The organism is Pseudomonas sp. JAI111 (assembly GCF_024809425.1).
In the GTDB taxonomy this organism is placed as follows: Bacteria; Pseudomonadota; Gammaproteobacteria; order Pseudomonadales; family Pseudomonadaceae; genus Aquipseudomonas.
In genome coordinates this window covers 344,661-568,965 of the sequence record NZ_JANUCB010000001.1, presented here as the reverse complement: position 1 = coordinate 568,965, position 224,305 = coordinate 344,661, and the positions used below count along the sequence as shown (strand labels likewise).

The window sequence follows — 224,305 nt, the reverse complement described above, 5'->3', positions numbered from 1 at the left end:
ACTCGGCCACCAATCCGCGGGACACGTCCGGCACCAGGTCCAGCGCGGCTTTCAACACTTCGCGCGAACTTGAGGTGATGGTCACTTTATCCAGCAAGCCGAAACGCTGAGCCATCTCGCGAATCGCCAGAACGGTCGTCGCGGCGCGGGTGCGTGAAGCGCTTTTGACTTCCAGCTGCCAATGCTCGAAATCGCATTTCTCGAACAGTTCTTCCAGTGTCGGAATCGGGCAGGGCTTGATCCAGCCCGGGCCGCCCTTGCGCGCGTCATAGGTCACCAGCTCGGCCGCCGTGTGCTCGACGACCTTGCCGCGCCGCTCCGTGGTGCGTTTGAGCGTCGGGTCGTGGATGACCATCAACTCGTTGTCCTTGGACAGGTGCAGGTCCAGTTCGCAACGGCGTACGCCGTGCTTGAGACATTCCTGAAAACTGGTCAGGGTGTTTTCCGGTGCTTCGCCCTTGGCGCCGCGATGGCCGTAGATGAGGGTCACGGTTCTTCCTTAATTAAATGCCTGATTCGTTTTCGCGGGCCAGACGTCGTTCCTGGGCCTGCTTCTGCAAAATGTAACGGGCCAGCAACTGGCGCTGGGCATCGGTCGGATACTCGAACTCGGTGCCGACTTCATAGCTTTCGCCCTTTCTATCGCAATGGGTGACGCGCGCGCGCAGCAACAGGCCGAGGGCTTGCGGCATCAGCACCAGTTTGACCGACAGGCGCGCGTCCACGGCGATTGGGGTCGGGTGCTGGAATTCCACGCCGCCTTCGGAAATGATCACCGGCTGCGGTTCGCCAATCTGCCCGAGCACGGTGATGGCGATCACCTGGCTCAGTAAATCGATGCGTTTGTTCTGGGATTTCAGGAACGCCGCGAGATTGCGGTCACGCTCACTGATCTGGCGCAGCAGGTGCTGCGACTCGAATTCGCTCAGGTGCAGCTCGCTGAGCAAGTTGAATAGTGGAGAAGCATCCTGCAACACTTCCTGGCCTGCGGCTTCGGGAGCGGACAGGGGCCGAATTTCCAGTGCGATCATGTCCTCGATACGGTAGTATTCGCGGCGATCTTCTTCATCTAATGTCGACATGGCGAACCCATGGTAGCGGCGGTGGTCTGAGTGTAAAGCTGGTTACCGACCCCCGCCACAAGGACGTTCCTTTTCCCTCCGAACAAGCCCCGACATGTTCAGACCTCTCTTCGTATTTATTGGCACGCGTTATACCCGTGCAAAGCGTCGCAATCATTTTGTGTCGTTCATTTCCCTGACTTCAATGATCGGACTGGCCCTCGGCGTGGTCGTGATGATTGTCGTATTGTCGGTCATGAACGGCTTCGATCATGAGATGCGCACCCGTGTGCTGGGCATGGTGCCCCACGCGACCATCGAGTCCAGTGAGCCGATCAGCGACTGGCAAAGCCTGGCCGCCAAGGTCAAGCAGAACCCGCAGGTGACGGCCGTTGCGCCATTCACCCAGATGCAGGGCCTGCTGACCAACAACGGCAAGGTGTCCAAAGTGCTGCTCAATGCCGTCGACCCTGCGCTGGAAAGGCAGGTCTCGATCATCGACAAGTTCATGCTCCAGGGCAAACTTGACGATCTGGCGCCTGGCAGCTTTGGCATCGTCATTGGCGACAAGGCCGCGGCCAAGCTTGGTGCGGCCATCGGCGACAAGCTGACGTTTGTCGCGCCTGAAGTCACGGTGACCCCAGCCGGCATGTTTCCGCGCATGAAGCGCTTTACCGTCGTCGGCATCTTCCATGTCGGCGCCGGCGAGATCGACGGTTACCTGGGCGTCACCAACCTGCAGGATCTGGCCAGGCTGCATCGCTGGAAACCGGATCAGGTCCAGGGCATCCGCCTGAAGTTCGACGACCTGTTCCAGGCGCCGCGCGTGGCGTGGACAATCGCCCAGCAGCTCGGTGAAGACCGCTTCTATGCCCGCGACTGGACGCGCACCCACGGCAACCTGTATCAGGCGATCCGCATGGAGAAAGCCATGATCGGCCTGCTGTTGCTGCTGATCGTCGCCGTCGCGGCCTTCAACATCATTTCCACGCTGGTGATGGTGGTCAACGACAAGAAGGGCGACATCGCGATCCTGCGCACCCTCGGCTCCACGCCGGGGCAGATCATGGCGATCTTCATGGTGCAGGGCACGGTCATCGGTGTGATCGGTACGCTGATTGGCGCCGTGGTCGGGATCGTCGCCGCGCTGAACGTCAGCGCCGCGATCTCGGTCCTGGAAGGCTTGATCGGGCATAAATTCCTCAACGCCGACGTTTACTTCATCGATTACCTGCCGTCGCAAGTGCAGAGCCAGGATGTATTGATGGTCTGCGCCGCCGCGTTGGTCCTGAGTTTCCTCGCCACCCTGTATCCAGCCTGGCGTGCTGCGCGCACCCAGCCTGCGGAGGCGCTACGTTATGAGTGAGTCGGGCATGAGTGATAAAGCAATCTTGAGCTGCCGCAACCTGGGCAAATCCTACGAGGAAGGCCCGGAGTCGGTAGAAGTTCTGGCAGGGCTGCAACTGGAGCTGCACCCGGGTGAGCGCGTGGCGATTGTCGGCACCTCCGGTTCGGGCAAAAGCACGTTGCTTAACCTGTTGGGCGGTCTCGACACGCCAACCAAGGGCAGCGTCTGGCTCGACGGCGAAGAGCTGTCGGCCCTGAGCGAGAAGAATCGCGGCCTGTTGCGCAACCGGTCGCTGGGTTTCGTTTACCAGTTCCACCACTTGCTGCCGGAATTCACCGCGCTGGAAAACGTCTGCATGCCGCTGCTGATCGGCAAGACGGCGATCCCGGAAGCGCGTCAGCGTGCGACGGCATTGCTGGAGCGGGTAGGGCTGGGTCATCGGCTGGAACACAAACCGTCCGAGTTGTCCGGCGGCGAACGTCAGCGCGTGGCCATCGCCCGTGCCCTGGTGAACAAGCCGGGCCTGGTGATGCTCGACGAGCCGACCGGCAACCTCGACTCCCATACCGCCCAGGGCATTCAGGATTTGATGCTGGAGCTCAGCACCTCGATGCGCACGGCGTTCCTGGTGGTGACTCACGACATGAACCTGGCCCGCCAGATGGATCGCGTCCTGCATTTGCAGGAAGGTTGCCTGACCCCCATCTGACTGGTCGAAACCCGACGTCACTGAACAGTGCGTCGGGTCTTTTATTTTTATACGGTGCCCCAGCGAATGTTCAGACCGTTATCGATCTTTATCGGCATGCGCTATACCCGCGCCAAGCGCCGCAATCGCTTCGTTTCCTTCATCTCGATGACCTCGATGATCGGCCTCGCCCTTGGCGTGCTGGCGATGATCGTGGTGCTGTCGGTGATGAACGGCTTCCAGCGCGAAATGAGCTCACGAATCCTCGGCATGGTGCCGCACGCGACCATCGTCGGCGTCAATCCGATTGACGATTGGCAGCCGGTGGCCGCCGCCGCGATGAAAAACCCGGAAGTCACCGCCGCCGTGCCGTTCACTGAAATGGAAGGCATGCTCTCCTATAAAGGCACGATGCAGCCGATTCAGGTCAGCGGCGTCGATCCTGCGCTGGAAGGCAAGGTGTCGATCGTTGCCAAGCACATCGTGCAGGGCAGTCTCGAGGCTTTGAAGCCGGGTGAATTCGGCGTGGTGATCGGCGAGATCACCGCGCGACGTTTCCGCTTGAATGTCGGCGACAAGATCACCTTGATCGTGCCGGAAGTCAGCACCGCGCCGGGTGGCATCACCCCGCGCATGCAACGGCTGAACGTGGTTGGCGTGTTCAAGGTGGGCGCCGAACTGGACGGTTCGATGGCGTTGATCCACATGGCCGATGCCGCGCAGATGCAGCATTGGCAGCCGAATCAGGTGCAGAGCGTGCGCCTGGCGGTGAAGGATTTGTACGCCGCGCCGAAGGTCTCCAGCGATATTGCCGGCGCACTGGGCACGGCTTACAAGGCTGACGACTGGACCCACACCCAGGGCAGCCTGTTCAGTGCGATGAAGATGGAAAAAACCATGATCGGCCTGCTGTTGCTGATGATCGTTGCCGTGGCCGCATTCAACATCATTGCAACCCTGATCATGGTGGTGAACGACAAGGGCGCGGACATCGCGATCCTGCGCACCATCGGCGCGACACCCCGGGAGATCATGGCGATCTTCATGGTGCAGGGCACGGTGATCGGGATTGTCGGCACCTTGATTGGCGGTGTGCTTGGCGTGATTGCCGCGCTGAACGTCAGTTCACTGGTGGGCTGGATGGAGCGGGTGAGCGGGCAGCACATCTTCAGTTCTGATGTGTATTTCGTCAGCAATCTGCCTTCGGAATTGCAGGGCGGGGATGTCTTGTTGATCTGCTCCGCCGGTTTCATCATGAGCTTTTTGGCGACGGTTTATCCGGCGTGGCGGGCGGCGAAAGTCGAACCGGCAACCGCGTTGCGGTATTCGTAAGCTTTGATAACCGCACCCTGATCGTTCTCACGTCGAACCGTCTGCGTGGGAACGATCAGGTTCGTGGCAACTCAATCACAAACCGCGTCCATCCCTTATCCGACTCACAATGAATCTGCCCGCCATGGGCACGGATGATTGACTGGGTGATCGCCAGCCCCAATCCCGCATGTTCGCTACTGCCTTCCTGGCGCGCCGGATCAGCGCGGTAGAAGCGATCGAACAAGCGCGGCAGCAACGCCTGGTCAATACCATCTCCGCTGTTCTCGATCGTCAGGCTCAAACCATTGAGCTGATCGGCAATCCGCACCCGAATCTCGCCATCGGCGGGGGTAAAGCGCAACGCGTTATCCAGCAGGTTGGAAAGCGCTCGACGCAGCATGCTTCGGTCGCCCTCCATGTGCGCGCTTCCTTCACGGCTCAGCAACACACGGGCGTCTTCGGCCAGCGGCGCAAAGTATTCCAGCAACACATCCACTTCCTCTGCCAGCTCCAATGGCTCTCGATTGGGCGTCAGCAATCCATGGTCAGCCTTGGCCAGGTACAGCATGTCGTTGACCAGTTGTGCCATCCATTGCAGCTCTTCGAGGTTGCTGTGCAGCGCTTCGCGGTAATCCTCCAGGGCGCGCGGGCGGGTGAGGGTGACCTGGGTGTGGGTCAGCAAGTTCGACAGCGGGGTGCGCAGTTCATGGGCAATGTCGGCGGAAAACGCCGAGAGCCGTTGGAAGGAATCGTCCAGGCGTCCGAGCATGGCGTTAAAACTGTGGGCCAATTCCGTGAGTTCTGACGGCATGTTCTCTTCGGGCAGCCGGGCATTCAGCGATTGCGCCGAAACGCCGCTGGCAATCGCACTCATCCTGCGCAACGGCCGCAACCCGCTGCGCGCCGCCCATGCACCAAGCAGTGCCGTGGCCAGCGCTGACAAGCCCACGGTCAGCCAGATCAGGTGCTGCATGCGTTGTAAAAAATGCTGGTGATGGGTGATGTCCAGCAGCAGGGTCAGTTGTGGCGAGTCGGGCTTGTCGGGATACAGCGGAGCATTCAATACGCGATAGTCCGTGCCTTCGTCGCTGACCGTCGACAGGCCCGGCTGATGTGGCAAGTCCTCGGGCAAGCCTGTCGAACTGTCATACCAGCGCTTGCCATCGCTGCCCGTGATCCGTAGCGACAGATCAGCTTGTCGACTCAATTCATCGGCCAGCCTGATTTCGCTTTCGCTCGATTGAATGTCATGAAGTGCCCGGCGCAGGCCAATCAGTTTGCCGTCCAGCAACTGCTGGTCCAGTTCAACGAAGTGCGCCTCGCTGGCGCGACTGAACAACACCCCGGCGAACAGTGAAACCACGGCGGTGCACGCGGCAAACAGCAGCGCGAGGCGACTGCTTAAAGAAAGCCGGCGCATCAGACAGGGCGCTCTTCAAGGACGTAACCCATGCCGCGCACGGTGTGAATCAGCTTGTTGGGGAATTCATCGTCGATCTTCAGGCGCAAACGACGGATCGCAACTTCGATGACATTGGTGTCGCTGTCGAAATTCATGTCCCAGACCTGAGAGGCGATCAGCGATTTGGGCAGTACTTCACCCTGGCGCCGCAGGAGCATTTCCAGCAGGGCGAACTCCTTGGCGGTCAAGTCGATGCGCTGACCGCTGCGCTCGACCCGGCGACGGATCAGGTCCAGGCGCAAGTCGGCCAGTTGCAGGCTGGTTTCCTGGGGCGAAGCGCTGCCACGGCGCAACAGGCTGCGGACGCGGGCCAGCAACTCGGAGAAGGCGAAAGGCTTGACCAGATAGTCGTCGGCCCCCAGTTCGAGGCCGTGGACTCTGTCCTCCACTGCATCTCGCGCGGTCAGAAAAAGTACCGGCGTATCGAGACCGGCACCGCGCACGGCTTGCAGAATCTGCCAGCCATCGCGCCCGGGCAGCATCACGTCGAGAATCAGCAGCGCGTAGTCGCCGCTCAACGCCAGTTGCTGTCCGGTGTTGCCGTCGGCCACCAGTTCCGTGTTGAAGCCGGCCTCGGTCAGGCCTTGGCGCAGGTAGTGGCCGGTTTTCGGTTGGTCTTCGACAATCAGCAGTTTCATGGGCAACTCAAGGCAAGTGGAACGAACGCTTTATACAGTGGGCCGCATTAATACAGGTCAACCTGACAAAGTTGTAATCTGGCTGTCAGCTTGCGGGCAGTGGTAGCAGTTTAGAGTTTTCCACAGGCTGAACCTTATCTAGTTGGAGTACGACTATGTTTTTGCGCAAACCGCTGCTGCTGGCCGCCTGTTTGCTGGCGCTGAGCTCGCCGGTATGGGCCTCGCCTGCGTCGACCTACGATTTCGGTCAACCGGCCCCGGCGTCCAAGGCGACCCGCAGTGTCGAGATGGTGATGGGTGACATGTCTTTCACCCCCAAGGCCATCGATATCAAGGCCGGTGAGACGGTGCGTTTTGTCCTGGTAAACAAAGGCCAGCTGTTGCATGAATTCAACCTCGGCGACGCGGCGATGCATGCCAGGCATCAGCAGGAAATGCTGAAGATGCAGCAGAGCGGCATGCTCACGCCGACCGGCATGAAGGAAATGGACCACGGCTCGATGGCGGGCATGGACCATGGAATGATGAAACACGACGATCCCAATAGCGTCCTCGTCGAACCGGGCAAAACAGCCGAGCTGACCTGGACCTTTACCAAGGCCACCAACCTGGAATTTGCCTGCAATATTCCAGGTCACTATCAGGCCGGTATGGTCGGCAAGTTGACTGTCAGTCAGTAAGCACTCAAAGGCGGGAGCAAAGGCTGGTAGAATCCGCTGATTCTTCAGTCAGGTTTCCGCCATGCATCCCGCAGCCGAACACTCGCCGCTGGGCAAATCCAGCGAATACATCGCCACTTACACGCCGTCTTTGCTGTTCCCGATCCCGCGCACCGCGAAATGGGCGGAGCTGGGCCTGACCGCTGAAACCCTGCCGTATAAGGGCGTGGACTTCTGGAACTGCTTCGAGTTGTCATGGCTGCTGCCGTCCGGCAAGCCCGTGGTGGCAATTGGTGAATTCAGCATTCCGGCGGATTCGCCGAACATCATCGAATCGAAGTCGTTCAAGCTGTACCTGAATTCCTTGAACCAGACGCCGTTCGCCGATACTGCCACCCTTGAAGCTACCCTGGCGAAAGACCTGTCGGCGGCTGCCGGCAAACCGGTCGGCGTGCGTATTCGCAGCCTCAAGGAGGTTGAAGCCGAAGGTGTCGTGACGTTGCCGGGCGAGTGCATCGACGATCTGGAGATCAGCGTCAGCAATTACGAGCACCCGCGCCCTGAGCTGCTGCGCTGCGATCAATCGCGCATTGTGGAAGAGAGTGTGCATAGTCACCTGCTCAAATCCAATTGCCCGGTGACCAGCCAGCCGGACTGGGGCAGCGTGGCGGTGGAGTACCGTGGCGCGGCGCTGGATCACGCGAGTCTGCTGGAATACATCGTGAGCTTCCGCCAGCACTCGGACTTCCATGAGCAGTGCGTGGAGCGGATTTTCCTCGACCTGCAGCGCTTGCTGAAACCCGAAAAATTGACCGTGTATGCGCGGTATGTGCGCCGTGGTGGGTTGGACATCAACCCGTATCGCAGTACCGAAGACGTGCAACTGCCGAACCAGCGCCTGGTCCGTCAATAAGCAGCCGATGTGGGAGCGAGCAGGTTCACTCCCACAGGGGATTGCATTGCAAATCACGGATATGAAAAAGCCCCGCTAGCGATAGCGGGGCTTTTTTGCATCTGGTGGGTTCAAATCCCCATGCTGGCCAAGGCTTGCACAATGTTGCGCAAGGTGCCGGCAAGGGTAGGGTGCTCTATTTCGAAGCGCTCGACGGCCAGGTTCACATTGTCGGCGAGGCTGGAGTCCTGGGTTTTGGTTTCGAGCTCTATCTCCAGTTCGATCTGTTGCATCAGTGCGTGCAGGTCGGCGCGCTCGGCTTCCGTCAGCGGCGGATTCTGTTCCAATTGCTCGCGCAGAGTGTTGAGCTGTTCTTGCAGTTCGCGGGCAGGCATGACGTTCTTCCTTTTATCGATAGGCACTGGCATAGACCGCGGCAGCGCGCCAAAGGTCTATGGCTGACCTTTAGATTAATCCACTCGCGCGCAACCTGCATGATCTCAGTCAGGGCTTTTCGCCCTTTAGCCGACGCAGGCTGATATCTGCCAGGCAGGTGTCGAGTTCGCCCAGGTGATCGATCACCGAGTGCACGCCGAGGCTGAACAGCTGCACCGTCGCCTGGCCACGCAAGTGTTCGCGCTCTTTCGGGCTCAAGGCGAGCCACTCATTGGGTGCCAGTCCGCAGAGCGAGCCACAGGAGGCCAGGCCGATGGTCCACAGCCCGGCATTCAGGCCTGACTGCAACAAGCGAGGTTCGCCACTGACCAGCACGCAACCATCCAGTTGCCCGACGTTCAACGCCATCAGCGCCTGCCAGCAAGCGTTCGGCGCTGGCCAGGGAGCGTTCGTTGCGAGGTGTTGCGAAGATTTGATCCACGAAGGCAGGGCAGCGGCCAGCGAGTGGGTGAGGGTGGGGGGCAATTCGTCGAGCCAGGCACACGGAATCTGCTGACGCTGCAAGCTGCTGAGGCTGTCCAGCGCGCCGGGCGTGGCTTCGGCATGCTCGGGGGCGGGACTGCCGTGACGCGTCCGGGCACCGAAATCCACCAGGCAACCACTGAGGCCGAACAACACGGCGGTCAGGTTGGGGGCAGCGAGGGGCAAGGTGTTGGCGTGCGGCATATCAACGTCCCTGAAATAGCCACAAGGCTAGGTGCGGTCCATGACAGTTGCGTGACAGGCAGGTGAACCGCTCCCGATTCAGAAGAATCATCTGTAGCCTGTTGCGGTGAGGCTGCCTAAATCGGCGTTTCCGTCTTATACTGCCCAGCTTAACGCCTGGGCTCATGTGCCCGTGCCAGTATAATCCAAGGAGTTTTCTATGCGCTGGAGCAATTATCTAGCTCAGTTTTGTGTGTGTGCCAGCGTAACGCTGGTTCCGTTCGTAGCCCAGGCTGCTACGGAAGAAGACCCTTGGGAAAGCGTCAACCGTCCGATCTACCAGTTCAACGACTTCGTCGATACCTATGCACTCAAGCCTATCGCTCAAGGCTATGAGTTCGTGACGCCGCAGTTTCTGGAAGACGGCATCCACAACATGTTCCGCAACGTGGGTGATGTCACCAACCTTGCCAACAACATTTTGCAGGCCAAACCAGCCGCCGCTGGCGTCGATACGGCTCGCCTGATCTTCAACACCACCTTCGGCCTGCTGGGCTTCTTCGATGTGGGCACCAAAATGGGCCTGAATCGCAGCGACGAAGACTTCGGCCAGACCCTCGGGTATTGGGGCGTGGGCAGCGGTCCGTACGTGATGCTGCCGCTGTTGGGCCCAAGCACGTTGCGTGATGCGCCATCCAAGGTCGTCGACAACTACACCGGCCCATACCCGTACATCAACGATGTGCCTGTGCGTAACTCGGTCTTCGGTCTGAACATTGTCGACACCCGCGCCAGTCTGCTGTCGAGCGAGAAGTTGATCACCGGCGACAAATATACCTTCATTCGCAATGCGTATTTGCAGAACCGCGAATTCAAAGTCAAAGACGGCAAGGTCGTCGACGATTTTTGATCTCGACTTGTAAAACGAAGAAGGCGGCCAGTTGGCCGCCTTCTTTGCGTTTGGGGGGTTATTTCATCTTCAAGATTGTAAGCCCGAGTTTCTGACTGCCACCGTCCTGTTCCTTCACCCACACGACCTCAGTGTCGGCCTCAAGCCCTTTGAGTGCCGCGTGATCGGAATCGATACGCACGCTGAGCCGGTCTCCAACCCTGAACGAACGCGGCGCCTCGACCTGCATGCCGCTGCTGGAAAGGTCGATGCAGACAGCTGGCACCTCATCGCCTTCATGAATCAGCGACACATCGGCATCGACCCGCATGCGGATGAAATCGCGCTTTTCGCTGTAGTCCCGATCGGTTTGACGCATGGGCTCCATCCTTCCATTGGGTTACGGTTTTGTCTGTTCTTATAACTCCCGGTGATTTGACAAGTAAAGTCGTCAAGCGACCATCGGCGTGAGCTTGAAACGCCCCGCGGATGGGAGTACCGTCTGCGCCTTAGAAGGGCACCTCTGGTGAACCTGTGAGTAGGGCGGATGCTCGAAAATGGTGCGACAGAGAGGCTAGAAAGCGAATCCAGTAGTGTGAGCCGGGCCACAGCCCCGCCTGCTACGCCAACCTAATTCTGGCGCCGTTTGCCCACATGCCAAAAACCAGTGCCACGCTGCTGATAATCGATGATGACGAAGTAGTGCGCGCGAGCCTCGCGGCCTATTTGGAAGACAGTGGTTTCAGTGTCCTGCAGGCCAGTAACGGTCAGCAGGGTCTTCAGGTATTCGAGCAAGACAAGCCCGACCTGGTCATCTGCGATCTGCGCATGCCGCAGATGGGCGGTCTCGAACTCATTCGTCAGGTCACTGAGCGGTCACCGCAAACGCCGGTGATCGTGGTGTCGGGTGCCGGGGTGATGAACGACGCGGTCGAGGCCTTGCGCCTGGGCGCGGCGGACTACCTGATCAAGCCTCTCGAAGATCTGGCTGTGCTCGAGCACTCTGTGCGCCGGGCCCTGGATCGCGCACGCTTGCTGGTGGAAAACCAGCGTTACCGCGAGAAGCTGGAGAAAGCCAACCGCGAGCTCGCCGCCAGCCTGAACCTGCTCCAGGAAGACCAGAACGCCGGTCGCCAGGTGCAGATGAACATGCTGCCGGTCAGCCCCTGGACCATCGATGAGTTCCAGTTTGCTCACCAGATCATCCCGTCGCTGTACCTGTCGGGTGATTTCGTTGATTACTTTCGGGTCGACGAGCGTCGGGTAGCGTTCTATCTGGCGGACGTTTCCGGTCATGGCGCCTCTTCAGCCTTCGTCACTGTGCTGCTGAAGTTCATGACCACGCGCTTGCTGTTCGAGTCCAAGCGCAGCGGTACATTGCCGGAATTCAAGCCTTCAGAGGTTCTTGGTCATATCAACCGGGGCCTGATCAGTTGTAAGCTGGGTAAACACGTCACAATGGTCGGTGGAGTCATCGACGAGGAGACAGGTTTGTTGACCTATAGCATCGGTGGTCATTTGCCGTTGCCAGTGTTGTACACGCCAGACAGTGTTCGTTATCTGGAAGGACGTGGCCTGCCGGTGGGCCTCTTCAATGAAGCCACCTACGAAGACCACGTACTGGAACTGCCTCCGACGTTCAGCCTGACGCTGATGTCCGATGGCATTTTGGACCTTTTGCCAGAACCGACACTCAAAGAAAAAGAGGCGGCTTTGCCCCAACGGGTCAAGGCAGCGGGCGGCAGCCTGGATGGTCTGCGGCAGGTTTTTGGATTGGCCACGCTAGGGGAGATGCCGGATGATATCGCCCTGTTGGTGTTGAGCAGGAATCTTTAATGAGTACCGGTAGAATCCAGTTCGCCGAGCAGGACGGCACCTTCGTCCTGAAGTTCGTCGGTGAAGTTCGCCTGACCCTGTGTTCGGCGTTGGATGCGACTATTGATCGGATCTTCACGGCGTTGAACTTCAACGCGATCGTGATCGACCTGACCGAAACCCGCAGCATCGACAGCACCACCCTTGGCCTGCTGGCTAAATTGTCGATCCTGTCGCGGCAAAAGGTCGGCCTGCTGCCGACCGTCGTCACCACCCACGAAGACATCACGCGTCTGCTGGAGTCCATGGGCTTCGAGCAAGTGTTCAACATTGTTAACCGCCCGATTCCGTGCCCTGAGTGCCTGACCGACTTACCGGATCAGGACCAGTCCGAAGAAGTGGTGCGAATCAAAGTGCTGGAAGCGCACAAGATCCTCATGGGCCTGAACGACTCCAATCGTGAAGCGTTTCATGATCTGGTGAACGCACTCGAGCGCCACTGACGTCTGGCGAGGTAGCAAGCGCCCCCAACAGGGATGCGCGACAAGCGCCAAAACCAACGCATAAAAAAGGGCGAACCCGTCAAGGTTCGCCCTTTTTGCGTTTGCCTTACTGGATCAGAGCTTGGCTTGCAGCAATGCTTCAAGTTTTTCCTGGTCGCGAGCGAACTGACGAATACCTTCAGCCAGCTTCTCGGTCGCCATCGCATCTTCGTTGGACAACCAGCGGAACTGCGCTTCATTCAAGCTCAAACGCGCTTCACCGGCATGACCCGGCGCTAGTTTGCGCTCCAGCTTGCCGGTGTCGGCCGCCAGTTTCTCCAGCAGATCCGGGCTGATGGTCAGGCGATCACACCCGGCCAACTGCTCGATCTGATTGAGGTTGCGGAAGCTTGCGCCCATGACCACGGTCTTGTAGTCGTTGGCCTTGTAGTAGTTGTAGATGCGCGTCACCGACTGCACGCCCGGATCATCCGCGCCGGTGTAGTCGTTGCCGTTGGCTTTCTTGTACCAGTCGTAGATACGACCGACAAAGGGCGAAATCAGAAACACGCCCGCATCGGCACACGCAGCAGCCTGGGCAAACGAGAACAACAGCGTCAGGTTGGTCTGGATGCCTTCTTTTTCCAGGATCTCCGCAGCGCGGATGCCTTCCCAGGTGGAAGCGATCTTGATCAGCACGCGGTCGCGGCCAATGCCTGCTTTGTCATACAACTCGATCAGACGGTGCGCGCGCTTCAATACGGCGTCAGTGTCGAACGACAAGCGTGCATCCACTTCGGTGGAAATGCGACCCGGTATGACCTTCAGGATTTCCTGGCCGACGGCAACGCCAAAACGGTCGCTGGCCAGGCCTACATCACCTTTGCAGTCGTGAACGCAGGCGTTCAGCAACTCGGCATAACCAGAAATGGCTGCGGCTTTGAGCAGCAGGGAAGGGTTGGTGGTAGCGTCCACGGGTTTAACGCGAGCGATAGCTTCGAAGTCGCCGGTGTCGGCAACTACGGTAGTCATTTGTTTGAGTTGTTCCAGCTTGGAAGTCATGGGCGTGCTCTGTCCTATGGGTCTAATGACATTACCCGAGCGCTGACAGCCACTCAAGGGCGCATGTACGTATCGATGGGTCCCGGCGGCAACAACCGGAAAACGGATGTTTGAAAGGCTGGGCACGGTAGTGATAATACGATGCCAAAACACGACACAGGTTCAAAGCGATTGACCGCTGGCATCGCTCGGTCAACGCCGGTGCGTCCACTCCCATGCCAGGATTTGAGCATTTTGCGCTGTTAAAAAGGGTCGGCTGCAGACGTTATAAGATGTCAAATAGAGGCGTGCGGATGCCGTGTAATGTGCTGCTGATAAATGGACGCAGTGGATCGGAACATGGCTTCACAGGAGCAACAAGCGTGCGTCAGCGTGGAGGTCGTCGATAACCTTATTCTGGGTTATGTCATGAAAAAACTGACCGACGTTTTTGAAGCGTTGATGGAAGTTTCCCGGCAACACCACCCGGACAATATGCAGGGTTTGCTGCAGATGGGGAGTGTCAAAGGCGCAGCCCTCATTCCCTTCTGGCTGAAGCGCGTGGAATCCAGCGCGCCCATCCAGGTCTCTCATGTGTTGATCGAGCAAATGAACGACGCGCAGACATTCAAGCAAGACCCGCGTTTCCAAGCGCAAATCGTTCTGTTTGATGCGCTGGTGGAGGCATCGCTGGCGATGGATATCGAGCGTTATTCGCAGTTGGACAAAGAGGCCCCTCTCCCATAAAGGGGCACTGACTGGCTAGTGTGATTTTAATAGTGACTTGACCGCAGTCCCCGCAGGCTTTGAAGTCCCGTCCGATGACAAGATTCCGAAACTTCTCTCGCGATCATTGCCTCCAGAATCGCTGTTTTTCCATTCATAGATAGACGTCAGCGGTATGTTCAGTTTTCGGGTGTCGTTGATGAATTGGGTGATTCGAGAGGCTTGCCCGCTGGTACCGCCGATGGAGATGAGCGATGGCACGCCCCATTCGCTGATGACGCCCGGCAGATGAAAGTTGTCGAGTATGAAAGCTTGAGCATTGCTGATTTGCGCGCTCGACATGCCGTAGGGGTGATAGGAAATCGCGCTCAGGCACTTGGGGTGGTCATTGATGATTTTGTTCAGTGCGACGGTAGCCTTGGAGTCCTGGGTGGGTGCTTTCGCAAATCCAAAGCCGATTATCGGGGTTGAAGTGTCGCGTTTTTGTAGCCCGTTGCACACGGCGTTCATGAAGGGCACAAACGTTACTTCGAAGTCTTGAGTCGGCCAATACTTCGGCAAGTCCGGTTCATTCCATATTTCGATGGCGACAAGCTGGGTGCGGTATGCATTGTCCAGGCTGATGACCGAGCGGGCGAATGCCTCGCCTGCCGCGACGAGATCGCTGTCACCGCTGTTTGTCGTACTGGTCAAGGGTTTGGTTGAGCGGACGGTCATCAATACCGGCAGATCAGCGGTTTTGGCGGCGGCGAAGGCTGCGCTGATCTGCTGTTGATACGACGGGGTGCCCAAGCTGTTGGTCCATACGCCAAAGCGCACGAATCCAAACCCCGAGGCTTTGATCTGTTGGGCATCTTTAGCGGTGAAGCTTTGGATTTTTACCTGAACGCCTATTGTCTTGTCGTCTTTCGCCAGCACTGCAAAAGGCTGCGCGGCGTAAGCAGGACTGGCGGCGCATAGAAAGAGCATGGAAGTTGTCATCAGTCGAAAGCGCGTCAAGGTCATTGGCAATTTTCCTGGTAATCAAGTGTATCGTCCCGGTGTTAGTCGAATGAAAGTAACATCGACCAGTCGATACAGCCATACCCTTAATCGCTTACTTAAAATACACCGTTGTTATTTTTTGTCAGATAAATAATGGCGGACATGCAGTTGTTATTTTTGGTCCGGTTATTCTGGTTGGGCGTTTTTTAGGGGGCGTGGTATTTAATACACTTGTAATTTCATGATGGATCCAGCGCTGAATGCGGGACGATCTTATGGGTTCACTCAACTCCCGCTGCACATTGGCCGATTCGACACTACAACGGGAAGAGTAGCCTTGTTTAAAAAAATTCTTGTCGTTTGCGTAGGCAATATTTGCCGAAGCCCCACAGCCGAAATGTTGCTGCGCAATGCGCTGGAACCTTCAATTTCAGTGACCTCTGCGGGCCTTGGCGCGCGGGTGGGCGAGTCTATGGAGCCCGATGCACTTTCGGTACTGGAAGAACATGGACGCGCTGCGCCGAACTTCAAAGCACGGCAGATAACAGCGGCCATCGTTAATGAATCAGACCTTATTCTGGTCATGGAAAAAGAGCATGTAAAACGCGTGCTCGATATTGCATCACATGCCAGAGGCAAAGTGTTTCTGCTGGGGAAGTGGCAGCGTGAGCGCGAAATAAAGGATCCGTATCGTCAGGGAAAAGCTGCTTTTGTCCATGCCCATGCATTGATTGAAGAGGCTGTTTGCTCATGGGCGCAGCGCCTCGGACGTTGATGGATGATTTTCAGATTAGCAATATTGGTAAAAGAATAGACCTTATGCAGTTACCGTCAGTAATCAGCACCCGGGATAAAGATAGAGACGAGATTGATCTTCTCGGTTTACTCGGCACATTGATTGACCATAAATGGTTAATAGGTGCTATCACCGGTGCGTTCATGGTGACCGGTGCCGCGTATTCGGTTTTATCGCCGCCCGTGTATCTGGCGAACGCCCTGGTACAGGTCGAGCCGAAAAAGAATGACATGCTGGGCTTCTCGGATATCAGCAGCATGCTTGGCGGGCAATCGCCGGCGGCTACCGAGATTGGCATCATCAAGTCCCGCGCGGTCATTGGTAAAACGGTCGATGATCTGCGCCTGGATATTGTGGTCACGCCCAACACTTTTCCCGTGATTGGCGGCTTTCTGGCGCGTCGTTATAAAAGTGCTGCTGATCAACCGGTGTCACCTGCACGCTTTGGGTTGAGCAGTTTTGCCTGGGGCGGTGAGCGCCTTGAAATCGAACGGCTCAAACTGCCCGATGAGTTGCTGGGCAAGAAGCTGATGCTGATTGCCGGTGAGCAAAACCGATTCCAGCTGTTTGATGACAACGGCGGTTTGTTAGTCAGCGGTACCGCAGGCGTTGCCGCTGCAGAGAACGGCGTCGAGGTGCTCGTAACGGGTATGGCCGCCAACCCGGGGACGAAATTCGAGGTGGTGCGCAATTCACGTATCGTCACCATTCAAAGTTACCAGGACGCGCTGGATGTCTCCGAGCAAGGCAAGGAGTCGGGCATCATCAGCCTCGCCCTGGCCAGCACCGACTACGCCCTGGCGGTGAAGATACTCAACAAGATATCGACCCTGTATGTGCAGCAGAACGTGCAACGCACATCTGCCGAGGCGGCGCAGAGCCTGGACTTCCTGCAGGCACAGCTTCCTCAAGTCAAAGACGATCTGGTCAAAGCCAGCAACGCGCTCAACAGCTATCAGACTCGCGGCAATACCGTGAATATCTCTCTGGAGACCAAGTCTGTCCTGGAGCAGATTGTGGTGCTGGATACGCGCCTCTCGGATTTAAAGCTGCAGCAAGCCGACCTGGATCGTAAATTCACCCGCGAGCACCCGGCTTACCGCGCCTTGATGGCTCAGATGGGCGATTTGAACAGCCAGCGCCGTGGACTGGAGAAGAAGGTTCAGGATCTGCCGGCGACACAGCAAGAGTTGTTGAACCTCACCCGTGATGTCGAAGTGGCGACGCAGATCTACACCCAACTTCTGAACAAATCCCAGGAGCTGGACATCGTGAGGGCCGGTGCAGTCGGCAATGCGCGGCTCATTGATACGGCGGATGTCGACATCACCACCCCGGTCAAACCACGTAAAGTCCTGATCGTGCTTATAGCGACTTTTCTGGGAGCGTTTGTCGGCGTCGCCCTGGTGTTAGTACGCAAATCGCTAAGTCGCGGACTTGAAGGGCCCGAAGCCATCGAGCAACTTGGGCTGCCTGTTTACGCCTCTATTCCGTACAGCGCGTTGCAGCAGGAAGAGGACACCAAGAAACTCCGGCTGGCCGACGGTAGTGCTAATCAAGGCTTTCTATTGGCGCTGCGTAACCCCACCGATTTGTCCATCGAATCGATACGCAGCCTGCGAACCTGTTTGCATTTTGCGGGGCTGGACGCGACCAACAATCGCATCATGATTTCCGGCCCGAGCCCTCAGGTCGGCAAGACATTTGTCTCCTCTAACCTCGCCGCCGTCATGGCTCAAAGCGGGCAGCGGGTCATCCTGATCGATGCCGATATGCGTAAAGGTCATTTGCACAAGACGCTGGCGACCCCGATCAACAATGGCTTGTCGGACCTGTTGGTTAAACGCTGCAGTCTGGACCAGGCGATCAATAAGCTGGAGGTCGAAAACCTGCACTTCATCAGTCGTGGCCAAGTACCGCCGAATCCTTCGGAACTGCTGATGCATGCCAACTTTCGAGAGCTGATGGCGGAACTCAGCGAACGCTACGACGTGGTCATCATCGACACTCCGCCGCTCTTGGCTGTCACTGATGCGGCCATTGTCGGACGTGAAGCCGCCATCAATCTGATCGTGACGCGTTTTGGCGTCAACCCGGCCAAAGAAATCGAATTGACCATACGCCGGTTTGCTCAAAACGGCATCGAGTTGAAGGGCGCCATTTTCAATGGCGTCGAGAAACGGGCGTCCAGTTATTACGGTAATAGCAGTTACGGCTATTACAACTATGAATACGCCTCTGACAAGGCGTGACGCGACTTCTATCTGCCAGGTAATTGACCGAGCGTGGGGTGAAACATACCCACGCTCAGCGCTTTATCGCCTGCGACTACGATCATGGAGATGGGTAGATTGTGAAAAAAATACTGCACGTGGCCGAAACGATTAAGGGCGGAGTGGCAACAGTCATTCGTACGATATCGACGCCGCCCGAGGGTGACGCTCGTCAATACGAGTTGGTGTATCTGATCCCGTTCGATCAGAAAAAAGAACTGCACGGTATTGATGAAAAAGACATCAGGACCTTCTCCAGGAACAAGCGGGATGTGATCTCCCTCCTGCGGTTTGCCTGGCAACTGATCTGGGTGATCTTCAAGGAAAAGCCTGATGTCGTGCACCTGCACAGCACATTCTCCGGGGTCATTGGCCGGTGTGTCTGTCTGGTCATGCGCCCATGGCGTGCACCCAAAATCATCTACTGCCCACATGCATTTTCTTTTTTGATGGAGAGCTCTCCGGTCAAACAGAAAGTGTATTCGCTGGTCGAGCGGCTTTTGCAGAAAGTCACCGACGTCATTATTTGTGTCAGCCAGTACGAAATGGATAAGGCAGCTTCGTTCGGTATCGACCGGCACCGGATGAAGCTGATCTACAACGGTATTCATTACAAAAGCGATGAGAACAAGTCTGGCGAAAGCACGGACATTCAGCTGTTGTTCGTGGGGCGACTCGACTATCAGAAAGGCTTCGATGTGCTGCTCAAGGCGTTTGCTGAAGTCGAGCGAACGGACTTGCGGCTTACGGTCGTGGGCAGTGCTGTCAATGAAGAGTCCGTCGAATGCCCGGCGATCGACGCTGTGGAATACCTGCCTTGGGTAACGCCTGCTGAAGTCAACGAGCTGTATAAAACCGCCGATGCCCTGATTGTTCCCAGTCGTTGGGAAGGCTTTGCCATGGTGCCGCTTGAAGGCATGGCCATGGGCGTGCCGGTGATTGCCAGTGACTGCACTTCGCTGCCTGAGCTGGTGACGGACAACATCACCGGCTACTTGTTTTCGACGGGCGATTACCAGGCGCTGGCCAACATTCTACTGAACATCAAAAAGCAAAAATTGTTCGAGCTCGGGACCGAAAGCCGCAAGAAAGTGCGCGAGCGGTTCAGTGCGACCTTGATGATTCAGCAAACCTACGACGTGTATTCCGCTCAAACCTATTAAGTAGAAATCAAGATGATGAACGTAACTATTTTGCATGGCTACAGTGCGTCCAACTCGGGCGATGGCCTTCTCGTTGATTTGGCAATCGCCTTGGTGCTGCGAAATTTCGGGCCTGACACTTTAATCAACGTAGTTGCGTCGGACCCCAAATCATTCAGTTATCTTCCCTATAAGCGGTATGACGCGCCTGTCATGGCGGCTAAAGGATTTGGCCGGGTCAAGGAAGCGCTGTTTCTCAACCAGTCTTACACCGCGCTGGCTGATCTTTTGAGCACCTGTGATTTGATTGTCGGGGTCGGCGGTGGGTACATGCGCTCCAAAAGCGCCTTTGAACATATCAAGCTGAAACTGGGGCATGCCAAGCAACTCGAGACGGCCATCTTGAGCAAGGTGCCGTCGGTTTACCTGCCGCAGAGTATCGGTCCGTTCCATGGCCAGAGCAGCAAGATCGTAGAGCACTACGCCAGCGCCGATGCAGTGTTTGTCCGCGACAACCGTTCTTCAGCCATTTTCGCGGCCCATGAAAACGTGTATCGCGCGCCGGATCTGGCGGTCCAGGCGTTGGCCAAGAAGATCCTGCTGCAACCCAAGTTCACCCGCTGTGCAGCGTCGCCGGCCGTGGTTTGCGTGGTGTTACGCAAACCGCCGCAATGGAGCAAAGACAAGAAAGTCGGCTACGTGGCCAATCTGAAACTTCTTCTGCAGCGATTGCGGGCCAAGAGCAAAGTGGTGTGCGCCGTACAAAGCGCCGTGCGCGGCAACGATGACGGGGCGTTTTATCGTGAACTCGGTATCACCGAGGATCTGCTGCCGTTGAAGGCGACACTGGCCAAGTATCAGCCCGACCTGGTCATTTCCGTAAGACTGCACGGCGCCATCGAGTCGCTGCTGGCCGGCGTACCGGCGTTCCATATCAGCTATGAGCGCAAAGGCTTTGGAGCCTATGAAGACATGGGCGTGGAAGACTGGGTGATCAACGGCGCAGACATCAACGTCGACACCATCATCGACACTGTCTATGCGCCGAATGCGCTGAGCCGATTCGGCAAAAGACTCACGGACACCTGTAAGGAAATCGAAGCTAAAACGCTGCAGATGGACACTATCATCAAAGGGATTGTTCGATGATATTCCGGCTGTTGCTGCGGGGCGGCGCACTCGGTGCCAAGTTTTTGCTGGTGTTGGCCATTACTCATTATCTGGGCTACGACGCATTGGGTTTTTACGGCGTCGTGGTGGCGGCCTCACTGATAGCCTCGAAGTTTTACAGCGTCGGGTTCAGTTCCGAGATCAACCGGCTGATCAGCGTCGGCGGCAGTTCGCGAGGTGTCGTCGACAAGGTGCTGATCTTGTACCTGGCGGTGGGTCTGTTGTTGTCGGTGGTGACGGTCACGCTTTACTCGCTGATCAGCAATGTCGAAGCGAGTGCCGCGTTGATCGCTTGCGTGACGCTGCTGTTGCTCACCGAGCATCTGTCGTTCGAAATCAATTCGTTTGTCTTTTCCGCACAAAAAGCCAACTGGGGCGCGTTGCTGTTCTTCATAAAAACCGGGCTCTGGGCGCTCATTGCTGTCGGCGGACTCATGACGGGCGTCGTGTCTTCCATCGCCAGCGTGCTGTGGTTGTGGGTAGTCACCAACGTGCTGGTGATCCTGGCCGGCTACTTCATTGTGGTTAACGTTCACCGGGAGCGGGAGGTCAGTACCGTCACCACGGTGTCCGTCTGGAAAGCCGGGCTGCCTTTTTATCTGGGCGGCGGCTTGATCGCGTTGAGCCAATACGCCGAGCGCTTTCTTATTCTGGACATCGAGCCCTACGCCAGCCTCGGCAAGTACGTGTATTCCTGGTCCGCCGCCAATACCCTGCAAGCGCTGTCCTACGCTGTTGTTGCTGTCGTCGGCATTCCCGTACTCGCCAAGCGCTACAAGAATAATCCACAGGCGCTGACGGTTCGGCAGCTGTTCCTGAATCAGTGGGTGCTGCGTTCGTTGGTGGTTTCCGCCGCTGTGGCGGTGGCGATCTACGCCTTTTTCAACATCCTGCTGGATTATGTCGATGTAGCTGTTCCGCGCCCGGACAACAGGATTTTAGCGGTCCTGATTTTTTCGTTTGCGCTTCGTGCCATTGGCGACATCGTTTGGGGAGGCCTTATCGCTTCGAAGAACAGTCGAGTGTCATTGGCCAGTGCGGCGATCTGCCTGGTGATTTCGCTGCCCGTCAGCTACGTGCTGATCAAGCACTATTCAATCTATGGCGCGGCGTGGGGCAATGTCTTTTCGATTACGGTGCAACTGGTCGTTATTGCGTTGTTGACTCGGTTTGCCCGGACGAAGGGGACTGTGTAATGGCGTTATCCCTGCCTTCCATCGAGTTTCGCGGCAGAAAACTGGATTCGTCCATTTCCTTCCTGATTCTGTTTTGCGGTCTTTTCCTGTCCATTGCGATGCCGCTGTTGATGCACCGCGATCCGGGTCCTGATGCGATGACTTTGTGGACGTCCTACGCTCGCTCGGACAACTGCAACTTCTGGAATCCGTTTTCGCCAGACCGTTCTTCCTACGAATGTTCCGCGTACCTGTTGCGACCCACCGGGATCAACCTGGACAACGCGTGGGCCTACGGCATGTTGTGCAACTTGTTCCTGACGTCTATTCCGATCTTCATCTTCAGAAGAATACCGCTGACGATCTTTCTGACCCTGTGCCTGTGGGGCGTGGTCAGGTCGTTCTTTCTGGATAACCTGACCAAGGAAATCATTGTTTCTGTGGCGGTCATCGCCATCCTGTTTTTTTCCTTTTCGAAGCGATACCGGGCGGGCTTTTTTCTTTCTGCGCTGTTCTATGGCGTGCTGATTCGGCCCTACTGGATATTGTTTTCGCTGGTCTGGGTCGGTGTGTGCGTGATGAAGAAGCGTGTATCGCGCTTCAGCTTTTTCGTGATGTTGTTCATGTTCTATCTGGTGATTGCCACTGCGATTCAACTGCTGGTCGGTTATTCGGTGTCGTCGATTCGCGCCAGTAACAACGAACAGCGCACTCTCGGGGAGGAGGGCTCGAAGTCATTGATTGTGTCGTGGCTCAGCGGCGGTGACTTCGTTTCCCAGGCCGTGGACTCGATGAGCATTTTCTTCAGGCTGTCGTTCCCGGTGGAGTTGATCCTGTTGTCTGGCCTGGGCCAGATCATCTTTGTCGTGCTGATGATGATGACCTCGTTGTTGATCTTCAAAATGATGACGGCGAGTCACTTCAAGGGCTCGATCATCGAACCGAAAGTCAAAGAGCTGATTGCGATCCCTCTGTCGTTCTTATTGGTGCAGGGCTTGTTCGAGCCTGACTTTGGCTCGTTCGCACGACATTTCTCCATGGTGGTGCCGGTGCTCTTTCTGGGGCTGGGGCTGCAGTTACGCGCAAGAAACCCCGGGCCGGTTGAATCACGGGTCTTGAACTGAGGTTTGGGCTGTATGCAAAGCAAGAAGAAGTCGCTGGAAATAGAAACCCTCAGAGGCCTGGCGTGTTTGCTGCTGGTGCTCTATCACGTGATCGGGCCGTTGGGCGGTGGATTGAAAATAGACCTGGGGTCGCCGTTTCGAGTGCTGGCTGATTCGATGGTGTACGTCCGGATGCCGCTGTTTACCTTCATATCGGGCTACATCTATTCCATCTACAAAATCAGGGGCAATGACTTTTCCGCTTACTGCATAGGCAAGGTAAGACGGTTGATCGTGCCGTTGTTTTTTGTCGGTGTGCCATTTTCGGTGTTGCAGGCTGTCGCGCCGGGTGTGAACAAGGACGTCGGTTTAATCCAGGCGTTGTTGTCGTTTTATCTGCCGGTCAACCATTTTTGGTTCTTGCAGGCGGTGTTCATCATTTTCATGTTTGTCGGTTTTCTGCAGTGGCGTGGTCTGTTGCAAACGATGACGCGGCTGTACCTGTTGTTTTTGTTTTCAGCGGTGGCGTTCTTGTTGCCGCCTTTCGCGATCGATGCGTTTGGCATTAATGGCGCGTTCTATTTGCTGCCGTTTTTCGTCACGGGGATGATCTGCCACGAGAAGGTCGCGGTGATAAAGCAATCGCTCAAAGTGATCGGGCCGGTGGTGTTTGTGTTGATCTCCATCGCATTGCTCTACATTGCTGCGGTGGACCGCGAACTGATCGTCGATCGCAGAAGCCTTGTCGGATTGCTTGTCGGCTGCGCGTCCTGCGTGGCGCTGCTGTCGAGTGACATGCGTTCAAAAGCGCTGATCTGGCTGGGCGGATACTCTTACGCGATCTTCCTGTTTCACGTGTTGTTTGCAGCCAGTTCACGGTTCGCGTTCGGTCGTCTGGGCATTACCGACGACAGCGTCCTGGTTATCGGTGGTGTGCTCTGCGGACTATTGGGGCCGGTGCTGTTGTCGAACGTGTTCAGTCGTTTCGCCCTGACGTCCGTGCTGTTTCTGGGTGAGCGCGCGAGCGGCAAAAAGACGCCAACACCCGAGCTGAAAGTGTCTCAATCCTGAGCAGCATTCAGCGGGTGATTTGATAGAGGAATGAGCCAATGGCCTATGTCGATGATGTGCGTCCCGTGCCAGCTCCGGTTGTCGAGGTGCGCAGTTCAAGTGAACGGCTTGCCGGGCTGGGCAAGGGCAAAGCGGGGGAGGTGCTGGACATCTCGGTGATTGGCGACAGCTACAGCGCCGGGCAGGACTTTTATCTGAACAACCTGACTCAGCGCCTGGCCAAGAATTTCGGTTTCGCCGGACCCGGTTATGTCGGGTTCAACCATGGCGCTGCGCTCGGCGGTACCAACGTCAAATACACCCGCAGCAGCGAGAAGTACTTCAGTGGTGATTGGGACGTTTCCAGGCTTGGCCAGGCGAGCCCGGACAGCCGTACCGTGACCGGCCAGGTGGGGGCGTGGCTTGAGGTGGATTCCAGTCAAACGGCCGTCATCGATACCTCCATTGCCCAGGCCAGATTGCTCTATCTGGGCGACGGCAAAACCAATGAGTTGCGCTATCGGTGGGCACCTTCAGACCCGTGGCAGGCATTGACGATGGCGGGCTCCGGGGTTCAGGAAGTGCAATTGAGCGTCCCCGCCAGTGCTGATTGGGCGTTAAGGCTCGAAGTGGTGAAGGGGGCGCCGACGTTGTTCGGTTTGTGGCTGGCCAATAACCGTGGAGGCGTCAGGGTCTCCAAACTCGCCGCTTCCGGCGCCGCTTCCGCTGACTTTTATAAAGACGACAGCCAGTGGCAAACCCAGTGGAAGGCAGTCGTTTCAAAGATACCGGCGGACGTTTACTTGATTATGTTGGGGGGTAACGATCAGGGGTTCGGCGTGAAGCCCCAGGACTATCTGGAGAACATCAAAGGGCTGGTGCGGATGATTCGCGAGATCCATCCGGCGGCGAGCATCAACGTGATTCTGCGTCAGGACACCACGCGATCCAGTGCCTATCCGATGTCGGATTATGCCCGGGTGCTGGAACCCTGGGCGCGTTCGCAAACCATCACGTATTTGAGTTTGCAGTGTGCATTCGGTCCGGACTTTAAACGCTATGCCAGCGACGGGCCGACCCCGATGATCGGCCCGGACAAGATACATCCCATCCCCGGTTCGGGCGGCCGGCTGATCGCCGATCATCTTTATCGACTGATCGTCGGTGGGCTCGAGGAGCAGGGCTGCGCTGGCGGTTTGAAATAATCGTCACCGCTCAAAATGCTCCAGATGACCGAGCAGCTCTGCGGTTTTCAGCGGCATCAGATCCGCATCGCAGCGCGTTTCAATCGTGATCACGACAACCGGGTCGCTGTCGTGGGGACGAACCCGGAATCGCCAGTCGTTGAATATCATTTTAAGTCCGTTGTGCTCCTCGATATCCAGCGCCTGGTGAACGTACAGGCTCTTGAGGTGAGCGAGCAGGGGAAGCAGCTCCTTGACCGGGCGAAGGAGATCGCCCGACGAGGGAAACACCCCGATGCGCTCCACCAGCAGGCTGGTGCCCAGCCAGGCCATCACTGCGAAGTTGCTCGCCTTCGGTTTGATGTCTGCCGAGCGTTTTGCGGTGGTCATAGTGGCCTGCCTCGATGAATGGGTTTGATGGCGGATGCGCAGGGTCAACAGTGCTTAAAGGCCGTTGAGATACAACTGCTCATAGCAAAAATTGGTCGCGTCGATATAGCCTTCCGCACCACCGCAATCAAAGCGCAGGCCCTTGAATTTGTAGGCCAGCACGCAGCCATTTTGTGCCTGCTTCATCAGTGCGTCGGTGATCTGGATTTCGCCGCCCTTGCCAGGTTGCGTGTCGGCGATCAGGTCGAAGATGTCCGGGGTCAGGATGTAGCGGCCGATGATTGCCAGGTTGGACGGCGCATCCTCAGGGGCCGGTTTCTCGACCATGCTGTTGACCCGGTAGATCCCTTCGGAAATCAGTTCGCCGGCAATGACGCCGTACTTGTGCGTCTGGTCATGGGGGACTTCTTGAATGGCCACGATCGAGCAGCGGAATTTTTTGTAGAGCTGGATCATCTGCGCCAGGACGCCGTCGCCTTGCAGGTTCAGGCACAAGTCGTCTGCCAGCACCACGGCAAAGGGTTCATCGCCGATCAAGGGGCGACCGCTGAGAATCGCATGCCCCAGGCCTTTCATTTCGACCTGGCGGGTATAGGCGAAGGTGCAGGTTTCAATCAACTCACGGGTGCCGGCCAGAAACTTTTCTTTTTCGGTACCGCGAATCTGGTGTTCCAGCTCGTAGCTGATATCGAAATGGTCTTCCAGTGCCCGTTTGCCCCGGCCAGTCACAATGGCCATGTGTTGCAAACCGGCATCTCGTGCTTCTTCAACCGCGTATTGAATTAAAGGCTTGTTGACGATCGGCAGCATTTCCTTTGGCATTGCTTTGGTAGCAGGCAAGAAGCGCGTGCCATAGCCGGCGGCGGGGAACAAGCATTTACGAATCATAGATATATCCTGGAAAGTCATTGTTCACAGAACGCGAAAGACGGGACTGTGAATATCGATGTATTACAGCGTTTGCACTTTAATACCCCAGCAGTGGTTTCATGGCAATTAGTGGCACACTTGTAACTTTGGAAATGTTATTAGTTGTCGGGTCTGTGCGGTTTTAGTTAGTTTTAGTCGGTGTCTGTTAATAGTGTTAATTAGGCCGAGATGCTAATAAGTAGTGGGCGTCACTGTGTGATATGTGCCGGGAGTTATAGGCCTGGCAGCGGACAGTTGAACACTTAAATACCCCACTATGGACCGCTCTATGAAGATTCTGGTAACGGGTGGAACCGGTTATATCGGTTCTCACACCACACTTGCGCTGCTTGAAGCGGGCTTCGAAGTGGTCGTGCTGGACAACCTGTGCAACAGCTCTGACGCCGCGCTGCATGCGGTAGAAGCCATCTGCGGAAAATCCGCGTTAATGATTCACGGGGACGTGTGCGACAGGCCCTTGCTGGACCGGATTTTTCAGCAACATTCCATTGATGCCGTCCTGCATTTCGCCGGCCTCAAGGCCGTCGGCGAGAGCGTGCGCAAGCCGCTTGAGTATTACGAATCCAACGTCTGCGGGAGCATTACGCTGTGCCAGGCGATGGCCGCGGCCGGCGTATTCCGGCTGGTGTTCAGCTCATCGGCCACGGTGTATGGCGCGCCGGAACAGATGCCGATTCGCGAGGATTTCCCCACGGGCACGCCCACCAATCCTTACGGGCAATCCAAGCTGATCATCGAAAACGTGTTGCGTGACCTGTGCGCAGCAGAGCCGAAATGGAGCATCGCGCTGTTGCGTTACTTCAATCCGATCGGCGCTCACCCCAGTGGGCATATGGGTGAAGATCCCAGCGGGATTCCCAATAACCTGGTGCCTTACATCAGTCAGGTCGCCGTCGGCAGTCTGCAGGAGCTTTCGATATTCGGCGACGATTACCCCACGGTCGATGGCACCGGTGTGCGCGACTACATTCATGTGGTGGACCTGGCGGACGGGCATCTCAAGGCACTGCAATCGATCTCGACGCGCAGCGGAATCAATGTCTGGAACCTCGGCACCGGCGACGGTTACAGCGTGCTGCAGGTGGTTCGGGCATTCGAGCAGGCGTCGGGGCGGCCAGTCCCTTATCGCGTGATGCCGCGCCGCTCGGGCGATATCGCCGAGTGTTGGGCTGATTCCTCAAAGGCGCAGAAGGAACTCGGTTGGAAGGCCACGCGCAGTTTGCAGGAAATGATGACGGACACCTGGCGCTGGCAATCGAAGCATCCCCGGGGATACCTCGATCAAGGCTGATGGGCGTGGGTTTAACGGGGGTGTTTTTCACTCGATTGTTATATCTGGCGGCGATGTTAATTAAGGTCGGGAAAATTGACTGGAAACAGTGCCCGCAAGTCCGTAGATATAAAGAACACGCCGGAAGGAGTTTGATATGAAAAAGATGATGTTATGTGCCTTGTTGTCCATGACGAGCGGCTGGGCACTCGCCGCGGAAGAGGCACTCACACTGGACACCAAAGTTGTGGGTGAGGTGACGGCTGGCCAAGCGGCGGTGGCCAGCACCGCATTGGTGGCCGGTGCAGTGGCCGCGTCCAACAGCGGCGGAAGTTCCAATGGCGGAACTGGCAGCACCGGGACAACGGGCACTACCGGGACGACCGGCACAAGTAACTGATAAATATCGCAGGTGTCATTCAAGATTGCCCGGCTAACACTGGGCGATCTTGTTTTGGGTTTGCCCTTGAATAGCGTAGTGCCATTATGATTCGTAGTGTTCCATTTTTAATGCTGGCAAGTATTGCTTTGCAAGGTTGTATGTTTTCGCCGGGACAACATCTGAGCACCAGCGAGATTACGCGCGAAGGCGCCAGCGAAAGCAGTCGGGTCGAGCTTATTCCGATTACCCCCAAGCTCATTGCCATGGACAGGGCCACGCAGAAACACGAGTCCTTGCCCGCTGAGTTGTTGAGCCCGCCCGACGAATACCGCATCGGTAACAACGATGTCTTGTACATCACGGTGTGGGACCACCCTGAACTGACCGCACCCTCGGGGGCGCAACAGCAAATCGATGCCAACGGCCGTCTGGTTCGTTCCGACGGCACGCTCTATTACCCCTACATCAAGGAAGTCCAGGCCGCCGGCAAGACCGTCCAGCAACTGCGATCCGATATCGCCGAGAAGTTGTCGACCTTCATCTCGGACCCGCAAGTGGATGTCGCGGTGTTGCGCTTTGCCAGTCAGAAAGTGGTGGTCTCGGGCGCCGTATTGAAAGCCGGCCCGCAAGCGATTTCGACCAATGCGCTCAATGTGGTCGAAGCCTTGGGCTCGGCCGGCATCGATCCGGTGAATGCCGACTTGTCGGGGCTGCTATTGACGCGCAACGGGCGGGTGTACCCGCTCAATCTGGATGCGCTCAGCCAACAGAATGCCGAGCTGCAAAAGGTCTACCTCAAGGGCGGCGATCAGTTGTACCTGCCGTACAACGACAGCAAAAAGATCTACGTGATGGGCGAGGTCAATCAGCCGCGCGCGCTGACGTTCAAGACCCGCACGATGAATCTGTCTGACGTCATCGGCTCGGTCGGCGGCCTGAACCAGACCACGTCGAACGGCAATGCCGTGTACGTCATCCGGGGCGTGGAAAACCTCGATACAGAACCCGCAAAAATCTATCAGCTGCAAGCCGAGTCGCCGTCCGCCATGGCGCTCGCCACTCACTTCGATGTTCGCCCGCAAGACATTGTCTACGTGGGCCCTGCCAACGTCACCCGCTGGAACCGCTTCATCAGTCAGTTGGTGCCATCTGCCTCGATTCTCGGTATGGGCGCAGCGGCACAAAACAATTTAAGTGAAGCCAATAGCAGATAAGGCCTGGTCCCACTGTGAGAACGTTGAACGTTAGCGTCTGCTTGATGGCGGCCTTGCTGTTGTGTGGATGTAATCCCCTGATGAAGGCCACGATGGCGAACTTCAAAGCCGTGGCCAGCGGTCCGGATGATCTGGAATTGACCCCGGCCCAGGTGGCCGCGGTTCGATACCCCCAACTCAAACTGACCACCCCGTCCGGCATCGGGGTGTTGGCGATGGTGCGTGCCCGAGGTGACTTGCAGTACTGGGTCGCGTCCGGCAAGCAAGTGCTGATGCTGCGCGATGGACTGGCGGTTCGCACTGTCGGTCTGGGCTTCGGTGGTGATCTGGACGGGACCCGTTTTGACGCGGTTTCGCCGTTCAGGCAAGGCCTTCATCGGCTGCCCGACGGTTACACCAGCCAGCGCTGGATCGATCTCTATCACGGCTACGAAGTGGGGGTTGCGGTAAACAGTCGCTTCACCCGGCAAGCCATGGAAACCATCAGGATTCTGGACAAGGAATACGCTGTGCTGCGTGTCGATGAGCAGATTGATGCGCCGGCGATTGGCCTGCGCGCGACCAATCATTTTTGGGTCGATCCCGATAGCGGTTTCATCCTGCAAAGTGAGCAGCAGCTGACGACGCAACTGCGGGTGAAGATCGTGCAGTTGACCGCTGAACGCGGGGCGGTCCGTTGAAACTTTCAAAGGTGTTGTGCACGTGTCTGTTGTGGGGCGCGGCGGGTGTGAGTCAGGCGGCAGTCATTGTTGATGGCGACGTCGGCCATCCGGGGGCGGTCGAGCTGCAACCCGGTGGCCGCGCGCTGGACGTGATGCGCATCGCGCGGCCCAACCCCGAAAGCTACTGGCTGGCGGCTGCCTGGCTGCGACGTTCGTTGCTCGAAGAGCAGACCCGGCTCAAAGCCGGCGTCTTGTTCGATTTGAAAGTGCTGCAGCGCACGGCATTGCTCTTTGATCGCCCCAGCCGCGCGGCACTGGCGCTGCAGATGTACGAGCACGTCATTCGCTTGCCGGTGACCGGGCGTCAGGTGGCCGTGCTGGATCCGGTCGCGGTCGAAGTCGGGTTCGCGCGCAACTTTCGCCTCGATGATGGCGACAGCCTGATCTACCCGATGCGCTCGGATGTGGTTGACGTGTTAGGCGCGGTCGCTGAACCGTGTCGGCTCGCCTATCGGCCGATGCAAGAGGCTCGTGATTACCTGCAAGCGTGTTCGCCGCTGAGCGACGACGCCGAAGCTGATTACCTGTGGATCATTCAGCCCGATGGCGTCACCCGACGAGTCGGTATCGCGCCGTGGAATCGCGAAAGCGGTCAGGTGCCTGCCGCGGGCAGCAAGATCCTGGTCCCCGTCAAAAATGATGATCTCAATCCGCCTATACCTGAACTGAATCAGCAGTTGGCCGAATTTCTTGCCACGCAACTGGCTGAGGTGGTTCCTTGAATTTACGTTTTGCAGCAGTGTTGTTATTGCCGTGTGGTCTGGCTCACGCAGAGCCGCGATTGACTCAGAGTGATTTCGGCGGCGTGGGCTTGATGCAAACGCCGACCGCCCGAATGGCGCCGGCCGGCGAGTTGAGTGTGAACGCCAGTCGGACCAGCCCCTACAGTCGCTACAGCGTTTCATTGCAGCCGTTTGAATGGCTGGAAGGCTCGTTTCGCTACACCGCCATCACCAATCGCAGGTACGGTCCCGAATCGTTGAGTGGCGACCAGAGTTACAAAGACAAGGCCGTGGATCTCAAGGTACGCCTGTGGCAAGAAACCCACTGGGCACCTGATGTGGCCCTGGGTTTTCGCGACGTGGGCGGCACCGGTCTGTTCTCCAGCGAGTTCCTGGTCGCCAACAAACGCTATGACGACTTCGATTTCAGCGCGGGCATTGCCTGGGGCTACATTGGCAATCGAGGCGATTTCGAAAACCCGCTGGGTTGGGCGGACGATCGCTTCAAGACCCGGCCGCAGGGCGAGGGCACCGGTGACGTCAATACCAGCGCTTATTTCCGTGGACGTCCCTCGTTGTTTGGTGGCGTGACCTACCAGACTCCCTGGGAGCCGCTCAGCCTGAAACTCGAGTACGAAGGCAACGACTATAAAAACGAACCGAAGGACAACGTGATCAAGCAAGACTCGCCCATCAACCTGGGCGCGGTGTTCAAGCTGACCGATTCGGTTGATCTGAGCGCTGGCTGGGAACGCGGCAATACCGCGATGTTCGGCATCACCCTGCACACCAACTTCGTCAGCCGCAAAGCGCCGGCCAAGACTTACGATCCGCCGGCGGAGCGTCTGCCGGCACACGCACCCAACATTGCGCCGGACCAGGTCAATTGGGCCAACGTGTCGCAACGATTGCAGAAAAACGCCGGCTACAAAGTCGAGCGCATTAGCCAGCGCGGCTCAGAGTTGTTTGTGTATGGCGAGCAGTCAAATTATTTCCATTCGGCAAAAGCGGTCGGCCGCGCCAGCCGGATTCTGGACAACAGCGTCAACGACGACATCGACTGGTTCACCCTGGTGAACAAGCGCTACGACATGCCGCTGGAAGAAACCAGCGTGCCGCGTGAGACCTTTCGCGAAGTGGTCAACAACGAGGAACCACTGCAAACCCTGCATCGCAGCACCGAGGTCAATGCGGCGATGCCACACACCGAGACCACGCTCTATACCGCAGCGCGTGATCCGTTCAACTACGGGGTCGGGCTGGGCTACAAACAGAACGTCGGTGGCCCTGATGGTTTGCTCTATCAGTTGAGTGCCGATGCGGACGCCGAGTATCGTTTCACGCGCAACACGTGGTGGAGCGGCATGCTCAGTGCCAATCTGGCGAACAACTACGACCACTTCACCTACGACGCGCCAAGCGGTTTGCCACGGGTGCGCACCGACCTGCGCAAGTACCTGACGACGTCGGACGTCACCATGCCGACGTTTCAACTCAGCCACGCCGAACAGCTTGATAAAGACCTGTTTGGCATGGTCTACGGCGGTTATCTGGAATCGATGTTCGCCGGCGTTGGCGGTGAGGTGCTGTTCCGTCCGACGGGCCAGCGCTGGTCGGTGGGCGCGGACCTGAACTACGTGCGTCAGCGCGAGTTCAACCAGGGCTTTGGCCTGCGTGATTACTCGACCGTGACAGGTCACATCACCGGCTACACCGATTTGCCTTTCGATACCCAGGCAGCCGTCAGCGTTGGACGTTACCTGGCGCGGGATTGGGGCACCACGATCGACCTGTCGCGGGAGTTTTCCAATGGCGTGCGATTCGGTGCCTGGGCCACGTTGACCACTGCCACCACCGCAGAATACGGCGAAGGCAGTTTCGATAAAGGCATCTACCTCTCGATTCCTTTCGACGAACTCATGAGCATGTCGACCATGCGCCGCGCCAATATCGTCTGGTCGCCACTGACCCGGGACGGTGGCGCGCGGCTCAATCGCAGCTACTGGCTACACTCCATGACCGATAGCCGTGACAGCGACATGTTCTACCGCAACTTCGACAAGATCACCGAGTGACAGCGAGCGGGCTACAGGGCAATCAGCGCTGTAGCTCGCGATGCGATCGACCGTAAGGGCCATGCTCTGACGGTCGTACGCTGAAGCCTCTTCTGTGCAGCGTTCGCTGCGTTATCCGACCCACTGAAACCCGTAAGCCAGATCCCCCGGCGATGGTCCTGTCACGCCCGGTCAATGGCCTTGATAGGTCGGCAAAGCCTGATAGACGCCCACGAAAAAGGGGACTTGCGTCCCCTTGTCATTCTGAAGTGCCCGGCCACTAAGCCATCAATAGATGTCTTTGGAGAGCAGGGTGAACGGTGTCTTCACCAGGATCTTCAGGTCCAGCCACAACGACCAGTTGTTGATGTACTTGAGGTCGATTTCCACGCGTTTCTGCATCTTGTCGAGGGTGTCGGTCTCGCCACGGCATCCGTTGATTTGGGCCAGGCCGGTAATCCCCGGTTTGATTCGGTGACGGGCCATGTAGGCGAGAATTTTTCCGGAGTAGTAATCGTTGTGCGCAACCGCGTGCGGACGTGGGCCCACCAGTGCCATATGCCCTTGCAGCACGTTGAACAGTTGCGGCAACTCATCCAGCGACGTGCGGCGGATAAACCGCCCAACCGCGGTGATCCGCGAATCGTTTCGACTGGCCTGTTTGACTTCATGGTCGTCGTGCACGCGCATCGAGCGAAATTTCCAGACCTGGATCACCTTGCCATTCCAGCCGTGACGATCCTGTTTGAAGAACACCGGCCCTGGAGAGTTGAGTTTCACAGCCAGGGCAATCAGCAACAGCAGGGGGCTGAGCAGGACAATGGCCAACAGCGCCACGCTCTTTTCCAGCAGGCTTTTACTCAGTGCGGCGGTGGGCTGGCTGGTCAACGGGCTTTCGTTCAAGTAGATCGCCGGCAAACCGTCCACGACCCGCACCGAGTGATTGAGCAGCGTCAGGCTGTTCAAGTCTGGCACCCAGACCACATCGACATTGGCCCCCAGCAGATCGATGTACATGGCTTCGATCTTTGCCGCTTCGCTCAGGGGCAGCGTGATGTACAAACGGCGGATGTCGTGGGCTTTGATCAACTCCAGCAGTTGCTCCTGAGGACCGACGATACGCGGCGCCCCCAAGCCCAGCGGAACCGTGGTGTCCGTGCTGACCAAACCCACCAGCGGAAAGTGCTCAAGGCTGCGCAGCTTTCTGGCGAGCCCCAATGCCAACTCGCCTGTGCCGACGATCAGGGTTTTATGCTCGCTCTGAAGTGACCGTTGATAGTATTGCGCGAATCCATGCAGCGGCACGTACAGCAGAGCTTGCCCAAGGTAGCCGACGGCCGCCCATACCAGGATGATCTGGCGCGAAAACAGCTCATCAGCCTTGCAGATAAACGCCACGCAGGCCAATGCCGCGAGTGTCATCGACCAGCCCATCAGCAAACGTCCCAAACCCGCCAGGTAGTTGTCCTTCTTGGCATAGACGCCACACCATGTATAAGCGGGCACCGAGGCCAATACCGTCAGAATGGCGCAGACTCGATAATAGAACTCCAGTGTTCCGGTCTGGTTATAAACTAATAAAAACAACAGGGCCGTTACATAGCCCTGACCCAATGCCCACTGTCCCCAGAAGGTCAGTCCTTTGAGGTGGGTATTTCGATTGATACGAAGATTGTTAACCATGCGATATCCCCAAAATACGTCCATTTGCGCGTCGACAGACAACAGCCAAAGTTGATGAGTAAGCGTTATTGTTTTTATAAGATGGCGTCGCATTGACGATCGAAACGCCACTGTGCGGCGCGCTCGTCAGTGAATAGATTAATTGATCGATCTGAAAGCAGTCTGACGACTTTTAACGGGTCGCTAGTTGCTGTTTCGTTAGATTGAATGGGAAGTGTTAGAAATGGTCGACAATAAAGGAGCTGGCGCAGCGCAGCGCGGGAGGAAATAAATCAAGGGTATAAAGGGGAGTAGAGTCGTGAAGTGCTTTCTTGTTTTTGTAATGCACTACCAGGAGGGTCATTAGTGTGGCTCAGGTGTTATTTTTCCCCCGTGTGATTTTCTGTATCAGGCAATAGCCACGGTTTCGAACCGCGCGGAAAAGGCGCTCGCCATTACTGGCATTTTTAAATTTTTCCTGTAGTCGACTAAGACACATCTCGAGACCGCGATAGTGCTCCGGTTCTCTGCCAATGCTGCGGATCAGATCATCTTTGCTGACCACTCGGTCATCATGGTGCAGCATTTTATTGATCAGCGCCGCCTCAAGGCCGGTCAGGACAATCTCGACATCATCTTTGATCAGCGCACCGCTGCCATTGCTCAGTTGCCAGGCGTCTGAGCACGGAAAGTGGGCTTTTACGTTCATTGAGACGGACTCGTCCCGCGTGTCGCCTGTCAGCGAAGTGGTGTTATTAAACGATGTGTCGGATTGCGCGGCTAACCACTCGGACTCAAAGGTCGCAAGTATGCGCTGAGTATCATGTTTGATAACAGGTGGGACATTAATGTCCAGGTGAGGGGAGATGAACTCCATGAGTTTTGGCGTTGAGGAGGGAAGGGCAACACCTTCGATAAACATTTTTGCCTGTGATGTGCCGAATGAGTTATATCGCTCGCTCGACAGTAATGCCTCAAGCTCAAGTTGTAGTGCCGGGCTGTGTGTGACGACGACAAAGTATTTTCTGGGGAGGGGTGTGCTGCTTTCCATGTCTCTCTCCTGAAGGGGGTGCTCGGTTTTAATTTAATAGGATGTCGGCAGGGGAGTAATGGCTCCCTTGAAAGTATTCAAACGGCAGTGCACGAGCCAGTATATGGCTAGCAGCTTGCTCTACTCTGTCCGCAATAAATGCAACCTTTGTGGTGTGCGTCAGCATCGTCATGCGTTCATGAAGTCGATTGAAAAGTTCTGGATTGCCAGTGAGTTTAAGACTCAAGTCTAGGGTTGAAAGCGGGATCTTTATATAGTCGAATAAATTCAGGGTTGTAAACATCTCGATACTTTCATCGTCGATGTTGTAATCGTCGAAGGCGATTTCAATACCGTGATCTTTCAACAGGTAGATGTTGTTTAGGATTTTCTTTTTTTCGACGAAACTGACCGCCGAGAGGGGCAGCTCATTGAGTGCGATCACCAGCGTCTGGCCAAGATTTCCCAGCGAATCGGCGCACTGGATCAGCTCTTCGGTGAGGGCGGAACTGGCCAGATCCGACTGCCTGACGCATACGAATCGACGGCTCAGGTACTTGCTTTCGCTTGAGGTATTGCGGTCTTTAAGCGAGAAGGCAATCTGCCGGGTTTGCGTGAGTACCTCACTGTAAAGGCTACTCATCGGGTTCACCCATGCAGGCGCGGGCTGAGCCTGATGGTCGTCAAACTGTATTCTGATCTCGCTGCCAAAAGGGCAGTCATCGCGAGTGAGGATCAATTGTCGAGACAAATAATGACTCGCAGGATAGACGTAAGACGCGCTCCCCGTTGCGTTCATAATGCAATAACTCCCTTGCCTGTTAACTCATCAAGCGGTCGCGATCAGACCCCTGATTAGACGATATCCATGGCCACGAATACTTTGGATGGCGTTGGTGCCATACGTGCCTTTTATTTTGCCGCGAAGGCGGCTTATTGATTTTTCCAAGGCTCTTGGGTCATAAAAATTTATATTTAGGCCCATGATTCTGGCGATTTCGTCGTGGCTCAATATTTGGTTTCTGGTTTCAGAAAACGCTTCAAGAATCTTCATTTCGGGAAACGAAACGTCGAGCTTTTTATAATCTCCAATCAGGCACATACGCGTCGGATCGAGGAGCAAACTGTGCTTCTTCTGCCACTCTGCACTGTCGAAAAAATCAACAAGTACGTCGCAGTTTTCATTCGGTAATGTCGCGAATTTAATGCAGTGGTCGGCGCCGGCAAGATAATATTTCATCTTGTTGTAAGTGCCTTTTCCTGTGATCGCGACAACTATAATGCTTGCCTGATTCTGTGCGCGAATACTTTCTACCAGCGCAAGGCTTTCAACAAACACCTGGGGACTGTCAATCACAATGAAGATTGCGCGGTACGATTGAGTGTCCCTGTTTTTTCTAAATGAATTGTTGTAGCACATTGTGTCAACGGGTATATCATGCGCAATGTGGCTAGCAACTAAAGTTCTGAAATCCTCTGCTATTGAATGGGTCCGCCCCATGGTGAGAATGCCTGGCACCTCCTTCACGTGGTTGTGGCGGGTCGTCGTTATTTTCCCTGTAAGCATCATGCTTTGACTCGGCTGGGTGCTGACATTTGGATGTTAAAGCACCAATTCTCATTTGTGACTGACAATTGGTAACATTTCACGGAATTTTCCAGCGACCATCACAATTTTTTTAACATTGCAGGTGGCTACGACGTGATTCTTCGCGGTTCCGGCATGCAGCACACAGCTGGCAAAAGAGTATCATTGTGCCATCTTTTTCCGTGATCTCTCGCTTTTCCAGATCAAGATCGTTACAGGCGATTCACACATTCAGTTACATACCGATTTTCCGAAGCGTTAATAATGGCCGCGACAGGTCTAGTTGGCGGAGAGATTTTGGCGTTCCGTCGACTTCCCTATAACTAATATTTGTTGTTATATAACATCTCTCTTGATGGAGGGGGGGCTGGACATTTAATAACATTAAGTTTTAATGCGCGGCCGGATGCGTTTTAATTTCTCGTTGGCGATACATCTAAAGCAGGTCAGTTGATGTGCTTTTGTCAGTGAGAGGAACTAATGGATTTTTGGACGACGGTTGCGGTATTGATTTTAGGCGTGGTCGAAGGGCTGACGGAGTTTTTGCCAATATCAAGTACAGGGCACCAGATTATTGTCGCGGACTTGCTCGACTTCGGCGGTGAACGTGCGATGGCGTTCAATATCATTATTCAGCTGGGTGCCATTCTGGCGGTCGTCTGGGAGTTTCGACGCAAGATCTTCGAGATCATTAAAGGCTTGCCAACACAACGTAACGCCCAACGTTTTACCTTGAACGTATTGATCGGCTTTATGCCGGCTGTCGTCTTGGGTGTATTGTTCGCCGACACGATTCACGAGTATCTGTTTAACCCAATTACCGTGGCGGTGGCTTTGGTTGTAGGCGGAATCGTCATGTTGTGGGCAGAACGGCGGGACCACGTGGTGTATGTCGATCATGTTGACGATATGCGCTGGACCGACGCGCTTAAAGTCGGTTTCGCCCAATGCCTGGCGATGATACCGGGCACCTCGCGTTCTGGTTCGACCATTATCGGTGGGCTGCTGTTCGGCCTGTCACGCAAGGCCGCCACCGAGTTCTCATTCTTCCTGGCCATGCCAACCATGGTCGGTGCGGCGGTCTACTCAGGCTACAAGTACCGGGATTTGTTCCAGGCCGCCGACCTGCCGGTCTTTGCCCTGGGTTTCGTCACCGCGTTCTTTTTCGCCATGATCGCCGTGCGCGGCTTGCTCAAGTTCATCGCCAGCCACAGTTACGCCGCATTCGCCTGGTACCGGATCGTCTTTGGGTTGTTGATCCTGGCGACATGGCTATTCGGTTGGGTCAACTGGACTGAAGCTGCAGCGCTCTGACACTAACCAACAGGCTGTCGATCAACAGCCTGGTGGTAACGCGGATAGTCGTTAACGCCCTTCAAGCAGCGCCGCTGCCTGATCCAGCAACGCCAAAGGCTCTTTCGCCTTATGGATATCCACCGACAACAACTGCCGGAACTTGCGCGCCCCCGGAAATCCGGTGCCCAATCCCAGTACATGTCGGGTGATGTGGTGCATCGAACCACCGGCATCAATGTGCGCGGCGATATAAGGGCGCAACTGGGCCAGCGCTTCGGCCCGACTGATCACCGGGGCCGTACTGCCGAACAGTTGCTGGTCCACTTCAGCCATCACATAAGGATTGTGATAAGCCTCGCGACCCAGCATCACGCCGTCAAACGTCTGCAAATGCGCATGACACGCCTCCAGCGTCTTGATTCCGCCGTTGAGAATGATCTCCAACTCCGGAAAGTCCGCCTTCAGCCGCGCCGCCACGTCATAACGCAACGGCGGAATGTCACGGTTTTCCTTCGGCGACAGCCCCTCCAGAATCGCAATCCGCGCATGCACGGTAAAACTCGTGCACCCGGCATCCCGTACCGTGCCGACGAAATCACACAACTGCTCGTAACTGTCCCGCCCGTTAATCCCGATCCGATGCTTCACCGTCACCGGAATCGACACCGCATCGCGCATCGCCTTCACGCAATCGGCCACCAACTGCGGATGCCCCATCAGGCACGCACCAATCATGTTGTTCTGCACCCGATCACTCGGGCAGCCGACATTCAGATTGACCTCGTCGTAACCGTGTTCCTGAGCCATGCGCGCGCACGCGGCCAGGTCCAGCGGAACACTACCGCCGAGTTGCAGCGCCAGCGGGTGCTCGGCTTCGTTGTGACGCAGGAAACGCTCGTGATCGCCATTGAGCAACGCGCCGGTGGTGACCATCTCGGTGTAGAGGAGCGCGTGTTTTGAGAGCAGGCGCAGGAAGAACCGGCAGTGGCGGTCGGTCCAGTCCATCATCGGCGCAACACTAAACCGCCGAGACAGCGCAGGGCTTGTGTTTTGTGGGTTTGTCACTGTTTGAGCTAGCATTTTTCTCTGCGCATTCTGGGTCGTTTTCAGGCGTGTTTAGTCAGCCTTGAAAACAAAGGGTCACCAGTTTACCAAGAGTGCCGGACATTCGCCCGGAAACAGGCCGCCCCGGCACGGGAACGTACAGCTGACAACGGCCAAATCATCGACAGCGCCCGTTAACTATCGCTCCAGGCACCCTACGTCGACTCAACTGAAATCAGGAGACATGCCTCGGCATGTCTTCCAAAGACTCACCGCGTAGAGCCTTCAGCACCAGTGAAAAGGCGGGTGTTGGCAAGCGACGGCTCGGGTAGTACAGGTGATAGCCCGAGAACAAAGGGCACCAGTCCTCCAGGACGCGTACCAGGCGGCCATCCTCGATATGCGGTGCAAATTCTTCTTCCGGCAAGTAGGCGATACCCAAGCCGCTGATTGCCGCCGCCGGGACATGTGCGCTGGTGTTCACAATGACCTGGCCCGTGACACGCACGTTGATCTTTCGACCACGCTTTTCGAATTCCCAGGCGTAGACTCCGCCAAGGGTTGGAAAGCGTATGTCGATGCATTGGTGATTCACCAGATCCTGCGGTTTCCTGGGCATGCCGTTGCGTGCGAAATACGCAGGCGATGCCACGGCAGCCATCCGTACCTGAGGTCCGATGGGAGCGGCGATCATATCCTTATCGACGGTGTCACCAAATCGGATGCCCGCATCGAAGCGGTCAGCAACGATGTCCCGGAAGCCATAGTTGATATCGAACTCAACCTTGATGTCAGGGTATTCCAGGAGCAGTGGAGTGAGTCGCGGAAGGAGGATGGTCTTCAGGACAAAATCTCCGCAGGTGATGCGCACCGTACCTGCAGGCTTGTCACGAAGCTCAGTCAAAGCATCCAGTTCTAACTCGATTTCGTCGAAACGATGACCGATGGCTTGCATCAGGCGTTCGCCGGCGCTGGTCGGCGAAACGCTACGAGTGGTGCGCGTAAGCAGGCGTATTTTCAGCCGTTTTTCCAGTCCGGAAATGGTCTGGCTCAAGGCGGACTGCGTGACACCCAGGTGGGCGGCCGCTCGGGTAAAGCTGCCTTCTCGGGCAACTGTCACGAAGGCCAGAAGGTCGTTCAGGTTATGCCGTGACATCGAAGCCCGCCTATCCAGATTGATTAGCTGTGCTTATAACTTCAACAAGCTTTCATTAGATTATCAAGCATGACGTATTCCCAGAGAATAGGGCAAGCCTCACCTGTCGTCGCAGGTATTGCTCATACCACTCGCTGATTCGGACCCTGGAAAGCAGGTCGATCGGCACCTATTCACTGATGGGAGCACCTCATGAGAAAACTGTTTTTGTTGCTCGGCCTTCTGATGGCGTCGCTCTCCGCACTCGGAGCAGACATGTCCAACGGAGCCGATAATTTTTACAAAAGCGAGAAGGTCACGATGCAAAAGGTGACCTTCAAAAATCAGTACCGGATGAATACGGTGGGCAATCTGTTTGTCCCTAAAGATCTGAAGCCCGGCAGCAAAAGCGCAGCGATTATCGTTGGCCATCCCATGGGTGCGGTCAAAGAGCAGAGTTCGAACCTGTATGCGCAGAAACTGGCGGAGCAGGGCTTCGTGACACTTGCGATCGATCTGTCGTTCTGGGGCGAAAGTGAGGGTCAACCGCGCAACGCGGTTGCGCCAGAAATCTATGCTGAAGACTTCAGTGCCGCTGTGGATTACCTCGGTACCCAGACATTTGTTGATCGGAGCCGGATAGGCGTCCTGGGCATTTGTGGCAGCGGCAGCTTCGTCATTAGCGCGGCCAAGATCGACCCTCGGATGAAGGCCGTTGCCACAGTCAGCATGTACGACATGGGCGCAGCCAACCGAAACGGTTTGAAGCATTCCGTCACTGTCGATCAGAGGAAGCAAGCTATCGCCGCCGCTGCCGAGCAGCGATACGTTGAGTTCACAGGTGGCGAAACCCAGTACACCAGCGGAAGCGTCCATGAGCTGACTGACACATCCAACCCCATCGAGCGCGAGTTCTACGATTTCTACCGCACACCACGCGGAGAGTTCACGCCCAAAGGTCAGTCACCGTTACTGACCACTCACCCGACGCTCACCAGCAACGCCAAGTTCATGAACTTCTATCCGTTCAACGATATCGAGACGATCTCGCCGCGCCCAATGTTGTTCATTGCCGGGGAAAATGCTCACTCGCGTGAATTCAGTGAAGAGGCCTATCGACTGGCCGGTCAACCGAAAGAGCTTGTCATCATTCCAGGTGCGGGCCACGTGGATCTCTATGATCGGGTCGATCTCATTCCGTTTGCCAAGCTGACCTCGTTCTTCCAGACCCACCTCAAGTGACGCGTTGAGCCGCGGATCTTTCATCACTCTACGTACCCAAAAAACGATTCCGACGCCACGCGCACGTTGCTGGCGTTGGAGCTTTTCGTGTTGGAGAACATCAGATGAGCAGCACCACCTTTCCTATCCAGGCCGCGAATCGACAGGTATGGGGAGCCGTCCTCGCGATGTCGCTGTGTGCGTTTGCCCTGGTGACTTCGGAGTTTCTGCCGGTGAGTTTGCTCACACCGATTGCGACGGATCTCGCGCTGACGGAGGGGCAGGCCGGACAAGCGATTTCCATTTCAGGCCTCTTCGCGGTCGTCACCAGTCTCTTCATCTCTTCAGTCATCCGTCGACTCGACCGAAGACCCGTTTTGCTTTTCCTGACCGGCTTGATGATTGCCTCAGGCACGCTCGTCGCCTTTGCCCCGAACTACTCGACACTGATGGTGGGCCGCGCCATTTTGGGAATTGCTATCGGTGGCAGTTGGTCAATGTCGACTGCCGTCATGATGCGGATTGCACCTGAGCGTTTCGTGCCTAAGGCCATCGCTTTGATCCAGGGCGGCACGGCACTCGCCACTGCTGTCGCGGCTCCCATTGGCAGTTACATGGGTGGGTTGATCGGTTGGCGAGGTGCATTTTTCTGCGTGGTTCCGCTCGCCGCGTTGGCGCTCTGTTGGCAAGCATTCACGTTGCCGAAAATGCCTGGCCAAAATGAGTCTGGCTCTGTAACGGATGTGTTTCGGCTATTGGCTAATGCGAAAGTCTCGCTGGGCATGGCAGCCGTGGCATTTTTGTTTATGGGGCAATTCGCGTTGTTCACCTATCTGCGTCCGTTTCTGGAGTTGGTGACCCGCGTTGATGTATCTGGACTCTCCCTGCTGTTGCTGATCATAGGCGTGGCAGGATTGGTGGGCACTATGGTGATCGGCCCGGTGTTGCACAGAAGTCTTCATCGAGTTCTGATGATCATCCCATTGTTGATGTCGGGGCTTGCTGCGGCTCTGCTCGTATTTGGCAACTCGATGTGGACGACAGCCGTTCTGCTGGGTGTATGGGGCCTGATCGCTACGTGCGCACCTGTCGGCTGGTTCACATGGTTATCGCGCACGCTTCCAGAGGATGCCGAAACCGGAGGTGGTCTGATGGTGGCGGTGATTCAGTTGGCGATCACACTTGGTGCGACCGTGGGCGGGGTGCTCTATGACGGAGTTGGCTACCAGGCAACGTTCATCGCAAGTGGAGTATTTCTTTTACTGGCAGCGGTGCTCGCGCTGTTTGTCTCGCGATCGGATGTGCCCTTATTGCGATGACAATGCCGCAATAGCTGAACAGATCCTGTCGGCCCGTCAGATTTCATCTTGTCTGACGCATTTGCGGCCTACGATGAAGGGCGCACATTCGTATGGCCACGCGTCGAACCCACAGGAAACTGAAAAATGATCCCGAACCTCCTCAAAGTCGTGATGATCGCCGGTGCTTTGCTGTTGAGCGCTTGCTCGGGCGTGAGTACCAGCACGTGTTTCTCACAAGGTTGCCAATCTTTCGACGGCCATGGTGCCAACCAGTTGAAGTTCGGTGGAAGTGCGATCGGCAACAGTTTCAGTGAGTACAGTTCGGGTTTGTTGCACGATGACTGAGGTGTGACGCGACGGCAGGGGAAACCTGTGCCGGCTCACGTCATTGCCTGATGCCCCGTCGACCACCGCGCAGCCGGACGCAGGCTGCGGGGATCGTGCGTTTGCGGCTATTTGGAGGCGGGCGTCGCTATCCATTGACCCAGGATTTTCTGGTAGTTGCCGGTGACCTTGGCCAAGTGCAGCCACTGATCGACGTACAACTTCCAGGTGATGTCATCACGGGGTAGCAAGTAGGCTTTCTCGCCGTACTGCATGAATTGGCTCGGGTTCACCGCGCACAAACCGGGTTTGAGTTTCTGCTGGTACAGCGCTTCCGACGCATCGGTAATCATCACGTCGGCCTTCTTGTCCAGCAGCTCCTGAAAGATCGTCACGTTGTCGTGAAGGCTCAACTGCGCCTTGGGAAGAAAGGCGTGGACAAACGCTTCGTTGGTGCCTCCGGCCGGTTCAACCAGGCGAACCCCAGGCTGGTTGATCTGCTCGACCGTCTGGTACAGCGCCTGATCTTCGCAACGCACCAGCGGGATCTTGCCGTCGACATCCAGCGTGGTGCTGAAGAAGGCTTTTTTCTGACGTTCCAGCGTGACCGAGATGCCGCCGACACCGATGTCGCACTTGCCCGCCAGCATATCGGGCATCAGGGTTTTCCAGGTGGTCTGCACCCACTCGACCTTGACGCCAAGGCTGTCGGCCAGCGTGTGGGCCATGGCGATGTCGATGCCTGAATATTCGCCGTCTTCGGCTTTGTAGGTATAGGGTTTGTAATCGCCCGTGGTGCAAACCCGCAGTTGGCCTTGCTGGATGACGCTGTCCAGATGCGATGGCTCCGCCTGAGCAGCAAGAGATAGCGCGAGCAGGCCGCCGAGGATGAGTGTGCTTTTTATGGTTTTCATTGATATCCGGCTTCCGTGATGGATTTGATCAGGCGTGACGCTTACTGCGCTACGGCACCTGACGGAAAATACACGCTGAATACTGTCCCATCCTCCGGGTTCGAACTCACCGAAACATCCCCGCCGTGGGCCATGGCGATTTCCCGGACGATAAACAACCCGAGCCCGACACTGCGTACATCACTGTCGGTGTCTGTGTCTGTGCCACGAGTCATCGGTTCAAACAGAACTGCAATCAACGATGCTGGAATAACCGGCCCGTGGTTTTGCACCGACACCACGGCCTGATTCTCTTCCAGTCGCGAGGTAATGGTAATCGGCTGCGCCAGGTCACCATAGGCCACGCTATTGGCAACCAGATTGCCAATGATCTGCTGCACCCGATCCGCGTCCAGATTTGCGTTACCGGTGCCGATGGACTGATGCAGCAACGTCGCCTCGGGAAATGCCATGCGCAGCTCGTCGACGCTCTGTCTGACGATCGTGTGCAAGTCCTGCGAAGTCGGAGAAACCCCGATGCCGCGCCCGACTCTGGCCAGCGCGAAGTCCAGGAGGTCGGCGATCATGCGCTGCGCGCGTTCCGCCGATTGGCTGATGTGGCCGAGCAGTTTGGTTTCCCTGGCAGTGCGCTCGCCTTGGGCGAGGATGTCCGAGGCCATTTTGATGGCGGTCAGCGGGTTTTTCAGGTCGTGGCTGACGATGGCGACCATTTGTTCGGCGAACGAGGCGCGTCGCTTGGCCTTTTCGTAGGCCCGGTTCAATTGGGTCTGAGCGTCGAGAAGGGCGGCATCGGCCGCCATTTTCTCCGACAACAGGCCCTCCGCGAGTTTGCGCGCGCTGAGCAGTTCACGTTCGTACTTGTCGCGGTCAATGGTGCCGAACAGCGCCAGTTCATTAAACGTACCGTTGGCGTGCTCGCGTCTGACCCCGTTGAGCAGCATGGTGACCGTGTGTTTGTCGTGGTGAACCAGATCGAGTTTTACCTCGGCCACGGAGCCTTGCATCTGCATCAGTGGCGCCCAGTGCGTCTGATGGAAAATGCGTCCGCCCATGGTCAGCAGGTCTTGAAAGCGCCGGCCAACCAAGGCTTGGGAATCGAAGCCGATCCAGTGGCAGAAGGTCTGATTGGCACGCAGGATCGTGCCGTCTTCTTTCGTCACCACGAGGCCGCAGGGCGCGCATTCGAACAGCGTCTGCGGGTCGGGCAACGGCGGTTCGTCAGTCGACATGTGGGTCTATCCAGGGCGACAGGAAGCTGTCCATGGCCTCGGAGCAGGCGCAGGGCGCGCTCATGTGGGGACAATGGCCGACGTTGGCCACCAGGCAGAGCGTGCTGTTGGGAAGCACGCCATGCAGGTATTCGCCGACGGCAACGGGGGCGATGATGTCGTCGCTGGATTGCAGGATCAGGGTTGGCGTGGTCAGGCCCGCAACGTCTTCGCGGTTGTCGGACATGAACGTGACGCGGGCAAATTGCTTGGCGATCTCGGGTTCCGTACGGCAAAAACTGTTGGTGAGCTCTTCGCCCAGCGCTGGCTGCCCGGGTGCGCCCATGATCACCGGAGCCATCGTGCTCGACCAGCCGAGGTAGTTGCTGTCGAGGGTGTCGAGCAGTGAGTGGATGTCTTCGAGCTTGAAGCCGCCCACGTAGTCGTCGACATCGATATAGCAGGGCGAGGGACCAATCATGACGTGGGCAGCGATGGTGCCGGGGCGCTGACGATCCACCAGGGCACCGATCATGGCGCTGACGGAATGCCCCACCAGAATCACCGGGCTGGTGGCGAACTGGTCGATGAGTTCGCCAAGGTCCTGGGCATACCCGGCCAGAGAGTTGTATTTTTCTTTGTCGTACGCCCCGAGGTCCGACTGCCCCGCGCCGACCTGGTCATACAATACGACCCTGCAACGCCCCGTGAAATGATCGACGAGGTAGCGCCACATGGTTTGATCGCAGCCAAAGCCATGGGAGAAGACCAGCGTCGCCGGACCGTCGCCCATCACTTTTATGTTGTTGCGATGTTGAAGGTCCATGTGAATTTCCCTGGTCGGGCCAAAAGTATTTTTGGCCACCGGGGGGAGTTTAGATAGTCGCAGGCATCAGGTCACGCATTGCCTTGGAAAGAGGCGCTCCTACGGATCGACCCTTTCCGGGCTCAACGTTCCCAACCAGGCGACCAACCCTACAATCAACACCGCCGCCACCAATTCCACGATCACGCTGCGCCGTAACGCATTCGCCGCCACCCGGTGCTGCCCATCCCGCAACGACTGCTGCAAAAGCGGCCCAAGGTGGAAGCGGTTCAGCGCGGCGAGCACCAGCATCCCGGCGAACAGTGCAACTTTGATGAACAGCAACACCCCGTAGGTGCTCAGAAACACCTCATCGAGCGTCGGCCCCACAATGAACAGGTAGTTCACGACGCCTGTGACCGTGATAAAGAGCACAATCAATGCACCGACCGTTTCGAACCGTGTCACCGTGCGAGCCAGCAACCGAATGCGGGCTTCGCTTTGCAGCGCATTGATTTTCGCCATCAACGCAAACGCCACCAAAGCCCCCAGCCACACGCCTGCCGCCAGCATGTGCAGAATATCGACGGTGAAATGCCAGGCACGGCGGTCACCTTCGTCCATCGCCCCATGACCGCTCCAGGCCAGCGAGGCGAGGGCGATCGCGCCCGCCATCGACGCCACCAGCAGGCTGAACCCTAGCGCCCGAGGGTGGAACAACATCGCCAGGCCGGCGACGACCAAGGCGACGAGACGCACGATCCAGGCGAATCCGACGTCGGTTTGCAACATCATCATCTCGATGTGCGGACGCAGCTCAGCAATGTCCGATTCACCGCTCATGGCGCTCGCCATCACCACCAGGCTGGCGACCGACAGCAGGGCGCCCAACGCTGCCGTGCCCGCCAAGATCGGGCGCAACGGCAACACGGTCCCCGAGCGCCGCTCCTGACCTTCAAGGCTGTACAGCGCAAACAGCGCCAACCCGAACAACAGCATCAAATCCACATACAGACCCAACCGCAGTGCAATACCGAGCGCTTCGTTCATCAATCACTTCACTTTGAACGTGACGTTGCCGGTGATCGGATGAGTATCGGAAGACACCGCGCGCCAGTCGACTTTGTAGCTCCCGGCAGACAGTGGTGTGAGCGGAGTGATGACCATGGTTTTCGGGTCACTGCCGCCCGAGACCTTGGCCTTCATCGGCATCGGGGAATGCGCCATGCCGGGCATTTCAGTCATCACCAGTTTCGCCCCGGAAAATTGCGTCATCAGGTTCTCGGAGAAGTGCAGTTCGATGGTGCTCGGCGCCGCACCTTCCGCCGCGTCGGCCGGGTTGGAGGAGAGCAGTTTGGGGTGTGCTTGAGCGAGTGCGCTCATCAGCAGCCCAAGGGCAACAACTGTCGTTTTCATCATGCGCATGCAAGGCCTCTTACCGCTCGGAGCGGTTGTGTTTTGGAGTTGGATTAATGCGTTTAAAACCACAGCCGAACGCCGAGGACCAGGCGCGCTTCGCTGCGATCCTCACCTTCGGCGTTGGCGTAGTCGGCGGTTTTGCCGTAGGTGCGATTCCAGGTCACGCCGAGGTAGGGCGCGAACTCCCGACGGATTTCATAGCGCAGCCGCAGGCCGGCTTCGGTGTTGGATAGTCCGGAACCGATACCCCGTTGCGGGTCGTTTTGGCCATAGGCGTTCAGCTCGGCAGTCGGCTGCAGAATCAGCCGGTTGGTGAGCAGGATGTCGTAGTCGCCTTCCAGTCGCACGGCGGTTTGGCCACCTTCACCGATGAACGCCGTGGCTTCGGTTTCAAAGTTATAGAGCGCCATGCCTTGCAAGCCGAAGGCGGCCCAGGTTTGCGGGGCGCCGGGTTTGAAGTCCTGGCGCACGCCACTCACCACGTCCCACCACGGGGAAATCGCATGGCCCCAAAGGGCTTGTATTTCGGCGTCCTCGGTCTTGCCGTTGAGGCGTTCGCCTTCGGAGCGTAGCCACAGTCGGTCGATGTCGCCGCCGATCCATCCGGAGACATCCCACGCCAGGGCGCTGCCGTTGTCCGCGTCCTGCCATTCGAGTTTGTCGGCGAGGAAGTAATAGTTGAGGGCGGTGTCATGCACGCCGTGGCCGGTCAGGCTGGCGAATACGGCAGCGCGGTCGGCTTCGGTCAGTGCCGGTATCGGCGTGCGGCTTTCAGTCGGCGCGGCGGGCTGCATCTGACCTTCGTCCATGCTTTGCAATTGGCTGTCGTCCATGCCGCTCATCTGGCTATGGTCCATGCCCTGCATGTCGTTGGTGGCGGCTATCGCCGGCGAAGGCGTCAGGCTCGCGGTCACGAGTGCGCAAAAAATCAGCGTCAGTCTGTTCATGGTATACACCTCATTCTTCCACGCGAACTTCACGGAACATGCCCATTTCCATGTGGTACAGGAGGTGGCAGTGATAGGCCCAGCGGCCAAGCGCATCGGCGGTGACCCGGTAGCTGCGTCGGGTGCCGGGCGGCATGTCGATGGTGTGTTTGCGCACCATGAACCGGCCGTTTTCGTCTTCGAGGTCGCTCCACATGCCGTGCAGGTGGATGGGGTGGGTCATCATCGTGTCGTTGACCAGCACCACCCGCACCCGCTCGCCGTACTTGAGGCGCAGCGGCGCGGCGTCGGAGAATTTCACGCCATTGAACGACCAGGCGAATTTCTCCATGTGGCCGGTGAGGTGCAGTTCGATCGTGCGACCGGGCTCGCGACCATCCGGGTCTTCGAAGGTGCTGCGCAGGTCTGAATAGGTCAGGACGCGGCGGCCATTGTTGCGCAGGCCCAGGCCCGGGTCGTCGAGCTTGGGGGTGGGGCTCATGGCTTGCATGTCCACCAGCGGGTTGTTTTTTTCCGTGTCCGGGTGAGCCTGCATGCCGGCCATGGCGCTGTGGTCCATGCCCGCCATATCGCCCATGCTGGCGTGGTCCATGCCGGCCATGTCCATGCCGCCCATGCCCATGTCGTCCATAGTCACCAGCGGTCGAGGGTCGAGTGCCGGAACCGGCGCGGTCGCACCTGCTTTAACCGCTAGCGTGCCTCGTGCAAAACCGCTGCGATCCATTGATTGCGCGAAGAGCGTGTAAGCCGCTTCGGTCGGCTCGACGATCACATCAAACGTCTCGGCCACCGCGATGCGAAACTCATCGACGCTCACCGGTTTGACGTGCTGGCCATCCGCTGCGACCACGGTCATTTTCAGGCCGGGAATGCGCACGTCGAAATAGGTCATGGCGGAGCCGTTGATAAACCGCAGGCGCAGTTTCTCGCCGGGCCGGAATACCCCGGTCCAGTTCATGGCTGGTGCCTGGCCGTTCATCAGGTAGGTGTAAGTTGCGCCGCTGACGTCTGCCAGGTCGGTGGGGTTCATTTTCATCTCGGCCCACATCGTTCGGTCGGCGACCGTGGACCCCCAACCTTTCTCGCTGACGTCGTGGATGAAGTCGCCCACGGTGCGCTTGTGCTCGTTGTAGTAATCGGACTGCTTTTTCAGGGTCTTCATCAGGCCGACGGCGTCTTCGTCGGTCCAGTCGGTCAGCATCACTACGTAATCGCGGTCGTACTGAAACGGTTCCGGCTCCTTGGCATCGATGATCAGCGGGCCGTATACGCCGGACTGTTCCTGAAAGCCCGAATGGCTGTGATACCAGTAAGTGCCGTTTTGCCTGACCTTGAATTGGTAGACGTACACGCCGCCCGGTTCGATGCCGTGAAAGCTCAGGCCAGGCACGCCGTCCATGTTGGCCGGCAGCAGGATGCCGTGCCAGTGAATGGAGGTGTCGACCTTGAGTGCGTTCTTCACGCGCAATGTGACGGTGTCGCCTTCACGCCAGCGCAGCAGAGGACCGGGAAGGCCGCCGTTGATGGTCATGGCGGTGCTTGGATGGCCGGTAATGTTGACCGCGGTTTCGCCGATCGACAGATCGAACTCGGTGCCCGCCAGCACTTGAGGTTCGCCAGGGCTGGTGACCGCCCAGACAGGCGTGCGCCATAAACCGAGGCCCGCGAGCAAACCGCTCGCGGCCAGGCCTTTAACGAAGGTGCGTCTTGTGGTGCTGGAGTGCATGCCGTTTACCCGGTCCGTCAACGTGGGAAGTTGACGGGGAGGCTAACGAGCGCTGCCTTTCAGAAGTCTGAGGCGGGGATTACAGTTTTGACAGGTTCACGCCGGGTTTACTTGCGCACAGTGTTTTTGCCGGCCGAGGCCATCGTGCCGCTGCCACAATTAATGTACGAAGAAGACTTCAGCCAGCGCTGATCCGGATAATAGGAAAACAGAAGCTGCCCATCTTTCATCGAATCGATCAGTCGACGAGCTACCGCCGGTCGGACAGCGGGGCAGCCGAGGCTCCTGCCGATCCGCCCGTTGATGCGGGCAAGTACCGGACTGACGTAAGGTGCGCCATGGATGACGATTGCGCGGTCAAGCGCGTTGTCATTGAAACCGGGCTCCAGGCCTTCCATGCGCAACGAGTAGCCGTTTTGTCCGACATAGCTCTGTTGCGTACGATATAGGCCGAGACTGGTGGCAAAGCTCTCGTTTTGATTGGAGAAGTTGACGGCCATGTTTTCGCCGCTGTTGCGTCCATGGGCGACGAGTTCATGAAACAGCAACTTGCGCTTCTTTAAATCGAACACCCACAGCCGTTGTTCGGTCGAAGGCAGCGAATAATCGATGATCGCCAGTCTTTGCACTGGGCCAGCGCCTTGAGCGATGCTGCATTGTGAAGCGCGAACGGCGAGGTTGATGACGTTGGCGTTAGCATTCGGAGCCGCTTTGATGAGGGCGGCGGAGAGCGAATCGGCGTAGGCTGACGGTACGGACATTGCAATAAATAGCAGGCCCGCGAGTAGATAGCCAAAACGTAGTGGCGCCATATAGATGTCTCATCATGTTAAGTTCGAGTCTAGCAGGGACATTGAAAGCTGGACCTTGAATGCGGGAGATTAAGGATTATTCATGGTGCTTTTAACAAGGTTATTCTTCATAAGCCGCATATTTTTTATGGGCTTTCTGATCAGCGGCGCGGCCTTTGCGGAAACTTCGCCGATTGAGCCTGTAGATGCGCCTATCTCCGTTATCGAGGCGGCAGCGGACGATAACGTCGCTCAATCGATTCAGGCGTCGCTCGAGCCTTTGAAAAGTGCGTTTCCACCGCTGCTCACGGCGCCACGCTATCGGCGGGTGGACGTCAGTCGCCTGGTCATGGATTTTTATACGCACCGTGCTTATCGCGCCGCGTGGACCGATGACCGCGATGTCGCGCAATTGATCGCCAGCCTGAACGCGACCGACGCCGATGGCTTGATCCCCGCGGATTTTCATGTCGATGAATTGGTCCGCTCCCACACCGCGATGCAGACGACCCCGGTAACGCCTGAGCAGCGTGCGGCGTTCGATGTGGCGACCACGCATACGTTTATCACCGCGCTGTTGCAGCTGCGCCGGGGCAAGGTCGATCCTTCGCGGCTCGATATCCACTGGAATTTCGATTCCAATGGCGTCGACCCTCGTGACGACGTCAACACCTTCTTCGCCGCGCTCGACCATCACGACGTGGCGAAGGCGTTTGCTCTAGCGCCGCCGCAAGAAGCGGTCTACGTCGGTTTGCGCCAGGCCCTGGCGCAATTGCGGGGTATTCGGGACCGGGGCGGTTGGCCGAAGGTGGCGGTGGATCATTCGCTCAAACCAGGCATGGACGAACCGGCTGTTGCGCAGTTGCGTGCGAGGATGGTCGCGGCCGGTTTTCTCGACCCACGATTGATCCACGGCACCCAATACGACGGTGCCGTCACCGCGGCAGTGAAAAAGTATCAAAACGAGCAATACCTGGGGGCGGACGGCGTTGCAGGGGGGACAACTCTGGCCGCGCTGAACGTGCCCGTGCAGGCGCGAATCGATCAGGTGCGGGTGAACATGGAGCGGGCGCGCTGGCTGCTCTACAAACTTCAGGGCACCTTCGTCATTGTCGATATCGCCGGCTATAAGGTGGCGATGTACCGCGATGGTCAACCGATCTGGCGCTCCCGGGTGCAGGTCGGTAAAACGGCTCGCAACACGCCGATCTTCCAGGCGCAGATCACCTACATCACGTTCAACCCGACCTGGACCGTGCCGCCGACGATCCTCAAGGAGGACGTGCTGCCCAAGATCCAGAGCAATCCCGGCTACCTGGCCGCCAACCGCATTCGCGTGCTGGACCGGGAAGGCAATGTGCTTGATCCCTCGACTGTCGACTGGAGCAACCCGCGCGGGCTGACTCTGCGCCAGGACGCAGGACCGGACAGCTCGCTGGGTCAGGTGGTGATCCGTTTTCCCAACGAGTATTCGATTTACCTTCACGACACGCCGCATCGCGAGCTGTTTGCCAAAACCGTGCGCGCGACCAGCTCTGGCTGTATTCGGGTAGAAAATCCGCTGCAACTGGTGGAGCTGTTGTTCAACGACCCGGTTAAATGGAACCGCGAAGGCATTCAAAAACAGTTGGCCAACGGCAAGACCGAGAACATCCGGCTTCCGGTCAAAGTGCCGGTGTTGCTGGCCTACTGGACCGTTGATCTGGGAAGTGACGGGCGAGTGGCATTCAAACCTGATGTGTATGGGTACGATGAGCCGGTATTGCGGGCACTGAACCGGCCTTCGCCGCTGCCGGTGCTGGATTTGCACTCGGCAGTGGGTTCAGTGGCGTCGGCGCGGCAGTAGTAGCGGGCGACCTTGAGGTCGCCCGCAGGTCTCAGAGCTCCAGCCCCTCTTGCACCACCGCCAGCAGGTTATGCTCGGTCAACGCCACCGCATCCGGTTGTTGCCCGGACTGCTCAATCGCCTGCAACCACCAATGCGTTTCGCCGTGTTCGCCTACGGTGCGCAGTAGTGCAAGCTCCCTGTTTTTGGCGTGAATCTCGACGCGGCCCGCACCATCTTCGGTGAAACGCGCAACTGGATCGAAAGTGATGCGGTGATCATTGCCCTCGATCAGCAATTGATCGATCGCATAGTCGAACGTCTCACCATCCAAATCGCGCTCAAAGACATGAGTGGGATTGCGCCGCAGGACCAGGCCCACTTCGGTTACGGGCACCAGCCACGCCTCGATCTGGTGATACAGCTCGTAGACCTGGCCCGGCCAACTGTCGATCACCTGCTCAGCATGGGGCTGCCGGGTTTGTCTCAACTTCGCCGCGAGTTCGTCTGCCTTACTCATTTCAATTCCCTGTGGTGGTCTATGAGTAATCGTAGTCGCTTCAACGTAACCCTGGTTTTGTCCTGCGTCATGTCAGCCATACAAGCGTGACAAATCATGTCGTGGCAAATGCTCAGTTCCGCGACTCCGTTAGCTCTGTGCGCAAAAACTCCACCAGAGCGCGCGGGCGCATTTGCACCGCGCGATGCGCCGGCTGTCCAAAGGACAATTGCCCCTAAAACTTGCGTAGACTAAGCTCACAAAAAATAAGGGCTTTGGGCCGTTGCCCATGCCTTGCCCTTACAGGACGAGCTTTTGCCTATCCCCATTCAAGACCCTCATCAAGCCCCGGGCGGTGCGTTGAAACGGTTGCCGCTGCTCAAGGCGGCGGTGCTGTTTATCGTGACGGTGTGCCTCTGTCTCTGTGCGCTTCTGTATCTGCAGCTGGAGCAATCACGCCGCCACGATCTGGAGCTGGCGCGGGTGGCGTCGTCGAACCTGACTCGGGCCATGGCGCAGCAGGCCGATGACGCTTTCATGAAAGCCGATCTGGTGTTGACCAGCCTGGTGGACTGGATCCAGACCGATGGCTACGGCACGGCGCAACGGCCTCGCTTGCAGAAAACCTTGGCCCGGCGGGTACAGGCGCTTGGGCAGTTGCACGGGATTTTCCTGTTCGACAAGCAGGGACAGTGGATTGTCACCTCGTTCGAGGACATGCCCCGAGGCCCGGGCGTCGCCGATCGGGAATACTTCAAATTCCACCAGCAGAACGCGTCCACGATTGCCCATATTGGGCCGGCGATTCGCAGTCGGCAGAATGGCGAGTGGATCATTCCGGTCTCCAGGCGGGTGAACGACAAGAACGGCAACTTCCAGGGCGTGTTGTTGGCCGAGATCAAAATGGCCTACTTCGACCAGTTCTTCAAAAGCTTCAGCATCGATGACAACGGCTCGATGTTTTTGGCGTTGACCGACGGCACGTTACTGGCGCGCCGGCCGTTTGTGGAGTCGCAGATCGGCACTTCGTTGGCCAAGGGGGACATCTTCCAGAAACACTTGCCCAACGCGCCCTCCGGCGACGCGATGATCAACTCGGTGGTGGATGGCACTGTGCGCTTGTATGGCTACCGTCAACTCGATGCTTATCCGCTGGTGGTGTCGGCGGCATCGTCCAGGGATTCGATTCTCAAGGATTGGTATGGCACGGCGTTTCAATCCAGCGTGATCGTGGCCCTGGTTTTGATGGGCATTGGCCTGTTCGGTTGGGTGTTCGTGCGTCAGGTGCGCCTTGGCGAACGGGTCGAGGCGGATTTGCGCAAGGCCAAGGACGCGCTGAAGCTGATCGCCACTCACGATAGCCTGACGGGGCTGGCCAATCGTCGGCTGTTCGAGCAGGCGTTGGACATCGAGTTTGGCCGGGGTGCCCGGCAGTCGAGTTCGTTGAGCCTGATCATGCTCGATATCGATTATTTCAAGCGTTACAACGATGCTTACGGTCACGTGGCGGGGGACCATTGCCTGGCTGAGGTGGCGCGGGCGGTCAAGAGTTGCTGTCATCGAAAAGCCGATCTGGCGGTGCGTTATGGCGGGGAGGAGTTTGCCGTCTTGCTGCCCGACACCAACATTCATGGCGCGCTGGTCATTGCTGAACAGATCCGCCACAGCGTCATGGGAAAGAACATCACCCACAGTGGTTCACCGACGGGCTACCTGACGGTCAGTCTGGGCTGCTACGCGTTTGTGCCGACCGCGCTCGACGCCATCGAAGTGTTCATCGAGCGCGCCGATGCGGCGTTGTATCAGGCCAAGCATTCGGGGCGAAACCGGGTGGCCGTGTTGTCGATGGAAGGCGGGATGGAAGCGCTGATGCGTTCGGATCGTTGATAAATTTCGGGCGGTTGTTTCAGTCCTGCAACAGATTTTGGCCGTTTGTCTCCCTGTCATATCCGTCTGTTTTGATCGTCTAGAGTTGCGGTAGCTCTGCCGAACCCGGCGGATCTCCCCACAGCACGGACGATTGCCAACATGTTGATCACTCAAGCATTGACAGCTGTTGCTCTAAGCCTTGCCGCCTGCGCCGTCTTCCCATTGGCCAGCCAGGCTCAATCGAAAATCACACCCGCAGAAGCTCACGCCATCGGTGTCGATGCCTACCTGTATTTTTACCCGCTGTTGACCATGGACATCACCCGCAAGCAGTTCACCAACATCGAACCTGGCAAGGAGTTCGGTAAAGGCCCGATGAACATGTTTGTGAGTGTGCCGCAGTATCCACCCGCCAATTTCAAAGGCGTGGTGCGGCCGAACTTCGACACGCTGTATTCCATCGCGTGGCTCGACTTGACCAAGGAGCCGCTGGTGATCAGCGCACCGGACACCGCCGGGCGGTTTTACCTGTTGCCGATGCTCGACATGTGGAGCGATGTGTTCGCCTCGCCGGGTTGGCGCACGACGGGCACCGAGGCCAGTCAGTTTCTGGTGACACCACCGGGATGGACCGGAACGGTGCCGCCCGGATTGAATCAATTGCCGGCGCCCACGCCTTTCGTCTGGGTCATTGGTCGCACCAAGACCGACGGGGCGGCGGACTACGACGCGGTGCATAAAATCCAGGCGGGCTACACCGTGACCCCGTTGTCGCAAATGGGCAAAAAAGCTGAACCGGTCAACGTGGTCATCGACCCGACGGTGGACATGAAAACGCCGCCGAAGATTCAGGTCGATACGATGTCGGCAGCCAACTACTTCACCTACGCCGCCGCGTTGCTCAAGGTCCATCCGCCTCACATCACCGACCAACCGATCCTGGCGCAAATGCAGCGCATCGGTATCGAAGCCGGCAAACCGTTCGACATCGAGGCGCTCGATGCCAACGTTAAGGCAGCGCTTCAAACAGTGCCCGAGGAGGCCCAGGCATTGATGAAGTGGAAGGTCGCAACCCTTGCACGGGTGGTCAACGGCTGGTCGATGAACACCGACACGATGGGGGTCTATGGCAACTACTACCTCAAGCGCGCGATCGTTGCGCAAATGGGGCTGGGTGCGAACTTGCCTGAGGATGCGATTTATCCGTTGAACATAGGCGACGACACCGGCAAACCGCTCGAGGGGGCTAACCGGTACGTGCTGCATTTCGATAAAGGTAAAGCGCCGCCGGTCAATGCGTTCTGGTCGATCACCTTGTACGACCCTGAAGGTTTCCAGGTCGGCAATGAGCTCAACCGTTTTGCGGTCAGTAGCTGGATGCCGTTCAAGGCCAACGCGGATGGATCGCTGGATATCTACTTCCAGAATGAAAGCCCGGGAAAGGAACTTGAAGCCAATTGGCTTCCCGCGCCCAAAGGCCCGTTCAACCTGACCATGCGTCTATATGGGCCCAAGCCTGAAGCGCTCAATGGAAAATGGGACCCACCTCCTATCAAGCGCCTGTAAATACCGCGCATAAAAAAGCAGCCCACGATGTTCATCATGGGCTGCTTTTATGCGTCCAGCTGCCAGTGCCACCTCCGGCACCGCCGGTTCCGCCGCCGGCAGCCCCCGTGCCACCGCCCGCGCCGGACCCTGAACCGCTGGCACCGCCAGACGTGCCAGTGCCATTGCCTGCGTTGCTGCCGGATGCCGGTGAGCCTGGAGTGTTATCGGGCGGCGCCGACGAACCGCGAATTGCGCCGGACTGGATTCCGGTCGCGTCAGCGCCGATGCCGTTGTTGGAGACGGCATAAGCGACCCCGTTTGCCGCACACAGAAAACCGACCAGCAGCAGCGAGGTGATTTTGATGTTCATCGGGGCACGCCTCCCAGGATGAGTCGTTACCTGATGATGGTGTGCCGGGGAGGGCGATGGATGTTGGCTGGATGACGAGTGGTTGGCTTAAGGGCTTTTTCAAGCCCGATGTGTGACAAACACACTAATAGGATGTGCTTTCGACGGCCTGTATAAACGAGATCTTCCTGAAAATCCGGTTCTCATAGGCATTTCCCCCGAATGCATAATGAGTAACGCCCACCGCTTCGTATCCCTGCGCGGTGTAAAACCTCAGGGCGCGGTGGTTTTCAACCCAGGCTGTCAACCATAAAAAAGGAAGTCCGGATTCGCGTGTCAGCGTTTCGGCATGGTTGAGCAGAACACGCCCGATCCCTTGCCCTTGAGCATGTCGCTGCACATACAAACGTACCAGCTCCATGCTTTCCGATAATAGATTGGAGGTATCGGCATGACGGGCAATCTCTGCGAAGCCCAGCAGATGACCATTGCATTCGGCGACTACAAATTGAGTGCCTGGATGGCTCAGCCTCGCTTCGAATTGTGCAGGCGCATACACCGTCAATGCTTCTTCGGCGATATCGGCGCGCATGCCTTCCTTGGCATATGTATCGAGGAATACCTGAGTTGCGAGGCCACTGATGCAGAGTGCGTCAGCTAAGCGGCCGGGGCGGAAGTAAATAGACACGGTGACGATTTCCTTTTCGTTCATGTTGTTGGCGACTATTCAACGGGGAAAGCGTTTGGTTTGCCTGCTATGCCGAGTGGCTGCTTCGCGAACAAGCACTGTGAGGCATCAGCGACGGCTGTTTTCAGTCAGCTTCTTTTCAAGATTCTGTCGCACCAGCGGCCATTCCTCATCAATGATGCTGAAGCGCACCGAGTTACGCTTGCGTCCATCCGGCATGATCCGTTCGTGGCGCACGATGCCTTCCTGTTGCGCCCCGAGCCTCAGGATGGCAGCGCGTGATTTCTGATTATTTTCGTCGGTCGTGAATTGCACCCGCACACAATCCAACACCTCGAAGGCGTAGCGCAACATCAGGTATTTGGCTTCAGTGTTGACGAAGGTTTTCTGCCAGCGCGCGGAAATCCAGCTGCTGCCGATTTCGAGCTTGCGGTTGAGGCGGTCGATTTTCCAGAAGCGTGTCGACCCGATGACCTCTCCAGTGTCCTTGAGCACGATAACGAAAGGCAGGACCGTTCCCGCCTCGCGACCGTCGAGGGCTTTTTTAAGGTAGCTGTCGATGGTGGTCGGGGAGGGGACGACGGTGACTGTCAGGTTCCACAGTTCGCCATCCCGAGCGGCATTGACCAGTGCATCGGCATCGCTGATGTGCAGGGCGCGCAGGATGATGCGTTGACCTTCCAGGGTGTCCATGGGCGAGGCGTTCTCAGCATAAAAGGGGGCAGGTGACACGCGCCATTACAAGGTAGCGCTTATCAATTGGCAATAGTCGTGGAGCGATGACCAGGCAGGACTGCTATGGTCAATGGACGCTTGCCTGTCATGCACCGGATCAGGCAATCGATTGACAGGACTTGTGCATGGAAATGACTGCCGTTACCACTGCCGCCCCTGCGCGCCATACGCCGATCACACGCAACCTGGTCTGGGCCGTCGGGCTGTTATTTGTCCTCGGGGTGCTGATTGCCCTGGTTGCACTGTTCAACATTGCCGGCCGGCTCGATGCCCAGGACCTGGCCAAGACCACTTTCTACACCCAGCGCGCGCTGGAAAACCGCATCTCCGCCTCGAAAAACTACGTCGCCAGTTATGCCACCTGGACAACCGCCTACGATCACCTGAACGGTGAGGTTGATGTGCAGTGGGCGTATACCGAGCAGAACATGGGTAAAACCCTGTTCACCACGGACCATTACGACGCGGTCCTGGTGGTCGATCCTCAGCGGACCAAATACGCCGTGGTGCGCGGCGTTCAATCGCACGATGACGCTGCAGCCTTAGTGTCGACATCGATGGCGCAGTTGATCAAGGTTGTGCAGGCGCAGGAGAGCCTGCTCGTTCCGGTCAGCCAGTTCACGTTGTTCGAAGGCCAGCCCGCGTTGTTGACGGCTGCCGCGATCATCCCCAATGACGAGCGGCCAGCGGTCGATCCCCACAGCACCTCGGTGCTGGTGTTTGTGGATCAATTGAGCCCGCAAAAACTCAATGACTTGAGCACCGATTACGGTTTGCATGACTTGAGCCTTGCAGCTGACAACACCCTCGTTCCCGGCCAGCCTGCTGTGGCACTCACGGGCACCGGTTTCAGCCTGGTGTCGCGGCTCGAACAGCCAGGCCATCAACTGCTCTGGTCGCTGCTGCCTCCGTTGGGCGGCGCCTTGCTGATCCTTGCGTTGTTGACGATTTATTTCTTCCGCTATGTGTTGCGCGCGTCCGGCCATGTGGATGCCAGTTACATCAACCTCGACCTGTCGAACCAGGCGCTGGAGGCCAGTGAGGAACGTTTTCGCGCGGTGGCCGAGGCGGCTTCCGACTGGATATGGGAGATCGACGACAGGCATCACATCACGTACCTGTCCGGACGTTTCGGCGCCGTCACCGGGTATTCCGAGCAACAGTGGCTGGGACAGGACATCGAGCAATTGCTGTTTTGTGATACCACGTCCTTGTCACTGTGGCTGAACAGGCTCAATGAAGAACACAGCGTCAGTCATCTGCGTTGTTCCTATCGTGATCAATCCGGGCAGCAGCGCATTTGCCGGGTGTCTGCCCGCCCGATCCATCACAAAGGCACCGTGGTGGGTTACCGCGGAACGGCCAGTGACATTACCGATGAAGTGGCTGCCCACGCGCAAATCCAGCACCTGTCGTTGCACGACGCCCTGACCGGCCTGCCCAATCGCAACAAGTTGGCGCGCTACCTCGAAGAGGCCTTGGTGCTCAGGGAGCATTCGGCGGCGCTGACGTTGCTGATGATCGATCTGGACAACTTCAAGCCGATCAATGATTCCCTCGGCCACCCGGCCGGCGATGCAGTATTGCTGGAGGTTGCTGCGCGCTTGCGTGAGTGCACGCGGGACATCGATCTGGTCGCCCGACTGGGTGGCGACGAGTTTGTGCTGGTGCTCAATGGCATGGATAGCCACACGGAAATCGACCGGATCTGCGAGCGTATTCTCGAAAGCCTGCATCAGCCGATTCACTATGACCATCACACGCTGCACATCGGCGCGAGCATCGGGATCGCCTTGAGCCGGCGGCAGGGGCACATGCCGGAAGAGCTGATCCGGTGTGCCGACATCGCGCTGTATCAGGCCAAGTCCGACGGCAAGAAAACCTGGTGCTACTTTGCGCCGCACATGAACGATCAGATCCAGCATCGACGCAAACTGGAAAACGACTTGCGCCAGGCGATCAAGAACAACGAGTTCGTGATGCACTATCAGCCGCGTTATCACGTTGATGGCAAGCAGATCGTCTCGGTCGAAGCGTTGTTGCGCTGGCAGCATCCGGTGCAGGGCCTGCTGGCGCCCGATACGTTTATTCCATTGGCGGAGCAAACCGACCTGATCGTGCCGTTGGGTCGCTGGGTGCTGCGCGAAGCTTGCGAGACGGCACTGAGCTGGCCGGGCGAGCTGATGGTGTCGGTCAATTTGTCGCCCGTGCAGTTTATTCGCAGTGACGTGGTGGAGGATGTCAGGGAGGCGTTGATCCATAGCCGCTTGCCGGCCAGTCGACTGGAACTGGAGATCACCGAAAACGTGATGCTCAACGATGTCGATGGCGCCCTGGCGACCATGAACGCACTGAAAGAACTGGGTGTGCGGCTGAACATGGACGACTTTGGCACCGGGTATTCGTCGCTGGGTTACTTGCGCACATACCCGTTCGACGGGATCAAGATCGACAAGCGTTTCATCTCCTCCATGGGCGGTGCCGGTAATGACCGCGCGGTGGTGCAGGCGATCATCAACCTGGGCAAGGCGATGGGCCTGACCGTGACCGCAGAGGGCGTCGAGACGCTGGAGCAACTGGACTTCCTGATCTCTGACGAGTGCCACGAGGTGCAGGGTTTCTACCTCAGTCGGCCGATGGAAAAACAGGCGTTGCTGCCGTTGCTCAGGGCTTCGCAAGACGATTATCCGACGCAGGGCCCGCACCTTTAGTCGCCTGCCTGGTGTGTCGTGGCAACTGACACGACGCGCCCCGGTCACAACTGGATACCGTCAATCCGTTACGAGCCCGGGACCATGAAGAACCTGAAAATCGCCACCTTCAACGTCAACGGCATGCGTGCCCGCTTGCCGAATTTGCTGGCCTGGCTTGAGCGAGAAAAACCGGACATTGCCTGTTTGCAGGAACTCAAGTCGGTCGACAGCGCATTCCCCGCCGCCGAACTTGAAGCAGCGGGTTACGGCGCCATCTGGCAAGGCCAGTCGTCGTGGAACGGGGTGGCGATTCTGGCCCGTGATGCCCAGCCTCTGGAGAGCCGGCGCGGTCTGCCGGGGGATGACAGCGATACCCATAGCCGCTACCTGGAGGCTGCGGTGCACGGAGTTTTGGTGGGCTGCCTGTACTTGCCCAACGGCAATCCACAGCCCGGGCCAAAGTTCGATTACAAGCTGGCGTGGTTTGAGCGGCTGATCGCTTATGCCAAGGACCTCCAAAGCAGCGACCACCCGGTGGTGCTGGCCGGGGATTACAACGTCGTGCCCACCGACCTGGATATCTACAACCCGCGCTCATGGCTCAAGGACGCCTTGCTGCAACCGGAAAGTCGAGAGTGTTACCAGCGCTTGCTGGACCAGGGCTGGACCGATTCCCTGCGTCATCTGTATCCAGAGGATCGGCTTTACACCTTCTGGGATTATTTCAGGCAGCACTGGCAAAAAAATTCCGGGCTGCGCATCGATCACCTGCTGCTTAACCCGGCGTTGAGTCCTTATCTGCAAGAGGCCGGAGTCGATGCGTGGGTGCGCAACGAACCGCACGCCAGCGATCACGCACCGACGTGGATTCGACTGGGTTCGCGCAAGCGGCGTTGATTTCAATGCGCCAGGCGATTGGCTAAATCAATTGTCAGTCGGGCCGCTTTATCCCTTATACATGGCGCCCATCGGCGGAGAGATCCGCGGCCCCGTGCATAAGGACCGAGCAATGAGCGAGCCACGCCTGACGAACCGTGCGTTATACCTGCAACGCCTGGGTTTCGACGCGCCCCCGGCGCCGACCCTGGAGACCCTGCGCCTGCTTCAGTTGCGCCACACTGGCGCCTTCCCGTTCGAAAACCTCACCACGCTGTCAGGCGAGCCGGTGCTCATCGATCTGCCATCCATCGAGCAGAAAATTCTGCACACGGGGCGCGGTGGTTATTGCTACGAACTCAACAATGCGTTCCTGGCCTTGCTCCAGGAGCTGGGTTTCGCGGCGCGCGGCATCACCGGTCGCGTGGTCATGGGGCAGCCCGAAGGCGCCTGGACCGCCCGCACACATCGCTTGAGCCTGGTCACGCTGGATGGCGTGCGCTACATCACCGACGTGGGTTTCGGCGGCATGGTGCCGACCGCACCGCTGGTGCTCGACACCAATGCCGAACAGCGCACGCCACACGAACCCTATCGCATCGAGCGCCATGAAGACGGCTACACCTTGCGCGCCAACGTCGGCGGTGAATGGCGAGCGATGTACATTTTCGACCTGCAACGCCAGGAAGACATCGATTACGCCCTCGGCAACTGGTACGTCTCGACCCATCCCGACTCATCGTTTGCCAAACAATTGATGGTCGCGCGGACTGGAGAGGGTTGGAGACGCACGCTGAACAACGGCAGTTTCGCGATTCATCGGGTGGGTGCCGAGAGCGAGCGGCGGCAGGTGACGGATGTTGAGGAGTTGAGTGAGGTGCTGGAGCGTGAGTTCGGCATTCTGCTGCCGGAGCATGCGGGCTTGAAACAGGTGCTTGGGCGATTGATTGCCTCGGCATAGGCGTTCGATTGCACGCAACGAGAAAAGGAGCAGGCGTGATCGATCTGCTCCTTTGTCGGGTCGAATTCAAGGCTTCATTACGCGGTGGATCTCGCTAAGCACCTCTGCCAGTTTTTTCTCCAGGCTTTGCAGCTCGGAAGCTGAAATCCCCTCTTTGAAATGTCCGGCATTGGCAACAGCGACGCCCGGGTCGGAGGTAGCAGTTTTGCCCCCTTGGCCGAGTAACGCCTGGCGCAAGGTGTTATTGATCACGGTCTGGTAGCCATACCCCTCATCCTCAGCCATGGCGCGCGCCGCTTCGATGACGACGTCATCGAGCATGATGGTAATTCGGGTCTTGCCTTTGCTGGAGGCAACCGCTCCACGCTTGGCGTTGCTGAAGTCGTATTCATCTTTCATTGGTCAGTTTTCCCTGTAGCGGCGGCATTCGCTTTTGGTGGCGAGGCGCGCGGAAATGATTCGAACGAAATTCGGATCGCGATAGGTGTACGCAACGACCAACAAGCGAGCCTTGGCGTCCAGTCCCATGGTGATCCATCGTGGCTCATCATGATGATTGTCCTGAAATGTCAGCGCTCGATCGTCATAAAACACGGGTTCCGCTTCGGCGAGGCTGATGCCGTAGTGCTTAAGTTTGTTGGCTGCGTTTTTTGCCTTGTGATACTGAATTTCGAATGACTTCATTATGCATACTTTATATGTATAAGCGAGAGGCGTCCGTGCCGGCGGTCGCTTTGAATTCTGAAGACTAGCGGGCAGGGGAGCAGACAGAGGAAGGATGTATTTCAAAAATTTTTACGTGGGGGTAGGCCGCGCAGACAGAGGGCCGTGTGGACACATGTCCATAATCTGACTGGTGAGTTGTATACAACTCTATAGACATTTGTCCTAAGTCTTGCATACAGTGTGCGCATAACAAAAAACCAGGGAACCCCCCAACCATGAAAACGCCCCATGTTTCACACCAACGGCCCGAGGACGAAAACCTCGGGGTCGGCGCGAATATGGCTTACGGCCTGCAACACGTTCTGACCATGTATGGCGGCATCGTCGCAGTCCCATTGATCATTGGTCAGGCAGCCGGGCTTTCGCCGGCGGACATCGGTTTGTTGATTGCTGCTTCATTGTTTGCGGGGGGCTTGGCGACATTGTTGCAAACCCTCGGTTTACCGTTTTTCGGTTGTCAGTTGCCGCTGGTGCAAGGCGTGTCTTTCTCGGGCGTCGCAACGATGGTGGCGATCGTCAGCAGTGGCGGGGAGGGCGGGTTCCAGTCGATTCTCGGGGCGGTGATTGCCGCGTCGCTGATCGGGTTGCTGATTACTCCGGTGTTCTCGCGAATCACCAAGTTCTTCCCGCCGCTGGTCACGGGCATTGTGATCACCACCATCGGCCTGACGCTGATGCCAGTGGCCGCTCGCTGGGCCATGGGCGGCAACAGCCATGCCCCGGACTTCGGCAGCATGGCCAACATCGGGCTGGCGGCGGTGACGCTGGTGCTGGTTCTGTTGCTGAGCAAGATCGGCAGCTCGACCATCTCCCGTTTGTCGATCCTGCTGGCAATGGTGATCGGCACCGTCATCGCGGTGTTCCTCGGCATGGCGGACTTCTCGTCGGTCACGCAAGGCCCGATGTTCGGCTTCCCGACGCCGTTCCACTTCGGTATACCGACGTTCCACTTCGCCGCAATCCTGTCGATGTGCATCGTGGTTATGGTGACCCTGGTGGAAACCTCGGCGGACATCCTCGCCGTCGGTGAAATCATCGGCACCAAGGTCGACTCCAAGCGGCTGGGCAACGGTCTGCGCGCCGACATGCTGTCGAGCATGATCGCGCCGATCTTCGGCTCCTTCACCCAAAGCGCCTTCGCCCAGAACGTCGGGCTGGTGGCCGTTACCGGTATCAAGAGCCGATTCGTGGTCGCCACCGGCGGCTTGTTCCTGGTGATCCTCGGTCTATTGCCCTTCATGGGCCGCGTCATCGCCGCCGTACCGACGTCTGTCCTCGGCGGCGCTGGCATCGTGCTCTTCGGCACGGTGGCGGCCAGCGGTATTCGTACGCTGTCCAAGGTCGATTACCGCAACAACGTCAACCTGATCATCGTCGCCACCTCCATCGGTTTCGGCATGATCCCGATCGCCGCACCGAACTTCTACGACCACTTCCCAAGCTGGTTCGCGACCATCTTCCATTCGGGCATCAGCTCCTCGGCGATCATGGCCATCGTGCTGAACCTGACCTTCAACCACCTCACCGCCGGTAACTCGGACCAGCAGTCAGTGTTTGCTGCTGGCACTGAACGCGTTCTGCGTTACCAGGACCTGGCCGCGTTGCGTGAAGGGGATTACTTCAGCGAAGGCAAACTGCGTGACTGCGACGGGAATGAAATTCCGGTGGTGGAGGCGGGGCATGAGACGGGTGAGCATCGAGCGGCTCATGCCAAAAGTAGTGAGCATGTCTGACAGCAATCAAGGGCGGTTCGAGTGACAGGTTGACACTCGCTCCGCTCATGGCTGAAAATCTGATTCGAGGTCTGCAATTGCGCATCCTTGGGCTCGGCCTCCAGTATCGGCCCCCCATCTTGTTGGCAGCAGAGAAGCTGGCTCCCTCTGAAGTAGTGACGACTGGCATGCCGGTCGGATTCTGAACCCAAGGTCATTCGTGGCCAGGAGCTAAAGAATCGCTGCGACTACTCCTCGAAATATTCAAAAGGCGTCCTTCAAGGGCGCCTTTTTTATTGTCTTGGTTTTTATTTTCTTGAGTCCGGTTTGGCGATGGTGCCTACCAAAGTGCCTTCTGCGCGCCGCTTGGGATACCAGGTCACGACGTAATAGCCGAAGCCACGACGCTCGTTCCTCGGCTCAAGGATTAGCGAACCTGTAGGATTTTTCAGGACTGCAACCCTGTGGTCACCGCGCATTTCCTTGAACTCGCAGTAGATCGGAGCGCCAGGCACGACCATTTTGGCTATGTGTGTAGCGACGTCGTCGATGGTGTGACAGCCATACTTGGCTAAATCGGTCTTGTGGGCTTCCCAGACATGTCGAACGCCAAACCCTTTGTTTATTCCCTTATGAATTCCGACCCTCAGGAATATTTCACCTCCCCGTAATTCGAACTTGGGCATGTCGGGAAGGGTGCCAAAGCTCAAAGAGCCAGAAGGGTGAGGGACAAGGACGTTCTCCTTGAGTTTGAGTAACTCTGACACGTGAACAATCCATGGATATCGACAGGCGAAAGGCGCTATTCATAACGCAGAAACTCTTCGTCTTACAGACTGCATCTGGCCATCACAGATGTGGATATTGACGCTCTAGCTCAATGTTTTAAGGGGGGAGGAGGGAGCTATGAAATTGGGCTACGGAAAATCAGGAAACGTCCTACTCTTGGCGGGACACATTCAAACGCCCTGTTTTTCATTAGCCACAAAAAAGCCCCTGAATCTTTCGATTCAGGGGCTTTTCGATATTGCTGTCTGGCTCCACGACCTGGACTCGAACCAGGGACCCAGTGATTAACAGTCACTTGCTCTACCAACTGAGCTATCGCGGAATGGCGTGTATGTTACTGATTCAAAAAGAGAAGTCAAGCGCTTGTGTAGAACATGACAGGTTCATGGGGACGGACGGTGGTTTATCGACCGTGGGCGGTTACCAGAATCGCCTCAGAGGTCTACCATGGCCGCCCGGAAGTGGTTACACGCGCTGCCGGCCATTCGCCGAAAAGGTACGCGCCATGAATCACCCAATCCTCACTCCTCAAATCAACGGGGTGTTCCCATGAGCATCGCTCAGATCAGCCTGCCCAAAGGTGTCGGCCCGCACGCCGAGAAACTGTTCGATGCAATCACCCAGGCCAGCACCGCAGACGATCTGAATCGTGCGGGCGGCAAGGCTGAAGGTTTTGTCCTTGGTCTGGAAAGCGCCAAGGCGATCAAGAGTCAGGTTGCCGAATCGCTTTACGTCGCCTATGACGACGCCGCCAGTCAGCGCGCCAGCGAACTGGCTTAACCGCCGAACGTCACTGTGGCGAGCATCAGTTTGGCGTACAGCATCGTAGCGCCCAGCTGCACCAGCCACAGCGCCAGGCCGCCGAGAAATACGCCAGCAGCCACTTGCAGCACCAGGTTGTTACCGCGTTTGGCCGGGGTGCGAGGGACGAAATCGTCCAGCTCGTCACGGTCGGCGCGTAGGTCATCGTTTTTCATGTGGGCTCTCTGAAGAATTCTCGGGTGTACACAATACCTGTGGGAGTGAGCCTGCTCGCGATGAGGGCCCTACATTCAACATCGATGCTGGCAGGTCGACCGCCATCGCGAGCAGGCTCGCTCCCACATTTTGATTGGGGAGCAGTTTAAAGGTCTCGTTCCAGTTACCGAGAATTATCTGCGAACAATAAAAAACGGGAAGCCATCTGGCTTCCCGTTTTTCATATCACGCAACCACTCAGATCACTGCAACGATGGCCTTGGTCACCGCATCAATGTTGCTCTGGTTCAACGCAGCCACGCAAATACGGCCGGTGTCCAAGGCGTAGATACCGAACTCGCTGCGCAAGCGGGTGACTTGCTCAACGGTCAGGCCCGAGTAGGAGAACATGCCGCGCTGACGACCGACGAAGCTGAAATCACGCTGTGGTGCGTTTTTCGCCAGCAGGTCGACCATCTGGGTGCGCATGCCGCGAATCCGCAGGCGCATTTCGGCCAGTTCTTCTTCCCACTGTGCGCGCAGTACCGGGCTGTTGAGCACGGCGGCGACGATGCTTGCACCGTGGGTCGGCGGGTTGGAGTAGTTAGTGCGGATAACGCGTTTGACTTGCGACAACACGCGCGCGCTTTCTTCTTTCGATTCGCTGACGATCGACAGGGCGCCAACGCGCTCGCCGTACAGCGAGAAGGATTTGGAGAACGAGCTGGAGACGAAGAAGGTGAGGCCCGATTCAGCGAACAGGCGCACGGCCGCCGCGTCTTCGTCGATGCCGTCGCCAAAGCCCTGGTAGGCCATGTCGAGGAATGGCACGTGACCTTTGGCTTTCACCACTTCCAGAACGTTGTTCCAGTCCGCCGGGCTCAAGTCCACGCCAGTCGGGTTGTGGCAGCACGCGTGCAGCACAACGATCGAACCGGACGGCAAGGCGTTCAGGTCTTCGAGCAGGCCGGTGCGGTTAACGTCATGGGTCGCGGCGTCGTAGTAGCGATAGTTCTGCACCGGGAAACCGGCGGTTTCGAACAGGGCGCGGTGGTTTTCCCAGCTTGGGTCGCTGATGGCCACGACAGCGTTCGGCAGCAGTTGCTTGAGGAAATCGGCACCGATTTTCAGGGCGCCGGTACCGCCAACGGCCTGGGTGGTGATGACGCGACCAGCAGCGATCAGCGGCGAGTCATTGCCAAACAGCAGTTTTTGAACCGCCTGGTCATAGGCGGCAATGCCGTCGATTGGCAAGTAGCCACGGGAAGCGTGCTGAGCGACGCGAATCGTCTCGGCTTCGACAACGGCGCGCAGGAGTGGAATTCGCCCCTCCTCGTTGCAGTAAACACCGACCCCCAGGTTGACCTTGGTGGTGCGTGTATCGGCGTTGAATGCTTCGTTGAGGCCCAGGATTGGATCGCGTGGTGCCATTTCGACAGCGGAGAACAGGCTCATTTTTGCGGCGGCTCTGAATGGAGAGTGGAGGGACGTGTCGCGCTCCAGCCGAATGCACTAGAGCGGTGCACAAACGGGGAGCTAGTATAGAGGCCATCCACGATTGAAGGCGACAGACGATTGGGCTTTTAAGTTAAGTTTTTCCGATTATTTTTCGACCGTTAGTCGATTGGCATCGTCTAAGTCTTTACGCGATGTAGGACGTTTGCCTTGAAAGCGAAGGCATTCGACTCCACATTGAGCACAATCCAGTTTTTTCCTCGGGCGACGTCAGTCGTTTGCGGCCTTTCTCGTTGCTGCCGGTTTAACCGCGCTAGCGCGATATCAGAGGTATTTCATGTCTGAATTCCAGCTAGTCACCCGCTTCGAGCCCGCCGGCGACCAGCCGGAAGCCATTCGCCTGATGGTCGAGGGCATTGAAGCCGGGCTGGCGCACCAGACCTTGCTCGGTGTGACCGGCTCAGGCAAGACGTTCAGCATCGCCAATGTGATCGCGCAAGTTCAGCGTCCGACCCTGGTGCTGGCGCCGAACAAGACCCTGGCCGCGCAGTTGTACGGCGAGTTCAAGGCGTTCTTCCCGAACAACGCCGTCGAGTATTTCGTTTCCTATTACGACTACTACCAGCCTGAAGCGTACGTGCCGTCGTCGGACACCTTTATCGAGAAAGATGCGTCGATCAACGACCACATCGAGCAGATGCGGTTGTCGGCGACCAAAGCCTTGCTGGAGCGCAAAGACGCGATCATCGTCACCACGGTGTCGTGCATCTACGGCTTGGGCAGCCCGGAAACCTATTTGAAAATGGTTTTGCACGTGGATCGCGGCGACAAGCTCGATCAGCGCGCCTTGCTGCGACGCCTGGCGGACCTGCAATACACCCGCAACGACATGGAATTTGCCCGGGCGACCTTCCGGGTGCGCGGCGATGTAATCGACATTCATCCGGCCGAATCCGATTTTGAAGCGATCCGCATCGAGCTGTTCGATGACGAAGTCGAGAGCTTGTCTGCTTTCGATCCGCTGACCGGCGAGGTCATCCGCAAGCTGCCACGATTCACGTTCTACCCGAAAAGCCACTACGTGACGCCGCGAGAAACCCTGCTCGGTGCTGTCGAAGGGATCAAGGTCGAGCTGCAGGAGCGTCTGGACTATCTGCGTTCCAACAACAAACTGGTGGAAGCCCAACGTCTGGAACAGCGCACCCGTTTTGACCTGGAAATGATCCTCGAGCTGGGTTATTGCAACGGCATCGAAAACTATTCGCGCTACCTGTCGGGCCGTGAGTCCGGTCAGGCGCCACCGACCTTGTTCGACTACCTGCCGGCCGACGCCTTGCTGGTGATCGACGAATCCCACGTCAGCGTGCCGCAGGTCGGCGCCATGTATAAGGGTGACCGCTCGCGTAAAGAAACCCTGGTGGAATACGGTTTCCGCCTGCCATCCGCGCTGGATAACCGGCCAATGCGTTTCGACGAGTTCGAAAGCATCAGCCCGCAGACCATTTTTGTATCGGCAACGCCGGGCAACTACGAGGCGGAACATGCCGGTCGCGTGGTCGAGCAACTGGTCCGTCCGACCGGTCTGGTGGACCCGCAAATCGAAATCCGCCCGGCACTGACCCAGGTCGACGATCTACTTTCCGAGATTGGCAAGCGGGTGGCGCTGGAAGAGCGGGTGCTGGTCACCACGCTGACCAAGCGCATGTCCGAAGACTTGACCGATTACCTGGCCGACCACGGCGTGCGCGTGCGTTACCTGCACTCGGACATCGACACCGTGGAGCGGGTCGAAATCATCCGCGATCTGCGCCTGGGTACCTTCGACGTACTGGTGGGGATCAACCTGTTGCGTGAAGGCCTGGACATGCCGGAAGTGTCGCTGGTGGCCATTCTCGATGCGGACAAGGAAGGCTTCCTGCGTTCCGAGCGTTCGTTGATCCAGACCATTGGCCGTGCGGCGCGCAACCTTAATGGACGGGCGATTCTCTATGCGGATCGCATTACCGGTTCCATGGAGCGGGCGATTGGCGAAACCGAGCGTCGTCGCGACAAACAGATCGCCTTTAACCTGGCCAACGGCATCACCCCCAAAGGCGTGTTCAAGGACGTTGCCGACATCATGGAAGGCGCCACCGTGCCGGGTTCGCGCAGCAAGAAGCGCAAAGGCATGGCCAAGGCCGCCGAGGAAAGCGCCAAGTACGAAGCCGAATTGCGTTCGCCGGGGGAAATCGCCAAGCGCATTAAAGGTTTGGAAGAGAAGATGTACGCCTTGGCTCGGGATCTGGAATTCGAAGCCGCGGCGCAGATGCGTGATGAGATTGGCAAGTTGCGGGAGCGGTTGATCACTGTTTGATATAGGCGGTGCCTGTCAGGCCGTCATCGCGAGCAGGCTCACTCCCACATTCGACCGCGTTTATTTGAGTAACGCGGTCCAATGTGGGAGTGAGCCTGCTCGCGATAGGGGCGACTCGGTCTCAATGTGCCTCGCCAGCTTTCAACCCCGCCGGCAATTTCTTGGTCAACAACACCGCAATCATGCTGATTCCCAGCGCAATCCCGACAAAATGAAACGCATCGTTGTACGCCATGATCGACGCCTGCTGATGGGCGATCTCACTCAATTTACCCAACGCTGCCGTCTCACTGCCAAACCGGTCCGTCATCGACGCCATCCGCTCCGCCACTTGCGGGTTGCTCGGGACGATTGATTCACGCAGATAATCAAAGTAGGTCTTGGTTCGCGCGTCCAGCAAGGTCGCGAGGAGGGCGATGCCGATGGCGCCGCCCAGGTTGCGCAGGATGTTGAACAGGCTCGAGGCCGACCCCGCGTCCTGCGGCAGGATGTACGCCGTGGCGATCAGCGAGATGGTCACCATGATCAGCGGCTGACCCAGCGCGCGAACGAGCTGGATCTGATTGAACTGCGGCCCGGCAAAGTCCGGGTTCAACACCCCCGATGAAAAACTCGCCAGCCCGAATAGTCCGAAGCCCAGGGTGCACAGCCATTTCGGCGATATAACCTTCATCAGCTTCGGCACCAGCGGAATCAGAAACAGCTGGGGCACGCCCATCCACATGATCACTTCGCCGATTTGCAGGGCGTTGTAGTTCTGGATCTGCGCCAGGTACAGCGGCAACAAATAGATCGATCCGTACAACCCGACGCCCATGCCGACACTGGAAATACTCGACAAACCAAAGTTGCGATTGCCCAGGATGCCGAGGTTGATCAGCGGATTGGGTTTGGAAAATTGCACGATCACAAACGTGATCAAGCTGACCAGCGCAATGCTGCCAAGGGTCACGATCAGGTTCGACTCCAGCCAGTCCTTGCGATGGCCTTCCTCCAGAAACACTTGCAAACAGCCGAGGCCGACGCCGAGCGTAAGGATGCCCATGTAGTCGGTGCTTTTGAGCAGTTCCCAATGCGCTTCTTTCTTCTCCAGGCCATACATCAGGCCCGCAATCATGATCAGGCCCGGCGGAATGTTGATGTAGAAGATGTATTCCCAGCCCCAGTTCTCGGTCAGCCAGCCTCCCAGTGTCGGGCCGATAGAGGGTGCGAACGTCGCGGTCATGGCGAACATCGCCATGCCTTTGGCGCGGTGGTGTTCCGGGAGTTTGATCAGTGTGAGGGTGAACGCCAGCGGAATCAGTGCGCCACCGGTGAACCCCTGCAAGGCGCGGAAAATGATCATGCTCTCCAGGCTCCAGGCCATTGAGCAGAGCAGGGACGCGGCAAGAAATCCGAGCGAGACCCAGACCGCCAGGCGTCGTGCCGAGAGCAACTGCACCAGCCACGCGGTCAGCGGGATCATGATGATTTCCGCAACAAGGTACGAAGTGGAAATCCACGAGCCTTCTTCTAGCGTCGCCGACAACGCGCCTTGAATGTCCTTGAGCGATGAGTTGGTGATCTGGATGTCGAGAACGGCCATGAAGGCGCCGAGCATCACGCTCATCACCGCGATCCAGTCCCGCCGGGTCGGTTCGCCGACCGGACGGATCAGTTGATCACCGGCCATCGTCAGGGGCGTCTTTGATGTTCACTTTGGCGGTGACCGACATGCCCGGGCGAATCTTGCCGCGCAGCGGATTGTCCGCGGCGAACGTCAGTTTGACCGGAATCCGTTGTACGACTTTGGTGAAGTTGCCCGTGGCATTGTCGGGCGGCAACAGGCTGAACTGCGCGCCCGAGGCGGCGAACAGGCTGTCGACTCGCGCCTCGATCGGCGTGTCGCTGTAGGCGTCGAAGGTCAGCCTGGCTTTCTGCCCGGGCTGCATGTGGCCAATCTGGGTTTCCTTGAAATTGGCCTGAATCCAGATGTCCTGATCCGGGACGATCGACATCAGATACGCGCCAGCCTGCACGTACTGGCCTTCGCGAGCCGCGCGCTGGCCGATCAGGCCGCTGATGGGCGCGTGGATTTCGCTGCGTGTCAGGTTCAGTTCGGCCTGGGCGAGGTCGGTCCTGGCGTTGGCGATCATGGCGTCGAGGCGCTTGATCTCGGCGCTCAAGGAGTTGACTTGCTGGCGCTGACTTTGTGCATCCGCCTGAGCCTTGGTCACTTGCGAGCGGGCGATGTGATTGTCGGCGGAGAGGGTGGTGACCCGTTCTTCCGACACGTAGCCGGGTTTGCGCAAGGTTTGCGCCCGGGACAAGTCGATCTGCGAACGTCCCAGGCTCGCCTGGCTGGAAGCCACTTGCGCTTCGCTGGCGGCGATCAGGCTGGCTTGCTGGGTCAGTTTGCTCTGCGCTTGCAGGCGTTCGGCCTGACGGGTGGCCAGGGTCGCGTTGGCGCGGTCGACGGCGAGGTGGAAGTCATCGCCTTCGAGCTTGATCAGCAGTTGGCCTTTCTCGACGTGCTGGTTGTCCTGCACCAACACCTGCTCGATGCGCGCACCCAGTTGGCTCGAGACACGGGTGATCTCGCCCTGGACATAGGCGTTGTCGGTGCTTTCGTAAAACCGTCCCTTGAAGAACCACTGGGCGAAAAAGCCCCCGGCAATCAGCAGGACGATCAACAGGAAAATAAACAGGCGACGCTTGAGTTGGGCAGGCATGGGGCAGACTGTAGTCGAGAAATTGTAAGGGAAGTTATCAGCAGGCGAATTTGGCATACAGGCGATAGTGGGTAAATGCCATCGGCTGATAATCGATCATTCATCGCGGCTCAGGCCCGTTGTAGACGCAACGTTGGCTTAAATGCCCTGCTGACTGGAGCCGGGCGGGTATCGCCTGTTACCATTCGCCCTTTGTTTTATCTTCATTTCGAGACTTGCCATGACCACCGTCCGCACTCGCATCGCGCCATCGCCTACCGGGGACCCCCACGTAGGTACCGCTTACATCGCTTTGTTCAACTACTGCTTTGCCAAGCAGCATGGCGGTGAGTTCATCCTGCGGATCGAAGACACCGACCAATTGCGTTCGACCCGCGAGTCCGAACAACAGATTTTCGACGCCCTGCGCTGGTTGGGTATCGACTGGAGCGAAGGCCCGGATGTCGGCGGTCCGCACGGTCCGTATCGTCAGAGCGAGCGCGGCGACATCTATCAGAAGTACTGCCAGCAACTGGTCGACATGGGCCATGCCTTCCCGTGCTTCTGCACCGCCGAAGAGCTGGACCAGATGCGTGCCGAGCAAATGGCGCGTGGCGAAACCCCGCGTTACGACGGTCGTGCGCTGTTGCTGTCCAAGGAAGAAGTCGCGCGCCGCCTGGCCGCTGGCGAGCCGCATGTGATCCGCATGAAAGTGCCGAGCGAAGGCGTGTGCGTAGTGCCGGACATGTTGCGTGGCGACGTCGAGATCCCGTGGGATCGCATGGACATGCAAGTATTGATGAAGACCGACGGCCTGCCGACGTACTTCCTGGCCAACGTGGTCGATGACCACTTGATGGGCATCACCCACGTCCTGCGCGGCGAAGAATGGTTGCCGTCTGCGCCGAAACTGATCCTGCTTTACGAATACTTCGGCTGGGAACAACCACAGCTGTGCTACATGCCGCTGCTGCGTAACCCGGACAAGAGCAAGCTGTCCAAGCGCAAGAACCCGACTTCGGTGACGTTCTACGAGCGCATGGGCTTCATGCCCGAAGCGATGCTCAATTACCTGGGCCGCATGGGCTGGTCGATGCCCGACGAGCGCGAGAAGTTCTCGCTGCAGGAAATGGTCGACCACTTCGACCTGAGCCGCGTGTCCCTCGGCGGGCCGATTTTCGACATCGAGAAACTGTCGTGGCTCAACGGCCAGTGGCTGCGTGACTTGCCGGTGGAAGAGTTCGCTTCACGCCTGAAGACCTGGGCGCTGAACCCCGAATACATGATGAAAATCGCACCGCACGTGCAGGGCCGGGTCGAAACCTTCAGTCAGGTTGCACCGCTGGCCGGTTTCTTCTTCGCCGGTGGCGTGAACCCGGATGCCAAGCTGTTCGAGTCCAAGAAGCTGTCGGGCGATCAAGTGCGTCAGTTGATGCAGTTGATCCTGTGGAAGCTGGAAAGCCTGCGTCAGTGGGAGAAGGACAGCATCACCGCGACGATTCAGGCGGTGGTCGAATCCCTGGAGCTCAAGCTGCGTGACGCCATGCCGCTGATGTTCGCTGCCATCACCGGCCAGGCCAGCTCGGTGTCGGTGCTCGATGCGATGGAAATCCTCGGTCCGGACCTGACCCGTTTCCGTCTGCGCCAGGCGATCGACCTGCTGGGCGGCGTGTCGAAAAAGGAAAACAAGGAGTGGGAAAAACTCTTGGGCAACATCGCCTGAGAGCATTTGATCCCGTGCAGGAGCTGCCGGAGGCCGTGATCTTTTGATCCTGCCTTCGGCGACACCCCCGGTTTTTCGGGGGGAGGGCGGTAAGTGATTGTTATGTCGGCAAAAAACTTTGGAAATTGTTAAAAATAAATTTGACACGTTTCCGATGCGCCATTAAGATTCGCCCCGTCCTCAGCGATGAGGGGCTATAGCTCAGCTGGGAGAGCGCTTGCATGGCATGCAAGAGGTCGACGGTTCGATCCCGTCTAGCTCCACCAATTTACACTTCAAGGTCTGGCCACACCGGCCTTGAAGCGATCAACACTCAGCGTTGATCTGTTGTATAGAAGGGTTTGCGTCCCCTTCGTCTAGTGGCCTAGGACACCGCCCTTTCACGGCGGTAACAGGGGTTCGAGTCCCCTAGGGGACGCCAGTTTTACAGAAGCGATGTTGCAAGATGTCGCTCCGCCGCGAGGCGAAAAATCCGGGGCTATAGCTCAGCTGGGAGAGCGCCTGCATGGCATGCAGGAGGTCAGCGGTTCGATCCCGCTTAGCTCCACCAATTTTACAGTTCAAGGTCTGGCCACACCGGCCTTGAATCGATCAGCTCTCAGCACTGATCAGTTGTATAGAAGGTTTTGCGTCCCCTTCGTCTAGTGGCCTAGGACACCGCCCTTTCACGGCGGTAACAGGGGTTCGAGTCCCCTAGGGGACGCCACGATTACCCGCTCTGCGGGATTTTATAAGGGTCATTCAATTATTGAATGGCCCTTTTGTTTGTCTGGCGTTTGGCCAAATCCCCCCGTTTCTCTCAAACTGTGCTTCAGACCAGCGGTCACATCCACGACTTGCGGAAAATTATTATGAGAATAATATTCTAGTCGTAATATTCGGAGGCAACGATGAACGATAAAAAAGCTCAAACCCGCGAACGCATCCTCAAGGCCGCCAGTGCAGCGCTGATCCAGCGCGGCCCGGCCGAACCGAGCGTGGGCGAAGTGATGGGCGCAGCCGGCCTGACGGTTGGCGGCTTCTATGCGCACTTCGAAAGCAAGGACGCGATGATGCTGGAAGCGTTCAAGCAACTGCTCGGTCATCGCCGTAGCTTGATCGCAGAGATGGACTCGCAACTGACCGGCGAAGAGCGCCGTGCGTTGGTGGCTGCGTTCTATCTGTCGCGTAAGCACCGTGATTCCTCTGAGTCAGCCTGCCCGATCCCGGCATCTGTTGGCGAGCTGGGGCGTCTGCCGGACGAGTTTCGTGTGGCGTTGAATGAACACGTTGAAATGATGGTCGCGCAGTTGGCGGCCAGCCCGGAAGACACCGACAAAGCCTTGGCCGACATGGCCTTGATGGTCGGTGGTCTGGCTCTGGCACGGGCGCTGGGGCCAGGAGAGTTGTCCGATCGATTGCTGCGCGCCGCCAAATCTGCGGTGCTATGACCTGAAGGCAAGGCCTTGGGAGTGAGAGCGATGAACACGTTGAAGTGGGTTCGTGGCGTTAATGGCACCTTGGGCTGGTTTGCTCCGAAATTGGTCGCGAGCAAGATGCGACTGGCGTTCATGACGCCGCGAGAACTGCCACCACGTGATTGGGAGCTGCCGCTGCTGGCAAGATCCGAACGAATCACTCTGCGCTTCGGCCTCTCGGCGCTGCGTTGGGGGCAAGGGCCGGCGGTATTGCTGATGCACGGCTGGGAAGGCCGGCCGACGCAGTTTGCGAGCCTTATCACCGCGCTGGTCGATGCCGGTTACTCCGTGGTTGCGCTGGACGGCCCGGCGCACGGTCGTTCCCCCGGTCGCGAGGCCAATGTGGTGCTGTTCGCCAGGGCCATGCTTGAAGCGGCTGCCGAGCTGCCGCCTCTGCAAGCGGTCATCGGTCACTCCATGGGCGGGGCGAGTGCCATGCTCGCCGTTCAGTTGGGCCTGCGTACCGAAACCCTGGTGACGATTGCCGCGCCAGCGCGGATTCTCGGGGTCCTACGCGGTTTCGCTCGCCATGTGCGACTGCCACCCAAGGCGCGCTCTGCGTTCATTCGTCAGGTCGAGATAGATGTCGGTATGCGCGCTGCAGCGCTGGATGTCGCCCATTATCAGCTCGACATGCCGGGCCTGATCGTCCATGCCGAAGATGACAACTTTGTCCCGGTCAAGGAAGCCCAGTTGATCAGTGAGGCATGGTTCGACAGCCGACTGTTACGCCTGGAGGAGGGCGGCCATCAGCGCGTGCTGGCGGATCCCCGCGTGATTGACGGCGTGCTGTCACTGCTGGCCGGTCGCCGGCTGCAATCGCGCCAATCGGCGTAAGCATCCGTTACACTGCCCCGGTCAACATCATCTGACCGGGAGTGGGGCATGGGCTGGGATCGGGCAACGCCATTTATCATTGATCTGGAAGTCGGCGCCGAAGACATCGACGGGCTGGGGCACGCCAATAACGCGGTGTACGTGACCTGGCTCGAACGCTGTGCTTGGCGCCACTCGCAGCGGCTGGGCCTGGACCTGGTCGAATATCGTCGGCTGGACCGGGCGATGGCGGTGGTGCGGCATGAAATCGATTACCTGGCCGCGGCCTATGAAGGTGATGAGTTGCAATTGGCGACCTGGATCGTCGACTGGGACCAGCGCCTGAAAATGACCCGCCACTTCCAGTTGAAGCGGCCCAGCGACAACACCACGCTGCTGCGGGCGCAAACCACTTTTGTCTGCATCGAATTGTCCACCGGCAAGCCCAAGCGCATGCCGGCCGAGTTCATAGAAGGCTACGGTCCGGCGTTGCAGGTCTTGGACTCAGTGAAAATCTAATGTGGGAGCGGGCTTGCTCGCGAAGGCGGGCTGACAGCCAACATCTTCGTTGAATGTTAAATAGCTATCGCGAGCAAGCCCGCTCCCACAGGGGAATCTGCGATGTTCTGCAGATTTCCCGCGCAATCCAGTAAACTGCCGCACGTTTTTCGTCGAGTGTGTTTTTCATGCAAATTGCTTTGGCGCCCATGGAGGGGTTGGTCGACAACATCCTGCGGGACGTGCTGACCCGTGTGGGCGGTATCGATTGGTGCGTGACCGAGTTCATCCGGATCAACGATCAACTGCTTACGCCTGCCTATTACCATAAATTCGGCCCGGAACTGCTGACCGGTGCGCGCACCGCGTCCGGTGTTCCGTTACGAGTGCAATTGCTCGGCTCCGACCCCGTGTGTCTGGCGGAAAACGCTGCACTGGCGTGTGAGTTGGGATCCGAGGTCATCGATCTGAACTTCGGCTGCCCGGCCAAGACCGTCAACAAGTCGCGTGGCGGCGCCGTGTTGCTCAAAGAGCCTGAACTGCTCAACCAGATCGTCGAACACGTGCGTCGCGCGGTGCCGGCGCACATTCCGGTCACCGCCAAGATGCGCCTGGGCTTCGACAGCCCGGACGGCTCGCTGGTCTGCGCCACGGCCCTGGCCGAAGGCGGCGCGGCGCACATCGTGGTTCATGCGCGAACCAAAACCGATGGCTACAAGCCGCCCGCGCATTGGGAATGGATCCCTCGGGTGCAGGATGTGGTCAAGGTGCCGGTTTTCGCCAACGGCGACATCTGGAGCGTCGAAGACTGGCGCCGTTGCCGCGAAATCAGCGGCGTCGAAGACATCATGCTCGGTCGCGGCCTGGTCTCACGCCCGGACCTGGCCCGGCAAATCGCGGCGGCGCGGGCTGGCGAGGAGGTCATTGAGATGACCTGGAACGAGTTGCTGCCGCTGATCCAGGACTTCTGGCTGCAAGCCAAGGCACAGATGACACCACGCCAATCGCCGGGTCGCTTGAAGCAATGGCTGGCAATGCTGACCCGAAATTATCCTGAAGCGGTCGAGCTGTTTACCGTCCTGCGCCGTGAAACCGAACTGGACCAGGTCTCGCGTTTGTTGGGGTTACAGGTCTCTGAAGCGGCGTAAAAATTTTTAAAAAAACAGAAAAAAATCTCTTGAAAAGCAATCGGCGATCCTTATTTAAGGATTACGCGATGCCGAATTCGGGTCGCGGAGACAAAAAAACTTGCTGATCTGTTTTCAGGAGATTTGAATCATGAGTACTGCATTTTCGATGGCACCTCTGTTCCGTTCCTCGGTGGGCTTCGACCGTTTCAATGACTTGTTCGAAACCGCCCTGCGCAACGAGCCAGGTAGCACCTACCCACCCTACAACGTGGAAAAACACGGCGAAGACCAATACCGTATCGTCGTAGCAGCCGCGGGGTTTCAGGAAGAAGACCTGGACCTGCAAGTGGAAAAAGGTGTGCTGACCATCAGTGGTGGCAAACGTGACGCAAACGAAGACGTCACCTATCTGTACCAGGGCATCGCACAGCGAGCCTTCAAACTGTCCTTCCGTCTGGCGGACCATATCGAAATCAAGGCTGCCGGCCTGAGCAACGGTTTGTTGAGCATCGACCTGTTGCGGGTGATTCCGGAAGAGGCGAAAGCCAAACGAATCCCGATCAACGGGGCAGAAAAACCGGCTCTGCAGCACTGAGTCGGAGCTACGAAAAGGGCGCCATTGGCGCCCTTTTTTGTGTCTTCATTTCAACAACTTCTGAAACTCCTCCACCGGCAACGGCCGGCTGTGCAAATACCCTTGGTAAAAATGGCAGCCCAACCCTTGTAGAAACTCCAGCTGCTCCGCTGTTTCCACGCCTTCGGCGATCACCTTCAATTCCAGGCTGCGCGCCATGGCGACAATGGCGCGGATGATTTCGGCGTCGTTGGGGTCGGTGGTGGCGTCACGGATGAACGACTGATCGATTTTCAGTGTGTCGACCGGCAGCCGCTTGAGGTAGGTCAACGAGGAGTAACCGGTGCCGAAGTCGTCCATCGCAAAGCTCACGCCGAGTTTTTTCAGGCGGCGCATTTTGTTGATGGTGTCTTCCAGGTTCTGGATGACGATGCCTTCGGTGATTTCCAGTTTCAGCAGCGAGCAGGGCAGGCCGTGGCTGCCGAGGCTGTGCTCGATGCGCTCGACAAAATCGTTCTGGCGGAACTGCCTCGGGCTGATGTTGACGCACAGGCTGAAGCTGAGCGGGTTGACCAGGCCTTTGGCAACCAGGTGCTTGAACGCGGCACAGGCCTCTTCAAGGATCCAGGTGCCGACTTCCAGAATCAGTCCGCTGTCTTCCAGCACCTTGATGAACTCGGCGGGCGATTGCGGCCCGAGTTCCGGGTGGTTCCAGCGCACCAGTGCTTCGGCACCGACAATGCGGTTGCCCCGGGCGTCGACCTGGGGTTGGTAATGCACGTCAAACTCGCCGCGGGAAAGGGCCTGGCGCAGGTCGGTTTCCATGCGCAGGCGTTCGCTGGCGGCCTTCTGCATGGTGTTGTGATACATCTGTGTGGTATTGCGGCCCGAGTCCTTGGCGCGGTAAAGCGCGATGTCGGCGCGTTTAAGCAGGTCGGTCGGTGTCGAGCCATGGTCGGGAATCAGCGCGATGCCAATGCTCGGTGTCACCTGCAGGCGTTGGCCGTCGAGGAACATCGGCTCCGACAGCAATTCGCGCAGGGTATCCGCCAAGTCCCGGACCTGTGCGCTGACCTCGTTGCGCGAGCCTTCCAGGCCGCTGAGCAGCACCACGAACTCATCGCCGCCCAGGCGCGCCACGGTGTCTTCCATGCGTACGCTGGCTTCCAGGCGCGCGGTGATGATCTTCAGCACGGTATCGCCCACCGGGTGACCGAGTGAGTCGTTGATGTGCTTGAAGTGATCGAGATCAAGGAAGAGCAGCGCGCCACGCAGGTTATGCCGTTTGAGCAGGGCGATTTGCTGGCTCAAGCGGTCCATCAACAGCGCGCGGTTCGGCAGGTTGGTCAGCGGGTCGTGGTACGCCAGGTGACGGATTTGCGCTTCGGCATTTTTCAGCAGGCTGACGTCCCGGGCGGTCAGCAACAGGCACGCGGTTTCATTGAGGGTGATGGGCTCTACCGAGACTTCGACGGTCAGGAGTTCTCCGCGCTTGTTGCGGCCGATCATTTCCTGGTGGTGCACGCGGCCCTTGATCTGCAACTCGGCCAGCAGCGCCGAGCGTTGCTTCTCTTGTGCCCAGATGCCGACCTGATACACCGTGCGGCCCAGCACCTCATCGGCGCGATACCCGGTCAAGCGACAGAAGCCGTCGTTGACCTCCAGATAGCGCCCGGTGTCACGTTCGGTGATGGTGATGGCGTCGGGGCTTGAATGGAACGCCTTGGCAAACTTCTCCTCGCTGGCCTTCAATGCCGCTTCGGAGCGTTGCTGCTGGGTGATGTCGCGCAGTGTCGTGACGATGCATGGCTGGTCGCCGACGCTGATCTGCCGGCTGGAAATCACGCAGGTCAGGGATTGCCCGTCCTTGTGCTGAGCGACGATGGCTACGTTGTTCAGGCTCTGTTCGCGGATGACCTGTTCGATCCGTTGCAGGCTTTTTGCCGATGCGTCCCACAAGCCGAATTCGTCGGCGCTGCGACCGATCACTTCCGCGGCGCTCCAGCCGAAGGTCTGGGTGAAGCTGGAGTTGATCTCGATGAACTGGCCGGTGTCCTGGCGCGTCACGCAGATCGGGTCCGGGCTGACCTGGAACAGCGTGGCGAATTTCTCTTCGGAGGCCACCAGCCGTTGCTCGCGCTCCACTTGATCGGTGATGTCCAGCAAGGTGCCGGCCATGCGCAGCGGAGCGCCGTTTTCATCACGGTAAAGCCGGGCGCGGCTTTCCAGATAGCGCGAGCTGCCATCGTCCAGTTGCACGCGGTAGGTCAGTTGATAATTGCCCGCCGGCCCTTCACGCAGGCTGCGGTAGGCGTCACGCATGCTGTCGCGTTCTTCGCCGGGCACGCCTTCGAAAAACGCCTCGAAGGATTCATGAAAAGGTATGGGGTCCAGCCCGTGCAGCTGGGCGGCTCGAGCCGAGCCGTAGAGCATGCCGCTGGGAATGTGCCAGTCCCAGGTGCCGAGTTGCGCCGAATCCAGGGCCAGGTCGAGGCGTTCCTGGCTGTCCTTGAGGGCGTGTTCGGCAGCTTTGCGTTCGGTGGTATCGAGAAAGGTGCTCAGCAGATACGGCTGGCCTTCGAGTTCGACCTTTTGTGCGCTGAGGATGCCGTCGTGGATCTGGCCATTGCTGGCGCGAAACTGCACCTCCATGCTGGTCAGCTCGCCCTTGGCCTTGGTCGCCGTGACCAGCGCGGCCCGTTGCTCCGGGTGTACCCACAGGCCCAGTTCGACGGTGGTGCGGCCAATGGCATCTTGCACCGGCCAGCCGAACAGGCTTTCGAAATACTGGTTGGCTTCGGTAATCAGGCCGTCTTCCTGGCGGGTCAGCAACACCATGTTCGGGCACAGGTGGAACAGCGTGGCGAAGCGTTTTTCCGAGCTGCTCAGTGCCTGTTCGCGTTGGCGTTGGTGGGTGATTTCGCGGATCACGCCAATCATTCGCGGTCGACCGTGTTTATCCGGCAGCAAACTGCCATTGATTTCCAGCCAGTGCAGGCTGCCATCGGGCCAGCGGATGCGGTGATGCATCGCCTGCTCCAGCGGGGCACCGGCGATCACCGCATGGAAGGCGCGGATGGTTTTCGCCCGATCCTCCGGCGGCAGCAAATCGAGGTATTCCAGATCGGCCGGCAACGGTTGGCGCGGATCGAAGCCGAACAACGCCTGAGTGCCTCGTGACCAACTGATCTGCCCGCGCTCGATGTCCCAATACCAGGCACCCAGGCGTGCGCCATTGAGGGCGGCCAGCAGTTGCGGCGCGCTTTCCCAGCTCTGCTCGGATCGTTTTGGGTCAAGCGCCTGGATACGCGGCATCGGCGGAATACGGTCAACAGATTTGGGCATTGGCAACAAGCCTTGGGCTGAATTGGGCGTTAGGCACAGGAATTCGCGGCTGTATGGCAGTTACACACGTTAGCCTTGAGTCCCTGGCAGATCGATTTGTGCATCCAGCAGGGCCATGAAAGCCCGTGCCGCATTCGATAGCGTCCGTTCGGTGTGCAGGATATAGCCTAGCTGGCGAGTCAGTTGTATGCCCGGTAAAGGTATTCGCGCAACCTGATCGTCGAGCATGGTGCGCGGCAAAACGCTCCACGCCAAGCCGATCGAGACCATCATTTTGATGGTTTCGAGGTAATTCGTGCTCATGGCGATGTTCGGTGTCAATCCCTGGGCCTCGAACAGGCGCTGGACGATGTGATGGGTAAAGGTGTTCCCACCGGGAAAAACCGCCGGGTGCCGAGCGATATCCGCCAGGCTGACGGCGCCGTTGCTGATCAGCGAATGCTCCGGCGCGACCACGAAATCCAGCGGGTCGTCCCATACCGGCGTGGCTTTGACCAGGGAGTGAGGCTCTGGCGCCAGGGTGATGACTGCCAGTTCCGCGCGCCCATGGAGGATTTCTTCGTAGGCCACTTCCGAATCGAGGAACTGAATGTCCAGCGCCACCTGTGGGTAGCGGCGGGTGAACTCTCTTAATAAGGGCGGCAAACGGTGCAGGCCGATGTGGTGACTGGTGGCCAGTGTCAGGCGGCCGGTGACTTCGCCCGTCAGGTTCGTCAGCGCGCGGCGAGTGTCATCCAGCACATTGAGAATCTGGTAAGCCCGCGGCAGCAGGGCGCGTCCGGCCTCGGTCAGGCTGACTTCACGGCCCAGCCGGTCGAACAGCCGTACCTTCAATTGCTGCTCCAGCCCGGCAATCCGCTTGCTGATCGCCGGTTGCGTCAGGTGCAGGCGTTCGCCGGCGCCTGAGAAGCTCCCGGTCTCGGCAATCGCGATAAAGGCATTGAGGTTGGCGAGGTCCATTGCTGTATTCCAGTTGGTTATCCAAAGCATAAAAAATATGAATTTGAGTTATTTAATGTAACCCCCTAGGATCGACCTCACAAGCCAAGGGGTTATTGAAATGTTCAAGGCCCGGGGCATAGAAACAAGCTGATGAGGAAACCGTCTGATGGCCGGCAAAACGCTCTACGACAAGCTCTGGAATTCGCATTTGGTCAAGCAGCGCGACGATGGCTCTGCGCTGATCTACATCGATCGTCACATCATCCACGAAGTGACGTCGCCGCAAGCCTTTGAAGGCCTGCGTCTGGCCGGGCGCAAGCCTTGGCGCATCGATGCCAACATCGCGACCCCGGACCACAACGTACCGACCACCTCGGAGCGCAAGGGCGGCATCGAAGCCATTGCCGACGAGGTCTCGCGTTTGCAGGTTCAGACCCTCGACGACAACTGCGATGAATACGGCATCGTCGAATTCAAGATGAATGATGTGCGTCAAGGCATCGTCCACGTCATCGGTCCGGAGCAGGGCGCCACCTTGCCGGGCATGACCGTGGTCTGCGGCGACTCCCACACTTCGACTCATGGTGCGTTCGGTGCCTTGGCTCACGGTATCGGCACGTCCGAGGTCGAGCACGTGCTCGCCACTCAGTGCCTGGTCGCCAAAAAAATGAAGAATATGTTGGTGTCGGTCGAAGGAAAACTGCCGTTCGGCGTGACCGCCAAAGACATCGTCCTCGCCGTCATCGGCAAAATTGGCACCGCCGGCGGTAACGGCCATGCCATCGAATTCGCCGGTAGTGCGATTCGCGATCTGTCGGTCGAAGGCCGCATGACCATCTGCAACATGTCCATCGAGGCCGGCGCTCGCGTAGGTCTGGTGGCCGCTGACGAAAAAACCGTGGCCTACGTCAAGGGCCGTCCATTCGCTCCGAAAGGCGCGGAATGGGATTTGGCCGTCGAAGCCTGGAAAGATCTGGTGTCCGACGCAGATGCGGTGTTTGACACCGTTGTCGAGCTCGACGCGACCCAGATCAAGCCGCAAGTCAGCTGGGGCACCTCGCCTGAAATGGTCTTGGCTGTGGACCAGAATGTGCCGGACCCGGCCAAGGAAATGGACCTGGTCAAACGCGGCTCCATCGAACGCGCTTTGAAATACATGGGTTTGACCGCCAATCAGGCGATCACCGACATTCAGTTGGACCGCGTGTTCATCGGTTCCTGCACCAACTCGCGGATCGAAGATTTGCGCGCTGCGGCGGTGATTGCCAAGGGCCGTAAAGTGGCGTCGACCATCAAGCAAGCCATCGTGGTACCGGGCTCGGGCCTGGTGAAGGCTCAGGCCGAATCGGAAGGCCTGGACAAGATTTTCCTCGAAGCCGGTTTCGAATGGCGTGAGCCGGGCTGCTCGATGTGCCTGGCGATGAACCCGGACCGTTTGGAGTCGGGCGAGCATTGCGCATCGACCTCCAACCGCAACTTCGAAGGCCGTCAGGGCGCCGGTGGCCGTACCCACCTCGTGAGCCCGGCCATGGCCGCCGCCGCCGCGGTAAACGGTCGTTTCGTCGACGTCCGTGAATTGATCTAAAGGAGCGCAGCATGAAAGCTTTTACCCAGCACACTGGTCTTGTCGCGCCTTTGGATCGTGCCAACGTCGACACCGACCAGATCATTCCGAAGCAGTTCTTGAAGTCGATCAAGCGCACGGGTTTCGGCCCGAACCTGTTCGATGAGTGGCGCTACCTGGATGTCGGGCAGCCGTATCAGGACAACTCCAAGCGTCCGCTGAACAAGGATTTCGTCCTCAACGCCGAACGTTACCAAGGCGCCAGCGTGTTGCTGGCCCGTGAGAACTTCGGTTGCGGTTCCAGCCGCGAGCACGCGCCGTGGGCCCTGGAAGAATACGGTTTTCGCAGCATCATCGCGCCGAGCTACGCCGACATCTTCTTCAACAACAGCTTCAAGAACGGCTTGCTGCCGATCATCCTGAGCGACGCTGAAGTCGATGAGCTGTTCCAGCAGGTGGAAGCGACCCCGGGTTATCAGTTGCAGGTTGATCTGCAAGCCCAGACCGTGACCCGCCCGGATGGCAAGGTGCTGCGCTTTGAGATTGATGCGTTCCGCAAGCACTGCCTGTTGAATGGTCTGGACGATATTGGCCTGACTTTGCAGGATCACGAGGCGATTGCGACGTTTGAAGCCAAGCATCGTGCGAGCCAGCCGTGGTTGTTTCGCGACGCTTGATTTTGCGTAAGGCGTAAGACCGCCATCGCCAGCAGGCTGGCTCCCCCATTGGATTTGCGGCGTTCACAAAACCCTGTGGGAGCGAGCCTGCTCGCGATGGCGTCAGTAGAAACAACGCAAGACTCATCCTAAAAAAGGAAGTCCAGATGACCAGCACCGCCCAGCACAGCCAGGTAGTCCAAAAGCAATTCGGTGAACAGGCTTCGGCCTATTTGAGCAGCGCCGTTCACGCTCAAGGCACTGAATTCGCGCTGCTACAGGCCGAGCTGGCCGGGCAGGGCGATGCGCGGGTGCTGGACTTGGGGTGCGGCGCCGGTCACGTGAGTTTTCACGTGGCATCGCTGGTCAAGGAAGTCGTGGCCTACGATCTGTCCCGGCAAATGCTCGACGTGGTGACTGCAGCCGCTCAGGACCGTGGTTTGAGCAACGTAACCACGGTCAACGGTGCCGCCGAGCGCCTGCCGTTCGCCGATGGCGAGTTCGATTTCGTGTTCAGCCGTTATTCGGCGCACCATTGGAGCGATCTCGGCCTAGCCCTGCGGGAAGTCCGTCGGGTGCTGAAACCGGGCGGCGTGGCGGTGTTCATCGACGTGTTGTCTCCGGGCAGCCCGTTGTTCGACACTTACCTGCAAAGCGTCGAAGTGCTGCGCGACACTAGCCATGTGCGCGATTATTCCGCCGGTGAGTGGTTGCGCCAGGTCAGCGAAGCGGGGTTGCATACCCGCAGCACCACGCGCCAGCGGCTGCGTTTGGAATACACGTCGTGGGTCGAGCGCATGCGCACGCCAGAGGTGATGCGCGCGGCAATCCGCGAATTGCAGCAGTCGATGGGCAGTGAAGTGCGCGAATATTTTGAGATTGAGGCCGATGGTTCATTCAGTACCGATGTACTGGTGCTGATGGCTGAACGATAAGCGCCTGACAATAGACTTTTTCCACGGCGTACCCGCGGGCGCGCCGACTGATGACATGAGGAAAGCATGAGCAAGCAGATTCTGATTCTCCCGGGTGACGGTATTGGTCCGGAAATCATGGCCGAAGCGGTCAAGGTACTTACACTTGCCAACGACAAGTACAGCCTGGGCTTCGAACTCAGCCATGACGTGATCGGCGGCGCGGCCATAGACAAGCACGGCGTGCCACTGGCCGACGAAACCCTGGACCGTGCCCGCGCGGCCGATGCGGTTCTGCTGGGCGCTGTTGGCGGTCCGAAATGGGACGCCATCGAACGTGACATCCGCCCTGAGCGCGGCCTGCTGAAAATTCGTGCGCAATTGGGCCTGTTCGGCAACCTGCGTCCGGCGATCCTCTACCCGCAACTGGCTGAAGCATCGAGCCTGAAGCCGGAAATCGTTGCCGGCCTGGACATCCTGATCGTCCGTGAGCTGACCGGCGGCATCTACTTTGGCACGCCACGCGGCACCCGCACCCTGGAAAACGGCGAGCGCCAGTCTTACGACACGCTGCCATACAGCGAAAGCGAGATCCGCCGTATTGCCCGCGTTGGTTTCGACATGGCGATGGTGCGTGGCAAGAAGCTCTGCTCGGTGGACAAGGCCAACGTATTGGCGTCCAGCCAGCTGTGGCGTGAAATCGTTGAGGAAGTGGCCAAGGATTACCCTGAGGTCGAACTGAGCCACATGTACGTCGACAACGCCGCCATGCAGCTGGTGCGTGCGCCCAAGCAGTTCGACGTGATCGTCACCGACAACATGTTCGGCGACATCCTGTCCGACCAGGCGTCGATGCTCACCGGTTCCATCGGCATGCTGCCGTCGGCATCCCTGGATACCAACAACAAAGGCATGTATGAGCCGTGCCACGGTTCGGCGCCGGACATCGCAGGCAAAGGCATTGCCAACCCGTTGGCGACCATTTTGTCGGTCTCCATGATGTTGCGTTACAGCTTCAATCTGCAGGATGCGGCGGATGCGATCGAGAAGGCCGTTAGTCTGGTATTGGACCAGGGCCTGCGCACAGGTGACATCTGGTCGGCCGGTTGCACTAAAGTCGGTACGCAGGAAATGGGTGACGCAGTAGTCGCCGCGCTGCGGAATCTGTAATCTCTCGGGCCCGCTGCCACTTTCAACTTCGAAAGCAGCGGCCCACTTTTTAAAGAAGGTGTAGTTGCGATGAAACGTGTAGGTCTGATCGGTTGGCGCGGTATGGTCGGTTCCGTGCTCATGCAGCGGATGCTGGAAGAGCAGGATTTCGATCTCATCGAGCCGGTGTTTTTCACCACTTCGAATGTCGGTGGCCAAGGCCCGTCCGTGGGCAAGGACATTGCTCCGCTCAAGGACGCTTACAGCATTGAAGAGCTGAAAACCCTCGACGTGATTTTGACCTGCCAGGGTGGCGACTACACCAGCGAAGTCTTCCCCAAGCTGCGCGAAGCCGGCTGGCAGGGTTACTGGATCGACGCCGCTTCCAGCCTGCGCATGCAGGATGACGCGGTAATCGTGCTGGACCCGGTGAACCGCAAGGTCATCGACCAGCAGCTCGACGCGGGTACCAAGAACTACATCGGCGGCAACTGCACTGTCAGCCTGATGCTGATGGGCCTGGGCGGTCTGTTCGAAGCCGGTCTGGTCGAGTGGATGAGCGCCATGACCTATCAGGCGGCCTCCGGTGCCGGCGCGCAGAACATGCGTGAACTGATCAAGCAAATGGGCGCGACCCACGCCGCTGTTGCCGATCAACTGGCCGACCCGGCCAGCGCGATCCTCGACATCGACCGTCGTGTGGCCGAAGCCATGCGCAGCGACGCGTACCCGACCGAAAACTTCGGCGTTCCGCTGGCCGGCAGCCTGATCCCGTGGATCGACAAGGAACTGCCGAACGGTCAGAGCCGCGAAGAGTGGAAGGCCCAGGCCGAGACCAACAAGATCCTCGGTCGCTTCAAGAGCCCGATCCCGGTCGACGGTATCTGCGTGCGCATCGGCGCCATGCGTTGCCACAGCCAGGCGCTGACCATCAAGCTGAACAAAGACGTGCCGATCGCCGACATCGAAGGGCTGATCAGCCAGCACAACCCTTGGGTCAAGCTGGTGCCGAACAACCGTGAAGCCAGCATTCAGGAACTGAGCCCGACGAAAGTCACCGGCACCCTGAACGTCCCGGTTGGCCGCCTGCGCAAACTGAACATGGGTTCGCAGTTCGTCGGCGCGTTCACCGTCGGCGACCAACTGCTGTGGGGCGCGGCCGAACCGCTGCGTCGCATGCTGCGGATCCTGCTTGAACGTTAATTGATTGAAGCAATGAAAGAACCCGCGCCTTGAAAGAGGCGCGGGTTTTTTGTTTCCGGCAGCCTGATGTCGATCGTTCCCACGCTCCGCGTGGGAATGCCGCCAAGGACGCTCCGCGTTCTGCTTGCGCAAGTGACGCGGAGCGTCACGGGATGCATTCCCACGCAGAGCGTGGGAACGATCGGGGCAGGGGGTGAATTGCCTGTACGCCAACCACCCGGTAAAGTGCCGCTCCCCCCGTTTCGCCAGAGGTAGAACCATGAGCCAGTCCTTTGATATTGCCGTGATCGGCGCCACCGGAACTGTCGGCGAAACGCTCGTGCAGATTCTCGAAGAGCGCGATTTTCCGGTGGGCAACCTGCACTTGCTGGCCAGCAGCGAATCCGCCGGCCATTCGGTGCCGTTTCGCGGCAAGAACGTGCGGGTGCGCGAAGTCGACGAATTCGATTTCAGCAAAGTCCAGTTGGTGTTTTTCGCTGCAGGTCCGGCGGTGACCCTGAGTTTCGCTTCCCGCGCTGTCGCCGCCGGTTGCTCGGTGATCGACCTGTCCGGCGCCTTGCCGGCCGATCAGGCGCCGCAAGTGGTGCCGGAAGCCAACGCCGACATCCTGGCCAGCCTGAAAAAACCGTTCCAGGTCAGCAGCCCAAGCCCGTCGGCCACCACCCTGGCGGTGGTGCTCGCGCCGCTGCTCGGTCTGCTCGACCTGCAACGCATCCACGTAACCGCGTGCCTGGCAGTCTCCGCGCAAGGCCGCGAAGCCGTGACCGAGCTGGCCCGGCAGACCGCCGAGCTGCTAAACGTGCGTCCGCTGGAGCCGACGTTCTTCGATCGGCAGATGGCGTTCAACCTGTTGGCTCAGGTCGGCAAACCTGACGATCAAGGACACACCCTGCTGGAAAAACGCCTTGTTCGTGAGCTGCGTCAGGTCATGGCGCTGCCTTTATTAAAGATTTCCGTCACTTGCATTCAAGCCCCGGTGTTTTTTGGCGATAGCTTTAGCGTGACCTTGCAGTCTGCAAGCGCTGTGGACCTGGCGAAAGTCAACGCGGCGCTGGAAGATGCACCCGGTATCGAGCTGGTGGAAGCCGGCGATTACCCGACGCCAGTCGGCGACGCGGTAGGGCAGGACGTGGTGTACGTCGGTCGGGTTCGCCATGGTGTCGACGACCTGTCGGAACTAAATCTGTGGCTGACGTCAGATAACGTACGCAAAGGCGCCGCGCTCAATGCTGTGCAGGTGGCTGAATTGTTGATAAAAGACCTGCTGTAAAAGATACTTGGCAACAATTTTTCGAATGAGTCCGGTCGAGCGTTATGCTTGGGTGGATTGCTGATGGCGAGTCACCCTCCGGGACTTTCCGGGCATGTAAAGAAATGATCGCGCGCGACGACACTTCGGCGCTGCGCGCAATGCCTTACGGCAGCGACTATCAATACCTTCTCGCTGGCCGAGGAATGTTCAAACAAAGGATGAGGCTATGGTTCAAGTTCGCAAACTGGTGTTAGCAATAGCGGCCGCCTCGGCGCTGTCCTCCGGTATGGCGCAGGCACTCGGGCTCGGGGAATTGACCCTGAAGTCGACGCTGAACCAACCTTTGGTGGCGGAAATCGAGCTGCTCGACGTCAAGGACCTCACCGCTGCCGAAGTGGTGCCGAGCCTGGCCTCGCCCGAAGATTTCGCCAAGGCTGGCGTCGACCGCCGGGCATTCCTCAACGATCTGACCTTTACCCCGGTGCTCAACCCCAGCGGTAAAAGTGTTCTGCGCGTGACCTCCAGCAAACCGCTGTCCGAACCGATGGTGAAATTCCTGGTTCAGGTCATGTGGCCAAGCGGTCGACTGATGCGTGATTACAGCGTCTTGCTCGATCCTTCCAAATTCTCGCCGCAGACCGCTGAAGCGGCTGCGCAGCCTGCACCGACTCCTGCGGTCACATCGCCAGTCACCGGTGCCACCAAGCCTGCCCAATACACCACCACGCCGCGCGATACCCTGTGGGAGATTGCCGCGAAGGCGCGTAATGGCGGATCGGTCCAGCAAACCATGCTGGCCATCCAGGCGTTGAACCCGGATGCCTTTATCGATGGCAACATCAACCGGTTGAAAACCGGCCAGGTGCTGCGCATGCCGGATCAGACCCAAAGCACAAACCTGCCACAGCCTAAAGCCATCGCCGAAGTCGCTGCGCAGAACACTGCATGGCGTCAGGGGCGGCGTTATGTGGCCAAGCCCGGGACCGGGCAACAGCAGCTCGATGCGACCAAGCGCGGGCAGGCTGATGCAGGCTCTTCGCAAGCGGCCAAGGACAAACTGAGCCTGGTGTCGGCCGAGACCGCTAAAGGTCGTGGCAAAGGAGGTGATGCCAAGGCGTTGAGCAATAAATTGGCGGTCACCCAGGAAAGCCTCGACACGACTCGTCGTGACAACGCTGAACTGAAGAGCCGCATGACCGATCTGCAAAGCCAGCTGGATAAGCTGCAACGGCTGATCGAGCTGAAAAACAATCAATTGGCCAAACTGCAGGCCGAAGGCGCAGCCGGTGCACCCGCTGCTGCTGCGGCTCCCGCTAACACGCCGGCGATTACTGCCGAGCTGGCGCCAAGCCCTGCGGCAACGCCAGCGGGCGTGGTGCCTGCAACGCCCAAGTCTGAAACACCCGTCGCTGAAGTCGCTCCGGCACCTGTCGAGAAGCCTATCGAGCCGACGCCCGCGACCTCTGACGATCAAAAATTCAACGAACTGCTGACCAATCCGATTCTGCTGGGTCTGGTCGGTGGCGGTGCAGTGGTTCTGCTGCTCTTGCTGTTATTGCTGGCACGTCGACGCAAAGCACAGCAAGAGGCCGAGAAGCACCTGCGCATGGCCCGTGCCCTGGAGGACGAGAAGGAGTTCTCCACCGAGCCGGAGTTGCCCGAAAGCAGCTTCGAAGGTCTGGAAGTGCCACCGCCGAACGTGAAACTCGCGACCGCGCCGGCATTTGCACCTGCATTTGCACCTGCACCGGTGCCAACCCCCGCTCCGGCGCCAGTCATTGAGCCGGTTGTAGTCACGCAGCCCATTGCTGCGCCACTGATTTCGCCGGCGGCCGAGCGCGATGACGACGTGCTGAGCAAGGCTCAGTCGCATATCAATGCCGGTCGTCTGAATCAGGCTGCCGCGATGCTTGAAGACGGCATCAAGCAGGAGCCGCAGCGCAGCGACCTGCGCCTCAAGCTGATGGAAGTCTACGGTCAGCAGGGCGATCGTGATGCGTTCGTTGCCCAGGAGCGCCAATTGGTGGCCAACGGTGACAACTTCGCCCAGGTCGAAAAGCTTAAAACCCGCTTCCCGGCAATGGCCATCGCGGTTGCCGGTGGGCTGGCTGCTGCGGCACTCGCCGCCGAACTCGACGCGCAATACGTCAAGGACCTGCTGCTGGACGAGCCGCAAGCACCGGCAGCGGCGGATGATGACTTCGACAGCGCTTTCGACTTGAGCTTGGATGATCTGGAAGCCGCTTCTCCGACGGTGGTTGCGCCAGAGCCGGAACCTGCGGCCGAACTGGACGAATTCCCGCTGGACGACGACCTGAGCTTTGAATCGGTGTTGCAGCAGCAGACCGACATCAAGGAAAACCTCGACGACCTGTCGGACTTCGACCTCGACATGGATTTGGGCGGCGATCCTTCGCCGGCGATCCTCGCCGAAGACGACTTCCTGCTGGATCTGGACGAGGGCGTGAAGGACCTGCCGGTCGAGCCTGTTGCGCCTGCTAAGCCTGAGGTTCCACAGGACGATCTGGAGTTGCCGGCCGATTTCGATCTGTCGTTGTCCGATGAAATGGATGCCACCCCAGCTGAGCCAGATGCCTTCGCTGCCGAACTGAATGACGTCAACGCTGAGCTGGATCGTTTGTCCCAGAGCATCAGCGAGCCGACTTTCACCGCCGAAGACGCGGCGGCGTCGATGGCTGATGAGCCGGACTTCGACTTCCTCTCCGGCACCGATGAAGTGGCCACCAAGCTCGATCTGGCCCAGGCCTACATCGACATGGGCGACAACGACGGCGCCCGGGACATCCTCAATGAAGTGGTGACCGAGGGTGATGCCGGTCAGAAGAGCGAAGCCAAGGAAATGCTTTCGCGTCTGGCTTGAATGATCGGTCGGCAATAAACAAAACGGCAGCCCATTGAGGCTGCCGTTTTTGTTTGTGCGATGCTCTTCGGATCAGGCCAGCAGATCCTCATAAAACGCACCAAACGGCCGGGTAGGGTGGGCGATCTGAATTTCCAGAATCCATAACCCGACATTCGGGCATGCCTCGAAACTCCCCAGGTCACCGGCCCGATAAATCGCATGGGGGAAGTCGCTGACCCGGTGCCCCTTGATCTCCAGGTTCAACCTCCAGCCCATTGCCGTCGCCTGTTCGTCGGCATAGCGGTACAGCTCAGGGCCGGCGACCTGATGGGTTCGCCAGTAATCGTGGACCTGATCAAACAGCGTCTTTGCTGCCGCCGCGCAGGCCGTCATTTCAGGATCATCGCCGACGACAAACGTCGCGCCCGAGTCGCCCTCATGACGATCCCAGACCACGCCGAGGTCGATGAAGAAAATATCGTTGTCAGCCAGTACCGGATCGCCATCGGAGGGTTGCTTGAAGGTTTTCAGGGTGTTCTCGCCGAAGCGGATCTTGGAGGGGTGCCAGATACGGTCCATCCCCAGTTCGTTCAGCACCTCGAGGCTCATCGCCAGGGCTTCGGATTCGCGCATGCCGGGTTTTACGCGGCGGGCCATTTCGTCGATGGCTTCCCAGGTTTTGCGTTTCGCATGGAGCATGCCTTCGAGGCTGTAGGCCAGTCCGACGGCTTCTTTGAGGGTGGCGGTCATCATCAGGTCTCGGTGGTGTCTGTTTTTCGTTGTGTAGTTATCTATATAGCGAAGTCGGCCCGGGCGATGCAATGACACAAAATCCACACGCCTCTGGCGTCCCGGTGCGACGGCCTTATAATGCCCGCCTTTGCGCATATCAGCAGGCTGTTACTCCTTGGCAAATTTAGATAACCCGGCCGCCGAAATGGCAGCCGAGGGCTTTTTCCGGATCGCATTGGGCGTCGAATACAAAGGCTCGCGTTACCGCGGCTGGCAACGTCAGGCCTCCGGCGTGCTCACGGTGCAGGAAACCCTCGAAAAAGCCTTGTCCAAAGTCGCCGATTCGCCGGTGTCGCTGCTCTGCGCCGGGCGTACGGATGCCGGCGTGCATGCCTGTGGCCAAGTGGTGCATTTCGACACCCAGGTCGAGCGCTCAATGAAAGCCTGGGTCATGGGTGCCAACATCAACTTGCCCCACGATGTCAGCGTCAGTTGGGCCAAGGTCATGCCGGCGCATTTTCATGCGCGCTTCAAGGCCATTGCCCGGCGTTATCGCTATGTGATCTACAACGATCAGATCCGCCCCGCGCACCTGAATGAAGAAATCACCTGGAATCACCGTCCGCTGGACGTCGAGCGCATGGCCGAAGCGGCGCAGTATCTAGTCGGCACTCATGATTTCAGCGCCTTCCGCGCCGGCCAGTGCCAGGCCAAGTCGCCGATCAAGGAATTGCATCACCTGCGCGTCACGCGTCACGGCAAGATGATCGTCCTGGATATCCGCGCCAGCGCTTTTTTGCACCACATGGTGCGCAACATTGCTGGCGTGCTGATGACCATCGGTGCCGGCGAGCGCCCGGTTGAGTGGATGAAGGAAGTGCTGGAGAGCCGGATTCGCCGTTCTGGCGGGGTGACGGCGCATCCGTACGGTCTGTATCTGGTGCAAGTCGAGTATCGCGACGAGTTCGAACTGCCCGAGCGTTACATCGGCCCACACTTCCTGACCGGTTTCACGGAACTTGACGGCTGACGCCCTCGAATGCATTTGTTACCATCCGGGACTTTCTCGGATTTGCCCTGAGGTTCTATCGACATGTCAGCCGTTCGCAGCAAGATTTGTGGGATTACCCGCATAGAAGATGCGTTGGCGGCGGTCGAGGCCGGGGCGGATGCCATCGGGTTCGTGTTCTATGCCAAAAGCCCCCGGGCAGTCACGTTCCAGCAGGCTCGCTCGATCATCAGCGCATTGCCGCCGTTCGTGACCACCGTGGGATTGTTCGTCAACGCCAGCAGCTGCGAGTTGGGCGAATTGCTCGACGCCGTGCCGCTGGACTTGCTGCAATTCCATGGCGACGAAACAGCGGCAGAGTGTGAAGGCTGGCACCGTCCTTACATCAAGGCGTTGCGGGTCAAGGCCGGCGACGACATCGCCGCGGCATGCGATGCGTTTCCAAGTGCCAGCGGGATCTTGCTGGACGCTTACGTGGAAGGGATCCCTGGCGGAACCGGTGAGGCGTTCGACTGGTCATTGATACCACCAGGCTTGAGCAAACCGATCATCCTCGCGGGTGGCCTGACCCCGGAAAACGTGGCCGAAGCCATTACTCGGGTGCGGCCTTACGCAGTGGACGTCAGCGGTGGGGTAGAAGCGAGCAAGGGCATCAAGGATCACGCAAAGATTCAGGCATTCATCAAAGCGGTACGCGGTACGTCGATGTGACGGCTGGCACACTGCCGCCGTCCACACGCATGGCTGAGGATTTTTGGGTTGTACGCAGGTCACGCTTCACTGACCCGGCCATCCACTGATCATCGCCACACATATGAATTTAGCTCAAGGGCATACGCGGGGCTGCGAACCAGAGCGTTCGGGCCGCCGGTACTGGAGAAAGAAAGCATGAGCAACTGGTTAGTAGACAAACTGATCCCTTCGATCATGCGTTCCGAGGTCAAGAAGAGCTCGGTGCCTGAAGGTCTGTGGCACAAATGCCCGTCTTGCGAGGCTGTGTTGTATCGTCCAGAGCTGGAAAAGACCCTGGACGTTTGCCCCAAGTGCAACCATCACATGCGTATCGGCGCGCGCGCGCGCATCGACATCTTCCTCGACGCTGAAGGCCGTGCCGAACTGGGCGCGGACCTGGAGCCGGTTGACCGTCTGAAATTCCGCGACGGCAAGAAGTACAAGGATCGCCTGACCGCTGCCCAGAAGCAGACCGGCGAAAAAGACGCACTGATTTCCATGAGCGGTACCCTGTTGGGCATGCCGGTAGTGGTCTCGGCCTTCGAATTCTCCTTCATGGGTGGTTCGATGGGCGCAATCGTCGGCGAGCGATTTGTCCGCGCCGCCAACTACGCCCTGGAAAACCGCTGCCCAATGATCTGCTTCGCCGCATCTGGTGGTGCGCGGATGCAGGAAGCCCTGATCTCCCTGATGCAAATGGCCAAGACCTCTGCGGTGCTGGCGCGTCTGCGTGAAGAAGGCATTCCGTTCATCTCCGTGCTGACTGACCCGGTCTACGGCGGCGTTTCCGCCAGCCTGGCAATGCTTGGCGACGTGATCGTCGGTGAGCCCAAGGCCCTGATCGGCTTCGCCGGTCCGCGCGTGATCGAGCAAACCGTGCGTGAAAAACTGCCGGAAGGTTTCCAGCGCAGTGAGTTCCTGCTGGAACACGGCGCAATCGACATGATCATTCACCGTCAGGAACTGCGTCCGCGCCTGGGCAACCTGCTGGCACAAATGATGGGCCTGCCGACGCCGAAATTCGTCGCCGCGCCAATCGAGCCGATCGTGGTTCCGCCGGTACCTGCGAACATATGACCGAACGTACCCTTGGCGAATGGCTCGCCTACCTTGAGCAGTTGCACCCTTCGGCCATCGACATGGGCCTGGAGCGTTCGCAACAGGTAGCGTCCCGCATGGGGCTGGGCAAGCCGGCGCCTCGGGTGATCACGGTCACCGGCACCAACGGCAAGGGTTCCACCTGCGCATTCGTGGCTTCATTGCTGCGGGCGCAGGGCCTGAAGGTGGGTGTCTACAATTCTCCGCACCTGCTGCGTTACAACGAGCGGGTGCAGGTCAACGGCGTCGAAGCCACTGATGCTGAACTGTGCGAAGCCTTCGCTGCGGTGGAGGCGGGCCGTGGCGATACGTCCCTGACGTATTTCGAAATGGGCACCCTGGCGGCGTTCTGGCTGTTTCAACAGGCAGGGCTTGATGCCGTGGTGCTGGAAGTCGGCCTGGGCGGGCGTCTGGACACGGTCAACGTGGTCGACGCCGATATGGCGCTGGTCACCAGCATCGGCGTCGATCATGCAGACTATCTGGGCAATACCCGTGAGTCCGTGGCCTTTGAGAAGGCCGGCATCTTCCGTCAGGGTGCGCCTGCGCTCTGTGGCGATCTGAATCCTCCGCAACCGCTGCTGGACAAGGCGCGCGAGCTGGCTTGCCCGTTTTTCCTGCGTGGCCGCGACTTTGATCTCGGTGTGACCGATCACAATTGGCAATGGCGCGGTCTGGACGCTCAAGGGCGTGTGGTCGAATTGCACGACCTGCCGTTGCTCGACCTGCCGATGGAAAACGCCGCACTGGCTTTGCAGGCGTACTTGTTGCTCGGATTGCCGTGGGTGGATGCGCAGATTGTCGAGGCGCTGAAAGCGACGCGGGTGGTCGGTCGCCTTGATCGCCGTCAGTTCGACTGGCAGGGCAAGCGCCTGAACCTGTTGCTGGATGTGGGGCATAACCCGCATGCCGCCGAGTATCTGGCTAGCCGTCTGGCTAGCCGTCCGCCGGTCGGCAAGCGTCTGGCGGTGTTCGGATTGTTGGCGGACAAGGATCTGGATGGTGTCATCGGCGAATTGAATGCTAGTGTCCAGCAATGGGCGGTTGCGCCGCTGAATTCACCGCGGGCGCGTCCGGTTGCCGACTTGCAGGCCGCGTTGCAGAACCTTGGCGCCGCGGTAACGTCCTACGGCAGCGTGGCTGCGGCCCTGGAAGGGCAGTGTGCGCTGGCGACAAGCGACGACGAGATTCTGTTGTTCGGATCATTTTATTGTGTCGCCGAGGCCCTTGAATGGCTGGCCCGGCGCTCCACGGAGGAAGCGGCAAATGGCATTGCTGGATAAGGCATACAAACAACGCATGGTTGGCGCCCTGGTTCTGGTGGCGCTGGCGGTGATTTTCCTGCCGATGCTGTTTTCCCGTCAGGACGAACAGCGTCAGGTAACCGTCGAAGCGCCGTCTGCGCCGCGCGCACCATCCGTGCCGCAAGTGCAGGTCGATCCTGTGGTGGTGCCAGAACCACAGGCGTTGCCTGAGGAACCTGTGCCGAGTGATGACGAGGTCGCTCAGCCGGTCGTGCCGGCGAAGCCGATCGCGCCTGCCGCACCCGTCGCGCCTGCCGCCAAGCCGGTCGCACCAGCGCCAGCTCCGGTGCCCGCTTTGGCTGCCAAGCCTTCAGTCGCGCCGTCTCAGCCGATTTCGGCTGCGCCAGGCAAGCCCGACACCACTCAGAGCCGCGTCGACGCCAATGGTCTGTCGGTCAGCTGGTCGGTGCAACTGGCCAGCCTGTCGAGCCGTGAAAGCGCGGAAAGTCTGCAAAAAGACCTGCGCAGTCAGGGCTACAACGCCTACATCCGTACAGCCGACGGCAAGAACCGGGTATTTGTCGGACCGCTGATCGAGCGTGCCGAGGCCGATCGTCTGCGTGACTTGCTGGGCCGCCAGAAGAATCTCAAGGGGTTCGTGGTGCGTTTCCAGCCTGAACGCAATTAAAACTATCGACCCGATTTGAAATGCACTGAAAATCGCAGCTTACCGATAGTCATGCGCTCTGCTAAAATGCGCCGCCTTATCCGTCTGTAGGCTGCACTGTGCCATTTACCTGGGTTGACTGGGCGATCGTTGCAATCGTCGCCATCTCCGCATTGATCAGTCTGAGCCGCGGCTTCGTAAAAGAAGCACTATCGCTGGTGACCTGGATCATCGCAGGAGTCGTCGCCTGGATGTTCGGTGGTTCATTGTCCGAGTACCTCGCCGGATACATCCAAACTCCATCGGCTCGTGTGATCACGGGCTGTGCCATCATGTTTGTCGCCACGTTAATCGTAGGCGCAATGATCAATTATCTTATCGGCGAGTTGGTTCGCGTCACCGGGTTGTCCGGGACCGATCGATTCCTCGGCATGGCCTTCGGCGCTGCGCGTGGCGTGTTGCTGGTGGTCGTGGCGGTCGGGCTGTTGAGCCTGGGGCCGGTACAGCAGGACGGGTGGTGGCAGCAGTCCCAGCTCGTGCCAAAATTTCTATTGGTCGCAGACTGGTCCAAAAACCTGATCCTCGGGTGGAGCAGTCAGTGGCTTGCCAGCGGTATCAGCGTACCCGCTGAGATACCGTTCAAGGAGCACCTCTTGCCGATGGCCAAAACGCCTCTGTGAGTTGTGTTCAGTTCAGATCCATTAAGTAGGGGTTGCGTCGCATGTGTGGCATCGTCGGTATCGTCGGTAAGTCGAACGTCAATCAGGCGCTGTATGACGCGCTAACCGTGCTCCAGCACCGCGGCCAGGACGCTGCCGGTATCGTGACCAGCCATGATGGCCGGTTATTCCTGCGCAAGGACAATGGCCTGGTGCGTGACGTGTTCCATCAGCGTCACATGCAGCGCCTCGTCGGCCACATGGGCATTGGCCATGTGCGTTACCCGACCGCAGGCAGCTCGACCTCGGCCGAAGCTCAACCGTTTTACGTCAACTCGCCTTACGGCATCACGTTGGCGCACAACGGTAACCTGACCAACGTTGAACAGTTGGCCAAGGAGATTTACGAATCTGACCTGCGCCACGTCAACACCAATTCCGATTCTGAAGTGCTGCTGAACGTGTTTGCGCACGAACTGGCCCAGCGCGGCAAGTTGCAGCCAACCGAAGAAGACGTGTTTGCGGCGGTCACTGACGTGCACAACCGTTGCGTCGGCGGTTATGCAGTCGTGGCGATGGTGACCGGTTACGGCATCGTCGGTTTCCGCGACCCGCACGGCATCCGCCCGATCGTGTTCGGTCAGCGTCACACCGACGAAGGCGTCGAATACATGATCGCCTCCGAAAGCGTGTCCCTGGACGTGCTCGGTTTCACCCTGATTCGCGACCTGGCACCGGGCGAAGCGGTCTACATCACTGAAGACGGCAAGCTGCACACCCGTCAGTGCGCGACCAACCCGTCACTGACCCCGTGCATCTTCGAACACGTCTACCTGGCGCGTCCGGATTCGATCATCGACGGCGTGTCGGTCTACAAGGCCCGTCTGCGCATGGGTGAGAAGCTCGCCGAGAAGATCCTGCGCGAGCGTCCGGAGCACGACATCGACGTGGTCATCCCGATTCCGGACACCAGCCGCACCGCGGCCCTGGAACTGGCGAACCACTTGGGCGTCAAGTTCCGCGAAGGCTTCGTGAAGAACCGCTACATCGGCCGGACCTTCATCATGCCGGGCCAGGCAGCGCGGAAAAAATCCGTACGCCAGAAGCTCAACGCCATTGAGCTGGAATTCCGCGGCAAGAACGTGATGCTGGTGGACGACTCGATCGTTCGCGGCACCACGTGCAAGCAGATCATCCAGATGGCCCGTGAAGCCGGCGCGAAAAACGTCTACTTCTGCTCCGCTGCCCCGGCCGTTCGCTACCCGAACGTCTATGGCATCGACATGCCGAGCGCTCATGAACTGATCGCCCACAACCGTTCGACCCAGGACGTGGCCGACCTGATCGGTGCCGACTGGCTGATCTATCAGGACCTGCCTGACTTGATCGAAGCGGTCGGTGGCGGCAAGATCAAGATCGAAAAGTTCGATTGCGCGGTGTTCGACGGCCAGTACGTCACCGGCGACGTCGACGAGGCTTACCTGAACAAGATCGAGCAGGCTCGTAACGATGCCTCCAAGGTCAAGACGCAGGCAGTCAGCGCGATCATTGATCTGTATAACAACTGAGTGACAACCGGCCCTGAGGGGCCGGTTTTGTATCTACTAGATGAGCAAGGCAAGGAGTGACAGCATGAGTCAGGATTGGGATGCCGGTCGGCTGGACAGCGACCTCGAAGGCGTAGCGTTCGATACCCTGGCCGTACGCGCCGGTCAGCACCGTACGCCGGAAGCCGAACACGGTGATCCGATGTTCTTCACTTCCAGCTATGTCTTCCGCACCGCTGCTGACGCGGCGGCTCGCTTTGCCGGGGAAGTGCCGGGCAACGTTTACTCGCGCTACACCAACCCGACCGTGCGTGCGTTCGAAGAGCGCATTGCTGCTCTGGAAAGCGCCGAGCAAGCCGTGGCCACCGCCACCGGCATGGCCGCGATCATGGCCGTGGTCATGAGCCTGTGCAGCGCCGGCGACCATGTGCTGGTGTCGCGCAGCGTATTCGGCTCGACCATCAGCCTGTTCGAGAAATATTTCAAGCGCTTCGGCATCGAAGTCGATTACGTGCCCCTGGCGGACTTGTCCGGCTGGGATGCGGCGATCAAGGCCAACACCAAATTGCTGTTCGTCGAATCGCCGTCCAATCCATTGGCCGAGCTGGTGGACATCGCCGAGTTGTCGAAAATCGCTCACGCCAAAGGCGCGATGCTGGTGGTCGACAACTGCTTCTGCACCCCGGCGCTGCAACAGCCGCTGAAGATGGGTGCGGACATCGTCGTGCATTCGGCGACCAAGTTCATCGATGGCCAGGGCCGTTGCATGGGCGGTGTGGTGGCCGGCCGTAGCGAACAAATGAAAGAAGTCGTCGGCTTCCTGCGGACCGCCGGGCCGACGCTGAGCCCGTTCAACGCCTGGATCTTCCTCAAGGGCCTCGAAACCCTTGGCCTGCGCATGAAGGCGCATTGCGCCAACGCGCAGCAACTGGCCGAGTGGCTGGAGCAGCAGGATGGCATCGAGAAAGTCCATTACGCCGGCCTCAAGAGCCATCCGCAGCACGAACTCGCCTTGCGTCAGCAAAAAGGTTTCGGCGCCGTGGTGAGTTTCGAGGTCAAGGGCGGCAAAGATGGCGCCTGGCGCTTTATCGACGCGACGCGCCTGATTTCGATCACCGCCAACCTTGGTGACACTAAAACCACCATCACGCACCCGAGCACCACCTCCCACGGCCGTCTGGCGCCGCAAGAGCGTGAAGCGGCGGGTATCCGTGACAGCCTGATCCGCATCGCGGTCGGTCTGGAAGACGTGGCTGACCTGCAAGCCGATCTGGCGCGCGGGTTGGCTGCCTTGTGATCGAGATGTCCACACCGGGCACTGGCACCCATGGCCGCGTTGCACTGGTCACGGGGGCCGCGCGCGGCATTGGTCTGGGGATCGCGGCCTGGCTGATCTGCGAAGGCTGGCAGGTGGTGCTGACCGATCTGGATCGAGCGCGGGGTTCGAAGGTGGCGAAGGTGCTGGGCGAAAACGCCTGGTTCATCGCCATGGACGTTTCGAACGAGGGTCAAGTGGCGTTGGGTGTCGCCGAAGTGTTGGGGCAATTCGGGCGTCTGGATGCGCTGGTGTGTAACGCGGCGGTGGCCGATCCGCACAACATCACCCTGGAAAGTCTTGATCTGGCGTACTGGAACCGTGTGTTGGCGGTCAATCTCAGTGGGCCGATGCTGTTGGCCAAGCACTGTGCGCCTTATCTGCGCGCTCACAGCGGTGCGATCGTCAACCTGGCCTCGACCCGCGCCGCACAGTCGGAGCCGGACACAGAGGCCTATGCGGCGAGCAAGGGCGGTCTGTTGGCCCTGACTCACGCATTGGCCATCAGTCTCGGGCCGGAGATTCGGGTAAACGCGGTGAGCCCGGGCTGGATCGATACCCGGGATCCGGCGGTACGACGTGCCGAGCCGTTGACCGATGCCGATCATGCCCAGCATCCTGCGGGCAGGGTAGGGGCGGTCGAAGACGTCGCGGCGATGGTGGCCTGGCTACTGTCGAAGAACGCCGGTTTCGTCACGGGCCAGGAGTTTGTGGTCGATGGCGGCATGACCAAGAAGATGGTCTACGCGTAGAAGCTGCAGGTCTCAAGCTACAAGCGGCAATTAAAGGCGAGCCCGTGCAGGCCCTCAATCCGCAATCCGGCTTTTACTGGCCGCTTGAAGCTTGTGACTTGAAGCTGTTTTGAAAAAAACTTCAATCCTGCTATTGACTTAGGTTCGCTACCTGCGTAAATTTCGCGGCCTCAACGAAGCAAAGGGTGATTAGCTCAGCTGGGAGAGCATCTGCCTTACAAGCAGAGGGTCGGCGGTTCGATCCCGTCATCACCCACCACTTCTTGAGAGTCTTGCGAAAGCAAGATGGAAGCTTTTAAAAGCCTCCACCGACGCGCAGCGGTAGTTCAGTCGGTTAGAATACCGGCCTGTCACGCCGGGGGTCGCGGGTTCGAGTCCCGTCCGCTGCGCCATATTTTCCGAGTCAGGTTCGCCTGGTTCGAGATTGAAAGCCTCGAAGCTTCCAGTCAGACGAGTTACTTGGACGCAAGTCCAAAGCGATACGCAGCGGTAGTTCAGTCGGTTAGAATACCGGCCTGTCACGCCGGGGGTCGCGGGTTCGAGTCCCGTCCGCTGCGCCATATCTGCTTCAAGGCCCACTGAACGCCTTGAAGCTACAAAGAAAGCCGCTGGCTATCTTTGAGTCGATAGCAAAGACCCTGGTCGAAAGACCGGGGTTTTTTGTGTCTGCGATTTGGCTTTTCCCTCCTTTCCCCTGGTCATCAGGGATTCGCATCGGTCACGCCGGTGCAGATCTGCAATGAATTTTGCCCTTTCTTGATAATTCCCCTCAATCACCCGCAGCCATGATTAGCCGGTGCCTGCACGCCGAAATCTCCCATCCGTTACTCATTCATTCAAGTGTTCACTGGGTGCAAAGCGCACAAAGCGCTTTATCTGACGCCTCAACACTAATTAGAATGAGTCGCATTTAAAATATTTCTTCGCGCAGGGTTTCTATAGATGAGTGATGCGGCGATGCCGACGGGGCAAACCTTCCACGACCTGTACCGCGACCACCGGGGCTGGCTGGAAAGCTGGTTGAGACGACGCATGAGCAATGGCAGCGATGCAGCGGACCTCAGCCAGGACACGTTCGTGCGTTTACTCGCCAGCTCCCAACGCATCGCTGACCTGGAAGAACCCCGCGCCTACTTGGCGACCGTCGGTAAGCGCCTGCTCACCAACTTCTACAAGCGTCGCAGTCTGGAGCAGACTTATCTCAATGCATTGGCGCTGTTGCCTGAAGACTGCGTGCCATCCCCCGAGCAGCGCTGGATTCTGCTGGAAGCCCTGCAAGCGCTCGACGAATTGCTTGATGGCTTGCCGAGGCCAGTGCGACGGGCATTTCTCTGGAGCCAGCTCGAAGGCCTGGGTTATCAAGAGATCGCCGAGCGCCTGCAAGTCTCGGAGCGCACTATCAAGCGCTATATGGCGCAAGCCTATGAACATTGTCTGCTGGTGGAACTGTGATCGGTTCAGCACCTTCGGCTGAAGCCCGACAAGTCGTAAGGGCCGCCGCGCAGTGGCTGGCGCTCATGGAGTCCGGTTCCGCCAATGAGCGTGATCGTGCCGAGTTGCAAAGTTGGCGCGACAGTCATTCCAGTCACGAACAGGCCTGGCAAAGGGCGCAACTCTTGCGCCAACGCTTTGCCGACCTTCCGCCCGCGCTGGCGATGGCCAGTCTGGACCGCCCGCAAGCGAGTCGGCGCGCCGTCCTCAAACGCGCTGTCGGCGCGGTGGCGCTGGTGCCGACAGCCTGGCTGATCAGTCGACAATTGCCGCTGGATGTCTGGGGAGCCGACCTGCGCACCGCGACCGGGGAGGGCAAGAAAGTCCGGTTGATCGATGGCAGTACGCTGCAATTGAACACCGCGAGCGCCGTCGATCTCGATATGAATAATCGGCTTCTGAAACTCGTAGAAGGCGAAATAGCGCTGAATGAGCCCGGCACCGCACCGCTGACGATCCAGACGCACTTTGGGCAAGTCATCGTCAGTCAGAGCGACGTGTGCGTTCGTCAGGGGCCGTCGGGGTGCAAGGTATCGGTGCTTAAAGGCACGGTGCAGTTGCAGCCTCTGCGCGGGCCAGTCTTTTCATTGCGCGGCGGCCAGCAAGTCAGCCTTCAAGCGGCGGGCGCCGGCGCTGTGGAACCCTTCGATGTGTTCGCCCCAGGCTGGCGCGACGGTGTGCTGATGGCGCAAAACCAACCCTTGGGGGATTTCCTGCGTGAACTCAGTACCTATCGTCCAGGCGTATTGCGCTGGGAGCCCGAACTGGAATCCCTGCGCGTCACCGGTAGTTTTCGTCTGCAAGACACTGATCGCATCCTTGCGTTGCTGGCGGCCAGCCTGCCGCTGGAAGTGCATTCGCGCACGCGTTATTGGGTAACGCTGCTGCCGCGCAAAAATAGTGTTTGAGGCGTGTCCCCTTTTTTCGTGTTGCTTGTCATTCAAGGCATGTAAAACGAAATCAGAGAGATTCTCAATGCCCGCAGTGATGTCTTGCAGTACGCGTCTGGCTCCATTCAGGCTGCGCCCGTTGTTGCACTTGAGCCTGTTGTTGAGCCTGAGTGCCTGTCCGTTGTTCATCACTGCTGGTTGGGCTGACGATGCTTCGCGACGCAGTTATCAGGTGCCGGCCGGCAGCCTCGGCGCCGCGCTGACCCGTTTCGCCGGACTGGCCGGGGTCAATCTGTCAATGGATCCGTCGCTCGTCAGCGGTCGCAACAGCCCTGGTCTTTCCGGTGAGTTCGCGGTCGAGGAGGGCTTTGCTCGACTGTTGCAGGGTTCCGGTCTGCAATTGCAGCCGGTGGGCGAGCAGGCGTACATCCTGACCCCGGTGCCAGAAGGCGGCAGCCTGCAACTGGCGCCGACTTCGGTTCTCGGTGCCACGGGCGGAACGGACGGCGAGGCGTATGCCGGTGGACAGGTCGCGCGCAAAGGGTCACAAGGCTTGCTGGGCTCGAAAGATTTCATGGAAACGCCGTTCAGCATGACCACCTACACCAGCGAGGTGGTCAAGAACCAGCAGGCGCGTACCTTGGGTGACCTGGTTGCCAATGATCCGTCGGTTCGCGTCACCAACCCGGCGGGCGGACGTTATGAGCAGTTCACGATTCGCGGGCTCAGCCTGTTCAACAGCGATGTTTCCTATAACGGCCTCTACGGCGTCCTGCCGACCTATACGATCGACATGGAGATGGCCGACCGCGTCGACATCCTCAAAGGCCCGAGCGAGCTGATCAACGGCATCTCGCCGCGGGGCAGTGTCGGTGGCGGGATCAACGTGGTGCCCAAGCGCGCCACCGACACGCCGATCACCTCGCTCACCGCCAACTATGCCTCCAACAACCAGATCGGCGGTGCCGTGGATATCGGCCGGCGCTTTGGTGAAGATGACAAATTCGGGATTCGTTTCAACGGTGTGAAGCAGTCCGGTGATACCGAATGGGACCACCAGAGTGTCGACCGCGACATGGCGGTACTGGGCCTGGATTTTCGCGGTGATCGGCTGCGACTCTCGACGGATGTCGGGCACACCGAGCGCGATACTGATGCCCCGCAGGAGCGTGTGACCGTCGGCGCCAACGCGCAGGTTCCCCATGCCAGCGATGTTCGCCGCAACTATGCGCAGCCGTGGAGCAAGGCGCGGACCAAGGACACCTTCGGTATGGTGAACGGCGAATTCGACGTTAGTGATTCCGTCATGCTGTACGGCGGTGTCGGGGCGCGTAAAAGCAATCATGACTTCCTCCGGCATGCCGTTTCGATTACCAACGACGCCGGTGATTTCAGCGTTCTGCCCCGCGACTTCACCCGTGACGAAAATGTCCGCACGGCGAATGTGGGTGTGCGCAACTGGTTCCACACCGGTCCTGTCAGCCATGAAGTCAACCTGGCGGCCAGCTACTTCTACATGGACTTTGAAAATGGCGGCGCCCGTTATGCCGCATCCCCCAGTAACCTCTACGACCCCGTGGAAACACCGACACCAGTCCGGCCCACGCGACAGGATCCCAAGGTCTACACCGAGAACCGCTTTAGCGGCGTGGCGTTGTCCGACACCCTGGGCTTCTTCGATGACCGCGTACTGCTGACGCTCGGTGCCCGCTGGCAGCGCGTGAAGGTCGACGACTGGTCGGACAATATCAAGGGCAACACCGCCTACGACGAGGAAAAAGTTTCGCCATCGGGTGGCATCCTGTTCAAGGCCACCGACAAGCTGTCGCTGTATGCCAACTACATGGAAGGCCTGAGCCAGGGCAAGATTGCGCCATCGACCTCGGTGAACGAAGACGAGATCTTCCCGCCGTTTATCAGCCGCCAGGTCGAGGTCGGTGCCAAATATGACGCGGGTCCGTTCGCCGTAACGGCAGCGGTGTTCCAAATCAAGCAACCGGCCTATGAAACCAACGCCATCACGCGGGTCTTCGGCCCGAACGGCAAGCGCGAAAACACCGGTATGGAAGTGAGCGTGTTCGGTGAACCGCTCAACGGTGTCCGCCTGCTGGGCGGTGTCATGTACATCGACAGCGAGCTGACCAACACCACCAACGGCACCTTCGACGGCAACCGCGCACCGGCCACACCGAAATACAACGTCAATGTGGGTGCTGAATATGACGTGCGGTCCGTGGAAGGCCTGACCCTGACCAGTCGCGCCATCTATTCCAGCTCGCAGTACCTGGACCAGTCCAACGTCAAGGAAATCGACGCCTGGACGCGCATGGACGTCGGCGCTCGCTACGCGTTCAAGCTCGACGAGAAGATCATCACCCTGCGGGCCAATGTCGAGAACGTGGCGGACAAGCGCTATTGGAGTTCCGCCGGAGCCTCGGATGACAGTGAGCCCGGATTGACGCTCTCGACCCCACGAACCTATCTCCTGTCCGCCACCGTCGACTTCTGAAAACGGGGCACATACAGGAAGTATTGCTGCGAGTTATCCGGGGCTGCTATCCCCGGTTACCCCTTGCGTTCATGGTGAGCGTGCGGACCATGCACTGGTTTTTTCAATCAGCTTGAGTAGAAGGAAAATAATTGGATGAACTTCACCGCACTGGCCACAGAAGTTGCTGCTTACGCCGATGATCGAACGGGCGGGCGGCCACGGCAGCATGCCGTTCGGCAAAGGCCAGGTGGTGAACCCTTTCCACCGGTTGCATCGTGAAGACTGAACTTCAACCTCATCCCTCCAGGCGCACGCTGTTGCGCCTGTCGTTGGGCGTGCTTGCAGTCAGGTTTTCCATGCCTGTGTGGGCGCAAACCGACGCCGCGCCGCTGCGGGTGATCACCCTGTTTCAGGGCGCCACCGACAGCGCCGTGGCGTTGGGCGTTACGCCGTGCGGCATCGTCGATTCGTGGAGCGAGAAACCCACCTATCGCTATTTGCGTTCGGCGCTGGAGCCGGTACCCCATGTCGGGCTGGAAACCCAGCCCAGCCTGGAGGACATCGCGCTGTTGAAACCAGACGTAATCATCGCCTCGCGCTTTCGTCATGAACGCATCGCCCCGTTGCTGAAGCAGATCGCCCCGGTGGTGATGCTGGAGGAAGTGTTCGAGTTCAAAAAGACCCTGGCGCTTATGGGCGTTGCCTTGTACCGGCAACAACGGGCCGATGAGGTGTTGGCCCACTGGCAGCAGCGTGTGGCGCAATTGCGTCTGCAATTGCAGCGCAAGTTTGCCGGGCGCTGGCCGCCCACCGTGTCGATTCTGGATGTGCGTGAGGACCACATCCGCAGCTATCTGCCGGCAAGCTTTGCGGGTTCCGTCATCACTGAATTGGGCTTTGACTGGAGTGAAGCCAGTCGGACGGCGAGCGGGGTGTCGATCAAACTCACCAGCAAGGAAAGCCTGGCGGTGGTGAATGCCGATATTTTCTTCATCTTCTTGCGCGCGGAGAAAGCGGCAGTGCAGCGAAATTATGAAAGTCTGGTGCAGCACCCGCTGTGGCAACAAATGCGCGCACCGCAACAGGGCCAGGTGTGGCGGGTCGACGGCGTCGCGTGGAGCCTGTCTGGCGGCATGCTCGGGGCGAACCTGATGCTCGATGACGTTGCCCGCCTGGTCACGGCGGACGCGGCCTCATGAGTAACGCGTTGAAGATGTGGAGTGCGGGCGTTGTGTTGTTGCTGAGCGCTGTGCTGAGCCTGGCGGTCGGGGCCACCTGGATTCCGTTGTCGCAGGTTTTCGCGGCGTTTGTGCATCCCGATCCCTTGAGCGTCAGCCATGTGCTGGTCACCACCACACGTCTGTCGCGGACCTTGATGGCCATGGCGGTGGGCGCGAGCCTCGCGGTGGCCGGCGCCCTGATGCAAGCGCTGACGCGCAATCCGCTGGCGTCTCCCGGACTGTTCGGGATCAATGCCGGGGCGACGTTTTTTATCATCCTGTTTTCGTCGTTGTTCTCCCTGTCGTCCCCGGACGCGTGGCTGTGGTGCGCGTTTATCGGTGCGGCGGTGGCGGGCAGTCTGGTGTGGCTGATCGGCAACATGGGGCAGGGCAGTCTCAGCCCGTTGCGCATTGTGCTGGCGGGTGCGGCGATGGCGGCGTTGTTCTCCGCATTCAGCCAGGCGTTGCTGGTGGTCAATCAGGATGGGCTGGATACGGTGCTGTTCTGGCTCGCGGGTTCATTGACCGAACGCAGCCTGTCGGTCGCCGCGCCGTTGCTGCTGTGTGGCGTGCTCGGATTGTTCGGCGCGATGCTGTTGGCGGGGCAGGTCAACGTGCTGAATGCCGGGGAAGAAATCGCTACTGGCCTCGGCCAGCGAACCGGATTGATCCGGCTGCTGATGAGCGTGCTGGTGGTGTGCCTGGCGGGCAGTGCGGTGGCGTTGGCCGGCAGCATCGGGTTTATCGGTTTGCTGGTGCCGCACATGGTGCGCAAAGGCTTGTCGATTGATCACCGCTGGTTGCTGCCGGGGTGCGCGCTGCTGGGCGCGATTGTTTTGCTGCTGGCGGATACCTTGTCGCGGGTGCTGATCTTGCCGCAAGAGGTGCCGGTGGGGGTGATGACCGCACTGTTCGGCGCGCCGTTTTTCATTCTGTTGGCCCGTCGTGGAGGTCGTTATGGATAAGGTCCTGACCTGGCGTCGTAGCGGGTTCTCCCGGCGGATCAATATCGCGACGTTGTGGCGATTGCTGGCGGCGTTGATGGTGACGGCCCTGATCATGCTGGGCTCGTTGTCCCTGGGCAAAGTCATGCTCTCGCCGCTGAAAGTGCTGCGCATCCTGCTGTCGAACCAGGACGCCAGCCTGACGTTTATCGTCGAGCAATTGCGCTTTCCACGCATCCTGCTGGCGGCGCTGGTGGGCGCGGCGTTGTCGGTGTCCGGGCTGATTCTGCAAAGCATCATCCGCAATCCGTTGGCCTCGCCTGACTTGCTCGGCATCACCAGCGGCGCCAGTACGGCGGCGGTGTTGTATTTATCGTTTTTCTCGGTGGCGCTGGGTCAACAGTATCTGCCGCTGGCGGCAATGCTCGGCGCGGGGCTGGCGGCACTGGCGATTTATCTGCTGGCCTGGAAACAGGGCGCCTCACCGCTGCGGCTGGTGTTGATCGGCGTCGGCATCTCGGCAATGTTGACCGCCGCCACCACATTCATTTTGGTGTTCAGTCCGTTGACCACGACCCTGTCGGCTTATGTCTGGCTGACCGGCAGCGTCTACGGCGCCAGTTGGCCCGAGCCGCTGGCGTTGGGTGCCTGGCTGCTGGGCATTTGTCCGCTGCTGGTTTTCCTGGCGCGGCAGGTGATGGTACAGCAACTGGATGACAGCCTCGCACTGGACATTGGCGTGCGCGTGCAATGGCTACGCGCCGGTTTGTTGCTGGTCAGCGTGGCGTTGGCCGGTGCGGCGATTGCCTGGGGCGGGGCGATCGCGTTTGTCGGGCTGATCGCGCCGCACATTGCCAAGCGTCTGGTGGCGCCGGGGTTTGGCGGCCAGGCGGTGATGGCCGCGCTGGTCGGCGCGAACCTGGTGGTGCTGGCCGACGTTGCCGGGCGCACGCTGTTTTTACCGCTGGACCTGCCCGCCGGGATTTTTGTCGCCGTGCTCGGCACACCCTTTTTTCTCTATCTGTTGATTAAACAACGTCATTAAGGAATTCAACGTATGACGTCGATTGCAAGTCGCGGCCTGACCCTGAGTTATCAGCGCCAGGTGATTATTGACGCGCTGGACATGCAACTGCCCCAAGGCAAGATTTCGGTATTGATCGGCAGCAATGGCTGCGGCAAAAGCACCTTGCTCAAATCCTTCGCGCGGCTGCTGAAACCGCAGCAGGGCTCAGTGATTCTCAACGGCGTGGATATTCAGCAGAAAACCACTGCCGCCGTGGCTTGGGAGTTGGCGATCTTGCCGCAAACACCGAGCGCGCCGGAGGGCATTACCGTGCGGCAACTGGTGGCGCTGGGACGCTATCCGTATCAGAGCTGGATGCAGCAGTGGTCGGCGGAAGATGAAGCCATGGTCAACCGCGCGCTGGCGCAAACCAGTCTGTTGGCCCTGGCGGATCGGCCGGTGGACGCATTGTCCGGCGGGCAGCGCCAACGCGCTTGGATCGCCATGACCCTGGCCCAGGACACCGGCATCGTGTTGCTCGACGAACCGACCACATTCCTCGACCTGGCGCATCAGATTGAAGTGTTGGATCTGTTGCGCGACCTCAACCGGCTCGAAAACAAAACCATCATCATGGTGCTCCACGACCTCAACCTGGCCTGCCGTTACGCCGACCACATGGTGGCGGTGCACAACCAGACCGCATTCGCCCAGGGCCGGCCCGACGAGGTACTGACCGAGGCGTTGGTCAAAACCGTGTTCGACCTCAATTGCCGGATCATCCCCGATCCGTTCTTCGGCACGCCGCTGTGCATTCCGTTTGGCCGGGAACTGCCGCAATGAATCTGGCCGGTCACTTCACGGCTTCAGAGTGGGCGGCATTGTCCGGTGAGTTGCGGCTCAAGGACAGCGCCGACCGCGACTCGCTGCGTTCGCTGCTGGCCCGGGACTTGTTGCAGGAAGAGGTGTGCGTGCAACTGCTGGACGCGTTGGGCCCGGTGATCGGCTCGCCGACTCGGGCGATTACCGCCTCGTTGCTGGGCAAGCGCTTGTCGTTTCTGGCGACCGGTGCCTGTTTGTATGCGATGTCGATGTATGACAAAGGCTTGCTGATGTCCCTGGACAACACGGTGGTCGAATACGGTCACGATGACGGGTTATGGACGTCTTCGATGCCGATTAGCCATTCCCGTCTACTGACGTATGAAGCGGGCAAGCGCGAAGCCTGGCGCGAATCCATCGTTCAAGCGCTGTTTGCCGATCTGCTAAAACCGCTGTGGCAAACCTTCAATCGGGTCACCGGCGTTTCCCGACGCATCCTTTGGGAAAACACGGCCGTTCGCGTCTATTCACTGTATGAAAAACATATGGTGACAATCGACGACCCAGCAGTGCGCGAACGCTGTGAAGCGGATTTCAACTGGCTGATGACCCAAGCCGAACCGGCGCTGTTCGGTCTCGATTACAACCCGCTGAGCCATTTTCGTCGACCGCCGACGCTGGTAGATGAGGGGCAACGCAGCATCCGCTTTCGCCGAACCTGTTGCTTCTACTACTTGGCCACCGAGCCCGTTGAATACTGCTCGAACTGCCCGTTGCTGCGTCCGGGGAAAAAATGCCGATGAGTTCCCTGATTAACCTCCGCCAATAAACCTCGGCCCGAACTTAATCGCTGAGTAGCGAATGAGCCGTCGTTCACCATCGGCCATTTTTCCGACCGCGACTTCGATTTATTGCAGCGCAACGCTGCAATATTTTGATTCTTTGGTCAGTTTTTCGTGTCTGGATATTTGCCGCGAGCGTATAAGCCTATAAACTTAACCTTTCGGTCAGCTTTGCACTGTCTATTCGGCCCTTTGTATCGTCAGGAAGGGCTTCTGCAAGACTCGAGATTCCCCGTACATAACCAGAAGGGCGGACCCATAACCGCCCAGAGGATGATCCATGTCCAACCGTGATATATCCCGGCGCTCGTTCCTGCAGGGCGGGCTGGTGGCGGGTGTGAGCGTCACGCTCACGCCGCTCAGCAGTCAGGCGCTGGCGGCCTTGATGGAAAACAGCGTGACCGTGCCGTCCGAGCAATGGCTCGGCAACAACGGCAAGGCGCGCTCGCGTAACGATGCCTTGTCCAAGGTCTGCGGCAGCAAAGTCTTTGCCCGCGACATCCGCGCCAAGGACATGCCGGGCTGGCCCGAGCAGCAAGGCCACGCCATGCTGCTGAAAACCACCAAGGCCGACCGCATTTATGCCGGGTACGACCTGGCGTGGCTCGGTGCCGAATTGCAGCCCGACCGCATCGTTACCGCCGCGGACCTGGACAAGGACGGCATCGTCTTCCCCGAAGAGCACGCGCCTGATCCGCTGCTGCCGGAAGGCAAGGTGCCGATGTTCATCGGGCATCCCGTGGCGATCCTGATCTGGAACGACTTCGAGCGCTTCCGCCAGGCCAAGGCCAAACTCAAATTCAATGACAAAGCGATTCGTTACGGTGCTCAGGTGCCGTTCTACGAAGGCGATCCCTACGGCAGCTTCCGCTATGTGCGGGTCGGCGGCGCGACCTCGGCAGACGAAGACGAATTCGCCAGCCTCAAGGATTCGATCCTGTTCCCGATGCTGAAAAACCGTCGCCCGGTGTGGAATTCCCACCCGAACTTGCACGGTAACCTGACCGAGCGCGGCTTGTTCTACGCCGACCGTATGAAGCAGCAGATAGACACTCCGCCAGACAACTGGCTGGTGTTCGACGAACGCTACAAAACCCCTTCGATCGAACCCGCTGCGATGGAGCCGGACAACGGCAACGGCTGGTACGACCCGGCGACCAAGACCCTGCATTTCGTGGTGGCGACTCAGTGTCCGCTGGAAGCCGCGACGGAAACCGCGAAGATGATCGCGCCGTCCCGCTTCGGCCTGGCCAACCTGAACATGCACCCCGGCTACACCGTGGGTTACGGGTCCAAAGACCACAACATTTTCGTTTATTACGCGGCATTGGCGGCGTTGTACGGCGCCGGTGTTCCGGTGCGGCTGGCCAACGATCGGTACGAACAATTCCAGAGCGGCATCAAGCGTCACCCGTTCGACATCCGCTACCAATTGGCTGTCGACAAGACCGATCACAGCTTCAAGATTTTCCGCGCCGAGATGAGCGTCGACGGCGGTGGACGCATCAATTACAGCCCATCGGTGGCGGCGGTTGGCGCCACGGCAGCGCAGTCGATCTACTACATGCCGCAGAACGACCTGCAGGTCACGGCTTATCACTCTCGCGCCGTTGAAGCCGGCTCGATGCGCGGTTATGGCACCCTGCAAAGCATGGCGTCCACCGAGATGATGGTCGATGAAATTGCCAATCGCCTCGGCATCGACGCCATTGATCTGCGCAAGAAAAACGCCATGGTTTCGGGCATGAAAAACACCCAGGGCGCGGTGCCGGCGGGTGCCTTGCGCCTGCACGAGATTCTCGACAAGGCCGCCGTTCACGAAGTCTGGAAAAACCGCGACGCGATCAAGAAACAGCGAGAAGCCCAGGACCCGGACAACTGGTACGGCATCGGTTTTGCCATTTGCCAGAAAGACTTCGGCACCGGTTCCGAAGCACCGATGGCCAGCATCGAATTCAGCGCTGAAGGCCGCATCCACCTGCGTCACATCGGCATTGAAATCGGCACCGGCATGTCCACGTCGCAAGCAATGGTGGTGGCGGATTTCCTTGGCAGCCCGGCGCATGAAGTGAAGACCGGTGAGACCGAGTGGAAAGAGTTGCAGCTGATCACCAGCGGCAACCCGTACATCATGAGCCAGGCCGAGCAGGACGGATTCCTGCGTAATCCGCGCTGGGTCGGCAAGTTGGCTTCCGCTTCGTCGGCGACCAACTCCGCGTACTACTTCAGCCACGCCACCCGTGAAGCGGCGCGTGTGCTGTTCAACCACGGTTTGTGGCCGGCAGCGCTGCAGATCTGGGGCCAAGGTCCTTATGGCGGTCAGGCCAACCCGTATGTGGTACGTCGCGAAGACGCGCATTGGGTCGACGGCAAACTCACCGCCAACGGCATGCAGCCGCTGAGCTTTGAGCAGTTGGCCAAGTTCGCTCATGAGAAAGGCCTGGTCACCGGCGCGACGGTGCACGGTTTCAACCGCTGGAGCTGGGCCGAGGCCGAGTTCAGCATCGACGGCGTGCGTGAGCGCCTGCCGCTGGATGGCCTGGCAGTCAAGTACGGCGACGGCGCGCCAAGCGTGAAAAAGGCGCAGATGAGCAGCGCCGGTTTCCATCTGCTGGATCGGCAGAACGTCCATTACCCGGACACCCAGCTGAACAACGCGGCCGTGACTTACTACAGCCCGGTGGCGACGCTGGTGGAATTGAAAGTGAACAAGGGCTCGGCCGAAGTCCAGGTGCTCAACCATCACTCGTGGGTCGAGTGCGGTCGGGTGCTGGTGGAAGAGTTGGTGAAAGGTCAGATCGAAGGCGGCACCGCCATGGGCATCGGCCATGCGTTGCTCGAAGAGATGCCGCTGTACGAAGGCGGGCCGGGGGAGGGTGACTGGAACTTCAACCGTTACCGCCTGCCGATGGCGCGCCACGTCGCAGTCTGGAAGCAGACGGCCGAGATACTGCCGCCGCTGTCGCCCAGCGATCCATCCAAGGGCATTGCCGAAGTGGTGATGATTCCGGTGGTCGGTGCCATCGGTAACGCCGTGGCCCACGCCATCGGCAAACGGGTCCGCGACCTGCCTATCACTTCCGCACGCATCAAGGAGGCCCTCAATGGCTAACCGTCCGCTTCAACTGACCCTCAACGGTCAATCCGTCGGCCCGGTGGACATCCCTGATGACCTGCCGATGATCGATTACCTGCACGAATACAAAAACCTCACCGGCTCGCGTCTGGGCTGCGGCCAGGGCATCTGCCACGCCTGTGTGGTGATCGTCGACAACCCTGACGGCACCAGCGAAGAAGTGCGCACCTGCATTACCGGTGCGCACTATTTCGAAGGCAAAAAAGTGCGGACCATCGAAGGCCATGCAAAGCGCGACGAGCAGGGCAAGGTCACTGAGCTGAATCCGATCCAGCAGCGATTCGTCGATGAGTTTGCCTTCCAGTGCAGTTACTGCGCGCCGGGTTTCGTCAACGCCGCGACCGTGCTGGTGGAAAAACTGCAGCGTCAACCGATCGTCAAAAGCCAGCTGGAGCAAGTCATCGAGGACAGCCTCGGTCACCACATCTGCCGTTGCACCGGCTACGTGCGTTACTACAGCGCGACGCGCAACGTGCTCACCGATCTCGGCCTGGTCAAGGAGGGTTAAGCATGAAGCCTCTACTTTCCCGCCTGGCGTTGGCGGTTGGCCTGGTGGCCCCGGTGTTGCTGGCGCACGCGGATGATCAGGTGAAACGCGGCGAATACCTCGCCCGCGCCGCCGACTGCATGGCTTGCCACACCGCGCCGGGTGGCGCGCCGTTTGCGGGCGGTCTGCCGATCGTTTCGCCGTTCGGGACGATCTACGGCACCAACATCACCCCGAGCAAAGAGCACGGCATCGGCCTCTACAGCGATGACGAATTTTTCGCCGCACTCACCAAAGGCAAGCGTCGTGACGGCGCGAACCTGTACCCGGCGATGCCCTACACCTCGTATCACCTGATGCCGCGTGAAGACTCCGACGCGATCCACGCGTACCTGAAAACCGTCGAACCGATTGAACGCGCAGCGCCGGTCACGAGCCTGAGCTTTCCGTTCAACGTACGTCTGGGCCTGACGGGCTGGAACACGCTCTACGGCAAGGACGTGAAACTGGCGTCCACCGAAGGCAATAGCGAAGCCTTCAAACGTGGCCAATACCTGGTCGACGTGCTCGGTCACTGCGGCGAGTGCCACACGCCGCGTGGCTTGCCGGGTGCGATGCAGCAGGACAAACGCATGACCGGCGGCCTGCTCAACGGTTACCTGGCGCCGAGTCTGCTGGCCAACGACCTGGCCGCTCGCGGCTGGAATCATCAGGACCTGAGTTCGTTCCTCAAGCACGGCATGAGCGCCCAAGGCACGATGTTCAACGAGATGTTTCCGGTGTTCCACAACAGCACCCAAGGCCTCAACGACCCGGACCTGGCGGCGATGGCGACGTTCCTGTTGGGCGATCAGCCGCCGACGGCGAAAGCGCTGACTGACGTGCCGCTGGACAAGCTGAGCGCCAGCGCCCAACGCGGTCGTCAGGAATACTTGAACGTCTGCGCCGGTTGCCACGCATCGGACGGCGAGGGCAAGCCGCACATCGCGGTGGCCATGCGCGGCAACACCACGTTGCGCCTTGAAGATCCGCGCAACCTGGTGCGGGTTATCGACGACGGGATCGGTGAGCAGAAGTTTGCCGGGTTCGAGCGCATGCAACCGATGCCGGGGTTTGCCAACAAACTCAGCCACGAGCAGCTCACTGACCTGCTGAACTACCTGCGTCAGGGGTTGGGTGGCCAGTCGGCTGATCTGGCGGTGAATGACGTGCAGAAGCTGCGGGCCGATGCACCGCCGCTCGAGCACAAGGCGCACTGACATGCAGCATCTCGATCTGCAGGTGGTACGACGGGCGCTGGAATGGTCGATGGCCGGCCAGCGCACCTGGCTGTGCACGGTGCTCGCCACTTACGGTTCGGCGCCGCGCGCGCCCGGCTCGATGCTGGCGGTGAATACGGATGGGCAGTGGATCGGCTCGCTGTCTGGCGGCTGTGTGGAGGAAGACTTCCTCGAGCGCGTCGCCGAGGGAGCGTTTGTTGAAGCTGTCAGCGTGGTCCGTTACGGCGAAGGTGATGACCCGCGCGCTCGCGTGAGTCTGCCCTGCGGCGGCGTCCTCGATGTGCTGGTGGAGAGGCTTGAGCCCGACTGCGAGGTGCAGGCCCATCTGCGGCAACTGGAGTCGGCGCTGTTGGGCCAGCGTCGGCTGATCCGTGAAGTCGATCTCGCCAGCGGGGCGCGCAGTCTGTTGGATGACCGCGAGCAGGGCGTGCGCATCGAGCGCGAGATCGATCGGGTTCGTGTGCGGATTGGCGCGGCGCAACGGTTGCTGTTGGCGGGGTATTCCAGCGTCGCTCAGGCGTGTGCGGAGTTTGCGGTGGGCCTGGGTTTCGAGGTGATTCTCTGTGATCCGCGCGATGAAGTGCTGGAAGGTGTGGTGCTGGAAAACGTCGAGATTCGTCGTCAGTTGCCGTCTGTGTTCATTGCGGACGGCGGCTGCCACAGCGACACTGCGGTGGTGGCGTTGACGCACGATCCACGCATTGACGATTTGGCGATGATGGAAGCGGTGCGTACCGAGGCGTTTTACATCGGCGTGATGGGCTCGATGCAAACCTCGCAAAAGCGCTTCGAGCGGCTGCGCAGGATTGGTGGTTTGGGGGAGGCGGAGTTGTCTCGGATTCATGCGCCTATCGGCTTGAACCTTGGCAGCAAGACTCCGGCCGAAATCGCCTTGGCCGTACTGGCTGATATCCTGCGAATCCGCAGCGGCATCGCGCGGGATCGACTCTAACGCAATCCCCCCTGTGGGAGCGGGCTTGCTCGCGAAGGCGGCGTGTCAGTCGACATCAAATTTGACTGACATACCGCCTTCGCGAGCAAGCCCGCTCCCACAGGGTTTTTGGTGTCTGTCAGTACCCGAATTTGTCCCGCAGCCCGTAATACCACGCGCCCAATGCGGCAAACGGTGTGCGCAGCAATTGCCCGCCCGGAAACGGGTAGTGTGGCAGATCCGCAAACGCATCAAAACGCTCAGCCTGACCGCGCAATGCCTCGGCCAGCACCTTGCCCGCCAGGTGCGTGTACGTCACGCCGTGGCCGCTGCAGCCCTGGGAATAGTAGATGTTGTCACCCAAGCGTCCGACCTGAGGAAGACGCGACAGGGTCAACAGGAAATTTCCCGTCCAGGCGTAATCGATCTTCACGTCCTTGAGCTGCGGAAAAGCCTTGAGCATCTTCGGTCGAATGATTGCTTCGATGTTCGCCGGGTCTCGCGCGCCGTAGACGACACCGCCGCCGAAGACCAGACGTTTGTCGCCGGTCAGGCGGTAGTAATCGAGCAGATAGTTGCAGTCTTCGACGCAGTAATCCTGAGGCAGCAGGCTTTTGGCCAATGCGTCACCCAGCGGCTCGGTGGTGATCACCTGTGTTCCGCACGGCATCGACTTGGCCGCCAGTTCGGGCACCAGATTGCCGAGGTAAGCGTTACCGGCCACGATGATGAACTTGGCCCTGACCTTGCCCTCGGGCGTATGCACCACCGGGTTCGCGCCGCGCTCGATGCGAATCGCCGGCGACTGCTCATAAATAGTGCCGCCCAGCGACTCGACCGCCGCCGCTTCGCCCAGGGCCAGGTTAAGCGGATGAATGTGCCCGCCGCTCATGTCGAGCATGCCGCCGACGTATTGATCGCAGGCCACGACTTCACGAATACGCTTTTGATCCAGCAACTCAAGCTGCGTATGACCAAAACGTTCCCACAGACGTTTCTGCGACTCCAGATGGCCCATCTGCTTGGCCGTAATAGCTGCAAACACACCGCCGTCTTTCAGGTCGCACTGGATATTATATTTGGCGACCCGCTCACGAATGATCCGCCCGCCCTCGAATGCCATCTGCCCCAGCAACTGAGCCTGCTTGGGCCCGACACTGCGTTCGATCACATCAATGTCACGGCTGTAGCTGTTAACGATCTGCCCACCGTTGCGACCCGAAGCGCCAAAACCGACCTTGGCGGCTTCCAGCACGGTCACTTTAAAACCGTTCTCCAGCAGAAACAGGGCAGAGGACAGGCCGGTGTAACCGGCACCGATCACACAGACATCAGTCTCTACATCGCCCTGCAAGGCCGGACGCGGCGGAGCCGCATTGGCCGATGCGGCGTAATAGGACTCTGGGTAGGGGGTGTTCGCCATCCTGGTGCCTCTGTTTAATATATTTTACGAGTGCATCGATCCTACCCGAGTTAAAAATCGACCGCCAGCCACCGGAAAATCTTCTTTACCACCGCGAAATTAAATATTTTGCATATTCATAGGGTTAGCTCGAAAAAAGGTGTTGACACCCCTCCGGAATTCCGTAGAATGCCGCCTCACAGCAGGCACGTAGCTCAGTTGGTTAGAGCACCACCTTGACATGGTGGGGGTCGTTGGTTCGAGTCCAATCGCGCCTACCAAACAAAATCCGCTCTGCTGGGCGGTCTAGAAGGGCTCACCGAAAGGTGGGCCCTTTTTTGTTGTCTGCGATTTGTAAAACTCTCTCCTCAGAGCGCCAACTCGGCGCTCACCTCCAAGTACTCGATCTTCTTTTCGTCGTGCCCCTCCTGATAGTGCTTCGTCATCTTCTCGTCCGCATGGCCCATCAGCGCCTGGATATATTCCGTCGGGAATTTCTGCTGCTCGTAAAGCCATGACCCCAAAGCGCGGATCTCGTGAAAAGTGGGGCGCTTGCCGGCCGGCACATGGTCGTAGGTGTGCGCGGCATCCCTCGCCTTACTGAATTCCTTGGTCAGGTAGTCCGGTGTCACCGACGTCCAATGGTCCTTTGCGTCGATCTGTTCCCGGCGCCTTGCCTTCGGCTTGTAGTGGATCAGGTACGGCGAAACGATCGGCAACCGCATGCACTCGCCGACAACTTCACGCAACGCAGCACCCATGGTTATCTTCAGGTGAACTGGGTTGTCGTAGCCTTGAGTCTTGCCGGGCGATACGGTGAGCGTGTTCTTGTACATGTCCACGGCCGACTTCAACCAGGTGACGATGTCCTCTCGACGCTGAAGGCTGGCCAGCGCCAGGCGGATGGCTCGCTTCAGCCAAGGCGGCGTGGTCGCAGCGTCGATGATTGTCTTCAGCCCTTCGTGAGTGTGTCGCTGGCGCTTCTTCTCCGCTTCTTTTTTCACAAGGGTCAGCTCGGCGTTGTTGCGTTCAGCCAGGCCCTTGGCAACGGCGAAGGCGAAGGCGAAGATCTGAACCCATAACCCGCGATGCTTTGTGTAGGCGTTGTTGCTGAACTGGTCGAGATATTCGGCCATGGCCAGCACATCCATCTGACAAATCAGCCGATCGCCCAGGTCCTGCCGGTACCGCTTGAGCTTCCAAGGTACGAGCGGCGTAGGTTTTGTCTGGCACCATTGGAGCCGAGAACAAGATAGGCCGTTCCTTGATTTCAGGCATGACTGTTCCTTTGCCGCTATGGCGCCTATCAAATACATATCGGGGGGAGGTAGACCATCCGCCGAGACCGGCGAACAAATCGATTGCTGTGGGCATGGAGCATCCTATTCCGGGTCATGCCCGGGCGGTGGCGTAATTTGAGTATGTGGGCTATTGCTTGATAGCTGGCATGGGGTCGGTAGGGGGGCGTAAACATTGAATAGTGCAACTGAAACCAACAACGATTGGTCGGGATTTATCGCGGGCGCAGTAGCAACGTGGGATTGGTTGCAACATCTATTTGCGACGATCTGGAGCGGTCTAGGATGGCCTCACGCTACTTTAATTATGTTTATCGTCAGCGTTTATTGCTTCAGGGGGGAAATCAAAAGCATTCTTCCTCGAATTAAAAAGGTGGGAGCTAGCGGTGTTGAAGTTGATCCGCAACCACCTCTTGTGCAGCCATCACTTAAAAATGAAGAGAAGCTTCAGCATGACCATAGCGGTGATTATCCCAGTACTTTTGCGGTCGCATTAGGTTTAGTGCAGGGGGAGATTCTTAATAAAACCCCAACAGAGCAAGTCCAATATCTTGTCATTACTGATGCTAACTGGCGCGTGCTGTGGCTTTTTGAAAACACCTACTCGTTTATTTTTGGAGGCCAGATCCAATTTTTGCAAATGCTAAATCAGCGCGGAATAACAGGCTTGTCAGCTGCTGAAGCTGCAAAAGAATGGGAGGATTATAAAGAACGCTTTAAACCTCATCTTGATGAGTGGGAAATGAAACCATTTTTAGATTTTCTTGTTGTCAGGGAACTCATAACAAAGACGGATGATGCTTTTTTTATTGCGCCAAGAGGGAATGAGTTTTTAACATGGATGGTGAAAAATGGTCGATCTCCAATTAGGCCGTGGTAGTCTCGCCGGCTGGCATGAAGTGGGGTATTTGTGTTCGGCCCGGCATGGTGCCAGATCAGGCGGCGGCGCTGGTTGCTTCCTTGATCACCATAATGGCGTTGGCCGCATAGCGCAGGTAGTACAGGCGAGCCATCAGGCTTGGGCATGGCTTGCTGTTGGTCGATTCCCAAAGGTCGCTGCCGCCGATGAGTTCTTCGTGCTGCTGGAGGAACTCGTAGGCCAGGATCGTCTCGCTGTCACGGCCATCGGCGAATGTCTCGACATCCTCGATGACCTCCATCAGCTCTGAGAATGGAAGACGGTCATCGTCAGCAGTTGCACGATCCTGCAACCATTCGACCAACTGCTCGGCCTGCTCCAGGGTGGCGCCCTTGTCCTGCATGTCGGATATCCACTCTGGCACCTCTTCACTCGGCAATTCGTCATCAATCCGTCCAGCGATGCACTCGCACACCTTGTCGCGGATTGCGTCGAAGTGGATCACCTCCCGCTTGCAGTCGCCGTCCAGCTTCTCGTACAGATAGCCGTCACTCTGGTGGCGCAGGAAGTTGATTCCGTAGCTGGCGCCGACATGGAACACTAGGGCGCCGATGTCGCCCATAACGCTCATTCCGAACCGAGTCACGCAGATGTCGAAGGCGTAGAAGATATTGCCCGGCTCTTTGCAGCGCCAGACCTCGACGCCGTTCTCGTTCACCAGCTGGATGTACTCGTGATTGGCCAGGTCGCTGGCGACACGGGCGCTCAGGTCATTGCGCTCTTTTTCGTTCATGGGATTCTCCAGTCAGGCGCCGCCCTCCGATATCTCGGTGAGTGGCATGGTTTGAAATCTTGGGTGATCAGCGTGTAATATCGCGGCCATTGCAGAACTCGCCTTAGGGCGACTTCTAACGAGCACGGAGTAAAGGCTGGCGTAAAAGAGAAGTTTTTCCGCGGTTTGGCTATTGCATCGGACCTAATCACAGTAGGCGGGCTTGTGCTTCCATTGGCAGTCCCATTTTTCACCGACATTGATCTAGGAGCGTTACTGATGAGCACGACAGCAGCATTTGAATTAGGTGGGGCGGTTCTGGGAACGTTCGATTTTCAAATTGCGAAGAACTCGACGAGTAACGCTGGTTTCCGGACAGCACCGCAGGGGGTTCAACTCCCCCCGTTCCCACCAATTCTTATCCGGGCGATATGATTTCATCGCCTGGATCCTGCTGAGTCATCAGCATGCTCTGATCGTAAAACGCTCGCGACACCTTTTCGCTTGGCTCATAAGGTGTCGTGACACAGCGAAGCATCTTGGCTTGAGTCTCGAAGTCGGCGGCGATCAGGTTCATCAGCAGCAGCTGGTAAACCTCCTGCTGGTTGTTGATGCCGTGCGCCTTCATGACTTTTTGAAGGCTAGGCTTGAATACCCCGGCCACTTCGATCTGAAACTTCCCAATGGCGAGCGCGACATTCTTCGCGTTTTCCTTCTCGCGCTTCCTGCGTTGCTTTATGGCTTCCGCCGTCGGCTCCTGCTGTTCCTTGGCCATGGCCTGCCTCTTCAATTCCGTGGGCCGGTAGATCCAGCCATGCCCATCTCTTTCGCTGCTTCTATGACGGTCTTGCCGGCGTCGGCCAGCGCCTTCAATCGAGGCCTGCTTATTGCGCCCGATCCGCAGCTTGTTGCTGTGGGAGGTGCCGAACATGGCGGCCTTTTCACCGCTGACGCCGGCGGCGACTTCTTCCACCGCCCGGCCTTGGCCGAAGTACTGATCCAGCTGCTGGTTCAGGTTCGCGATGAGACTGTAAGCTCAGCCGATTAAAAGAACAGGACTTCCACCGATGAATGCACTGATTACAGTGTCGATGTTGGCGATGGGATCTTGGCTGTGGTGGGTGATTGCGGCGTTATTTGTCATCGCCGGGCTGGTGATAGGTTTTACGGCGAGAAAGCTTGTGCGCCGGTTGAGTGGTCGATATGAGTGGCTTACACGTAATCGCGGATGGTTGTTGCTGCCCGTGTGTGCAGTATTTTTCGTTTGGTTGCCATTGACCTACCACTATCCGATGGCGTACGTGCCGTATGGATTTCTGGCAACTGTTGTGGCGAGCATCATCATCTTGTACTAGTCCTGAGAGGGCGAGTTTTCCAGATCCCCATTTTTCGCCAAATTTCGACCACTCTCGTGGGTGTCTTGGATTCATGGCTGGAATTTTGGCGAACTGGCAGCGCCCTTCGAAGTAACCTTCCTCCCACGAAGCTAAGAAAACCACTGGAAAAATTTTCCAATCTGCATTGCAGTCATGAATCCTTCATGACTACAAAAAATGGCTATTAGAACAAACGCAAGTCCGGGCAAGAGAAAAGCAAAGCTCACAGCCCCACCCCCCCAAAAAAAGAAAAATCAAACCAATAACCAGAGCCCCACCTCCTGACAAGAGTACAAGCCAGCGCTCTCGAGCTTGATCAGAGTGCTTCTCAAACATGAATGTTTCTTCCTTGTGTATCCTTGTCACACGATGGGACCGTCATCCTGTACGAGCGAATTGCTACGGGAGTGAACGTCGGTGATTGTAGCAAACTGGAAGATTCCAGAATTTTCTCCCATGTGTTAAATGAGTCGCCTCTGGTTGGCATGTAACTCGCCTAAATATAGAAATATTGATATGCACCCCAGGCATTTGCAGGCTTGAATATCAAACCAAGAAGACTCAGCGTCGCCTAGGCACAAAGACGACGAAGCGCGCTTAAGGCAGGCTCTAGGGCTGTCTGAAACTATGTTGCTTCGCGACTCGTTGCAGCGTAGACAGAGCACAACCTACAGTCGTTGCGGTCTTGCGTGGGCTCATACCAGCAACGAGATATTCCTTGATGCGACTGTGCGGGTTCTCGTCAACTGGGACGGCCTGCATACACGCCTGTCTTCTGTGCTCTCTCAATGCCCTGACCCTGACGGTGGCGGTCTTCGTAGTCCTTACGAGCGATCACAGTGTCCCGTCCAATAAGGTTTACACCTTCTGATCTGCTTTTCTTCGTACTTCTCCAGACAGCACAAACGCATAACGCTGCGTTGGATCTGCTTTTTGTTTCGCGTCCCTCACCACTGAATCATTAGCCAGACTCACGGTCCTATCGCCGACCTTTGCATTTAGGACGTTCAAATGAAGCGTGCAGTAATAATGTTCCTGGCCATCTCTGGCTCTCTTCTATTAAGCGGCTGCGGTCCTCACTGGGATGATGGCGAAAGGTACGGTCGTGATCGGGGCTATGATCATGGTCGTGGATACGACCGTGGGTATGACCGAGACGAGGACGATGATCGAGGGCATGAGCGCAGATATGAGCGTCGCGATAATGATCAGGGGTATGACCGCAACCACCGTCGCGATCGTGACGATAGAGACGACTAGTCAGCGCTGATTTCTCCTTCGGCGTTCCCTTAGGTCAGCTTCCCGCTGCGCCTCGCTACAAAAGTTAAATCGGTGAAATTCCCAGGTCCGCCAGTGGCGACGGCCTGGGTTTTCTGCGGCTCTGATTCCAAGTCAGGCGCGTGGTGTTGGTTGATCGCAATCACCAGCAATGACGATGTCAGGCGTGAGTGATGGCCAGGTCACTGATGATGCAGATCGAGCCGTCTTCCGGGTCGGTGCTTTCGGAGTAATCAATCTGGTTGTACACACCGCCGTGAAAGGCGAGCGTTTTCGTGTCCCAGGTACTGTCCAATCGCATGATTGCGGAAGTTGATTGGACGCCGTTACAGCTCGCCGAGACTGAAACGGCGCCGCTCGAATTGGCGTGAATGCTGATATCGAATAATGCGCCGAGTGGCACGTTCTCCAGCACTGTCGAGTTCACAGGATCGTCTTGCAGGTAGCTCGAGCGGAACCCCATGACGATTTTGCCTTTGTTCCAAAACACCTTTACGGGCGGTCGTTCTGAATCCTTCACGTGAATCTGGGCGATCACAACCTTCTGCAGCGAGTTGACCTTGGTCACTCGCATCTCCTGACGGTTCCAGTGGTCCGTAGCGCTGGAGAACAGCCAGTAACCGGGTTCCTTCCATTCGCAACGGGTGCGCTTCGTGCTCTTGCTGGATGCGCCGAGCGTCGGCGCGGTCATCTGCAGCGAGCCATCGGGCTGCATCGAGACGACGTCCGGGCATTCGATCAGTGCACGCCAGCCGATGATCTCAAGCGCTATCGGGTTGGTGTCGGAGATCGGGAGCGGGGTTGCAATGGTGAAGTTGGTGATGTCTACAGTCATGGTTTATGCCTCATTCCGTTGATGTTGCCTTGCTCAGTTGAGCCTCTCGTTTGATGCAGGCCTACATCCCACTGCTCACTCATCGAATGGGCAGAAGTGATGCTTTCCAGTGAGCTGCTTCTGGCGTGGGCCGGAGTTGCGCTGGCTTGAGGTAAACTTACCATTTTCAGATGTTGCGTCAATGCATAATGGTAAATAAAAAGGTAAATAAAACACGGTTGTTGGTAAATAACTGATGCCATTGGTTTTTCTCAAGACGAAAAAAAGCCCGCGGTTGGCGGGCTTCGTTGGTCAGGTATTAATGGCCACGTGGAGCGGATTTTTCATCTGTAAACGTGGCAGGGCACTTCACTTGTGCGCTCGTTCTACCCGCACGGTCCTCCCGGCCTTAACTTCATCCGCGTGCAGACGAATCTTTTCTTTCTGAGCTTCCAAAAGCGCGCAGATCCTCATTAGTGCCATGGATTCATCGCGCGATTTGTTGCTGTTGGCCATGTTGGTCAGCTCAACCACTGCCCAGCCGATGACGGCGGTAGCATCTTCAAGATCGTAAAACAGCTCTTGCTGAGCTGTCCTGGGGCCGTCGAGCCCTTGTATCAGATCTGTCATTTATTGTCCGTCCGCGAGCATTAGGTCTTTACTGGGTCCGTGGCAGTCTTCAATGAAGAGTCACAACCCTGCGACTCTCCCCGATCCTGATTCGATCCAGCGCCCGGTTAAGCGCATCCAGCGCATCGAGAAGGGCTTTCGCCTCAGCTTCCCGGCCATCTCCCCAAAGGCGTTCCGCCATTTTGTTCAGGGCCTGGATGGAGCGCTCAATTTCAGCAGCAGTCACTGCTTTGCTTTCCTGCTTTGTCTTCGGCATGCAGTAACCCTCTGCAGGGCATTATTCTGGCTTTCAATGGTTAGCGCGAGTACATCGCCCACCAGAACACGTGCCCAAGAATCGCAATTTGCTGCTCCTGGATCTGGGCAAAGGAATAATCCTCGTCCGGATGTTCGTCGCGGTTGAAGCTGCGCAGACGGATGCCAATGGGCAGGCGGTAGACCTGCTTCACGCGAAGCTGGCCATTATGGCTGATCGCATACATGTCGCCGTCAATGATGGCGCCGAGCGAGTTCTTGCCGACGTCGATGCCCACGGTCGCGCCTTCACGCAACACGGGAAGCATGCTGTTTCCCCTGACAACCACGCATTTTGCATTACTGAACTGCACGTTGTTGTGGCGAAGGTCTTTCTTGAAGAAGCGAAGGCGTGAAGTGTTGCTTTCTTCGATCGCGAATCGGCCGGAGCCTGCTGCCAATTCCACTTCCTGAAGGAAGGGTACGTAAACTTCGTCATTATCGAGCGGGGTTTCGTCGTCCCATATCTCGATGTCTGACATAGCGACTCTGGGCGGAATGCGCGGCGTCGCTGCGCTTGAAATTGCGGCCGACTTGAGGTCGTCTTCACTCAATGGCCGATCCAGCGATCCAGGCTCAAGCCCGCACTTGATTTCGAAGTCGCGCGCCATCTTCTCCCCGATATTTCTGAGGTGCTCTGCCTTATCGGTGAACAGCCTTGAGATATAGGACGGCTGCTTCTCCACCTTGGCGGCAAAATCAGCATCCTTCCCGCCGAAATCGCGATCGATGATCTGGCGCACCCGGGCTCTGCGTATGTCTTTGATTTCCATCTCCCAATTAAAACCTTTATTTCCCTTTTGGGAAATTACCTTTGCATGGTAACGATTTAGGCTGGGTTCGAATACAAATGAACCACAAGGTAAATACGTAAAGACGTTCGCATGCGCGGACAGCTGCGTCAGCCTGGTAGAAGAAGGCGTAAGATAGCGGTGCTACCTCATCAAAAGGAGCCGCATATGATCGCCAATCAGATGAACAAGCAGGCCTCTGAAAACCGAATGGTTTGGGATCAATACTTCTGCGCTGCGTTGATTGCGGAAAGCAATCTGACGGCACCGGTTGTCGGGGCGGTAACTCATGACGACAGGCAAAACCTGTTGATCGAAAGGGCAAAAGCGCTCGCCGACAAGATGATGGAACACCGAAGATGATAAGGGCCCAGCCAATGCGCTGGGCTCTGCGCATCTTAGGATGCGAACGACAGACGCGCTGCTCTCACCAATAGGGATTACCCTAGAACCATAAAAATTGTGTGGATATTTAATAGGTTACGATTCTTTTTAACTGAATAGTGATCAAAATATATTGTTACAAGTGAAATGCTCGGGTATTATCGCCCTGCGTTCACCACCACGGTTTATGCATTTTTGAGTCCCAAGCTTCCATCAGCTGCTTGGGCTTTTTTTTGCCTGAAATTTGGCAAACGCTGTCATCGAACTCACTCCTGCGAATCATCAGTCATGAGAATCAGGCGAGCCGCGGGTTTCTGGGCTACTACTGACTGGCCAAACTCAAACGCTGTCTGATGGAGGTCTCGATGCTGGTTCATTGGTCGCTTGCGGCAATTCACTTGCTGGCTTTTGCCATCGGGTTCTGGGCGGTGCTCACGCGGGGGACTGCATTCAGCCGCCTGGCAGCTGGGGCAGGGGAGGCGCGCAGTGTTTTGATGGCCGACAACCTGTGGGGCCTCTCTGCCGTCGTTCTACTGATCAGTGGTGGGATGCGAGCCTTCGGCGGGTACGAAAAAGGCACTGATTACTATCTCCATCAGCCTCTGTTCCATCTCAAGATGACATTTTTCGTCGTTATCTTGCTGCTGGAAATCGCGCCGATGATCGCGCTTATCAAATGGAGAGTTGCCCTGAGTGGGGGCGCGACGATCGATACCGGCCGTGCGAAATTGTTCTCCCGGATCAGTCATGTTGAAGCGCTGCTGGTGTTGCTGATGGTGGTGGCTGCTACGGGCATGGCACGCGGCGTGACGCTGGGTTGACCACGTCCGATCACGTTCTTCCTCGGTGTTAATCCGAAACGTCTGACAGTCAGGGCACTGTCCTGCCGGTAGTATCGGCTGCAGGTTCTCCACCGAAGCGGAGCAAACGAGGGGCGGATAGCGAGGCGACGCTTGAATCTTTAGCCAGCCGTGGTTCGGGGGTGAACGGCTGGCTACTGACTGCAACAGGATTCAGGGAGTTTGTGGCTTGTCTGGAGCGGTCAGGCCAGCCTGAATGCGTTGGTAGATTTCTTCGCGATGCACTGCGACGTCTTTCGGCGCGTTGATGCCGATACGGACTTGCTGGCCGCTCACGCCCAGAATGGTGATGGTGATGTCGTCACCGATGTTTATGCTTTCACCGACTTTGCGGGTGAGTATCAGCATGGTCTTCTCCTTGATTGCTTTGTAGGGCACCTGATTCGAACAGTGCAGAGGTCGGTGTTATGTATAGATTAGTGCTAAGTCTCACGGTTTGGGTGCCTCTTTCTGACGCGCAGATGCTGCATTAATTCCCAAGGCGTAACTATACAGAGGCCGTCACCATCATTCTCGTTGTTTTGAGCCCATTTTGCGGCACTCGGGAAGTATTCATGAATGTTAAAATCGCTGCTTTCGGCATTCAGAGGGAACCGTTGTGCGCAAAATGGTCTTGGTAATCGCAGTATTGGCGTTGGCTGGATGCGGCGAGGGTAAGGGTGTTGACGCTCAAAAGCCGAAACCGGCACTCGTTTCCGCTCCTGCGGCGGCAATCGGGCCGCAATGGGATCTCGAAGTGCGGGGCGAAACGACTCAGGCTGTCAGCGACCTGAGCGGCTGGTTGATCGAGCACAGTTTTGTTTCCAATGTCGTCGTGGAAAACGGCAAGGCGCGCATCCTGGTCGGGCCATTCAGTTCCAAAGCCGAGGCCGAGGCCAAGCAGGCAGAAGTGGCAGCAGCGCTTACCCGGGCAAAGAAACAGAACGTTGAACTGTTGGTCCTTGAACGCCCTGCAGCCCAATAATAGTGTTTCTCACGGAGCATTTCATCGGGACACCTTGAACGGGCGCAAGAAAATCTCAGTGCTCATTTGATGCGCGTGACTTGACTGGTCCAGGGTGGACAGAAACGAAAAGGCCTCGGGTATTAACCTGAGGCCTTTTCGTATCAACGGTCGATCAACCGCAGGCTTTCAGGTTCACGGGCCCGACAAACTCGTTGCCCCGACCCATCACGCACGCCACGCTCTGGTTGCGCTGGCGTTCCCAGGCTTCGACCGGGTAGGTCTTGTTCCAGGCGTCGTACAGTTGGCGATCCTGTTTCGACAGGCGCAAACCGTACTGTTTGCTCATGTAGAAATAGGTCCGGGCGATCATGCCGCGAATGGAAGGGCGAGGCATGACCTTCTTGGCCTTGAAGTCGACCTGGGTCAGGCAAGAACCGTATTGACCCGATTGCACAGGCAGCCAGCCGAAACTGAAATTGCTGCGATCGCCGTTTACCTCACCGATGCTCGGCACCAGGTTGTGCAGGTCGGCTTCGGCCTTTTGATAGGTTGGATCGTAGCGTGTGCAGTTCTTGCGTCCGCCCGCTTGCCAGCACTGACGCTGATGGCCGATCTGCCAGGCGGGAACGATGTGCTCCCACTCAATGCGCGCCGCGCGCTTGGCATTCTTGCGCGGCACGTACCCACAGGCCGCCAGGTTGACTTTGTTGCCCGTGTATTTGCAGCCGCAATAAAACTCGGTGGATTGCGGCGCGTACAGCTTCCAGGCGGCTTTCTTGGCTTCGTTGAAGGTGCGTGGCGCGCCAGCCTGGGCGCTGAGGGTGATGAACAGAAACAGCAAAGCAAAACAGCGGACACTCATCGACTCAATCTTCCTTCGGCACAACCCAGAAAATCTGCACACCGCCGTCGTCGCGATAGGCGAGGGTGACGTTGTCGTTCTCGTCGATTTCCTCGAGCAATTGTTCCCACTCATCCACGGGTTCGTCCGGCAACCGGAAGATCAGCGCGGCTTTGGCTTTCTGAGCGGTGGGAGAATTGATGATTTTCTGAACGCGCAGGCCCATGCGTGCGTAGGCGTCAGGAGAGGCAGAGGTAGTGGCCACGGAATTATCCTTATTAAGCTGTACGTGCATACAGTATTTAACTGTAGGCATTTTCGCAACTGCTTAAAATTCAAGAAATTCCTCTGACAGCAGTTTTTACCGTTTGGTGTAGGACAAAGGGAGTTTTTCAGGAGGAGGGAAGGTGCGGTATGAACCCCTCGCCAATGCTGGCAAGGGGTGAAGAAAGTGCCCGACCGGAACCGGTCGGGCGAGGGCGAATCAGTATTCCCAGAACATCCGTTGCAGCTCTTTGCTGTCGTTGGTCTTGGTCAGCGCGACCATCGCCAGGATGCGGGCTTTTTGCGGGTTCAGGTCATGCGCCACGACCCAGTCGTATTTGTCGTCAGGCTGTTCGGCGTTACGCAGTACGAAACCGCCGGCGTTGACGTGGGACGAGCGAATGATTTGAACGCCGTCCTTGCGCAGAGCTTGCAGGGCTGGAACCACGCGCGAGGATACCGAGCCATTGCCCGTGCCGGCATGGATGATCGCTTTGGCGCCGGACTGGGCGAGCGCTTTGTAGGCCGTATCGCTGACGTTGCCGTAGGAATAGGCGATTTCTACGTCAGGCAGGCTCTTGATGGTTTTGATGTCGAATTCCGAATCCATGGTGTGACGCTTGGCTGGCAGGCGGAACCAGTAGGATTTACCTTCGACCACCATGCCGAGTGGACCCCAGGCACTTTTGAATGCCTCGGTCTTGATGTTGATCATTTTGCTGACATCGCGACCCGACTGGATCTCATCATTCATGGTCACCAGGACGCCTTTGCCGCGTGCTTCTTTGCTGCTGGCGACGGCGACCGCGTTGTACAGGTTCAGCATCCCGTCCGCCGACATCGCGGTGCCAGGACGCATCGAACCAACCACGATGATCGGCTTGTCGGTTTTTTCCACCAGGTTCAGGAAGTAGGCGGTTTCTTCCAGCGTGTCGGTGCCGTGAGTGATCACGATGCCATCGACGTCTTTGCTGTCAGCCAGTTCAGCCACGCGACGACCCAGTTGCAGCAGGTTGTCGTTGGTGATGCTTTCAGAGGCAATCTGCATGACCTGTTCGCCACGCACATTGGCCAGTTGGCTGAGTTCGGGAACCCCGGCGATCAGTTGATCGATACCGACTTTCGCTGCCTGGTAGGTCGCGCTGTTGGCGGCGCTCGCGCCGGCTCCGGCGATGGTGCCACCAGTGGCGAGGATCACCACGTTGGCCAGTTTCTGTTGAGTTTCGACTTCTTTTGCCTGAAGCGCGGTAGGCAGCAGTAGCAAGAGGGCCAAGGCGCCCGGAATAAAAGTGTTGAAGGCAGATTTCATTATTTTCTCTCTAGTAGTGACGGTGCTGATGCAGGTTCATCTAGATGCGCCCCAGGCAGATCTGAACGCCGGGGGTGCAGGAGAAGAGCAGGATCTGTACCAGCCCTACGTTGAATGAGAAAAACTTTTAACCCGATGATTTATATGAATATTAATCTTGTGGACTACAGGCGTTAAACGTTGTGTTGTCCGGGATTCCGAATAAGTTGAGGATTCTCGTTCGGCTCTCCGAAAAGGCCTACGACCTCTGGTGCGCAAGTCGCCTTGCCAGATGAAAAATCCGTGCTAAAGAAACCGGCGCACAAGCCGATGCCCCTTCAAGGGATTTTTTCTTTTCGGGAGTGAACATGTCTTTATCTGTCGGTTTTCCAAATGCAAGTGCGGTCACCATCGGAGGCAAGTCCTCGGCGACGATCAATGCCTTGAACGACACGGCAGCCGACTCCACGACTCCGCTGGCCGATAAGGATAAGAACCAGGTGAGAACCGGTGGTGCCGCACCGGAGAAGAGCCCATCAGAAAGCAAAAGCACCCAGAGTATTGCCGTGCAGGTGCTGCTCAAACGCATGCAAGAGCTGCAGAAGCAGTTGCGTGAAGAGCAGCAACAACTGGCGGCGGCTCAGGCAGCGTCTTACCCGACCCCGGAAGCCAAAGCCACGGCGGTCATGTCGATCCAGGGGCAAATAGCCGATACGAACGGTGCCCTGGCACAGGTGGCGGGCAGCCTGGTGAAAGAGTTGGCCAAAGACTCCAGCGCTGGCGCCCTGGTCAGCACGACGGCGTAAGGTGCGCGGCGGTCATACCCATACAGGTCGTTGACAAATCCAGGCAGGGTTCGCATAGTTCGGTCTACGCAAACGTTTGCGCGCCGTTCTCGATGGATTGATCCATCGGTGGACGCACGGCAATCTTCGCCAGTGCAAGCGTTGCTCACAATAATCATAAGATCGGAGTGAACCCATGAAGCTGCCATTCGCTGGACGTCTTCTTGCTGTCGCTATGCTGGCTGCCGCATCCGCCGCGCTGCCTGTCTCATCGGCCTTCGCCGAGACGCCTGAAAAACCCAAAGTCGCCCTGGTCATGAAATCCCTGGCCAACGAATTCTTCCTGACCATGGAAGATGGCGCGAAGGCTTATCAGAAAGACCACTCCGGCGATTTCGAGCTGATCTCCAACGGCATCAAGGACGAAACCGACACCGCCGGCCAGACGCGCATCGTCGAGCAAATGATCCTGGCCAAGGTTAACGCGCTGGTTATCGCTCCGGCCGATTCCAAGGCCATGGTGCCGGTGATCAAGAAAGCCATCGATGCCGGTATCACCGTGATCAACATCGATAACCAGCTGGACCCGGCCGTGGTCAAGAGCAAAAACATCAATGTACCGTTCGTAGGGCCGGATAACCGCAAAGGTGCGCGTCTGGTCGGCGAATACCTGGCCAAGCAGCTGAAGGCCGGGGACGAAGTCGGCATCATCGAGGGTGTGTCCACGACCACCAATGCCCAGGCCCGTACGGCGGGCTTCAAGGATGCGATGGACGCGGCGCAGATCAAGATCGTCTCGGTGCAATCCGGCGACTGGGAAATCGACAAGGGCAACAAGGTTGCCGCCTCGATCCTCAGCGAATACCCCGAAGTCAAAGCGTTGCTGGCCGGCAACGACAGCATGGCCGTCGGCGCCGTATCCGCGGTGCGTGCAGCAGGCAAGGCTGGCAAGGTGCAAGTGGTCGGTTACGACAACATCAACGCCATCAAGCCGATGCTCAAGGATGGTCGCGTCCTGGCCACCGCTGACCAGTTTGCCGCCAAGCAAGCCGTGTTCGGTATCGAGACTGCGCTGAAAATCATCAAGGGCGAGAAGGTCGACAGCGGCACCAATGGCGTGATCGAAACGCCGGTGGAACTGGTCACCAAATAATCCTTCCGGCAACACGAGGGTGCTCGCCCGTTGGGGCGAGCACATGGAGATTTTTATGTCAGTTTGCGCCCCGAACGCTGTCCTCTCGGTGAGCGGCATCGGCAAGACCTACGCCCAACCCGTGCTGACCGGCATCGACCTGACGCTGATGCGCGGTGAAGTGCTGGCGTTGACCGGTGAGAACGGTGCCGGTAAAAGCACGCTGTCGAAAATCATTGGCGGATTGGTCACGCCGACCACCGGCCACATGCAATTCCAGGGGCAGGATTACCGCCCCGGCAGCCGCACCCAGGCCGAAGACCTGGGCATCCGCATGGTCATGCAAGAACTCAATCTGTTGCCGACCCTGTCGGTGGCGGAAAACCTGTTTCTCGATAACTTGCCCAGCAGCGGCGGCTGGATCAGCCGCAAGCAACTGCGCAAGGCGGCCATCGAGGCTATGGCTCAGGTCGGGCTCGATGCGATCGACCCGGACACACTGGTCGGCGAACTCGGCATCGGCCACCAGCAAATGGTTGAGATTGCCCGCAACCTGATCGGCGATTGCCACGTATTGATCCTCGACGAGCCGACCGCGATGCTCACCGCTCGCGAAGTCGAAATGCTGTTCGAGCAAATCACGCGTCTGCAGGCCCGTGGCGTCTCGATCATCTATATCTCCCACCGCCTCGAAGAACTGGCACGGGTCGCCCAGCGCATAGCGGTTTTGCGCGATGGCAACCTGGTGTGCGTCGAGCCGATGGCCAATTACAACAGCGAGCAATTGGTGACGTTGATGGTGGGCCGTGAACTCGGCGAACACATTGACCTGGGCCCGCGCAAGATCGGCGCTCCAGCGTTGACGGTCAAAGGCCTGACCCGCTCCGACAAGGTGCGCGATGTGTCCTTTGAAGTGCGTGCCGGCGAGATCTACGGGATTTCAGGATTGATCGGGGCAGGGCGCACCGAGTTGCTGCGCCTGATCTTCGGTGCGGACACGGCGGACAGTGGCACCGTCGCCCTGGGGTCGCCGCCTCAAGTGGTGAGCATCCGTTCGCCGGCCGATGCGGTCGGCTACGGCATTGCCCTTATTACCGAAGACCGTAAAGGCGAAGGCCTGCTGCTGACCCAGTCGATCAGCGCCAACATTGCGTTGGGTAATATGCCGGAGATTTCCAGCGGCGGTTTGGTCAACAGCGCCGCCGAAATGTCCCTGGCCCAGCGACAGATCGACGCCATGCGCATCCGCAGTTCAAGCCCGACGCAGTTGGTGTCCGAGTTGTCGGGCGGCAACCAGCAGAAGGTCGTGATCGGCCGCTGGCTGGAGCGCGACTGTTCGGTGATGTTGTTCGATGAGCCGACCCGTGGCATCGATGTCGGCGCCAAGTTCGACATCTATGCACTGCTCGGCGAGCTGACGCGGCAGGGCAAAGCCCTGGTGGTGGTGTCCAGCGACCTGCGCGAACTGATGTTGATTTGCGACCGGATTGGCGTGTTGTCGGCGGGGCGCCTGATCGACACCTTCGAGCGCGACAGCTGGACCCAGGATGATTTGCTTGCCGCCGCGTTCGCCGGCTATCAAAAACGTGATGCGTTGCTCAATGAAGCAGCGCCTAGGGATCTTCCATGAAAACTGCATCTTCTGCCGGCAAACGTAGTGGCAATTTCTACGGCCTGGGCACCTATCTGGGCCTGGCCGGTGCCTTGCTGGCAATGGTTGCGCTGTTCTCGGTATTGAGCAGCCATTTTCTGTCTTACGACACATTCAGCACCCTCGCCAACCAGATTCCCGATTTGATGGTGCTGGCGGTCGGCATGACCTTCGTGCTGATCATCGGCGGCATCGACCTGTCAGTCGGCTCGGTCCTGGCGCTCGCGGCATCGACGGTCAGCGTGGCGATTCTCGGCTGGGGCTGGAGTGTCCTGCCCGCGGCGGTACTCGGGATGGCGGTTGCGGCACTGGCCGGGACCATCACTGGTTCGATCACCGTGGCATGGCGGATTCCGTCGTTCATCGTGTCCCTCGGCGTGCTGGAAATGGCCCGAGGCGTGGCGTACCAGATGACCGGTTCGCGCACCGCTTATATCGGTGATGCCTTCGCGTGGTTGTCCAACCCCATCGCCTTTGGGATCTCGCCGTCGTTCATCATTGCCTTGCTGATTATCATCATTGCCCAGGCCGTGTTGACCCGTACGGTGTTCGGTCGCTACCTGATCGGCATCGGCACCAACGAAGAAGCCGTGCGTCTGGCCGGGATCAATCCAAAGCCCTACAAGATCCTGGTGTTCAGCCTGATGGGGTTGTTGGCCGGGATTGCTGCACTGTTCCAGATTTCCCGACTGGAAGCGGCGGATCCGAATGCCGGTTCAGGGCTGGAACTCCAGGTGATCGCCGCCGTAGTGATCGGTGGCACCAGTTTGATGGGCGGCCGTGGTTCGGTCATCAGCACATTCTTCGGGGTCCTGATTATTTCCGTGTTGGCGGCGGGGCTGGCACAGATCGGCGCAACCGAGCCTACCAAGCGCATTATCACTGGCGCGGTGATCGTGGTGGCGGTGGTGCTGGATACGTATCGCAGCCAGCGCGCAAGCCGGCGGAGCTGAGTCATGGCAACGATAAAAGATGTGGCGGCACTCGCGGGGATTTCCTACACGACGGTTTCCCATGTGGTGAACAAGACCCGGCCGGTCAGCGAAGAAGTTCGGATCAAAGTCGAGGAGGCGATCAAGACCCTGGACTACGTACCAAGCGCCGTGGCTCGTTCGTTAAAAGCCAAGACCACCGCGACCATCGGTTTGCTGGTGCCCAATAGCCTTAACCCATACTTCGCCGAGCTGGCGCGTGGCATCGAGGATTACTGTGAGCGAAATGGCTACTGCGTGATCCTCTGCAACTCGGACGACAATCCGGACAAACAACGCAGCTACTTGCGCGTGTTGCTGGAGAAGCGCATCGACGGTTTGATCGTGGCATCCGCCGGCGGCGATGCTGGACTGGCTGAAGGCCTCGCCGGAGTGCGCACGCCGATGGTAATCGTCGACCGTGGGCTGGAAGGCGTGAATGCCGATCTGGTGCGCATCGACCACGAATACGGCGCCTATCTGGCCACCCGTCATCTGCTGGAACTGGGCCATCGGGATATCGCCACTATCGGCGGCCCGGCGGGCACCAGCGTCGCACAGATGCGTCTGGCCGGTTATTGCCGTGCCTTGCAAGAGGCGGGCGTGGAAGTGCATCGCGAGCGCATGCTGGAAAGTGACTTCACCAGCACGGGTGGCTACAACGCCGCTGCGATTTTGCTGGAAAAAAATCCGCCGAGCGCGATCTTCGCCGGTAACGACATGATCGGCATCGGTGTGCTGCGAGCGGCTGCCGAACGCAATGTGCGTGTGCCGACCGAACTGTCGGTCATCGGCTTCGACGATATCCAGATGAGTCGTTATGTCTACCCGGCGTTGACCACCGTGGGGCAGTCGATCCTGCAGCTCGGTGAGATGGCGGCCGAGGTGCTGCTACGGCGGATCGCATCACCTGATATGGCCACCGATCAACGGATCGTGACGCCCAGTATTGTCCTGCGAGAATCGACTGCACCGCTCGCCGGTGTGTTCGACGAATACCGCTGAAACCGAATTTGACGAGTGATGTATGCCAGCAAAAGTAGTGGTAATAGGCAGCCTGAACATGGACTTGGTAACCCGCGCTCCACGGTTGCCCCGTGGCGGTGAAACGCTGATCGGCGAGTCATTTGCCACAGTGTCCGGCGGCAAGGGCGCAAACCAGGCCGTCGCTGCGGCGCGACTTGGGGCGCAGGTCTCGATGGTCGGTTGTGTCGGCAGCGATGCCTATGGCCAAGAGCTGCGCGGCGCGTTGTTGGCCGAGCAGATCGATTGCCAGGCGGTCAGTACTGTCGAAGGCGCCAGCGGCGTAGCCTTGATCGTGGTCGATGACAACAGTCAGAACGCGATCGTGATTGTTGCTGGTGCCAACGGGGCGCTGACGCCTCAGGTCATCGACCGGTTCGATGCAGTGTTGCAGGCGGCGGATGTGATCATTTGTCAGCTGGAAGTGCCGGATGCCACCGTGGGCTACGCCCTCAAGCGCGGCCGAGAACTCGGCAAAACCGTGATTCTCAACCCGGCGCCGGCCAGTCGACCACTGCCAGCGGACTGGTATGCGTCCATTGATTACCTTATTCCCAACGAAAGCGAAGCCTCCGCCCTGAGCGGCGTACCGGTGGACTCTCTGCAGTCCGCCGAAACGGCTGCGAGCGCATTGATTGCCCTGGGTGCCAGCAAAGTCATCATCACCCTTGGCGCTCAAGGGTCGCTGTTCGCCAACGGTACAGGTTTTCAACATTTTCCGGCTTCGCAGGTGAAGGCGGTCGATACCACCGCTGCCGGTGACACGTTCGTCGGAGGCTTCGCCGCCGCTCTGGCGTCCGGCAAAAGCGAAGCCGAGGCAATCCGTTTTGGCCAGGTTGCTGCCGCGCTGTCCGTCACCCGCGCCGGTGCACAACCCTCGATTCCCACTTTGTCCGAAGTACAGGCGTTCAAAGCACCATGAAAAAAACACCGTTACTCAACATCGCGCTGTCTCGGTTGATCGCCTCCCTTGGCCACGGTGACATGGTCGTGATCGGCGACGCCGGCCTGCCTGTACCACCGGGCGTTGAGCTGATCGATCTGGCCCTGACTCAGGGGATTCCCGATTTCGTCAGCACCCTGAAGGTGGTGCTCAGTGAAATGCAGGTCGAACGGCATGTGTTGGCCCTGGAAATCCTCGACAAGCAACCGCCTGCCTTGTGCGCGCTGGATGAGCTGAACGCCGAAGGCGTGCTGGGCCAGCGTGAGCTGCTCAGCCATGAGCAATTCAAAGTCCTCAGCCGTCAGGCGCGGGCGATTGTCCGGACCGGCGAATGTGCGCCGTACTGCAACATTGTGCTGGTCTCGGGAGTGACCTTCTAACGCGCCATACCTCCATTCGTTTCCCCACGCACAAGGAGTGCGATATGCACCGCTATGCTCAGAAACTGCACCACCTGCTCCGGAGTCTGCTGCTTTTGTCCCTGATTACTGCAACGAGCGCCCAGGCGGCGGAAAAGATCGACTTGATCATCGACACCGATCCCGGCGCGGACGATGTAGTCGCGTTGCTGTTTGCGCTGGCATCGCCGCAAGAGTTGAACATTCTTGCGTTGACCACCGTCGCCGGCAACGTGCGTCTGGACAAGACTTCGCGAAATGCACGACTGGCTCGCGAGTGGGCGGGGCGCGAAGAGGTGCCGGTCTATGCCGGTGCGCCGAAACCTTTAATGCGTACACCGATTTACGCCGAGAACATCCACGGCAAGGAAGGCTTGTCGGGCGTCACCGTGCACGAGCCGAAGAAAGGCCTGGCCGAAGGCAATGCGGTCAATTACCTGATCGATACCTTGAAAGCCGCCAAGCCTCACAGCATCACCATCGCCATGCTGGGCCCACAGACCAACTTGGCCCTGGCACTGATCCAGGAACCTGAAATCGTTCAGGGCATCAAGGAAGTGGTGATCATGGGTGGCGCGCACTTTAATGGAGGCAACATCACCCCTGTGGCCGAGTTCAACTTGTTCGCCGACCCGGAGGCGGCAGAGGTAGTGCTCAAAAGCGGCGTGAAACTGACGTATCTGCCACTGGACGTGACCCACAAGATCCTCACCAGTGAGGCGCGCTTGAAGCAAATCGCAGCGCTCAATAACAACGCCAGCAAGCTGGTCGGCGATATTCTCAACGAATATGTCAAAGGCGACATGGAGCACTACGGTATTCCGGGTGGCCCGGTGCATGACGCGACCGTCATCGCCTACCTGCTCAAGCCTGAGTTGTTCACCGGGCGTTCGGTCAATGTGGTTGTAGATAGCCGCGAAGGACCGACCTTTGGTCAAACCATCGTCGACTGGTATGACGGCCTCAAAGCGCCAAAGAATGCTTTTTGGGTTGAAAGTGGCGATGCCCAGGGCTTCTTCGATCTGCTGACCCAGCGACTGGGTCGTCTGAAGTAAGCGATGACCCGCAGGTGCCAGCCTGCGGGGTTTTATTTTCTCTCGGTTTCCACAGCGTCATTCAGGTCAGCAGGGTATTTCTCGAAAACCTGCTTGATGAATGACTGGGCTGATTCGGCTCCGAGTGCCTTGACCAATAGATCGATACCAATGATTGCCAGCTCTTCCGGACTGCCTGGACTGTAAGAGCTGTGGCCCTGTGGCCACTTGACGGTGATGTTGGCGTCGATGCTTACGGTGGTCATGGTTGCGCTCGAAAAGTCGGAAAAGTCTGAATGTCGAGTTAACCATTTTGCACGAGATTTGGCACTCCGACTTAGGCATGAGGGTAGGGCTATGCGACACTTGGTCTTTGACCGATTTTCAAGGACCGCGCTGTGCAGATCGATTTGAACACCCCTGACGGCTTGACCCTTGAGGCGGTGCGCCAGTTGCTGGCCGCTGCCAGTGATGACGAACATACGCAATTGCGTGTGACCAAGGACGGGATGGCCTACATTTCTTCCGGCGTTGTGGGTGGCACCGATATCAACGGGCTGCTGTTTCGACTGGAGACCTGGGCCAAGGGCTCCGGGTACGTGGGATTGGTCGCGGCCAGCGACGAGGTATGGGTCATGCAGATCTTCAACGCGCTGAAGGAAAACTGGCCGAACCCACCCTTCGATTACATTGACGTCTATTGAGTGGCGTTCATATTCAGTCACGATTGATTGATGAACGACACAGCGCTGCTCAGGCAAACTCAACGCTTGTGCGGGTCAAGGGCAGGGCGAGCACGCTCACCTTGAAACCAAACGCCGGATTGGCGGTCGCAAGATCTCAGCTTAACTATTGGAAAAAAGGAGGCTTCATGCCTTGGAAGCTCGCGTCATTGGGTACTTTGTTCGCCGTCACGCTGCTGGCGGGTTGCAGCAGTTCGACTTCGCAGTCTGCGACAGACCCCGTTACGACGACTGACACTGGCCACAGCCGTTGTGAGGCCAAGGCGGCAGAATTCGCCATCGGCAAAGCGGCGTCCCCCGCGCTGCTGGAACAGGCGCGTACCCGCGCTGGTGCGCAGAATGCACGGTTCCTGGCGCCGAACGATATGGTGACTCTGGAATACCGCTCTGATCGCCTGAATCTCAATACCGATGCCAACCGGGTGGTGACACGCATCAACTGCGGCTGATCGGCTCAGGCTTTTGTATCGCCCATAAAAAACCCCGTCACATGGACGGGGTTTTCTTAGTGCGCCAGAAACTTACTCTGGGCGAACTTGTGCAGCTTGCATACCCTTTTGGCCTTTCTCAGCCACGAAGGAAACGGTTTGGCCTTCTTTCAGGCTTTTGAAACCGTCGCTTTCGATAGCTTTGAAGTGTACGAACAGGTCGTCACCGCCACCTTGAGGAGTGATGAAGCCGAAGCCTTTTTCATCGTTGAACCATTTAACGGTGCCGGTTTGGCGATTAGACATGGTGTATCTCCAAGAAACTTATATTTTCAGTAGTGCTGTGCTGCTCAGGCCAACTGGGCACACGGGACTATCATAGTCGAAATGTTCGATTTGGGAGCCCCCCGGACGTGCTGTTTGCCCTGCAGCTGCGTTCTATTTGCTGCTTTATTTCGCTGTAAGCCCCGTTTTAGAAGGCTTTCAGCCAAAAGTAAAGACAATAAAAAAACCTGTAAAACCTGCATAAAATGTAAAAAAAAGCGGTTTTCAGAAGCTTTTTACTGTCGCCGGCGGGGTAAAAATCCCGTCATCAGGCTTATTTTTTTTCTTTGGAATCGGCTTTGCACGCGGAAATTTTTGTCAGCGCGCTTTGCTTCAGGGCATCGCTGGCCGTGTTGTCCATCAGGGCCTGGAGGTCCTTGGCTGGATACGATTTGATGGCATCGGCACCACAAGCGCAGTGGGCCTTGGCGGCCGCATCACCGATCTGCTTTGCCGCTGCCGGCGTACATTGCTCCATGTACTTTGCGCGCAGGTCTTTTGGCCATTCGGCATGGGCGGTCAGTGGTAGCAGCAGAACGAGGGGGGCGACTACGGCGAACAAACGATTCAGACGCATGCTGGGATGCTCCTTGTGGGTCAATGTCTGGTTTATCTGATGGGTAAAGCAGGGTTCAAGTTCAGCACTCTGGCATAAAAATAGCGGATTGACCTCGGTCGCGAGCCTCGTTGCATCGACGACCGTTCATCTGTGCTAGCATGCCTCGCTCGGGCGTTTGCAGGCTCCGGATGACTTTGAGTCCCGGTGGCGGCAATTGCGCGAATAACCCTGATTTGAATCCCAGTCACTCTGGTTCGGTTTTCCGGTTGGCCGCAAGGCTCCTGCCGCTGTAAGGCAGGCGTTCGTCATTGAATGGCCTGGATCGGATCTTGTACTGGCTCATCCCAACCCACGTGACCTTTGGTAGGGGTCACCACTAGGAGAGGAGGCGCCATGCCAACTATTACTCTTCCCGACGGCAGTCAACGTTCATTCGATCACCCGGTTTCCGTAGCCGAGGTCGCCGCATCCATTGGTGCAGGCCTGGCCAAGGCCACCGTGGCCGGCAAGGTCAATGGCAAGCTGGTCGACGCCAGCGACATCATCGACAGCGATTCCACGCTGCAAATCATTACGCCAAAGGATGAAGAGGGGCTGGAGATCATTCGCCACTCTTGCGCTCACCTGGTCGGCCACGCGGTCAAGCAGTTGTACCCGACCGCTAAAATGGTCATCGGGCCGGTCATCGACGAAGGCTTCTATTACGACATCGCCTTCGAGCGTCCCTTCACTCCGGACGACCTGGCGGCCATCGAACAGCGCATGCAGCAGCTGATCGAGAAAGATTACGACGTGATCAAGAAAGTCACTCCGCGCGCCGAAGTGATCGAAGTGTTCAAGGCCCGTGGCGAAGACTACAAGTTGCGCCTGGTCGAGGACATGCCGAACGAGCAGGCGATGGGCCTGTACTATCACGAAGAATACGTCGACATGTGCCGTGGTCCGCACGTGCCGAATACGCGCTTCCTGAAATCCTTCAAGCTGACCAAGTTGTCCGGCGCCTACTGGCGCGGCGATGCCAAGAACGAGCAATTGCAGCGCGTTTACGGCACCGCGTGGGCTGACAAGAAGCAGTTGGCGGCTTACATCCAGCGCATTGAAGAAGCCGAGAAACGCGATCACCGCAAGATCGGCAAGCGCCTGGGCCTGTTCCACACCCAGGAAGAGTCGCCGGGCATGGTGTTCTGGCACCCGAACGGCTGGACCCTGTACCAGGTGCTCGAGCAGTACATGCGCAAGGTTCAGCGCGATAACGGCTACCTGGAGATCAAGACTCCGCAGGTCGTTGACCGCAGCCTGTGGGAGAAATCCGGGCACTGGGCCAACTACGCCGACAACATGTTTACCACTCAGTCGGAAAACCGCGACTACGCCATCAAGCCGATGAACTGCCCGTGTCACGTGCAAGTGTTCAATCAGGGCCTGAAAAGCTACCGCGAGTTGCCGATGCGTCTGGCCGAATTCGGTGCTTGCCACCGTAACGAGCCATCGGGTGCGTTGCACGGCATCATGCGCGTGCGTGCATTCACTCAGGATGACGCCCACATCTTCTGCACCGAAGAGCAGATGCAGGCCGAGTCCGCCGCGTTTATCAAGCTGACCATGGACGTTTATGCCGACTTCGGCTTTAAAGAAGTCGAAATGAAGTTGTCCACTCGTCCGGAAAAACGCGTCGGTTCCGACGAACTGTGGGATCGCGCCGAAGCTGCACTGGCTGCAGCCCTTGACAGCGCGGGCCTGCCGTACGATTTGCAGCCGGGCGAGGGTGCGTTCTACGGTCCGAAGATCGAGTTCTCGCTGAAAGATTGCCTGGGCCGTGTCTGGCAGTGTGGTACCCTTCAGCTCGATTTTAACCTGCCTGTCCGTCTGGGAGCCGAATACGTCTCTGAAGACAACAGTCGCAAGCACCCGGTTATGTTGCACCGGGCGATCCTCGGATCCTTCGAACGTTTCGTCGGAATCCTGATCGAGCACTACGAGGGTGCATTCCCTGCGTGGCTGGCTCCGACCCAGGCAGTGATCATGAACATCACTGATAAACAGGCCGATTTTGCCGCCGAAGTTGAAAAAACTCTCAACGAAAGCGGATTTCGTGCCAAGTCTGACTTGAGAAATGAAAAGATCGGCTTTAAAATCCGCGAGCATACTTTGCTCAAGGTCCCCTATCTCTTGGTTATCGGAGATCGGGAAGTCGAGATGCAGACTGTCGCTGTGCGTACTCGTGAAGGTGCTGACCTGGGCTCGATGCCCGTCGCCCAGTTCGCTGAGTTTCTCGCGCAAGCGGTTTCCCGGCGTGGTCGCCCAGATTCGGAGTAATTACTATTAAGCGTGAAATGAGACAAGATAAACGAGCTGCACCGAAAGCCCCGATCAACGAGAATATCTCGGCACGCGAGGTTCGGTTAATTGGGGCTGAAGGTGAACAGCTTGGGATTGTGTCAATTGAAGACGCGCTTCTTAAGGCTGAAGAGGCCAAACTGGATTTGGTGGAAATTTCCGCCGATGCAGTACCCCCTGTTTGCAAACTGATGGACTACGGCAAATCGATCTTCGAGAAGAAGAAGCAGATTGCCGCGGCCAAGAAAAACCAGAAGCAGATTCAGGTTAAAGAAATCAAGTTTCGTCCAGGGACGGAGGAAGGGGATTACCAGGTAAAACTGCGCAACCTGGTACGTTTCCTGAGTGATGGGGACAGGGCCAAGGTATCCTTGCGATTCCGCGGCCGTGAGATGGCCCACCAGGAGCTGGGGATGGAACTCCTCAAGCGAGTTGAAGGTGACTTGCTCGAGTACGGTTCGGTCGAACAGCATCCTAAGATGGAAGGACGCCAGCTGATCATGGTCATCGCCCCGAAAAAGAAGAAGTAATCAACAGGGCACGGCAGGCCTTGCGATTATGTTTATCAACTGAATGCGGAGTATCCGAACATGCCAAAGATGAAAACTAAAAGTGGTGCTGCTAAGCGGTTTCTGAAAACTGCTAACGGTATCAAGCACAAGCACGCTTTCAAGAGCCACATCCTGACTAAAATGTCGACCAAGCGTAAGCGTCAACTGCGCGGTAGCAGCTTGCTGCATCCGTCTGACGTGGCAAAAGTCGAGCGCATGCTGCGCCTTCGTTAATTTTAGTCAAGAATAGAGGAAGTAACTCATGGCTCGTGTAAAGCGTGGCGTCATTGCCCGTAAACGTCACAAAAAAATTCTGAAACTTGCTAAAGGCTACTACGGCGCTCGCTCGCGCGTATTCCGTGTTGCCAAGCAAGCGGTAATCAAGGCAGGCCAATACGCCTACCGTGACCGTCGTCAGAAAAAACGTCAGTTCCGCGCTCTGTGGATCGCTCGTATCAACGCTGGTGCACGTATCAACGGTCTGTCCTACAGCCGTTTCATCGCCGGCCTGAAAAAAGCGTCCATCGAGATCGACCGTAAGGTTCTGGCTGATCTGGCAGTGAACGAAAAAGCGGCGTTTGCTGCGATTGTCGAGAAAGCTAAAGCCACTTTGGCTTAAGTACCCCCGACAGTCACCCGGCCTCACCTCTGTGGGGCCAGGTGTTAAACGTCATAAATAGGGGAAGAGCCTTCAAGCTCTTCCCCTATTTTGTATCTGGAGTCTGTACATGGAAAACCTGGATGCGCTCGTCTCTCAAGCACTAGAGGCTGTGCAAAGCGCTGAAGATATCAATGCCCTGGAGCAAATCCGGGTTCACTACCTTGGCAAAAAGGGTGAATTGACTCAGGTGATGAAGACCCTGGGGAATTTGCCGGCAGAAGAGCGCCCACAAGTCGGTGCGCTGATCAACGTTGCCAAGGAGCGTGTCACAGAGGTTCTCAATGCCCGCAAGGCACTGTTTGAAGAGGCTGATCTGGCCGCCAAACTGGCTGCCGAGTCCATTGACGTGACCCTGCCTGGCCGCGGTCAGACCTCTGGTGGTCTGCACCCGGTTACTCGCACTCTGGAACGAATCGAGCAATTCTTCACCCACATCGGCTACGGCATCGCCGAAGGCCCAGAGGTGGAAGACGATTACCACAACTTTGAAGCGCTCAACATCCCAGGCCATCACCCGGCCCGGTCGATGCATGACACCTTCTATTTCAATGCCAACATGTTGCTGCGCACCCATACCTCTCCGGTACAGGTCCGCACCATGGAATCAAAACAGCCGCCGATCCGCATCGTCTGCCCAGGCCGTGTGTACCGCAGCGACTCCGATATCACCCACTCCCCGATGTTCCACCAGGTCGAAGGCCTGCTGGTCGACCGCGATATCAACTTCGCCGACCTGAAAGGGACCATCGAAGAATTCCTGCGCGTGTTCTTCGAAAAAGAACTGGCCGTGCGTTTCCGCCCATCGTACTTCCCGTTCACCGAGCCATCCGCTGAAGTCGACATGGAATGCGTGATGTGCAGCGGCAAAGGCTGCCGTGTCTGCAAACAGACTGGCTGGCTGGAAGTGATGGGTTGCGGCATGGTTCACCCGAACGTGTTGCGCATGTCCGGGATCGACCCGGAAGAGTTTTCGGGCTTTGCCTTCGGCATGGGCGTTGAACGTCTGGCCATGCTGCGTTACGGCGTGAACGACTTGCGTCTGTTCTTCGACAACGACTTGCGGTTCCTCGCGCAATTTCGCTAGTCGTAACGAATTCTTAGGAGAGCAGGATGAAATTCAGTGAACAATGGCTGCGTGGCTGGGTAAGCCCGCAGGTAAGTCGAGACGAGCTGGTTGCTCGTCTGTCGATGGCCGGTCTTGAGGTCGATAGCGTTACGCCGGCCGCCGGCGAATTCACCGGTGTGGTGGTGGGCGAGGTGCTGAGCACCGAGCAGCACCCGGACGCCGACAAGTTGCGTGTTTGCCAAGTCAGCAATGGTGCGGAGACGTTCCAGGTTGTTTGCGGTGCGCCCAACGTGCGCCCGGGCCTGAAGATTCCGTTCGCCATGATTGGCGCCGAACTGCCAGGCGACTTCAAGATCAAGAAAGCCAAGCTGCGTGGCGTTGAGTCCAACGGCATGCTGTGCTCGCAAGCCGAGCTGCAAGTCGGCGAAGGCAACGATGGCCTGATGGAATTGCCGGCCGATGCGCCGGTCGGTCAGGACATTCGTGAATACCTGGGCCTGGACGACGCCAGCATCGAGGTCGACCTGACTCCGAACCGCGGTGACTGCCTGTCCCTGGCCGGTCTGGCCCGTGAAGTCGGCGCGCTGTACGCCGCTGAAGTCACCCGTCCGGTGGTGGCTGTCGTGCCGGCGGTGCATGACGAAGTGCGTTCTATCGAAGTGCTGGCGCCAGCCGCTTGCCCGCGTTACCTGGGTCGCGTGATCCGTAACGTCGACCTGTCCAGGCCTACTCCGCTGTGGATGGTCGAGCGTCTGCGTCGTGGCGATGTGCGTAGCATCGACGCGGCTGTCGACATCACCAACTATGTGATGCTGGAACTGGGTCAGCCACTGCACGCCTTCGATCTCGCCGAAATCAATGGCGGCATCCGCGTGCGCATGGCCGAAGAAGGCGAGAAGCTGGTGCTGCTCGACGGTCAGGAAGTCAGCCTGCGTAGCGATACGCTGGTCATTGCCGACCACACCCGCGCCCTGGCGATTGCCGGCGTCATGGGCGGCGAGCACAGCGGCGTCAACACCGCGACCACACGCGATATTTTCCTGGAAAGCGCGTTCTTCGATCAGATTGCTGTCGCTGGCAAGGCCCGTTCCTACGGCCTGCACACCGACGCTTCGCACCGCTATGAGCGTGGCGTGGACTGGCAACTGGCCCGTGAAGCCATGGAGCGCGCCACAGGCCTGCTGCTGGAAATCACTGGCGGTGAAGCCGGACCGATCGTCGAGACCGTCAGCGAAGAGCATTTGCCGAAAATTGCTCCAGTCACACTGCGTGCGCAGCGCATCACTCAGATGCTGGGCATGGAGATGGAGTCGGCCGAAGTCGAGCGTCTGCTCAGTGGCCTGGGTCTGAAGATTTCTGCCGATGGGGCAGGGCAGTGGCGCGTTGAAGTGCCAAGCCATCGCTTCGACATCAGCCTGGAAGTCGATCTGATCGAAGAGCTGGCTCGCCTGTACGGTTACAACCGTCTGCCGGTTCGTTATCCGCAAGCCCGTCTGGCGCCGCAAGCCAAGGCTGAAGCGCGTAGCGACCTGCCTGAGCTGCGTCGTCTGCTGGTCGCCCGTGGTTATCAGGAAGCGATCACCTACAGCTTCATCGATCCGAAACAATTCGAACTGTTTAATCCAGGTGTAGAGCCGCTTCTGCTGGCCAACCCGATTTCCAACGACATGGCTGCCATGCGTTCGTCATTGTGGCCCGGTCTGGTCAAGGCGCTTCAGCACAACCTGAACCGTCAACAGGATCGCGTCCGCTTGTTCGAAAGTGGCCTGCGCTTCGTGGGTCAGCTGGAAGGCCTGAAGCAAGAGCCAATGCTGGCCGGTGTTGTGTGCGGTAGCCGTCTGCCGGAAGGTTGGGCGCAGGGTCGCGATGTCGTGGACTTCTTCGACATCAAGGCTGACGTGGAAGCGGTGCTGGGCTTTGCCGGTGCTTTGGATTCGTTCACATTCGTGCCGGGCAAACACCCAGCGCTGCACCCGGGTCAAACCGCGCGCATCGAACGTGAAGGTCGCCTGGTCGGTTTCGTCGGCGCTATCCACCCTGAATTGTCGAAAACCCTCGGTCTCGACCGTCCTGTCTTCGTTTTCGAGCTGGTCCTGGCCGAAGTGGCATTGGGGAAAATGCCGAAATTCAGCGAGTTGTCGCGCTTTCCTGAAGTGCGTCGTGACTTGGCACTCATTGCGGCCACGGACGTCGCAGCCAGTGCTGTACTGGATGTAATCCGTGAAAATGCAGGCGAATGGCTCACGGACCTCAGGCTATTTGACGTGTATCAGGGTAAAGGCATTGATCCTGATAGAAAAAGCCTTGCAGTCGGCTTGACCTGGCAGCATCCATCGCGCACTCTTAATGACGATGAGGTGAATACCGCAACGCAAAACATCCTCACCTCGCTCGAACAAAGGTTGAACGCCACGTTAAGGAAGTGACGTATGGGGGCTCTGACGAAAGCTGAGATGGCGGAACGTCTGTATGAGGAGTTGGGCCTGAATAAACGGGAGGCCAAGGAATTGGTCGAACTGTTTTTTGAAGAAATCAGGCACGCTCTTGAAGACAACGAACAAGTCAAATTGTCCGGTTTCGGCAATTTCGACCTTCGGGATAAACGCCAGCGGCCTGGCCGCAATCCGAAAACGGGTGAAGAAATCCCGATCACGGCTCGCCGTGTGGTCACCTTTCGTCCAGGGCAGAAGTTGAAGGCCCGAGTTGAGGCTTATGCTGGAACCAAGTCATAACGACGAGCTACCCGTCATCCCAGGCAAACGCTACTTCACCATTGGTGAAGTTAGCGAGCTGTGCGCAGTAAAACCGCACGTGCTGCGCTATTGGGAGCAGGAGTTTCCTCAACTCAACCCTGTCAAACGCCGCGGAAACCGCCGGTATTATCAGCGACAAGATGTGCTGATGATCCGGCAGATCCGCGCGCTCCTATACGATCAAGGTTTCACCATCGGCGGCGCTCGCTTGCGCTTGTCCGGCGATGAAGCCAAAGACGACACCACCCAGTACAAGCAAATGATTCGGCAGATGATTGCTGAATTGGAAGATGTGCTGGTTGTACTCAAGAAATAATTTCCTGCGTTTGAATACTTCCAGTTTTCAAACGCTTGCGATATATTCTTGAGCGTTCTTCGAGATGAAGGACGAGTTACACGCCTAGTCGGGGCGTAGCGCAGTCCGGTAGCGCACTAGCATGGGGTGCTAGGGGTCGAGTGTTCGAATCACTCCGTCCCGACCATATCTTTCAATGACTTAGCCCAATCTTCACCGGTTGGGCTTTTTCATATCTGAAAAAATACTCCCACATTTACTCCCACGGATATCTTGGATCTCGGTAGCTATGCCATCTGAGAGGCGTTCGAGTCTTTTGGCCCCCGGACAGCCCCTACCGGTGCAAGAACCTGAAGAAGCGAAGACGTTCGTTAATGAGTTGCCGATCTGGACGTCCGCGAGGCAAGCTTCGGGCGATGACTGTAGGTAACGCGGAGCTCTCTGTTCCTGGTGAAGTGATCCGGGCATTCGCTCAGACTTAGGTAGAGTCATCGAATATCACATGATTCCAGCGGAGGACGTTCGTGTCGATGGGTGTTATGAACTTCCTGGTGATGGAGACATAGGGCCGATCAGCGCAGTAATCTGATTGTTAAAGCTATCGATGCCGTGCTTGGGTGGTTGCGGTTGACGCTGAGCCGCGCCGCAAAGCGTGGTGAACCCGAAGCCTGTAAATACAGTCAAGGTCGTTCTCTCCAAAAAACATTTTGACTGGGCTCTAGGACGGCGGTTTCAGGATGAAATTTTGACGCTATGCCCCCAATTTTGCCCCCGGTCGCAGCGGGTGCGCCGGCGATCGCGACTGGCGATTTCTGACACGGACCAGGGTGGCCGTCAGCGGCCTTCAGTGTACGCCAGTCTCGGTTTGTTCGGAGCATGCCTGATGATTGGTTGCCCAGGGCAGGGCGTCAAGCGCACTTTAGGACCGTACAGCGTCCTTGCGCATCTATCATTTTCAACTTGATGGCTGCTCGGCAAACCCAGGCGGCTGGTCTACGTGAGCCGTAGCTAGGCGCGCTGTGCGTCGCGCGCGTGACAGTGATGGCACCGGCTACGACTGCCACGACAGCCATGCCGGTTGAGTGAGAATGAATCAGGCCATGCTTGGACTACGGCTCGTCACGCGGATGGCCACGGCCTTGGTGATCGTGCCTTCTGACTCGCTACATTCCGAGTTGGTCGAGCCGCGTGCAGATGGTATGGAGTCGCATCATTTTGCCGGACACCTCTTCGCTCGCGCTCGACAACCTAGCGAGCACTGATCCGGCTGGTTACGCTGGCCTTGAGGATGGTGTCGATTGGCTCTGGGATCGCATCTTGCAGGTGCTGCGTTGACGACATTGCTGGGTGTCGGTGCGGAGTTGGCCGCACCGGAGAATCGCCAAAACGGTGATCGCGTCATCATCGCAGGGCGTCACAGCATACAGGACAGCGTGAATGAGGTGGGGCAGGAGATGACCCGACGCAACCTCAACATCCAGCCAACGCTGACTGAGCGTCCCAGATTGCCGGTCCGCGTCATCGTCAATCGCGATCTAATTCTGGGGCCGTATCAGCCTCTGTTCTTCGATCGGGGGATATCAAGATGAGCATATCGCGCAAGCTGCGGCTGGGGCCGCTCCCCAAGACCGAGAGCTTCAAGCCGACCATCATGTGCCCAGCGAGATTGAAAGCCGACTTGGACCGCTATGCGGCATTACACGGTCAAGCGTATGGCGAGACCGTCGATGCAGCGACTCTCGTTCCGTACATGCTGGAGGCCTTTATGGTATGGGACAGAGGATTTAAGAAGGGCGACCCGAAATAGCCGCGTAGGACACACTAGGCTTACGGTCCCACACTGCGCATTCGGGGATCCTGAAGCCTGGATCAAGCGCGAAGGACCGGTTCAACTTGGCTAGGGAACGGTCCTCAAGGGCGGCTGGACTGTTAGCCGAGCCGGCCATGGCGTTCGAGTATTCGCATCAAAATGCTGTTCGCATGACTGAAGTTCTCGCGCTGATCGCGAAGCTCATAGGCCCATTTTTCGCCGTGGAAGAGATTGTTGCGTAGGCGCCAGACGATCATCAGGAGAGCTAACATTCCGTCGCGTGGGGTGTCGTTCACTCCTTCAACAACCTCCTGAACGAGACTAAGGTGGTCTGAGGGCCGGAGTTTCAGGTGAGGGAAATGGTGAGTCAATTCACCGTCGGCATAGTAACGATTCCGAAAATAGGCAAGCTCCCCCTCGTAGAGCTCAGCTCCTAGCGTTCCGTCCAAAGTCCAGGCATCGATTCGATCACGGATGCGATCAGTCCGGGCGTGGTTCTCCATGATCTGTGCCTCGAAAAGACTCCAAAGAAAGGCGAAGTCGAATATGACGCGGCGATCAAGATCTGGTAGGCGCCGAAAGCCGGGGGCTCGGGCTTCAAGCCATTGTTCACTTGCACTAAGTTCCTTGTCAGTCATGGCTCAGTCGTCCAAGTATTCGTTGCGTGGGTCCAAGTCCGAAAAGTCCGTTAGCGTGTCGCAGTTCAGAGAGTGGTACATCTGTGATGCATTTTGAAAGTGCATGCCGCACAGGCAGCCGCAGTAGGGGCAGCATTCATGGATCTCAAGATCGCCCCATTTCCATACCCCAAGATACTCCGGCACAGCGTCACGGTCATAGCCAATGACCCGGAACGCATCAGCGTTCTTGGCGACAAATCCGTCTAGGCCAGCGCGCATGAGAATGGGCAAGATATCTGCAGGCTCGATTGCGAACCACTCGCCGCGCACATGGGTCGACTCGAAGTGCTGATGAAGCTGGCGTTCAAGCTGAAAGGCATCGGCTACTTCGATCCATCCGAGCAGTTTCAGATCAAGGGTTACCGGTCTGGAGATTGCGCTTACGCTCCTCGATATTCTTCGCCACCCCGATCTTGATAGAGAGCATCCGTTTTCATTTCGCCAATGAAATAGACCGGCAAGTTATTTCCCCTAGGCCTTCAACCGAGCCGGTCGAGCAGCATTTCGACCATTTCTTTGTTCGAGTAGGCGACAATGTCGAGCGGAAGGTTTTCCTGCCGCATAAGCGCGATTAGGGCACAGGCCGTGAAGGCCCAGAATGATGAATCGGCTGGCAGAGTGTAGCCACGGATCATTGCTGTCAGCCGTTCGGTGATCGGTGGATATTCGCTATTGCCCCAACGTGCATGGGGCGGCGTCATCGCATGAACGATGACGGCGGCGAGCGTGATGCCCATCGCACGCTTGTTCTGGACCTGGGCGAAATCGTGTCCGTGTACCTTCGCATAGGCGGCGAGCTCGCTTGTCATGAAAGTTCGGGCATAGGTGTCGCAGGCGATTTCCTCTTCAGGTCGCGTAGAGGGCGCGCGTTTATCGGCGCAGAACATGACGTGCTGGAATTCGTGTAGCAGGGCGAAGGCCAAGGCGAGCGCAACAAGGTCGAATGCCGCCATGTGCTGAATGTTGTTCAGGCCATCACGGTCGGCGCTCGGCAGGGGGATGTCCACCGGCCAGGATACGTCTGAGGTCTGTTCGGCTGTGATGAGCGACTGGGCGGCGGCGATGCGCTGCTTGTAGTCGAATTCATATTGGCCGCGTTCTTCATCGACACTGAGGGCCTGGTCGAGCGGTAACCCGTTGGATGTCGCGACAACTAAGGCTGGTGCGTACACTTCGATGGCCCGCCACGAGCTGAAGCCAAGCAGCCAGAACAAGTCGATCGTCTTAGTGTCGAACTGGATACGTTTCCCGTTGGCATTCATCGTCACCCCCTTTCTACTTGGCGCGACCTCGACGGCATGGCCGTATTGGCTCCAAAGACCGCTGATTTCATCGGCTCGTTCGGGCACGGCGCCGCGGAGGAGATGTAGGATGATCGTCCGATCAGATGGCTCATTCGTCATTGTCGTTGTCTATTCTGTGCTCGTGGGGGGGGCAGGTGGTTGGCGACGGTCACGCGGCTTGCTCGTCACAGCGGGTTTGCCGTCCATCTGTAGATGAGTGATCGATGAGATGACTGAGTTCGCCCAAATCGTGCTGCATTCGATGTCGCCATCGCGTTCAAACCAGTGGGTCGCGCCGGGGATGAGATCAAACGGGATGGGATGTGTTGCCAATGGGTTGTGAAACACTTCCAGTTCCTGACACCAAGCTTCGCCCCACGGCCAGAGTGCTTGGTATTCGGCACTGTCGACGGCAAGGTTGAAATCGATAGGCTCTAGTGCGCCCGGAGTTCGGTCGAAAAGAATGCCGCGCCTGATCATCGTCAGCCCGGGCGGTCGCCATCCTGCCAAGAAACCCATGCGGTTGAATTTGGCGAGCGTTGCAGAGTTACTAAAGATGACGGCCGAGAGGTGTGCGAAATTTGGGTCGCGGAAGAGCCCAGCAGGAATGCTGTGTTGGCCGGTCAGATTTGCGATCGGCACTCCAATCGCGCGACGATCAGTGCCATCTCCGGTGACGTCCGCGCGTAAGCCGTAAAGGTAGGTGGGAAGAGCCTCGCGGCTCCAAACCATGGAGCCGAAATCATGGAAGTCGGCGATCGCTAAGGCGAACGGCTGTCCTTTTACATGGTCCAGTTCATGATAGTTGCGCTGGAGTTTGCCGCGCAGCGTCTTTGCGAATCGTTCCGCCGGGTTGCCTGTGAGCCGTTCAATGCGATCCTTTGGGGCATGAACCCATTTCCCGATGCCGCCGGCGCGTGGAAGCTCGGAGTTTGCTGTAACTGCCTCAATCCAACATGCGTTACCTTCCTTCTCGATCAAGAAGTCGGGAGAGACATGGTCTTGTCGGACGTTCAAACCCTGCTCACGAAAGCAACTGAAAAGGTAGAGCTCGAACAGACGGGACGCGAAGTTGTTGGTTTGAAAATCCGAGACGAAATTGGCGTCGGGGTTGGGAAGCGCGAGGTAGCATTCGCCGACCGCCATGAGCGCCGGCAGATGGTTGATCGTGGTTGTCAGCAGCTGGAACTCAGGAGACGTCCCACGCGGCCCCGGTTTCAGCAAATGCGGGCGACGCCTGAGTCCTGGCGGCAATGGTTCAGGTGGATCACTGGCACGCATAGCGACGGTGAGTCGGTCTAGTGCAGCCTCGGGTGTGGAGTAGGGCCCGCTTTCATCTACTTTGATCCAACAGTGGTCGATGCGGCGGCGCATGGCCAGATATGCGAAAGCTCCTGTGTCCGGATCAAGAAGAATGCAGCCGGTTACGCCACCAGTTCCGGCCTGATAGGCACTGAAAATATGTGCGGGGTCGAAATTGGGACCGTGCTCGAGCGACAGGGCATAAAGCTCGAATTGGCGCTGGCTGATTAAGGTGAAAAGTCGAGTTTCGCCTGTTGCGGACATGGTCGGCCTCTTAGCTCTGTATGTAGCAGATGCGCGAATTCAAGTCCCTCTTCACAAGGACTCCGCTGCGGCAAGGATGTCGGTGGACTCCCAGTTGTCGATCTGGCGGATGGTCACGAGCTCACGGTCCCAGACGCCCCAATTCGCGGTCAATGGTGCCTGTGCCAGGGGATTGTGGATATAGGTGATTGGCCGAACCTGACGCGAGAGGTTGCCAAGGCCAACCCGTGACCAGATCACGCCAGAGATATCTGCAAACATGCGAAACAGGTCTGGATGTTTCCGAACCTGACGTCATTCACGAGTATATATGCCAGGATGAGTCGCTATTACAGCAGGCGCTTGGCCGGCATCCGCTTGGTACACGTCCAGCAATTGGAGGTGGAGAAGATTCTGCGCCAGGGAAAAATGACGGCCGAAAACCTGAGCCGCTCCGTGGATCTGCCCTACACCCCGCAGTCTGACTACCGGTTCGAGGAAGAAGCCAGCATCGAGTTTGCGCAATCGCATGAGGCCATCGGCGTGCAGCTCGCCGACATCGTTGCGGGCACTGTGATGCGCTACTTTCGCGACACTGACGCCGGCACACCCGTGTCGAGCGAACTGCGCGAGGCCATGATGCGACTCATTGACGAGGGCGATGGGCGAAGAGGCTATGGCCTCAATCAAGTAGTAGCTACAGCCAACGTCCGACATGCCGAATGAGTGATTCAACTCTGGTGTCATCCACCAGCCCGGCCCACCCCCGTGCGGCGGATACCTGAGCGCAGTAGAGGGTCAAGGCAGGGAGGCATCCAGCGCTGTTTCGAAGGCAGATGCGTTGCCCCTCAGAACGTGATCTAAACTTCCGAATACATTCCGAAGCTCTTGCCGGTAGGCGGCCTTCGTTGGCAAGTTGGCCCCCTGGATCACGGCGGTCAGGAATGACGCTGCAACATCCGCCATCTTCGGATCGCCCTGGAGTTGCACATGGTTGCGAATGGCGATTTCTAGCAGATACGCCTTGAAGGAAGCAGATAGTTTCTCACTCGGAATGATGTCTTGCAGCATTGCGCCAAGCACCTTAGTAGCTTCCTTGGAGATGTAGTGGCGATCAAAATTACCGGCAGAACGCGTTGCCTGCGGGATTTCAGAGTCATCCATCCGCGCGCACTGCTCAGCCCAATCCGTGGCGATGCTGACGAGGCGATAGAGGATATAGTGAAAGGGCGTCGGCCACTCCTGATAGGCATTTTCGTCGGGTGATCCGGACATTTGCTTGAGGATATTTTCGGCGAAGTCGTCAAAATAGTGCAGCCACATATGGTCTTGGAGTCCCTGGTGGATGCCTTCGTGCACCATGATCTCAAAGAGCGTGATGCCGGAATTGATTGGACAGCGAAACCGCCCGCTCTGCTGGTAGGAGCCTAGCGGCTGGTTAAGCTTCTCGGCCAAATTCCGGTCTTCATCCAAGCGGCGGCATACTGAGTCACCTATTGCCGCCTCCAAGCCGTTCTTCACCGCCATGGCTGCATCAGCGAAGAAAAAGCGAAGTAACCGATTGCTTTCCGGCAAATACAAGCGGCTTCCACCATTAAGATTTTGATTGTTTTTCAGCTCGACATAGAGGCGGCTTCCCGGCGCGTCCAGCAATGCTTCGATGTAATGCGCTACGAAGTCGGAGCGTATTGCTTCGTCAGTCTCCAGCAGTTTTAGACAGAAATGTGGGTGCGCCTGCGCCAAGTGAACGATCAAGTCAGGTGAGGTGAGCAGATTCAACAGGATCTCCCGGGCTTGTAGGCTGGCCTGGTCTCGCTCCGCGCATCTTGATTTCAATGTTTGCAACACGCGGCGCCACTGTTTGCGCCAGGCTGAAGGGGATTTAGGGGCTTCCCCACGCAGGAGCGCAGCCAGTTCATTCTTGGAATTGCCCCGGTTTTCGATCCAGCGCACCAGCCAAGACTGTTGCTGGGTCAGGGAAATGAGTGTCGGCAGTTGGGGTTCGACCAGCAGCACCAGCTCATCGTAGCGTTTCGTCAGGTGCAGATTTTCGATCAGCTCACGAAAGACGTGAACTCGCCCTCGGGCCAGTATCGGAAAGCGTGTTCGCCAAAAGAAGTAGAGCGCCACCGAGAGCAGCAGCAGATACACCGCACTGGAACTGTCGAGCCCCCATTTCCAAGGCCCCAAGCTGTAGTACAGCCCAAGTTGCACCAAGGCCGGGGCGAACACCAAGTAGTGGACAAGAAAAAGCACTGTTCCACCCACGACCCAATCCACCCAGGTCGTGCAGAAGCGAAGCCGGAGTCGGTTAGTGGGAGAGATGAGCGCCCACACGGCTGCGATGACTCCCAATATGGTGAGCAGGCCGGTAGTGTCTATAGGAGCGGAGGCCGTCATTGGAGCTGTTGCATCCTTCCGTTGGTCGATGGGATTACACCCAGGTGCAATTTGCGTCCATACCGGTGCAAAGCATCAAGGTGAGGAAAACCGATGTTTGTTCCCAAACATCGGACAATCAATCTACGCATCGAGAGCTCAATGCCGCAGCCGTTAGCGATCCAGCCTAACCCTCAATCGACGTGCGCGTTCGCGGAAAGCCTCTTCGCCGCCCTCCAGAATGTCGCAAACCGCCTTGCGAATAGCAGTGTTCTCAAGGCCGCCAGAAGTGTATTTGAATGGGGGCAACCCACCAGCAGGATGCGGCCCGGCGTCGGCGACAATGATTTGGTCCGCATCGGTGTTGATGACAAGGTTGGCATTGTGCGTGACCATGATTACCTGGCGTTTGGCCTTGGCCGCGATAAATAGGGCGACCAACTCCTCGAACACAGATTTGGGGTCCAAGTTCTCCTCTGGCTGATCGATGATAAGTGGCCGATCGTCAGCATCATCCAGTGCCAAGTAGAGAAGGAGAAGTACGATTCCCCGCGTTCCAGGCGACAGTTTGCGGATATCCATTCCGTCATAGACTATTTCGTATCGCACCGAGATGTGATCGGTGGCGAAAAGCCAGTGCGCGAACTGCTTCAACCAACCACGAAACTCTGCTTGTTGATTCTGGCCAAAAGGGGCCTGGCTCAGAAGGTCGCGCATGTATAGCGAAATGAAGTTCGCCATCGCTGCCTGTACGTCGGCAGCCGACCCTGTTTCCCATGCTGATCGTAGGGTTGTGTCCGCCAGAGCGATTAGTGCACCGCGGCCTTGGAATGGCCCGGCCTTCCGTCGGTCGAGAAGGTCTTCTTCAGCCACAGCTCCCCAGGTGGCAACGTCGACGACGCGGCGAACCGAGAACCCGAGCTTGCGAAGTGTGCCGGTGGACGCATTCAAGCGCGCCATCAGCGGTCCATAAAGATCGGAGAGCGAATTCTGCTCATTGATGATCGCCTGAAATACTCGGCCATAAGCCTCATCGCGCTCGCTTTGGAGCTCCTTACGACGCGCGCCAGCGCCTTGAGCGTCGGCTAGGCGTGATTGAAGGGTAATGAGCGCGGCGTTCTCTTGGGCGATGCGCTTTGACAGGGTGGAGTACTGACCGCGAATGATATTGTCGGCGCTTAGTAGGACCTCCAGCCGGGCCATTTCAGCCAACAGCGTATTGAGGGTTAATTTGGAGAGGTCAGCAGTATCTGGAAAGAACGGCGTGTTCAGGTCGCTGGTCGGAGTGGTCGGACCTGTGAGCGCTGCAATTTGCTGATCGGACCATGTGACATAGCTGGTCAAACTCGTATCGACATCGCCTTTATAGATCAGCAGAAATTCATCCCATTGCTCCTGACTGAGGCCGCTGAGAACATGCCGCTCCTTGGCTTGGCGAAGCAGCTCGGGGGCCTTGGTATTGCGAGTGCTGACGACCTCATCCTGCAGAGCAACGAATGTCCGGCGCTGATTGCCGTAGGCCTGGATCGTGCCGCGCAGCGTCTGCACGGCCTGTCCGAGCTGGGTATGGCGAATGGCCTGCGCCTCAGTTCCCTTTACGACAAGCTTGGCGAGATCTTCGTTGTAACTTTTGATCTGGCCGGTCTTTTGCGTGACTTGCAGCGCTAGGCCTGTGACAGCAGCTTCCTTTTCAATCTCCGTGGCAATGCGCTCGGATAAATCGGCGATTGCCTCAGCCTCCCGTTCTCTGGCCTGCTGGAAACGGGCGGTGCGAAAATCCCTTAATTCGGCAAAGTCGATAGCGCCGTCAAGATCATCCTGCGGGTGGGCATCAAAGATCACACGCTCTATCTCCGCAATAAGTCCATCGGAGACGCCAGCAGAGGAGCAAAGCTCCTCTACGAATTGCTGCGACAAATAGCGCGCTCGGGGAAAGGCTAAATGACCGTTTGCATCGCGACCGTCGAGGAAGCGTGTGACTGAAGCACCTCCACCCCATGTCAGCGTTGCAGTCGCGTGGCCAAGCAACTGGCGGGCACGGACGAGAAATGAGGGGCTGATATTTGCGCTCGCACTCCAGCTACCTGGGGTGATTGCGTCACAGCCGGCTGCAATCATGTCAGCAAGCGCGGTCTTGCCTGAGCCGCGCGCGCCGATGATTGCGATGAGCCCAGGATTAAGTGGTATGTCCGGAGTTGCTGCCCAACTCGCGTCTCCGATAGCTATGTTCGAGATAACTTGGGAAGGCATGGCCGTGGACGGCGATTCGCTGCCGACATAAGCACGACCTTCGGGGTCGATACAAGCCTGGCGGAGGGCATCGAACTCTAGACCACCCTTGATCCACGAATAACGCTCTTCAATCGGCTGGCCTACGGTTTTCTGGTCGTGTGCGTCGCTGCCGTGGAGGCAGGGCTTGCAGCCGCCATATCGCTCCTTCAGCTGGTCGAGCGTCACGCCCTTACGACCAGACCAGAATTCGCGCTGTGCCGTACTACTTGAGAAGATGATGTGGGCGAACTTTTCGATCTCCTGACGCATGGTTGCGTCTGCGGCTTGGCGCAACCCCGAAGTTCCGTCGCCCGTCGCGCCTGCAACCGCGATGAGGATGTTGGTCTTCGCCCAATCGCTCTCTCGCATAACGCGGCGAAGCTGGTCAAAATTTACCTTGAATTGCGTGGCACCGTGCGAAAGCGCCGCACGATCATCGAGAATGCTAGTGTCGGCTTTCTTCCCGAGCGAAATCAGATCTTGGCGAGTGCAGTTGAAGGTATCGCCATGCGCCTGGAACTGAAGGCGCTGAAGGATGCGGTGCAGTTCTGCGACGTGGTTCGGGTCTTCAGGGCTGACTAGGAGATGCAAATTGACGAAGCCAGACTTTGCAGCGACATCTAAACGCAATTCGACGTTGGGAAAAATGAGCTGCACATCTTTTAAACGGCCAGCCGCCTTTTGCCTTAGCACCTCTTCGTAAGTGTCAGTAAGGTAATAGTCAGTCACCGCCAGCGCCTCAATTTTCGGCGCGACTGTCTCAAGTTTTTTGAGGTAGACATCCCAAGGGGAGTCGCTGCCAAACTGATTATTTAGGACAGTTCCCGGCGCATGGATGTGCGGTTCCCAGCGACGCCATTCAGACCCACGACCAATCATTTGCTCATCCTTGGCGGCCATAGACCGTCCTCATGACCATCTTTGAATACCTGCTCGGCGTGACCGAAGCAGACGTATTTCTAACACTTTATAAGATTTCTGGAGGGATGAGCACTTAGCTAGGCACAGCAATGCCGGCTCTCCAAGAACTAAGTCGATCTTTTGGAAGGAGGGATGAGGTATCTGCAACGTCGGCGCGGCAGTAGTTCAGCAATTCTGCGTGCACGAAGATTCCACGTTCCATCGCAGCCTCGAGTCGAACCGTCATGCAGACATCACGATGCCGCTGGCATGGTCCACCTGTTGCATCATGTGCGGATCGTCCTTAATTTGGGAACTCGGAAGGTGTGTTGGCTGTTCGCTTACGGCTCGTTTAAGTAATAATGAATTTTGATAACTTTGCATCCTACTTATTCTTCACTTAGTTCTTTAGGTTCACAGGGCACGGCTTAGACTTTCTTCTTTGGTTTGTTGGTCTTTGGGGATAGCGAGGACGGGGATCGCAGATTTCCTGGTACTCGGAAAATGACAAGGTGGCGCGTCACTTGGCTGCCATGGGGAACAAACGACTCATACCAAACGCACTCTTCAAGACTGGCAGGCGGATCGCTACGCTCCACGATTTCCAAAACCCCCAGGAATCCCAACTTCACGTTAGTGTTCTGATAAGCGCCAGCTTGGTTGCAATATTTCCGAGCAGCATCCTTGTCGAGATGGCCATGGTGGCGCTTCATTTCAATTATGAGCCGATGGGTACCGAAGCCGGCATAGATATCGGCTCTGCCCGTTGCGACTCCTTCAACCTCCGTTTTCAGGTCGCAGGAAGGAAAGTTACCGGCTAGCCATTGCCACAGGTCATTCTGTAGGTCGAACTCGGTAGCATCCGGGTCACGCAAGTAATTTCCGCGGTCACCAAGTTCTTTGACTCCTGCATCTTGTCTGCTTTGGCAGAACAAGATGATTTGCAACATCATCTCGTCGAAATCTGCGCGAACCTCATTTTCGTAGTCAAGGCACTGAGTCAGTGCCGTGGCCATACCGCGAAGAAGCTTCTGGACGATGGGGTTCGCGATACGACGTTCTCGCCCAATTCGCGTACATAGCGCTTGCTCCAGAGCTTCCGCCGCTGCAACGGAAATTTCTGGAGGGAGCCTGTCATAGTTGAGTGCCCTTAGCAGCTGTGGATAAGGAGAGGCACTTGACGACTTTCCCGCAGGCACACTGCCGTCCTTCAGCTGGGTGATGCGTGCTCGCAGCAAGTTTGATGTGTCGGCGTGTACCTGCATCCAGCTGTTTTCACTGAGCAGTTCGTCGAGATGTCCAAGGAGGCCACGTTCTCTAACAAAACTGGCTTCTATTCTGGGCTGGAGTAGCCTGCCTAGACCGCCTTGGGTCTGAAATGAGCTGTCTGCGTCGTACACGATCAACAGCTGTTCCATTACTGACCAAGCTTTTAGCCAGCTTGGTTTCTGCAAATCCGAAGCCGCGCGCTGTGTGGCTATAACCAGTCTAGCCCACTGGATATCACGATCACTTCGAGTCTCTAACCAATCTGGGAGCTGGTAGCGATTGAGTTGCCGTGCTCGGTCGGAGACCGCTTTCGTTAGTCCCTGAAGGGAAGGGCGTAGTTCTAGTTCAGAAGCCTCACGCCAGAAGCCTCGAACCAAATCAATGGCGAAGCAGTACGCGGTCGCATCAGCGCGATCATCGTCAGTATGTTGAGCTCGCTTGAGCAATGTGTATGCAGTTTCCAACTCCAAAAGCACTTTGTCGATAGATTCAGCATCTAAGGCTAGTGACAGGTGGGCAAGTCCAAGCTCAAAAGAGGCTTCCCCTTCGGCTTCTGTCGTATTGCGTAACCGATCTAGTGTGGCAAGTAACTCATCGTCACGCCATACATGGAAGGCAGCCCCAGTAAGCTTTGCTGCATGCGCCGCAAAGATTCCATCGGGATCGGGATCGGAATCTAGACTAGCCATAATTCTCAAGGGCGAAAATTTGCTTATGACACCTGTCAATGCAAGTCGAAATAGCGCCTCTAGCGCGTAGGCAGCGAGAAGATTCTGCATTGGCTCGGAGCGGTTCTCTACCCGCAGTTCCAAAGCTTTCGTCAGTCGAGCAGATATCCTCTCACGTAGAGAGGAGCTGCTAATAACAGTGTTAGCGGCGTCCCTAAATGAGCTGGCGTTGTCGGTTTCGGCGAATCCACGAAGCAGTAGTGCATCAAGCACCTCTGTATCCTGGAGTTCGGCTTCGCTTGCTAAGCAGGCAAATACATCCAGGTAAGGTGCTCTTGCCACAATGTCAGCTTCGGATTCAATGGCTCTTACACCTCCTAGAGAAGAAACGGTTATTGAAGTCCCCGATCCAAGATGATCCTCAATGAGGCTTAGGACTGATACGGTGGCGTGGTCCAAGTGACTACCAGACATAACCACCTTCCGGGGCTACACGACATCTCTCATCTCCCAACGCACTGATAACAGAAGGAGCATTGGCGCTGGCGACCAGTATCTGCAATCCAGCGGTTTCATCTGCCACCTTGCGCAGCTCCTGCAGTAAGCTTGCGAGATCGCTTTCGCTGGTTTCCTCTGCGCCGGGCGAATCGATGATCAGTAGCCCCGGATGGCGACCAACTCCGCACTCTTGACCGATGCGCAGCAGTGCGATGGCTGTGGCGATACGCAGCCTCAGTCGTTCGCCAGGCGTTAATTTGCTGAATGACGTTTTTTGGCCACCCTTGATAACACTCATCCGCGATTCTGAGCTGAGTTGAATGTGTTCCAAGCCTAACGCTCCGAAAGCATTTCCCAGTCGAAGGATTTCTTGGTTGAGTTTTTCAAGGAGATCTCCTTTGCTGGCATCGAAGGCTAACTTGGCTTCATCGTGTGCGATGCTGACCAGCACTATGTCTTCTGGAGGTTGATGCCCGACAGGTGGAGTGTTGTATTCCTGAAGTGCGCCTTCTAGACGTGCTATTACCAATTCCGCATCACGGCGTTGTTGGAATGCGTTGCTTTTCGTAGCTGCGTCTAGCTCACCTTTTGCGCTCTTCAAATCTGTTTCGACTTTCTTGTGATTGAACTCCAGCTGTTTGAGCAACGACTTGGCATTGGTCAGGGCGTTGCTTGATAGAGCAAAGCGGTCGTTAGCTTCCTCAATTGCATCGCTGGGATCATCCGAATCCAGCATGATGGGCTCGGAGCAAAGAGAGCAGCTCTGATCTTCACCTTCACGGCGGATCCGCTCCTTGGGAACGGCTGTCTCACAACGGGGGCAGCTGCTAGGTAACAGGCCATTGAAAAATGCTGTTGTGACCAGATTTTCTCGTAGGTTTCGTAGTGCACGCTCATCAGCGTCTGCGGTGCTCTGAAGGGTTGAGATTTCTATCGTCGCGTTTACGAGGCTTTGCTCAAGAGCAAGTGTCTGTGTGGATAGATCAGATATTTTGACGGAAAGTCTGTCCAGTGATTGCGCGGTGACCAACTCTGAACTGCTTGACTTAAGCACCTCACGCGCGATTTTTAGATCGGAGGCGATTCTTTCCCGTGACAGGCTTGTTCGGTCTGAGGCGGCACCCGTGATGCGGCTGGCATGTTCGAGCTGTTGCTCCAGTTCTTTCTTCACGGTTGCCGCCTGCATGACGGTACTCGCCCATGGCAGGCCCACAAAAAGTTGGAGCATTCGTGCGGGAAGACCACCCATGACGACATCTCCCAACAGAACCTTGTGGTCACCGCCGAAATAGAGACCGCCGGAAAGAGCGGTCCATCCATGAGAGATAGTGATGCCGCCTTCATCATTCTTCTGTCTGGAGGGAATGGGGTCTAGATCGAAGGTGTTCATCATGAATCTGGACATCGCTGCAGCGAATCCCTCGTCGCTGCTGAACCGGTCGACCTCGTCGAATGCTCCATCCGGTCGGCACTTTATGAGTGCGCCGTTTGGCTTCTTGTTAGTGACATCAAATTCTACGGCGTACTGCCGTTCATCCAGGTTGAAACTGACCCGAACCCAGTCTAACCAACTGCGCACGTCGTCCTGCAGGCCCTTAGGCTCGCCGCGCAAACACCAAAGAATAATTTCTAGTACGCTGGACTTACCAACCAGGTTGGATTTCCCTGTGTTTCCGTGACTAGTAACCGCCCAGACGCCGGAGGAGAGGTCTGACCAACTGAAGTCAATCGGATCGGTCAGCTTCCCTTGCTTTTTCCCCCGGAATTTGACACTAGTGATAGTCAGAGTTGGCGTCGGGCGAGTGGCCCTGTCTGCGGAGATGCCTCGTCTATGCAACGAGGCTTCGGCCTGTTCAACGGAGAGACCAGCACGGTTGGATACAGTTTCAAGCCAGCTCATGGTCATGCGGTTTGTCCCTGCATAATTTCGTTCAAGCGATTGCGAACACGATCCGTTATGGGCGCGATGATGTGCTTGAGTTCAGTGTCGGCGTACTCGGCTTGAAGGTACTGACGATCCTTCAGAGCTTTCCCCCCGGTATCGCCAGCGACTCTTGCAACGACCGTGGCTCGCTCCTTGTACCAAGAGATTTCTACAGCCTTTTCCGCCAAATCTGTCATCGCTTGCCGTCCCTGAGCGGTCAACAAATAGACATGTTCTCGAACATGCCCAGGGACACCCTGTCGGCGGATGCGTACGAGTCCTGCGGAACAGAGGATTGATAGCGCATTGTCCAGGGGCTCAAATGCGCCAAAGTGGTAGCGAATCATAGGTAGGCGACGAAGATCCGGTTCCCGCGAGTCGAGTATATTTTGGGCGAGATCTAGCAGGGATTGTTCGTTTGTGCTCTCGAACTCGATGAGCAATTCGTTCGCAAGGTAGTCAGGGTTGCGCATCCAGAAATCTAATGCTTGCAATCGTGATTGCGCGCGTAGAATTGCTACTACGTCAGCTCCCCAAGCGTCATTGGTGACATTGGTGGAGGCGGCATCAATACAGGCGAGAAGGCGTACCGCACTTTGGCGATCGCTTGCTACTGGGAGTAAGCTCAAAGTTTCACTTCCCCATGGTTTCTGTACCCTTTGAAAGGTGCCTTGATGTGTGACTAAGCATGAGATTCCTTGCCTATGCTGAAAGTGACATTAAGGCACATTAACATCATTGGGTAGCCATTTGCGACGAGGGATCTTGGCGGCCCTAGTCACACCATAGGGAGGAGGCGACACATTCGAGCGGTCGCCTAACTGAGATCAAGTCAGTGTAGCTTTGGAGTGGGTTTGGCGCTGCTGAAGAGTGAAAGGCTGCGTTTGGGCGAAAGCGCATAACGCCGTGGTACCGCGGAAATTTAATGTTCTACGATTTTAAGAAAAAGGTTGTCGGGTGGTATCAATTCAAAAAAATGCTTCGGACTCTCAATCAAGTACCCCTTTAAGGTTGTTTTCTTCCTAGGGCCTTGCACTTGGCATGTCCAGATATTTAAACCGTTGTCTCGCTTCCTGTGGACCTTTAGCTTCTCGAACTGCTTTTGCACCCAACGCCACTCTTCGATCTCTTGGCAGGCGCCCTGAGAGATACCGGGGAATTCCTGCGTATAGCGTTGAAAGAGGCCAGGCGTGACCAAAAATACGCTCCCATCCACCGTGTGGATTTTAGCCCTGCTGTCGTTGATGATCAGTTTGTGGCTGAGAATGCCTTCCTTAACCCAATTCAGGAATACCTGGCCCGGGTTATCCGATTGAAGCGTTGAAGTATCGTCAGCACTTTCCGACAGTGCATCATTGGCCTCGGGCTCGTCCAACTCGAACATGTCCAGCAGCGAGCCGAGATAATCGGCATCCTCTAGCGCCATGGGGGCCGGCTGCGGTTGGCTTTGACCTGATCCTGCACTGACTGTCTCGGGCGCTGATGTTGGTAGCGGGGTGTCAGCTGAGTGTTCATGAGCCGCAATGCTCACTGCTCCGCTAAATGCCTCAGGTCGGTCTTCGCTCCCCCAAATCAACGCCGGTTGAAGGCGCAAAAAGGTAAAGCTCTGCTGCCAGTTTCCCTGAACCACTAGCGCGGTCCAGATGGCTTTGCCTTCCGGCGTGGACTCCACCAATCCATGCGATTGCAGCTCATCGAACACCGCGAGGTTGGATGAGGGAATGCCCTCAATCGATTGCGACAGCAGATAGGCTCGCAGCTTGTCCGTGACCGTCTTGCTGACGAGCCAAAGCGCGTCCTGGGTCAGCCATCCCGCGGCACCTGGCTGGTTGAGTTTCAGTTCGTGCTGAACCAGATGACGCAGTCCGTTGATCAAGTGATGTTGCAGCGAATGAATCGGTGCTTGCAGCGCCTTGCTCGGGTTACCACCGATGTTCTGTGCGGTGGAAACGCGGTCGGCCTGCATCACCAACTCACCGAGCACGCCGGCACGTTCGTACTGGCCCGCCAGGACATACAGCAGATTGGCCCACAGTGGCGGAAATCCACTGAGCCAATCGAGGATTGGCCGGTCGAGAATCTGGTTGTAGAGCAAGCCTGCGGCCGCGCCGTGCAAGTAGTAGTCGCGCCCCTTGAGATAGCGGAAACGATACGGCAGATCCAGGGAACCCTGCCAAGGATGCCAAACACGGCCATCCTGGCGTTCGACCAGCAGGTCCACGGCGATCTTGCCGATGTCATGGAGCAACGCGCCATAGGCGATGCCAGCGGACCAGGCGTCGGTCTGGGCAGCTTGGTCTTCGGGTGCGGCGCCGGTGGGAAGCAGATACGACTGACGCAATTTCAAACTACAAGCGACCAGCTCCAACCCATGGTCGAGCATGCCGCCAAGATAAGCATGGTGGTGCGTCTCGCTGGCTGGAAGCTGCTGGACCAGCTCGGCATACCGATGGATCGGATTTAAATAGAGCTGGCTGAATTGCGGATGGGAGAGGGCGGTGTACTGCCAAATGCGATCAAGCAACTGGCGGCGATGCTCGGCTGCTAACAAGCTCTGGGACGATTCGATGGACAGGTACCCATCGGCGACGTTTACGGTTGGTGGCGGAGGAGGCTTTTGCCTTTTGTGCCGAAACAGACTGAGCATCATGGTCCTCCCGGGAACTGGCAGAGTCAGTGGCCTTTTAGCCTTTTCGGATAGGGCTCTTACCCTTGACTCCCCATTCCCTTCCAACCCTTACCGGTCCTTTTGACGCGTTTCCCTTTGTGCGGCAATCGGAATATCGATATGTCCTGGTACCGTTTTGTTGGATACGCATGCTGGTACGAAAAAGGAAAGTGTCGGTACACTGCGGTGCGAATTTTATTGGGTCTTGCCATGAACCTCACAGACGCCACGCTCATACTGCTGCTCGCGGCACGTATCCATGGAACAGACGAAGCCGTTAGGGCTTCGGCGAAGAGCGTGGTCAAGAAGCTGCCGCGCAGCAAACGCGATCTGATCTACAAGGTGATCGACAGCCGAAGTCCACTCGAGCTGGTGGATTACCTGGCTGAGAATCTGGATACGTAAAGGTGTACTGCGGTTACGGGATTACTTCATGTTCTTGCGTCAGAGCTCCGCAGTGTGGGGATTTTTCTGGACATAGAAAAAGGGTCCAACTCGTGTTGGACCCTATCAAGCGTGTGCAGCGGTGAGGTGACGATCAAGCTCCATCGTTCATGCATCGCGAGTCATCCATTACCGTCTGCTTCCGTTGTTGCTCCAGGTTGAGCACATACTCCGAAGCGCATCGGGCCTGGCCACTGGCGCGGAAAATCGCGCGGTTGTCAGCCTTGAGCAGGCCGAGCCAGGAGTCGATATAGCCCTCGTGCCGAAGCTCTCCCCGTATACCGGCGTAGGCACATAAAAAAGCGGCGCCCATTTCGGCGATCAACTCTTCAAATGCATAGCCTGGCGAGCCAAATGGACACGGAGAGGTCACGCCTTCGCGCTGCAATCGAGAGTGGTGTCCGGTCCAGTGCGTCAGCTCGTGAAGTGCAGTGGCGTAGTATCCACCTTGATCGTGAAATTGCGATTTTGTCGGCAGTTGGATGAGATCCCTGATCGGGTGGTAAAAGGCTTCGTCGGCAAATCGATGAATGATATGCGCGCCCGAACTTAGCAACAGGTTTTCGGCAGCACTGTTGGGGAAGAAGGGATCGCTCGGTTCTGTCTCGAGCACGGTTTCGTTGAGCGTTTCGAGTCCCTCCGTTTGCTCGATGTTGAACAGAAAATGCGTCTTGAGAATGCCAAAGTGGGCGACCTTGGGCTGACCGTTTTCATCCAGTACGGGTTGACCTGACTCGGTCTGTTCCTCGCGCTCCATCGGCTTGTAGAGCACTGCCAGGGTGCTGTGCTCACCCTTACGAATGTGCCCGCCGGCTTTTTTGGCTTGATTGAAGGTCAGCCAGCGATCTTGAGTGAACCCCTGCAACCTAGCCTCGGCCCAGAGCAACGGTAAATTGATGCCCGAATAGGGACGCTGCGTGATGGCGTTGATGGGGTAGGGTTGGTGTTGACGGACGTCGGCTGAGCCACTTGAGGACCAGGGTTTGATCCAGGGGGCTACGCCTTGGTCTAACGCGGCAACGATTTTGTCAGTCACGTCTTGGTAAATATTGCGCATGGCATTTTCCTCGAAAAAGCGGAGGAACGCCTCGCCCGTCGGGGAGTGTTCCCCGGTGGGTTTTGGTTGGATTGGTGCAGGACTGCGCACAGCTGAGTTGGATCAGTAGCCGGGTATGGTCGTTTGCGCTCAGCGTGGCTGCTCTTGCGCAAGCGCTATCAGTAAGGCGTCAGGTTGGTCTGATGCCTGAAGCAGACTGAGGCTCAGTCGCAGCAATGGTTCATGATCTGCATCACTCGCTGAGGCTAACTTGGCGACCTCGAACACCACGTAGGGTGCGTTTGGATCGGCCAGGTGAGCTTTGAAGGCTGCGCGTACCACGTTGCTCAGCCTATCGAGCTGCAGCTTTTCAGGATGATTTGAACCATCGAGCAATACTGCGTGTTGCCACGCGTCTGGAGTAAACACAACGGGCAAGCGCAGCGTGTTCAGCGTTTCTGATGTGAATAAATCGGACATGGTGTACCTCCGTTGAAGGCGCGAAGAAACCTGTCCCGTGCGGGAAAGAATTTCCCGCGGTGGGTTGAAGAAAAAACAAAAGGTTTTTGGGCGAGCAGAGCTCGAAAAACGCTTAGAAGGGCAGTAGGCGTTCATCACCGTATAAAACGATGATCGTGCGAGCCACCGAACGCTAATCGCACTTGGGGGGAGCCATCACCTGAGTGACGTAGCTTTGAAGGCTCTGGCTACCTGGGAAGGTGCTGTCGATAACAGCGATCCGTACTCTCTATGTAGCTGGATGATATGGATGGGTCAACGGCCATAGAGGCGCTGGTACACGAGCTGCGTCTTCTGTCTTCCAGTGAAGAGTTTTAGACCGAGCAAGCTGATAAACGGTTAAGCGTGGGCGGTTTTCAGTAGTAGGCTGTACTCTCGATTTTCACAGGAATACTCTCAGAAGAGGTCGCAATCATGCCGGCTCAGCAGCCAGTTCAAATTTCCCGTGCACACCGCTGGGCATATGCATGCGGTATGTCGGCCAAACGTGGTTATCGCAGGTTGAAAGGGTTTGAATCTCGTGTAGCCAAGCGTGCGGTGGCGGCGGGTATGCCTGCCGGTGGGCTATTGGTTCGCGGGAGCTTTCTGGTTACGAAGCTGGCATTAGTCCTTGGATTGCTCTTTATCGGTTTCTGGCTGGTCGCTTCTGTAGTGACGATGATCGCTGTAATTGGGCTTCTGGTGTCCAAGGCTGCTATTGACGCGGATCTTGACGGCAATGATCCAGGACCAGATTTTTTAGGGGCCAACTCCTATCTAGGCTATTACGACGATAATGGCCATTACATCGGTCATTCCAAATCATCGAATAGTGATATCAGATGATCCTCTTCGTAGCACCCATCAACTGATCTGTGCCTTTGCCTGCCGCGCCATGCGCTGCCTTGCTTGCACTTCCTAGCATCCCTTCAAGGCTGCTGCCAATTGAGTAGCCTGCCCAGCTCATACCAACCAGAAATAGACCTGGCAGAACCAAGAACATTGCCCCCATCGCATACTCAATCACTTGCGCCGTGACCGTTCCATCCATAAATCCGGATGTCGGCAGCGACAACAGCACCTGATTGGACGCCGACACCTGGTTGTACAAGGTATCGAGCATGCTGGAGTCGACCCAGCGGGCCAACTCCCACCAGAAGGTGAGCATGTGCAGCGTGAACAGTGCGAACGTCACCGTCATGACGGTCTTTAGCTGGTTGGTACTGACCAGCAGGATCAGCGGCAAGCTGATGATGACACCCATGATCAAGAAAGCCTGCACCATCGGCAGGGCGGCGCGTAGCGCATTCATTGCCGGGAAGTTGCTGAAGGAACCGAGGGCCAGCCCAGTGTTGGTCGCCAGGTTATTGAGCCCCTGATTGATCGACCCACCGCGGGCACTGGAGCCATAGTCCTGATAGACCTGTCCTGGGGACATGGACATTGATTGTTGGCGCGGGCTGACCAGTTCGCGCAAGGTAGCGTCTTCGATCTCGTTGCTTGAGCGGCCAGTCAACCAGCCTTTCAACTGAGTCAGCAGTGAAGGATCGACCTGCTCGATCAAGCGCCCGCGCAAGCCGACACCGCTGTCGCTCCACCACTGCTTGCAGGTGGGGTAGCCCGCGCCATTCTCTAACCGAGGCAAGGAGACATCGCGGTTTTCATCATAGGGCCAGTCGACGCGCGGTGTGCGTGAACGATCCGTATCGTAGTAGCCGGGCGTGTCGAGAAAATAGCTTGAGCCTATCCAAGAGGCGTCATGACTTTGTGCCTTATCCAACTGTGGGCGGTTAGTGAACAGTCGAGAACGGGAATAGCCATAGCAGTCGCGAGTGAAGTCGGCGACTTCCTGCAGCAGTACCTGGCTGTCGATGCGCGATGTGTCAATCTCCATGCGTATTTGTCGAATATCCGGTGCGCAAGGTATGGAGGCGGTGGCGGCCGCGGTGATGCCTTTGCTCAAGGCATGCACCAAAAACCACCAGATCGGTACGTTGGCGGAGCGTTCGCCAATGGTATTGAAGGTCGTCCCCCAGGCGGTTTCCGCTGGCTTAGCCACGCTCACGCCGCAGCGTTGACTCGTCGCATCATCGAACGCCATTGACGTGAGGCTCAACGGAAAGACCGGCGCGCAACCGAATAACACGACGATGTAGGCCAGCCACAACCGGTTCTCTATCCGCGGTACCGAGAGCAATCCCTTGTTACCTTCATCCGCGCCTTGCTGACGGGCCGACAACCATTCTTGCAAGATGATTGCACCAAAGGGCGCGGCGAATAGCCCAGTGTCGGACAGGACACTCCAGAGGCCGTTGTTGATGATCCAGGCCAGCAGCGAGAGGTAAAACTCCAGGTAGCTGTTGGTGCTCATGAGCATGGTGGTGACCTCACAATCGGGTGAGTTCGACGCAGATAAAGAACACGAGCCCTAGTGTCCCGATGCGTTTCACGCGCAGTCGATCCTGTGGTCGATGTCGGCAGCGCCGAAGCAGATCCCACCAGAGCGCAGAGAGGGCGCCGTAGAGCAGGGCACGCCACCATCGCAGATAGGGCCGTAAGGATTCGAATGCCTGCTGCCAGGCCTCGAAACTACCCAGCGCAGTGCGGCCGATCCAGGCGACCAGTGCGGCGGCCAGAATCATCACCGTGGCAATCCCCAGACCTGAAAGTAAAGTGAATCGCGGTGAGCGTTTCATGGCTCACTTGCGCCTGGCGTCAGCATCACGGAGTCGACCGGGCTCGGGGTCGCCTTGCTCGACGGTACGCGAAGCACCGGCACCACCGGCATGCCGATCAAGCACCAGGCTGGCGGTGTTGGTGGCCAGCATCTGCCGGACCTGCAGTTCGGTTTGTAGCAGGCGTATTTCGCGCTCCAGGGCGTCAATGTTTTTCGTCAAGGCGGTTTGGGCCGGCTCGGCGGAGGCGATGTTCGGTTCGTGACTGCCCGCCAGCAGCGTGCGCAGTAGCAGCAGTGCCTTGTCGAGTACACTGGACAAGGCCGTCTCACTGGCCAGGCGCTGCGCCAACACATCCTGATCAGGATCGTCGCGCAGAGCTTCAACCACACCTCGTGTCACCGGCAGCATTGAGCTGGAGGCTTTAGCCAGATTGTCTGGGGTAAGCGGCAGAGAGCCAGACAGCAACCCTTGCAGGGCTTTAAGGCGTTCGCTGTAGGCTTCCTGGATCAGCGGCGTCAATCCGCTGCCAGCGGTCGCACGCAGGGTTTCGCAGGTGTCGCAGGTCGAGACTTCGCTCTCGCCCAACACGCGAACGGCCCATTCGGATTCCTCTTGGGGTGAATTCCATGTTTGGCAAATAGCCCCACCCAGGCAGTCGCTGCTACTAATTGAGGTGCTGTCATCCACCGACCGGTTATGCAGCAGGTTATAGCCCGCGCGCACCACGTCGGCGGTCACTCGAATGGGTGTCTGCCCATTACCTCCTGCCTTCGAACCGCCAATCCAGGACACCCCATTATCGCCATTACGAGCCTCGGTGTTTTTTACCGCGGCCACTGCATCACCGCCGGTTTGCTCCAGATTACCCTGCATCTCCTGGTTCTTGGCCAGTGCGCCCCAGCCGGCTTGACCGACCTTGTCTGCCATCTTTTCGGCCATGGCCTGGCAGGTCAGCTTGGAACGGTCGAAGTCGATACGCCCCTGCAACACCCCGTTACTGAGCAACTCATAAAGGCCGGGATTGGCGCGCTGGATGATCAACGCTGGCAGCGACATCACCGCTTGGGTCGCGTTTTGTACAACGCTGCCCATGATCTGCTGGAAACCTTCGGTGACGCCGTTCAACTGGTTCTGCAGGGTATTGGTGAGGCTCATGTTTCCGCACATCATGTTGGCTCGCCAGGACCCGCCGACCCCGAGACCGCTGGGTCGGTAAAGCGAGCTCGGTGAGCCGACTGCTGAACCGCCACCGATGGTGTACATCACCCGGTCGTCGAGCACTTCGCCCTGCGTGCCCAGCCGGTAATTATCCTCGGCGGCGGGGACATGGGACGCAATGGCCAGCAGTCCACAGAGCAACAGACTCATCACGCCAAACCGTAGTTGCGTGAAAAACCAACTCATGACGCACCGCCTTCGAAGTCGATGCTGAACAGGAAGGTCTGCCCCTCACGCTTGCAGCAGCTATAGGGACGCCACAACGACCAGGCGTAGCCGCCGTCCGCGCTCTGGACCGGATCGCTAGGGAAGATGGCGCATGTTGGCTGAACCAAGGGGGAGAGCAATTGCCATTTGTGGGTCGAAGCGTTGTTTTCAACGATTGGGCCTGGCGGCCAATAACCATCGCGTGGTACGGGTGTGAGCGGGACATACACGTGCGGTTGCCAGTTGCGGGTAATGACATCACCCGCTCGCTGCGCCATCACCGCAGCGGCTTTGAAGTCGTCGGGTTGCACCAAAAATCCTTGCCGGGGATAGACGTTGCCCCACATGTTTCCCGCAAGCTGACGACCGATTTCACGGATCCCCGGCACAAGCGATTCTGGGTAAAGGCTTTCCGGGATGCCATGGCGCCAGGCCAGTGAGTCCAAAGTGCTCAGGTAGTAGGGCAAGAATGCCGTGGCGCCGCTGACGCATGCGTAACCAGATTGCGAGGCCAGGTGCGTGGCGGCCCATCCACCCGGGTGACCGATGCCATCAACGTTTTTGAAACGAGGCAGGTTATCGCGCTGGGTGTTCGGCGTGATCAGGTTACCGCCTCCTTCCGCACCACTGATAGGGGAGGATAGGGCGGCCATCTCGGTCCAAGGATTGGCTCCGGTGGTGGCATAGCTCGAGACCACCAGCTCAGGAATGAAGTGACGAACCTTGGTTGAGGTTTTAACCGTGCAGCCGAAGGGGGTGCAGAGCAACCAAAAGCAGATGCCGACGACTCTGTACTCGAGGCAGTCTGGAGAAAGTACAGAGGCGGTAATGTTGCCGGTATCCAACGCTACGCTTGACCCGGATGCCAGCAGAATGCTCAGCACCAACGGATGTAATTTCTGGGGCGAAATGTGCGGGCGGGCAGCAGACATGATCCAGGCTCTGGGTGTATGGCCTGGACAGGTTCAATAATCGAGAGAGGGGTGTCAGTGAGAAAGCCGAACGCAGGATTGTCGGTTTATAACGATCTTCTAGATCAGCAGATGGTCATTCAGCGCTCAGTGTACGAGCAAGCACGTCAGACTCAATGAGCAGCTGATCCGTTTTGATCTCGAAAATGTTGGCGAGTTTGCATAGGACCAATAACGACGGATTGCCTACCCCCCGTTCGATTTGACTCACATAGGTACGATCCACCTCGGCCATGAGCGCCAATTGCTCCTGGGTAAGGTTCTTCACACGCCGCATCGAGCGGATGTTTTCCGCCAGTTGCAGACGAAGCTGTTCGTAGTCTTGAGTCATGCGCGCAAACTGCGCCTTGAGGGACTCTCAATCCACGGGATATAGTCTACATTGGCTCTGATTCGGGCTTTTTTGATGCTTAAGCCGAGTGTCAATTCTGTTTCTATGCTGCTTAGAACAGACCGAGCATTTATAAATAATCGAAAGCTAAGGTGTCTATGGACGAAAATTACGTTTCAATTCCGGCGGCGGACGGCTGCCCGAGTCTTCTGACGCCGTGGGGCAGCGAATTTGCGCCTATGATCGAACGTGGCGTGCAATGCGCCCAGGCCTGGCTTAATACACCTGGTGACGTACCGCTGTGGTGGGAACTGGCGCAGGCACGTAAGACTTGTCCGGCAGGAGAATCTCAGGATGCTTTCGAAGCAGGATTTTTATTGAGAATTCAGCAACGGCTTCAAGGCGTTTCACCGTAGCCGTGCGGCTCCAACCCTGACGATATGGCCTACACGGGAAAATTTACTGGAAGGTATGGTTCCAGGCTCCATTCCTCTAGAATGGAGATCTGACAGAAGTGGCGTTGGTCTGTGATAAACAGATTTACGTAGCTAGGATTCTGATAAGTGCAGATTCTGCACGCTCTGAGAACGTGGAGCGCGATATGAAAGCCGACCAAGTGTTGAGTGACGATCTGGTGAGCCGACTGGAGGGTAAAATACCAGCTATGGCTGAAGGTGCGATCAATACGGCCTATATCAACGCGCTGGCGGCCGGACGCAGCGTGATGGAGGTCATGGACGGCAAGCTCGTTGAGACGACTGCCGACGGTAAGCACAAGGTTATTCGAGTGGCCAAGCCCAAGCATAAAGTGACCTTGGGCGGGATTATCAAGGTGCACCGCTGCTCATGACCGTCCCTCGGCTGAGGGTATTTGCCGGCCCTAATGGTTCCGGTAAAAGCACAATGAAAAGTGCCGTCCCTTCCCACCTGATCGGGATCTACATCAACCCGGATGAAATCGAAAGGGCTGCCAAAGAGGGCGGACGCCTGGAGTTCAGCGATTTTCAACTGGAAATCGAAGGTGACGAGGTTCTCGGCTTTATCAAGGCGCACCGACTGATTCGGTCGACCCAGCTCGTTGAGGAGGCATCCAAAATAGGCTTCAGCAATAACGGCCTGAATTTCCAGTCCGTCGCGATGAACTCCTATTTTGCTTCCGTGCTCTCTGATTTCATGCGGCACAAGCTCCTTGAAGCCCAGTTGTCTTTCACCTTCGAAACGGTGATGTCTAGCGAGGACAAAGTCGCTTTTATGCTTAAGGCAAAAGCGTCGGGATATCGAACCTACCTCTACTTTGTCGCCACTGAAGATCCTGACATCAATATCAACAGGGTCAAGAACCGTGTTGCGGCAGGTGGGCACCCAGTCCCCACGGAAAAAATTGTGCAGCGCTACGGTCGTTGCCTGAACCTATTGCCAGCAGCCATCGCAGCCTCGAACCGGGCTTATATCTTTGACAACTCCGGCGCTGATCTGGTGTTGCTCGCTGAAGTAACGGACGGGACTGACCTTGAATTCAGGGCTGATGAGATCCCTGACTGGTTCATGCAAGCCTACGTGGAGAAGGTGTTCAAGGATTTGCTGCCGGGTTGATCGAAACCTAGGATCAGCTCCGTTTCACTTAATTCCTCGCGCTCTATCGATCCGTTCCGCTACCCGATACGCCGCTTCCAGCTCCGAGCAGCCGTTCTCCTGCATGAGTGTCCAGCGCTCGGCTTTCTCCTCGGGCTCCGTCATGGCCAGGGCGAGATAAAGACTAGGCGGCACGGCCCGAAACAGCGTTTCGAGCTTCTTCGACAGCACGACACCTTCGGTGTATTTACCCGGCTCCTTACTGGCGGAGAGCAGCAAGGCTTTCTGTGCCGGCGTGAGTTTCTTGAACCGTGCGATCTCTTCGATTTCCGCGGGCGGCATGTTCAAACAAATCCACCATTCGATCATGTTGAGCATGGTCTGCGCAGCCGTGGGGAAGTCGGCAAGGTTTTGCGTCGCCAGCCAGAACCAAGCGCCGAGCTTGCGCCACATCTTGGTGCCCTTGACCACGAATGGCGCCAGCAGCGGGTTCTTGGTGATGATATGGCCCTCGTCGGTGACCATGATGATCGGGCGGCCTAGGTACTGGTCGCGCTCGGCAAGGTTGTTCACGGTGTTCATCAGGCTGATGTAGCTGATGGACATCTGTGCCTCGTAACCTTCGCGCGCGTAAGTGGCCAGATCGACAATGGTCACATCGCTCTCGGGCCAAGGCGTGCCCTCGCGATCGAACAGTTCACCCTCGAAACCCTGACAAAACAGGTCGATGGACTCGCCCATTTCCTGGGCTCGCTCGCGACGCTTCTCTGGCAAATGCGGGTCGGCGGCGACGCGCAGCAACGCGTCACGCACGTCGCGGGTCAGCACCTGACGGTCCGTCGTGACGCACGTCTGCGCCGCGTCGAGAATGCACTCGCGGATCAAACTGCGATCGGCTCGACTGAGGCGCGCCTCTTCCTTGGCCTCGCCGCCGGTGATCATCAGCCGGGCGGTGATTTCCAGTTCGCCGAGCACATCGCGCTGGTCTTCGCGACTGGTTACCGCCTCATCGTCCAGCTCATCGATCGACAGACTCGCCACCTGATCCGGCTGCTCGACCAGGCGCCAAGAATCAGCGAACGGGGCGAGGCTGACCGCGGCACCAGGTTTCAATTGGACCTTGTTGACCGACAGGCCCTGTGTCGCGCAGTAGTCGCCCTGCAAGCCGAATGAGTTGCCAGCCTCGACGATAAACAGGCGAGGACGGTACACCGCCATGACCTGCATCAGTAAGGTGACCAGGGTCGCCGATTTGCCGGCGCCGGTGGGGCCAAACAACAACAGATGACCATTCATGGCCCGGTCTAGACGTGACAACGGATCAAAACTCAACGGCGAGCCACCACGATTGAACAGGGTGATACCGGGGTGGCCGGTGCCCGTGCTGCGGCCCCAGACCGGAACAAGGTTCGCCAGGTGCTGGGCAAACATCAAACGCGTGTACCAGTTGCGCGTGTCGCGGGCCGGGTTGTAAGCCATCGGTAACCAACGCAGGTAGCTGTTGCAGGCGGCGACTTCATCGCCTTCGTGTACCGGTTGCAGGCCCGCACCCAGCAGCGCGTTGGCCAGGCTGACCGAGTATTGGTGCAATTGCTGCTTATCGTGACCGCGCACGTAGAACGCCAGGGTGCCGCGGTACAGCTTGTGCTGGCGACCGACGATCGCACGAGCCTCTTCAACATCTTGGCGGGTTTGGGTCGAGGCCAGGTTTTCACCGATGGCTTTGCGCGCCAGGCGGTTCAACTGATCCTCGAGCACGTCCTGCGGCTTGACCACCAGGGTCAGGCTCATCACCGTGCCTTCGGGTAACTGGTCGAACAGGGCATTCACTGCGTCGCCCTTACGGGTTTCGCCTGTGAGTTGACCAATCAAGGGAGCCCGGCGCAGTTTGTCCACCACCATCACGCGGTGGGGCTGATCGTCGAAAAACCAGACCCCGTGCTGCACATCCGAACGCGGTTCGTTGAAGAATAGCCGTTCGGCAAAGTCATGATCGAAGGGCAGTTCCAGCGACTCGCCATCACCTGACTCCGGATAGGCCACGCGGCGATAGAACGCCTCGGGTGCTTCATTGGTGAGCCTGGGCGCCGGATTGAACCAGGGCAATAACCAGGCATACAAGCCTCGCCCATCGACTCGCGTCGATTGCACACCGCATGCCTGCAACGAAGCCGCAATACGTTCGCAAGCCTGATGCAGGGATTGCACCGGGTTGAGTCCTGTCTCCTCAGCGTCAGACTCAAGCCAGCGATAGACCACTAGGCGCACCCGGCGGTTATTGCCGCGCCAGGGCAGGCGCGTCACCACCTTATCCTCAAACAGACCACCGGGCTTGGCGATGGCCTTCAGATGACGGCGGCTGAGCTCTAAATACGCCTCGGTGAAGACCGTGGCTCGCGCGCTGTCCTGGATATAATCGGTGAGCCGGGTCAGGTAGGGGGTGAAGTCGTTATCGTCCTGGCAGAAAAACTGCGCCACCCAAGGCGCTTGATCCAGCTCGTCAAAGCTGTCCTGCAGGGCATCCTCAAGGGCATCGCGGGCCGCCATTAACCAATCGGGTTCGCGCCCTTCAGTGCCGATGGGCAGCAACTCGAACACCGCCCCCACCGAGCGATTGTCATCCAGTAGAAAACACTGCTCGGTGTCCAGGTATTCGACCCAAGGCAGATGATCGGTGAAGCTAGGGTTGTGTGCATACAGTGCAGCTTCATCGGCCAAGGTGGCGCGCAGGCGCAATGGGTGGCGCCAGGCTTTCCACGCAGAAGTGCGGCTGCCCGAATCGCCGGTACGCACTACAAGTCTTCCTGACGTTCACCCGGCAATGCGTACTGCACCCGTTGGTAGAACGGAAAGACGGTCGAGTAACCCGGGACCGGTGCCTGCTCGGTACCACTCAAATGCGGATACACGTACAGCACCAGATCGGGATTGGGCAAGCGAGGGAACAGGTTGCGGATCTCGTTCGCCGCTGTGCGCGTGTACGGCTCCTGGAGAGCAACGGAGAAATCTGCCTGGGCCAGCGGGCGGCGTAACTGCTGCCGAGCATCCAGCAGTTGCTGCTGAGTGCCTTGCGACCCGGCGCCGTTCCAGATGTCCAGCATGGTTTGCTCGCCATGGGGCAGCAGCGTGTCCTTGTCGGTGGAACACCCCGCCAGAACCCAGCAGAACACGCTAATCCAGGTCAGGCAGAGAGGCATGGTCTTTTTCATGGCGAACGCTCCGGCCCTTGGGCTCGTAATCGATGGTGATCTCATGGTCGAGGTGCAGGGCGACCTGTGCTGCAGGTGGCACGTACACGGCAGCAAAGGCTTCGCCATACAGTTTGTTGACCCACTCGCGGATATCGCTGACCCCACCACTGAGAATTGAATTCAGTGCGCTATTGCCACTGCTACTGGTGACCCCGAGCGTATTGCCGCCCGAACTGATCACGCTGCTGTTGTTCTGCTCATCCCCGAGCAGAGCGGTGACACCGGCGCCGGCGGCAGTGATCAGGCTCTGGCTGCCGAGGTACTGCTGAGCGTTCGAGCGGCGCTCGCCGGCGATACACGGGATGCCATACGGATCGGACAGGTAGCCGAGTCCGCCACGGATCTTGTCGGTGTTCGAACTCTGAGTGGTGGAGGCAGTGCGGCTGGCGACCGCCTTCGGCTGAGGCACCGTGCGGATGGTGCCATCGATAAACACAAAGGTGATTGACTCGACCTGTCCGCGCACGCACGACAGGGTCCAGTCACCGGACGCCGTGCCGCTCATTACGGCGCCCGCGACGTCCGGCAGGTCGATGCCGTTGGCCGTCAGGTTCTCGGGGCCGACCAGCACTTTGAAGGGATAGGGGTCATTCACTGTGCCGTCCACCGGGACTCGGCCGATCAGCGCAGTCATGGCGACCGAGCCCATTAGCGTGGCGTTTTCGGGAATGGTGTAGATCGGCTTCGCGCCTTCGGTACGGTCAGCGGATCCTGTCAGGTCACGTTCACCCTGGGTGACTACACGTAGCTGTTTCTGGCTGCGATCAATGGCGTTATCGTTCAAGCCCTCCAGTGGGTTGAAAGCGGTCGGCAGACTCAGTGCGGAGGAGGTCTTGGTTTTGCCTCGGGCGTCGGTGGACGGAGCATCCGAGGGTTCAATCCACTGCAGCGCATCATTGGCAGAGTGCTGCCCTTCAAACTGAGCACCGTCGCCGGGCTCAAGCCCCAATCCGATCGGCATGTCCTTGCCTTTGCCGGTCAGTCCCGACAACTGGTCCTGTAATTGCGTCAGCAAACCACGGGCCTGGCGACTGTCTTGTTCAGCCTTGAGTCTTGCTTCGTTGGCTTGACGGCGGCCTTCGTCGACCTGCTGGGTTACGCTGCCAAGCGCCGTCTGGATACGCGAATCGACACTGTTTTCCCGCTCGCGTAGGCGGTTGTTTTCCGTCTGCAGTGAGTCATTGTGTTTCTTCAAACCGAGCATATCGTTGCGCATGGCCTTCACCTGGCCGATCAGGGTAGCGACCGTGTCGCGTGGGGTATCGCCAGCAATGCCGAGCGACTTGGCTTGCTCGGCGGATAAACGAATATTGCCCTGATCAACTGGGTGCTCTGGAGAGGGCGTGCTGCCACCCGCGACCCAGCTTTTCAGGATGATCAACACCACGGCCAGCAGCGCAGCCGGTACCAGCCATTTGAGCAAGGCGTTAGCTTTCATCGTCAGCACCTCGCGCAATGGGCGGGAGTAGCACGGCTTGTTCAAGGCCGCCACCGCGGGTGACAAGGTAGGCAATCGTGGTGTCTTCAGCGTTGCCGACAGGTCCGAGGAAAGCGTGCTGGAAGGTCGCGGCGAATAGCTTGGCCTGAAGCCGACGCGGATCGAGTTGCACCGTTTCTGGACCACGATTGCGCAACTTCACCGCCGTCACCCAGTAATCACCGAGTCGCCAGGCAGCGATGGGCGTGCTGGACACGTTTTCGGTGGGCAGCAGAGTCGACAGTTCGGTGCGAAGTTTCAGCGGGGTGCGGCGTACACCGGGCAGAGACTCCACATTGCGCAGCGGCGCGTACAGGTACTGTGCGGCGTAGCGCGTCAAGGCGACTGGGATCGGCGTACGATCTGGAACAAGGGCGGTGCTAGATTCCGTCTCGGTAGCCTGCACCGGAGCATTCTTGAGAATGCGCACGGGCTCCAGCGGTAGATCACCAGGCGAAGCCGCGATATCCAGTAGGATGATCTCGCCCGTCGCGACCGATTGCAGTTGCAGTCGAGTCGGGGCAATGGCTTCCGACGCGCGCAGGTACAGCGTGCCACCGGTGGATTGCACGCGCAGCTTGCCCGTTAGAGTTGAGGGCACGCCGACTCGAACATCCTCATCGATAAAGACCACTCGCTCCTGATTGATCACCAGCGGGACCGCGAGGGGTAGGCGTTCCCAGTGCATCAGCTCGACGGCCTGCGCTGCAGCTCCCCATAGCATCAGTGCGACGGTGAGTCCCAGGGTAGAAATCCGCTTCATGGCTCAACTCCAGGCAGGGAGATTTTTTGCGGAGTGCCCTGATAACAATCCAGTGCCAGCCCCCACTTATTGCGTTCGGGGTCCAGATCAAAACGCACCACGCGTAATGGATAACGCACCACCACCCGTTTCACCGGTTCGGCGGCGTAATACTCATCGGCGTTGAGGTCGAGCTTGACCAGCCAGCTATCGCGATCGAGTTGCTTGACCCTGAGTTCCGGATCTTCGCTATAGCCTCGGCCCAGAATTTCGTAGACCCCACGCACCCGCTGGCGCAGTTCGCCGGCGGCCTTGCGGTACTCGTAGTCGCCATCGAGGAAGGCCTTGCAGGAGGGTGTCAGGTAAGACTGCAAGCCATAGATGGCGCGGCGATAGTCCTGCTCGCCATCCGAGGGCCAGCGGTTGAGCTGACCAAAGATGTACAGGGCAAAGGCATAGACATTCTCCGAGGGGATATCCCACCACTTGCGCGTGCTGCCCGAGCGCAGATCCGGGGGTACATGCACGGTCAGATCGGTCGGTGCTGAGCGCCAGCCGTACCAGAGCCCGGCACAGACCAGGGCAAGGATCACTACCGCCAGACGCAGGCTGAAGATATGGGCTTGTTGGGCGTCCACCTTGTTCCGAAAACGACTCATGGTTGCCACCGGGACAGGGCAGGGCGCAGTCGACGCGAACGGCGAACCGTCCAGGCGCCGGAGTGGAGAATCAAACTGCCGCGTCCCAGGCGCCAACGGCTGGCGAGTATCCATTCGAGCTTGCGGTACAACCAGGTCTCGGGGCGAGCCCGTTTGGCCCGCCGCAGCAGCGAACCACCGGCCAATAACACCACCGCCATACTTGCGATCATGCTGGTCGGCGCCACGGCAATGGAGGCAGTGGCAATCGCCAGCGGTACACCCAGGACCAGGCCGATGAGTGCGCCAGCACCGAGCGCTACCCACATCTCATCATTGGTCAAGCCGCGTAACACGGCGGGATCACGATTGAGTCGCTCCGGCAGAAAGACCAAGGTGCCGTCGGCAAGACGTTCGATAGCGTCGTTCATGCCAACCTCACAAGATCGCCGCGGCCTTGGTCAGGAACCAGATGATGATCACCACCAGAAGGGCGCCGATGCCAACCACCGCGCCGAGGTCTTTCCAGGTCTTGCGCTGGTTCTGCACGTCGGCATACACGGTCAGGGAATGCCACGCCACACCCAAGAAAGCGAGCAGGGCGATCAGCAAGCCCAGCAGGATACCGCCGTCGTAGGCGTAGTTTTTGATCGTCTCGATCAACCCGGAACCTTCACCACGTGAAGGCGCTTCCATGGTCGGGAGTTCGGCAAAAGCCAGGCTTGGACCGAGTACCAACAGCAGACCGATCAGGCGCTGACTGGCACGATCTCGCAGGTTGTTTTTCAGGGGGACAAGGCACTTGAGCATGACGGCGATCTCCTGGGTTAGGACAGGGTGAAGAACATCAGGACCAACAATGCGAGCAGCACGCGCGCGGCGCTGCCGCCAAACGCGCCGAAGCGCACACTGCCTGTCGCCCATCCCCGGTAAGCCGTCCACAACACCCAGGCGCACCAAAGCAATGCCAGAACGAGAACCAGGGATAGCCAGAGCGTCGAGCTGCTCTGCGGGGAGAAACCGGAGGCGTTTTGGAACGCTGAGGTTTGGGCGTCAGTCATGCTCATGGCGAGGACTCCGCAGCGGAGTGTCGAGGCGGTAATCGCCGACCAATTCAGTGGGGTCGCGGGGTTGAGCACGAGAGGGGGACAGGTAGCCCTGCACGCCCTGGCGAATGCGTTGGATGTCCTGAGACAGGCGGGGATAGTCGAAGCGGTAGCGCTCTTTAGGTTGAGCGTTGCTGGATATCTCGGCTTGAGTGGCTAAGCGTTCGATAGTGTCGAGCTGCTGCTGGATCAGGCTGAGCTGATCTTGTTCATGGGCGGAGGCGGCATAGCTAATGCCATGGACCACAGCCAGCGAGAGTAGTAAGCAGCGAGGTACGGTAGTTGGCATGATGCTGGCTCATATGGATCTGGGAGCAGAATCAAGTCAGGGGTCGAATTATTCAGTATTAAACGCGAGGTGGAATGTATCGCTTTTTTGGGGGCGAGCCGAATAGGTTTACTCACACATGCATCAGCAATCGATTCGGCGAAAAAGACAGCTCAGACAGCTCTCCTAGCCCAATAATAATGTGTTGTTCATGCGGCAATGAGTGGATTAGCTCATGCTTGAGGCAGCATGGGTGACGAAGAGCTAATCATCGCTTAGCATTGGAATGTTCATTCCTCATTACTCTAAACTGAAGGAAGTTTCATATGTCTCGTTTGGCTGAATTTCGTAAACTTGAGCAGCAGCTGGCCGAACAGCTCGCAGAGCTTGAGTCGATGAAAAGTGATTCCGGCCTGAAAAAAGAAATGGAATTTGAGAGTAAGTTGCGGGCGTTGCTTGGCGAGTATGGCTTCAGCTTGAAGAACATCATTAGCATCCTGGATCTAGAGGCTGGCCGTCGTACCTCGGCACCAATAGCAGCACCTGTAAAGGCAGCCCGTAAAGCTCGCGATGTAAAAATTTACAAAAATCCGAACTCTGGTGAGCTGATCGAAACCAAGGGAGGTAACCATCGGCAGTTGAAAGAATGGAAAATCGAGTTTGGCGCGGACGTTGTCGAGTCGTGGCGTACTCAGTAAGAACGGTTTGACTACTAGGGCTCTGCAAGGGCCCTTTTTTGTTGGCGATGCTGAGTCCCGAAAGCGAATTTTGGTCCCGCTTCTACACTAATCTTGAGGCATAAAGGGAAAATATAATTTTTCCGAGTCAGAGATATTTCTTAAATGTAGTTGCCGTGATTTCTACTGTGATGCCAAGCATTACAGCACAAGGCAAAAATACGACCATAGGATTGAGCGAAAAGGGTAGGGACAGGTAAATGATCCAAGGCACGATCAGCAGTGGCATCACTGCCTGTTTAGCTCGGTGATAAACAAAACTGCTTTCTCGCCCCGCGCCAAATTTGCGCAGGTCGCGGCGCATCAAGCCATCGACAAATCCGGTGAGCGTGGCCAGCAGAAACAATGGTGTGGCCAGGACCAGAATGGTTAGGCGCACCACGAAGGTAAAGGTCACATACACCGCCGCCAGCACGAAATCCTCAATGCTCACGTAGAGCTGATTGGTCCAACTCCAGAAACTGATGCCCTGGCTCGATACCCGCGCCTGCTGGGCAAAGTCCGCAAAGCCTGTCTTGACCAACAACCACTGATTGAGAAAGTCCAGCCATTGGACAATCGTTGCCCCAGGCTGTTGGATGAGCAGTGAAGATTTGAAGTGCTCGCTGAGCCAGCCCAATTCACTGGTTAGCATGGCCTGACTATGCTGCCAGCCCTGATCACCCCAGAACAGGATCAAACCAGCGAACTCGATCAGGATCGAGAACAGCAACGAGGTGATCAGCAAACCGATTACGCGCAGTACCAGGCTGATCGTCGAGATGATCAGTCCTGGACGCTGGATCGGTTGTGGCGGCATGTTCTGGGCTGAAGTCGCCATTGTTCACTCCATTGCGCGCTGCAAAGTTATGTCGTCACAACGCCTTCTGGATCGTTTTCTGCTGAATCGAAACCTGTGGCAGGGGCGGGCTACCCCACCTGATCCAGATCGAAGTTTGTTGTTGGGCCGCCACCACTGGCGCTCCACCATTGCCCCGCCTGCGCGTTGTAGGTGGCCCGCATTCGCTGGGTGAGCTCCTGCAGGTCCTTAGGCATGGCATCGTCGTTGGAGGGTTTTGGCAACGGCATGCGGACTTTCCAGAGCTGCCCACCGGCCTGGAAGGAGAACATTTGCCCTTTGGGCAAACTGACGATATGAGCAGGCTCGATCAGCGGCACACTGGTGCTGCTGACACGGTCCTGTGAGGACGAGGTGAAGTCCGTGTTGGCCTCAGGATCGGAGGTGTCGGTGGCACCCGACACCAGGGTCTTGGTCAGCACGTTAACCTTGGGCAACTGCTGGGTGAGTAGTTCAGCGGTCGCGGTTTCGCGCACCCGCAGCATCTGCAGGGTGTTGAAGTTGCCGATCACCTGGCCGGCCTTGGCGCGGTTACCGATTCGCGCTTCGATATCACTGAGGGTCTGGGTGTAGGCCGTCACCTGGATGCCGGCGCCCCCACCCTTGTTGATTAGCGGAATGAACTCATCGCCCATCAACTCGTTGAACTCATCGGCGTGCAGGTTGATCGGCAATTTGTCACTGTTGTTGCCCGATTGGGGCAGGCCATGGTCGATGCCGTGTTTGTAGATGTGTCCCGCGACCGAGACTAAGTCGGCGAACATGGAGTTGCCCACAGCGGCGGCCACCTCGGCGTCGGTCAGCGCATCCAGACCGACGTAGACGATGCCGCGTTTTCGGATGATCTGCATCCAGTCGAAGATCGGCCGCGGGTCATCTAGGTCGGTGTAGTTTGGGGCCAGCAGTTGGGCGGTCTTACCGGTGGTGAGTTTCTCCAGCAGCGGCAGTAGTGAGGCAACGATTTTGTCGAAGTAAGTACGGTCGTAGCGTACCGCCGAACGCAGCCCGTCCAGTACCGGATCAAATACCCGCTTCACCGCCAGGTACTGCTCGATGGCCACCACACGCTTTTCGCGCCCGATCATATGCCGAGGAATGTTCTTCTCGGTGAGCTTGCCTTCAAGCTGGACGATCACTTCCCACGCCTTCGGGTCGGTCTTGGCGAAAAACTGCTGGGCGTATTCGATGAACAGTGCGTCGATGTTGACCACATGTCGCTGTATCTGTAGGTAGTCCGGGCGTCGACCCAGCTCGATCAGGGCGCGGGCGATGATGTTGACGAAACGCCAGGCGAACTCGCGGAAGGCCGCCGAGTTACCTTCGCCACTGAGCTGCCCTGCGATGCGTGACGCCACCTCCGAGATACGACCGAAACGTCCCACGGCGTTGTAGCGGGCCGATATTTCTGGCCAGCCTAGATGGAAAACATAAAACTCCTTATCTCGACCGGCGCGTTTGGCTTCGACATACATGCGCTTGAGCAGGTCGGCATCGCCCTTCGGATCGAAGACGATGACCACCTCATGTTCGATGCGATGAATGTCCTGGGTGATGTACACCTCGGCGAGGCGCGTCTTGCCGACACGGGTAGTGCCCAGCACCAGGGTGTGTCCGACCCGTTCGCCCAGTGGCAGACTGATTTCCGTTTCATCGGGCTCGACCCCATGCAACAGTGGCGAGCCACCTACTGGAGGTAAAGGCCGCAACGGATTGAAGGAACTGTCCCATGCCGTGACACGGGCCAGTATCGAGAGTGGAAACGGTGCATGCTCCAGGCGCCGTTCGAGTCCGCGGGCCAGGCGGTAGCGGGTCGGTTGGTCGACATAGTGGGCGACCGCCGGATCCTGGGCCTCGACCAAGCGCTGGGTGTGCAGGCGGCTCCAGCGAAATCCTCGGCCCATGAACAGACGCTTGCGGCTGACCGGAATCTGCCGACTGGTCAGTTCGTAGCGGGGCAGCCGGCGGATATTGCGCCGATAGCGCAGCACCTCCCAGGCTTGTCGCATTCGGATAAGGCCGAATAGGGCATAGGCCAGCGCTGCAACCAGCCCGATCTCGGGTGACAGGGCCACAGCCCAGGGCGAGTACACGCACAACACCGCGGCGGTGATGCAGATCGCTACGGTGTACAGCTCCACCGCTGGCCGGAGCTTGGACTCCATTGCATGCTCGGCCATGACCTGGACTCACTGTTCCAGTGAGGTGGCGGTGATCAAGACGGGGTAGTGCTCGATCTGCAGGCGAGTGGCGATGTCGTTACCGTTGACCGGCAGGATGGTGATGCCGGGAGCCGCTGCTCGAATTCGGGCCAACGCTTCGGTGTCGGCCACTTCGACGGCGAGGCCGGCCGCGCCCATTTCCTGCAGTTCAGCCGCACGTTGACTCAACCAAACCAGAGATTGGGGATTTTCACCGACCAAGAAAAATGGCCGCAAGCCAGGCATGTTGAGGGCACGAGGCGTGATTTGGCCGGGGCTCAACTGAGAACTACTGATTGGCAGTATCCAGGCTTCCTCGGCAAACGTGGACAGGTCCGTATGCACGGCCCTGTCAGCCTGAACTTTGTTATTTATGGGCAGGCCCGTGGCTTGGAAATAGGGTTGGGTGACGTCGCCAGCCGGATCCCTGAATACGGTTGGTTTCGCCTGGGCGACAGGTGCCAAGAACAGGATGAAATAACAGGTAAGGAATATTCGCGTCATGGCGGTGTGCCCTGTTTGAAGGAAATCAGCAACCGTTCGAGTTGCCGGGAAAAGCCGGCGCGGTAACGCGCGGCCGGCGTTCCGCCTGCCGGGCGGTGATAGCGTCCGGCAGCTGACACCCAATCACCGGTGGCGGCGTGATGCTCCTGCAACAGCGCGGCGGTCACGGCGAGATTTCGGTAGGGATCAAGGGCTTCGCAGGGAGTGGAATAACGTTGTCCGTGGTAACCCAGGTTGATTTGGCCGAGTCCGGCGTCGACCTGCTTGGCGTCATGTCGGGCGAGGGCCTGAAGCAACGCGTGACAGGCGGCCGGGCGAGTGGCGAAGCGGTAGGGTGTTCCGGCGATGTTCAGGGTCCACGGCCAGGGCAGCAGTCGACCACGAACGCGGATACCGCTCTCCTGCAGGGCAATCGCGAACAGCACCGTCGAGGGGATGTCGGCGTTATGCGCCGCTAGTTGGTAGGCTGGGGGCGGAAGCTCCTCGGCCTGAGCCGCCAGCATGGCCAACATCAGCGCAATACCACTCAGTTGAGGCGTTGCCATTGTCCACTCACCTGTTGAAATGTGGCAGGCAATGGCTCCGGGGCACCCAGGCTGAACCAGCGACCACGGTCATGGTTCAGGGTGATCTGCTGGCGTTGAACCTTTGCCGGATCGATGTCTGCTTGCCGAGCCCAGCTACGGACGCGTTCATCCTCGCCTTGGCTGCCCACCAGGTAGATATCGAACGCCGTGTCGCTTTCTTGCAGACGCTGTGCTTCGGCGGTGCACGCTGGGCAGTGGTCCTCCACAAACAGGGCCTGGCGCGGCACGACCGCTGAGCTGGCAGGGGACGGGGATGCCATGCCCTGGATCGGCAGCAGCCCGGGAAACAGCTTGGCCCAGGCCACCGTGTAAGCGTTTTGGTAGGCCAACTCGCGCTCGGCGCGTTTGGCTTCCAGCGCTACCTGCAATTCGGCATAGCGCTGGCGCTCTTGGTCGGTCTGGGCCTCGACCCCGAGTGCGGTCAACGGATCGAGGTTTGGGCTCCAGAAACCTCGCGGGCCGGCTTGGATCTGTTCGAAGCGCGTCCACTCCTGCTCCGTCAGTCCCCAGCTCGCCGCCTGTTCAGAGTGAGAGCGCCCCAGGGGAGCGACCTGCGTGTCCTGGTTCCGTGACTGTGTCGTGACGGGGGGGCTCATCGCAGCTCCCATGGTTAGTAGCGAAACGAGACTGACGACGGCGGGCAGTAGCGCTTTGTTCATGATCGCTTCTCAAGGGAGTTGCACGGTTTGGTCTGGCTGAGCGACCACCGCGAAGATGGCTGAGTTCGGTTCCAGCACTTTCAGGTGCCAGGCTCCGAGTTGCTCGCCGTTATGCAGCAGCCGAACATCTCTAAGAGAGCGACTGTCAGGAGGTGCGACCGCCAGAAAGCGCTCACCCCCTCGGGACTCGACACCCAACACTGAGAACGGTGGTGAAAGCGGGGCGGGCTTGGGGCGAACGGTTTTTTTCGGTTTGGTCACGGAAGACGTCGGCGGTGGGGGTGATGGCTGATTCTTGAGCTCCAGGAGCTGTTGCTCGACCTGCTCAAGGTGTGCGCGTAGCACTGTCAGGTCTGCCACGGTGGCGCTGGCTGCCAGACCATCGCGCAGCTCCTGAATCTCTTGTGCCCATTGATCCAACATCGGATCGAGGGTATTGACCTGTTGCTCACCGGAGTCGACCATCTGTTTCAGGTCTTTCAGCGCGTACTGCAGTTTTTCCTGGGCATCCTTGAGGGCGCTTGAGTCACGTTGCAAGCTGTCCAGGGTTTGTCGGTATTGCGTGTCAGTGCTCTGCAGTTCGGCTATGCGCTGATACTGGTTATATAAACCACCGCTCAACCCGGCGACCGCCAGGCAAAGTAAGCCGACAATGAGGGTTTGAAACGTCGAGGCTTTCATGGCCGCGCCTCCGGCTGATGGGACGAGCCTGGTGTGACCCGCACGATGTCGTCATCAGCTTTCTGCTGTTCGAAGCAGACCGAACGGCTGACTTCATCGGTCGTGAGTTGCCAGGCGGGGCCAGCCAACACTTGTAGCGCGTTGCGCAAAGAGATCGGGCCCAGCCGGTAATGGGCTGCCGGCATAGGCCGGGTAAACAGCACCTTCACCGACGCAGGAACTGGGCAAAGCGCATAACCAGAGCGCAGCAGTACGTAGTGCAATGCATCCTGCACCGAGGGGTTCAGGCTGGACGGGATGTTCACTTCAATGATTTGAGCGAGAAGATCGCGTTGCTCCGTGGTGGGCTCGGTGCTGACCAGCGTATAGCGGCCATAGCGGAGTTCTGGCGGATGATTTTCTTCGGCTGTATCTCTCGAGAACTGGGCCCGATTGGAGCCGCTGTAGATCGCTGGATGGGTCGGCAATGGGTTGGGGAGTTGTGCGCTGCAGGCGCTCAACAACCCCAGCAGGCAGACAGGCGTGAAAAAACGCTCCATGGAAGAAACCTCATGTCAGATTCAGTCCAGAACCTGACATGAGGAGCAGGAGCGATTCAGTGAGAAAGTCGATTCAAGGTGGGTCGTGTTAACGCGCACGTTGCTATTCATCAAAAATGGCGAGCCCATCCAAAACGGCAGCGTCGGGGTCGAAGATCAACAAGCGCACATCCGCCAAGGCCGCCAGATACAGTACGTTGACCAAGGCTTCCGGTGTGCCGGCGTCGAGTTGCTCTTGCCTCAGCGATGAGTAAGGACGGCCCTCGATCTTCACCAGGTTAACGTCGGTCCAGGGTGTGCCGATCAGTTTGCAACCGATGCCGCAGCAATCCGGCAACGCGAAAGGTTCGAACAAAAGACCGGTTTGCCTCGGAGCGGAGTGACTGACCCACCCTTCCAGATAGTACATCGCTTCTTCAGGAAGGTGTGCGGTACTGATCTCCCAGGCTCGACTGTAGTGTCCCGTTTCGAAGCGCAAGCGATGGACCATGGCTTGGGCTTCTTCCAGGGAGTACAGATCGCCGACGTGATGCTGCTCGTTGAACATCTCGCCCATCACGGCGTAGATCACTTGGCGCACCAGTCCGGTGGACTGGCAGCGTTCATCCAACTCTTCAGGAATGGATTGACCTTCGCTGATCAAGGCGAAATCGTCATTGAACAGGCAGGGGAACAGTTGCAGTTCATCGTCGGACAGATGGGCTTGTGAGTCGTGCACGGGTCGAAAGCAGGGCGGGCAGTCGTTTTCGTAGGTGATCAGTAGCAGCCGTTCGATATGCAGGTTGTCGTAACCGCGAGCAAATGGATTTGGGGCCACCAGTAGGGCTGGGGCCTGGTGTGTGAGGTTCATGAGGGCTCTCCAGAATGAAAATGAACAAGGCGCCCGAAGACGCCTGTGAGGGTTAAAGCCAGCCATGTTCGGCAAGGGAGAGAGGACGACCTTCACCCACGATGAAGTGATCCAGTACACGCACTTCGATCAAGGCCAAGGCCTCCTTCAGCCGTGCAGTCAAGACGCGATCCGCCTGGCTGGGTTCCGTACACCCTGAGGGGTGGTTGTGAACAAAAATGGTGGCTGCAGCGTTATGCACGAGGGAACGCTTAACGACTTGGCGGGGATAAACGCTGGCGCCATCAATGCTGCCGTGAAAGAGGACTTCGAATGCCAGCACCCGGTGCCTGGCATCGAGAAAGATCACACCGAAGACTTCATGCTCTTGCTGCACAAGATGCAGTTTTAGGTATGAGGCCACAGCGTCAGGCGACGTCAGGTTCGGGCCGCGGGTGAACAGCCGACGATCCAGAATATGCAGTGCTTCGTCGATCACCTGGTTTTCTTGGACGATACGATCAGCCTCGAAATCCGAAGTATCGACCAGTGTGAGTTGGGTGCTCATGGTGGTACCTCCGAAGGGAAAAATCAGGGGTACACGCCCGAGGGGAGTGTGTCCCCGGGGTGGGTATAGAGTCGTGGGTGTTAGCCGATTGCGCGGTGTTTACAACCGAGTAAATCGGTGGCGTTGACCGTGTAGGGGCGAACCACAGCCGTCGCAGGGCAACGGGGAAAAGGCTTTTATTCCCCAGCCGGCGTTGGGATCGAAGTCGGCACTGATGGGCATTAAGCGAACCAGTCCACGATGGAGACCGGCAATGCGTTTCTCGATCTCATCCTTCGTGTAGTAGAGCGATAACGTGCTGTAGTCCTCGTAAGCCACAGCAATCAGGCAGTCGTCGCAAAGCCAGAAGGATTCCATGTTGACTCTCCTGTGCTGATTGAAGGAAAGGCGCTCGATTGAGCGCCTTGATGTAAAACATCGTGGATTGTTCAGGCGGACTGAACAGTACGCGTGGCGGCACGGCGGGCCGTGCGGTGAGTGGGTGGAGATTCAGGTTCGACCTGAACCTCTGTTGGGGTTGCGGTTTCCTCGGCGTCGACATCAGCCGACGTTGGAGAGGGTTCATTGATCGGCGCTTGCTCAGCAGGTGCTGTTGCTTCCTGCCTGGCGGGCGCTTTGTACGCGAACATGCCGTTGACCTTGATCCAGTCGATGAACAGCAAACGACCTTTCAGGCTGGCGCCCGGTTGGCCTTGTTTATCGCCTTTCTCGTAGAGAAACGGATCGATCCACAGATCGCCGATACGGAACGACAGCAAGACCTTTTTCTCGGCGTTGACGGCGTCCATATAGAGACGAATCAAACGTTCAGCTTCGCCCCCAGCGACTTTGCAGTCGAAGCGGGTGTACTCCACCGCATCAGTGGCGCCGTGCAGGGCTGCGATATCGCAGGCCATGAACGGCTGGCCGCGGCGGACTTGGACTTCACGAACACGGTTGAGGTAGCCGATACCGACGGTGTGCAGGTTGAAGTAAGTGGTCGCTTCTTGGGAGTGGTTGGCGTGGGCCATGGTAGTTCTCCTGTTTCAAGGGAAAACGGCGACGCACAATCCCTTACGGGGAAGTGAGCCCCCGTCAGGGTGGGTTAGGTGAAGGCAAGCGATGAACGACTCGCCGCCGGCAAGCCGATGACGATCAAAACAATGCATCTGGGGAATAGCGGTACAGCAGAGGAACGTCTGCGGTGGTGATCCGCAGGCATGGGGTAGTGGGCATTCATCACCGCTGAAGCGGTAACCGCGCGAGCTTCCGAACGCTGATCGCACTTGGGTAAACCACCACGAACGTGGCGTAGCCTTGAAGGTTCAAGCTACCTGGGCTGGGCTGTCAACGACAGCGAACCACGCCCTTTGTATAAGCCTGTCACAGGGGAGCGTCAAGACGCTGCAACCCGATTTTTTATGGCCGGAATACGGTGGCGGTCACTGGAATGAGAAAAAGAAGAGCTGGCCTGGTGGGTCACCAGGCGAGGAATAGAAAAGCCACCTTTGACGGTCATACGCAGTCGAAAAGCTCCTCGCAAAGCTTGGTTTAACTGCGCCTTGATTCGTCAACCGACCCTTGTCGTGGCCTGGGTCGGAATATGCTGGCACGCATCCGCGCACAAAGGGTGCCCAGTGTTTCCCCGGCGGGCCCCGGGGTTGAATACGATCGCCGAGGCGGATGACCAGTGTTGCCTTGTAGAGGCAACACTGGTCATCCGCCACCACGATCAGGTCGAGCATAAAGCGGGAATGAAATCCCGCAGAGGAGAAGGCTCCGAACTCTAAGAGTCCGACCGAACTGCCCGGAGCGAATCGGTCTTGGGTCGCCGTTGGCGATGATCCTGAGGCACTACAGCAGAGAGGGCGGGACGACGTCAAGGCAGAGTGCGCCGCCTCAAAGACCCCGGTATCGGATGCGAGCGCATGAACTCACTTGTTGGCGAGATGAGCGGCTAATTGTTTGACGGTTGCCAAGATAAAGGCACGGTCGCTTTCTTTCAGTCCACTCAGCAGACCCGCGATCATCTGGCCCTGGTCATTGGGGCGATTACTCGATTCCGTCAGCAATTCATCCATCCGGCAGTCGAAAATATCCGCCAGTTGCATCAGCTTGACCACGGAAAGCTCCACCACACCTCGCTCTAGACGCGATACAGCTTCGCTGCCGATCCCCAAGCGTTCAGCCACCTCTTCCTGAGTCAGATTACGCTCGCTGCGGTGCTTCGCGATCATGCGCCCGATTTGGGCTTGGGTTGGATGTTTATGTGCCAAGTGATGAGTTCTCCAGTTCAACCCGAATGGTTGAGCAAAGACCCGTTGACATGAACATCCTTAACGGTTGAGTATCGACTTAAAAGGTTGTTATATTGGTTGAAATCGCTGTGTAATGCGACGTGGCGTCTATTCCTCCAGGAATCAGAGTCCGAGGTGGTTAGTGAGAATGAACGGTCTGATAGGGCCAAGCTGAGGAACGGTTGAGCATGGAAGAGAAGAGCAAGAACGTCATGGATCAGATCTGGGATCGGACACTGGAGCTGTTCATCAAGATCCATGATTGCCCGGATAACCCCGAACACTTCGACAGCCTTGTCCATTGGCTCAACGAAGATTCTGCACACCTGCAAGCCTTCAACGAATTGGGGCAGATATGGATGGCAGCAGGCATTGCTTTGGCCCGTGAAATTGGACAACCCTTAATCGACTTAGAGAGGGATCAGTCGCCGTTGATGATGCACTGAACACTACATTGACCCCAATGCTCATGTTTTTCTCTATTGGCGCATCATGGGCGACGCGTATCTTTTCTGATCGGGGCAGTGCCCTTGCAGTCCGGGTAGTGGGAGCATGACCAGAACGGCCCTGATTTCCCCTTTCGCTTGAGCATTGAGGCGTTGCAAATGGGGCAGGCCAGCCTAGCTTCGATAGGCATGGCTAAAGTCAGTGAACCGCAGTGTGCGACCAACTGCGCAATCCATGTTGCCTGTTTGGCGACGAATGCATCCAGGGTCAGACGTCCCGCTTCGATTTCGTCCAGAGCCTGTTCCCAGACTGCTGTCATACCCGGATCTGCAACCGCTGTTGGTACCGCTTCGATCAGGGTATGGGCCGCCGCCGAGGCCATTAAGGCGCGTTTTTTCTTCAGCAAATAACCGCGATCAATCAACCCTTTGATGATGCTGGCTCGCGTGGCTTCGGTACCGATACCGGTGGTGTCCCGAAGTTTCTGTTTCAGGCGTGGGTCGTTGACCTGCTTGGCCACATTTTTCATCGCCTTGATCAGATCGCCCTCAGTGAGAGGTTTGGGGGCGGTGGTGCGCATGGACTTGAGTTCGACGTCGTCCACTGCGCACTGAGTACCTTGTCGCAATACGGGTAAGACTGGGGACTTGTGATTGGGCTCATCCTCCTCGGTGTTTTCGTAGAGCAAGCTTTTCCAACCCTGAACCAGGATCTGTTTGCCAACAGCGGTCAATCGCTCTGCGCCGCACTCCAGTTCGACGTGGGTCCGATCAAACTCATGGTGCGGAAGAAATTGCGCGAGATAGTGGCTACGGATCAGTTCGTAGACTTGGCGCTCTTGTTCAGACATCCGCACAAGGTTGGCCGACTCGGTGGTGGGGATGATGCCGTGGTGCGCGGTGACCTTGGCATCGTTCCATGCTCGTGACCGCAATGATCGATCGAGGTTTCCGAGTGCGTGCCGCAGTGCGGGATCCGTTTTGAGCAGGGCATCAAATACCGCAGGTACCTCGTCGAACATACTTGCTGGCAAATAGCGGCAATCGCTGCGCGGGTAGGTGGTGGCTTTGTGGGTTTCATACAGGGCTTGGGCGATGTTCAGGGTTTCCTGAACGCCGAGCCCCAGCTTGCGCGAGCAGATTTCCTGCAGGGTACTCAGGTCGAAGGGCAGGGGCGGCGCTTCGCGAAAATGCTCAGTCTGCAATGAGAGTACCGTGGCGGCGCAACCGTCAATGATTGTTTGGATTGCCTGACGTGCAATCTCCTGCTGAAGGCAACGACCGGCTTCATCTCGTCCTGAGCTGGGTGGTAACCACGATGCGATAAATGGTTTCCCCATAGAAGACAGGTACACATCCACTTCCCAGTAGGGCACCGAGACAAAGCTGGCAATCGCACGATCCCGATCAACCACCAGACGTAAGGTGGGTGTCTGGACACGTCCCACTGACAACACGCCATCGTAGCCCGTTCGTCGACCAAGAAGGGTAAACAAACGACTGAGGTTCATGCCGATCAGCCAGTCGGCGCGGCTGCGGGCGAGGGCGGAGTGGTAGAGCGGGCAGGTCTCTTGACCAGACTTCAGCGCGGACAGTGCCCTGCGAATTGACGCCTCGTTGAGTGCGGACAGCCAGAGGCGCTGAACAGGACCTCGATACTTGCAGTGCTCCAGCAATTCGCGGGCAATCATTTCACCTTCGCGATCGGCGTCGGTGGCGATGACGACGGTGGCCGCTTCACTGAGCAGGCGCTTGATGATTTTGAACTGTACCGCAGTCTTGGGTTTGACCTCGACCTGCCACTGCGCGGGGATGATCGGTAGATGATCCAGCGACCAATTCTTGTACTGAATGCCATAGGCTTCAGGCGGAGCCGTCTCCAGCAGATGGCCGATACACCAGGTGACAGTTGTCTCTGTGCCGATCAAGCAACCATCACCACGCCGAGTGGCTCCGAGAACCTTGGCGATGTCACGACCTTGGGAAGGTTTCTCGCAGAGGAAGAGGCGCATAAAACTGCTCCAGATTGAGTTCGGAGCAGCGTTGTTGGAAACAGCAGGTGAGGAATATGAGAAACCTGAATCGAAGGATCCTCATATTAGTCAGTCAGGGCCGCCAGGTATGGGACGAGGTTGTACCCCCATCGCATCCCGACGACAGTGTGCATATTCACGAGCAGAGAGTAAAAATGGCTCAGCAACTTCACGCAAAGGCGCAATTTTTATGCCTGAAGGATGTCAGTCCGCCGGTGGCTGACCTCTGCGCTTTCTGGGGTTGGACGCAGGTGAACGTGCTTGCTCTGTATTTTGCCCGACGTGTGTCGCTGATGCCGCCGGCTCACTGGAGCGTTCCCGCATGACCACGCTGTGCACCCGGTGAGGCAGGATGCCGACTCGACGGGCCTCGATCTTGAAGGTCACCCGTGCATTGTCTTCGCTGTCCTCCCACTCGTCGCGCACCGTACGACCTTCGACCAGCACACGCATACCTTTCTGGTACAGCGTGCTCCAGTGTTCAGCCTCGCGGTGCCAGAGCTCAACCGGCGCCCAATAGCCGCCTCGATCTTCATAGCTGCCCTCGCGTGGTACGGGGTTGTCGAAGTACACATTCAGCCGCAGTAAACGCCGTGGCTCGTCATTGCCTGAGGCAAACTCCTGGAATTCTGGCGCACTGCCGATGTTGCCTTCGCCGACGAAAAAAGTACTCATCGTGATACCTCCACTGCGGTTGTGAACTGGCGCAGCAGCCGTTCGGCGCTGTCCATTTTGATCGCGCAGGTTGTGGCCTGGCGGTAAAGCGAATGCACCACGCTCATCTGCAGGTTCAGTGCAATGCGCTCGCATTCGAAACGGTACAGTCCCTCGCGTACAGCCTGCGGTAGGTTTTGGTTGCGGACCTGGCGTTCCCAGACGGCAACTCCCATACGCGCAAAGTCACGGGTGCGCCAACGCAAAAAGGTGCTGCCCGCGCTGGTGTTCTGCAGCACCAATCGAATGTCCAGCAGCGAGTAGGGGGGCTGTCCGGCGTGCTGCACCACAGCCTCCATCAGGTGACATAGCTGCGCCTCGATTTCCCTCGCCACCTGCGCCAGGTGCTCCAACTCCCCCTTACCCTTAAAGGGCTTTAAAAGGCCTTTTAGGGAGGCTGCGTGTTCGAGTTGTCGATAGGCATCCGGTGTCAACGCTTCGAAGAGCATTGTTTGCGCCGAGATTATGGGATTCATACTTCGTCCTCCGGCTCATCCACTGTCGCAGATGGCCCTCCCGCGTCCTCTGCCAACGCGTCAGCGTCATCCACTGCCACAGCGCCACGACGAATGATCGGGGGCGCGAACTGGGAGCGCCGATGACCCTCAAGAATGTCCATGGGCGGCATACCCAATTTATCGACGGCTGCTAGGGCGCGAGCGTTGTTCGCCGCCATGTCATCGCGTGTGACCCCAGCATGCCGATAGCGCTGCGCTTGGCCGAACAGGCTGCGCAGCAGATGGGCGCCGTCGTCTATCCATGCCTCCATGTCGATACGGCCGATCAGGGCGGTGTGATGGGCCAATAGAGTCCGGCGCACTAGGGTGTCGTAGTCGGTCAGTAGGTAGACCGCCAGAAAACCCAGCTGGCTGCCGATGTATAACGGCAAGGTGACGGGGTGGATGTTGAGGTTGTCACCCATGCCGATCTGTGTCGGTAGGTCCTGCCTGATCCGATCCAGCTGTTGGGTCAGTTCCAGCATCCCAGCCTTGGCCTGCATCAGTTTTTCTTCGAGTTGCACCATGGCCCAGTCGGCATAGGGATCGTCCTGGGCCGCGGTTTGTTTGATCAGGTTGGTGACACTGATGTAGCCGGCCATGCCCATGATCGAGTGGACGCCTTCGCGTGCGGTTCGACCTTGCCAGATACGGGCGGCGTGGTGAGTGTGCAGGGTCAGGGTGATGCTGCTGCGCAATGAACCCAGATTGAGTTGATAGTGATCGGCCACGGTGGTGTCCTCGCATCGGCTTGGACGGGAACGTTGCGACAGATGAGGGTCAAGGACAGCCAAAAAGCTGAATGCGGTCTGTTCGGTTTGGTTTAAGAGGGCTAACTATGGAGACGTCAGTGGGAAGGGTGTCCCGGCTTTTCCCTAAGAGTTTCATAGTTTGGTCCGACGTGTTCGGAGAATGGAACTCCATGGATTTGATGCCAGTGGCATCAAATCTACTGACGTCCACCGCGTTTGCCGCGCAGTTGGCGCAGCTCATTCAGGCACGCTTGGGCAAGGGCAGAAGCGGGTTCGCCCTGTTGTCGAGACGGCCGCGAGGGGGCGGGTGGGGGCGGTTCTGCAATGGGTGATGGTTCGGCCTGAGCTGCCCAAGGCCGAAAGTCGCCTTTCAGTGCACGCTGGATCAGGCCCATCAGATACGCTGCTGGCTTGCGGATTCCACCGGCCGCACACCGTGCCCCCGCTTCGTTGAGCACCGCCTGCCGATCCCCTAGTTTAAGCTTGTTCAGCGCCACGGCGACGGCCTGACGCTCGGTTGGACTCAGGTGCAGCGCAGCGGGCCAGCGCAGGTTATCCACCGCTGGCGTCGCGCGCGGTACTGTACAAATACTTTCTTTTAATACAGTACAGGCGGCGTTCGGATTCCGAACGGTGCCGGAAAGACTGGCGTTCAGACTCGGTTCGGAATCCGAACGAGGGCCTGAACGATTCCGAACGAGGGCATTTTCTCCCGGTTCGGAATCGTGCCGAGCGGCATCGGTTGCGGGATACAATCCTTGCTGCGCCCAAAGTTCGCCCCAACTGTCGAGCCGCGTCGGTAATCGATCCCGATCAATATTCGTGTCTTGGTGGACTTCTTCCACAACGTGATGGGCGACAATACGTACCGCCTTGGTGGCATGCCCGAGGGCATGTCCGACCAGCGCTAGGTAATCCTGATCCAGTTCCATGGCTTCGGCGGGGGTTAACGGCTCATCGTGCAGAACGTACAGCGAGCTTTGAAGACGTCCGCTGAGCTGATCGCGTCCACGACTCACCAAACTGAGCCAGCGCGTCAATCTGAGCATCGTCAACACCCGAGCAATGGTTTCACGGGAGGCTGACGCACCGTAGGGCACGCTTGACAGGTAAGGCTGCAAATCCTCATAGCGCGGTGTGACCACGCCCTGACCGTGCAGCATGAGCCGAAACACCTGCCAGGCATTCCGTTCCAATGGCGTCAGCCGACTATCCAACATCAGCCGACGTGGCACGACTTCGTGAGATTGGCCACTGAACAAAAAGCCCGCCTGCAGGGCCTGGTTGGAGGGATGTTCAGTGGTGGGGCTTGCGGGCCAACGTCCACTCAACTGCTGTGTGCATTGCTGCAGGACACGCTGCCAGCGACTGGAAGGGGCAGAGCTCATGTTCTGTTGCTGTACTGGTCGATCTGCTGCCAAACGATGGTCAAGCTGATCTGTTGCTCCTCCGCCAGCAGCATCATGGCGTCGAGCTGATCCTCGGTACCATCTTGCGCGCGCAGCTGGCACCATCGCTGCCAGAGCGCATGTTCCTGAGCTTCGCTCAAATGCTGAGGACGGCCCTTACGGGTTTCTATCTTGAGCAGACGCCGACGCAGGGCGGTTTCCGAATGCGCCAGGCCGAAGCACTGATACATGATGGTGCTGCTGGCGCCGAGCTTGAGCGCTCGGTTGATCAATCGCTCGTTCTGCTCGTCGCGTTCAGTTTGTTCGATCAACCGATGCAGCACCGGTGAGTCAATCTTGACCTCAACCCAGGGTACAGTGGCATGGGCCAGGCGTGACAGCGTAGTGGGTGGTAAGGACTGCAACAGGTAGATGTCATCCTCACCCAGTCCGAGTGCTTTGCAGCGTTGCAGGTTGCCCTGGCGCAACTCGTGTAGCACCTGGGCCAGCATGGCCTGGTTGAGCACATTGAAGGACAGGTTCATGGCAGCTCCTTCGTTGACTCATCTTCAGGGGTAAGCGTTAAGTCGACCAGACGCCGGGCCAAACGGATCAGGCGATACAGTTTGATTAACAGCCTGTCGGACAGCCGCTCCAGTCCCACATCGATGGCGGGACGGTCTGGCAACGGCAGTTGGTAAATCCCCAGCAACAGCTGGCCGAACAGGGCCGAGGGCAGTTGCTTGCGATCCTCCCAGTTCACGTTGTCATGAGCGCGCAACAGGGCCAGGAGCAGTAGGTGAACGCCGGTCGCGCGAGGCACTGCAAGATCAACTCGCTCGATGTTCAGGCCGAAGCCCAAGCCATGCTGCTGGTCGATGATGCTCTCGGGATGTCCGGCATAGGCCGCCATTTCCCGCGCCAGTGTGGCAATGGCGGATCGCAGTTGTTCGGGGTTATCCAATGCTGGTGCGATGGTCCAGATGTCGTCGATCGCATAGGTGTCGACCGAAGATGCTGCGTCGGTGGCGGTCTCGCGATCGATCTGTTCGCGAATCTGTTGAACGCGTGACGGAGGACTGACAGCTGATACGACATTCGCTTCAGGCGGCGTAAGCAATTCCTCTCGCGTTGGCTCGGTCTGGGGTCTGGCATCTGTTGATTTGGAATGGGGCTCGGAGGAGGGAGCTCCTGCCGAGGCTTCGTCAATGCTCGGCAGATGGATATTCTCCGAGAGCGCTGTGAAGGCAACGCCAGGCGTCGAGATGACCCGTTGGGTGTCGCTCAGTTCCAAGGCCAACATACGGTAGGACTGTCCGAGCAAGTGGCTCATGCGTTCGAGCAGATCATCCTGGAGCTGCTCAAGATCGAAGGATTCGGGGTCGGCATCGAAGTAACTCAGAGTCTCGAGCCAAAAATCGGCGAACGCAACGGGGGCGGTTGGATAACGGTTCCAGGTTCGTTCTGCCTGGCTGCGTAGGCCGATCAGGCGTTCGATCTGGGGCTTACCCAATCCGGCATACAAGGTTTGTGGAATGGCGGGCAGTAAGTGTTCGAGACTGTCCAGCATTCGGCTGATGTGCGACTGCGAAATCGGATAGCCTCCAGCGGCAAGGCGTCGTGCCAGCTCACGTTGCGAGAGCGCAGCGCCATCTGCTTCGAGCATGGTTTTGAGCTTGGCTACCGCCAGAGCCCGTTCGATGAAGGTGAGTTGGCCGTGCAGATCGCTTTCAGCCAGATGGCCGAGTAAGGCGGTGATTTCATTGGTCCAGGGGCGGAACAGGCAATGAATGCGAAAGAAGCGCTCGTCGCGGGTTTCCTGCCACAACTCGCCGAGAATCGCTAAGCGAGTATTACCGCCGTTGCGGATGATGAAAGAGGTTTCTCCCGGACGGCGAGTAATCGGCGGAGGTTGATCTAGCCCGCGTTCACGGATGGAGGCCTTGATATCGTCATATAACGGATTACGGATGAAGCGCGGGTTGTGTTCGTAGGGCCGCAACTGCTCCAGAGTGACCAACATAGGTGTGTCGATGAGTGGATCGGACAGCCGCTCCAGCTCTGGGCCGCGAGGGAAGTGGTCCTGGTGCAGCTTGTCGGTGATCTGTTCCTGACTGAGCTTCTTCATCTGAACAACCTCAGCTAACGCCGGTTGCGCAAATGGTCACCAACCTCGAACTTGACGATCTCGGCAGTCCCCGAACCTTCGAAGTGTCGGGAAAGTTCTGCGAGGAACCAGCCCATGGCCGAGCGCCCACCCTGCAGACGAAAGACCACGGTGCAGTATTCCTCGCAAGGTGGGTGGTGTATTCGAATGGATGGTTGAACGATGATGGGAAGTTGATCCAACATCAAAAGACTCCTTGCCAAACGCTGTTGGCCTCAAGGTCGATCAAACAAAATGACTTGGCAAGAAATGCCCACATGGTGTTTCGTCTCATTGAGCCTCCGTGTATCTGTTCACCGTAGAGATCGCTTCGCGCCATTCCGGAAACAACTCAATGGCCAGCGCTTGCATGGTTTGCAGCGCGGATGGCGAGCGTCGTTTGTGTGGCTGACACGTCTCGATTCGGTGGGCCGGTAAGCCGAGGGAGGCGGCGTTGAGATACGCCACTCGGTCTGGAACTGCAGTGTCTAAAACCGATATGTGGGTAGCCCCAGCGAAGGTCTCGTGCAGGCCACGGATGATCATCCGGGTGTCCACTCGAATGACATTCACCTGGTTCAGTAGCAATCGCAAAGGGGGCGGTGTAATGCCCAGGTGGCGGAATGGTTTGAGTTCGCTGAGTAGCTTCAAGGTGCCACGCTGCAATTCGCGGGCGGCGAGCATTTCCGGTGTGATGGGGGAGAGGGCGAGGTCGGAGGCGAGGATGGCCATCTCCAGCAGCACGCTACGTGCGCCCTGGGTGTCGATCAAAAGCAGGTCATAACTGGGGCGGAAGGCATCCAGCAAATTGCGCAGACGCAGTCGCCCATCAGGGGCATGCAGCAATAAGGTGCTCAGTCGGCCTTGATCGTCGTTGGAAAGGATCAAATCGAGCCCAGGGATGGCCGTCTTGGAAACAATCTGTGTAGGCGTTGTTAGGTTGAGTGCGATGAACTCGTATGCACCCGCATCAGCCTTCTGTTTCAAGGTGTAATAGCTGGAGAGGGTAGGTTGGCTATCCAGGTCCAGCAGCAGAACGCGCAGGCCCGCATCCGCCAGAAGACCGCCGAGGTTGGCGGCTACTGTGGTTTTGCCTACCCCACCCTTGGTGGAAACCATCGATACCACACGCATGACGTCAGCCCTGCTGCGCCAAACGTTCGGTGACCCACCGCTCGATCTCCAGCGAATCCCAGCCCACAGCACGCAATCCAATGCGCTTGGCCTGCGGGAATTTCCCTTCCTTCATCAGGTTGTAAATGTGCGCACGCTTGAAGCCGGTTTTTCGTTCTACCTCGTCGCGCCGCATGATGTGGCGTTCGATCTGTGATTGCGACATTTCAGCGATGGGGGAAGATTGATTGGACATGGTGGTCACTCCTAGCGCCAGTTGGCATTTGGTGGGAAGTGACCTGGATTCAATACCAGAAAATGAGATTAGTCATTGCAATGCAATTGACGTTATTGCAGCGCAATCCTTACCGCCTAGCTTGTGCAAGACTACGTCGGCCTGCCGCAAATTTTTCATCTAGCGAACGCTTACTCAGTCCTGGAACCTCGCCGTAGTGCGCGGTTATAGAATTGACTATAGATGCCTGGCTATCGAAGATCGAATGCCGTCTTCCGCTTTCAGAAGAGCTAAGCATGGTATTGACTAGAGCTCCAATGACATTGAGAAAGCCGGCTTTAGTCTGTCCGCTGATCTCTTTTGCCGAGTCGGCAAGGGAGCGAAGATTTTCTCGCTCCAACCCAGCAGCTTCCAGTTCTGCCAAGAGCTCCTGGAGCTTTGTCTCGGTAGATTTTAGCTGCACCTGTAGGGCGTCCCTATCAGCTAGCAAAATCAGGTATGTACCATACCGTATCGATTCGTGGTCAGGTTTAATTTCGTGAAAAAGAAAAGAGGGACGCTCATCCGGATAGTGATGAAGCATCCACGACTTTAGATCCGAGTGCCGGATGGTCAGCAGTTTGAGATCGACAGGTGTACCGGGCGAAACGGTGATGCCGAGCAACCCATAACGCAATTCCTGGTTTCGGACTGCATCCAAAATTTTCTCTAAGTTCTTGTATAAACAGGGCCATTGCGGGAAAGCCGAGACGAGACGCTCAGGGTAATCCCACGTCAACTCGAGAATCCTAGCTTCGTAATTCACCAAGCCACACCAACGTATAGCCGCTTCTATGGGTCTGTAGAACAGCTTTTCATCAGCGCTATAGGGATTAGGTCCGTACATAGAGGTAGCCTCCTGTCAAAGGGCAGACCCGCTAGGTACTGTCTAAAGATCTACTGAAGTGACCTAGGCTTCCGTGCGGTTGCTGTCCGGTATTTCCCAGATTCTGAGCAAGTATTTTCCGTTCTGATTGAGTTGATCAGTCACTTTGGAGCAGCGTGGTTTAACCAACGCGTGGCGCTTCTAGTCGGGCCGCCCACTATTTCTCCGTGCATGCTTGATGTCTTTCGAGGGTGGGGCTCCGAAACGCCGGGCATATTCGCGGCTGAATTGAGCGACGCTTTCATAGCCGACTCGCAAGGCGGCGGTGTTCACGTCTACCCGCTCGATCAACATCAGGCTGCGCGCGGCTTGCAGCCGTAACGATTTTTGATATTGAATAGGGCTGGTGCCAGTCAGCTTGCGAAAGTTGTGATGCAGAGTAGAGCTGGCCATGCCCGATCGTTCGGCAAGCTCGGCCACGTGCAGCGGCTTGTCATAGTGATGCTTCAACCATTCAATGGCTCTCACGATGCCCTTGTCTCGGTAACCATCACGAGTGACGCTGTATAACCACCGGCCCGCCCCACTGAGCAGCAGCCGAACACATATCTCCCGCTTGATAAGGTCCAACATCAGGCCTGCTTCAAGCGGCCGTTCGATCAGCGTGGCGAGTCGAGCGAACGCGTCGAGCATCTCACTTGACGCTGCTCCGGCTGCAAACCCTCGCGCTTCAGATGTCATTTCTTGCTTTGGCGGTGCCTGGGTCTGGATCACCTCATTGAGCATGGAAAGGTCGAGCTTCAACACGACGGATAAATAGGGGGTCTGCTCGCTAGCGGCGGTGACGCGAGCCAGTGTCGGAATATCAACCGATGTGACGAAGAACGCCCCCTGGCCGAATTCACAGACCTCCTCGCCGAAGGTGATCTCCTTCGCACCCTGCAAAATGATTGCCATGCAAGGTTCATAAACGCAGTACGTGGGCGTACCTAGCTCGACCATCCGATAAAAGGTCAGGTCTTGAATCGATGTTTTGCAGACCTCGTTCAGACCAATCTGCAAGGTGACTTTTTCGATAAGCCGTCTGAGTGCCTGGAGTCGTTCGTTGGGCTGAGCGGGTTCGCTCAAGGCCAGGGAATGCGCATGGCCAAAACCAAACTGCGAGAAGGAACCGCTCGTCATCACATGCGCCCCCTATTTACGGAATATTCGAGTTTGCTGAGAGTGCGTGACCAGCACAAGTGCATCGGCAGGATTGTGCAAAAAATATGGCGCATTAGGGTCACCCGGCGACCCCTCATTGTTCTAGTTTCTAGTATGAAGATCGGTTTAGATGAGCCCTTGAGGCCTCAGTCGCAAAAGGAAAGTTGGATGGGCAGACGAGATTTTCTTACCTATTCGGCGGCTAATGCTGTTGCAGCCGCTTTGCTGCCAGTATCGAGTGTCGCAAGTTCGCAGGCTACAGTCCCAGCGACCTCTTCACTGACAGAGCGCGGAAGCGTGATGCGTACAGAAGGGTATACCCCTCAATTTGCCTTTGCATACCCTAAGATACATGTCGCCTCAACGCTTTGGTATGGGCGGGACGCAGATCGGCAACTTGAGCACGCTGATGCGTTACGCAGTACATTTCCGGCGTTGAGAAGAAAGGGCACCAGTGTCGTGGTTGGAACACCTCTGAGGGATGGGTTTTTGGGAGGGCGCAGCCGATATAACTTTAGCCAGGATCTACCTCCCGAAGTGGTAGAGAAGCGCGCGAATCATGGGTGTTGTCAGCCGACATGGCATCGACATCCATACTGCCGCCTTGCAGTTCGCAGCGGCACATCCGCAAGTGTCGCGATCATTTCGGGGGCGCGTTCGTCGGGGCAGATAGATTCCAATGCACAAGTATGAAGGTCGGTATTCCGGCAGCCTTTTGGGAGGACCTGAAGAGCCAGAGCTTGATCGATGCTCAAGCACCGGTTCCTTCGTGAGTAGTCAAGCGTACCCCAGCGACTGTATGACAAGTTAAGGACGGCTTACCGTCAAACGACTGATGGCAGTTTTTTACTCGTCCGAGGAGACAAGGAAAATGGCATACCTCCCTCTTAAGCTCGTGCGCCACCCTGGCCGTTTGGATCGTGCCGCAAACTATCTCGGAGGACTCCGTGATGTTTGATCTCTCGCTTCTAATCAGCCTTCCCAAACCGAACACCATCGATACCGCATCGCTTACCCTTGAAGATGCCGCAATAAAACTAAGACAGGCTGCCACGCTTAGGCTTAATGGAGCACAGAGCATCCTGCTTCATTTTCCGCGGGACGTTGAGCTGGCGGTAGAGCTCTTAGACGATGCCGCAGTGTTGTTTGACAAGGCGTTCCAATATCTGACGGGTATCCCTTCTCAACGGGTTCATCAACAGATCGGTGAGTTCGTCTCTGTCCCGTCCGCCGAAGGCTGTCCCGGTATTCGAACCCCATGGGACAATGAGTTCGGCCCGATGATTGAGGACGGTGTTCGTTGTGCGCAGACCTGGCTTGACGGCTCATCACTACCGCTATGGTGGGCACTGGCGCACAGCCGAAAGCGTCATCGCCCAGGTGATCCTCAAGATGCGTTCGAAACCGGTTTTCTGCTACGGCTGCAGCAGACGCTGATCATGCGCCGTGAAGCCGCCACCGCCCAATCAACCAGCAGTGATGCTTGAGGCGGACTTTGACGTTTGAATCCACCAAACCCTCTGATCCAGTAATTTTTGATCGTGCCGGTCGGTGCATTTCCATTCTTTTACAATGAGTTGTCCGGCTGGCTGGCGGGGTTGGTCGGGCACAAGCGGATGGCGGCTTTTTTCTGAAAGCTTGCAGGAGGAAGCCTTTAATAAACGAGCGGATCAAAGAAGTCTGGATAATGTGCAGTGAACTCTAGCGGAAGATCGGAGTCGATTACTGCAGTTGGTAAAACGGTAAGTGATGGTTTGACTGACGCTGGCTTAACTATTGTTTGATTCAGATCGATACGTATTGCTTGCAGCTTCGAACTTTACGCCATAGGAAATTTGATCAGTAGATGCATTATTGCCTCAGTACCCGGTAGCAGTTTGCGTTATTGATTTTGCAATTGATTGATTTCAGAAAAAATGATTTTAGATGTTCGTGGTACCGTTGAATACAAGAAATCGCTGATGCGTTTGATCTCCGAAGAGAAAGCCTTGATTTTGCAGTCGCATTTTGGAGCGGCGGAGCACAATATCTGGTCCCCAAAATCCTAACTACGCCGTTCGAACTATCTGCAAGCTTAGGACAGGCGGGGCGATTCACTGTGTATTATCCCCGAGTTGCAACCGATGAGGTTTAAGGCCTGAAGAATCGGCGGTATTCGCTGGGTGTGACGCCTTGCCATCTGCGAAATCCTCGAGAAAAGTTGCCTTGATCGCTGAAACCGATCAACTCGGCAATCTCACTCAAACTGCGCGACGTCTGGCGCAGGTACCAACAGGCAAGTTCGTTGCGGGCTTCATCCAGCATGTCCTGGAATTGTTTGCCTTCGCTTTCGAGTCTGCGCGCTAGCGTCCGGCGCGACAGCCCCAGGGTCTTCGCAGTATCCATCAGCGTTGGCCACTCAGGCTCGGCCAGATGGATCAGGTGGCGCACCTTCGCGCTGATACTTCCCGACAATTTGATCAATTCCTCGTCGCCAGCACTGCAAATGCGTTTGTACAGGTCGGCATCGGCAGTCTCAAGGGGCCGGTCGACCACTGAAACTTTGAATCGGATTGCCAAGTCCGGGCTGCCATGTTGTGTACACCAGGGTTCCCCAAGAACAGACCGACCGGGGGCCACAGACGGTGGCCATGGCAGTCCGATAGTGCTCTCGCGCAATGTTGCCTCGTCGACGATGGATCGGAAAATATTGAAGAGGGCATACAGCGTCGCGTTCTGCATGAACCTCGAGTAACCGCCGAGTGGCATGCGCTGCGATATCACCAGACTGGCCTGGCCCTGCGTGCGCGCGCAGTGGTAGTTGAACATGCGGCTGCGTATCGGCGCATACAGGGCAATGGTGTGCATCGCATGCCAAATGCTGGTGCTGGAGATCGCAGCCATCCCCATTGGACCGTGCGCCGCAGCAGGAATGGCGTAACCCAAATCGATCCCTGCGTCCGGCGCGTTGGGCGCGTTGATTAAATCCAGCAGTGGCAGGAAATCCAGCAGTGGCAGCAACCGCGCCTGTCCGACGAAAGGACGTGGTGCCGCCAAGCTGCGGCTGGACAGGAGCCTGGAAAAGATCTGGAAGTAGGTTGAATGAAGGCTGGGCTCAAACCATGCGCTACGCTGCTCATCGGCCGAAAGCGAGTTCGCAACTGTGGGCGTTTTTGGGTCGCCTTTTTTCATAAAATAGCCAATTTTCCGTGTCAATAGTGGCATCTTATGACAAATCTTTGGCAGGGTCAGCACTGGACTACAGAGGGGGCGTCCGAAAAGATACAAGTGTCAAAAATAAAAATAATACAGAGGCACGCATGATCAACAGTGAACATGACTATGTGGTAGTCGGCGGAGGTTCAGCAGGATGCGTTCTTGCCGGGCGCCTCAGTGAGGATCCGGGCACTAGCGTCACCTTACTTGAGGCCGGAGGCACTGGAGACAGCCAGCTCGTCAAGGCGCCAGTGGGCGTCGTCGCCATGTTACCTACCAGTATCAATAACTATGCGTTCGAGACCGTGCCACAGGTTGGTCTCGGCGGGCGCCGAGGGTATCAGCCGCGCGGCAAGGCGCTCGGCGGTTCGTCGGCCATCAATGCGATGGTCTACATACGGGGACACCGCAGCGACTATGACCACTGGGCGGCCTTGGGCAATCCGGGGTGGTCATACGACGAGTTGATGCCTTACTTCTTGCGTAGTGAGGACAACGCCAACTTCAAAGACGAGTATCACGGTCAGGGCGGGCCCTTGCCCGTAGCTAACCTGCGAACAGGCAATCCGTTCCACAGGACCTACCTTGATGCCGCTCGCCAGGCCGGCTTTTCAGTAACGCGCGATTTCAATGGTGCCGAACAAGAGGGTATCGGCATATACCAGGTCACGCAGAGGAACGGTGAACGCTGGAGTGCCGCACGATCCTATCTACACCCGCACATCGGTAACCGCCCCAACTTGCGGGTAGTAACTGGATCTCAGGCGACACGGATCCTGTTTGAAGGGCGACGTGCCGTGGGCGTGGTCTGCACGCATGCAGGACAGGAAAAAATCTACCGCGCTCGTAAGGAAGTGATCCTAAGCGCAGGGGTATTTCACACGCCGCAATTGCTGATGGTCTCCGGGGTTGGGCCCGCGCAGCATTTGAGCGAGGTAGGTGTGAAGGTGCTGCACGATCTGCCGGGCGTGGGCCAGAACCTGCAGGATCATCCTGATTTCGTTTTCGGCTACGCAGCTAAGAGCCTGGATCTCATGGGAATCTCTCTTGGTGGCTCGGTGCGTATGACGCGCGAGATCGCCCGCTACCTACGCTCGCGTCAAGGAATGCTCACCAGTAACTTTGCCGAAGGTGGTGGGTTCCTGAAAACGGACCCTTCATTGTCCGCGCCGGATGTGCAACTGCACTTCCTCATCAGTCTGGTCGACGATCACGCACGTAAGTTGCGTACCGCGCATGGCTACTCTTGCCATGTTTGCGTGCTCCGGCCGAAGAGCCGTGGGCAGGTCACATTGAAGGGACCGGATATGCGTCAGGCACCGGAGATCGACCCTGCATTTCTTCAGCATGAGGACGATCTGGAGACCCTGGTCAAGGGCTTCAAACTCACGCGCAGGTTGATGGATGCGCCCGCGCTGGCAAGCTTGCGACACAAAGACCTGTTTACAGCAGACGTCCGTACTGACGACGACATCCGCCGCGTGTTGCGTGCTCGCGTTGACACCGTCTATCACCCAGTGGGGACTTGCCGGATGGGGGTCGATCCCATGGCCGTCGTCGACCCTCAACTGCGAGTGCATGGCCTGGATGGCCTGCGTGTAGTGGACGGTTCCATCATGCCCACGCTGGTCGGTGGCAACACCAACGCTGCCACCATCGCTATCGCCGAGAAAGCGGTGGATCTGATCCGCTCAGTGCGCTAATCGCCTCCATCTGTCCAAAGTCTTTTAAGGATATGTCCATGAGCCAACGTCCCTGGTATGAGAATTATGGCGACTTGCCAATCGAAATTGATGCCGATGTTTATCCGTCGGTTCTGGCCATGATGGAAGCGGCAATGGTCGAGTTCGCAGACCGGCCAGCGTTCAAGTGCTTCGGTCAGACGCTGAGCTACCGAGATGTGGATCGGCTGTCGCGCAACTTCGCTGCTTACCTTCAGTCGTGCCTGGGTGTGCGCAAGGGCGACCGCGTCGCATTGATGACGCCGAACTTCATGGCCTACCCTATAGCTTTTCTCGGTATCGTCCGCGCCGGTGCGGTGTTGGTCAACGTCAACCCGCTTTACACGGCGCGAGAACTGGAGCATCAGCTGCGCGATGCTGGCGCTGAAATCATCATCGTCTTCAATGGCGTTTCGGCCACAGTGGCAGAGGTGGTGAGTCAGTCCGGGGCTCAGTCGTTGTTGCGGGCAGTCGTGACGATCAGCCCCGGTGATGGTACTGCGGCGACGCTGTCCAGCCCCCCGGTCGATGCGTGTCTACAGCGCACGATTTCCTTTGAGCAGGCGCTGGCAGACGGCGATAGCCTGCACTTCGTGCCGGTGGGGTTGGGCGGGGAAGATCTCCTGTTCCTGCAATACACCGGCGGCACCACCGGCTTGTCCAAAGGCGCTGCGCTGTCGCACCGCAACCTGGTGGCCAACGTGCAGCAGTTCAAGGCCGTAGTGGCAGACAACCTGCGCCCTGGCGAAGAGGTGATTGTCACTGCTATTCCGCTATACCACATCTTCGCGCTGATGGTGAATTTCATCACCTACTTCTCGGTGGGTGCCGAGAATTGGCTGGTGCCTAACCCTCGTGACATGAATGGCCTCATCGACGTGTTGAAGGCCTCGCGCTGCACTGTTTTTACCGGCGTCAACACGCTGTTTGCAGGTGTCGTAGCGCATCCGCGCGTGAAGGAGATCGACTTCTCGCGTTTACGCATGAGCGCGGGCGGCGGCTCTGCCATTCTCGAACCGACATCAACGAAATGGAAAGCATTATCCGGCTGTTTCATTCGCGAGGGCTATGGCATGTCTGAAACCAGCCCCGTGATCAGCTTCAACCTTGCTTCTGCCCAGCGCTACAACGGCACCACCGGCGTACCGCTTCCCTCCACGGACGTGATCCTGCTCAAGGAAGATGGTGCCGAGGCCGCACAGGGCGATACAGGAGAGGTTTGCGTCAGGGGGCCGCAAGTGATGCGCGGCTATTGGCAGCAATCGCAAGCAAATGCCGAAGCGTTCACGACCAATGGCTATTTCCGCACAGGTGACGTAGGCCTGTTCACGTCTGACGGCTTGCTGAAGTTAGTCGATCGCAAGAAGGACATGATCATCGTTTCCGGATTCAACGTTTTCCCGAACGAGATCGAGGGCGTGGCCGCGGCTTGCCCCGGTGTCTTGGAGTGCGCCTGTGTAGGAGTTCCAGACGAAAAAACCGGAGAGGCAGCGAAGTTGTATGTGGTGCGCGCACCCGGCGAAGACATAAGCGTCGAGCAGATCGTTGAGCATTGCCGCCGTCAGCTCACCGCCTACAAGGTGCCCAAGCTAATGGAGTTCGTCGAGGCCCTGCCCAAATCCACGGTGGGCAAGATTCTTCGGCGTGAGTTACGCCAGACCGTCTGAGACCAACATTCGCGAGGAGCTCACATGAACGCTCACAACCCTGAATTCAATCAGCTTCATATGCCTGCCGAATTCCAGCAGTGCTTTGACAATCAGCGCGCAGCCCACCTCAAGTATGCAGGGCCAACGCACGCCGAGCGAATGGCCGACTTGGACGCGCTGGCGAGGCTGCTAAAGGAAAACCGCCACCGCCTTGTTGAGGCGATCAACCTCGACTACGGAAATCGTTCGGAGTTCGAAACCCTGTTCGCCGAATTTTTCGTGGTGCTCGAGACTATCAAGGACACCAAAAAAAATCTCAAGATCTGGATGAAGCCGCAGCGTCGCCACATCGACGTGATGATGTATCCCGGTGCTTCGAACCGCGTAATTCCCCAGCCGCTGGGCGTGGTCGGCGTGATCGTACCTTGGAACTTCCCGCTTAACCTGTCTTTCTGCCCGCTGGCCGCAATCCTGGCAGCTGGCAACCGAGCCATGATCAAGATGTCAGAGAACTCGCGTCATCTGGCAACATTGCTGATCGAGATCAGTCCTCAGTATTTCCCGGAAGAGAAGCTGCGCTTCTTCGACGACGGTGGCGGCCGCGGGCCGGCGTTCTCGTCGCTGCCCTTCGACCACCTGCTGTTCACGGGCTCCGGCGCAACCGGTCGCGCAGTGATGGCCAACGCTGCACGCAACCTGACGCCGGTGACGCTGGAGTTGGGTGGCAAGGCTCCTGCTGTGGTGGGACCGGATTTCTCCATCAAGACCGCTGCCGAGCGGATCATGTGGGTGAAAATGTTCAACGCCGGGCAGATCTGTACGAACGTCGACTACGTGTTTCTGCCCGAGGGAGCCACCGAAGAGTTCGCCGCACACTGCAAGCGCCTGTTCGCCGAACGCTTCCCCGATATCAACGGGAACGACTACACCTCCATCATCGATGAACGGGCCTATGTCCGCCTAACGGCCACGCTGGAGGATGCACGTACCAAGGGGGCCAGGCTGGTGAATCTGGCCGAAGGCCAAACACCCAATGTGGCGTTGCGAAAGTTCGCGCCGCACCTCGTATTCGACCCGACGCCGCAGATGCAGTTATCGCAGCGCGAGATCTTTGGCCCGATCCTGCCGGTTCGCACTTACCGCAACGCGCAGGAGGTGGCCGACTACATCAATGCGCACGACCGTCCGCTGGCGATCTATCCATTCACGAACGACAAGGCATTGCAGAACTTCTATATCTCGCGCGTCATGTCGGGCGGCGTGGGGGTCAACGAGGCGTTGCTGCACGTGGCTCAACATGACCTGCCTTTTGGCGGGGTCGGCCCCAGTGGCATGGGGCACTACCACTCGCGCGAGGGGTTCAACACTTTCTCGAAACTGCGCCCGGTGTTTTACCAAGGACGGTTCTCGGCCATTCAGGCGCTGTTCCAGCCGCCTTACGCCGGTCGGGCCATCAAGTTGATGAACTTGCTGATCCGGTTCAAAGGCTGAGCCTCATCATAACGCACACCCTCGACACATGCTTTGTGTTCGCCGGCCACTGGTGCCGGGAGGGCGGGATATGGCTCAGCTAACTCGCGGGTGGACCGCCCCTTGTTTTGAGTAGTGTAAGGGAGCGTTCCTTACCTCCAACTTAATATGGAGACAGAAAAGATGTTTCAACAAACAACCGTTCTGGATGGTCGCGGAGTGCCGGAGTCGGCATTTGCGGACCAAGCCCGGGAAGATTGGGCAATGGCAGGAAGATTGCGCGCCACCCCTCAACTCCAAGCGCTTCACACTATCCCTCTATGTCCGCTGCCGACGTTGTGCCTGCTCCTGGGCTGCGTCATAGCTTTCGGTCTTTCGTCATACGGTATGCTGGCGGGCTGGATGCCCATCCCCCTCGGCATGATCATCAATGTGCTGGCAATGTACGCCTCATTCACGCCGTTGCATGACGGAACGCACCGGGCTGTCTCGCGCAACCCACTCATTAACGATGTAGTGAGTACCGTCAGCGGCCAGTTCCTGTTTCCTGGATTTGAAGTGGCTGTATATCGAATGCTTCACTTGGCCCATCACAAGTCGACGGGAGAACACTCCGATGACCCAGACGAAGGCGCAACCGGTTCGCTATCCGGTTTCTTCCTTTTTGGAAGTTTTCTAGAGCTTCATTGGATCTACTGGTACCTGAAACGCTTCAACCAGTGGTCGATTGCTCAGAATGTGCGTTTCTTCTTGGGCGTTTCCCTGATGGCGAGTTGGTATTTCTTTTGGATTGCATCTCCTTGGGCGCTCGAATGGATGTTGATCTGGTGGGTGCCACAGCGCATCGCTCTCTTGCTAACTCTCTATATTTTCGCGCACATCCAGCACCCGCCGGGCGTCGAGCAGCGGGAGCATCCGATCCATGCGACCGCGATCCTGAACAACAAATGGCTCGACCCATTGATGCTCGGTCAAAACGCCCATCTCATCCACCATCTTTACCCACAAATCCCCTGGTACAGGCTGAATGCTGGCTGGCGTGCCACGAAGACAGAATTGTTGCGGCGCTCTCCGCCTATTCGGGGTTATTGGGGGGGGTGGAGCCAGAATGCCATCCGGAACACCGAGACACCGTGGCGCTTGGCGACGATCGTAGCGACCGAGGATATCGCTCAGGATATACGCTTGTTCACGTTCGAATCGGCATCACCCACTCCGCTGCCGATCTATGAGGCCGGCGCCCATATCGACGTGCGGCTCGATCCTGACTTGGTTCGTCAATACTCGCTTATCGGTCGGCCGGGCAGCACGGGGCAGTGGCAGATCGCGGTCAAGCGTGATGCTAACGGGCGCGGCGGCTCCGTTGCGGCGCATGCACGTCTACAAGTGGGTACGGTTGTCGAAGTCGGCATCCCACGCAGCAATTTCCCATTGCAGATATCCAACGGACGACACGTCCTCATCGCGGGCGGCATCGGCATGACTCCTCTGATCTCGATGGCTTATGCCCTCGCCGAGGCCAAGAAGGACTTTGCGCTTCACGTCTTTGCACGTACTCAGGCCCATGTTCCATTCGGCCAGGCCATTCGAAGCTTTCCATTTGCAGCACGTATCCAGCTGCATTGCGACGAAGGTAAAGGTTTTGAAAACAATGAGATCACGGACACGCTTGGCCAATATCAAGATGGCGATCAGGTCTATCTGTGCGGACCGGCTGGATTCATGGAGCGTGTCCAGGCGGCCGCTGTAAAGTTTGGCTGGCCGGCGAACGCAATTGCAACCGAGAACTTCAGCGCGCGCGGTCCTTCTTCCCCTGATCAGCCCTTCACTATAACGTTGGCCCGCAGCGGCCGGCAGTTGAGGGTTGACGTTGGTGAGAGCATCGTTGATGCCCTGGAGCGCGAGCGTCTTTCTGTCGATACGGTGTGCCGGCAGGGAGTTTGCGGCACCTGCCGGTGCCGGGTCCTCTCCGGTGATATCGAGCACCGCGATGCAGTATTGACGACAGCAGAACGCGAGAAGGGAAACCAGATTCTTCTCTGCGTATCCAGGGCGACAGGGGAAGCGCCTCTGGTGCTTGATCTCTAAGTCAACACTGTATTTATGACAGGGCGGATGCCTGAACAAAGCTTTCCAGTAGAGCGGATATGGTCCGATGCCAGAGAGTATGCCAGATCTACGAGGGCACTTCCGACACTCAAAGAGTCCTCCTTATAAGGGGGAGCAGTGATAATTTCACGCACGGTGGTAATTGTCCTGGCCGATAACTATGCGAAAGGAAAATAAAAATAAGCCTGGTGCAATGGCTTTTCATGTTGTTCGTCGCAGGCGCATGCGGCGCTGTAGTAGTGGCAACGCTAAATGCATTGCGGATACGGTTTCCTTCCTTGTTTGGAACTGCGCACGGTTTGCTAGCTGTATTGGCTTTCGTGTCGGTGTTCGTCTCCAACTTGATCGGTGAGCGATCTAAACCGGATTCCATATGGTGTGTATTGGGTCTTTTGGCAGCATCACTGTCCGGGACTGATCTTCTCGAGATTGTTGCGTTCAGAGCTTAATCCCTTGGAAGCTTGTCGCGCTGCATTCTTGATTTAGGAGTGGCATGCTGCATCTTACTAGTTGGCACCAGAATCGCGGATGAGTTGTTGGTTGAGTTTTTGAACTTATCAACCGGCAGGCATACGGCGACGCAATGCTAAGTAAGAACCTTAACTTGATTCTTTTCATCTATAACGATAAGAGAGATATAAAATGACCTTCGACTCGCCTCGCTCTTTGATGAAAACAGGACAAAAAAATGCATTTTGGATTGCTACCTGGCTCCTGCTACTTGGAGTGTTCATGGTAGGTAAAGCTGCTGCGGAGGACAGTCCTTGGGTCTTGCGAGTTGGCCCAGCAAGTGTTCTTTGGGATGAGTCAGCGAAAGTCAAATTGGGAGGGGCGTCGATACCGGGCGCCGATGTGAACGTCAAGGACAATTACTCGCTTGCGTTCGACATCGGTTATGAATTCACCGACAACTGGAGTACGCACTTTGCTTTTGGTATTCCACCAAAAACTAAGCTGACCACGGCGGGATCTCTCAATGCAGCGCGGCCGCCGCTATCAGGAACGCTCGGTGAGGTTCGGTATGGCCCAGCCATCCTCAGTGCCGTTTACAAGTTCAACCCCAAAGGCAGTATTTCACCTTATATCGGGGCTGGCCTGACATATGTCTACGTGTTTAGCTCAAAAGATGGGGACGTCGACAGCCTGAAGGTGGATAACACATGGGGCTCGGTCTTACAGGCCGGTTTCACTGTGCCACTCCAAAAGAACTGGTCGTTCTTTGTGGACGCTCGTAAGTTATTCATAAAAACAAAGGCCAGTGGAAACATTCCCGCTCTGGGCGGTCAGGCCGTGTCCGCTTCGTTCGATCTCGATCCGTTGATTATTCATACCGGGCTCGAATACCATTTCTGATTGTTATTGACTTGATTGGCGATATTGCACAAGAAGTTAGACTGCTCCCTGACGATGTTACCCGGCCGGTGGCAAACCGGCTGGACAACACGCCGAAGTCCCTCGAGACCGGTTCGACGTAATTGCGTAAGCTGGCCTCAACATCTTCCCGTTTGCTCCTGAGGTTGGCGGGCGTGGACTAGCGTTTCCGACGCAGGCTACAGTCACCGTAGATGCAGACCGTAGCGACCAAGGTCGACAGCGGCTGTTGCATCGAGGGCAAGAAGCTGAATCACAAACTCTGCTGCTGCGAACTACACTTTCACCGCTATGCCTGCTAGCGACTAAGGCACTGAATTGCAGGCGTTCGTGTCAAAGTATCCGGCAGCGTTTTTCGCTAGGCAAGCAGCGAACCTGTGCACGTGCGGTGACACCGACAGGTGGAAGGGGGAGCGGCCTGTGCCTATGGTGGTGTTTGAGCCTCTACACAACGTCGGCTTGGGGGGATGGTTATTTCAAATCAAACCCGGCGCTCCATCCAACCAAGCGTTACCTGATCTTTCGCGCGATCAACCCGGCAGATGAGATGTTGGCTACTCTTACGGTACATAGCATCGACATCAACTCCTCTCTGTTCTACAGAGTTTTACTGATATCAGGGAGGAGCGTTCTGCAAATGAGATGGTATGGCTGGCTTTGTTCCATCGCACCCCCGAGATAGAAAATCGTTTGGCCAGCGCTATGATGCTTTCATGCGTAGGCAGTTGCGCGATGTCGCCGTAACAAGCACCTGCCTGCAAGAGCGCAATTTTCCATGCCTCAGGTTCAGACATGTGACGACGCGATACACGAAGTACCTCTTTGTGTCCTGAGCGGACGAAATGAATCTCGTACTGGCTATCCATGCGTGCGCTCCTCTGTCAGCCGATCTGGTTTGACTGTACAAGTGAGTGTCGCTAGTAGCTATTGGCCTTAATTAATCGCGGGTATCGAATTTCGTTATCGAAATTAGGGTGCTTTTTTGAAGCGACCGCATCCAGAGCTGTACCTCAGGCTTAGAAAGCGCTGGAGCTGTAAGACGTTGATCGCAGCGTACAGCGAACGGACCTAATGGAAAGCCGGGGTAGTCCTGTAGTGTCGTAGATATACCGAGCGCATCGCGGTGCGATTCTGCAGGGCGTTTTTGTGAGTATACGCCTCTTAATATCCATTGAATGGAACGATTGTTCGGTTGCTGGTGCAGCCGACCATCGATTGACGATACCCGTCAAAACTTAAATGTGTACCAGAAAGTCAAACAGTTTTCGTTGGCGCTATCAGCGTACGTCGATCGATTGGTTGAGTTGCACCACTGCGCTGATACATTTCTGAGCGGCCTACTCTGGATGGTGCGGGTGATATCGGTCACATGCTCTCATTTCTTGCCGTCCTGTCCTGCCACTCGCAAGCGGGCGGCTTGGGCTGAGCTCAGAAGGGGCGCGTCCACCTCTTGCCCTTTGGCGTACTTCAAGCCCTGAGGCCAGGCAATCCTGTGGTGGCAAAGTCGAAGTCATAGCGTGCAATCCACACCCGCTCCTGGGGCGCGGGTAAAGTCGCTGAGCAGCGACTCGCCGAACAGATAGGTATCACGTCGGTGATCATGGCGAACGGTGTATCTTCTATGGTTTCGGCGCCAGTCCCAACAGCCCGTAGGCCGTGTGGCGATCAGTAATCGGAGGTGAGTGAGCGCGCCAATGAGAAAGGAGAAAGACTCGCTGGCATAAGTGGATATACGCTAATTTTTATTATTTTAAAGAATAAGCATAGCGAAATATATTCCTTGATCATATGGTTCACCGTGCTACCTTGCTGTCACCGGACCACCGGATATGTTCAGCCTTATTATTATGGTACGACTATGTCCGGCGCCCGAATCTTCCAAATCAGCCTTGAAGCTCTGTCACATGACGGCGCCCATGTCGCGATTTCTCATGCCGACAATATCCGCACCCGTTCTTTTTCCTCCAGTGCCGTTCCCTCCGTTACCGGCAAACCTCTCCCTTGTCAGGCTAACAGCGAAGCCTGCAGTGCAATCAGCGAAGGCTTGGCGTTTCTTCTCTACGCCATGTGAATCGTCGTTGTTGGGTACTTCCATACGGTTAATCCAGCCAAACATCTTCAGGTAATCCCGGTTTATGGGGTTGCAGCTTGAAGTGTGAGTGATTGGGCGCCCGTTCCGAGCAAGATCTATCGTGACTGACAACAATGCCAAACTATTTGGATGACGCTCATCGAGCGGAAATCGTCAAGCTGAGCACTACCGTAACTAGTAAAACCGAATGGCCCACCTGGCTTTTGTTAGTCGGGTTCTATCTGGCTTGGGCGTTTATTATTTTTTGTGGGAGTGTACTTGGCGAAGTACTCAGCCTTGTCCTGTTGATTCCACTGGTTGTGCTGTGGATGTCGATTCAGCATGAGCTTATCCACGGTCATCCAACGCGTTGGGCTGGCATCAATAAAGCCTTGGGATTTCTGCCATTTGCCGTATGGTACCCCTACGACATCTATAGGAACACCCATTTGGCGCATCACCACGACGAGGCGTTGACGGTGCCGGGCCAAGATCCGGAAAGTCGTTATGTCACTGGTGCTGTTTGGTTGCGCTCGCCTCGCTATATCAGAACGTTGTTATGGGTAAACAAGACCGTGGGTGGTCGTTTGCTTATGGGTGCGCCGTTGGCGGTGATCACCCTTGTGGGTGGCGAGATTGGAGGTCTGTTTCACACCGGTCGAATCGCTTGGCGGATGTGGGCCGCTCATATATTCAGTGTTGGCATAGTGCTGGCTTTGGTTGAGCAATACAGCGCCATCAGTGCCATACAGTACCTATTCCTGGTTTCGCTGCCGGCCTTGTCGATTGCCATGGTCAGGTCGTTTTACGAACATCGTCCGTCAACGCTTCCGGAACACCGCACGGTTATCAATGAATCGTCGGGGCTGTTGAGTTGGCTGTTTCTCAACCTCAATCTTCACCTGGTTCATCACGATCTTCCTGGTTTGCCCTGGTTTTACTTACCCAGGGTGTATAGAGCCAAGCGGGAACAATGGATCGCGCGAAACAATGGCTATGTCATTCATGGCTACTTCCAGTTATTGCAGAAACATCTGGTCAGTCCCGTGGATTGTCCTCGCCATCCTGCTGAGCACTGAAATATGCAAGCTAATCTGAGCGTCGGAAAATGATACGTTTTGAAGCCATAAAGAAAACTCATAAAGGCAGCCCGCGAACTGCCGTGAGCGATTTAACGCTTCACGTCCGGGAGGGTGAGATCTGTGTATTTGTCGGGCCTAGTGGGTGTGGCAAAACCACCATTTTGCGCATGATCAACAGGCTGGATACCCAGGACAGTGGCCGCATCTTTGTCAACGGCGTGGCAACCGATGAGCTTGACGTCGTTACGTTACGCCGTGGTATTGGGTTCATGATGCAGAGCGCGGCCTTATTTCCCCACCAGACGGTTGCCGAAAATATTGGCGCAGTACCGCGACTCCTGGGCTGGAGCAAACATAAAATCCGCCAGCGCGTGAGCGAGCTCATCTCCCTGGTTGGGCTTCAGCCGGAATTTCTGGACCGCTACCCTAATCAGCTGTCGGGCGGGCAGCAAAGTCGTGTCGCCCTGGCAAGGGCATTGGCCTCGGACCCACCGGTTGTATTGATGGACGAACCCTTTGCCGCGCTTGATCCGGTGATACGCGAGCGACTGCAGGATGAACTGGTTGCGCTTCAGCGACGTCTGCATAAAACCATTATCCTGGTGACCCATGATATGGAGGAGGCCATCAAGATTGGTGATCGGATTGCCATCTTCGAGGGCGAAGGGAAACTTGTTCAGTTCGATACCCCTCACAACATCCTTGCCCATCCTGCCAGCGAGTTTGTGAAGAACTTTATCGGCAAAGATCCGCTGTTAAAAAGGCTTTCGCTGATGAAGGTTTCTGATCTTCCGGCGGATGAGGTCAGCTGTGAATTCAAACTTATACTGGATGACAAGTCCAACCCGTTGAAGTGGGTCAGTGAATCGGACGTGCCTGTTCCGGAGCTGACTACGGTGTCGAGTAACGACTCATTGCATCACGCCCTGGTTAAAATTCTAACGGCGCCTATCGGTGTGGTTGTTCGCGTGGACGAGGCCGGCGGTTACCAAGGTTGCCTCTCGATTGCTAGCCTTCACAGCGCACTCAATGAGCGCCGCTTCGGAAGTGCGCAATGATTGACTGGTCCTGGATCGTTGAAAACGGGCAGCAGATCGGTCAGCTGTTAGTTGATCATATTCAGTTGGTGACCTTGGGCCTGTGTATAGGGATGCTATTAGCGGGCGCAATGGTGCTCTTGACGTTGTGCCAGCCAGGTCTGGCGCGGCCGATGATTTATGTCTGCGGCATACTTTTTACCATTCCGTCCCTGGCACTGTTTATTTTGATAATGCCTTTTACCGGTTTATCCAAGACCACGGCGGTCATTGGTTTGAGCCTGTATTCCTTGCTTATCGTGTTACAGAACACCTTGGCGGGGCTTGCGAGTAACCCTGCGGACGTATTGGAGGAAGCCCGTGCGCTCGGGTATACGCGCATGCAGAGATTCCTCGGGGTTGAACTTCCACTGGCGCTGCCTGCGTTATTGGCAGGCTTACGAACCACCTCGGTTACTTTGGTAGGACTGGTGACTGTTACTGCCTTGATTGGACAAGGTGGACTGGGCCAGCTGTTCATTACCGGGCTGGCTCAAAGTTTCACTACCCCTGTGGCGGTCAGCCTGGTCCTGACGGTGATGTTGGCGTTATGTTTTGATTTTCTGTTTTATTCAATCAATAAATGGCTGGTGCCTTGGGTGCGCTGATGAACATGTTCGTGGGTGTCTATCTTTGGTTTTCTCTTCCTGATAATTGGTTGGGTGAAAACGGCATACTGACTCGGCTGGCAGAGCATATTTATTATGTGTCCTTGAGCCTGGCCATTGCTTGCGCAATAGCGTTGCCGCTTGGCGTACTGCTGGCTAACTACCGCAAAGGCGCGCAGGTGGCGATAGGGCTGTTCAATATTGGGCGAGCATTACCGTCCCTGGGTATTGTGATACTTGCAATCATGCTTATTGGCTATGAAACCAGCACGGTGATTATCGCGTTGGTGACCATGAGCATCCCGCCGATATTAACCAATACCTATGTTGGCATCGATCAGGTGGATTCATCCCTGAAGCAGGCTGCCAGATCGATGGGCATGCGCAGAGGGCAGATGTTTTTCCAGCTCGAGTTGCCGTTGGCTTTTCCGCTGATCTTTTCTGGATTCCGCTCAGCCCTGGTGCAACTTATCGCCACGGCCACCATCGCCGCGTATGCCGGCTTCGGCGGGCTGGGCAGGTTTCTGATTGATGGACTGGGCCGAAATGATACGCCGCAAATTATTGGCGGCGCACTGATAGTGTCGGCACTGGCGATTGCCAGTGAGTGGGTTTGTTCAATGATAGAAACATTCATGGTTAGAAAATGGCGCGCGGGGAAAATCGAACTAAGCGCTACATGACCTGAGGCATTTGAAAGTGTGTATTAACTCTGCAGAGGTGCAAACCCACATGAAAAACAAACAACGTTCGAAGGCTCGATCAGCGCACTCGGTTTCATTGCTGCTGGGGCTAGGCTTGCTGGTGGGCAGCGCGTTGGCCAGCGCTCAGTCCATCACCATTGGAGGGGCCAATTTTTCCGAGCAGA

General features: G+C 57.6%; 222 protein-coding genes, 11 tRNA genes and 3 pseudogenes (2 of these 236 only partly in view). 126 read left to right on the top strand and 110 right to left on the bottom strand.

From position 1 onward, the window contains the following. Positions 1 to 490, bottom strand: partial view of a glycerophosphodiester phosphodiesterase gene (locus tag HNR03_RS02795; protein ID WP_090182118.1) — the 5' portion only. The gene continues 233 nt to the left of window position 1, outside the view; only the first 490 of its 723 coding nucleotides appear in the window; its start codon is at positions 488 to 490; its stop codon lies beyond the left edge, outside the window. Between the two features lie 13 nt (positions 491 to 503). Beyond that, complete coding sequence (locus HNR03_RS02790) at positions 504 to 1,082, bottom strand: PilZ domain-containing protein (protein ID WP_259150526.1); 579 nt, start codon at positions 1,080 to 1,082, stop codon at positions 504 to 506. Between the two features lie 94 nt (positions 1,083 to 1,176). On the opposite strand from HNR03_RS02790, the gene HNR03_RS02785 reads away from it, so the two are divergent. The 3 genes from HNR03_RS02785 (at position 1,177) to HNR03_RS02775 (ending at position 4,429) form a co-directional block, all read left to right on the top strand. Then, complete coding sequence (locus tag HNR03_RS02785; protein ID WP_222585470.1) at positions 1,177 to 2,427, top strand: lipoprotein-releasing ABC transporter permease subunit; 1,251 nt, start codon at positions 1,177 to 1,179, stop codon at positions 2,425 to 2,427. A gap of 7 nt (positions 2,428 to 2,434) precedes the next feature. Further along, on the top strand, positions 2,435 to 3,118 hold the full coding sequence (gene lolD, locus HNR03_RS02780) for a lipoprotein-releasing ABC transporter ATP-binding protein LolD (protein ID WP_167360488.1): 684 nt from the start codon (positions 2,435 to 2,437) through the stop codon (positions 3,116 to 3,118). A gap of 66 nt (positions 3,119 to 3,184) precedes the next feature. Further along, complete coding sequence (locus HNR03_RS02775; protein WP_259150525.1) at positions 3,185 to 4,429, top strand: lipoprotein-releasing ABC transporter permease subunit; 1,245 nt, start codon at positions 3,185 to 3,187, stop codon at positions 4,427 to 4,429. Positions 4,430 to 4,484: 55 nt separating this feature from the next. On the opposite strand, the gene HNR03_RS02770 is transcribed toward HNR03_RS02775, so the two are convergent. Together HNR03_RS02770 and HNR03_RS02765 are read right to left on the bottom strand one after the other, a co-directional pair. Next, the gene (locus HNR03_RS02770; RefSeq protein ID WP_259150524.1) at positions 4,485 to 5,831 is read right to left on the bottom strand and encodes a heavy metal sensor histidine kinase; all 1,347 of its coding nucleotides are present in this window, start codon (positions 5,829 to 5,831) and stop codon (positions 4,485 to 4,487) included. After that, positions 5,831 to 6,511: a heavy metal response regulator transcription factor gene (locus HNR03_RS02765; protein WP_259150523.1), complete on the bottom strand. Its 681-nt coding sequence runs from the start codon at positions 6,509 to 6,511 to the stop codon at positions 5,831 to 5,833. Before HNR03_RS02765 ends, HNR03_RS02770 begins: the two co-directional genes overlap by 1 nt. A gap of 155 nt (positions 6,512 to 6,666) precedes the next feature. Between HNR03_RS02765 and HNR03_RS02760 the strand changes: the two genes are divergently transcribed. Together HNR03_RS02760 and queF are read left to right on the top strand one after the other, a co-directional pair. Next, a complete protein-coding gene (locus tag HNR03_RS02760; RefSeq protein ID WP_259150522.1) occupies positions 6,667 to 7,191 on the top strand; it encodes a cupredoxin family protein in 525 nt (174 codons plus the stop codon). A gap of 61 nt (positions 7,192 to 7,252) precedes the next feature. Further along, a complete protein-coding gene (gene queF / locus HNR03_RS02755; protein ID WP_259150521.1) occupies positions 7,253 to 8,083 on the top strand; it encodes an NADPH-dependent 7-cyano-7-deazaguanine reductase QueF in 831 nt (276 codons plus the stop codon). Between the two features lie 110 nt (positions 8,084 to 8,193). Here the strand turns inward: queF and HNR03_RS02750 are convergent, their stop codons facing one another. Both HNR03_RS02750 and HNR03_RS02745 read right to left on the bottom strand, forming a co-directional pair. After that, positions 8,194 to 8,457 (bottom strand): DUF4404 family protein, encoded by a 264-nt coding sequence (locus HNR03_RS02750; protein WP_222585475.1) that lies wholly within the window; start codon positions 8,455 to 8,457, stop codon positions 8,194 to 8,196. 109 nt (positions 8,458 to 8,566) lie between these two features. Next, positions 8,567 to 9,184 carry an HAD family phosphatase gene (locus tag HNR03_RS02745; RefSeq protein ID WP_259150519.1) on the bottom strand — a complete coding sequence of 206 codons (618 nt, stop codon included), beginning with the start codon at positions 9,182 to 9,184 and terminating at the stop codon, positions 8,567 to 8,569. Positions 9,185 to 9,383: 199 nt separating this feature from the next. Between HNR03_RS02745 and HNR03_RS02740 the strand changes: the two genes are divergently transcribed. Then, positions 9,384 to 10,073, top strand: coding sequence for a VacJ family lipoprotein (locus HNR03_RS02740; RefSeq protein ID WP_222585477.1), 690 nt, complete (start codon positions 9,384 to 9,386; stop codon positions 10,071 to 10,073). Positions 10,074 to 10,131: 58 nt separating this feature from the next. Here the strand turns inward: HNR03_RS02740 and HNR03_RS02735 are convergent, their stop codons facing one another. Beyond that, complete coding sequence (locus HNR03_RS02735) at positions 10,132 to 10,431, bottom strand: PilZ domain-containing protein (protein ID WP_222585478.1); 300 nt, start codon at positions 10,429 to 10,431, stop codon at positions 10,132 to 10,134. 275 nt (positions 10,432 to 10,706) lie between these two features. Between HNR03_RS02735 and rssB the strand changes: the two genes are divergently transcribed. Together rssB and rssC are read left to right on the top strand one after the other, a co-directional pair. After that, a complete protein-coding gene (rssB, locus tag HNR03_RS02730) occupies positions 10,707 to 11,888 on the top strand; it encodes a two-component system response regulator RssB (protein WP_090182138.1) in 1,182 nt (393 codons plus the stop codon). Beyond that, positions 11,888 to 12,370 (top strand): anti-sigma factor antagonist RssC, encoded by a 483-nt coding sequence (rssC, locus tag HNR03_RS02725; protein ID WP_259150518.1) that lies wholly within the window; start codon positions 11,888 to 11,890, stop codon positions 12,368 to 12,370. The genes rssB and rssC overlap by 1 nt, the downstream gene beginning before the upstream one ends. Positions 12,371 to 12,484: 114 nt before the next feature. Here the strand turns inward: rssC and tal are convergent, their stop codons facing one another. After that, entirely contained in the window at positions 12,485 to 13,411 is a 927-nt protein-coding gene (tal, locus tag HNR03_RS02720; protein ID WP_090182140.1) for a transaldolase, read from the bottom strand. Between the two features lie 339 nt (positions 13,412 to 13,750). Here tal and HNR03_RS02715 point away from each other — a divergent pair, with 339 nt between their 5' ends. Continuing rightward, entirely contained in the window at positions 13,751 to 14,137 is a 387-nt protein-coding gene (locus HNR03_RS02715) for a hypothetical protein (protein ID WP_259150517.1), read from the top strand. Between the two features lie 15 nt (positions 14,138 to 14,152). On the opposite strand, the gene HNR03_RS02710 is transcribed toward HNR03_RS02715, so the two are convergent. After that, positions 14,153 to 15,121 (bottom strand): glycosyl hydrolase family 5, encoded by a 969-nt coding sequence (locus HNR03_RS02710; RefSeq protein ID WP_259150516.1) that lies wholly within the window; start codon positions 15,119 to 15,121, stop codon positions 14,153 to 14,155. 316 nt (positions 15,122 to 15,437) lie between these two features. Between HNR03_RS02710 and HNR03_RS02705 the strand changes: the two genes are divergently transcribed. From HNR03_RS02705 to HNR03_RS02670, 8 genes are all read left to right on the top strand, one after another. After that, the gene (locus HNR03_RS02705; RefSeq protein WP_222585481.1) at positions 15,438 to 15,875 is read left to right on the top strand and encodes a low molecular weight phosphotyrosine protein phosphatase; all 438 of its coding nucleotides are present in this window, start codon (positions 15,438 to 15,440) and stop codon (positions 15,873 to 15,875) included. 44 nt (positions 15,876 to 15,919) lie between these two features. Continuing rightward, on the top strand, positions 15,920 to 18,148 hold the full coding sequence (locus HNR03_RS02700) for a polysaccharide biosynthesis tyrosine autokinase (protein WP_259150515.1): 2,229 nt from the start codon (positions 15,920 to 15,922) through the stop codon (positions 18,146 to 18,148). 101 nt (positions 18,149 to 18,249) lie between these two features. Beyond that, complete coding sequence (locus tag HNR03_RS02695) at positions 18,250 to 19,332, top strand: glycosyltransferase (protein ID WP_310504326.1); 1,083 nt, start codon at positions 18,250 to 18,252, stop codon at positions 19,330 to 19,332. 15 nt (positions 19,333 to 19,347) lie between these two features. Then, complete coding sequence (locus HNR03_RS02690; protein WP_259152071.1) at positions 19,348 to 20,460, top strand: polysaccharide pyruvyl transferase family protein; 1,113 nt, start codon at positions 19,348 to 19,350, stop codon at positions 20,458 to 20,460. Beyond that, positions 20,457 to 21,677: a polysaccharide biosynthesis C-terminal domain-containing protein gene (locus tag HNR03_RS02685; RefSeq protein ID WP_259150513.1), complete on the top strand. Its 1,221-nt coding sequence runs from the start codon at positions 20,457 to 20,459 to the stop codon at positions 21,675 to 21,677. Before HNR03_RS02690 ends, HNR03_RS02685 begins: the two co-directional genes overlap by 4 nt. Beyond that, a complete protein-coding gene (locus tag HNR03_RS02680) occupies positions 21,677 to 22,780 on the top strand; it encodes a hypothetical protein (RefSeq protein ID WP_259150512.1) in 1,104 nt (367 codons plus the stop codon). The genes HNR03_RS02685 and HNR03_RS02680 overlap by 1 nt, the downstream gene beginning before the upstream one ends. Before the next feature lie 12 nt (positions 22,781 to 22,792). Beyond that, positions 22,793 to 23,830 (top strand): acyltransferase family protein, encoded by a 1,038-nt coding sequence (locus HNR03_RS02675; RefSeq protein ID WP_259150511.1) that lies wholly within the window; start codon positions 22,793 to 22,795, stop codon positions 23,828 to 23,830. Positions 23,831 to 23,868: 38 nt separating this feature from the next. Next, entirely contained in the window at positions 23,869 to 25,014 is a 1,146-nt protein-coding gene (locus HNR03_RS02670) for an SGNH/GDSL hydrolase family protein (RefSeq protein WP_259150509.1), read from the top strand. Between the two features lie 3 nt (positions 25,015 to 25,017). On the opposite strand, the gene HNR03_RS02665 is transcribed toward HNR03_RS02670, so the two are convergent. After that, on the bottom strand, positions 25,018 to 25,383 hold the full coding sequence (locus HNR03_RS02665; RefSeq protein ID WP_259150507.1) for a mannose-1-phosphate guanylyltransferase: 366 nt from the start codon (positions 25,381 to 25,383) through the stop codon (positions 25,018 to 25,020). Between the two features lie 54 nt (positions 25,384 to 25,437). Continuing rightward, positions 25,438 to 26,271, bottom strand: coding sequence for a UTP--glucose-1-phosphate uridylyltransferase GalU (gene galU / locus HNR03_RS02660; RefSeq protein WP_222585489.1), 834 nt, complete (start codon positions 26,269 to 26,271; stop codon positions 25,438 to 25,440). Positions 26,272 to 26,581: 310 nt separating this feature from the next. On the opposite strand from galU, the gene galE reads away from it, so the two are divergent. From galE to HNR03_RS02630, 6 genes are all read left to right on the top strand, one after another. Next, positions 26,582 to 27,604 carry a UDP-glucose 4-epimerase GalE gene (gene galE / locus HNR03_RS02655; RefSeq protein WP_259150506.1) on the top strand — a complete coding sequence of 341 codons (1,023 nt, stop codon included), beginning with the start codon at positions 26,582 to 26,584 and terminating at the stop codon, positions 27,602 to 27,604. 136 nt (positions 27,605 to 27,740) lie between these two features. Continuing rightward, positions 27,741 to 27,983 carry a hypothetical protein gene (locus tag HNR03_RS02650; protein ID WP_259150505.1) on the top strand — a complete coding sequence of 81 codons (243 nt, stop codon included), beginning with the start codon at positions 27,741 to 27,743 and terminating at the stop codon, positions 27,981 to 27,983. A 140-nt stretch (positions 27,984 to 28,123) separates the two neighbouring features. Beyond that, a complete protein-coding gene (locus HNR03_RS02645; protein ID WP_259150504.1) occupies positions 28,124 to 29,179 on the top strand; it encodes a polysaccharide biosynthesis/export family protein in 1,056 nt (351 codons plus the stop codon). 14 nt (positions 29,180 to 29,193) lie between these two features. Beyond that, positions 29,194 to 29,859: a YjbF family lipoprotein gene (locus HNR03_RS02640; protein WP_259150503.1), complete on the top strand. Its 666-nt coding sequence runs from the start codon at positions 29,194 to 29,196 to the stop codon at positions 29,857 to 29,859. Continuing rightward, positions 29,856 to 30,623, top strand: a complete 768-nt coding sequence (locus HNR03_RS02635; protein ID WP_259150501.1) for a capsule biosynthesis GfcC family protein — start codon at positions 29,856 to 29,858, stop codon at positions 30,621 to 30,623. Before HNR03_RS02640 ends, HNR03_RS02635 begins: the two co-directional genes overlap by 4 nt. Beyond that, the gene (locus tag HNR03_RS02630; RefSeq protein ID WP_259150500.1) at positions 30,620 to 32,698 is read left to right on the top strand and encodes a YjbH domain-containing protein; all 2,079 of its coding nucleotides are present in this window, start codon (positions 30,620 to 30,622) and stop codon (positions 32,696 to 32,698) included. Before HNR03_RS02635 ends, HNR03_RS02630 begins: the two co-directional genes overlap by 4 nt. Before the next feature lie 267 nt (positions 32,699 to 32,965). On the opposite strand, the gene HNR03_RS02625 is transcribed toward HNR03_RS02630, so the two are convergent. The 4 genes from HNR03_RS02625 to HNR03_RS02610 all read right to left on the bottom strand — a co-directional run bounded on the left by HNR03_RS02625 (position 32,966) and on the right by HNR03_RS02610 (position 36,939). Further along, the gene (locus HNR03_RS02625; protein ID WP_222585496.1) at positions 32,966 to 34,360 is read right to left on the bottom strand and encodes an undecaprenyl-phosphate glucose phosphotransferase; all 1,395 of its coding nucleotides are present in this window, start codon (positions 34,358 to 34,360) and stop codon (positions 32,966 to 32,968) included. Between the two features lie 352 nt (positions 34,361 to 34,712). Next, positions 34,713 to 35,390 carry a helix-turn-helix domain-containing protein gene (locus tag HNR03_RS02620; protein ID WP_259150498.1) on the bottom strand — a complete coding sequence of 226 codons (678 nt, stop codon included), beginning with the start codon at positions 35,388 to 35,390 and terminating at the stop codon, positions 34,713 to 34,715. A 28-nt stretch (positions 35,391 to 35,418) separates the two neighbouring features. Beyond that, the gene (locus tag HNR03_RS02615; RefSeq protein ID WP_259150497.1) at positions 35,419 to 36,168 is read right to left on the bottom strand and encodes an EAL domain-containing protein; all 750 of its coding nucleotides are present in this window, start codon (positions 36,166 to 36,168) and stop codon (positions 35,419 to 35,421) included. Positions 36,169 to 36,198: 30 nt separating this feature from the next. Then, positions 36,199 to 36,939, bottom strand: coding sequence for a winged helix-turn-helix domain-containing protein (locus HNR03_RS02610; protein WP_259150496.1), 741 nt, complete (start codon positions 36,937 to 36,939; stop codon positions 36,199 to 36,201). Between the two features lie 498 nt (positions 36,940 to 37,437). Between HNR03_RS02610 and HNR03_RS02605 the strand changes: the two genes are divergently transcribed. After that, the gene (locus HNR03_RS02605) at positions 37,438 to 38,271 is read left to right on the top strand and encodes an undecaprenyl-diphosphate phosphatase (protein WP_259150495.1); all 834 of its coding nucleotides are present in this window, start codon (positions 37,438 to 37,440) and stop codon (positions 38,269 to 38,271) included. Between the two features lie 51 nt (positions 38,272 to 38,322). Here the strand turns inward: HNR03_RS02605 and dusA are convergent, their stop codons facing one another. Further along, the gene (dusA, locus tag HNR03_RS02600) at positions 38,323 to 39,333 is read right to left on the bottom strand and encodes a tRNA dihydrouridine(20/20a) synthase DusA (RefSeq protein ID WP_222585501.1); all 1,011 of its coding nucleotides are present in this window, start codon (positions 39,331 to 39,333) and stop codon (positions 38,323 to 38,325) included. A 199-nt stretch (positions 39,334 to 39,532) separates the two neighbouring features. Next, positions 39,533 to 40,453, bottom strand: a complete 921-nt coding sequence (locus tag HNR03_RS02595; RefSeq protein WP_259150494.1) for a LysR family transcriptional regulator — start codon at positions 40,451 to 40,453, stop codon at positions 39,533 to 39,535. A 192-nt stretch (positions 40,454 to 40,645) separates the two neighbouring features. Between HNR03_RS02595 and HNR03_RS02590 the strand changes: the two genes are divergently transcribed. The 3 genes from HNR03_RS02590 to HNR03_RS02580 all read left to right on the top strand — a co-directional run bounded on the left by HNR03_RS02590 (position 40,646) and on the right by HNR03_RS02580 (position 43,299). Next, positions 40,646 to 41,674 (top strand): alpha/beta hydrolase, encoded by a 1,029-nt coding sequence (locus HNR03_RS02590; RefSeq protein ID WP_259150493.1) that lies wholly within the window; start codon positions 40,646 to 40,648, stop codon positions 41,672 to 41,674. 104 nt (positions 41,675 to 41,778) lie between these two features. Then, positions 41,779 to 42,972 carry an MFS transporter gene (locus tag HNR03_RS02585; RefSeq protein WP_259150492.1) on the top strand — a complete coding sequence of 398 codons (1,194 nt, stop codon included), beginning with the start codon at positions 41,779 to 41,781 and terminating at the stop codon, positions 42,970 to 42,972. Between the two features lie 126 nt (positions 42,973 to 43,098). Further along, on the top strand, positions 43,099 to 43,299 hold the full coding sequence (locus HNR03_RS02580; protein ID WP_222585521.1) for a hypothetical protein: 201 nt from the start codon (positions 43,099 to 43,101) through the stop codon (positions 43,297 to 43,299). Positions 43,300 to 43,406: 107 nt separating this feature from the next. Here HNR03_RS02580 and HNR03_RS02575 read toward each other — a convergent pair whose 3' ends face one another. From HNR03_RS02575 to HNR03_RS02540, 8 genes are all read right to left on the bottom strand, one after another. Then, a complete protein-coding gene (locus HNR03_RS02575) occupies positions 43,407 to 44,192 on the bottom strand; it encodes a transporter substrate-binding domain-containing protein (RefSeq protein WP_259150491.1) in 786 nt (261 codons plus the stop codon). 41 nt (positions 44,193 to 44,233) lie between these two features. Then, entirely contained in the window at positions 44,234 to 45,421 is a 1,188-nt protein-coding gene (locus HNR03_RS02570) for a PAS domain-containing sensor histidine kinase (RefSeq protein ID WP_259150490.1), read from the bottom strand. Further along, the gene (locus HNR03_RS02565) at positions 45,411 to 46,226 is read right to left on the bottom strand and encodes an alpha/beta fold hydrolase (RefSeq protein ID WP_259150489.1); all 816 of its coding nucleotides are present in this window, start codon (positions 46,224 to 46,226) and stop codon (positions 45,411 to 45,413) included. The genes HNR03_RS02570 and HNR03_RS02565 overlap by 11 nt, the downstream gene beginning before the upstream one ends. 99 nt (positions 46,227 to 46,325) lie before the next feature. After that, positions 46,326 to 47,255, bottom strand: coding sequence for a copper homeostasis membrane protein CopD (gene copD, locus HNR03_RS02560; protein WP_259150488.1), 930 nt, complete (start codon positions 47,253 to 47,255; stop codon positions 46,326 to 46,328). A gap of 3 nt (positions 47,256 to 47,258) precedes the next feature. After that, positions 47,259 to 47,630: a copper homeostasis periplasmic binding protein CopC gene (gene copC, locus HNR03_RS02555; protein WP_222585526.1), complete on the bottom strand. Its 372-nt coding sequence runs from the start codon at positions 47,628 to 47,630 to the stop codon at positions 47,259 to 47,261. A 53-nt stretch (positions 47,631 to 47,683) separates the two neighbouring features. Beyond that, complete coding sequence (locus HNR03_RS02550; RefSeq protein ID WP_259150487.1) at positions 47,684 to 48,571, bottom strand: copper resistance protein B; 888 nt, start codon at positions 48,569 to 48,571, stop codon at positions 47,684 to 47,686. Between the two features lie 10 nt (positions 48,572 to 48,581). Next, the gene (locus HNR03_RS02545; RefSeq protein WP_259150486.1) at positions 48,582 to 50,297 is read right to left on the bottom strand and encodes a copper resistance system multicopper oxidase; all 1,716 of its coding nucleotides are present in this window, start codon (positions 50,295 to 50,297) and stop codon (positions 48,582 to 48,584) included. A gap of 107 nt (positions 50,298 to 50,404) precedes the next feature. After that, positions 50,405 to 51,109, bottom strand: a complete 705-nt coding sequence (locus tag HNR03_RS02540; protein ID WP_222585529.1) for a murein L,D-transpeptidase catalytic domain family protein — start codon at positions 51,107 to 51,109, stop codon at positions 50,405 to 50,407. Positions 51,110 to 51,191: 82 nt separating this feature from the next. Between HNR03_RS02540 and HNR03_RS02535 the strand changes: the two genes are divergently transcribed. After that, positions 51,192 to 52,934: a murein L,D-transpeptidase gene (locus tag HNR03_RS02535; protein ID WP_259150483.1), complete on the top strand. Its 1,743-nt coding sequence runs from the start codon at positions 51,192 to 51,194 to the stop codon at positions 52,932 to 52,934. Between the two features lie 31 nt (positions 52,935 to 52,965). On the opposite strand, the gene HNR03_RS02530 is transcribed toward HNR03_RS02535, so the two are convergent. After that, the gene (locus HNR03_RS02530) at positions 52,966 to 53,433 is read right to left on the bottom strand and encodes a hypothetical protein (RefSeq protein WP_222585531.1); all 468 of its coding nucleotides are present in this window, start codon (positions 53,431 to 53,433) and stop codon (positions 52,966 to 52,968) included. A 294-nt stretch (positions 53,434 to 53,727) separates the two neighbouring features. Between HNR03_RS02530 and HNR03_RS02525 the strand changes: the two genes are divergently transcribed. Beyond that, a complete protein-coding gene (locus HNR03_RS02525) occupies positions 53,728 to 55,299 on the top strand; it encodes a GGDEF domain-containing protein (protein ID WP_259150481.1) in 1,572 nt (523 codons plus the stop codon). 141 nt (positions 55,300 to 55,440) lie between these two features. Next, on the top strand, positions 55,441 to 56,847 hold the full coding sequence (locus HNR03_RS02520; protein WP_259150480.1) for a DUF1254 domain-containing protein: 1,407 nt from the start codon (positions 55,441 to 55,443) through the stop codon (positions 56,845 to 56,847). A gap of 34 nt (positions 56,848 to 56,881) precedes the next feature. Here HNR03_RS02520 and HNR03_RS02515 read toward each other — a convergent pair whose 3' ends face one another. From HNR03_RS02515 to HNR03_RS02505, 3 genes are all read right to left on the bottom strand, one after another. Then, complete coding sequence (locus HNR03_RS02515) at positions 56,882 to 57,199, bottom strand: hypothetical protein (protein WP_259150477.1); 318 nt, start codon at positions 57,197 to 57,199, stop codon at positions 56,882 to 56,884. A 124-nt stretch (positions 57,200 to 57,323) separates the two neighbouring features. After that, positions 57,324 to 57,890, bottom strand: a complete 567-nt coding sequence (locus tag HNR03_RS02510; protein ID WP_259150475.1) for a GNAT family N-acetyltransferase — start codon at positions 57,888 to 57,890, stop codon at positions 57,324 to 57,326. Between the two features lie 84 nt (positions 57,891 to 57,974). After that, complete coding sequence (locus HNR03_RS02505) at positions 57,975 to 58,559, bottom strand: GNAT family N-acetyltransferase (RefSeq protein ID WP_222585536.1); 585 nt, start codon at positions 58,557 to 58,559, stop codon at positions 57,975 to 57,977. 167 nt (positions 58,560 to 58,726) lie between these two features. On the opposite strand from HNR03_RS02505, the gene HNR03_RS02500 reads away from it, so the two are divergent. From HNR03_RS02500 to HNR03_RS02490, 3 genes are all read left to right on the top strand, one after another. Beyond that, positions 58,727 to 61,312 carry an EAL domain-containing protein gene (locus tag HNR03_RS02500; protein WP_259150474.1) on the top strand — a complete coding sequence of 862 codons (2,586 nt, stop codon included), beginning with the start codon at positions 58,727 to 58,729 and terminating at the stop codon, positions 61,310 to 61,312. Between the two features lie 84 nt (positions 61,313 to 61,396). Beyond that, positions 61,397 to 62,191, top strand: a complete 795-nt coding sequence (gene xth / locus HNR03_RS02495; RefSeq protein ID WP_259150472.1) for an exodeoxyribonuclease III — start codon at positions 61,397 to 61,399, stop codon at positions 62,189 to 62,191. Between the two features lie 112 nt (positions 62,192 to 62,303). After that, a complete protein-coding gene (locus tag HNR03_RS02490) occupies positions 62,304 to 63,131 on the top strand; it encodes an arylamine N-acetyltransferase (protein ID WP_259150471.1) in 828 nt (275 codons plus the stop codon). A gap of 66 nt (positions 63,132 to 63,197) precedes the next feature. Here HNR03_RS02490 and HNR03_RS02485 read toward each other — a convergent pair whose 3' ends face one another. Then, positions 63,198 to 63,530 (bottom strand): BrnA antitoxin family protein, encoded by a 333-nt coding sequence (locus HNR03_RS02485; protein WP_259150470.1) that lies wholly within the window; start codon positions 63,528 to 63,530, stop codon positions 63,198 to 63,200. Between the two features lie 3 nt (positions 63,531 to 63,533). Beyond that, complete coding sequence (locus HNR03_RS02480; RefSeq protein WP_259150469.1) at positions 63,534 to 63,815, bottom strand: BrnT family toxin; 282 nt, start codon at positions 63,813 to 63,815, stop codon at positions 63,534 to 63,536. 257 nt (positions 63,816 to 64,072) lie between these two features. Between HNR03_RS02480 and HNR03_RS02475 the strand changes: the two genes are divergently transcribed. Then, a complete protein-coding gene (locus HNR03_RS02475) occupies positions 64,073 to 65,590 on the top strand; it encodes a nucleobase:cation symporter-2 family protein (RefSeq protein WP_259150468.1) in 1,518 nt (505 codons plus the stop codon). Between the two features lie 287 nt (positions 65,591 to 65,877). Here HNR03_RS02475 and HNR03_RS02470 read toward each other — a convergent pair whose 3' ends face one another. Further along, the gene (locus HNR03_RS02470; protein ID WP_259150467.1) at positions 65,878 to 66,336 is read right to left on the bottom strand and encodes a hypothetical protein; all 459 of its coding nucleotides are present in this window, start codon (positions 66,334 to 66,336) and stop codon (positions 65,878 to 65,880) included. A 268-nt stretch (positions 66,337 to 66,604) separates the two neighbouring features. Then, positions 66,605 to 66,680 (bottom strand) — tRNA-Asn (locus HNR03_RS02465). Positions 66,681 to 66,907: 227 nt separating this feature from the next. On the opposite strand from HNR03_RS02465, the gene HNR03_RS02460 reads away from it, so the two are divergent. After that, positions 66,908 to 67,138 carry a hypothetical protein gene (locus HNR03_RS02460; RefSeq protein WP_208672134.1) on the top strand — a complete coding sequence of 77 codons (231 nt, stop codon included), beginning with the start codon at positions 66,908 to 66,910 and terminating at the stop codon, positions 67,136 to 67,138. On the opposite strand, the gene HNR03_RS02455 is transcribed toward HNR03_RS02460, so the two are convergent. Both HNR03_RS02455 and HNR03_RS02450 read right to left on the bottom strand, forming a co-directional pair. Next, complete coding sequence (locus HNR03_RS02455; protein ID WP_090182254.1) at positions 67,135 to 67,335, bottom strand: hypothetical protein; 201 nt, start codon at positions 67,333 to 67,335, stop codon at positions 67,135 to 67,137. The genes HNR03_RS02460 and HNR03_RS02455 overlap by 4 nt on opposite strands. 238 nt (positions 67,336 to 67,573) lie before the next feature. Beyond that, positions 67,574 to 68,770 carry an amino acid aminotransferase gene (locus HNR03_RS02450; protein ID WP_222585541.1) on the bottom strand — a complete coding sequence of 399 codons (1,197 nt, stop codon included), beginning with the start codon at positions 68,768 to 68,770 and terminating at the stop codon, positions 67,574 to 67,576. 337 nt (positions 68,771 to 69,107) lie between these two features. Between HNR03_RS02450 and uvrB the strand changes: the two genes are divergently transcribed. Continuing rightward, positions 69,108 to 71,123 (top strand): excinuclease ABC subunit UvrB, encoded by a 2,016-nt coding sequence (gene uvrB, locus HNR03_RS02445; RefSeq protein ID WP_090182258.1) that lies wholly within the window; start codon positions 69,108 to 69,110, stop codon positions 71,121 to 71,123. 121 nt (positions 71,124 to 71,244) lie between these two features. Here the strand turns inward: uvrB and HNR03_RS02440 are convergent, their stop codons facing one another. Both HNR03_RS02440 and HNR03_RS02435 read right to left on the bottom strand, forming a co-directional pair. Then, positions 71,245 to 72,735, bottom strand: coding sequence for an MDR family MFS transporter (locus HNR03_RS02440; RefSeq protein WP_222590368.1), 1,491 nt, complete (start codon positions 72,733 to 72,735; stop codon positions 71,245 to 71,247). A 49-nt stretch (positions 72,736 to 72,784) separates the two neighbouring features. Beyond that, on the bottom strand, positions 72,785 to 73,834 hold the full coding sequence (locus tag HNR03_RS02435) for an HlyD family secretion protein (protein WP_259150464.1): 1,050 nt from the start codon (positions 73,832 to 73,834) through the stop codon (positions 72,785 to 72,787). Positions 73,835 to 74,054: 220 nt separating this feature from the next. Between HNR03_RS02435 and gltX the strand changes: the two genes are divergently transcribed. The 10 genes from gltX (at position 74,055) to HNR03_RS02385 (ending at position 80,032) form a co-directional block, all read left to right on the top strand. Then, positions 74,055 to 75,536: a glutamate--tRNA ligase gene (gene gltX, locus HNR03_RS02430; protein ID WP_222585544.1), complete on the top strand. Its 1,482-nt coding sequence runs from the start codon at positions 74,055 to 74,057 to the stop codon at positions 75,534 to 75,536. 190 nt (positions 75,537 to 75,726) lie between these two features. After that, positions 75,727 to 75,802: transfer RNA gene (locus HNR03_RS02425), tRNA-Ala, on the top strand. 79 nt (positions 75,803 to 75,881) lie between these two features. Next, a tRNA-Glu gene (locus tag HNR03_RS02420) sits at positions 75,882 to 75,957 on the top strand. 53 nt (positions 75,958 to 76,010) lie between these two features. After that, a tRNA-Ala gene (locus tag HNR03_RS02415) sits at positions 76,011 to 76,086 on the top strand. An 80-nt stretch (positions 76,087 to 76,166) separates the two neighbouring features. Further along, positions 76,167 to 76,242 (top strand) — tRNA-Glu (locus HNR03_RS02410). A 184-nt stretch (positions 76,243 to 76,426) separates the two neighbouring features. Continuing rightward, positions 76,427 to 76,966 (top strand): TetR/AcrR family transcriptional regulator, encoded by a 540-nt coding sequence (locus HNR03_RS02405; RefSeq protein WP_208672138.1) that lies wholly within the window; start codon positions 76,427 to 76,429, stop codon positions 76,964 to 76,966. A gap of 30 nt (positions 76,967 to 76,996) precedes the next feature. Then, positions 76,997 to 77,830, top strand: coding sequence for an alpha/beta fold hydrolase (locus HNR03_RS02400; protein WP_222585545.1), 834 nt, complete (start codon positions 76,997 to 76,999; stop codon positions 77,828 to 77,830). Positions 77,831 to 77,878: 48 nt separating this feature from the next. Beyond that, positions 77,879 to 78,328, top strand: a complete 450-nt coding sequence (locus HNR03_RS02395) for a thioesterase family protein (protein ID WP_222585546.1) — start codon at positions 77,879 to 77,881, stop codon at positions 78,326 to 78,328. 167 nt (positions 78,329 to 78,495) lie between these two features. Next, positions 78,496 to 79,455 carry a tRNA-dihydrouridine synthase gene (locus HNR03_RS02390; protein ID WP_090182267.1) on the top strand — a complete coding sequence of 320 codons (960 nt, stop codon included), beginning with the start codon at positions 78,496 to 78,498 and terminating at the stop codon, positions 79,453 to 79,455. Between the two features lie 130 nt (positions 79,456 to 79,585). Next, entirely contained in the window at positions 79,586 to 80,032 is a 447-nt protein-coding gene (locus tag HNR03_RS02385) for an Hsp20 family protein (protein WP_222585547.1), read from the top strand. Between the two features lie 45 nt (positions 80,033 to 80,077). Here the strand turns inward: HNR03_RS02385 and HNR03_RS02380 are convergent, their stop codons facing one another. Together HNR03_RS02380 and HNR03_RS02375 are read right to left on the bottom strand one after the other, a co-directional pair. After that, complete coding sequence (locus HNR03_RS02380) at positions 80,078 to 83,356, bottom strand: PAS domain S-box protein (RefSeq protein ID WP_222585548.1); 3,279 nt, start codon at positions 83,354 to 83,356, stop codon at positions 80,078 to 80,080. Positions 83,357 to 83,425: 69 nt separating this feature from the next. Further along, positions 83,426 to 84,316 (bottom strand): LysR family transcriptional regulator, encoded by an 891-nt coding sequence (locus tag HNR03_RS02375; protein WP_259150462.1) that lies wholly within the window; start codon positions 84,314 to 84,316, stop codon positions 83,426 to 83,428. A 148-nt stretch (positions 84,317 to 84,464) separates the two neighbouring features. Between HNR03_RS02375 and leuC the strand changes: the two genes are divergently transcribed. The 7 genes from leuC (at position 84,465) to HNR03_RS02340 (ending at position 93,917) form a co-directional block, all read left to right on the top strand. Beyond that, positions 84,465 to 85,883: a 3-isopropylmalate dehydratase large subunit gene (leuC, locus tag HNR03_RS02370; RefSeq protein WP_259150461.1), complete on the top strand. Its 1,419-nt coding sequence runs from the start codon at positions 84,465 to 84,467 to the stop codon at positions 85,881 to 85,883. Positions 85,884 to 85,894: 11 nt separating this feature from the next. Next, positions 85,895 to 86,539: a 3-isopropylmalate dehydratase small subunit gene (gene leuD, locus HNR03_RS02365; protein ID WP_222585551.1), complete on the top strand. Its 645-nt coding sequence runs from the start codon at positions 85,895 to 85,897 to the stop codon at positions 86,537 to 86,539. A 146-nt stretch (positions 86,540 to 86,685) separates the two neighbouring features. Further along, entirely contained in the window at positions 86,686 to 87,453 is a 768-nt protein-coding gene (locus tag HNR03_RS02360) for a class I SAM-dependent methyltransferase (protein ID WP_259150460.1), read from the top strand. A gap of 66 nt (positions 87,454 to 87,519) precedes the next feature. After that, the gene (leuB, locus tag HNR03_RS02355; protein ID WP_259150459.1) at positions 87,520 to 88,602 is read left to right on the top strand and encodes a 3-isopropylmalate dehydrogenase; all 1,083 of its coding nucleotides are present in this window, start codon (positions 87,520 to 87,522) and stop codon (positions 88,600 to 88,602) included. A 69-nt stretch (positions 88,603 to 88,671) separates the two neighbouring features. Continuing rightward, positions 88,672 to 89,784, top strand: a complete 1,113-nt coding sequence (gene asd / locus HNR03_RS02350) for an aspartate-semialdehyde dehydrogenase (RefSeq protein ID WP_045057948.1) — start codon at positions 88,672 to 88,674, stop codon at positions 89,782 to 89,784. A 259-nt stretch (positions 89,785 to 90,043) separates the two neighbouring features. Beyond that, the gene (locus tag HNR03_RS02345) at positions 90,044 to 91,054 is read left to right on the top strand and encodes an aspartate-semialdehyde dehydrogenase (protein WP_259150456.1); all 1,011 of its coding nucleotides are present in this window, start codon (positions 90,044 to 90,046) and stop codon (positions 91,052 to 91,054) included. A 208-nt stretch (positions 91,055 to 91,262) separates the two neighbouring features. Beyond that, entirely contained in the window at positions 91,263 to 93,917 is a 2,655-nt protein-coding gene (locus HNR03_RS02340; RefSeq protein ID WP_259150455.1) for a FimV/HubP family polar landmark protein, read from the top strand. Positions 93,918 to 93,989: 72 nt separating this feature from the next. Here the strand turns inward: HNR03_RS02340 and HNR03_RS02335 are convergent, their stop codons facing one another. Then, positions 93,990 to 94,649: an aminopeptidase P family protein gene (locus HNR03_RS02335; protein WP_259152070.1), complete on the bottom strand. Its 660-nt coding sequence runs from the start codon at positions 94,647 to 94,649 to the stop codon at positions 93,990 to 93,992. A gap of 187 nt (positions 94,650 to 94,836) precedes the next feature. Here HNR03_RS02335 and truA point away from each other — a divergent pair, with 187 nt between their 5' ends. The 24 genes from truA to HNR03_RS02215 all read left to right on the top strand — a co-directional run bounded on the left by truA (position 94,837) and on the right by HNR03_RS02215 (position 119,215). Next, on the top strand, positions 94,837 to 95,661 hold the full coding sequence (truA, locus tag HNR03_RS02330) for a tRNA pseudouridine(38-40) synthase TruA (protein ID WP_208672265.1): 825 nt from the start codon (positions 94,837 to 94,839) through the stop codon (positions 95,659 to 95,661). Positions 95,662 to 95,724: 63 nt separating this feature from the next. Then, the gene (locus tag HNR03_RS02325; RefSeq protein ID WP_259150454.1) at positions 95,725 to 96,351 is read left to right on the top strand and encodes a phosphoribosylanthranilate isomerase; all 627 of its coding nucleotides are present in this window, start codon (positions 95,725 to 95,727) and stop codon (positions 96,349 to 96,351) included. A gap of 177 nt (positions 96,352 to 96,528) precedes the next feature. Then, complete coding sequence (gene accD / locus HNR03_RS02320; protein WP_056744405.1) at positions 96,529 to 97,449, top strand: acetyl-CoA carboxylase, carboxyltransferase subunit beta; 921 nt, start codon at positions 96,529 to 96,531, stop codon at positions 97,447 to 97,449. Beyond that, positions 97,446 to 98,753, top strand: coding sequence for a bifunctional tetrahydrofolate synthase/dihydrofolate synthase (gene folC / locus HNR03_RS02315; RefSeq protein WP_259150453.1), 1,308 nt, complete (start codon positions 97,446 to 97,448; stop codon positions 98,751 to 98,753). Before accD ends, folC begins: the two co-directional genes overlap by 4 nt. After that, positions 98,737 to 99,402 carry an SPOR domain-containing protein gene (locus HNR03_RS02310; RefSeq protein ID WP_259150452.1) on the top strand — a complete coding sequence of 222 codons (666 nt, stop codon included), beginning with the start codon at positions 98,737 to 98,739 and terminating at the stop codon, positions 99,400 to 99,402. Before folC ends, HNR03_RS02310 begins: the two co-directional genes overlap by 17 nt. Positions 99,403 to 99,500: 98 nt before the next feature. Continuing rightward, complete coding sequence (locus tag HNR03_RS02305; protein ID WP_222585559.1) at positions 99,501 to 100,061, top strand: CvpA family protein; 561 nt, start codon at positions 99,501 to 99,503, stop codon at positions 100,059 to 100,061. Between the two features lie 41 nt (positions 100,062 to 100,102). Then, positions 100,103 to 101,608, top strand: coding sequence for an amidophosphoribosyltransferase (purF, locus tag HNR03_RS02300; protein WP_010456022.1), 1,506 nt, complete (start codon positions 100,103 to 100,105; stop codon positions 101,606 to 101,608). A gap of 64 nt (positions 101,609 to 101,672) precedes the next feature. Further along, a complete protein-coding gene (locus HNR03_RS02295; RefSeq protein ID WP_090182294.1) occupies positions 101,673 to 102,884 on the top strand; it encodes an O-succinylhomoserine sulfhydrylase in 1,212 nt (403 codons plus the stop codon). 5 nt (positions 102,885 to 102,889) lie between these two features. Further along, complete coding sequence (locus tag HNR03_RS02290; protein WP_259152069.1) at positions 102,890 to 103,654, top strand: SDR family oxidoreductase; 765 nt, start codon at positions 102,890 to 102,892, stop codon at positions 103,652 to 103,654. A gap of 183 nt (positions 103,655 to 103,837) precedes the next feature. Further along, positions 103,838 to 103,913, top strand: a tRNA-Val gene (locus HNR03_RS02285). A gap of 56 nt (positions 103,914 to 103,969) precedes the next feature. Further along, positions 103,970 to 104,046 (top strand) — tRNA-Asp (locus HNR03_RS02280). A gap of 91 nt (positions 104,047 to 104,137) precedes the next feature. Continuing rightward, positions 104,138 to 104,214 (top strand) — tRNA-Asp (locus HNR03_RS02275). A gap of 382 nt (positions 104,215 to 104,596) precedes the next feature. Further along, entirely contained in the window at positions 104,597 to 105,106 is a 510-nt protein-coding gene (locus HNR03_RS02270; protein WP_259150450.1) for a sigma-70 family RNA polymerase sigma factor, read from the top strand. Continuing rightward, positions 105,103 to 106,053: a FecR domain-containing protein gene (locus HNR03_RS02265; protein WP_259150449.1), complete on the top strand. Its 951-nt coding sequence runs from the start codon at positions 105,103 to 105,105 to the stop codon at positions 106,051 to 106,053. Before HNR03_RS02270 ends, HNR03_RS02265 begins: the two co-directional genes overlap by 4 nt. A gap of 67 nt (positions 106,054 to 106,120) precedes the next feature. Beyond that, entirely contained in the window at positions 106,121 to 108,544 is a 2,424-nt protein-coding gene (locus HNR03_RS02260; protein WP_259150447.1) for a TonB-dependent receptor, read from the top strand. Positions 108,545 to 108,801: 257 nt separating this feature from the next. Next, the gene (locus HNR03_RS02255; protein WP_259150446.1) at positions 108,802 to 109,725 is read left to right on the top strand and encodes an ABC transporter substrate-binding protein; all 924 of its coding nucleotides are present in this window, start codon (positions 108,802 to 108,804) and stop codon (positions 109,723 to 109,725) included. Continuing rightward, a complete protein-coding gene (locus tag HNR03_RS02250) occupies positions 109,722 to 110,711 on the top strand; it encodes an iron ABC transporter permease (protein ID WP_259150445.1) in 990 nt (329 codons plus the stop codon). Before HNR03_RS02255 ends, HNR03_RS02250 begins: the two co-directional genes overlap by 4 nt. Then, the gene (locus HNR03_RS02245) at positions 110,704 to 111,735 is read left to right on the top strand and encodes an iron chelate uptake ABC transporter family permease subunit (protein WP_259150444.1); all 1,032 of its coding nucleotides are present in this window, start codon (positions 110,704 to 110,706) and stop codon (positions 111,733 to 111,735) included. Before HNR03_RS02250 ends, HNR03_RS02245 begins: the two co-directional genes overlap by 8 nt. 12 nt (positions 111,736 to 111,747) lie before the next feature. Beyond that, a complete protein-coding gene (locus HNR03_RS02240; protein WP_259150443.1) occupies positions 111,748 to 112,539 on the top strand; it encodes an ABC transporter ATP-binding protein in 792 nt (263 codons plus the stop codon). Continuing rightward, positions 112,536 to 113,321 (top strand): IucA/IucC family C-terminal-domain containing protein, encoded by a 786-nt coding sequence (locus HNR03_RS02235; RefSeq protein WP_259150442.1) that lies wholly within the window; start codon positions 112,536 to 112,538, stop codon positions 113,319 to 113,321. Before HNR03_RS02240 ends, HNR03_RS02235 begins: the two co-directional genes overlap by 4 nt. A 319-nt stretch (positions 113,322 to 113,640) precedes the next feature. After that, the gene (locus tag HNR03_RS02230) at positions 113,641 to 116,472 is read left to right on the top strand and encodes a xanthine dehydrogenase family protein molybdopterin-binding subunit (protein ID WP_259150441.1); all 2,832 of its coding nucleotides are present in this window, start codon (positions 113,641 to 113,643) and stop codon (positions 116,470 to 116,472) included. Next, positions 116,465 to 117,004: a (2Fe-2S)-binding protein gene (locus HNR03_RS02225; RefSeq protein ID WP_222585568.1), complete on the top strand. Its 540-nt coding sequence runs from the start codon at positions 116,465 to 116,467 to the stop codon at positions 117,002 to 117,004. Before HNR03_RS02230 ends, HNR03_RS02225 begins: the two co-directional genes overlap by 8 nt. A 2-nt stretch (positions 117,005 to 117,006) precedes the next feature. Further along, positions 117,007 to 118,242 carry a cytochrome c gene (locus tag HNR03_RS02220; protein ID WP_259150440.1) on the top strand — a complete coding sequence of 412 codons (1,236 nt, stop codon included), beginning with the start codon at positions 117,007 to 117,009 and terminating at the stop codon, positions 118,240 to 118,242. 1 nt (position 118,243) lies between these two features. Beyond that, positions 118,244 to 119,215, top strand: a complete 972-nt coding sequence (locus tag HNR03_RS02215) for an XdhC family protein (protein WP_259150439.1) — start codon at positions 118,244 to 118,246, stop codon at positions 119,213 to 119,215. A 118-nt stretch (positions 119,216 to 119,333) separates the two neighbouring features. On the opposite strand, the gene HNR03_RS02210 is transcribed toward HNR03_RS02215, so the two are convergent. Beyond that, on the bottom strand, positions 119,334 to 120,617 hold the full coding sequence (locus HNR03_RS02210) for an FAD-binding oxidoreductase (protein WP_222585571.1): 1,284 nt from the start codon (positions 120,615 to 120,617) through the stop codon (positions 119,334 to 119,336). A gap of 183 nt (positions 120,618 to 120,800) precedes the next feature. Here HNR03_RS02210 and HNR03_RS02205 point away from each other — a divergent pair. Then, positions 120,801 to 120,877: transfer RNA gene (locus HNR03_RS02205), tRNA-Val, on the top strand. Positions 120,878 to 120,964: 87 nt separating this feature from the next. Here the strand turns inward: HNR03_RS02205 and HNR03_RS02200 are convergent. Next, a complete protein-coding gene (locus HNR03_RS02200; RefSeq protein WP_259150438.1) occupies positions 120,965 to 121,732 on the bottom strand; it encodes a tyrosine-type recombinase/integrase in 768 nt (255 codons plus the stop codon). 337 nt (positions 121,733 to 122,069) lie between these two features. On the opposite strand from HNR03_RS02200, the gene HNR03_RS02195 reads away from it, so the two are divergent. Further along, the gene (locus HNR03_RS02195) at positions 122,070 to 122,774 is read left to right on the top strand and encodes a hypothetical protein (RefSeq protein ID WP_259150437.1); all 705 of its coding nucleotides are present in this window, start codon (positions 122,070 to 122,072) and stop codon (positions 122,772 to 122,774) included. Positions 122,775 to 122,829: 55 nt separating this feature from the next. On the opposite strand, the gene HNR03_RS02190 is transcribed toward HNR03_RS02195, so the two are convergent. Further along, positions 122,830 to 123,546: a hypothetical protein gene (locus HNR03_RS02190; protein ID WP_259150436.1), complete on the bottom strand. Its 717-nt coding sequence runs from the start codon at positions 123,544 to 123,546 to the stop codon at positions 122,830 to 122,832. Between the two features lie 299 nt (positions 123,547 to 123,845). Here HNR03_RS02190 and HNR03_RS02185 point away from each other — a divergent pair. Continuing rightward, positions 123,846 to 123,939, top strand: a tRNA-OTHER gene (locus tag HNR03_RS02185). Between the two features lie 4 nt (positions 123,940 to 123,943). Here HNR03_RS02185 and HNR03_RS31865 read toward each other — a convergent pair. Next, entirely contained in the window at positions 123,944 to 124,498 is a 555-nt protein-coding gene (locus HNR03_RS31865; RefSeq protein ID WP_405046035.1) for a hypothetical protein, read from the bottom strand. A 94-nt stretch (positions 124,499 to 124,592) separates the two neighbouring features. Between HNR03_RS31865 and HNR03_RS02175 the strand changes: the two genes are divergently transcribed. Then, positions 124,593 to 124,880: a hypothetical protein gene (locus tag HNR03_RS02175; protein WP_259150435.1), complete on the top strand. Its 288-nt coding sequence runs from the start codon at positions 124,593 to 124,595 to the stop codon at positions 124,878 to 124,880. A 1,459-nt stretch (positions 124,881 to 126,339) separates the two neighbouring features. On the opposite strand, the gene HNR03_RS02165 is transcribed toward HNR03_RS02175, so the two are convergent. From HNR03_RS02165 to HNR03_RS02150, 4 genes are all read right to left on the bottom strand, one after another. Beyond that, complete coding sequence (locus HNR03_RS02165; protein WP_259150433.1) at positions 126,340 to 127,014, bottom strand: polysaccharide lyase family 7 protein; 675 nt, start codon at positions 127,012 to 127,014, stop codon at positions 126,340 to 126,342. Between the two features lie 348 nt (positions 127,015 to 127,362). Beyond that, the gene (locus HNR03_RS02160; protein ID WP_259150432.1) at positions 127,363 to 127,623 is read right to left on the bottom strand and encodes a hypothetical protein; all 261 of its coding nucleotides are present in this window, start codon (positions 127,621 to 127,623) and stop codon (positions 127,363 to 127,365) included. 49 nt (positions 127,624 to 127,672) lie between these two features. Beyond that, positions 127,673 to 127,879: a hypothetical protein gene (locus tag HNR03_RS02155; protein ID WP_222585573.1), complete on the bottom strand. Its 207-nt coding sequence runs from the start codon at positions 127,877 to 127,879 to the stop codon at positions 127,673 to 127,675. Positions 127,880 to 127,919: 40 nt separating this feature from the next. Further along, positions 127,920 to 128,690 carry a S24 family peptidase gene (locus HNR03_RS02150; RefSeq protein ID WP_259150431.1) on the bottom strand — a complete coding sequence of 257 codons (771 nt, stop codon included), beginning with the start codon at positions 128,688 to 128,690 and terminating at the stop codon, positions 127,920 to 127,922. A 186-nt stretch (positions 128,691 to 128,876) separates the two neighbouring features. On the opposite strand from HNR03_RS02150, the gene HNR03_RS02145 reads away from it, so the two are divergent. Next, a complete protein-coding gene (locus tag HNR03_RS02145; RefSeq protein WP_222585574.1) occupies positions 128,877 to 129,071 on the top strand; it encodes a hypothetical protein in 195 nt (64 codons plus the stop codon). 386 nt (positions 129,072 to 129,457) lie between these two features. Continuing rightward, positions 129,458 to 129,913 carry a DUF2214 family protein gene (locus HNR03_RS02140; RefSeq protein WP_259150429.1) on the top strand — a complete coding sequence of 152 codons (456 nt, stop codon included), beginning with the start codon at positions 129,458 to 129,460 and terminating at the stop codon, positions 129,911 to 129,913. Between the two features lie 192 nt (positions 129,914 to 130,105). On the opposite strand, the gene csrA is transcribed toward HNR03_RS02140, so the two are convergent. Then, on the bottom strand, positions 130,106 to 130,300 hold the full coding sequence (gene csrA, locus HNR03_RS02135; protein ID WP_007938114.1) for a carbon storage regulator CsrA: 195 nt from the start codon (positions 130,298 to 130,300) through the stop codon (positions 130,106 to 130,108). A 250-nt stretch (positions 130,301 to 130,550) separates the two neighbouring features. On the opposite strand from csrA, the gene HNR03_RS02130 reads away from it, so the two are divergent. After that, positions 130,551 to 130,916, top strand: a complete 366-nt coding sequence (locus HNR03_RS02130) for an SPOR domain-containing protein (RefSeq protein WP_222585576.1) — start codon at positions 130,551 to 130,553, stop codon at positions 130,914 to 130,916. A gap of 154 nt (positions 130,917 to 131,070) precedes the next feature. Here HNR03_RS02130 and HNR03_RS02125 read toward each other — a convergent pair whose 3' ends face one another. The 3 genes from HNR03_RS02125 to HNR03_RS02115 form a co-directional block, all read right to left on the bottom strand. Further along, positions 131,071 to 131,760, bottom strand: coding sequence for an endonuclease I family protein (locus HNR03_RS02125; RefSeq protein ID WP_259150427.1), 690 nt, complete (start codon positions 131,758 to 131,760; stop codon positions 131,071 to 131,073). 4 nt (positions 131,761 to 131,764) lie between these two features. Then, entirely contained in the window at positions 131,765 to 132,055 is a 291-nt protein-coding gene (locus HNR03_RS02120) for a DUF1654 domain-containing protein (protein WP_090182342.1), read from the bottom strand. Between the two features lie 168 nt (positions 132,056 to 132,223). Then, positions 132,224 to 133,312: an asparaginase gene (locus HNR03_RS02115; protein WP_090182344.1), complete on the bottom strand. Its 1,089-nt coding sequence runs from the start codon at positions 133,310 to 133,312 to the stop codon at positions 132,224 to 132,226. A gap of 347 nt (positions 133,313 to 133,659) precedes the next feature. Between HNR03_RS02115 and HNR03_RS02110 the strand changes: the two genes are divergently transcribed. From HNR03_RS02110 to HNR03_RS02075, 8 genes are all read left to right on the top strand, one after another. Further along, positions 133,660 to 134,097 (top strand): hypothetical protein, encoded by a 438-nt coding sequence (locus tag HNR03_RS02110; RefSeq protein WP_259150426.1) that lies wholly within the window; start codon positions 133,660 to 133,662, stop codon positions 134,095 to 134,097. A gap of 175 nt (positions 134,098 to 134,272) precedes the next feature. Further along, on the top strand, positions 134,273 to 135,229 hold the full coding sequence (locus HNR03_RS02105; RefSeq protein ID WP_259150425.1) for a sugar ABC transporter substrate-binding protein: 957 nt from the start codon (positions 134,273 to 134,275) through the stop codon (positions 135,227 to 135,229). A 55-nt stretch (positions 135,230 to 135,284) separates the two neighbouring features. Next, on the top strand, positions 135,285 to 136,838 hold the full coding sequence (locus tag HNR03_RS02100) for a sugar ABC transporter ATP-binding protein (protein WP_259150424.1): 1,554 nt from the start codon (positions 135,285 to 135,287) through the stop codon (positions 136,836 to 136,838). After that, complete coding sequence (locus tag HNR03_RS02095) at positions 136,835 to 137,812, top strand: ABC transporter permease (RefSeq protein WP_222585582.1); 978 nt, start codon at positions 136,835 to 136,837, stop codon at positions 137,810 to 137,812. The genes HNR03_RS02100 and HNR03_RS02095 overlap by 4 nt, the downstream gene beginning before the upstream one ends. Before the next feature lie 3 nt (positions 137,813 to 137,815). Continuing rightward, the gene (locus tag HNR03_RS02090) at positions 137,816 to 138,835 is read left to right on the top strand and encodes a LacI family DNA-binding transcriptional regulator (RefSeq protein ID WP_222585583.1); all 1,020 of its coding nucleotides are present in this window, start codon (positions 137,816 to 137,818) and stop codon (positions 138,833 to 138,835) included. A gap of 22 nt (positions 138,836 to 138,857) precedes the next feature. Then, on the top strand, positions 138,858 to 139,775 hold the full coding sequence (rbsK, locus tag HNR03_RS02085) for a ribokinase (RefSeq protein WP_259150423.1): 918 nt from the start codon (positions 138,858 to 138,860) through the stop codon (positions 139,773 to 139,775). Then, entirely contained in the window at positions 139,772 to 140,176 is a 405-nt protein-coding gene (gene rbsD, locus HNR03_RS02080) for a D-ribose pyranase (RefSeq protein WP_259150422.1), read from the top strand. Before rbsK ends, rbsD begins: the two co-directional genes overlap by 4 nt. Before the next feature lie 44 nt (positions 140,177 to 140,220). Then, complete coding sequence (locus tag HNR03_RS02075; RefSeq protein ID WP_259150421.1) at positions 140,221 to 141,249, top strand: nucleoside hydrolase; 1,029 nt, start codon at positions 140,221 to 140,223, stop codon at positions 141,247 to 141,249. A gap of 32 nt (positions 141,250 to 141,281) precedes the next feature. Here the strand turns inward: HNR03_RS02075 and HNR03_RS02070 are convergent, their stop codons facing one another. Next, complete coding sequence (locus tag HNR03_RS02070) at positions 141,282 to 141,494, bottom strand: hypothetical protein (protein WP_259150420.1); 213 nt, start codon at positions 141,492 to 141,494, stop codon at positions 141,282 to 141,284. 132 nt (positions 141,495 to 141,626) lie between these two features. Between HNR03_RS02070 and HNR03_RS02065 the strand changes: the two genes are divergently transcribed. Further along, the gene (locus HNR03_RS02065) at positions 141,627 to 141,932 is read left to right on the top strand and encodes a hypothetical protein (protein WP_259150419.1); all 306 of its coding nucleotides are present in this window, start codon (positions 141,627 to 141,629) and stop codon (positions 141,930 to 141,932) included. Positions 141,933 to 142,099: 167 nt separating this feature from the next. Then, positions 142,100 to 142,420: an I78 family peptidase inhibitor gene (locus HNR03_RS02060; RefSeq protein WP_090182363.1), complete on the top strand. Its 321-nt coding sequence runs from the start codon at positions 142,100 to 142,102 to the stop codon at positions 142,418 to 142,420. A 72-nt stretch (positions 142,421 to 142,492) separates the two neighbouring features. Here HNR03_RS02060 and HNR03_RS02055 read toward each other — a convergent pair whose 3' ends face one another. Together HNR03_RS02055 and HNR03_RS02050 are read right to left on the bottom strand one after the other, a co-directional pair. Next, positions 142,493 to 142,705, bottom strand: coding sequence for a cold-shock protein (locus tag HNR03_RS02055; protein ID WP_003179963.1), 213 nt, complete (start codon positions 142,703 to 142,705; stop codon positions 142,493 to 142,495). Between the two features lie 292 nt (positions 142,706 to 142,997). Next, entirely contained in the window at positions 142,998 to 143,300 is a 303-nt protein-coding gene (locus HNR03_RS02050) for a hypothetical protein (protein WP_222585590.1), read from the bottom strand. A gap of 375 nt (positions 143,301 to 143,675) precedes the next feature. Here HNR03_RS02050 and thrS point away from each other — a divergent pair, with 375 nt between their 5' ends. The 11 genes and pseudogenes from thrS (at position 143,676) to HNR03_RS01995 (ending at position 152,752) form a co-directional block, all read left to right on the top strand. Then, positions 143,676 to 145,598: a threonine--tRNA ligase gene (gene thrS, locus HNR03_RS02045; RefSeq protein WP_123403703.1), complete on the top strand. Its 1,923-nt coding sequence runs from the start codon at positions 143,676 to 143,678 to the stop codon at positions 145,596 to 145,598. After that, the gene (gene infC, locus HNR03_RS02040) at positions 145,598 to 146,149 is read left to right on the top strand and encodes a translation initiation factor IF-3 (protein ID WP_169857083.1); all 552 of its coding nucleotides are present in this window, start codon (positions 145,598 to 145,600) and stop codon (positions 146,147 to 146,149) included. The genes thrS and infC overlap by 1 nt, the downstream gene beginning before the upstream one ends. A 60-nt stretch (positions 146,150 to 146,209) precedes the next feature. Further along, positions 146,210 to 146,404 carry a 50S ribosomal protein L35 gene (gene rpmI, locus HNR03_RS02035; protein WP_002553160.1) on the top strand — a complete coding sequence of 65 codons (195 nt, stop codon included), beginning with the start codon at positions 146,210 to 146,212 and terminating at the stop codon, positions 146,402 to 146,404. A gap of 28 nt (positions 146,405 to 146,432) precedes the next feature. Beyond that, positions 146,433 to 146,789 (top strand): 50S ribosomal protein L20, encoded by a 357-nt coding sequence (gene rplT / locus HNR03_RS02030; protein ID WP_007905879.1) that lies wholly within the window; start codon positions 146,433 to 146,435, stop codon positions 146,787 to 146,789. A gap of 109 nt (positions 146,790 to 146,898) precedes the next feature. After that, entirely contained in the window at positions 146,899 to 147,915 is a 1,017-nt protein-coding gene (pheS, locus tag HNR03_RS02025; protein WP_007940232.1) for a phenylalanine--tRNA ligase subunit alpha, read from the top strand. Between the two features lie 26 nt (positions 147,916 to 147,941). After that, positions 147,942 to 150,323 carry a phenylalanine--tRNA ligase subunit beta gene (pheT, locus tag HNR03_RS02020; RefSeq protein WP_259150413.1) on the top strand — a complete coding sequence of 794 codons (2,382 nt, stop codon included), beginning with the start codon at positions 147,942 to 147,944 and terminating at the stop codon, positions 150,321 to 150,323. A 3-nt stretch (positions 150,324 to 150,326) separates the two neighbouring features. Continuing rightward, positions 150,327 to 150,629: an integration host factor subunit alpha gene (gene ihfA, locus HNR03_RS02015; RefSeq protein ID WP_002553164.1), complete on the top strand. Its 303-nt coding sequence runs from the start codon at positions 150,327 to 150,329 to the stop codon at positions 150,627 to 150,629. Further along, on the top strand, positions 150,610 to 150,966 hold the full coding sequence (locus HNR03_RS02010; RefSeq protein ID WP_003179985.1) for a MerR family transcriptional regulator: 357 nt from the start codon (positions 150,610 to 150,612) through the stop codon (positions 150,964 to 150,966). Before ihfA ends, HNR03_RS02010 begins: the two co-directional genes overlap by 20 nt. Before the next feature lie 89 nt (positions 150,967 to 151,055). Beyond that, positions 151,056 to 151,132 (top strand) — tRNA-Pro (locus HNR03_RS02005). A gap of 995 nt (positions 151,133 to 152,127) precedes the next feature. Beyond that, positions 152,128 to 152,534: pseudogene (locus HNR03_RS02000) on the top strand (TrbI/VirB10 family protein); the annotation flags it as partial. Beyond that, the gene (locus HNR03_RS01995) at positions 152,531 to 152,752 is read left to right on the top strand and encodes a DUF2274 domain-containing protein (protein WP_259150412.1); all 222 of its coding nucleotides are present in this window, start codon (positions 152,531 to 152,533) and stop codon (positions 152,750 to 152,752) included. The pseudogene HNR03_RS02000 and the gene HNR03_RS01995, both read left to right, overlap by 4 nt. Positions 152,753 to 152,874: 122 nt before the next feature. Here HNR03_RS01995 and HNR03_RS01990 read toward each other — a convergent pair whose 3' ends face one another. The 5 genes from HNR03_RS01990 to HNR03_RS01970 all read right to left on the bottom strand — a co-directional run bounded on the left by HNR03_RS01990 (position 152,875) and on the right by HNR03_RS01970 (position 156,545). Further along, positions 152,875 to 153,393, bottom strand: a complete 519-nt coding sequence (locus tag HNR03_RS01990; protein ID WP_259150411.1) for a hypothetical protein — start codon at positions 153,391 to 153,393, stop codon at positions 152,875 to 152,877. 3 nt (positions 153,394 to 153,396) lie between these two features. Beyond that, on the bottom strand, positions 153,397 to 153,768 hold the full coding sequence (locus HNR03_RS01985) for a GIY-YIG nuclease family protein (protein ID WP_259152067.1): 372 nt from the start codon (positions 153,766 to 153,768) through the stop codon (positions 153,397 to 153,399). 146 nt (positions 153,769 to 153,914) lie between these two features. Beyond that, complete coding sequence (locus HNR03_RS01980; protein ID WP_259150409.1) at positions 153,915 to 154,838, bottom strand: phage exclusion protein Lit family protein; 924 nt, start codon at positions 154,836 to 154,838, stop codon at positions 153,915 to 153,917. A 9-nt stretch (positions 154,839 to 154,847) separates the two neighbouring features. Next, entirely contained in the window at positions 154,848 to 156,284 is a 1,437-nt protein-coding gene (locus HNR03_RS01975; protein WP_259150408.1) for a hypothetical protein, read from the bottom strand. Between the two features lie 51 nt (positions 156,285 to 156,335). Beyond that, the gene (locus tag HNR03_RS01970) at positions 156,336 to 156,545 is read right to left on the bottom strand and encodes a hypothetical protein (RefSeq protein ID WP_259150407.1); all 210 of its coding nucleotides are present in this window, start codon (positions 156,543 to 156,545) and stop codon (positions 156,336 to 156,338) included. A 57-nt stretch (positions 156,546 to 156,602) separates the two neighbouring features. Here HNR03_RS01970 and HNR03_RS01965 point away from each other — a divergent pair, with 57 nt between their 5' ends. Next, the gene (locus HNR03_RS01965; RefSeq protein WP_405046034.1) at positions 156,603 to 156,989 is read left to right on the top strand and encodes a DUF3800 domain-containing protein; all 387 of its coding nucleotides are present in this window, start codon (positions 156,603 to 156,605) and stop codon (positions 156,987 to 156,989) included. 72 nt (positions 156,990 to 157,061) lie between these two features. Here HNR03_RS01965 and HNR03_RS01960 read toward each other — a convergent pair whose 3' ends face one another. The 6 genes from HNR03_RS01960 to mobH all read right to left on the bottom strand — a co-directional run bounded on the left by HNR03_RS01960 (position 157,062) and on the right by mobH (position 168,819). Beyond that, positions 157,062 to 158,663 (bottom strand): hypothetical protein, encoded by a 1,602-nt coding sequence (locus HNR03_RS01960; protein WP_259150405.1) that lies wholly within the window; start codon positions 158,661 to 158,663, stop codon positions 157,062 to 157,064. A 153-nt stretch (positions 158,664 to 158,816) separates the two neighbouring features. After that, positions 158,817 to 161,792, bottom strand: coding sequence for a TrlF family AAA-like ATPase (locus HNR03_RS01955; protein ID WP_405046045.1), 2,976 nt, complete (start codon positions 161,790 to 161,792; stop codon positions 158,817 to 158,819). A 449-nt stretch (positions 161,793 to 162,241) separates the two neighbouring features. Continuing rightward, on the bottom strand, positions 162,242 to 164,224 hold the full coding sequence (locus tag HNR03_RS01950; RefSeq protein ID WP_259150402.1) for a hypothetical protein: 1,983 nt from the start codon (positions 164,222 to 164,224) through the stop codon (positions 162,242 to 162,244). After that, positions 164,214 to 166,154, bottom strand: coding sequence for a hypothetical protein (locus tag HNR03_RS01945; RefSeq protein ID WP_259150401.1), 1,941 nt, complete (start codon positions 166,152 to 166,154; stop codon positions 164,214 to 164,216). The genes HNR03_RS01950 and HNR03_RS01945 overlap by 11 nt, the downstream gene beginning before the upstream one ends. Then, positions 166,151 to 166,801 carry a hypothetical protein gene (locus tag HNR03_RS01940; protein WP_213569584.1) on the bottom strand — a complete coding sequence of 217 codons (651 nt, stop codon included), beginning with the start codon at positions 166,799 to 166,801 and terminating at the stop codon, positions 166,151 to 166,153. The genes HNR03_RS01945 and HNR03_RS01940 overlap by 4 nt, the downstream gene beginning before the upstream one ends. Positions 166,802 to 167,094: 293 nt before the next feature. Then, entirely contained in the window at positions 167,095 to 168,819 is a 1,725-nt protein-coding gene (gene mobH, locus HNR03_RS01935; protein WP_259152066.1) for a MobH family relaxase, read from the bottom strand. Between the two features lie 231 nt (positions 168,820 to 169,050). Here mobH and HNR03_RS01930 point away from each other — a divergent pair, with 231 nt between their 5' ends. Then, positions 169,051 to 169,245, top strand: coding sequence for a hypothetical protein (locus tag HNR03_RS01930; RefSeq protein WP_027912535.1), 195 nt, complete (start codon positions 169,051 to 169,053; stop codon positions 169,243 to 169,245). 133 nt (positions 169,246 to 169,378) lie between these two features. Here the strand turns inward: HNR03_RS01930 and HNR03_RS01925 are convergent, their stop codons facing one another. Together HNR03_RS01925 and HNR03_RS01920 are read right to left on the bottom strand one after the other, a co-directional pair. Next, on the bottom strand, positions 169,379 to 170,341 hold the full coding sequence (locus HNR03_RS01925; protein WP_259150398.1) for an ArdC family protein: 963 nt from the start codon (positions 170,339 to 170,341) through the stop codon (positions 169,379 to 169,381). 129 nt (positions 170,342 to 170,470) lie between these two features. Further along, complete coding sequence (locus tag HNR03_RS01920) at positions 170,471 to 170,800, bottom strand: hypothetical protein (protein ID WP_259150397.1); 330 nt, start codon at positions 170,798 to 170,800, stop codon at positions 170,471 to 170,473. Between the two features lie 453 nt (positions 170,801 to 171,253). On the opposite strand from HNR03_RS01920, the gene HNR03_RS01915 reads away from it, so the two are divergent. Further along, on the top strand, positions 171,254 to 171,664 hold the full coding sequence (locus HNR03_RS01915) for a DUF3742 family protein (protein ID WP_259150396.1): 411 nt from the start codon (positions 171,254 to 171,256) through the stop codon (positions 171,662 to 171,664). Here HNR03_RS01915 and HNR03_RS01910 read toward each other — a convergent pair. The 5 genes from HNR03_RS01910 to HNR03_RS01890 all read right to left on the bottom strand — a co-directional run bounded on the left by HNR03_RS01910 (position 171,657) and on the right by HNR03_RS01890 (position 176,223). Continuing rightward, on the bottom strand, positions 171,657 to 173,195 hold the full coding sequence (locus tag HNR03_RS01910) for a conjugal transfer protein TraG N-terminal domain-containing protein (protein ID WP_259150395.1): 1,539 nt from the start codon (positions 173,193 to 173,195) through the stop codon (positions 171,657 to 171,659). The two genes, HNR03_RS01915 and HNR03_RS01910, sit on opposite strands and share 8 nt — an antisense overlap. 10 nt (positions 173,196 to 173,205) lie before the next feature. Beyond that, positions 173,206 to 173,514 carry a hypothetical protein gene (locus tag HNR03_RS01905; RefSeq protein WP_259150394.1) on the bottom strand — a complete coding sequence of 103 codons (309 nt, stop codon included), beginning with the start codon at positions 173,512 to 173,514 and terminating at the stop codon, positions 173,206 to 173,208. 3 nt (positions 173,515 to 173,517) lie between these two features. Beyond that, positions 173,518 to 174,864, bottom strand: a complete 1,347-nt coding sequence (locus HNR03_RS01900; RefSeq protein WP_259152064.1) for an integrating conjugative element protein — start codon at positions 174,862 to 174,864, stop codon at positions 173,518 to 173,520. Positions 174,865 to 174,896: 32 nt separating this feature from the next. Beyond that, the gene (locus tag HNR03_RS01895; protein WP_259150393.1) at positions 174,897 to 175,853 is read right to left on the bottom strand and encodes a TIGR03756 family integrating conjugative element protein; all 957 of its coding nucleotides are present in this window, start codon (positions 175,851 to 175,853) and stop codon (positions 174,897 to 174,899) included. 115 nt (positions 175,854 to 175,968) lie between these two features. Continuing rightward, entirely contained in the window at positions 175,969 to 176,223 is a 255-nt protein-coding gene (locus tag HNR03_RS01890; protein WP_047703579.1) for a helix-turn-helix domain-containing protein, read from the bottom strand. 158 nt (positions 176,224 to 176,381) lie between these two features. Between HNR03_RS01890 and HNR03_RS01885 the strand changes: the two genes are divergently transcribed. The 3 genes from HNR03_RS01885 to HNR03_RS01875 all read left to right on the top strand — a co-directional run bounded on the left by HNR03_RS01885 (position 176,382) and on the right by HNR03_RS01875 (position 177,816). Continuing rightward, positions 176,382 to 176,639 (top strand): LasR-specific antiactivator QslA, encoded by a 258-nt coding sequence (locus tag HNR03_RS01885; RefSeq protein WP_082339956.1) that lies wholly within the window; start codon positions 176,382 to 176,384, stop codon positions 176,637 to 176,639. A 185-nt stretch (positions 176,640 to 176,824) separates the two neighbouring features. Then, a complete protein-coding gene (locus HNR03_RS01880) occupies positions 176,825 to 177,073 on the top strand; it encodes a hypothetical protein (RefSeq protein ID WP_017529804.1) in 249 nt (82 codons plus the stop codon). Continuing rightward, positions 177,070 to 177,816 carry a zeta toxin family protein gene (locus tag HNR03_RS01875; RefSeq protein WP_259150384.1) on the top strand — a complete coding sequence of 249 codons (747 nt, stop codon included), beginning with the start codon at positions 177,070 to 177,072 and terminating at the stop codon, positions 177,814 to 177,816. Before HNR03_RS01880 ends, HNR03_RS01875 begins: the two co-directional genes overlap by 4 nt. A 24-nt stretch (positions 177,817 to 177,840) precedes the next feature. Here HNR03_RS01875 and HNR03_RS01870 read toward each other — a convergent pair whose 3' ends face one another. From HNR03_RS01870 to HNR03_RS01830, 9 genes are read right to left on the bottom strand one after another with little or no spacing between them, the layout of a single operon-like run. Beyond that, positions 177,841 to 180,588, bottom strand: a complete 2,748-nt coding sequence (locus HNR03_RS01870) for a conjugative transfer ATPase (RefSeq protein ID WP_259150383.1) — start codon at positions 180,586 to 180,588, stop codon at positions 177,841 to 177,843. Further along, positions 180,588 to 181,004 carry a TIGR03751 family conjugal transfer lipoprotein gene (locus HNR03_RS01865; RefSeq protein ID WP_259150382.1) on the bottom strand — a complete coding sequence of 139 codons (417 nt, stop codon included), beginning with the start codon at positions 181,002 to 181,004 and terminating at the stop codon, positions 180,588 to 180,590. Before HNR03_RS01865 ends, HNR03_RS01870 begins: the two co-directional genes overlap by 1 nt. Further along, positions 180,967 to 182,484 (bottom strand): TIGR03752 family integrating conjugative element protein, encoded by a 1,518-nt coding sequence (locus tag HNR03_RS01860; RefSeq protein WP_259150381.1) that lies wholly within the window; start codon positions 182,482 to 182,484, stop codon positions 180,967 to 180,969. Before HNR03_RS01860 ends, HNR03_RS01865 begins: the two co-directional genes overlap by 38 nt. Further along, positions 182,474 to 183,286: a TIGR03749 family integrating conjugative element protein gene (locus tag HNR03_RS01855; RefSeq protein WP_259150380.1), complete on the bottom strand. Its 813-nt coding sequence runs from the start codon at positions 183,284 to 183,286 to the stop codon at positions 182,474 to 182,476. The genes HNR03_RS01860 and HNR03_RS01855 overlap by 11 nt, the downstream gene beginning before the upstream one ends. Continuing rightward, entirely contained in the window at positions 183,283 to 183,924 is a 642-nt protein-coding gene (locus HNR03_RS01850; protein ID WP_259150379.1) for a PFL_4703 family integrating conjugative element protein, read from the bottom strand. Before HNR03_RS01850 ends, HNR03_RS01855 begins: the two co-directional genes overlap by 4 nt. After that, entirely contained in the window at positions 183,921 to 184,334 is a 414-nt protein-coding gene (locus tag HNR03_RS01845) for a TIGR03750 family conjugal transfer protein (protein ID WP_259150378.1), read from the bottom strand. The genes HNR03_RS01850 and HNR03_RS01845 overlap by 4 nt, the downstream gene beginning before the upstream one ends. 7 nt (positions 184,335 to 184,341) lie before the next feature. After that, entirely contained in the window at positions 184,342 to 184,713 is a 372-nt protein-coding gene (locus HNR03_RS01840) for a TIGR03745 family integrating conjugative element membrane protein (RefSeq protein ID WP_003174125.1), read from the bottom strand. A gap of 17 nt (positions 184,714 to 184,730) precedes the next feature. Continuing rightward, positions 184,731 to 184,970: a TIGR03758 family integrating conjugative element protein gene (locus HNR03_RS01835; protein ID WP_259150373.1), complete on the bottom strand. Its 240-nt coding sequence runs from the start codon at positions 184,968 to 184,970 to the stop codon at positions 184,731 to 184,733. Then, the gene (locus HNR03_RS01830; RefSeq protein WP_259150372.1) at positions 184,957 to 185,298 is read right to left on the bottom strand and encodes an RAQPRD family integrative conjugative element protein; all 342 of its coding nucleotides are present in this window, start codon (positions 185,296 to 185,298) and stop codon (positions 184,957 to 184,959) included. Before HNR03_RS01830 ends, HNR03_RS01835 begins: the two co-directional genes overlap by 14 nt. 305 nt (positions 185,299 to 185,603) lie before the next feature. Between HNR03_RS01830 and HNR03_RS01825 the strand changes: the two genes are divergently transcribed. After that, a complete protein-coding gene (locus HNR03_RS01825) occupies positions 185,604 to 185,975 on the top strand; it encodes a histone-like nucleoid-structuring protein, MvaT/MvaU family (RefSeq protein ID WP_259150371.1) in 372 nt (123 codons plus the stop codon). 127 nt (positions 185,976 to 186,102) lie between these two features. Here the strand turns inward: HNR03_RS01825 and HNR03_RS01820 are convergent, their stop codons facing one another. From HNR03_RS01820 to HNR03_RS01765, 12 genes are all read right to left on the bottom strand, one after another. Next, complete coding sequence (locus tag HNR03_RS01820) at positions 186,103 to 186,834, bottom strand: TIGR03747 family integrating conjugative element membrane protein (RefSeq protein WP_259150370.1); 732 nt, start codon at positions 186,832 to 186,834, stop codon at positions 186,103 to 186,105. An 89-nt stretch (positions 186,835 to 186,923) separates the two neighbouring features. Continuing rightward, positions 186,924 to 189,029, bottom strand: coding sequence for a type IV conjugative transfer system coupling protein TraD (gene traD, locus HNR03_RS01815; RefSeq protein WP_259150369.1), 2,106 nt, complete (start codon positions 189,027 to 189,029; stop codon positions 186,924 to 186,926). Positions 189,030 to 189,038: 9 nt separating this feature from the next. Next, positions 189,039 to 189,554: an integrating conjugative element protein gene (locus HNR03_RS01810; RefSeq protein ID WP_259150368.1), complete on the bottom strand. Its 516-nt coding sequence runs from the start codon at positions 189,552 to 189,554 to the stop codon at positions 189,039 to 189,041. After that, positions 189,551 to 190,099 carry a lytic transglycosylase gene (locus HNR03_RS01805; protein ID WP_259150366.1) on the bottom strand — a complete coding sequence of 183 codons (549 nt, stop codon included), beginning with the start codon at positions 190,097 to 190,099 and terminating at the stop codon, positions 189,551 to 189,553. The genes HNR03_RS01810 and HNR03_RS01805 overlap by 4 nt, the downstream gene beginning before the upstream one ends. Beyond that, positions 190,081 to 190,800: a TIGR03759 family integrating conjugative element protein gene (locus HNR03_RS01800; RefSeq protein WP_259150365.1), complete on the bottom strand. Its 720-nt coding sequence runs from the start codon at positions 190,798 to 190,800 to the stop codon at positions 190,081 to 190,083. Before HNR03_RS01800 ends, HNR03_RS01805 begins: the two co-directional genes overlap by 19 nt. Positions 190,801 to 190,809: 9 nt before the next feature. Further along, a complete protein-coding gene (locus HNR03_RS01795) occupies positions 190,810 to 191,481 on the bottom strand; it encodes a chemotaxis protein (RefSeq protein ID WP_259150364.1) in 672 nt (223 codons plus the stop codon). Beyond that, positions 191,478 to 192,020, bottom strand: coding sequence for a PilL N-terminal domain-containing protein (locus HNR03_RS01790; RefSeq protein ID WP_259150363.1), 543 nt, complete (start codon positions 192,018 to 192,020; stop codon positions 191,478 to 191,480). Before HNR03_RS01790 ends, HNR03_RS01795 begins: the two co-directional genes overlap by 4 nt. A 103-nt stretch (positions 192,021 to 192,123) precedes the next feature. Further along, a complete protein-coding gene (locus HNR03_RS01785; RefSeq protein WP_259150361.1) occupies positions 192,124 to 192,870 on the bottom strand; it encodes an ABC transporter substrate-binding protein in 747 nt (248 codons plus the stop codon). A 52-nt stretch (positions 192,871 to 192,922) separates the two neighbouring features. After that, entirely contained in the window at positions 192,923 to 193,417 is a 495-nt protein-coding gene (gene radC, locus HNR03_RS01780; protein WP_259150360.1) for a DNA repair protein RadC, read from the bottom strand. A 99-nt stretch (positions 193,418 to 193,516) separates the two neighbouring features. After that, positions 193,517 to 193,774, bottom strand: coding sequence for a hypothetical protein (locus HNR03_RS01775; RefSeq protein WP_073637624.1), 258 nt, complete (start codon positions 193,772 to 193,774; stop codon positions 193,517 to 193,519). A gap of 71 nt (positions 193,775 to 193,845) precedes the next feature. Next, on the bottom strand, positions 193,846 to 194,427 hold the full coding sequence (locus tag HNR03_RS01770; protein ID WP_259150357.1) for an STY4534 family ICE replication protein: 582 nt from the start codon (positions 194,425 to 194,427) through the stop codon (positions 193,846 to 193,848). Positions 194,428 to 195,330: 903 nt separating this feature from the next. Next, positions 195,331 to 195,672 (bottom strand): helix-turn-helix domain-containing protein, encoded by a 342-nt coding sequence (locus HNR03_RS01765; protein WP_259150356.1) that lies wholly within the window; start codon positions 195,670 to 195,672, stop codon positions 195,331 to 195,333. Between the two features lie 209 nt (positions 195,673 to 195,881). On the opposite strand from HNR03_RS01765, the gene HNR03_RS01760 reads away from it, so the two are divergent. Next, positions 195,882 to 196,139 (top strand): hypothetical protein, encoded by a 258-nt coding sequence (locus HNR03_RS01760; protein ID WP_259150354.1) that lies wholly within the window; start codon positions 195,882 to 195,884, stop codon positions 196,137 to 196,139. A 44-nt stretch (positions 196,140 to 196,183) separates the two neighbouring features. Here the strand turns inward: HNR03_RS01760 and HNR03_RS01755 are convergent, their stop codons facing one another. From HNR03_RS01755 to HNR03_RS01700, 12 genes are all read right to left on the bottom strand, one after another. Beyond that, positions 196,184 to 198,151, bottom strand: coding sequence for a DNA topoisomerase III (locus HNR03_RS01755; protein ID WP_259150352.1), 1,968 nt, complete (start codon positions 198,149 to 198,151; stop codon positions 196,184 to 196,186). A gap of 225 nt (positions 198,152 to 198,376) precedes the next feature. Beyond that, the gene (locus HNR03_RS01750) at positions 198,377 to 198,847 is read right to left on the bottom strand and encodes a single-stranded DNA-binding protein (protein WP_259150351.1); all 471 of its coding nucleotides are present in this window, start codon (positions 198,845 to 198,847) and stop codon (positions 198,377 to 198,379) included. Further along, positions 198,844 to 199,362, bottom strand: a complete 519-nt coding sequence (locus HNR03_RS01745; protein ID WP_259150350.1) for a DUF3158 family protein — start codon at positions 199,360 to 199,362, stop codon at positions 198,844 to 198,846. Before HNR03_RS01745 ends, HNR03_RS01750 begins: the two co-directional genes overlap by 4 nt. Further along, on the bottom strand, positions 199,359 to 200,114 hold the full coding sequence (locus tag HNR03_RS01740) for a PFL_4669 family integrating conjugative element protein (RefSeq protein WP_259150349.1): 756 nt from the start codon (positions 200,112 to 200,114) through the stop codon (positions 199,359 to 199,361). Before HNR03_RS01740 ends, HNR03_RS01745 begins: the two co-directional genes overlap by 4 nt. Before the next feature lie 218 nt (positions 200,115 to 200,332). Then, positions 200,333 to 201,523 (bottom strand): STY4528 family pathogenicity island replication protein, encoded by a 1,191-nt coding sequence (locus HNR03_RS01735; RefSeq protein WP_259150348.1) that lies wholly within the window; start codon positions 201,521 to 201,523, stop codon positions 200,333 to 200,335. After that, a complete protein-coding gene (locus tag HNR03_RS01730; protein WP_259150347.1) occupies positions 201,520 to 202,068 on the bottom strand; it encodes a DUF2857 domain-containing protein in 549 nt (182 codons plus the stop codon). The genes HNR03_RS01735 and HNR03_RS01730 overlap by 4 nt, the downstream gene beginning before the upstream one ends. Then, entirely contained in the window at positions 202,065 to 203,651 is a 1,587-nt protein-coding gene (locus HNR03_RS01725) for a ParB family protein (protein WP_259150344.1), read from the bottom strand. Before HNR03_RS01725 ends, HNR03_RS01730 begins: the two co-directional genes overlap by 4 nt. Positions 203,652 to 203,665: 14 nt before the next feature. Beyond that, positions 203,666 to 203,875, bottom strand: a complete 210-nt coding sequence (locus HNR03_RS31715) for a hypothetical protein (RefSeq protein WP_007900988.1) — start codon at positions 203,873 to 203,875, stop codon at positions 203,666 to 203,668. Positions 203,876 to 203,960: 85 nt separating this feature from the next. Next, positions 203,961 to 204,803 (bottom strand): ParA family protein, encoded by an 843-nt coding sequence (locus tag HNR03_RS01715; protein ID WP_259150341.1) that lies wholly within the window; start codon positions 204,801 to 204,803, stop codon positions 203,961 to 203,963. 4 nt (positions 204,804 to 204,807) lie between these two features. After that, positions 204,808 to 205,038, bottom strand: a complete 231-nt coding sequence (locus HNR03_RS01710; RefSeq protein ID WP_259150340.1) for an AlpA family transcriptional regulator — start codon at positions 205,036 to 205,038, stop codon at positions 204,808 to 204,810. 109 nt (positions 205,039 to 205,147) lie between these two features. Next, on the bottom strand, positions 205,148 to 205,903 hold the full coding sequence (locus HNR03_RS01705) for a hypothetical protein (RefSeq protein WP_259150338.1): 756 nt from the start codon (positions 205,901 to 205,903) through the stop codon (positions 205,148 to 205,150). 180 nt (positions 205,904 to 206,083) lie between these two features. After that, the gene (locus HNR03_RS01700; protein ID WP_259150337.1) at positions 206,084 to 207,064 is read right to left on the bottom strand and encodes an AraC family transcriptional regulator; all 981 of its coding nucleotides are present in this window, start codon (positions 207,062 to 207,064) and stop codon (positions 206,084 to 206,086) included. Here HNR03_RS01700 and HNR03_RS31710 point away from each other — a divergent pair. From HNR03_RS31710 to HNR03_RS01685, 3 genes and pseudogenes are all read left to right on the top strand, one after another. After that, positions 207,020 to 207,301 (top strand): annotated as a pseudogene (locus HNR03_RS31710) (hypothetical protein); the annotation flags it as partial. The gene HNR03_RS01700 and the pseudogene HNR03_RS31710 sit on opposite strands and share 45 nt — an antisense overlap. A gap of 180 nt (positions 207,302 to 207,481) precedes the next feature. Beyond that, positions 207,482 to 207,858 (top strand): annotated as a pseudogene (locus tag HNR03_RS01690) (aldo/keto reductase); the annotation flags it as partial. Between the two features lie 177 nt (positions 207,859 to 208,035). Continuing rightward, a complete protein-coding gene (locus HNR03_RS01685; RefSeq protein ID WP_259150336.1) occupies positions 208,036 to 208,572 on the top strand; it encodes a LasR-specific antiactivator QslA in 537 nt (178 codons plus the stop codon). A gap of 643 nt (positions 208,573 to 209,215) precedes the next feature. Here the strand turns inward: HNR03_RS01685 and HNR03_RS01680 are convergent. Continuing rightward, positions 209,216 to 210,289: an AraC family transcriptional regulator gene (locus HNR03_RS01680; protein ID WP_259150333.1), complete on the bottom strand. Its 1,074-nt coding sequence runs from the start codon at positions 210,287 to 210,289 to the stop codon at positions 209,216 to 209,218. Between the two features lie 95 nt (positions 210,290 to 210,384). Here HNR03_RS01680 and HNR03_RS01675 point away from each other — a divergent pair, with 95 nt between their 5' ends. From HNR03_RS01675 to HNR03_RS01655, 5 genes are all read left to right on the top strand, one after another. Further along, positions 210,385 to 211,983 (top strand): GMC family oxidoreductase, encoded by a 1,599-nt coding sequence (locus HNR03_RS01675; RefSeq protein WP_259150331.1) that lies wholly within the window; start codon positions 210,385 to 210,387, stop codon positions 211,981 to 211,983. A gap of 38 nt (positions 211,984 to 212,021) precedes the next feature. After that, complete coding sequence (locus HNR03_RS01670; protein WP_259150330.1) at positions 212,022 to 213,668, top strand: AMP-binding protein; 1,647 nt, start codon at positions 212,022 to 212,024, stop codon at positions 213,666 to 213,668. 24 nt (positions 213,669 to 213,692) lie between these two features. After that, positions 213,693 to 215,141 carry a coniferyl aldehyde dehydrogenase gene (locus HNR03_RS01665; protein ID WP_259150328.1) on the top strand — a complete coding sequence of 483 codons (1,449 nt, stop codon included), beginning with the start codon at positions 213,693 to 213,695 and terminating at the stop codon, positions 215,139 to 215,141. Between the two features lie 162 nt (positions 215,142 to 215,303). Further along, positions 215,304 to 217,208: a fatty acid desaturase gene (locus tag HNR03_RS01660; RefSeq protein WP_259150327.1), complete on the top strand. Its 1,905-nt coding sequence runs from the start codon at positions 215,304 to 215,306 to the stop codon at positions 217,206 to 217,208. A 663-nt stretch (positions 217,209 to 217,871) separates the two neighbouring features. Beyond that, entirely contained in the window at positions 217,872 to 218,582 is a 711-nt protein-coding gene (locus tag HNR03_RS01655; RefSeq protein ID WP_259150326.1) for an OmpW family protein, read from the top strand. Between the two features lie 599 nt (positions 218,583 to 219,181). Here HNR03_RS01655 and HNR03_RS01650 read toward each other — a convergent pair. From HNR03_RS01650 to HNR03_RS01640, 3 genes are all read right to left on the bottom strand, one after another. Then, positions 219,182 to 219,466 (bottom strand): hypothetical protein, encoded by a 285-nt coding sequence (locus tag HNR03_RS01650; RefSeq protein ID WP_259150325.1) that lies wholly within the window; start codon positions 219,464 to 219,466, stop codon positions 219,182 to 219,184. Positions 219,467 to 220,067: 601 nt separating this feature from the next. Then, a complete protein-coding gene (locus tag HNR03_RS01645; protein ID WP_259150324.1) occupies positions 220,068 to 220,202 on the bottom strand; it encodes an OprD family porin in 135 nt (44 codons plus the stop codon). 298 nt (positions 220,203 to 220,500) lie between these two features. Continuing rightward, a complete protein-coding gene (locus tag HNR03_RS01640) occupies positions 220,501 to 220,695 on the bottom strand; it encodes a hypothetical protein (RefSeq protein WP_259150323.1) in 195 nt (64 codons plus the stop codon). A gap of 110 nt (positions 220,696 to 220,805) precedes the next feature. On the opposite strand from HNR03_RS01640, the gene HNR03_RS01635 reads away from it, so the two are divergent. The 5 genes in view from HNR03_RS01635 to HNR03_RS01615 are tightly spaced (at most 49 nt apart) and all read left to right on the top strand, a layout consistent with a single transcriptional unit that may run on beyond the window. Further along, positions 220,806 to 221,750 (top strand): fatty acid desaturase, encoded by a 945-nt coding sequence (locus tag HNR03_RS01635; RefSeq protein WP_259150321.1) that lies wholly within the window; start codon positions 220,806 to 220,808, stop codon positions 221,748 to 221,750. Positions 221,751 to 221,779: 29 nt separating this feature from the next. Then, positions 221,780 to 222,811 carry an ABC transporter ATP-binding protein gene (locus tag HNR03_RS01630; protein WP_259150319.1) on the top strand — a complete coding sequence of 344 codons (1,032 nt, stop codon included), beginning with the start codon at positions 221,780 to 221,782 and terminating at the stop codon, positions 222,809 to 222,811. Further along, positions 222,808 to 223,437, top strand: a complete 630-nt coding sequence (locus tag HNR03_RS01625) for an ABC transporter permease (protein ID WP_259150318.1) — start codon at positions 222,808 to 222,810, stop codon at positions 223,435 to 223,437. Before HNR03_RS01630 ends, HNR03_RS01625 begins: the two co-directional genes overlap by 4 nt. Continuing rightward, entirely contained in the window at positions 223,437 to 224,120 is a 684-nt protein-coding gene (locus HNR03_RS01620; RefSeq protein ID WP_259150317.1) for an ABC transporter permease, read from the top strand. Before HNR03_RS01625 ends, HNR03_RS01620 begins: the two co-directional genes overlap by 1 nt. Positions 224,121 to 224,169: 49 nt before the next feature. Further along, positions 224,170 to 224,305, top strand: the start of a protein-coding gene (locus HNR03_RS01615) for an ABC transporter substrate-binding protein (protein ID WP_098479602.1). Its footprint extends 770 nt past the window's final position; 136 of the gene's 906 nt are visible here — the first part of the coding sequence; its start codon is at positions 224,170 to 224,172; the stop codon falls past the right edge of the window.

Bases quoted from the DNA above. Each gene is read 5' to 3' on its own strand.
- HNR03_RS02325 (WP_259150454.1), top strand. From the start codon at position 95,725: ATGTCAGCCGTTCGCAGCAAGATTTGTGGGATTACCCGCATAGAAGAT.
- rbsD (WP_259150422.1), top strand. From the start codon at position 139,772: ATGAAAAAAACACCGTTACTCAACATCGCGCTGTCTCGGTTGATCGCC.
- HNR03_RS01975 (WP_259150408.1), bottom strand. From the start codon at position 156,284: ATGTCCGCAACAGGCGAAACTCGACTTTTCACCTTAATCAGCCAGCGC.
- HNR03_RS02610 (WP_259150496.1), bottom strand. From the start codon at position 36,939: ATGATGCTTACAGGGAAAATAACGACGACCCGCCACAACCACGTGAAG.
- HNR03_RS01965 (WP_405046034.1), top strand. From the start codon at position 156,603: ATGAGTCGCTATTACAGCAGGCGCTTGGCCGGCATCCGCTTGGTACAC.
- leuD (WP_222585551.1), top strand. From the start codon at position 85,895: ATGAAAGCTTTTACCCAGCACACTGGTCTTGTCGCGCCTTTGGATCGT.
- HNR03_RS02310 (WP_259150452.1), top strand. From the start codon at position 98,737: ATGGCATTGCTGGATAAGGCATACAAACAACGCATGGTTGGCGCCCTG.
- HNR03_RS02165 (WP_259150433.1), bottom strand. From the start codon at position 127,014: ATGACTGTAGACATCACCAACTTCACCATTGCAACCCCGCTCCCGATC.
- HNR03_RS02160 (WP_259150432.1), bottom strand. From the start codon at position 127,623: ATGACAGATCTGATACAAGGGCTCGACGGCCCCAGGACAGCTCAGCAA.
- HNR03_RS02790 (WP_259150526.1), bottom strand. From the start codon at position 1,082: ATGTCGACATTAGATGAAGAAGATCGCCGCGAATACTACCGTATCGAG.
- HNR03_RS02770 (WP_259150524.1), bottom strand. From the start codon at position 5,831: ATGCGCCGGCTTTCTTTAAGCAGTCGCCTCGCGCTGCTGTTTGCCGCG.
- HNR03_RS02010 (WP_003179985.1), top strand. From the start codon at position 150,610: ATGCTGGAACCAAGTCATAACGACGAGCTACCCGTCATCCCAGGCAAA.
- folC (WP_259150453.1), top strand. From the start codon at position 97,446: ATGACCGAACGTACCCTTGGCGAATGGCTCGCCTACCTTGAGCAGTTG.
- HNR03_RS01635 (WP_259150321.1), top strand. From the start codon at position 220,806: ATGCCAAACTATTTGGATGACGCTCATCGAGCGGAAATCGTCAAGCTG.
- gltX (WP_222585544.1), top strand. From the start codon at position 74,055: ATGACCACCGTCCGCACTCGCATCGCGCCATCGCCTACCGGGGACCCC.
- HNR03_RS02605 (WP_259150495.1), top strand. From the start codon at position 37,438: ATGGATTTTTGGACGACGGTTGCGGTATTGATTTTAGGCGTGGTCGAA.
- HNR03_RS01900 (WP_259152064.1), bottom strand. From the start codon at position 174,864: ATGAGTCTGTTGCTCTGTGGACTGCTGGCCATTGCGTCCCATGTCCCC.
- HNR03_RS01760 (WP_259150354.1), top strand. From the start codon at position 195,882: ATGGAAGAGAAGAGCAAGAACGTCATGGATCAGATCTGGGATCGGACA.
- HNR03_RS02505 (WP_222585536.1), bottom strand. From the start codon at position 58,559: ATGGACACCCTGGAAGGTCAACGCATCATCCTGCGCGCCCTGCACATC.
- HNR03_RS02510 (WP_259150475.1), bottom strand. From the start codon at position 57,890: ATGAACGAAAAGGAAATCGTCACCGTGTCTATTTACTTCCGCCCCGGC.
- HNR03_RS01750 (WP_259150351.1), bottom strand. From the start codon at position 198,847: ATGAGTACTTTTTTCGTCGGCGAAGGCAACATCGGCAGTGCGCCAGAA.
- HNR03_RS01810 (WP_259150368.1), bottom strand. From the start codon at position 189,554: ATGACGCGAATATTCCTTACCTGTTATTTCATCCTGTTCTTGGCACCT.
- HNR03_RS02380 (WP_222585548.1), bottom strand. From the start codon at position 83,356: ATGCCCAAATCTGTTGACCGTATTCCGCCGATGCCGCGTATCCAGGCG.
- HNR03_RS02740 (WP_222585477.1), top strand. From the start codon at position 9,384: ATGCGCTGGAGCAATTATCTAGCTCAGTTTTGTGTGTGTGCCAGCGTA.
- HNR03_RS02240 (WP_259150443.1), top strand. From the start codon at position 111,748: ATGACGTCGATTGCAAGTCGCGGCCTGACCCTGAGTTATCAGCGCCAG.
- HNR03_RS01925 (WP_259150398.1), bottom strand. From the start codon at position 170,341: ATGCGCAATATTTACCAAGACGTGACTGACAAAATCGTTGCCGCGTTA.
- HNR03_RS01670 (WP_259150330.1), top strand. From the start codon at position 212,022: ATGAGCCAACGTCCCTGGTATGAGAATTATGGCGACTTGCCAATCGAA.
- HNR03_RS01865 (WP_259150382.1), bottom strand. From the start codon at position 181,004: ATGAAAAAGACCATGCCTCTCTGCCTGACCTGGATTAGCGTGTTCTGC.
- HNR03_RS01725 (WP_259150344.1), bottom strand. From the start codon at position 203,651: ATGAAGAAGCTCAGTCAGGAACAGATCACCGACAAGCTGCACCAGGAC.
- HNR03_RS01955 (WP_405046045.1), bottom strand. From the start codon at position 161,792: ATGATTGGTCGTGGGTCTGAATGGCGTCGCTGGGAACCGCACATCCAT.
- HNR03_RS02665 (WP_259150507.1), bottom strand. From the start codon at position 25,383: ATGACCACCGCAAAACGCTCGGCAGACATCAAACCGAAGGCGAGCAAC.
- HNR03_RS02595 (WP_259150494.1), bottom strand. From the start codon at position 40,453: ATGTCACGGCATAACCTGAACGACCTTCTGGCCTTCGTGACAGTTGCC.
- HNR03_RS02480 (WP_259150469.1), bottom strand. From the start codon at position 63,815: ATGAAGTCATTCGAAATTCAGTATCACAAGGCAAAAAACGCAGCCAAC.
- HNR03_RS02620 (WP_259150498.1), bottom strand. From the start codon at position 35,390: ATGGAAAGCAGCACACCCCTCCCCAGAAAATACTTTGTCGTCGTCACA.
- mobH (WP_259152066.1), bottom strand. From the start codon at position 168,819: ATGCTCAGTCTGTTTCGGCACAAAAGGCAAAAGCCTCCTCCGCCACCA.
- HNR03_RS01625 (WP_259150318.1), top strand. From the start codon at position 222,808: ATGATTGACTGGTCCTGGATCGTTGAAAACGGGCAGCAGATCGGTCAG.
- HNR03_RS01770 (WP_259150357.1), bottom strand. From the start codon at position 194,427: ATGGCCCACGCCAACCACTCCCAAGAAGCGACCACTTACTTCAACCTG.
- HNR03_RS01910 (WP_259150395.1), bottom strand. From the start codon at position 173,195: ATGCTCATGAGCACCAACAGCTACCTGGAGTTTTACCTCTCGCTGCTG.
- HNR03_RS01930 (WP_027912535.1), top strand. From the start codon at position 169,051: ATGAACCTCACAGACGCCACGCTCATACTGCTGCTCGCGGCACGTATC.
- HNR03_RS01715 (WP_259150341.1), bottom strand. From the start codon at position 204,803: ATGCGTGTGGTATCGATGGTTTCCACCAAGGGTGGGGTAGGCAAAACC.
- HNR03_RS01840 (WP_003174125.1), bottom strand. From the start codon at position 184,713: ATGCTCAAGTGCCTTGTCCCCCTGAAAAACAACCTGCGAGATCGTGCC.
- HNR03_RS02360 (WP_259150460.1), top strand. From the start codon at position 86,686: ATGACCAGCACCGCCCAGCACAGCCAGGTAGTCCAAAAGCAATTCGGT.
- HNR03_RS02785 (WP_222585470.1), top strand. From the start codon at position 1,177: ATGTTCAGACCTCTCTTCGTATTTATTGGCACGCGTTATACCCGTGCA.
- accD (WP_056744405.1), top strand. From the start codon at position 96,529: ATGAGCAACTGGTTAGTAGACAAACTGATCCCTTCGATCATGCGTTCC.
- HNR03_RS02545 (WP_259150486.1), bottom strand. From the start codon at position 50,297: ATGCACTCCAGCACCACAAGACGCACCTTCGTTAAAGGCCTGGCCGCG.
- HNR03_RS01745 (WP_259150350.1), bottom strand. From the start codon at position 199,362: ATGAATCCCATAATCTCGGCGCAAACAATGCTCTTCGAAGCGTTGACA.
- HNR03_RS02550 (WP_259150487.1), bottom strand. From the start codon at position 48,571: ATGAACAGACTGACGCTGATTTTTTGCGCACTCGTGACCGCGAGCCTG.
- HNR03_RS01650 (WP_259150325.1), bottom strand. From the start codon at position 219,466: ATGGATAGCCAGTACGAGATTCATTTCGTCCGCTCAGGACACAAAGAG.
- HNR03_RS01800 (WP_259150365.1), bottom strand. From the start codon at position 190,800: ATGAACAAAGCGCTACTGCCCGCCGTCGTCAGTCTCGTTTCGCTACTA.
- HNR03_RS02535 (WP_259150483.1), top strand. From the start codon at position 51,192: ATGGTGCTTTTAACAAGGTTATTCTTCATAAGCCGCATATTTTTTATG.
- HNR03_RS02580 (WP_222585521.1), top strand. From the start codon at position 43,099: ATGATCCCGAACCTCCTCAAAGTCGTGATGATCGCCGGTGCTTTGCTG.
- HNR03_RS02260 (WP_259150447.1), top strand. From the start codon at position 106,121: ATGCCCGCAGTGATGTCTTGCAGTACGCGTCTGGCTCCATTCAGGCTG.
- HNR03_RS01785 (WP_259150361.1), bottom strand. From the start codon at position 192,870: ATGAACCTCACACACCAGGCCCCAGCCCTACTGGTGGCCCCAAATCCA.
- HNR03_RS02075 (WP_259150421.1), top strand. From the start codon at position 140,221: ATGCACCGCTATGCTCAGAAACTGCACCACCTGCTCCGGAGTCTGCTG.
- HNR03_RS01710 (WP_259150340.1), bottom strand. From the start codon at position 205,038: ATGTCCAATCAATCTTCCCCCATCGCTGAAATGTCGCAATCACAGATC.
- HNR03_RS02225 (WP_222585568.1), top strand. From the start codon at position 116,465: ATGGCTAACCGTCCGCTTCAACTGACCCTCAACGGTCAATCCGTCGGC.
- HNR03_RS01675 (WP_259150331.1), top strand. From the start codon at position 210,385: ATGATCAACAGTGAACATGACTATGTGGTAGTCGGCGGAGGTTCAGCA.
- HNR03_RS01755 (WP_259150352.1), bottom strand. From the start codon at position 198,151: ATGCGCCTCTTCCTCTGCGAGAAACCTTCCCAAGGTCGTGACATCGCC.
- HNR03_RS01855 (WP_259150380.1), bottom strand. From the start codon at position 183,286: ATGAAGCGGATTTCTACCCTGGGACTCACCGTCGCACTGATGCTATGG.
- HNR03_RS02270 (WP_259150450.1), top strand. From the start codon at position 104,597: ATGAGTGATGCGGCGATGCCGACGGGGCAAACCTTCCACGACCTGTAC.
- HNR03_RS02455 (WP_090182254.1), bottom strand. From the start codon at position 67,335: ATGAAAAACGATGACCTACGCGCCGACCGTGACGAGCTGGACGATTTC.
- HNR03_RS01860 (WP_259150381.1), bottom strand. From the start codon at position 182,484: ATGAAAGCTAACGCCTTGCTCAAATGGCTGGTACCGGCTGCGCTGCTG.
- lolD (WP_167360488.1), top strand. From the start codon at position 2,435: ATGAGTGATAAAGCAATCTTGAGCTGCCGCAACCTGGGCAAATCCTAC.
- HNR03_RS02775 (WP_259150525.1), top strand. From the start codon at position 3,185: ATGTTCAGACCGTTATCGATCTTTATCGGCATGCGCTATACCCGCGCC.
- HNR03_RS02500 (WP_259150474.1), top strand. From the start codon at position 58,727: ATGGAAATGACTGCCGTTACCACTGCCGCCCCTGCGCGCCATACGCCG.
- leuC (WP_259150461.1), top strand. From the start codon at position 84,465: ATGGCCGGCAAAACGCTCTACGACAAGCTCTGGAATTCGCATTTGGTC.
- HNR03_RS02190 (WP_259150436.1), bottom strand. From the start codon at position 123,546: ATGAACGAAAAAGAGCGCAATGACCTGAGCGCCCGTGTCGCCAGCGAC.
- HNR03_RS02145 (WP_222585574.1), top strand. From the start codon at position 128,877: ATGATCGCCAATCAGATGAACAAGCAGGCCTCTGAAAACCGAATGGTT.
- thrS (WP_123403703.1), top strand. From the start codon at position 143,676: ATGCCAACTATTACTCTTCCCGACGGCAGTCAACGTTCATTCGATCAC.
- rssC (WP_259150518.1), top strand. From the start codon at position 11,888: ATGAGTACCGGTAGAATCCAGTTCGCCGAGCAGGACGGCACCTTCGTC.
- HNR03_RS02140 (WP_259150429.1), top strand. From the start codon at position 129,458: ATGCTGGTTCATTGGTCGCTTGCGGCAATTCACTTGCTGGCTTTTGCC.
- HNR03_RS02530 (WP_222585531.1), bottom strand. From the start codon at position 53,433: ATGAGTAAGGCAGACGAACTCGCGGCGAAGTTGAGACAAACCCGGCAG.
- HNR03_RS02750 (WP_222585475.1), bottom strand. From the start codon at position 8,457: ATGCCTGCCCGCGAACTGCAAGAACAGCTCAACACTCTGCGCGAGCAA.
- truA (WP_208672265.1), top strand. From the start codon at position 94,837: ATGGCAGCCGAGGGCTTTTTCCGGATCGCATTGGGCGTCGAATACAAA.
- HNR03_RS02095 (WP_222585582.1), top strand. From the start codon at position 136,835: ATGAAAACTGCATCTTCTGCCGGCAAACGTAGTGGCAATTTCTACGGC.
- HNR03_RS02540 (WP_222585529.1), bottom strand. From the start codon at position 51,109: ATGGCGCCACTACGTTTTGGCTATCTACTCGCGGGCCTGCTATTTATT.
- HNR03_RS02125 (WP_259150427.1), bottom strand. From the start codon at position 131,760: ATGAGTGTCCGCTGTTTTGCTTTGCTGTTTCTGTTCATCACCCTCAGC.
- HNR03_RS02055 (WP_003179963.1), bottom strand. From the start codon at position 142,705: ATGTCTAATCGCCAAACCGGCACCGTTAAATGGTTCAACGATGAAAAA.
- HNR03_RS01960 (WP_259150405.1), bottom strand. From the start codon at position 158,663: ATGACGGCCTCCGCTCCTATAGACACTACCGGCCTGCTCACCATATTG.
- pheT (WP_259150413.1), top strand. From the start codon at position 147,942: ATGAAATTCAGTGAACAATGGCTGCGTGGCTGGGTAAGCCCGCAGGTA.
- HNR03_RS02340 (WP_259150455.1), top strand. From the start codon at position 91,263: ATGGTTCAAGTTCGCAAACTGGTGTTAGCAATAGCGGCCGCCTCGGCG.
- rplT (WP_007905879.1), top strand. From the start codon at position 146,433: ATGGCTCGTGTAAAGCGTGGCGTCATTGCCCGTAAACGTCACAAAAAA.
- HNR03_RS01880 (WP_017529804.1), top strand. From the start codon at position 176,825: ATGAAAGCCGACCAAGTGTTGAGTGACGATCTGGTGAGCCGACTGGAG.
- HNR03_RS02215 (WP_259150439.1), top strand. From the start codon at position 118,244: ATGCAGCATCTCGATCTGCAGGTGGTACGACGGGCGCTGGAATGGTCG.
- HNR03_RS02290 (WP_259152069.1), top strand. From the start codon at position 102,890: ATGTCCACACCGGGCACTGGCACCCATGGCCGCGTTGCACTGGTCACG.
- HNR03_RS02670 (WP_259150509.1), top strand. From the start codon at position 23,869: ATGGCCTATGTCGATGATGTGCGTCCCGTGCCAGCTCCGGTTGTCGAG.
- HNR03_RS02565 (WP_259150489.1), bottom strand. From the start codon at position 46,226: ATGGACCTTCAACATCGCAACAACATAAAAGTGATGGGCGACGGTCCG.
- HNR03_RS01820 (WP_259150370.1), bottom strand. From the start codon at position 186,834: ATGGCGACTTCAGCCCAGAACATGCCGCCACAACCGATCCAGCGTCCA.
- HNR03_RS01805 (WP_259150366.1), bottom strand. From the start codon at position 190,099: ATGGCAACGCCTCAACTGAGTGGTATTGCGCTGATGTTGGCCATGCTG.
- HNR03_RS02710 (WP_259150516.1), bottom strand. From the start codon at position 15,121: ATGACCTTGACGCGCTTTCGACTGATGACAACTTCCATGCTCTTTCTA.
- HNR03_RS01640 (WP_259150323.1), bottom strand. From the start codon at position 220,695: ATGGAAGTACCCAACAACGACGATTCACATGGCGTAGAGAAGAAACGC.
- HNR03_RS01825 (WP_259150371.1), top strand. From the start codon at position 185,604: ATGTCTCGTTTGGCTGAATTTCGTAAACTTGAGCAGCAGCTGGCCGAA.
- HNR03_RS02100 (WP_259150424.1), top strand. From the start codon at position 135,285: ATGTCAGTTTGCGCCCCGAACGCTGTCCTCTCGGTGAGCGGCATCGGC.
- uvrB (WP_090182258.1), top strand. From the start codon at position 69,108: ATGTCTGAATTCCAGCTAGTCACCCGCTTCGAGCCCGCCGGCGACCAG.
- dusA (WP_222585501.1), bottom strand. From the start codon at position 39,333: ATGCTAGCTCAAACAGTGACAAACCCACAAAACACAAGCCCTGCGCTG.
- HNR03_RS01850 (WP_259150379.1), bottom strand. From the start codon at position 183,924: ATGAGTCGTTTTCGGAACAAGGTGGACGCCCAACAAGCCCATATCTTC.
- HNR03_RS01730 (WP_259150347.1), bottom strand. From the start codon at position 202,068: ATGAACCTGTCCTTCAATGTGCTCAACCAGGCCATGCTGGCCCAGGTG.
- HNR03_RS02115 (WP_090182344.1), bottom strand. From the start codon at position 133,312: ATGAAATCTGCCTTCAACACTTTTATTCCGGGCGCCTTGGCCCTCTTG.
- HNR03_RS02155 (WP_222585573.1), bottom strand. From the start codon at position 127,879: ATGCCGAAGACAAAGCAGGAAAGCAAAGCAGTGACTGCTGCTGAAATT.
- HNR03_RS01980 (WP_259150409.1), bottom strand. From the start codon at position 154,838: ATGACGAATGAGCCATCTGATCGGACGATCATCCTACATCTCCTCCGC.
- HNR03_RS02520 (WP_259150480.1), top strand. From the start codon at position 55,441: ATGTTGATCACTCAAGCATTGACAGCTGTTGCTCTAAGCCTTGCCGCC.
- HNR03_RS02395 (WP_222585546.1), top strand. From the start codon at position 77,879: ATGGGCTGGGATCGGGCAACGCCATTTATCATTGATCTGGAAGTCGGC.
- galE (WP_259150506.1), top strand. From the start codon at position 26,582: ATGAAGATTCTGGTAACGGGTGGAACCGGTTATATCGGTTCTCACACC.
- HNR03_RS02685 (WP_259150513.1), top strand. From the start codon at position 20,457: ATGATATTCCGGCTGTTGCTGCGGGGCGGCGCACTCGGTGCCAAGTTT.
- HNR03_RS02150 (WP_259150431.1), bottom strand. From the start codon at position 128,690: ATGGAAATCAAAGACATACGCAGAGCCCGGGTGCGCCAGATCATCGAT.
- HNR03_RS01915 (WP_259150396.1), top strand. From the start codon at position 171,254: ATGCCGGCTCAGCAGCCAGTTCAAATTTCCCGTGCACACCGCTGGGCA.
- copD (WP_259150488.1), bottom strand. From the start codon at position 47,255: ATGAACGAAGCGCTCGGTATTGCACTGCGGTTGGGTCTGTATGTGGAT.
- HNR03_RS02090 (WP_222585583.1), top strand. From the start codon at position 137,816: ATGGCAACGATAAAAGATGTGGCGGCACTCGCGGGGATTTCCTACACG.
- queF (WP_259150521.1), top strand. From the start codon at position 7,253: ATGCATCCCGCAGCCGAACACTCGCCGCTGGGCAAATCCAGCGAATAC.
- HNR03_RS01945 (WP_259150401.1), bottom strand. From the start codon at position 166,154: ATGACCATGAGCTGGCTTGAAACTGTATCCAACCGTGCTGGTCTCTCC.
- HNR03_RS02175 (WP_259150435.1), top strand. From the start codon at position 124,593: ATGAATGCACTGATTACAGTGTCGATGTTGGCGATGGGATCTTGGCTG.
- HNR03_RS02690 (WP_259152071.1), top strand. From the start codon at position 19,348: ATGAACGTAACTATTTTGCATGGCTACAGTGCGTCCAACTCGGGCGAT.
- purF (WP_010456022.1), top strand. From the start codon at position 100,103: ATGTGTGGCATCGTCGGTATCGTCGGTAAGTCGAACGTCAATCAGGCG.
- HNR03_RS02585 (WP_259150492.1), top strand. From the start codon at position 41,779: ATGAGCAGCACCACCTTTCCTATCCAGGCCGCGAATCGACAGGTATGG.
- HNR03_RS02760 (WP_259150522.1), top strand. From the start codon at position 6,667: ATGTTTTTGCGCAAACCGCTGCTGCTGGCCGCCTGTTTGCTGGCGCTG.
- HNR03_RS01700 (WP_259150337.1), bottom strand. From the start codon at position 207,064: ATGACGAGCGGTTCCTTCTCGCAGTTTGGTTTTGGCCATGCGCATTCC.
- HNR03_RS01705 (WP_259150338.1), bottom strand. From the start codon at position 205,903: ATGTACGGACCTAATCCCTATAGCGCTGATGAAAAGCTGTTCTACAGA.
- pheS (WP_007940232.1), top strand. From the start codon at position 146,899: ATGGAAAACCTGGATGCGCTCGTCTCTCAAGCACTAGAGGCTGTGCAA.
- radC (WP_259150360.1), bottom strand. From the start codon at position 193,417: ATGAGCACCCAACTCACACTGGTCGATACTTCGGATTTCGAGGCTGAT.
- HNR03_RS01895 (WP_259150393.1), bottom strand. From the start codon at position 175,853: ATGTCTGCTGCCCGCCCGCACATTTCGCCCCAGAAATTACATCCGTTG.
- HNR03_RS02390 (WP_090182267.1), top strand. From the start codon at position 78,496: ATGCAAATTGCTTTGGCGCCCATGGAGGGGTTGGTCGACAACATCCTG.
- HNR03_RS02250 (WP_259150445.1), top strand. From the start codon at position 109,722: ATGAGTAACGCGTTGAAGATGTGGAGTGCGGGCGTTGTGTTGTTGCTG.
- traD (WP_259150369.1), bottom strand. From the start codon at position 189,029: ATGGCCGAGCATGCAATGGAGTCCAAGCTCCGGCCAGCGGTGGAGCTG.
- HNR03_RS02345 (WP_259150456.1), top strand. From the start codon at position 90,044: ATGAGCCAGTCCTTTGATATTGCCGTGATCGGCGCCACCGGAACTGTC.
- csrA (WP_007938114.1), bottom strand. From the start codon at position 130,300: ATGCTGATACTCACCCGCAAAGTCGGTGAAAGCATAAACATCGGTGAC.
- HNR03_RS02700 (WP_259150515.1), top strand. From the start codon at position 15,920: ATGCAGTTACCGTCAGTAATCAGCACCCGGGATAAAGATAGAGACGAG.
- galU (WP_222585489.1), bottom strand. From the start codon at position 26,271: ATGATTCGTAAATGCTTGTTCCCCGCCGCCGGCTATGGCACGCGCTTC.
- HNR03_RS02120 (WP_090182342.1), bottom strand. From the start codon at position 132,055: ATGCCTACAGTTAAATACTGTATGCACGTACAGCTTAATAAGGATAAT.
- HNR03_RS01630 (WP_259150319.1), top strand. From the start codon at position 221,780: ATGATACGTTTTGAAGCCATAAAGAAAACTCATAAAGGCAGCCCGCGA.
- HNR03_RS01990 (WP_259150411.1), bottom strand. From the start codon at position 153,393: ATGACTGACAAGGAACTTAGTGCAAGTGAACAATGGCTTGAAGCCCGA.
- HNR03_RS02645 (WP_259150504.1), top strand. From the start codon at position 28,124: ATGTTTTCGCCGGGACAACATCTGAGCACCAGCGAGATTACGCGCGAA.
- HNR03_RS01995 (WP_259150412.1), top strand. From the start codon at position 152,531: ATGAGCATATCGCGCAAGCTGCGGCTGGGGCCGCTCCCCAAGACCGAG.
- HNR03_RS01875 (WP_259150384.1), top strand. From the start codon at position 177,070: ATGACCGTCCCTCGGCTGAGGGTATTTGCCGGCCCTAATGGTTCCGGT.
- HNR03_RS02235 (WP_259150442.1), top strand. From the start codon at position 112,536: ATGAATCTGGCCGGTCACTTCACGGCTTCAGAGTGGGCGGCATTGTCC.
- HNR03_RS01830 (WP_259150372.1), bottom strand. From the start codon at position 185,298: ATGCCAACTACCGTACCTCGCTGCTTACTACTCTCGCTGGCTGTGGTC.
- HNR03_RS02060 (WP_090182363.1), top strand. From the start codon at position 142,100: ATGCCTTGGAAGCTCGCGTCATTGGGTACTTTGTTCGCCGTCACGCTG.
- HNR03_RS01950 (WP_259150402.1), bottom strand. From the start codon at position 164,224: ATGTCTGGTAGTCACTTGGACCACGCCACCGTATCAGTCCTAAGCCTC.
- HNR03_RS01790 (WP_259150363.1), bottom strand. From the start codon at position 192,020: ATGGAGCGTTTTTTCACGCCTGTCTGCCTGCTGGGGTTGTTGAGCGCC.
- HNR03_RS01970 (WP_259150407.1), bottom strand. From the start codon at position 156,545: ATGTTTGCAGATATCTCTGGCGTGATCTGGTCACGGGTTGGCCTTGGC.
- HNR03_RS02400 (WP_222585545.1), top strand. From the start codon at position 76,997: ATGAACACGTTGAAGTGGGTTCGTGGCGTTAATGGCACCTTGGGCTGG.
- HNR03_RS02490 (WP_259150471.1), top strand. From the start codon at position 62,304: ATGAGCGAGCCACGCCTGACGAACCGTGCGTTATACCTGCAACGCCTG.
- HNR03_RS02230 (WP_259150441.1), top strand. From the start codon at position 113,641: ATGTCCAACCGTGATATATCCCGGCGCTCGTTCCTGCAGGGCGGGCTG.
- tal (WP_090182140.1), bottom strand. From the start codon at position 13,411: ATGACTTCCAAGCTGGAACAACTCAAACAAATGACTACCGTAGTTGCC.
- HNR03_RS02110 (WP_259150426.1), top strand. From the start codon at position 133,660: ATGTCTTTATCTGTCGGTTTTCCAAATGCAAGTGCGGTCACCATCGGA.
- rbsK (WP_259150423.1), top strand. From the start codon at position 138,858: ATGCCAGCAAAAGTAGTGGTAATAGGCAGCCTGAACATGGACTTGGTA.
- HNR03_RS02485 (WP_259150470.1), bottom strand. From the start codon at position 63,530: ATGAAAGATGAATACGACTTCAGCAACGCCAAGCGTGGAGCGGTTGCC.
- HNR03_RS02245 (WP_259150444.1), top strand. From the start codon at position 110,704: ATGGATAAGGTCCTGACCTGGCGTCGTAGCGGGTTCTCCCGGCGGATC.
- HNR03_RS02405 (WP_208672138.1), top strand. From the start codon at position 76,427: ATGAACGATAAAAAAGCTCAAACCCGCGAACGCATCCTCAAGGCCGCC.
- HNR03_RS02050 (WP_222585590.1), bottom strand. From the start codon at position 143,300: ATGCGTCTGAATCGTTTGTTCGCCGTAGTCGCCCCCCTCGTTCTGCTG.
- HNR03_RS02675 (WP_259150511.1), top strand. From the start codon at position 22,793: ATGCAAAGCAAGAAGAAGTCGCTGGAAATAGAAACCCTCAGAGGCCTG.
- HNR03_RS02650 (WP_259150505.1), top strand. From the start codon at position 27,741: ATGAAAAAGATGATGTTATGTGCCTTGTTGTCCATGACGAGCGGCTGG.
- HNR03_RS02220 (WP_259150440.1), top strand. From the start codon at position 117,007: ATGAAGCCTCTACTTTCCCGCCTGGCGTTGGCGGTTGGCCTGGTGGCC.
- copC (WP_222585526.1), bottom strand. From the start codon at position 47,630: ATGCGCATGATGAAAACGACAGTTGTTGCCCTTGGGCTGCTGATGAGC.
- HNR03_RS02105 (WP_259150425.1), top strand. From the start codon at position 134,273: ATGAAGCTGCCATTCGCTGGACGTCTTCTTGCTGTCGCTATGCTGGCT.
- HNR03_RS31715 (WP_007900988.1), bottom strand. From the start codon at position 203,875: ATGTTGGATCAACTTCCCATCATCGTTCAACCATCCATTCGAATACAC.
- HNR03_RS02715 (WP_259150517.1), top strand. From the start codon at position 13,751: ATGGCTTCACAGGAGCAACAAGCGTGCGTCAGCGTGGAGGTCGTCGAT.
- HNR03_RS02375 (WP_259150462.1), bottom strand. From the start codon at position 84,316: ATGGACCTCGCCAACCTCAATGCCTTTATCGCGATTGCCGAGACCGGG.
- HNR03_RS02200 (WP_259150438.1), bottom strand. From the start codon at position 121,732: ATGGCCGAATATCTCGACCAGTTCAGCAACAACGCCTACACAAAGCAT.
- HNR03_RS02680 (WP_259150512.1), top strand. From the start codon at position 21,677: ATGGCGTTATCCCTGCCTTCCATCGAGTTTCGCGGCAGAAAACTGGAT.
- HNR03_RS01735 (WP_259150348.1), bottom strand. From the start codon at position 201,523: ATGAGCTCTGCCCCTTCCAGTCGCTGGCAGCGTGTCCTGCAGCAATGC.
- leuB (WP_259150459.1), top strand. From the start codon at position 87,520: ATGAGCAAGCAGATTCTGATTCTCCCGGGTGACGGTATTGGTCCGGAA.
- HNR03_RS02590 (WP_259150493.1), top strand. From the start codon at position 40,646: ATGAGAAAACTGTTTTTGTTGCTCGGCCTTCTGATGGCGTCGCTCTCC.
- HNR03_RS01620 (WP_259150317.1), top strand. From the start codon at position 223,437: ATGAACATGTTCGTGGGTGTCTATCTTTGGTTTTCTCTTCCTGATAAT.
- HNR03_RS02475 (WP_259150468.1), top strand. From the start codon at position 64,073: ATGAAAACGCCCCATGTTTCACACCAACGGCCCGAGGACGAAAACCTC.
- rpmI (WP_002553160.1), top strand. From the start codon at position 146,210: ATGCCAAAGATGAAAACTAAAAGTGGTGCTGCTAAGCGGTTTCTGAAA.
- HNR03_RS02745 (WP_259150519.1), bottom strand. From the start codon at position 9,184: ATGCCGCACGCCAACACCTTGCCCCTCGCTGCCCCCAACCTGACCGCC.
- HNR03_RS01920 (WP_259150397.1), bottom strand. From the start codon at position 170,800: ATGTCCGATTTATTCACATCAGAAACGCTGAACACGCTGCGCTTGCCC.
- asd (WP_045057948.1), top strand. From the start codon at position 88,672: ATGAAACGTGTAGGTCTGATCGGTTGGCGCGGTATGGTCGGTTCCGTG.
- HNR03_RS02570 (WP_259150490.1), bottom strand. From the start codon at position 45,421: ATGTCGACTGACGAACCGCCGTTGCCCGACCCGCAGACGCTGTTCGAA.
- HNR03_RS01845 (WP_259150378.1), bottom strand. From the start codon at position 184,334: ATGAACGACGCTATCGAACGTCTTGCCGACGGCACCTTGGTCTTTCTG.
- HNR03_RS01775 (WP_073637624.1), bottom strand. From the start codon at position 193,774: ATGGAATCCTTCTGGCTTTGCGACGACTGCCTGATTGCTGTGGCTTAC.
- HNR03_RS02435 (WP_259150464.1), bottom strand. From the start codon at position 73,834: ATGCCTGCCCAACTCAAGCGTCGCCTGTTTATTTTCCTGTTGATCGTC.
- HNR03_RS02615 (WP_259150497.1), bottom strand. From the start codon at position 36,168: ATGAACGCAACGGGGAGCGCGTCTTACGTCTATCCTGCGAGTCATTAT.
- HNR03_RS02765 (WP_259150523.1), bottom strand. From the start codon at position 6,511: ATGAAACTGCTGATTGTCGAAGACCAACCGAAAACCGGCCACTACCTG.
- HNR03_RS01835 (WP_259150373.1), bottom strand. From the start codon at position 184,970: ATGAGCATGACTGACGCCCAAACCTCAGCGTTCCAAAACGCCTCCGGT.
- HNR03_RS02335 (WP_259152070.1), bottom strand. From the start codon at position 94,649: ATGACCGCCACCCTCAAAGAAGCCGTCGGACTGGCCTACAGCCTCGAA.
- HNR03_RS02385 (WP_222585547.1), top strand. From the start codon at position 79,586: ATGAGTACTGCATTTTCGATGGCACCTCTGTTCCGTTCCTCGGTGGGC.
- HNR03_RS02295 (WP_090182294.1), top strand. From the start codon at position 101,673: ATGAGTCAGGATTGGGATGCCGGTCGGCTGGACAGCGACCTCGAAGGC.
- HNR03_RS01655 (WP_259150326.1), top strand. From the start codon at position 217,872: ATGACCTTCGACTCGCCTCGCTCTTTGATGAAAACAGGACAAAAAAAT.
- HNR03_RS01660 (WP_259150327.1), top strand. From the start codon at position 215,304: ATGTTTCAACAAACAACCGTTCTGGATGGTCGCGGAGTGCCGGAGTCG.
- HNR03_RS01890 (WP_047703579.1), bottom strand. From the start codon at position 176,223: ATGACTCAAGACTACGAACAGCTTCGTCTGCAACTGGCGGAAAACATC.
- HNR03_RS02625 (WP_222585496.1), bottom strand. From the start codon at position 34,360: ATGGTTAACAATCTTCGTATCAATCGAAATACCCACCTCAAAGGACTG.
- HNR03_RS01885 (WP_082339956.1), top strand. From the start codon at position 176,382: ATGGACGAAAATTACGTTTCAATTCCGGCGGCGGACGGCTGCCCGAGT.
- HNR03_RS01905 (WP_259150394.1), bottom strand. From the start codon at position 173,514: ATGAAACGCTCACCGCGATTCACTTTACTTTCAGGTCTGGGGATTGCC.
- HNR03_RS02575 (WP_259150491.1), bottom strand. From the start codon at position 44,192: ATGAAAACCATAAAAAGCACACTCATCCTCGGCGGCCTGCTCGCGCTA.
- HNR03_RS02735 (WP_222585478.1), bottom strand. From the start codon at position 10,431: ATGCGTCAAACCGATCGGGACTACAGCGAAAAGCGCGATTTCATCCGC.
- HNR03_RS01645 (WP_259150324.1), bottom strand. From the start codon at position 220,202: ATGATCACCGACGTGATACCTATCTGTTCGGCGAGTCGCTGCTCAGCG.
- HNR03_RS02070 (WP_259150420.1), bottom strand. From the start codon at position 141,494: ATGACCACCGTAAGCATCGACGCCAACATCACCGTCAAGTGGCCACAG.
- xth (WP_259150472.1), top strand. From the start codon at position 61,397: ATGAAGAACCTGAAAATCGCCACCTTCAACGTCAACGGCATGCGTGCC.
- HNR03_RS02515 (WP_259150477.1), bottom strand. From the start codon at position 57,199: ATGAACATCAAAATCACCTCGCTGCTGCTGGTCGGTTTTCTGTGTGCG.
- HNR03_RS01795 (WP_259150364.1), bottom strand. From the start codon at position 191,481: ATGAAAGCCTCGACGTTTCAAACCCTCATTGTCGGCTTACTTTGCCTG.
- HNR03_RS01680 (WP_259150333.1), bottom strand. From the start codon at position 210,289: ATGCCACTATTGACACGGAAAATTGGCTATTTTATGAAAAAAGGCGAC.
- HNR03_RS02450 (WP_222585541.1), bottom strand. From the start codon at position 68,770: ATGAGCCTGTTCTCCGCTGTCGAAATGGCACCACGCGATCCAATCCTG.
- HNR03_RS01685 (WP_259150336.1), top strand. From the start codon at position 208,036: ATGTTTGATCTCTCGCTTCTAATCAGCCTTCCCAAACCGAACACCATC.
- rssB (WP_090182138.1), top strand. From the start codon at position 10,707: ATGCCAAAAACCAGTGCCACGCTGCTGATAATCGATGATGACGAAGTA.
- HNR03_RS01665 (WP_259150328.1), top strand. From the start codon at position 213,693: ATGAACGCTCACAACCCTGAATTCAATCAGCTTCATATGCCTGCCGAA.
- ihfA (WP_002553164.1), top strand. From the start codon at position 150,327: ATGGGGGCTCTGACGAAAGCTGAGATGGCGGAACGTCTGTATGAGGAG.
- HNR03_RS02460 (WP_208672134.1), top strand. From the start codon at position 66,908: ATGAGCATCGCTCAGATCAGCCTGCCCAAAGGTGTCGGCCCGCACGCC.
- HNR03_RS02210 (WP_222585571.1), bottom strand. From the start codon at position 120,617: ATGGCGAACACCCCCTACCCAGAGTCCTATTACGCCGCATCGGCCAAT.